This is a genomic window from Niastella yeongjuensis, assembly GCF_900110245.1.
GTDB lineage: Bacteria > Bacteroidota > Bacteroidia > Chitinophagales > Chitinophagaceae > Niastella > Niastella yeongjuensis.
The window spans coordinates 1-230686 of sequence record NZ_FOCZ01000002.1 but is presented as its reverse complement, the minus strand read 5'-3'; the positions used below and the strand labels follow the sequence as shown (position 1 = coordinate 230686).

Here is a 230686-nt window from a genome sequence, read left to right as displayed (position 1 = left end):
CTATGATAAAAAGGGTATAAGAAATAAAATTTACCACCATGATCATTCCTACCAAAATATTTACTTCGCCGGGGCTAAAAGTGAGGGAGAGTGCAGCAGGCAGTTCCAGGGGGATCAAACAGCTGTTCTGGACTAATATGCTGCTGCCGGTCCAGAAAGCGGGCATTCTAAAAGGGTTGTCTATAGCTGTTTTTCTGAATAATTCACTCAATAAATAGCCACTGAAAAAAGCGAGCATAACAGCCCCGCCATAAAAATTTACGATATTAAACAGATGAATGCCTCGTACAAAAAGATTGATGATGGCAAAAACCGGATACCCAATTGAAACAAAAAGCAATACTTTCCTTATCTGCCTGTTTTTGATCAATTGGTACAACGCAAAACTGTAAAACACAAACTGAAGCACCTGGTAAACATTATACACACAATGGTTATTGTGGTATTTGATCATCCATTGCAGGGCTGTCATTTCTGAAATAAATGTTAGCAGTACAAACCAGGGGAGCATTTTTACAGGTGAGAGGGACCATTTTAAACGCCAGGTACAAATAACACCCACAATAAAACAAATGACCAGTAAAATAAGGTACGAATTGAAAAATATCGTTATCATCTCCTTTCTTTAAAAGAACCAATCATTCAATCTACAAGGCGGCCGCACGGACCTTCCGGAACCTGACCCGGCATAAAAATGCAATAGAAAATAAAGAATATAATAAAACATTCAGTATTTGTAAAACGGTAGACAGATTTCGCAAAATGATACCCGGCAATCCATGCAAATGATTCCATAAACCGAACAATGGAAAAGAACAGGTATAAAAGAATAACAGTCCCGAACAGATCCAGAATGCCGGTTCCTTCAACAGGTTTACCGAACGGGTAGATTGAAATAATTCTAAAAAATAATAAATACAGGCGCCTACTATAAGTAAACAACCAAATGAATAGGTACTCGTATGGAATGTTTTTACCTGAAAAAAGGCACTATTAATAAGTACCAGCACTGGATAAATAGTCATCACCCATAATATGATCTTCCTGATCTTTAAATTATAGAGGCAACATCTTATTATATACAGGTAAAAGATAATTTCGAATGTGGTGAATGTATTAAACAGCAGGGCCGCACTACGATCCGTTTTCACAAATAGCTTATTGGCGAACTCAACGCCGATGGTAATCAACAGGAAAAAAGGAAAAGCTATCAGGTACTTAGGTGTAAATGCCTGCCGAAACAGAGCGAGAGACACTAAAAAACAAATAATTTCTATTATAAGGGAGGTCACTTCCATCAGGCACTAATGTAGATAATTCAGCATAAATAAAAAATCCGCTCCGGCTAAACCGGGGCGGATTTTCAAAATATAATACGTTCTGATAATTTCTTAAATCACGACCATGCCATCATTTCCCTTGTCAACGATGGTAATACCCAGACCATCGTAATCAGTTTCAACACCACCGGGAGGCCATGTTCCCACATTGTAAGCCAGCAATTGTTTGCCTTTATTGGTGTCAATATAAACATTTTTATGGCTTACACCCGCCTCTGTTTGCTGGTGGTCGGTTGCAACCAGCACAGTTGTTTGTTTGCCGGCATGAGTAGGCTTTTCAGTAAAATTTTCAGGATATACCCCAAAGTGAAGAGTAACCGTATTGGCACCAGCCTCTTTCGCTTTTGCCAGGAAATCTTCCAGTTCTTCAATGCTATAAAAAAGGCTCAGTGAATCTTCCCGCCCCATTCGCTCTGAATTATGTATCCATCTTTCTTGTTTATATGTGCGGATAAGCGTGTCAACATGTTGTGTATCCACGAATCTTCCAGCCCTTAAGGATTTTTTTTCAATTGTAGTCATAGCTTGTGAGTTTTGTTTAGTGTGATTGTGTTGTCGATGTGAAGGTAGCGGCGAGGGCGCAGCAAACTTCGGCTACAACTGAATGTTAGACAACTAATTACGGATTACTATAATTCGTAAAGTGAAGGAGTTCAAGGAGTCACGTGAAAATGACGGTGTAAATACCGTGAAATGAGGAAGGATTAACCGTTTAAAAAACATTATTAAACCCCGTCTTTTTACGGGGGCATTTCGCCCGCTAATTTCCCGTACAAAAAACCGTAGTTAATAAATCGCGCTTTTCTGGCATGTATCCGGTTTTTGTCTGAAATTAGACATGGAGAGTTGCTATCATCCCGTTTTAGAAATCCAATGGTCCTGTGAAAACCCGCCGACAGATTTCCTCAAGGCTTTTGTTATCCACAAATCCTCTTGAGGAAATTTTATTCTGATAACAGAATTTTCCTTTTCAAACTACCTGCTTTATCTTTTTACCATTAGCCTTGTCCTTTTTTGATAAAGTAGGTAGTTTGTTTTTTGAAAACCCCGCCTCCATCCCTTCTCCCAGGATGCTCTTGTAATTTCCTATTACCGGTCTGTATGTAATTTCACTTATTGGTATGTCTCATTTGCCTGCCCGACCCATTTGGAAAGAATCGCCCTTTGTTAGGCTTATTATTCCGCTTATCGCTGGCATTGCTTATCAGTGGTATTGGCCTTTTCCCATTCATTTCATATGGCTGTCTTTCACCTTCAGCATAGTTGTGCTTTGGGTTCTTTATGCTCAGCCACTTTCACGCCAATACCGTGCCCAATGGATTTACGGCGTATGCATACATGCAATGCTATTTGCCACAGGTGGTTTAGTTTTATTTTATGGTGATATTCAACATCAGAAAACGAGTATTACCAGGCAGAAAACAGCAGGAAAGGCCATTCTGGTAACCATTGAAGAACCACTGTCTGAAAAAAAACAATCTTTTAAAACCATTGCTTCTGTTCAGGCAGTTGTGTTTGACCATTCTATTAACAAGGCCAGCGGGAAGATCATTCTCTACTTTCAAAAAGACAGCGCCAGTCAACATCTTCATTATGGCAAACAACTGTTACTCTATAAAGCATTGCAACCGGTAAAAAATACGGGCAACCCAGGCTGCTTCGACTATCAACGCTACTGTTATTTTCAAGGCATCTCACACCAGGTATACCTAAAGCAGGGCGAGTATGTTCTACTCAAAATAGAAAATGAAAATCTGTTTCGGAAATTTCTTTTTTCCACAAGGACAAAAATCGTTGCGCTGTTGAAAAAATACATTCCTGGCGCAAAGGAATCCGGCCTGGCCGAAGCGATGCTTATTGGCTATAAAGAAGATCTTGACCAACGCCTGGTTCAATCCTATTCTGATACCGGTGTAGTGCATATCATTGCAATTTCTGGTTTACACCTTGGATTAATATACTGGTTGTTAACGCTCTTATGCAAGCCATTGGCTCAACGTAAAGGAGGTAAACTGGTACAACCAATACTCATCATTGCCGGCCTTTGGTTATTCAGTTGTATTGCTGGCGGCTCGCCTTCCGTATTGCGTTCGGCTGTTATGTTTACCTGTCTGGTTATTGGCGCGCACCTGAACAGAAGAACGTCCATTTACAACAGCCTGGCATCTTCTGCATTTCTGTTGCTTTGTTATAATCCTTTCTGGCTTTGGGATGCCGGCTTTCAATTGTCTTATGCTGCAGTACTGAGCCTGGCAATGTTTTATAAACCCATTTATAACATGGTGTTTGTACAGAATAAACTACTTGATCTTTTATGGAAATCAATATGCGTAACGCTTGCCGCGCAAGTACTTACCGTGCCGGTTTCAGTATACCTTTTCCATCAGTTCCCCAATTTATTTCTCATTGCTAATCTGTTAGCAGTACCCTTATCCAGCCTTATCATTATTGGGGAAATAATACTCTGTATAGCCGGTGTGTTACCTATACTCGCAACAGGCGTGGGCTACCTGTTGCATTATACCATCCATTGGTTAAATACATTTATTGAGCAGGTAGGCAGACTGCCTTTTGCAATTATGGGCAATCTGAAAATAAATGGGGCGCAACTTGTTTGCCTGTATATCTTCATCAGCACCATGGCGTGGTGGTTATTGAATAACAAACGAAAAGGTGCTCTATTGTCGCTAATGTCGTTATTGGGGTTTATTGCATTTCGGGTTGTTGATCTGTGGAATACCGGGCAACAGAAAAAGCTTATAGTTTATAACATTCCCAGGCACAGCGCCATTGACGTTATGGTTGGTACGAAATACTTTTTTAAAGGCGATAGTTTGTTGGAACAGGATGACCTGTTGCAAAAATTTCACCTGCAACCATGTCGGTTACTACACCGCGTAATCAACCCATTTAACCCCGGGAATATACTGGTTGAAAAGAATTTTTACCGGTTCGGGAACACCTCCTTTTTACTGTTTAATGGCCCTTTAGACCTTTCTGTATTTTACCCAAAAACGCCAGTCGATATTATCATACTTTCAAATAATCCGCCCATTCAAATTACGCAGTTAACGGGGGTCTTTAATTGCCGCCAGTTCGTTTTTGACGCCTCGAATCCGGCCTGGAAAATAGCCAAATGGCAACAGGAATGTGCACAACTGGGACTTTTGGCATTTTCGGTGGCCGACAAGGGCGCTTTTGTTTTCAACCTGTATTAACCTACCTTTGCGCCCTTAAATCAACTATTGATAAGCCATTGATGGTTGGTAATCCCCAATGTCCCTTTCACTACTTCCGAATAAAATACGCATATGACTAAAAAGATACAGTCGGCATTAATTTCCGTTTTTTATAAAGATGGCCTTGAGCCGCTCGTAAAGGTGCTGCATGAGCAAGGCATTACCATCTATTCAACTGGTGGTACTCAATCATTTATAGAAAAATTGGGTATTCCGGTGGTGCCGGTTGAGAACTTAACCACCTACCCTTCTATATTAGGTGGCCGGGTAAAAACCCTGCATCCTTCGGTTTTTGGAGGCATCCTTGGCCGCAGAGAGCTGGAATCGGACCTTCAGGAAATGAAGCAATACAACATTCCGGAAATTGACCTGGTTATTGTTGACCTGTATCCTTTTGAGGAAACTGTTGCCAGTACTTCTGAAGAAAAACTGATCATCGAAAAAATTGATATCGGCGGGCCTTCCATGATCCGTGGTGCAGCCAAAAACTTCAGTCATGTGACGGTTTTAGCGGCAAAATCTGATTACCAGGTTCTGGCCGACATGCTTTCAGCCCAAAACGGCACTACCACCCTGGAGCAACGCCGGGCCTTTGCCTCTAAAGCATTCCAAATTGTGGCCCATTACGATGTGGCTATTGCAAAATATTTTAATCCGGAAGGCGATCTGTACTTCCTGGAATCAATTCCCAGCCCCAAAACCATGCGTTATGGCGAGAACCCGCACCAAACCGGCGTGTTCTATGGCGATCTGAATCAATTGTTTGATCAGCTGAATGGCAAAGAACTCTCTTATAATAACCTGGTTGATGTGGATGCTGCCGTGCAATTGATAAATGATTTTGCGGCTGGTGAAACCAGCGCTGTATTTGCAATTATTAAACACACCAACGTGTGCGGTATAGCATCGAGAGATACTGTTAAAGCTGCCTGGGATGCAGCCCTGGCCGGCGACCCTGAAAGTGCTTTTGGTGGGGTACTGGTTTGCAACAAACCCATCGACAAGGCTACCGCCGATGCTATCAATGAAATATTCTTCGAAGTATTGATTGCGCCTTCTTTTAATGATGACGCCCTCGCGGTATTAAAATCTAAAAAGAACCGCATCCTGTTACAGCAGAAATCAACTGTCAACCGCCCCAATCAATACAAATCAGTATTGAATGGCGTGCTGGCCCAGGGTGAAGATAAAGGTAATTACCTCGAGTGGAAAGAAGTAGGCGGCCGCGAAAGCAATGCCACTGAGAAAAGTGATATGGAATTTGCCAACATCGTTTGCAAACACCTGAAGTCAAATGCTATTGCACTGGTAAAAAACAAACAGCTGATCGGTAAAGGCTGCGGACAAACCAGCCGTGTTGATGCCCTGCGTCATGCGTTGGAAAAAGCCCGTCAGTTTGAATTTGATCTGAATGGTGCTGTACTGGCAAGTGATGCCTTCTTCCCATTCAATGACTGTGTACAGTTAGGCCATGCAGCCGGCATTGCTGCCTTTATTCAACCGGGCGGTTCCGTTCGTGACAAAGACTCTATCGAGTACTGCCAGCAACACCAGTTGGCTATGGTTATGACCGGCATGCGCCATTTCAAACACTAGCAGAAAAGCATAATATCGAAAAGGCCCCAATGTACTGGATGGTATTTGGGGCCTTCCCTTTTACTAACTAACCCAACTTTCTTTACAAAGTAGTAATTAAACTATCCACCACTTTTTTACTCATGGCAGTTATATTGTCATTGTATTGATCAATATACATCCAGGTTTTCTTCTTTATAGACTGGAACATTTTTAACTGTATTGGTTTGCAGGCGTCGGCAATAGTGATGACCCCTTCTTTAATTTCGGTATTTTGCTCCATTATTTTGTAGGAAACAACCATGTTATTGGCTACCGGTATTACAGAAAAATTATCCCAGCCAAAAGCATATATAACCCACACCATTTGACTTATATCGTCAACCGCAAACATGTATGGCAGTTGCTTTACTTCCAGCTCAATCCGGCGTCCGTTCAACTTACTTTTCAACCCTTTTGAATTGGCATAAGACAAGGCAGAATTGGTAAAGTTGTTATAAGGTATTTTAGGATTCAACGTACAGGTATTGGTAATATGCCAACGCCAGTAAAATAATAATGGCAACAAACTGTTATGGGTTTGCTGGGTAGTCGAACTTTTTTCATCTGCAGTTGGCAGGGTGGTAGTAACAGCCAGGTAATCATGATTTTTTTTGACAGGAGTTGCTACTGTTTCACTGTATTTTTTATCAACCCATTTGTCAATTTTCCTGGAGGTAAGGCAAGCCGGTAAAAAAAGGGTACATAAAAAAGAAATACTTACTAAAAAAAGTGTGGCACGGATGGTGGCAGGCATCATGAAATATGATTATTAAATACTAAAATAGAGATTTAATAAACAGAGAGCCCGGCAATTTGATAACCGTGCAGAATTGGCAATAACCGTGTTATTTTGGGCAATATGTGTGAAAGAAACAACTATCCTTCATCATTATAAGCATCCCAGTAAACTGTTTCTTTCATAAACAGCTCAAACATTTTACGCCAGCCTTCGCTTGCCGGATCGGTCCCTAATATGAAGTTGTGCCAGATGGGTATAAAAACGCCTTTACAACCTTTTACCCGCTCATAATACTGTATCAGCTCCTTATAGGTCTGCTGCGGGTTTTGCTTTTGCTCAAACAATGAATTGGCGTCCATAAAGCAAAACGGATAAAGCATCAGCGAAGTAGCCTGCTCCTTTTGCAGATCGTACCAGTAAAACGGGGAACATACAGAAGCTCTGAAACCATTTATGGTAGGATAACCCATAGAGAAATCCTTTTCAATACCTGCTTCTAGTAACCGGCGGTAAGTTACAGGCATGGAAAAACGAATATAATGTTGCCGGCTGTAGGTGATCTTTTTTTCCCCTACTACTTCCAGCCATTCCAGTTCTTCTTTTAACAAGGCTGTATTATCACCGCTTTGCCAGGATGGATGCGCCCCTAAATGCCAGGTGTTGGCATAATAGGTGACCAGGTCACGAAAAGGCTTTTTATTACAGGAATTATTTTTATCGTAGCGGCCCGTTTTCTTAGCGGCCAGGAAAAAGAAATGGGGCTTCATACGACAGTATAAGTGCCAGGCATCCAGCCACTCAAAACAATCGAAGGGATCTTTTCGTTTACCCCGCAACACCAGCCACCTGTCTTTTACGCGTGCCCACTCTCCTTTTCGAATGGAATTATAAAAGCCGCCTGCAGTCCGCAGCCAGCCTTTATGCAGGTATGACCAGGCTATATCTATATCGTATGTCAATAAACATTTGAATTGCGCCTGTTTAAAAACCAGCTCAGGGAACTTGAACTCCAATGCTTTTTTAAACGATTGCAGCCAGTAATTGATCAACGGTTGCGTTAAGAAATGTTCGCGATGCGCCAGGGAGTTGATGTGCGCGTATCGGCCATATTCATCTATGGCATGGGGCAGGTATTCTTCGTACCGGCTTAGCAAATAAAAAGAAGCGGCAAAAATATCGAACGGGAAATCTCCCCGGGTTTCAAAAAACGCCTTGTAAAAATTCACCTCAAAACATTCAAAGCGCTGCGGGTGAATGCCTGTTTCAAAAAGTAAATGGGTACTACGAAGGAAGAACTCCTTTTCAGAAAACGCCTGCGCTGAATAATTTAAACGTGGTTGTTTCGATGTTTTGAAATAAGCTTCATCGGTAGTAATGGTGATGGCTTCATCAAATAACTCCTTACCAATAAAATCTACAACGTATTGTAGTCGCGTGGTTATGGTATGGGTGTATAGAAGTAGCATCAGTACCTGCAAAATAAAAAAGTCAACTTAAAAAGTTGACTTTTAGAAACTATTTTTATGTTGTTTGCTTACGATCCCTATTTGCCTTTCCTCTCCTTCCACATTTCATTAAAGGTTTTGCCGGCGAAGTTCAGATCGGCCCGGTTAGTGGTCCAGCCTTTAAATACTTTATTCACCATCCAGTTCTTCAACTTCTGGTTGCCCATATTATACATGTTCCGGTGCAGGGTGGCTTGTTTCCACAGTTTCCAGGCTACCTTTTCACCCCAGCTGTAACCCCCTTCTTCCACCGCATCGTGTCTGTTTTCCAGCAGTATTTCGTGCAGGTTGATCTTTACGGCACAAACTTCTGTACAATTACCACACAGAGAAGAGGCATAGCTTAAATGCTTCCACTCATCCATCCCTTTCAGCTGTGGCGTAATTACGGCACCAATTGGGCCGCTGTAGGTAGTTTCGTACGCATGGCCGCCAATATTCTTATACACCGGGCAGGCGTTTAAACAGGCGCCACATCGAATGCAGTACAGGCTTTCGCGGGTGCGCTCATTCGCCAGAATATTTGTACGGCCATTATCCAGGAGTATTACATACATTTCATCGGGACCGTCAGGTTCGCCTGCCTGTCTTGGCCCAGAAACAATAGTATTATAAGAAGTGATCTGCTGACCGGTACCATAGGTTGCCAGCAATGGCCAAAAGAGAGCCAGGTCGTTCATGGAAGGGATCACCTTTTCAATACCCGTAATAACGATGTGTGTTTTGGGGAATGCGTTACTCAAACGGGCATTTCCTTCATTTTCACTTATGGCTACACCGCCAATATCGGCCAGTATAAAATTGGCGCCGGTTATACCTATTTCAGCCTGTACATATTTCTCCCGCAATACATCCCGGGCCACCAGGGTCAGTTGTTCGGCTGAAAGGTTAGGCGCTACATGCAATTTCTCTGTAAATAATTTAGCGATGTCTTCCCGGCTTTTGTGCATAGCGGGGGTAACAATATGGTAAGGAGGCTCGCCGTCCAGCTGTTGGATATATTCACCCAGGTCGGTTTCCACGCTTTCAATACCATGCTGTTCCAGGTGATCGTTCAGGTGAATTTCTTCAGTCACCATGCTTTTACTCTTCACGATGGTTTTGCAATTCTTCGCCTTGCAAATTTTCAGTACTTCCTCCACCGCCTGCTTGGCATCTTCCGCCCAAATCACCTTGCCACCGCGTTTGGTTAACAGTGTTTCAAACTGCTCCAGGTTCTTATCGAGGTTTTCAATAGCCCGCCATTTTACATTTTTGGCTCTTTCCCGCGCCAGGTGAACATCTGTAAACTGTGTTTTACCCAGGGGTACAGCAGCATTATACTTGCCTATATTGAAATTTACTTTCCTTCTATGTTCCAGATCAGCAGCCTTAATGGTGCTTTTTGCCATGAAAGAGGATGAATGTTCGCTCATTCCCAATTCTTTTTTAAGTGCTTATTGCCTGTTGGATTCAACGTTCCAGGTTCCCTGATACCATTTGCTTCACAATCGCGCGTTATCCCGTTGTTTTACTAGTGTTTGTCAGACTTGTACTCTGTGGCAGCTATATCCAGGGCATTATAAAAATCCTCACCGTATTTGCGAACAATAGGTTCCTTCAGGAATTTGTATACCGGCACTTTTAATTTCTTTCCCAGCGAGCAGGCAGGGCTGCACAAAGTGGGCCGGGGTTCATAGTTCATTCGATCGTAATCCCCTTTCTTGCCGGTTTTTTGAATTATGGGGAAGAAATGGCAGCTTATGGGCTTTTTCCAGCCGATAACGCCATCGTTATAAGCCTGTTCAAAGGCGCATTTTATGATGCCTTTCTCATCGCGGGTGCCATACACGCAGATCTCATTATCACCACCCAGCGTGGGTGTTACCCAGCCAAATTCTTTATGATAAACATATTTGCCTTTACGCTCTACCTCAGCAACAGAGGCCGGGGTGAGGTAAGGCTTTATTTTTTCATACAGGTCAACCATGATGTCCAGTTCGGCATCCTCAAGGGGAGCGCCGGCATCTCCTTCTTCACAACAGCCGCCCTTACATTTGGTAAGGTCACACACAAATTGTGCTTCGGCAATTTCATCACTGATCAACACTTTGTCTACTACTATCACTTAAAAAGGTTTTAAAGCGTAAAATTAAACATAAAACTGGCGCAGCCCCTGGCAAAGTTTTACCGGAATTTGGCATTTACCGCCAGCCCTCCTTATTTCCACCTGAATGTATTGATCAGGTGTTTCATATCGTCCTGCAAAAAATTGTTAACCACTCGCAGTGAATCTTCATTAGGACTGGCGTCGAAATACAGGGCGCCCCGTAAAAAGTGTCTGGTGGAATCGGTTACAAAGAATTGTTTGGCGGTAGCGGCATTGCCACCCACTGAGAAAAACACCCCGCCTACTCCATTGGGTGTGTGCATGGCAGAATCAACGATCTCGGTAGCCCTGGTACTGTGTTTATAGGTCATGTTGTAGGCATCATTTACCAGTTTGTTCAGATCGTTCTTTCCAATCTCTTTATAACTGATATAAATTTTCCCATGAAACCGGGGTATGTCGATGTTGATCCAGTACGGGTTCTCGGGTTTATCTTCAAAAAAGGTAGTGTCTTTTAATACAGAAGCATATACCGGGTATTCGAATGTGTAAGGGTAGCCGGGCTGCTCAAACACTTTGTATTCATGTTTCGGGAAATCAATTTTGAAATATCCTTTCCGTTTGGGGGTATACGTACTGTTGCAGGCTACTACAGAAATCAGTAATACGATAAAGGGAACGTACTTTAACAGCGATGTTTTCATTGGAGATCTAGCTAACTTGTTTATCCTGTTTAATATTGATGGTTACTTTTATTTTCCGAATGCGGTTACGGTCAACTTCCAGGGCCACAAAGTCAAAATCACCCACAGAGGCGGTATCATTTACTTTTGGAATTTCACCTACCAGTTCCAGCATTAAGCCGGCCATGGAATCGCTGTCGCCTTTTACCTGGTCGAATGTATCTTCTGCCAGGTTCATCATTTTGCAGGCATCGTGTATCATGGTGCGGCCTTCGAAAATGTAAGTGTTCTCGTCTATTTTCTTGCTGCCGGTTTCCTCTTCATCAAATTCATCCCTGATGTCGCCAATGATCTCTTCCAGAATGTCTTCCAGGGTAACAATACCGCTGGTACCGCCAAACTCGTCCACTACCACGGCAAAGTGCACGTGCCTGGTTTGAAATTCCTTCAGCAGGTCTTCGATGTGTTTTTGTTCGTGTACAAAAAATGGTGGCCGAACAACAATATGCCAGTCGAAATTATCGGCTTCATTCAAATACGGCAACAAGTCTTTGGTGTGAACGATCCCAACAATGTCGTCAAGACTTTTACGGTATACCGGCAGGCGGGAATAGTGCAGTTCTTCCACTTTCCTTTTCAGTGCCTCAAAACTGGCCTCGTATTCAATACCATTCACATCAAGCCGGGTGCGCATGATCTGCTTTACGGTAATGTTGGGGAATTTATAGATCCCGGCCAGTATGCGTTGTTCTTCTTCTTCGTGGATGGTGCTTTTAATGGCCTGTTCCAGTTGTTGGTGGGTGTATGCCCTGGAGGCTTTGCCACCTAATAACGATTCAAGGCCATCAGAGATCCTGAGTAGCCAGGTAGAGATCCGTTTGAACATGTAAAAGATCACCTCTACCAAAAAGGAGGCTTCGTAGGCTGAACGCAGGTTATTTTGCGATGCCCGTACTTTGGGCAGTATTTCGCCAAAAAGTATAATGAGGGAAGATATTATAACGAGCTTTATACCGTACCCCACCCACATTGACACATTACCCGGTTTTATGATCAGTACCTGATCAATAAAAAAATTGAGGAGTATAATAATGGCAATGTTCACCAGGGTATTGGAAATCATTAGGGAAGCCTGCAGGGCCCTGGGTTCTTCCAGCAGGGTGGCAATCCTTTTCCAGCCGGTGTCCTGCTTCGTTTTAAGCATATTGATATCCCGGTACGTGAGGGAAAAGAAAGCCATTTCAGCACCGGAAATAAAAAATGAGAGCAGCAATAACACCAGTACCGCGGCAGCCAACAGAGTGGTAGCCTGTACGTTGGTCACCATCAACAGCAGCTTAAACACATACTCAAATCCAAAAATCAACAAAGGCTTATCCAAAACTTGGGGTTTTCATGAATAAAATTGATCTCGTCAAGTCGATTTGCATCCCAGTCGTTAAATCCTTAATTAACAAAGTTAATCAGAAAGGGGTCGATTAAAAGCAACTTTACATTTCTTTAATCGGCCCCGCTGATTTTATTTTTGAACTGCAAAAATAATGGGTTGGGTTAGAATGGCAAATCCTGAGATGGGGTATCCCCTATGGGTGGTATATCGGCACTGTTAAAACCTTCTATATTATCGCTATGCGGAGTGGTAGTGCCATGTGAGCCGTGCGTGGCATCGGCCCTTTTATCCAGCATGATCAGGTTATCTCCTACTACTTCGGTTGCAAATTTTTTATTACCTTCTTTATCTTCCCAGCTACGAGTACGGAGTCTGCCTTCGATGTACACCAGGCTGCCTTTGTGCAGGTATTTTTGCGCCAGTTCTGCCAATCCTCTCCAAAGTACCACGGTATGCCATTCTGTTTGAGAAATGAGCTTGCCCGATCTGTCTTTAAATGTCTCGGTGGTCGCCAAAGGAAATTTTGCTACGGCAATATGTCCCTCAAGGTGCTGTGTATCCGGGTCCTTTCCTAAATTACCAATTAGCATTACCCTGTTTACTCCTCTCATAGATGGTAAATTTGATGTTATATAATCGTCTGCGCCTTTTTATTCCTTTTTAAAGTTAAATTTTTTAATAGAAAAAAATAGAAGTTTTTTAGGCTGATTATGACCCCGATAGCCATCTGTAGTGACTTTTACAAATAGTATAGTTTTTCCCATGCGTGTTCACGGGTACATAATAGTGCCTATAGGCTCATATGAACGATAATAAAGATTCCTAACGGCTTTAAAACAACTGGGCCGGGGTTACGGGCTCACCCAAAAACGTTGTTATAACCCGCGGAAAGGCATAATTGGATAGTTGCTTCTTATCAATTAGCAGATAATTGCTCAAAGTGGGTAAGGCATCCTGTACCTTAACCTTTATAAACCGTCCATGAATGGTTTGATGTGTTAGTTGCTGGCGGTACATACGGCTAATGCTTTCTATATGGCATTGCTGTCCGTTAACCAGCTTCTTAAGGAATGGCGTTTGGGGGGTAATGCTTTCAACAGCAGCGGGCGATTCAAACAAAACAAACTCAAATAAATTTTCCCATATATCCTTACCCGTTCTTTGTTTTATATACCACCTGCCTTTGTATTCTATGATAAAGTAATAGAACCAGCGCTCTTTGCGGATGATGGCTTTTTGTTTTACCGGCAGCTGTGTTACTGTTTGCTGTTTAAATGCTTCACAGGCCTTGTTTTGCACACAATCGCTGCACAATGGGTTTTGTGGCTTACATACCACGGCGCCAAAATCCATGATGGCCTGGTTATAGGTGCTGGGCTCATCAAGGTATAATAACGATTGGGCCAGGGTTTGAAACTCCTTCTTGCCAGCTGTTGTATCAATAGGCGTGGCAATACCAAAGTAACGAGCCAGTATGCGTTGCACATTTCCATCTACCACCGCATGCGGTGCATTGAACGCAAACGAAGAAACGGCAGCCGCTGTATAGGGCCCAATGCCGGGCAGCGCTTTTATTTCATCGTAGGTAGCAGGAAATTTTCCTTTATAATCACTGGCTATTTTGCGGGCTGTAGCAATGAGATTTTTACAACGGCTGTAATAACCGAGTCCTTCCCACATTTTAAAAACCTTTTCTTCTTTTGCTTTTGCCAGATGAATTATGGTAGGGAATGCAGCAATGAATTTTTCATAATAACTCCAGCCTTGTTCAACTCTTGTTTGTTGCAATATAATTTCACTCAACCATATTTTATAAGGGTCTTTCTCTCCTTTCCATGGCATTGCTCTGGTGTTACTATTCTTATTCCATTGTAAAAGCTTACGCGTAAAATCAGGTTTCATGTATTTATTGCTCATTTTTTAACCCGCCTGATCCACCAACAGGTCATTTTTAATCAATGAATAATAGTGTGGAAGCGGGTTTTACCAAAACTGAAAAAAAATGCTAATACTTGTTTTTTGGGTGATTTTTTTATAACTTCATGAAAATGAATAACTTTAGAGAAATAACAGGCATGGGATTTGTTTAAAATTCATTTTCAATTGTTTATACTTTTCTTGCAAATGTGAAAATTTACCGTTAATTTCATTAAAGAATTGATTTAGTGTAGATTGCCTTTGACATTTCCTATGAAAATATTTTTCTCAAAAAATAAAATTTGTAAACCCGTAAAAATTCATGCGACATGAGAAAGGCAGACCTCGTTAACCAAATATCGGAAAAAACAGGTATACCGAAGGTTGATGTGCTGGTTACGCTGGAGACCATGTTCAAGGAAGTAAAAGACACCTTGTCCCAGGGCGAGAACATCTACATTCGTGGATTTGGCAGCTTTATTACAAAGAAGAGAGCTGCTAAAATTGGCCGTAATATCAAAAAGAATATTGCGGTGCACATTCCCGAACATTTTATTCCCGCATTCAAACCAGCCAAAGAATTCGTTGCAGAAGTTAAAAAACTGCAATCAGTAAAAGAAGATCAGCCAAACCCGGATGATGAGATGTAAATTTGTTGCTTAAATGATTTGATTCTTGAAAAAGCAACAACTGATCCTGGTAGGCAGCGGAGTCGTAGTCCTGTGCCTGATCTATTTTTTTGGCAAAACCATTCCCCCTAAAAAAAACCCTGGTGCTGTTGCAGCAGCAACCAGTCCTAAAGAAATAAGTTTTACTACCATTCTGGAGGCATCCAAGAAGCAACTGACACCTGCCCAGCAGGCCCAGGTTGCTCAGTTGGAAACGGCTGTGGTACGCGGTGACGTAAAAGAACAGCAGGAAAAGGTGTATAAACAACTGGCCGGGTTCTGGAAAGACTCGGCGCATTTGCTACTTCCCTACGGTTATTACACAGCAGAAGCCGCTAAATTGGAAAATTCTCAAAAAAGTCTCACCTTTGCTGCCCAATTCTTTTTAGAGGGCATTCGCCGCCAGGATAACCCGGAGTTACAGCGGTGGATGGGAATTGAAGCTAAAGAGTTATTTGAGAAAGCATTACAAATTGCACCGGACAATGATTCGTTGAAAATCGGCCTCGGCAGTTGTTATCTGCTCGCCGGCATCAGCGACTCACCCATGGAGGGAATTTTGAAAATAAGAGAAGTAGCAGAACGGGACCCGGAAAATATGTATGCACAATTTATGCTCGGTTTAGGCGGAATTATTTCAGGGCAGTTTGATAAAGCAGTTGACCGCCTCCTGAAAGTAGTGCAACACCAGCCAGAGAATGTAGAAGCGATGTTGATGCTGGCTGAAGCCTACGAACGGCAAAACGATAAGGCAGGTGCAGTGAAATGGTATAACGAAGCAAAGAAGCACATTCACAATGCCGATATCGTTCATGAAATCGACGAACGGATTAAATTACTTGGTAATAAATAATTAAACCTTTCCGGTAAAGACATTTGAAACAGTATTATTTAATTTTAAACTCATTGGTGTAATATGCCTTGTGGTAAAAAAAGAAAGCGTCATAAAATAGCCACGCACAAGCGTAAAAAAAGATTAAGAAAAAATCGGCATAAGAAGAAGAACCGCTAGTTTTATCTTCTTGAAAAAGGTCGCGCCATTCGGCGAGGCCTTTTCCTTCTTTCGCTGAATCTAGTTATGTTGTCATTTATTACAGGTTATTTTAGAGTACTTACTAGGCTGATTCTGATACCTGACAACTGATTCCTCTTCAGCACCTTTCCTTGTAGTGATGAGATGGTTTAGACGGTATAAAGACAGTACGCTTGAATAAGGAACTAATTATAAATGCAGCGCCTCAGGGTGTTGAAATCGCCCTATTAGAGGACAAGAAACTCGTGGAATTGCATCACGAAAAAGCTGATGCAAGCTTCGCGGTGGGAGACTTATATCTCGGAAAAGTAAAGAAACTCATCCCCGGACTAAATGCTGCATTCGTTGATGTAGGTTTTGAAAAGGATGCTTTCCTTCACTATACAGATCTTAGCCCATACGCCCGGTCGTTGTTGAAATTCACCCAACAGGCTATTAGTGATAACAGCCCCCAGGGTTTCAACTTCGCCACCTTCCAGGTTGAACCGGAAATTATCAAAACCGGTAAAATCAACGAAGTACTAAGCGGTAAGCCGAACATTCTGGTGCAGATATTGAAAGAGCCCATCGCCGCCAAAGGCCCCCGCCTCAGTTGCGAAATTTCCCTTCCCGGACGTTTTGTAGTAATCACTCCTTTTAATGATATAGTAGCCGTTTCCCGCAAGATCCATTCTGCCGAGGAAAGAAAAAGGCTGCAAAAGATAGTGGAAGCTATTAAACCCAAAAACTTTGGGGTTATAGTTCGTACCGCTGCCGAAGGAAAGAATACTGCCGAACTCCATGAAGACCTTGCCGAACTGGTTGAAACCTGGCAAACAATTCAGGGTAATTTAAAAGGTGCAGTAGCCCCCGCCAAGATTCTGAGTGAACAAACAAAAACCACCAGTATCCTGCGCGACCTGTTGAATGAAGACTTTAACCGGGTTGTTGTAAATGACCGCAATATTTATAACGATACCCGCAACTACATTCAACGTATTGCACCCGAAAAAGCAGAAATAGTCTCTTTTTATAATAATGGACTGCCCATTTTTGATCAGTATGGAATTACCAAACAGGTAAAAGCTGCCTTTGGTAAAACCGTAAACCTGCCAAGTGGCGCCTACCTTATTATTGAACATACGGAAGCCCTGCACGTAATTGATGTAAACAGCGGGTATAAAAGCGTTGGCAATAACCAGGAGCAAAATGCCCTGGAAACCAACCTTGAAGCCGCAGCGGAGATTAGCCGCCAGTTACGGTTACGCGATCTGGGTGGTATTATCGTGGTTGACTTTATTGATATGAAGCTGCCCGATAATAAACGTAAGTTGCTGGAGGCTATGGAAGAATGTATGCGCCCCGACCGGGCCAAGCACGCCGTGCTGCCCATTTCCAAATTCGGGCTCATGCAAATTACCCGGCAACGGATGAAACCTGAGGTAAACATAAATACCCAGGAAGTTTGTCCCAGTTGCGCCGGAACCGGTAAAATCTCTTCTACCCTGCTGCTGGAGGATGAAATTGAAAAAAACCTCAGTTACCTCATTACCCACCAGCACAAAGACCTTACCCTGGTTGTACATCCCATTATGCATGCCTACCTTACCAAAGGCAGCCTGTTTAAATCGAAACAATGGAAATGGAGATGGAAATACGGCCAAAAGGTTAAGATCAGGGAAAATACCAATTATCACCTCACCGAATTCCACTTCTTCGATAAACACGACGACGAAATAAAGCTATAAGCTTAAATAGATTTAAAAAGGCCCCGACGATACTGTCGGGGCCTTTTTTATTTTTAGTATATTATTTGATTTTCAGGTAGGTATAAAAAAACAGGATCGGGCAAAGAAATGCCCGATCGTAATATAAAACCAGAAAGGCGTAGGGAAAAAAGTGAATCAGACATGCCAAAATTATTTTTTAAAAGAATACAGCAAAGTAAAAATTGGTAAGTGTGCAGTTTTGCCAATAAGTGCGCATTTATTGCCGATAAGTGTGTAAGCAAAAACTCCAAATTACCTAGATCGCCACTTATTTGCTCCCCTTTCATGCTCATAATCAATTAATGTTCTTGCAATAAAGAAAAAGCCCCGACCGCTTTGCGCATCGGGGCTTAAAATTCGATTCACCTGTTAATCCCTGCTTCTGCCGCCCAGGAATATCATAATATACTGCACCAGGGTAGCTATAGAAGCCAGTGCTGCCACCACATACGTTAAGGCAGCCCATTTAAGCGCGTCCTTTGCCAGCGGGTACTCCCTGCCATCGGTTATATTGCTGCGATTTAACCACGCCAGGGCCCTTCTGCTGGCATCTAGCTCAACCGGCAGCGTAATTATTGAAAATAAGGTAGTTAGACCAAACAGTATAATACCTATCAGTAATAAGGCCGGGAAGGCGTTGATCATCAGGATCCCCAGTAACAGGATCCATTGCACAATGCCCGAACTGAACATGACTACAGGCACCAGCTTGCTACGCATCGTTAGCCATTGATACGCAGTGGCATGCTGTACCGCGTGCCCACATTCGTGGGCAGCCACAGCCGCAGAAGCCACTGATATACCATTATATACGTCCGAACTCAGATTCACGGTCTTGGTGCGGGGATCGTAATGGTCACTCAAAAAGCCGTCTGAAGATCTTACCTGTACGTCATATATGCCATTATCGCGTAACATTTTCATTGCCACTTCCCTACCCGTTAAACCGGCTGTCAGGGGCACCCGGCTGTACTTTGCAAATTTGCCTTTTAGCACACCGGACACCACCATGCTGATCACTAAAAACAGGATCGAAATCAACCAAATTTCTGGTGTCATTTTTCTTACTCTTTTTTTAATTAATAACAATAATCTATCAAATCAGTTACCAAATAATTTGAGTATTTTTTACGCCATTTTTCGTCAGAAATCGGGGTACTTTTTGTCATTCTGTTAGCGTATAATCGCGGTAGGCTGACATTTTATCACAAGGGTTTTGACTGTTTTCTTAAAATTGTATTAAAGTTTGATTATCAATGCTATATGGCACTAATTCACAAAATCGGGCAATCGTTTGTAGGGTTTTTATTTTTATTCACAACCCTAAAAAATAATTTTGTTATGTGGCGCTTATTTGTAATTTAGTGCAAGAATTTAATGGGTTAGTAAGTAAGGGGTCAACAGCAATGTTGGCCTTTTTACTTTAAAAAAAAGCACCTGATTTTTACCTCACTTTTATTTACTTTTTTTCGCTCCTGCTTCGTTCAAAAAAACTGTTTGTTTTAATCATTCATTCTTCATAACTATCATACCACCCTCCACGCTGTTTTAGTCACATCAAAAATCATTCACTCCTTCATCTTCACTTCATTCATTAACTTTATCGCATGGCTAAAGTTAAAACAGCATTCTTTTGTTCTAATTGTGGATATGAAAGTGCAAAATGGTTAGGAAAATGTCCATCATGCGGAACCTGGAATACATTTGTTGAAGAAGTAATTTCAAAACCTTCGGTTAAAAAAGAAAATGGCTGGGATGATTATCACGAAGAAACAAAATCCATCCGCACCATTCCATTAAACAGCATCACCAGCAGTGAACAGGTTCGCATCACTACATCCGATGCAGAATTGAACAGAGTATTGGGTGGCGGTATAGTGCCGGGAAGTATTGTATTGATCGCCGGTGAACCCGGTATAGGTAAATCAACCTTGTTTTTACAAAATGGTTTGCAACTTCAGAATAAAACTGTGTTATATATCAGCGGGGAAGAAAGTGAACAACAGATCAAAATGCGGGCCGACCGCCTGAATATAAAGAATGATAACTTTTACCTGCTTACTGAAACAGTAACCCAAACTATTTTCCAGGAGATCAAAAAATTAAAACCACACCTGGTTATTGTTGACTCCATTCAAACCATTCAATCCCCCTACATCGATTCGTCACCCGGAAGCATATCCCAGATAAGGGAATCAGCTGCCGAGTTCCAGCGTTTTGCAAAGGAAACCAATACTCCTGTATTCCTTATAGGCCACATTACCAAGGATGGAAGCATTGCCGGTCCCAAAATACTGGAACATATGGTTGATACCGTGTTGCAGTTCGAAGGCGATCGCCATTATGCCTATCGCATTTTACGAACCATCAAGAACCGTTTTGGAAGTACTTCAGAACTGGGCATCTATGAAATGACCGGCGCCGGCATGCGCGGTGTAAATAATCCAAGCGAGATCCTGATGACACCAAAGGAAGATCGCCTCAGCGGAATAGCCATTGCCGCCACTATTGAAGGCATGCGTCCTTTGTTGATTGAAGTGCAGGCGCTCGTTACCCAATCTGTGTACGGAACACCCCAACGCACAGTATCAGGTTTCGATTTGCGACGCTTGCAATTGCTGCTGGCAGTACTGGAAAAGAAAGGAGGCTTTCATTTCGGCGTAAAAGATGTTTTTTTGAACATTGCCGGTGGCTTGAAGGTAGAAGACCCCTCGATCGATCTCGCCGTTTTATGCGCTCTCCTGAGCTCCTATGAAGATGTTCCTTTACCCCAGCATGTTTGTTTTGCCGGTGAAGTGGGACTAAGCGGGGAAGTACGAGCAGTGCACCGCGTAGAACAACGTATAGCAGAAGCCGAAAAACTCGGTTTCGAAAAGATCATCGTTTCCCGGTATGGACAAAAGTCAATCGGTAAACAATCTGGTAACATTGAAGTAATACCCATGGGCCGGGTAGAAGAAGTGTACCAGTATTTATTTCAATAAAGCTTTGATGAGTAGCAGTAAAAAAACAACTGCTATGTTTAAAAACGCATTACACCCTTTACTGCATCTTTTTATTCCCCATCACTGCGCCGGATGCGGCAGTGACATTATCGGCAGGCAACAGGTTTTATGCATGCATTGCATTAACCGGTTGCCGGTTACGGGGTTTCATCACCACGCTGACAATCCCATTGAAAAAATTTTCTGGGGCCGCATGCCCATCGATGCTGCCTCCAGTTACCTGTACTTTTCAAAAGATTCGCTGTTACAACACATCGTACATGAGTTAAAGTACAAAGGCAATAAAGAACTGGGATTATTTATAGGCCGTAAAATGGGCGAGGCATTGTTACAAACACAACGCTTTCAACAGATCGACGCCCTGGTGCCATTACCGCTGTTTACAGCCCGTCAACGAAAACGCGGCTACAATCAGGCATCGCTTCTTTGCAGGGGCATGGCGGCCGTTTTATCGCTTCCTGTATTAGAACAAATAATTCGCCGCCATACTTCCAGCGATACCCAAACCAACAAAAACCGCATTGACCGCTGGTTGAATATGCAACACAAATTCGAACTGCAACAACCGGATGCCATCAGCGGCAAACATATATTATTGGTTGATGATGTAATAACCACCGGCGCCACCCTCGAAGCCTGCGGGCAGCAGTTGTTAACCGTCCCCAGCACCCGCTTAAGCATAATGACCATGGCCTTCACGGTAAAATAAACACAAAAAGCGCGGCGTTTTATGTGTATCCGAAAACGTGTATTTTTACAGAACATGAAATATATACTAGTTGCTATACTGCTTACCGGCATCCTGATATCCTGCAAAAAGGAATCATTTATCACCAGCAGCACAGCATCGCTGAGTACCAGCACCGACAGCCTTCATTTCGATACCTTGTTCACTACAACAGGTTCTACTGTCAGGTACTTTCGTATTTACAATAACAACAACCAGAAACTGCGCCTGGGTAAAGTGGCCCTTAAAGGGGGCAACGCCTCCTTTTTCAGGATCAATGTTGATGGTACACAAGGTCCCGAAGTAAGCGATATCGAAATGGATGCCAACGATAGTATATACGTTTTCGTCACCGTGAAGATCGACCCAACCATCGACAACCTGCCATTTGTTATACAGGATAGCATTTCCATAGAATACAACGGCAATCACCGCTGGATACAACTGGACGCCTGGGGACAAAATGCCAATTTCATGCGTTCAAGAACGGTAACCGGTAATGTTACCTGGACCAACTTAATGCCCTATGTTATTCTGGACCAACTGGTGATTGAAAAAAATGCCACCCTTACTATTGAAAAGGGATGCCGAATATATATGCATGCCGATGGTGCAATTCTTGTTGATGGAACCTTAAAAGTCCAGGGTGAAAAATACGACAGTACCCGCGTGGTATTCAGAAGTGACAGGCTCGATGATCCCTATCGCGATTTCCCCGGCGGCTGGCCAGGCATTTATTTCCTCACAAACAGTAAAGACAATGTCCTGCAATACGCCAACATCCTAAACGCCTATCAGGGTATCGCAGCCGCAGACTCATCAGTAAATGCCAACCCCAAAGTATTCCTCAGCGAATGTGTTATCGATAATTGTTACGATGCCGGCATAATAGGAATGCGATCAAATATTAAAGCGCAGAACTGTCTTGTAAGCAACTGTGGTAAAAATATAGTGTTGGGGTATGGCGGTAAATATGATTTTTCACAGGTAACTGCAGCTACCTGGTCAAATACATATATTCTACATAAAGATCCGGTACTCGTAGTAACCAACTATTTTAAAGACGGAAACAAAATAAGCATCGATAATTGTACCGCCAGTTTCAAAAATTGCATATTCTGGGGCGAAAATGGCACTACCGAAGATGAAGTAGTGGTAGACAAACAAGGCACCTCCGCATTCAATGTAAGTTTCCAGAACTGTTTGTGGAAAGTAAAGAACCAGCCCGCGAATGTAACCGCCACCAACATTATTGCAAACCAATCCCCCGCGTTCGAAAACATTAATACCCAATTAAAATACTACAATTTCCGGCTTAGTGAAAACTCCCCGGCCCTTAACAAAGGGGCCGACCTGGGCATTACCCTCGACCTCGACGGCAAACCAAGACCAGTCGGAATTCCGGATTTAGGGTGTTATGAAAGACAGTAGTTTAATTCGCAGCGTTGCCGCGACGACTTACGGCTTATAGCTTACAGCTGTATTTCCGCCGTTAACCATATTTTTACAAGGAAGCAACCAATTTAGTACCATCTTTGTATAGTACAAGTTGCCAGTTAACAAACACTATACTTTAAATTTTATCAATTATGATACGTTTATTGCTTGTTTCCCTGCTGTTTATTTCGGCTCAATCTATTTACGACTTTAAAGTACCTGCATTGGATGGCGCAGGCACTATCGACTTCAAGAAATTCAAAGGCAAAAAGATCATGATCGTGAATACCGCATCCAAATGTGGTAACACGCCACAGTATTCCGATCTGGAAAAATTATATGAGCAGTACAAAGACAAACTGGTCATTGTAGGTTTTCCAGCCAACAACTTCGGCGGTCAGGAGCCGGGCTCCAATAACGACATCCAGGAGTTTTGCAAAAAGAATTATGGTGTAAGCTTCCCCATGGCAGAAAAGGTTTCCGTAAAGGGCGATGACATTCACCCCTTATTTAAATACCTGGTGGCCGAGGCCGAGAAGAAAGGATTTACCGATCCCATTAAATGGAACTTCACCAAGTTTCTGTTAGATGAAAAAGGTAACCTGATCACCGTGATCCACAACAAAACAAAAGTTACCAGCGAAGAAGTGACCAAATATCTGAACTAAGATTTTGCAACACATTATTACAGACCCCGGTCCAGGCTGAGCCCAGACCGGGGCTTTTTATTTATAATTCCCCGGCAACCGCCCTGTTAACATTCCCGTAATATATGATATGAAGATGCGATTGCTGCTTTCTGCACACTACCCAAATCCCGTGAGGTAAATGTTAAACCTTTGCCATTTATAAGGGTTTACACTAGTTTCTCGTCTGCAAAATCAGTCAACACATCGCTTTTAATTGTCAATTGAACGAATAAAATTCACCTTGCGGGTTTATATTGACAATTTTGAATATCCAATATCACTTAAGATCCAATAGTCCGAAAGAAACCATCCGATATCTGAAGAAAACCAATGTCCAAAGGTCCTATGAAAGCTGAAGATATCCTTGAAAGAAAAACCAATAAGATCCAATACTGTTGAAAAGCAGTTCCATCCACTTTTCTGGTGACTCTTTTTTGCAAATTGATCCTATTCCTTTTAAAAGCCCAAAAGAGTTGATCCCGTTAAAAGTAATTTCAGGAAGTCCCGACAGCAACGTCGGGACTTCCACTTTTTATCCCTGCATTTATTATTCCCGTGTTTACAACTCGCCCCGATAAGTCGGGATTATGTAACTTCGCCCCGCATGTTATTTAAAAATGTTATTGGCCAGGTAGATGTAAAATTACATCTCGTAAATATGGTGCAACAGAACCGCATCAGCCACGCCCTTTTATTTTTAGGAAAAGAAGGCAGCGGTGCTCTGCCTATGGCCATTGCATTTGCTCAATATATTGTTTGCGAAAAAGTAAACAGAAAAGGAGCCACTGAAACGCCGGGCCCATCTTTGTTTGGGGAAGAACCCCCTTCGGCCTCTGCGGCCATGTTCGATTCCTGTGGCGAATGCCCCTCTTGTCTGAAGATGCAGCAGCTGATGCACCCCGATGTGCATTTTTCTTACCCGGTTATTCCCCGTAAATCGGGCGACAAACCCCTAAGTGCAGATTACATCAGCGAATGGCGCGAATTTATTGCTAAATATGCCTATGGCAATTCATACGACTGGTTGCAGTTTATCGGGGCCGAAAACAAACAGGGAAATATAACTGCCTACGAGTGTAACGATATCATCCGCAAACTATCGCTCAAAAGCTTTGAAAGCGGATTTAAAATACTGGTGATGTGGATGCCCGAATACCTGGGCAATGAAGGAAATAAATTATTGAAACTCATTGAAGAACCACCACCCAATACCTTATTTGTACTGGTGGCTGAAAATGAGTCACTGATCCTGCAAACCATTTTATCAAGAACACAGCTGATTAAAATACCGGCTCTCAATTATCAGGATATTACCGAAGCCCTGGTTACAAAGGCCAAAGTGGGCGAAGAATCGGCCCGCCAAACCGCCCTTATTGCCGAAGGCAATTACCGGGAAGCCCTGCAGTTGATGCAACATGCCGATGAAGACTGGCAGTCGTTGCTGCGCGAATGGCTGAACGCCATATTAAAGAACGGACCGATTGCCCAGGTAAAATGGATTGATGAGGTAAGCAAGCTGGGGCGCGAAAAACAAAAACAATTCCTGCGCTACTTTACCCACCTGCTCGAACAGGCCATCAGGTTGCATGCTATGGGGCCCGACAATGTGCACCTGCCTGATAAAGACAAGGACTTTGCCGGACGCCTGAACAAGATCGCCAACTTCATGCAGCAACAGGCTATTATTGAAGAACTGGATAAAGGGGCCTATTATGTTGAACGGAACGCCAACCCAAAGATGTTGTTCCACGCCCTCACCATTAAATTATATCATATACTTGCCAGCAAGGAGGTTACTGCAGTTATTTAGTCCACATGCATTAACATTATTCTTCATACAAGCGTTTGTATTACCCTCTTTAACCCCTTTAGAATCAAGTATCATATAAAGGGGCTTTTAACGTTAATAACTTATATTTGTAAATCGGCCTGTAAAGCAGGAAGCAGAAAAATTGTGCGATTGGGGTTGCATGCGAGCAGGGTTACTATATATACCAGGTTATCTAATTTCGCTATATTATTCATAAATGCGTCTTAGTCAATACGTTATAACACTGTTAGCCGTAATTGATCAGGTATAGGCGCACCCCGGCTTTCCGAAAGGAATGTATAATACCTCGCCCGCCATTATTTCTGCATGCCTATTTCCGGCCGTACATAAATAAATTTTATAAATCGTTAATCCTAAATAAAGAATGGGATGTAGTTCATGCGGAACAGGCGGTAAAGTTGCCGGTTGTAAAAGCAATGGCGGATGCAGCACGGGTGGTTGTAACAGAATGAATGTGCACGATTGGCTGAGTAACCTGCCTTTCAGCGACCCTTCGGGCAGCTGTAAAATTGTAGAAATAACTTTCAATAATGGAAGTCGTAAAGACTTTTACCGGAACACCACTGTTCACTTATTTGAAAAAGGCGACCTGGTTGCCGTTGAAGGTGTAAGCGGTTTCGATGTTGGCACTATTAATATAACCGGCGAAATCGTTCGCCTGCAAATGAAAAAAAGAAATGCCGACGAAACCGATCCCGACATCAAAAAGGTATTACGCCGCGCAACCGACAAAGACATCGAGATCTGGCAACAAAATAAAGACCGCGAAAAAGAAGCCCTCATCCGGGCCCGGGCAATTGCCCGCCAGTTGAACCTCGAAATGAAACTCACCGAGGTAGAAATTCAGGCCGATGGTCGCAAAGCCACTTTCTTTTATATTGCTGATGATCGTGTTGACTTTCGCGAATTGATCAAGGTATACGCCAAAGAATTCCGGGTTAAAGTAGAAATGCGCCAGATAGGCGCCCGCCAGGAGGCCGCCAAAGTAGGTGGTATTGGCAGCTGCGGCCGCGAATTGTGCTGCAGTACCTGGTTAACCGATTTCAAATCAGTTAATACTACGGCTGCCCGCTACCAGAACCTGTCAATCAATCAAAGCAAACTCAGTGGTCAGTGCGGCCGCTTAAAATGCTGTCTTAACTATGAGTTGGATATTTACCTGGATGCTTTACAGCATTTCCCAGACAATGCCGACACATTACAGGTAGCAAAAGGCACCGCCATCCTGATCAAGAAAGATATTTTTAAAAACCTCATGTGGTATACCCTGCCCGACAGTACCAAGCAGTATCCGCTGACTATTGAACGGGTAAGAAAGATCAAACAACTGAACGAAAGAAACCAGGTTCCTGATGAACTGGAAGCAGTTGATGTAACCACACAAAAACCAAAAGAGGTAGAACCTGAATTTGTTGATGTGGTTGGTCAGATCAGCTTACGCAGTCTGGAAAGAGCCGAAAAGAAAAAACGGCACCACCACCAAAAAGACAACCACCACAAAGAACAACCTCGTCAGCAGCAACAGCAGGGACAAGGCCAACAAGGTCAGGGTGGCCATGGAAAAAGCCAGGGTCAGGGTCAGGGTCAAGGCCAGCAGCAACACCGCCGCGACAACAGACCTCCCCGCCGTGATGACAACAGAAGAAACAATCCTCCTAAAAAGGATAATTAAGATAATGGCGAAAGTTGACCAGTTAACATGTTGACAAGTTAACTGGTCAACTTTTTTATTATAGCTGCCCGTCCTGTTTTAACCTTTCAACATTCACGCTTTTTTGTATTTTGTACTCAATTAAACTCTATAACTATGGCTCTATTTAAATCCGGTAATCCTGCCCTGAACGAAAAAACTTTCGATAAGGTCTATTCTTACACAGGAACAGATTCTATGACGGTAAAAGGTACCCTGAACAAATTTGGTATCCTTTTTTTACTCACCATGGCAGCAGCCGGTTTCTCCTGGAAAATGGTTTATTCCGGGGTGGATGTAACTCCCTACATGTGGCCTTGCGTGTTCGCCACATTGGGTATTGCGGTTTTGATGGTTTTTAAAATGCAATGGGCGCCTTACCTGGCTCCTATATACGCAATCATCAAAGGCTTTGCAGTAGGTGTGATCTCGGCTTACTATAACCATGCCTTCGAAAAAATTGCTCCCAATATTATCACACAGTCTGTTGCATTAACCTTTGGTGTTGTAATAGCCATGTTCCTGCTGTACAAATTCAACATCATCAAGGCTACCCAAACTTTCAAAAAGATCGTTATCACCGCTACACTGGGTATTGCCGTATTCTACCTGATCGCCATTGGCCTGCACTTTGCCAACATCGATATTCCTTTTCTGCATGAAGGAAGCCTCATCGGTATCGGTTTCTCATTGGTAGTAGTAGCATTGGCTGCTATGAACCTGATCCTCGATTTCGATATGATCGAAAACGGTGCTAACCAGGGTGCTCCTAAATTCATGGAATGGTATGGCGCTTTTGCTTTACTGGTAACCATCATTTGGTTATACATCGAAGTGTTACGCCTGTTATCGAAACTCGCCAGCAGAAAATAAGTTCCACTTATAAAAAATGTCAAGGGCCATCCCGCTATTCGCAGGACGGCCCTTTTTATTTTGTAGCCGAATAGTTAATCCGGCTTTTTTACTCTCAGTCGCTACTACCAGCCATCACCATCAAGCATATTGCCCAGTCCACCTAAAATGCTGCCTTCTTCTTTACGCCCACCGGCTCCGCCATACGTTAAAATACGGCTGGCCAAACGGCTGATAGGCAGGGTTTGGATCCATACTTTACCAGGGCCGCGCAGCGTAGCAAAGAACAAACCTTCACCACCAAACAGGGTATTTTTAATGCCGCCTACAAATTGTATATCGTAATCGATGGTTTGTGTATAAGCCACTAAACAACCGGTATCTATACGCAATACTTCACCGGGTTGCAGCACTCTTTCAAACACGTGACCACCAGCATGTACAAAAGCCATTCCATCCCCTTCCAGCTTTTCCATAATAAATCCTTCACCACCAAACAAACCGGTGCCCAGTTTCCGTTGAAACTCAATACCAACACTCACTCCTTTAGCAGCACACAGGAAAGCGTCTTTCTGTGCAACGATCTTTCCACCCAGCTCCTGCAGATCTAATGCAATGATCTTACCAGGATAGGGCGATGCAAAGCTCACCCGCTTTTTTCCCTGACCCATATTCGTAAAGGCAGTCATAAACAAACTTTCACCGGTTAACATCCGCTTACCGGCCGACATCAGTTTACCCAGTAATCCCTGCTGGGGTTTAGATCCGTCACCAAACATGGTTGCCATTTGAATACCATCATCCATCATCATAAAGGCACCACTTTCAGCAATGGCAGTTTCATTGGGATCAAGCTCTATTTCAACATATTGCATCTCTTCCCCATAAATCTTATAGTCTATTTCGTGATTTGTACGCATGTAAATCTGTTTAATGTATTATGAATATTGACCACTCCGTCTAAGGATCGTTAGTCGCAAATTAAGGTTATTCGTTTCATGAGTTTGATTATTTTTTTGGGTGGCCTAATTGATAAATGGTTTCCCTCCCCATAATAATTCTTTTACCTTACGGGTAATCTTGTTTAACAAAAATTATACATATGAAAAGGGCTATACTGCTTTTGGCTATTGCAATGCCGGCGCTTGGCAACCAGGTTATCGCCCAGGCAAAGCTGGTTGAAAAAATTACCCGGCAGGGTGATGAACTCGTAATACCATACGAAAAATACATCCTCCCCAATGGACTTACATTGATCGTTGCTGAAGACCACAGCGACCCTGTTGTACAGGTCGATGTTACCTATCACGTTGGTTCGGCCCGTGAACAAATAGGGAAATCAGGGTTTGCACATTTCTTTGAACACATGATGTTCCAGGGCAGCGACCATGTAAAAGATGAAGAACATTTTAAAATGGTTACCGATGCCGGCGGCACACTCAATGGTTCAACCAATCGCGACCGCACCAATTATTATGAAACGGTCCCGGCTAACCAACTCGAAAAAATGCTTTGGCTCGAAGCGGATCGCATGGGCTTTCTGTTAGATGCCGTTACGCAGCAAAAGTTCGAAATACAACGGGCCACTGTTAAAAATGAACGCGGACAAAACTATGACAACCGCCCCTATGGTTTAATGAGTGAAGTAGCTTCGAGGAACCTGTACCCCTACGGACACCCCTACTCGTGGTTAACGATCGGGTATATCGAAGACCTGAACCGGGTTGATGTGAACGACCTCAAGAATTTCTTTTTACGCTGGTATGGCCCTAATAACGCAACGGTCACAGTTGGCGGCGATGTAAAAACAGCTGATGTAGTAAAGCTGGCTGAAAAGTATTTTGGCTCTATCCCCAAAGGTCCTTCAGTAGAAAAGGTAGTGGTTCCCCCTGTAGTGCTCGATAAAGACCGCTATGTTTCCTATACCGATAATTACATCAGGCTTCCATTGATAAACCTTGTATGGCCTACAGTACCCAACTATCACAAAGACATGCCGGCACTCACCTGCCTGGCACAAATACTCGGTGGCGGCAATTCTTCCCTGTTATACAAAAACCTGGTTAAAACACAACTGGCGCTGCAGGCAAATGTATACAGCCAGTTGAGTGAACTGGCCGGTGAGTTTACCATCCGGGTAGTGCCCATGCCCGGCAAAACGCTGGCCGATATGGAAAAGCTGATCCGCACCTCGCTCGATGAGTTTGAGAAACGCGGCGTTACCGATGAGGATATTCAGAAGTTCAAAGGATACGCGGAAGCACAATATATCAATGGCCTGCAAAGCGTATCGGGCAAAGTATTTCAACTGGCAGCCTTTCAAACCTTAACCGGTAATGCCAACATGATAGGCACGCTGGTGAAAATGAACAATGCCGTTACCAAAGAAGATGTAATGCGCGTATACAACCAATATGTAAAAGGCAAACACGCCGTTGTATTAAGCGTATTGCCCAAAGGACAGGAAAATGTTATTGCCGGCCCCGACAACTACGAAATTGACAAAAGCCATTATAATGCCCCCGATTATGGTTATGCCAGTTTAAAATACACCAAGGCAACCGACAATTTCGATCGCAGCACACACCCCGGTAACGGACCTAACCCCGTTGTAAAAGTGCCGGCTTTCTGGCGCAAAGACCTTCCTAACAAGATCAAATTTATTGGGGCAGAAAACAACGAGATCCCAACGGTAACCCTCATAATTACTATACCCGGTGGGCACCTGTTGCAGGCAAAAGACACCGCGAGGGTTGGACTGGCCAGTTTGTTTTCCGATATGATGAATGAAGACACCAGGAATTACACTGCCGAACAAATGACCATCGAGCTGGAAAAACTGGGTAGTAAGATTGATGTAAGCAGCAGCCGCAATGCCATTGTATTTACTGTGGAAGCGCTAAAAAAGAACCTCGATAAAACCCTGGCCCTGCTGCAGGAACGGATGTTCAATCCAAAGTTCACCGACGAAACTTTCAACCGCATTCAGCACCAAACCCTCGAAAGCCTGAAACAGGCAAAAACCCGTCCAGCCGCTGTAGCTGATGATGTAATTTCCCTGGTGGATTATGGCCCCAATCATATCCTGGGTATGAATGAATCGGGTACCGTAAGCACTATTAAGAACATTACCCTGAAAGATGTAGAGGATTATTATAAAAACTACATGACGGCCACCAATACAAAAGTGGTACTGGTGGGCGACATTACCCAAAATGAGATCCTGCCCAAACTGGCCTTTCTGTATAAGCTGCCGAATAAAACAATTGAACTGCCTTCCATAGCGGCCAAACCAAAAGAGGTTGATAAATCGAAGATATACCTGGTAAACATTCCCAAGGCTGCACAGACAGAATTCAGAATAGGCGATGTAACCGGTTTAAAGTATGATGCCACCGGTGAATACTACAAAGCCAACCTGATGAACTTTGCCCTGGGTGGTGGTTTTAATGGCCGCGTAAACATCAACCTGCGTGAAGACAAAGGCTGGACCTACGGCGCCCGTACCACTTTCGATGGCGATGAGTACACAGGTGATTTTACATTCAGCTCAGGCATTAAGGCCGATGCTACAGACAGCGCATTAACGGAAGTAATAAAAGAAATGAAGGCTTATAATGCGGATGGTATAAAAGATGATGAACTCACCTTTATGAAAAACGCCATTGGACAGCGCGATGCCTTACGCTATGAAACCGGTATGCAGAAAGCCGGGTTTATTCAACGTATGCTGGAATATAATTTACCCGCCGATTATGTTGATCAGCAGAACAAGATCTTACAACACATCACCAAACCCGAAATTGATGCCCTCGCTAAAAAATACATTCATCCTGATAAAATGAATATCGTGCTGGTAGGCGATAAAATGCGTATTCTGCCCGGCTTACAAAAAAGCGGCTATGAGATCATAGAGTTGAATACCGATGGAATGCCGGTTGATGGAGAATCGAAGAAGGGATTTTAATATACAGCCGCAGGCTTTAAGCCATAAGCAAAAAGGGACCCCGACTCATCGGGATCCCTTTTTTATTTTGAGGCTGTATTTGGCTTACCGCTTACCGCTTAAAGTTACAGCTGTATTTAGAACCATGATCCAATAAACGCTTCATTTACTTTCTCTGGTTTACCAGCCAGCTTTCTTCTTCTGCGGTAAACTTTAATATACTGACGGATCATTGTACCGATCATCAGGAAGATAAAGACAAAGGTCAATGGCGGAATACCTGCAAAGGAGATCCATTTACCACCATACATTTTGCGCATGGGTCTTCTTAAACGTTCAGCTATCAGGTACATGGCTGGCAATATCAACAGCGTCATAAAGAACGCGAAGGCCAAACCAAAGATGATGGTCCATGACAATGGTTTCCAGAACACCACGTTATCACCGCCAAAGAAAATGTGCGGGTTCAGTTCAGAGAACAGGGTAACGAAGTTGATGTTCAAACCAACAGCCAGTGGTATCAGACCCAGGATCGCTGCCAGGGCAGTTAACAACACCGGAATGATACGGGTTTTACCAGCTTGTACCAGCGCTTCCCTGGTTTTCATACCGCGAGCCCTTAACTCATCGGCAAACTCAATTACCAGGATACCGTTCTTCACCACAATACCCGCCAAACCTACTATACCAATACCAGTCATTACCACCGATACCTGCATGCCGGTAAAGGCAAAGCCTAACAATACCCCAATCACACTAAAGATGATCTCGGTCAAAATGATCACTGGTTTACTGATCGAGTTGAACTGAATTACCAGGATCAACAGGATAAAGAACAGCGCAATTACCAGGGCTTTACCCAGGAAGGCGCCAGTTTCAGCCTGTTGTTCACCTTCACCGGTTTGTTTAATGGTAACCCCTTCAGGAGCTCCCTGATTAAACTTGCTGATGTGCCCGGCTATAACCTGGTTAACCGCAGTAGGTGTGGTTACATTCATTAATACGTTCGAACGAATGGTGATCACGCGTTTTTGGTTCTTACGTTTTACACTACCTAAAGTACTGGTATAATCAACTTTTACCAGCGAGCTGATAGGCACATGCTTAATGGCGCCGCCACTGCCCATATCCCGGAATGTGATATTCATATTCAGCAGATCGGCCAGGCTCTTGCGCTGACCTTCCAGGTTACGCAGCTGGATCTTATACTCATCTTCACCATCTTTGATCTTCGAAACTTCTCTTCCGAATACTGCCGTTCTTATTTCCATACCAATTTGCTGGGAACTTACTCCTTCTATCAACGCCCGCTCCCTGTCTACCGTAAAGGTTACTTCGGGGTTGGTAAGGTCAATATCCATTTTCAGCTCTTCCACACCCGGGATCTGTATAGAATCGAGGTAATTCTTCAACGATACAGCCGTTTTGATGAGGTTATCGAAATCTTCACTCGCTACTTCAATATTGATTGGAGGATCTGTTGGCGGACCGCCTTTTTCCTGGTCAACCGAAATTTCAGCGCCGGGAATACCTTTTATCGCCTGGCGAACTTCATCCAGGATGGGCGCCGTTGCAACGCCATGGCGTTTTTCAAATTCAACGAAGGAGATCTGTATACGGCCTAGTTCCGGTCTTGTACTTCTATCGCCGCTCTGCGGATCACCCGCACCTACCGCTACGTTACTGATCACACTCTCAACGATCGGGTTCTCTTTATAATTTCCTTTGCTGTCTTTGTCCATGTGCAGCACCTGGTACACTTTCTTTTCCAGTGTTTGGGTAACTGAGTCAGTATAGTTTACATCGGTACCAACAGGTAATTTCAGGTAAACATAGATCTGGTTCGGGTCACCACTGGGGAAGAACACTACTGGCACTTTACGGGTACCAAAGAATATAAAGGTGAGTATGAGTAAAACAAAAGTACTTAACAGCAAGTGCACGGGGCGCCATCCTTTCAGGGCCCAACGCAGGGCAGTTTCATAATGCCCCATGATCCAGGGCAGCGCACGGTTCTGGAACGCATGGATCACACCATCCAGTACATATTTGTTCAGGACGATCATCAGTACGATGAAGATCAAAAAGTTCCCCAGGAAGGTAATACCACCCAGATCGAATAAGATACCTACCACTAATGCAACCCATAAGGCTGGTTTGCGGAAGATAGCCGATTTAGACTGTTTGTGTTCGCCTTCAGGATGGTTCATGAAGTCAACCGCAAATACCGGGTTCATAATGAACGCCACTATCAACGATGCCGTTAAGGTAAAGATGAGCATCGTAGGCAGATAGATCATGAACTTACCAATGATACCGGGCCAGAACAACAACGGAACGAAAGGCGCCAGTGTGGTGAGGGTACCAGCCAATACGGGTACAAATACCTCCCCTGCCGCCATCATGGCCGACCGTTCACTATTCAATCGCCCTTTGCCTTCAACAAATATGCGGTGGGTATTTTCAATTACCACAATGGCGTCATCCACAATGATACCCAAACCGAACAACAGGGCGAACAGTACTATGAAGTTGAGGGTAACGTGCGTACCCACAATAAGATCGGCAGCCGGTAAAAATATAAAGGCCACAAACATACTCAGCGGTACCGACAACGCCACGAAGAACGCGTTGGTAACACCCATAAAGAACATCAGGATGATCAATACCAGCACGAAACCAATAACGATGGTATTAACCAGGTCGTTGAACGAAGTGCGGGAAGCTTTACTCTGATCACCGGTAATTGCAATATTCAGGTCCTTCGGCAGTGTGGTTTTCTGCATTTCTTCCACCACTTTCTTTACTGCATCGGATGTTTCAATAAGGTTTTCACCGGCACGTTTAATAATGTTCAGCGTAATTACATTCTTACCATTCAGACGCGCATAGCTTTCTCTGTCCTTGATAGTGTCCTTAATTTCTGCAATATCTTTCAGGTAAATAGGCGAACCGCCGGTATTGCGTACTACTACCTTCTGAATATCATAAGCGGTTTTAAACTGGCCTTTCAACTGCAGGGTGCGTTTGGTACTTCCTACATCCAGCAAACCACCGGAGATATCCATGTTCTCGCGGGAAACGGCGCCGGCAATATCATCGAAGGTGATATTGGCACTGCGCATTTTATAGTTATCTACGTTGATCTGGAATTCGCGTTCAGGTGCACCTACCAGGTCAACCCGGTTCAACTGGCTTAATTCTTCCAGTTTATCCTGCATGTCATCGGCATATTTTTTCATCCGCGGCAGATCATAATCACCATACAGGTTCACATACATGATGGGCTGTTCAGAAAAACTCACTTCCATTACGGCAGGTTCTTCGGTAAGATCGGTAGGCAGATCGGGCTTGGCCTTGTCTACCGCATCTTTTACTTTTTGCAGCGCCACATCGGTTTTTACATCGGTACTGAACTCAACCATAATGGCTGAATAATCTGCTACTGATGTACTGGTGGTTTTATTGATCTTGGCGCCAGTGATACCCTTGATCTGTTTTTCAATGGGGCGGCTAACCAGGTTTTCAATATCCTTGGGTGAGTTACCTACATAAATGGTTTGTACATATATGGTAGGGATAACAATATCAGGAAACTGTTCTTTAGGTAAGGTCACAAACTGGAACACTCCAAATAAGCTCACGACCAGCATGACCAGGTAAATGGAGGCCTTGTTCTTGATACTCCACGTGGTGGGACCAAAGTTTTTAAAGGGCCCTTTAATATTTTCTAAGACACTCATACAATCAAATTTGGTGTGTAAGTCAAAATTGGCGCAATACTATTTGGCATCCGTAATGATGGCCTGACCGTCGTACAGACCCTGAAAACCTTCAGTGATCACTACATCACCGCTTTGCAGGCCGCTCGTTACTTCAAGCGTATCACCATACAGGGCACCCGCAGTAATAGCTCTTTTCTTGGCTACTTTTTTACCATTCTCAGTAGCCGCTACCATTACAAATTTTCCTTTTTCATCGTTTTGCAGGGTATTTACAGGCACGGTAATGGCTTTGGATACTGCATAATCCTGAATACGTACCATGGCTACCTGACCAGGACGGAAGCTGCTGCCAGGCACGCGTCCCTCAATATAGAAAGAGCGTGTTATGGGATCAATCATCTTACCGGCTACTGATACTTTTGTGCTGATGGATTTATTGTTATCCTCAGGCAACGTAACCTTTAAAGCGGTTCCTTCTTTTACTTTTGTCTGGTAAGCTTCCGGTACGTTGGCAGTAACTTTTAAATCGCCGGTGTTTACAATTCGAATACCCATTTGTTGTGCAATACCAGCCGCTGAAAATGTTTCGCCCACTTTAATGGTTACCAGGTCGGCAACACCACTTAATTCAGCGTATACATTCGACATGTTTTCCTGTTCTTTCAGCAGGGCTATTTGCTTTTCAATATTTTCTACATTGCTTTTTGAATTGATCAGGTCTATTTCAGTTCCTATCTTTTGGTCCCACAGATTCTTACGACGCTCGTATACAGTTTTGGCCAGGTTTAACTGTACATTGGCCTGATCAATTTGTTGTTGAACCACACCTGGGTCAAGCTTCAACAACAATTGGCCTTTGCGCACATAATCACCTTGTTTTACGTATACGGCACGTACCAGGCCGCCCTGGTTGCGCGGTGTAACCCAGGCTATATTCTGGGCGTCGATTTTACCCTGCAGGTCTATATAGTGGGTAAAAGGAACTGATTGAACAGTAGATAACACAACCAGCTTGGGTTTTTCAGCCTTGGCTGCACTGGTATCCAGTTTGGCAATTTCTGCTTCCAGTTTGCCTTGTTCCTTTTTCAATTCTTCAAGACGGGCTTTTTTCGCTTCCAGCCCATTCTCTTTTTTTTCAGAAGCACCGCATGCTGCTAAAAAAAGAACAAGGGCGGCTGTGCCAATTATGCTATACGTACTTTTCATATCGGTAAATTTATCCGGTGAATGCATTTGTTGGTTTAGAGTTTTTATAGTGTATTGAATTAAAGTTTTCCGATGGCTTTCAGGTAATCAACACGGGCAACAATTCCTGTATACAAAGCATTGAAATAATTATTCTGTGCTTCTCTCAGGTCTGTTTCGGCATTGGTGATTTCAAGATTAGAACCCAATCCCTGCTCGTATTTGATCTTGGTCTGGTTATAAACCTCTTCAGCCAGCTTCATGTTTTTCGTTTGTTCATCTATAGCTATCAACGCATTTCCAATAGTGATACGGGCAGTTTCCACTTCATTATTGATCTGGTTCTTTAACCCTTCCATACTGTTCTGCGTTTTTGCCAATTCCAGTCTCGCCTGTTTTACCCGCGCGTCTTTGGCAAAGCCATCAAAAATGGGCACGTTTAGCTGTAAGCCTATGTAAGCAGTGTTGTACCAGGGTTCGCCGCCTTTAAAGAAATCGAATGACTGACGTTGTGCCATGCGGCTGTATGAGCCGGTAAGCGATAAAGTAGGAATGTAAGTGAACTTGTATCTTTTAATATTGTAGTTATTCAGCTTTTCAACTGATTTCAACATTAAGAATTCCTGTCTGTCTTCGAAACGAACACTGTCGCTCAGAACCTGGTCGCGCATAAATTCACCGGTAAGTGTATCTGATAATGCCAGCTCATATTTTACCGGCATACCCATCAGGTATTTAAGGCCTACGTAGCCAGATTGTAACTGGTTCTCTACTTTAAGTTTCTCTGTTTTCAGGTTCGATAATAAAACCGTTGTTTTATCTACATCCAGTTTTTCCTGGAAACCGTTTTCAAACAACGCCTTGGTATCGTGCAACAGTTTTTCAGCCCGGGCAATATTGGCATCTAACAGGGTTATTTGCTTTTTGGCCACTACCAGCTGATAGTATATTTTATACACGTTTGCCTTGATCAATTCCTGAGTAACTGCCACATTCTTTTCAGCATACTCAATGGAAGCAGCGCGTGCCTGCAAGCCTACAAAAACCTGACCGTCGAAAAGTATCTGGTTTAAGCTGGCGCCGTAGGTACCATTGTATTTTGTACCGAACTGTACGGCTGCAAACGTTCCTGGTTGTCCACCAAAAAACTCGGCCGGGATCAACTGGGTAGGCAGTTTCAGATAATCGGTAACGTTAACGCTACCAGAGATCTGGGGATACGCCGCAGCGGTGATCTCGCGGTTTGATTGTATTTGTATTTCGATATCCTTTAGCGCGTTTTGTACGTTTACGCTGTTTTTCATGGCATACTCCACCGCCTGTTTGGCGCTGAAAGTATACGATTGCTGTGCCAGGGCCGGTCGCATGATGCTTGTTAATACCAGCATCGCGGCGATCCTATAAATGCTTGCCGGATTCAGTTTCATAGTTCTTTGCATTTTTATTTCTATGCTGTTGATATTTCAAAATAAGTTTATGGCCTTTCAGGGATGCAACCCCGAATACGTAATGTTCAAGTATAACTTTGGTAACTTCAGATAGCCGGTATTTGGAAGGCGGGAAAAGATCAATATTGAAAGCCATCATCATCGATTCCAACCTGAATTTCGAAATAACATCCACGTCCACATCGGGACGGTATAATCCCTCTCTCACGCCCCACTCCAGGTTCTTTCTGATGTTCTCTAACAAAAATTTATTTTTAAATTCCATAAACCGCTGGTATGCCCGAATATGGAACTTCTCCATATCGTATAATACCATCGGATTCATACTACTTAATTGTTGAACCACCATTTCAACGGTCAGAATGATCTCCTCGATAGCATCTTTCGCCCCTTCGCCGCATTTCATACAATCACCCTGCAGCCCCTGAACATCATCTTCCACTACTGCATCAACCAGCTCATTTTTATCAGTATAGTACTGATAAATAGTCTTTTTCGACATGCCCAGCTGATTGGCTATATCATCCATGGATACGGAGCGAATACCATACCGTAAGAATAGCTCCTTCGCTTTATCCCGGATCCGCACTTTTGTATTTATGTCTGGTATCATAATTTATCGGGCACAAAACTATGGAAACTTTTTATGTAACCAAAGTTTCCGGCCCCAATTTTATACCGCTTGTAACAAATGCCTATCCAAACTATTGTTCGTTTTTATTGCTTTTAAAACGCCTGTGGTACAGTATTTGCGCCAACCCCTATCTTTGCTAACCAATTGCTTTCCAGTCCTAAACACACATCTTTACACAAGCTTATTTTATTAGCCAACAGCAATGGACTAATTTTGAAAAGCAAAACAAAACAGCACATGAAATCTTCCTCATATATATTTAAAAAGATAATACAGTACTTTCTGCAGGGGCTAATTATTTTGGCTCCAATAGCCATTACTATTTATGCAGTCACTGCTTTATTCAATTTTATCGACAACATCCTGCCCAGCCTCATCGGTTATTTTAACCCCAACTTACTGGGAACCGACAGCGCCGGCAATGCCAAAAAAATACCCGGACTGGGTTTTATACTGGTAACTTTTATCGTTATCATGGTGGGTTATGTTTCCTCTTCTTATGTTATAAGCAAGTTGGTTGATCTGCTCGATAAAGTACTGGAACGTACACCCGGTATCAAGCTGTTGTATTCTACCATAAAAGATTTCTTTGAAGCTTTCGCAGGCAACAAAAGAAAATTCGATAAAGCCGTATTGGTCAGTGTTGAAACAACCGACGTATGGCAAATCGGTTTTATTACCCAGGAAGAAGTGCATGGCTTTGGCCTGCAGGAATTTGTTGCGGTATACATTCCACAATCGTATGCCCTTACCGGCCGCCTGTATTTTGTAAAAACCGATAGGGTAAAATTATTAACCGATATCAGTTCAGCCGAAGCCATGAAATTCGCTATCTCCGGTGGTGTTACTACCATTGATGAGGAAAGCATATCGGCAAAGAACAATGGGAAATAGATTAAATGCAAAGGGCAGAAGGCAAAGGGCAGAGGGCAAAGAGAAGAAGGCTGAAAGCTCAAGATTCAAAACTTAAGGCAAAAGCTGAAAGGCGAAAGCCAAAACAGAATACTTAAAAAGTGAGCCGTCTGCCAACTGGTGGGCGGCTCACTTTTTGTTATTAAAGCACCTCTTTCAAATTATCCGACCAACTACCGGCTATAGAAAACCACTTCCCTACCTTTGTGAGTGCAATCTTTGCCCTCTGCCTTTTGCCCTCTGCCCTTCAAAAATATTGCCTATGAAAAAGCTTCTCTTAATAACCATATACACATTAAACCACCACCCCCTCTACCCCTGGGGCTTCTACGCCCATCAACAAATAAATTATTACGCAGTATTTATGCTGCCTCCGGAAATGATGGTGCTGTATAAACCCAACATCTCTTTTCTAAGCGAACATGCTGTTGACCCCGACAAACGCCGTTATATGGTAGCTGCAGAAGGTGCCCGACACTATATAGACATTGACCATTACGGCGTATATCCATTCGATTCATTACCACGCACGTTCAAGAAAGCCATTGAAAAATATGGCCGCGATACGTTACAGGCTTATGGCATTGTGCCGTGGCATATACAAATTATGCTGCAAAGGTTAACCAGTGCGTTCAAAGAAAAAGACCAGGTAAAGATCCTGAAGCTGTCGGCCGATCTGGGCCATTATATCGCCGATGCACATGTGCCTTTACATGTATGCAGCAATCACAACGGGCAACTTACCAACCAGCAGGGCATTCATGCCTTCTGGGAATCACGTATTCCCGAACTGCTGGCCGCCACCAGTTGGGACTTCCTGCTGGGAAAAGCCGGTTATGTAACCAATCCACTCGCTTTTACCTGGAAGCGGGTGCTGGAAAGTGCGGCTGCTGCCGACAGCGTATTACGCATAGAGCGGGAACTGACTGCTCAATTTTCTGCGGATAGTAAATATTCCTTTGAACCACGCAATGGCCAGGTGATAAAACAATATGCAACCAGCTACTGCCTGGCATATAACCAGCGATTGAACAATATGATCGAGCGGCGTATGCAGCAATCCATTGCGGCCGTGGCTTCCTACTGGTATACGGCCTGGGTAAATGCCGGTCAGCCCAACCTGAAACAGCTCATCCATAAAAACCTGAGCGAGGAAGAGCAGCGCGAATTTGAGCGGTTAAACCAGGCCTGGTTAACGGGAAAGGCCTTAAACAAAGATTGTGATTAGTTCATTATGAACTAATTACGCATTAACAACAAAATTTGAAGGGTCTTTAGTCCACCAAAATAGGTACCTTTGCACTCCTTCTAATTTAAGAGTGAAACAATGATGCACAATTTTAACGCGGGACCCAGCATTCTGCCGCAGGAAGTATTCAAACAAGCCAGTGAAGCCATTTTAAACTACAACAATTCCGGTTTGTCGATCCTGGAGATTGGTCACCGCACCGATCTGTTTCAGGCAGTAATGGATGAAGCCATTGCTCTGGTGAAAGAATTAATGCAACTCGACGATCAGCACGAAGTGCTGTTCCTGCATGGTGGCGCCTCCACGCAATTCTTTCAAATTCCCATGAACCTGTTGAATGAAAATGAAATAGCCGCCTATACCGATACCGGTACCTGGTCGTCAAAAGCCATAAAAGAAGCCAAATTATACGGCCATGTGGAAGTAGTTTGCAGCGCTAAAGAATCGAACTACAACCACCTGCCCAAACAATTCACCGTTCCTAAAACTGCCAAATACCTGCACCTCACCACAAACGAAACCATTCATGGGGTACAGTGGCACGATTTCACTCCTTTCTTTGAAGCCGGGGTTCCGCTGGTAGCCGATATGAGTAGTGATATCCTGAGCCGGGAAATGGATTTTAAAAAATTCGATCTTATTTATGCCGGTGCGCAAAAGAACGTAGGCGCAGCAGGTGTAAACCTGCTGATCGTAAACAAAAACATCCTGGGCAAGGTAAACCGCAAGCTGAGCACCATGATGGATTACCGCCAGCACATCGAAAACGGTTCCATGTTAAATACGCCTCCGGTTTTTGCGGTATATGTATGTATGCTTACGCTGCGCTGGTTAAAAAGCCAGGGTGGTGTAGCAGCTATTGAAAAGATCAATAACCAGAAAGCGCAGTTACTGTACAACACCCTCGACAGCTTACCGGTGTTTAAAGGCACAGTGATCAATAAAGAAGATCGCAGTATCATGAATGCCTGCTTTGTGATGGACAATGCCGATCTGGAAAAAGAATTTCTGACCCTGTGCAAACAAAACAATATTTATGGGGTGAAAGGCCACCGCAGTGTTGGCGGGTTCAGACCTTCGCTGTACAACGCATTGCCCCTGTCAAGTGTGCAGGTACTGACCGACCTCATGAAAGATTTCGCAAACAAAAAAGGATAAGCCTCCCCCGGCCCGCCCGATAAATCGGGAGAGAGGAACATGGTGGCTGTTCTTAATAGATAATTTAAACGCATAACACAAGTATAATGGCTAATATTTCTCCTTTCAAAGCCCTGCGCCCGCGTGCTGAGCTGGCTAAGCAGGTTGCTTCACGCCCCTACGATGTATTGAATTCAAAGGAAGCCCGTGATGAGGTAGTAGGTAATCCCCATTCGTTCCTGCATATAACCAAATCAGAGATCGACCTGCCCGAAGACATGGATATCCACAGCCAGCCGGTGTATGATAAAGCAAAAGAGAATATTGCAGCGTTTATCCAACGCAGTATCTTGTTCAGGGAAGATAAACCCTGTTATTATATCTATCAACTGGTAATGAATGGCCGTAGCCAAACCGGTTTGGTAGCATCCAGTTCGGTTGATGATTACGAAAATGACATCATTAAAAAACACGAGTTCACCCGCCCCGAAAAAGAGCAGGACCGTATCAATCACATCGCCACTACCGGTGCACAAACGGGTAATGTATTTCTGGCTTACAGAAACAATGAGCAGGTAGATGCACTGATCGAGAATTGGAAGAACACGCATACGCCTGTATATGACTTTGTAGCTGACGACGCTATCAGTCATACCATTTGGGTGATCACTGATGATGCGATAAACGGGCAAATAACCAATCTGTTTAAAACACAGGTTCCACAAACATATATCGCTGATGGACACCACCGCGCGGCATCTGCTGCCAAGGTGCGGAAAGCATTGGGTACACAGGCCAAGGCAGAAGCCGATTATTTCCTTACTACCCTGTTCCCATCGAACCAGTTGTACATCATGGATTACAACCGCGTGGTGAAAGACCTCAACGGATTAACCGAAGCCGATTTACTGGAAAAATTAAGCACATCATTTACTATCGAAAAATCCGGCAGTGCCGTAGCACCAGCCAGTCTGCATCAGTTTGGTATGTATCTGAAAGGTCAGTGGTATATCCTTACCGCTAAACCGGGTACCTTTACCAACGATCCTATCGGCGTGCTGGATGTATCTATTCTTTCAAACCTGGTATTGGATCCTTTATTAGGCATCAAAGACCAGCGTACCGACAAACGAATTGATTTCGTAGGTGGAATCCGTGGCCTTGGTGAACTGGAGAAAAGAGTGAACAGCGGAGAAATGGCCGTAGCGTTTTCTCTGCACCCCGTTACCATTCAGCAGTTGTTCGATATTGCAGACAGTGGCAACGTAATGCCACCCAAAAGCACCTGGTTCGAGCCAAAGTTACGCGATGGCCTTCTTACGCACCTGATTTATAGTTAGTGGGAGTTGACCAGTTAACACGTTGACAGGTTAACACGTTAACAGGTTAACACGTTAACAAGTAATACAAATAGTTAGAGGCCGAAGGCCGATGTAAACAAATCCTGAGGCCGAAGGCCGATGTAAACAAATCCTGAGGCCGAAGGCCGAATTATAGAAAGCCGGAAGGGCAGTTACTAGCAATTAGTACTACCCGCCGGCTTTTCGTTTTTTTGATTAGCCTGGAGCAAGCATTTACTGTAAGACTTTGTTTTCCCTCTGCCCCTACTACCCACTGCCTTTCTCCCATTGCCCATTGCCTCTCTGCCTTCTGCCCTTTGCCCTTTGCCCCTACTGCCTACTGCCTCATCTCTGCCCTCTGCCTTCTGCCTTCTGCCCTCTGCCTTCTGCCCTCTGCCCTCTGCCTTCTGCCCTTCCCCGTTAACCTTAGTTAACAATCCCACATCCCGATTTTAACTTAATTCCCCAACAACAACTCCCCACAACCCTTATCTTTGGAACCGTATGAAACATCTTCTACCAGTTGTAGGCTTACTATTGGCCGTAAATATGACACAGGCTCAAACCGAGACTGTTGACGTGAAAACCGTTCAGGAAACGGCCAAAAATTACATGAAGCAGGGAGACTATTCCAATGCCGTTCTGGTGTTGAACCGGGGATTGCAAACCAATACCGATAACCTGGAACTGCAAAAAGACCTGGCCTTTGCCTATTATTTAAATCGTGATTATTCCCATGGCATTGAAGTAGCCAGAAAATTTCCCGACAGGCCCGATGCCGATGTGCAAAGCTTTCAGATCCTGGGGATGTTGTACAAAGCCATTGAAGAAGTAAAGGAATGCGAAAAAATGTACAAAGCAGCCCTGAAGAAATTCCCCAACAGTGGTACCCTGTACAATGAATATGGCGAAATGGCGTACAGTAAAAAGAACTACTCCGATGCCATCAAATTGTGGGAAAAAGGCATTGAGTCAGACCCCAACTATTCAGGCAACTATTATAACGCCGCCAAATATTACTTTTTAACAACCGATAAAGTATGGGCATTGATCTATGGGGAGATCTTTATAAATCTGGAAAGCTATTCAAAACGCACGGCTGAGGTAAAAACGCTGTTGTTGGATGGTTACAAGAAATTATTTACCGATGCCAATCTTACCAAGGACCAGGATACTAAAAATGATTTTGTGCGGGCATTCCTCGATGTCATGAAATCACAATCCTCCTTTGTTGGTTCCAACGGGGTTACCCCGGAAACCTTATCGGCGGTACGCACCAAATTTGTGCTGGAATGGTTCTCGAAATATGCCAAAGGCGTTCCTTTCCGGCTATACGAATATCACCAACAGCTGTTAAAAGCAGGTATGTTCGATGCCTATAACCAATGGGTATTCGGCACTACCACCAACCTGCCAGCTTACGAAAACTGGACTAAAACCCACCAGGAAGAATACAACAAGTTTGACTATTTCCAACGCAACCGGGTATTCAAATTACCAGCGACGGGACAGTACTACCAAACACCCAAATAATTATTAGCCCCGGCCCCAGCGCCGGGCTTTTTTTATTACCGCAGAATTGCTAAATTCAATAAAGGCCAGGAATGGCTTTAAAACTACAGCTATGACCGAACCCAAACGTCTATTCGATTGCCTGCAATTCCATTTAAAAGAAAACAAATCCTTGCCCAACATGATGGCGGCAAAGGAAAATGGCCAATGGAGATCCTACAGCACCCAGGAAGTTAAGACTACCGTAGATCAGCTGAGCGCAGGTTTACTGAACCTGGGCATGGGATGCGGCGATATGACCGCCGAAAACCGCGATAAAATTGCCATTCTCAGTAAAAACCGGCCCGAATGGGTGATCCTTGACCTGGCCGTACAGCAGATCGGTGCTATTCTTACCCCTATTTACCCCACCATCAATGTGCAGGACCTGGAATTTGTATTGCACGATGCCCAGGTGAAAATGGTATTTGTAAACGACGAGGAACTGTTTCATAAAGTTTTAAGTGTAAAAGATAAGGTGCCTTCCCTGAAGGACATCTATACGTTTGAACACGTAGCCAACGCCCGCCATTGGAAAGAAGTGATTACCCTTTCGAGCGAAGAAGCGCAGAAAAAAGTGCAAACCATTGCTGATAACATCAGGTATGAAGACCTGGCGACGATCATTTATACTTCCGGCACCACCGGAACACCCAAGGGGGTTATGCTGTCGCATAGAAATATTTTGAGCAATGTAATGGCCTGTTATCCCTGCCTACCTGTGTTTCCGGAGATGAAAGCCCTGAGCTTTCTGCCGCTGAACCACATTTTCGAACGCATGATCACTTATTTCTACCTGTTCCGGGGTATACCCATCTATTATGCGGAAACCATGGATACCATTGGGGAAAACCTGAAAGAAGTGAAACCCGGTATGTTCACCACCGTTCCCCGCCTGCTTGAAAAAGTATATGACCGCATTATGGCCAAGGGCGCTGAGCTGACCGGTATAAAAAGAAAATTATTTTATTGGGCGCACGGCCTGGCCGAGCGCTATGAAATAAACAAGCCCATGGGTTTTAGTTACAACCTGCAGCTGGCCCTGGCGAATAAACTCATTTTCAGTAAATGGCGCGAAGGCCTGGGCAATAACCTGAAATGTATTGTAAGCGGCGGCGCTGCCTGCCAGGTGCGTTTAATACGCATTTTTACGGCCGCACAAATTCCGGTGCTCGAAGGCTACGGGTTAACAGAAACCTCGCCTGTGGTCAGCGTAAACCGCTTTGAAGTGCAGGACCGGCAATTCGGTACCGTAGGCCCGCTTATCGACGATGTGGAAGTAAAGATTGCAGAAGATGGTGAAATACTTTGTAAAGGCCCCAACATTATGATGGGCTACTACAAACGCGCCGATCTGACAAAAGAAGAAATGACCGGCGAATGGTACCATACCGGCGATATCGGGATGATAGTAGATGGCAGATACCTGAAAATTACCGACCGCAAAAAAGAACTGTTCAAAACAAGCGGTGGCAAATATGTAGCGCCATTGCCTATTGAGAACAAACTGAAGGAATCGATCTTTGTAGAACAGATCATGGTAGTAGGGGCAGAAAAGAAATTTGTGGGCGCCCTTATTATCCCGGCCTTCCCAACGCTGAAAGACTGGGCCCGTAAACAAGGCCTGCCCGACATGAGCAATGCCGAACTGATCAAACAACCCAAAGTACATGCCCTGTACCGCGAACTGATCGATAGTTACAACAAATTCTTCAACCACGTAGAGCAAATAAAACGGTTCGAACTGTTACCCCGGGAATGGACCATTGAAACCGGCGAAATGACCCCCAAACTGAGCCTCAAACGCAAGGTGGTCATGGAAAAGTACCGCGACTCTATAGCGCACATCTACGCGTAAATAACTGATACATATAAACCATAGGCCCTGTTCTGATTAAAGTCGGAACGGGGCCTTTGCCTATTCATGTCAGATTCAAGTCTAACACATTGATTTTCCGTATATGTCTCGTACATGTTCCGTACATGTCTCGTATATGTCCCGTTCCTTTATAGATACGAGACATATACGGAACATATACGCAATAAGTACCTCTTAAATATGAGTATACCGTATATCTGAGATATAGTACACCCGGATCAGCCATAAGGCAGTGCCCAATAACACTACAACTGATCTAGTCAAACTATCAATAACTGCATCTGTTTTATAACGGTAGTTCTGGGGAAATTTGTAAGGGAAAGCATGAAACGGGTTGCGCGCCCGGGCCTGAAGATTCAACTTTATACCTACAAAAATTTAGCCATGAAGAAAGAAGCCTTACTAACAGAAGAAAAAACGCTCGACCCGCAGGATTGGTCAACACTGAATGAGCTGGGCCATCGCATGTTAGACGATCTGTTCTATTACCTGGAAACAACGCGGCAACGCCCGGTGTACACCAAACCACCCGCAAATGTACTTGCCAGCATGAACCAGCCTCTGCCCGAAACACCAGAGGGTACCACAGCCGTGTACGAAGACTTTTTTGCGAACGTTCTTCCCTACAACATCAACAACATTCATCCGCGGTTTTGGGCCTGGGTGCAAGGAGGCGGTTCGCCTTTTGGCATGCTGGCCGATATGCTGGCTTCGGGCATGAACGCTAACGTAAGCCTGGGCGACAGCATGCCCATGTATGTTGAAAAACAGGTGCTCAACTGGTCAAAGGAAATGATGGGCTTTCCGTCAACCGCCAGTGGCCTGTTGCTGAGTGGTGCTTCCTTAGCCAACATTACCGCTTTGATAGTAGCGCGGCACCATGCCAACCATGAAATTAAAACAAAAGGTTTACAGGCAGTACAGGGGCCACTCACTATTTACGGTTCTTCCGAAACCCACAATTGCGTGGTAAAAGGCGTGGAAGTCATTGGCATTGGCAGCGATAACTTCCGGAAAGTGCCGGTTGATGCCGATTACCGGATCGATGTGGAAGCCCTGCGACGTATGATCGTGGAAGATAGAGCCGCGGGCTGTCAGCCATTTTGTATCGTAGGCAATGCGGGAACTGTAAATACCGGTGCCATCGATCCACTGGATGAACTGGCTGCCCTTGCAAAAGAATTCAACCTGTGGCTGCACGTAGACGGGGCTTTTGGGGCCATTCCCAAGCTGTTGCCTGAATTTGCCGGCGCCCTGAACGGACTGGAACTGGCCGACAGCCTCTCCTTCGATTTTCACAAATGGATGTATGTGAATTATGAAGCAGCCTGTGTGCTCATTCGCGACCCGCAATTACACCGGGAGGCTTTTACTTCCGCTGTGAATTACTTAACCCTGCACGAACGCGGTTTATCTGCCGGCCCTGAGGCGTTTAACAACCTGGGCATGGAACTGTCGCGCGGGTTTAAAGCCCTTAAGATCTGGATGCTGTTAAAGCAGAACGGGCTGGAGACCTATCGCACCCTCATCAGGCAAAACCTGCAGCAGGCGCAATACCTGGCCGAACTGATACAACAACATCCCGAACTGGAATTACTGGCGCCCGTACCGCTGAACATCGTATGCTTCCGGTATAATGCCGGCAATTGCAGTGCCGAAAAACTAAATAAGGGAAACAAGGAATTGCTGATGCGCCTGCATGAACAGGGCATCGCAGCACCCTCTTATACAGTATTGAACGATAAATATGCCATCCGTGCCGCAATTACCAACCACCGCAGTAAATTCTCCGATTTCGAATTACTTGTAAATGAGGTTATAAGGATTGGGAAAGAAGTTTTCAATTCAAAGTTTTAAGTTATTTGGTTCGTAGGTTAATAGGTTGGCAGGTTATTGAGTTCTGGGTTATTGAGTTCTTTGTTTTTGAACCTGGAGGCCGCGCTGAGGTTTTCTGCCTTCTGCCCGCTGCCTTCTGCCCTTTGATTTTTAAGAGTTATCTTTACACATTGAATGACTTGTAGCAATAAAAAATTTTAGTTTATGGAACTTACCGATGAGATAATGGTTCAGCGAACAACCAAATCAAGGTTACCTGAAGTTGATTTTAACAAGCTCGGGTTTGGAAACTATATTTCAGACCACATGCTGATCTGCTATTATAAAAACGGACAATGGGAAGCGCCCAGTATTGTTCCCTTTGGCGATATTTCCCTGAGCCCTGCTACCCTGGCCCTGCATTACGGTCAATCGGTATTTGAGGGGTTGAAAGCATTCAGGCTCGATGATGGCCGGGTGAACCTGTTCAGGGTACAAAAGCATTACGAAAGAATGCTGCGTTCCTTAAGCCGCATGTGCATGCCAGGTGTACCCGAAGAAATTTTTGTTGAAGGTCTTCGCCGCCTTATAGAAGTAGATAGAGACTGGTTACCTACCCAACCCGGCGGTGCTTTATACGTTCGCCCCATTATGTTTGCCAGCGAAGCCAAATACGGAGTAAAGATCGCTGATGAATATTGCTTCATCATGTTTACCGGGCCCGTTGGTTCTTACTTTGCCAACCCATTGCGGTTGAAAGTAGAAACCGATTTTGCCCGCGCTGCCAAAGGCGGTACCGGTTCAGCAAAATGTGCTGGTAACTACGGTGGCGCCTTTTACCCCACACAAAAAGCAAAAGAAGCCGGCTACGACCAGGTAATCTGGACAGATGCCCGCGAAAACAAATATATTGAAGAAAGCGGCATGATGAATGCCATGTTCGTGATCGACGGCGTACTGGTTACTCCACCCACCAGTGATTCTATTCTGGCCGGTGTAACCCGCGATTCTTTACTCACGCTGGCCGATGACCTGGGTATTCCCCATGAAGCCCGCCCTATTGCAGTAACTGAATTGGAGAACGCTTTCCGTCACAATGCCATTTCAGAAGCATTTGGCGCCGGTACAGCCGCTGTAGTAGCGCCCATTGCAACTATTCACATAAACGGCATCGACCATCATTTACCGGCTACTAACGATAATTCAGTGATGTTCCGGTTAAAGAACAGGCTGGAAGCTATTCGTAAATGTCAGGAAGAAGACAAACACGGCTGGAACTTCCTGTTCTAGATCATATATTACTATATAATAAAAGGACCGGTTCGCCCCCAGGTGGATCGGTCCTTTTTCTATCTTTGACAACAACATATACCTTTTCACATGTCTAAAACCATTATTATAACAGGCGCTAATGGCAACCTGGGTACCGCAGTAGTAAAAAAATTCCTCGATCAGGATTATAAAGTAGTTGCGGTTGACCATTCAGGTAGCCACCTGGGGTTTGCAGACAGGCATCCCAACTTCGAACTGCATGGCATTGACCTTTCCGATGAAGCAGAATGCAAAACCTTTGTAAACGAAGCTATAGGCCTGTACGGCAATATTGACTGTGCCGTGCTGCTGGCCGGCGGCTTCGAAATGGGCGGCATCGATACTACCGATACGGCCCAGTTAAGAAAAATGTTCTCCCTGAATTTTGAAACTGCTTATCACTTGGCCCGGCCATTGTTTCAGCATATGATGCAGAACGGCTACGGCCGCCTGGTTTTCACCGGCGCCCGCCCTGGTATACAACTGGAAGAAGGCCACAACAAGATTGCCTATGCATTAAGCAAATCCCTGCTGTTTAACCTGGCTGAGATCCTAAACAGGGAAGCCAAAGGAAAAAATGTTACCGTATCGGTAATAGCCCCCAGTACCATCGATACAAAACCCAATCGCGACAGCATGCCCGATGCCAAATTCGACAACTGGGTAAAACCAGAAGCAATTGCCGATGTGCTGTCTTTTATTTGTTCAGACAGCAGCAATGTATTGCGGGAGTCTGTTTATAAAGTTTACAACAACGCATAAAAAAAAGATGAGTTCCCGTTGGGGAGCTCATCTTTTCTATTATAACCCTGAGTACTTAACAAAGCTTTCAACCCGATTGTTTCGGGATGTACGAATCATAAACACACAGGATCATATACACCATATAACACAATTCTTGTTTAACTTCCACCTACTTGATCTGCTGTTCATAGGTTATACTTCAAGCACACTGTTCCATCCGGTAACGCCATCTGGTTCTCGAAACTGGTTCTCGATATCCTCAGCCCACATCCGTTCATCGATAAAGAATTTGTAATGATATTTTCCACGCGGTAACATAGGTATTTCTATGGTCCAAAATCCGTTTTTGGTGGGATGTAAGGTTAGCTGGTCCTGAGCCCAGTTGTTAAAATCACCTGCCAGTGAAATCCTGTTTGCGCAGGAGTTCATAATGTGAAACTCAATACACTTCTTCCTCTTGTTTACGTAAGGGGATTGATGGTGTTTCATGGTGCCCTCCTTCATTTTAGGTGCCTACAAAAAATGGTTACTTACTAACTAATACGGATATTGCCACAGCTTTCAAAGGATATCGACACTAGGCATCAAAAGAATAACATGATCAGAATTGCCAGACACGTTGATCAATTAAAGGCTAAGATATTGTTTAGGAATTTTCTGGCCGTCTCAAAAGGTACGATGTTTTGAAAAACTATAAAAGGAATTATTCTATTATTTTTCCGTGATCACCTGTATTGTTAAGCCGTGCAAACATCGAAGGAAAAACATTCCCTACCTATGATCTGAATCATATGAACGCATGATGCTAAACCGATTAAAGCAATGCGCTTTTAATGTTACATCAATGATCAGCTCATAGTTACTGACACTATTTTATTGATACCAGTTTGTTTGTGGTCAGTTGTTGCTTTTCGGGATTGTTTTGTAATAAACTGTCGAGGTCGTGTTTCAGCGAGTTGATATCTTTTTGCAGTTGCAGATTTACCGATAAAACAGAATCGTTTTGTAGTACCAGGTTATTATTGAATTCATTCAGTCGTTTATTCTTTTGCTGCAGCACAAAAGCCAGCGCTGCAAACACAATTAAACCAGTTGCCAGACTTCTGAATATAAAAACAGATCGATTCAATTTCATTTAAATAATAAGTAACATCAAATATGCTTTATTATGGTTAAACGATAATTAAACAGGAATTAAAATGCAATTAAACAACGTTTAACGATAGTTAATGCAGGTGTTTAACCTCAGGCTTTAGCCGCAAGGGCTTTAACGGAAGGAAGGATGATGGTAAAGATGGTGCCCATTTCGCGGGATGAATTCACTTTAATGGTACCCTTATGCATATTTATGATGCGTTTGGCCAATGGGAGTCCTAACCCAAAGCCTCTTATGGGTGAAGCCGTGGCGCTGCGGTAAAAAGGCTGAAAGATATGTTCTGTTTCCGCCTCGGTTATGGTGTTGCCAAAATTCTTAAACTGTATAATTACGTTGTCGTTCTCAAACAGCAGGTTGATCATTACCTGATGGTCGTACGAAAATTTACAACCGTTATCTGCAATATTACGTAGTGAACTATACAACAGATCCACATTCCCGAAAACCAGGAAAGCTTTTTCATCATCAGGAAAGTCGCCAAATTCCAATAACACTTTATAAGCGTCGCTGTTCTTTTGCACATCGGCAGTCACCTTCAGCAGTACTTCGTCTATACGCACTTCGCTTAATTCAATGCCGCCTTCGGTACCGGTTTTAGCTATCTCCAGCAGGCTTTTAGTAAGCTGTTGCATTTGCTGTACGTCTTCATGCACAGAGGTAATAACCTGTTGGTACTCTTCATCACTTCTTTTCTTTTGCAGGGTAACTTCCAGCTGGCTCAGAATAGAAGTAAGCGGGGTCGACAATTCGTGCGAGGCATTGGAGATGAAACGCCGCTGCACCAGGAAGTACTCCTGCAACCGGTCGAGCAGTTCGTTAAACGTGTTGGCCAGTTGGTTCAGTTCATCCTGTGTGCTGCCAGCCTGTATGTGGTGGGTAAGGTTTTGCGATGTAATATGTTTTACATCGTGAATGATCTGCTTAATGGGTTTTACCAGTTGTACCGAAAAAGCATACCCAACCACTAATGCAATGGCAATGCCAATGAACAAACAGGTAAGTAATATGTCGCGCAGGTCTTTCAACCGTTGCCAGCCATCCACGTCGTACGCTGCCACCACTACTACAATGCGGCTTCGGTTATCGGTGTAATGAAAGGCCAGCGCATCGCGTTTGTTGGTGGTAAAGTAGATATCGTGTTTTACCCGGGCCTGTTTCAAGATTTCCCTGTCGGGGATAATGGAATCAATATCACCGGCATTGTACCGGTAAACAGGCCTGTCGAGGTAATCGAAGATAACCACGCTTTTCTGGCTCAGCGTAAAGGCTGAGGCAGAATCAATATGGTACAGAAAGGCACGACTGCTGTCGCTGTCTCCCATATAGGAAAACAGCTGGCCATCGTTATTTGCCCTTCCTTTCAACCGCTTTTTAAATGCTTCTATCCGCTGCAGGGAGGTAAAATAATGAACGGATATACTTAGTACCAACAAAATAATGGTAACCAGTAAAGCAAAAAGCGCGGTTATTTTAAATTTGATTTTCAACCTAAGGGTTTTCTTTCAGTATATAACCCATGCCTACCTGTGTATGAATAAGCCGGGTTTCAAAATCCTTATCCAGCTTTTTACGCAGGAAGTTTACATATACATCGATCACATTGGTCTTGGTATCGAAATCAATGTCCCATACGTTCAGGGCGATGTCGGCCCGCGACACTACCCGGTTCTTGTTCCGGATCAGGTATTCGAGCAACTGAAACTCCTTGGCGGTAAGCGAAATGGGTTTATCGGCCCGGGTAACTTCCTTACTGTCGAGGTTCATGGTTAAATCGGCCACCTTTAAAATATTGCCGGTTGGAATATTGTGGTAGATCCGTTTTAACAAGGCCCTGATACGTACCAACAGCTCTTTAAAATCGAATGGCTTTACAATATAATCATCGGCGCCGGCATCAAAGCCTTCAATTTTATCGGCGGTGGTATTGAGGGCCGTTAACATAACAACGGGAATACGTTCGCTGTGCCGGCGGATCTCCTTACACAGCTCATAACCATTCAAACCAGGCAGATTAATATCCAGAATGATGAGGTCGAACGGATAGGTTTCGAACAATTTCTTTCCAATAAGGCCATCGTAGGCAACTTCTACATGATAACCCTGTTCGCTAAGTCCTTTCTTTAATGACTCTGCTATCTTTTTTTCATCCTCAACCAGTAAAATTTTTATTTCTTCCATAGCTAAAAATTCATGGACGCAAAATTCACAAATAATAAACTTACCGGGTATCCTAGCTCAATTTAAGGAATTAAAAGTAAATTAAAATTGTGAGTTGTTAGTGGTGAGTGGTGAGTGGGTTCCCTATCAACGCTCCTACTTCCTACTTCCTGCTTCCCACTTCCTACCTCTTACTTCATTCCTTTATCAACCCTATCAGCTTTCTCCTTTTTCCCCGCCAACCTGTTAACCTATCAACCTGTTAACTTGTCAACGTGTCAACCGATCAACTACTTCATCAAACCCAGCCAATCAATCATGCGTGTAGTGAACCCATACTCGTTATCGAACCAGGCGATCAGCTTTACGTGATTGCCGATAACCGAGGTAAGGGTGCCATCGATCACGCAGGAATGGGTATTTCCTTTAATATCCAGTGATACCAGGGGATCTTCGGTATACTCTATAATCCCTTTATAATCGTTTTTAGCGGCTGTTGAAAACAGTTTATTTATTTCTTCACGGGTGGTTTCGTGCTGCAACTGAATGGTAAAATCGGCCAGGGCACCATTCGCTACCGGTACCCGGGTTGAAACCGAGGCGATCTTATCTTTCATGGTGGGCAACAGGCGCTCCAGCGATTGCTGCAGGTCAATTTCTACGGGTATAATAGCTTCGGCAGCTGCCCGGCCACGTCTGAACTGTTTGTGCGGGGCATCCACCAGCTCCTGCCGGGAGGTATAGGAATGTAAAATATTACACTGTACCGATTTAATGCCTATGGCATTCAGGATATACAAAATATGGGTACTGCAGTTGGTCATGCAGCCACCGGGAGAAATAATAGTTTCTTCTTTGGTAAGGGCGTGCTGGTTAAAACCATACACCAGCAGGGGAATATCGTTCGACCCGGTAGTTGATAACAACACTCTGCGGGCACCGGCCTTTATATGCTGTTCGGCAGCAGCACGATTGCTGAACTGTCCAGAGCACTCCAGCACCACATCTACCTGCAGGTCTTTCCAGGGCAGCAGATAAGGATGTTGCTGTTGCAGGGCTTTTACCTCTTTTCCATTGGCCACCAACGCTCCCGGTTTATGGGTAATGTTGCCGGCAAAGGTGCCGTAGATAGAATCATACTTTAACAGGTAAGCCAGGTTATCGGCATCCATGATATCATTGACCGCAACCAGTTCAACCTCGTTGCTATCGATCAGGCGTCTGAACAAAAGGCGGCCAATACGGCCCATACCGTTGATTGCAATTCTCATCATATAGTTTCTAAATGAGTTGCAAATATAGTTAACTGGTTAATGCAGAACTGCTAAGGGAAGTATAAGAGATAAAGGGGGTAATTAGCTGAAGTACATATCTAGGTCACGCAGGGAGATAGGCTTTTCCCAGATCCTGGTTACGGGAATACCGTCCTTGATCTGAGGCGGGTTAAAGGCACTCAACAGGTGCAGCTTTATATTGGGATGGTGCTTGATAATACCTTCCGCTTTTTCCCAGCCCAGTCCATCGGGCAGGTTATTATCCAGGAATAGTATGTCTGGCAAAAACTGGTCTACCTGGCTAAGCCCTTCGGTTAGCGTATAGGCGGTATGTACATCGCAGTTTTTACGGCTAAGGTAGGCCTTTATCAAAAGGCACAGATCCTTCTCATCGTCAATGATTAAAACCTTAAGGCGCTCCTTTGTCATGTTTTTTAGAGCTGAATTTTAAATACCCCTGGGGAAATTGTTTCCCATTGATGAAAAATATAAAAAAAACAGGAATCTTTTGTCAGTGGTATAATTTTTTCCTCAAATTCCTGAAACGTAAATGTATGACATCTAACACAAAAATCATTCTAGGCATGCTGGCCGCCGCAGCTGCGGGTGCCTCAATTGGTGTTTTAATGGCTCCCGAAAAAGGAAGTGATCTCAGGAGAAAGATCAAAGACGGTATCGATGAAGTGATGGAAGACGTATCGGAATTGCTGGCACTTGGTAAAGATGAAATGCAGAATATGTATAAAGGGGCCACGGAAGCAGCGCAGGAAATGGAGAGCTAACACAAGCTGGTTGAATTGATTGTACAGCTTACTTAATGTAGACCGGATCTAAAATAACACCTATGGAAGAGTTACATACCAAAACAGCCAACCTCGCAAATCATGTTCAGGACATTGCCCAAACTTATTATGATTTAGCCCGTATAAACATAGCACAGGCAGGCGCTAAAACCCTCGCCCGTGCTATTATTTTCTTTTTGTTGGCCGGATTGGTACTATGTGTATTACTGTTAGCAGGCATTGGACTTGCCCTTTATTTGGGTAAATTGCTGTACAATACAGCAGCAGGTTATTTTATTGTGGCGGCTGTGTACCTGTTTTTCGTTTTGTTATTGTACCTGCTGCGCAAAAAAGTAGTATTCCCATTTTTCAGAGACTTTATTGTGAAAAGAATCTATGATAAATCAAATAACGAATTATAAAGAATTACTGCAGGAGAAAGCCAGGTTAAAGGGATTACTGGCCGAACAGGAATTGCAGATAAAAGAAGACTGGCAGGTAATTAAAGAAGACCTGAAACCCTACACTAATGCAGCAGCCACCATACGTAACTTCTTTACCCGTAAGGCTACCGTATCGGCCATGCAGCTGGGTGTTAACATCTTTGCCGATGGCTTTGTAAAAAAGGTGTTACTGGGCAATACCGGCTGGCTTATACGCACCGTGGTACCCTTCTTTATAAAGAATTATGCATCGCACCTGACCGACGAACCGGAAAAGATCATACATAAGATCAAAAACTTTTTCAAAAAGAAACCCCAAAAAGAAAAAGAAACGGTAGAAGAAGAAATTCAGGAAACGGGAATGGAGGCAGTTTGAAACCAAAAACTGCGAATGTTTTCAACAACTTTTAGTAAAGCATCGAAACTGATAGGCTTTACCACATAACTGTTAGCGCCCAGTTCATAACAGCGCTTTATTTCTATCTCATTCTTGGTTGTGGTAAAAACTATGACCGGTATTTTTTTAAACACGGGGTGTTGTTTCAATTCTTTCAACACTTCGCGGCCATCTTTCTTCGGCATGTTTAAATCGAGCAGAATAAAACCCGGCAGGGCTTTGTCATCAGAAGTATTGTGGGTATAATTGGAATTCAGGTAATTCAACACTTCAATTCCATTCTCAACAAAATCTATTTTTTCAGGGTAACCTATTTCCGAAAATGCAGTCTGCAACAGGTACCGGTCGTCGGCATCATCTTCAGCAATAAGGATTGGCTGATTATTCATAATATCCTTCCCTCTCTCTTTAATCCTTTCAAAAGTAAGTATTTGTTAAAAGCGATAACCTTAAAATTTCCTTAAGAAGACATTTCGTATAAGTAAACCTTTAGGTTAAAACAAAAAGTCCGGAAGAAGTACATTTGGTATTGCAGCTTTCTCCCGGACTTAAATATTCCTAACTCAACACTACAATTCTCCACATTAGTCAACCCGGCGAAAGCCACCAGCAATGATTGAGATCAGGAACAATACGATAAATATGAAAAACAGAATCTTGGCTATTCCGGCAGCGCCTGCAGCAATTCCTGTAAATCCAAAAAGAGCTGCGATTAATGCTACCACCAGAAAAATGACTGTCCAACGTAACATAGTGATAGTTTTTAAGTGAGTAAATATTGTTAACTATAGATTAACCGGTTTTATAACTGTTGCATCTTAACTTACAACCCACACCGGCAATTACATAGAATAATTTGTAAAAATCATACCGCCGGTCTTTCATCTAGACCTATTCTTATTGATCAAGCGGGTTTATGCCCCTGTTCAGGTAAAATTTTACAGCCGTGTAGATATCCTTCTACACTATTATTTCCATTTTCAATATGACGATTGCAGGCACGGCCTTTATAATAATGAAGTAGAGCTGCTTCTCGTTAGTCGTTGTATAATGAACAATTAATAGTGGATCGCGTTTTAGTAATATTTAAATCACCCGTTATGAAGAACAGCTATTTAATGCATATAGATGAACATACAACACTGGGGATACCGCTTGAAGACATCAGCTTCTTATCATCCTTCAAGGCAAATTTGCTGGAAGAAATTCTGGAAGAAATTGCCGTAGTAGAAGTAACCTTATCAAATCCGGGCGACAATGAGGTGGCTGCCCTGATCAAGATCGGCGCACAGAACGGTGAATATACCGGATATAGCGTTGCCGTACGTTGGGAAACAGCCATTGCCAAAGCTTTTGAAAGCATCAGGTACCATATTGACCTTATTGCTAACTCTCCGGTAAAGGAAAATATAAATTAAACAGGGCCCCCTTATCTGGCTGGGACCTGGCCAGCACGTACCCGCTGTGATTTGTCATTACCCGCTCTACGATTGCCAGCCCAATGCCCTTGCCTTCATATTCTGCCGTGCTATGTAGCCGTTGAAATATCAAAAATATTTTCTGACTGAATTCATTGCTGAAGCCGATGCCATTGTCCTGCACACTGATGCGGATGAATTGCTTCTTTAACAGCTTACTATCAATAGGCATTAACTCTTCCCCGGTTGTTTGCACACATTGAATGGTAACCACCGGTGGAATGCCTGGTTTGGCAAACTTAATGGCATTGTCGATAAGCGCCTTGAACATCAGGTACAATTGCTTTTCGAACCCCGTTATTTTCGGCATTTGCCCAATGTGAATGGTGGCTTTCTTCTGCTCTATATCCGATTTCAGCAATTCACAAACCGATTGCAATAATCTGTCGGCATCTACTTCATTGATTGTTTCCCCACCACGTACCAGGTTGGCAAAATTCATCAGGTCTTCAATGAGGCCCTGCATGCGACGTGCTGAATAATCGATGCGTGACAGGATCATTTGCCCGTCTTCATTTAACTGATCGCGGTATTTCCATAACAACCGGTCGCTGAAAGTTCTGATGCGCCTCAACGGCTCCTGCAGATCGTGCGAAGTGGCAAAGGCTATTTGTTCCAGCTCTGCGTTATATGCATTTACCTCCATCATTTTCTGCTCCAGCTGTTTTTGATAATCCGAACGCTGCCGGTATTCTTTCAATATTACCAGGAAGGAAATAAAAATAATGGTGGCGGCAAACAGGAAAATGGCGGTGAAATAGCGCGGCATAACCAGTTCATACCGGTTCACCGAAGAGCGTTTCACCAGGTTGGTCTCTTCATTCTGAATATCTTTGAACACGGTTCGCAGGCTATCCATATTCACCTTGGTTTCCAGAAGGCTTATGCGCGATTTCAGAAACACGCTGTGCTGAAAATGATCGATGAGGTTATTCATCAGTAACCCCGCCTTATTCAGCAGTTGCTGTTGATGGCTGTTATCTGCCGTAAGCCGTTTTAAGGAATCGTATCCGGGTTTTATATCATCGCGAATGCGTAAATACGGTTGCAGGAACACACTGTCATTCGTTAACAAATAACCTCGCTGTCCTGTTTCGGCCTCCTTGATAAAACTCTCCAGCGCACTTGTTTGCAGAATAACTTTATAAGCATGTTCAATGCGCCGGTTCTGCGCATTAGACTGAACATAGCTTTCATACAGCAGGTACGAGAGCGATAAGGTGATAACGAGCGATAGCACAAATGCCGTTATTATAAAAAATAGTCTTCTTTTCATAATCATCGATTCTACAAATCGGGGATAAATTTCTACACCAGCCCTGATGCATATTTACTATCTGCAACATAGTAAAAAAACGAGTCAAGGACAAATACTTAAGAATCAATACACTAAAAAATATTTTCAGAATAGAGCAAAGTGGAAAGCATCTTGAAGATAATAAAGAAAAACGAACCCGTATGTTACAGCAGAACCTTGTGCAGAAGCAGGAAACCAAAATTTTACCGCAGCAGATACAACTACTGAATTTATTTCATCTAAATACACTGGAATTAGAACATAGAATTGAACAGGAACTGGAAGACAACCCCTTCCTGGAAAAGAAAGAAGACGAGGACGACGCCAAGGGGGAAAAGGGCACCAAGGAACAGGTGCAGGAATACCAGGACTGGGACGAGTACGGCTACGACGATATTCCCGACTACAAGATGGAATACAGCAACTATTTGCCCGACGAGGAAAAAACCTTCAGCCCCATGAAGGCAGCCACCGATTTCAGGGAAGACCTGAAAAAGCAATACCGCCTTTGTTGCAATGATGGCGAAGAAACTTTACTGGCCGATTATCTTATTGATTCCCTCAGCGACAATGGCCTGCTGGAGATACCACTGGATAAAGTAGCCGAAGAATATTCTTTTGCCAATAAAACCTGGCTGGAGGGGGAAGATTTTGACAAGATCCTGGCAAAGGTGCAGAAACTGGATCCACTTGGGATTGGCGCCCGCAGCATTTGCGAATGCCTGTTGCTGCAACTGAAAGCCATGAATGGCAAACGACCCGATGTACAAAAATCCATTTGCCTGTTGCAGGACCATTACCAGGACCTGCGCAACCGCAATATGGATAAAATTATGGAGTGCCTGCAACTGGAGGAAGATGAATTAAAGATCATTCTGGAACTGGTGAGCTCGCTGAAAATGAAACCGGTGGCCGAAGTGCAGGAAGGCAGCACCCCCAATGCCCACATCATTCCCGACTTTTTGATAGTACAGGAAGGCGATTACCTGGAAGTTTCACTGTACAACCAGCGCTCTTCTTCCCTGTTTATCAGCCGCGAATGGAAAGAAATTGTGGCCGACAGCCAGAAAAACAAGAAAGATACAGCCGCGGCACAATATTTAAAGAACAAGTATCAGTCGGCGCAATGGTTTGTAAGCGCCATCAGGCAGCGCGAAGGAACCATGTTGCGCATAATGAAAGCTATTGTGAATATGCAGTATGAGTATTTTCGTGAAGGGGATATAAAACTGCTGAAACCTATGATCCTTAAAAATATTGCCGATAAAACCGGCGTAGATATATCGACAGTATCGCGTATTACCTGTAATAAATACGTGGATACGCCTTTTGGCATGATATTGCTGAAAGACCTGTTTACTGAAGGCATCATCAATGAAAAAGGAGAAGCCATCAGTAACCGGGTTATTCAGGTAGCGATTGAAGATGCAATTGAAAAAGAAGACAAGAAAAACCCATACACCGATCAGCAGCTGGTAGCTATTTTAGCGCAAAAAGGATTCTCCATTGCGAGAAGAACGGTTGCTAAGTACCGTGAAATTTTACAGATACCTGTTGCGCAAATGCGATCGATATGGGCTTAGCCCAAGGGCTGGCATTGTTAAAAAATACTAAATTTTACACGCTCAAATCCGGTTATTCCAAAAACAATCCATCATAAACTCACAGTAAAAAAGTAAATTTGAAGATGCCGAAAATTCTTGTAATTGATGACGACAGGGATATTTGCCTGTTATTAAAACGCTTTCTGACCAAGCATAACTACGAAGTGGCAGAAGTGTATGCCGGTAAAAAGGCATTGGAACTGATGAATTCATTCACGCCCGACCTAGTTTTATGCGATTTCAGGCTGGATGATATGGATGGCACTACTTTACTGGTGAAAATAAAAGAACAACTGCCCGACGTTCCGGTTATTATTATGACCGGCTACAGCGATATTAAAGTAGCTGTAGAAGTTATGAAGCTGGGCGCTTACGACTATATCGGCAAACCATTGTTCCCTGATGAAATACTGGTAACCATAAAAAAAGCATTGCAGCCACAACCTGCTGCTACTGCACAGGCTACCAATACCACCGTTGAGGCAGCCCCTGTTTATACGGCCCCTGCCACTGTTACTGAAGGCGATGGTTTGGCAGACCGGGACAAAAAACAACTGGTTGTTGTTTCCGGCGATTATATTTTCGGGGACAGCGAGCCTTTCAAAAAGATCCTGAAACAAATTGACCTGGTAGCACCTACCAACTACAGCATTATCATTTACGGGGAAAGCGGCAGTGGTAAAGAAGCCATTGCGCAGGAAATACATAAACGCAGCCGCCGTAAATCCATGCCGTTTGTTGCTATTGACTGCGGTGCCATGTCGAAAGAATTGGCCGGCAGCGAATTGTTTGGTCATGAAAAAGGGTCCTTTACCGGCGCCCTGAACCAGAAAATTGGTAATCTTGAAATAGCCAATGGCGGTACTGTTTTCCTCGATGAGATCGGTAACCTGTCATACGACATACAGGTATCCCTGTTACGCGTAGTGCAGGAAAGAAAAATGCGCCGTGTAGGCGGTACCAAGGATATCGACCTCGACATTCGCATTATTGTGGCCAGCAATGAAAAGCTGTGGGACATTGCCCGTAAAGGAAAGTTCCGGGAGGATCTGTACCACCGCTTTAACGAATTCAGCATTGTTGTACCCCCATTGCGCGAACGCAAGGAAGACATTATGGTATTTGCCCGCCACTTCTTACTGCAAACCAATAAGGAGCTGGAGAAAAATGTAAAAGGATTTACCAAAGAAGTGGAAGACATATTCAAAAGCTATATCTGGTATGGTAACCTGCGCGAGTTGAAGAACGTGATCAAGCGGGCCACCCTGCTGGCAGAAGGCACCTTTGTGGAAGCACATACGCTGCCTTTTGAGATCAGCAACTTTACCCGGTTACAGTTCGACGAAGCACCCGATACTTCCTTTACCATACAGGCAGAACCTAAACAGGCCATTTCTACCCCACCTATTCCTTCACCTATCAGCGAAGCGGAAATACCACGGCCTCATCCGCATCATTCACACAGTGAACTATCTCTGAAAAACGCAAGCATCGATGCAGAATACGAGACGATCATTGAAGCATTGAAGAAATCAAACTTTAACAAAAGCAAGGCAGCCAAGTTATTGAACATCGACCGTAAAACACTGTACAATAAAATGAAACAGTACCAGGAGTTCAACAACCAATAGCACGGTTGATGACCCTATGAGTGAAATAAAGTCATATAAGTCCATGCTTTAATGGAACAATTAATAAACCAGGAGATTAACCCTCTGAAGCTTTTGTTTCAATCCAGTAGCGATAATGATGGGCTTCCGGATAAGATTACTGATTTTTTTCCGGGTATCGTTTACATCTATGATACTGATACCCGGAAATTAAAGTACATCAATCGAAAAATAACCGAGCTGCTTGGTTATTCACTCACCGATGTACGTACCTGGGGTAACGACCTGATGCGCATTGTGCACAAAGACGACCAGGAAAATGTAAACACGGAGCTGCAGAAATTCATTTCGTTACAGGACAACGAAAGTTACAGTTACAATTCGCGTTTAACGGATAAGTCCGGCACATGGAAGCACTTCCGCACTATGGGTACCGTGCTGCACCGTGACGGCAGGGGGCAGGTTGTGTCTATCCTGTTCATTGCGCAGGATATTACCAGTGAACTGGAAAACCAGCTGAACCTGGAAGAAAAGATCAGGGACCTCGACCGCTCCAACAAAGAACTGGAAGAATTTGCCTATGTAGCTTCTCACGACATGAATGAGCCGTTGCGCAAGATCACCACCTTCATTGAACGGCTTGAAAATAAATACAAAACCGAGCTGGGTTCCGATGGGAGATTATACCTCACCCGTATTTCTGCTTCGGTTGATAATATGCGGCACCTGATTGATACCCTGTTGGAGTTCAGCCGCACTGCCCGCAGTAACCAACCTTTTACCCAGGTTGACCTGAACGGCATTGTAAAAGATGTACAAACCGATCTGGAACTGAAGATAGAAGAAACAGCTACCACCGTTCATATTGAGGTGTTACCTGCACTGGAAGCCATCCCCTCGCAAATGAAACAGCTGTTCGATAACCTGCTGAACAATTCCATCAAATTCAAAAGAGCCGACGTACCACCGGTGATCACCATCCGCTGTTTGCGATTAACGCACCGCCAGAAAGAACAGCACCACCTCGATGCGGGCAATACCTGGTTTAAAATAGACTTTACCGACAATGGAATTGGGTTTGAACCTGAATATAACCAACGGATCTTCCAGATCTTTCAACGGTTACATGGCAAAACTGAATTCCCCGGTTCAGGCATTGGGCTGGCCATCTGTAAAAAAATAATAGATCAGCACAAGGGACTTATTTACGCAACCGGCGACCCGGATAATGGCGCTACCTTTACGATAATATTGCCGGAACATCAATAAACTTTTCAGAACTGATGATAGTATCCAACTTACAGGCCCGTATCCTCATCGTAGATGACGACGAGGATGATTATTTAATTACCAGCGATCTTATACGCAGCATACCTTCCTCTGGCTTTACTTTAAACTGGTGTTATTCCTATAAAGATGCACTGGAGCAAATGAAGAGCCGGGCCAATGATATTTACTTTATTGATTACCGCCTGGGCGCCAAAACCGGTTTAGACCTGTTGAAGGAAGCCATTGCCAGCGGTTGTGAAGAACCCGTGATCCTGTTAACCGGCAAAGGCAACCACACCGTTGATATGGAAGCCATGCGGGTAGGCGCCATGGACTACCTCGTAAAAGGCGAATTAAACGAAGAAAAGCTGGAGCGTTCCATTCGATACGCTTTGGAAAGATCGGCTTCTGTAAAGGCCCTCCGCGCCAATGAACGCAAATACCGCAATATGTTCGAGCGGTCGAAAGACATGGTGTTCATCGCCAACCAGCAAGGTTGTTTTAATGACGTGAACAATGCCACTACCGACCTGCTGGGTTATACCCGGGAAGAGCTGATGGAGATCAACATCTATGACCTTTTTATTCAAAAGCGGGAAGAAGAAAGGTTCCGCTATTTATTTAACGAGCGGGAGGAAGTAAATGACCTGGAAGCCGAGATCCGCACTAAAACAGGCGACCACCGGATCTGTATTATTTCCGCTTCGCTTGAAAGAGGCAATGTCAACCAGGGATACATGCAGGGAATTGTGCACGATATTACCAATCTTAAAAAAGCGGAAAAGGCCACCCTGCAAATAGAAAAGCTGGCAGCCGCCGGCCGTCTGGTGCGCACGCTGGCCCATGAAGTACGCAACCCGCTTAACAATATCAACCTGTCGGTAGAACACCTGCGGGAAGAAACCGCCAATGAGGACGGGTCAACCTACCTGGAGATCATTCAGCGTAACAGCAATCGCATAGGCGCCCTTATTACCGAGTTACTGAACTCATCGCGCCCGGCTGAAATGAAAATGGAATCCCATGTGCTGCAAAGCATCATGGATGAAAGCATATTGGATGCCATTGACCGCCTGACCCTGCAACGGATAAAACTGGAGATCAAATACCCCGATACGCCGGTACTGGTAACCGTTGACAAGGAAAAACTAAAACTGGCCTTCTCCAATATCCTTATCAATGCTACAGAGGCTATCAACCACAAACAGGGAAGAATTTCAGTGGTCATCAACTATGCTCCTGACCCCAGCATTGTTATCAGCGACAATGGTTGTGGCATTAGTGAAGAAAATATTTCACGTTTGTTTGAACCTTACTTTACCTCCAAACGAAACGGTATGGGGCTGGGGCTTGCCAGTACCCTGAACATTATACAATCCAACAAAGGGGCTATCGATGTAAAATCCACCCTGAATGTAGGCACCTCCTTCATTATTACTTTCCCCAAAAATCACGATGTGGTAGAATTATAATCCCATAAAAAAAATCCCGACGGTTACCGTCGGGATTTTGTTGAAATCCTCAAACCCGTATCGCTCAAAATCCTAATCCGATATATAATGAGATAGCACTGTTCTTGGAGTCTTTTGTCAATTGTCCAGAAAGGCTACCGGATTTACCTATTTCTCTAAATCCATAATTGTAGCGGGCACCTAAAGTGAAATTGGAAATATCTATGCCAAAACCACCGGCCACACCTACGTCGAAACGGTTAAAGTTTTCAGCATCCAGGTCGGTAATGTTGTTGATAGTACCATCATCTTTCAGGTCTTTGATATTTGCACCTATCAGGTAAGAGGCATAAGGACCAACATGAATATTGAAGTTTTTAGCCACATTGAACACGGCCAGCAATGGCAGTTCGATATAATTTAAATTGAAGCGGTACTCTCCTTTTCCTTCAATAAAATTATTATAGGTTTCTTTAGCGCCCTTGCTGGTATACAACAACTCAGGCTGAATGGAGAATCCACGTGTTACCGGTAATTTGGCAAAAACGCCGGCATTCCAACCTACCTTCAAGTTTTCATCCGATACGTCTTTCACATACATATTGGTGAGGTTCAACCCTCCTTTAATACCGAATTTTGGTGTTAATTCGTTTTCTGCTCCTGTTTGTTGTACCTGTGCAAACAAGCTGTTTCCCGCTGTTAAAAAAGCGGCCGATAATAAAGCTGCACACATCATCTTTTTCATAAAGTAAAAGTTTAGAGACACACAATTTTAGAAAACAATTTATTCGTACCTGTTAAAATCCTGTGCCTCCGCTGTAAAACCTGCCCGGTATTACAACTCAGCGTTTACGGCGTGGAATTATATCCTCAGGCGTTACCACAAAATGGTCAGTTTGTTACCACCTCACTTCAGCAGGCACAAATTTTTTCTATATAACACCGAACCTAATCACTATTACATATGAAGTTTATTAAATGGATAAAAGCAATAGTAGTGGCCATGATAAATATGTGCCTGCTCTGTGGAGCAGGACATGTACTTGACTTGCTGGGATTTGCAGGACGCCGGCTCAAACAGTTTGTATTGAATAAATTTTATGTTATATGTAACCGTTATCACCCCCTAAAAGCTAACGAAAATGAAAAAGCTGATCTTCTTATTGATACTTGTTCTGCTGGTTGCAGCAGGCCTGATATATTATAAAAAATGGCGCAGTGATCTTTTGCAGAAAAAAGTACCCCAATTGGTTTTTCTTAAATCAGACAGCTTATACCGCATCACTTACGACAGTGTTGACATCGATGAAGTGGAGGGTGAAATTGTGATCAGGAACCTGCAATTGTTTCCCGACAGCACCTATAAAAAACCAACTGACAGCACACTGCCCCGCAACCTGCTACAGATCACCGTTCCTGAAATTTATATCTCCGGCGTACAAACAGATGCGGCTGTTTTAAATAAAGAAGTGATCGCTACCAAAATAAAACTCACCCGCCCGGTTGTAACCATGTTCAATAACAATCACGTTGAAAAGGATAAAGACAATGATCCCACGCCTACCTCTTTTAAAATATACCAGATCTTATTACGCGGCCTCGAAAAAATAAAGGTCGATACTATTCTTATCACCGATGCCGATTATCATATCTGCCAATGGCCCAAAGGCGATACTATTTTCAGCGGTTCAAAAATAAATGCACAATTGCATCACATCAACATCAGTGACAGCACCAGCACCGATACTTCCCGCGTACTGTTTGCCGAACAGGCTTCGTTGGATGTAGCCGATGTGTTAATTCATAGCAGAAGCCATCTGTATAATTATCGCTTTAAAAGTATTCAGCTACTGTCTGGCGAAAGATCGTTTGCCGTTAAAAGCATGCATATAACACCACAACTGGGCGAAGCAGCTTTTGCAAAAGCCGCCAAACGGCAAACAGACCGGCTTGACTTCGACTTTTATAACCTGTTGTTCAAACAGGTGAATGTGCAGGAGATACTGAATGGTAATTTGATCGCCAATGAACTCCTTATCAAAAACGCGGAATTTAAAGTGTACAGGGATAAGAATTACCCCGATAAAAAAGAAAGCCTGATAGGGCATTACCCACAGCAAAGCTTTTTACAGATCCCGGTTAATGTAGCCATTAAAAAAGTGGTCATTCAACAAGGGTTTATCCATTACAAAGAAATGGAAAGCATTACCGGTAACAGCGGGCTGGTAATATTCGACGACATGCATGCCACCCTGCACAACGTTACCAATAACCCGGCCGACATTCGTAAGAACGGTATTTGCACCGTAAACTTCAACAGTCTTTTTCTTCGCAAAGTACCTGTCAGCGCCACCCTGCAGTTATATTTAAATAGTAAAAACGGCAAATTTACCATCAACGGCAACATCAAGTCATTAGATGCCACCATCCTGAATTCATTAAGCAAACCCATGGCATTGGTGGAGGTCAGCTCGGGCAATATTACCAGTCTCGATTTCAATTTTATTGGTAACGACAACCGTATAAAAGGCCTTGTACGGCTGTTGTATGACGATCTTAAAATTAAAGTATTAAAGAAGGATGAAGACGGTGACAAGGAATACAAAACGAAGAAGGTAATGTCGTTAATGGCGAATATTGCCGTCATCAATGCCAACCCCGCTAAAAATAAACCAGTGCGTATTGTAACGGTCACACACCCGAGGAATAAATACCGCTCCCTCTTTAATTTTATCTGGAAATCGATCTTTGAAGGGGTGCAGAAGACGGTGGGGATAGATGGGAAGCTCTAAAAAGGATACCCTATCGCCAGATTGAAAATCAAATTATCCTTCCGCCACTGACTGTCACCAAAATCAACCTGATTCAACACCCAGCGCTTACCTGGTTCCAGCCAGGGCTTGCGGATGGGAAAGGCGAGGTCGAACCGCAATACCAGGAAACTGAGATCGAAACGGAGACCTACACCCGTGCCGGCGGCTATTTCGCTCAGGAACTTACTGGTGAATTGTGCGCCCGGCCTGTAAGGGTCATCGTTCCATAACCATACGTTGCCTGCATCAACAAACACCGCACCCTGTACAATGCTCACCAATGGGAACCGTAATTCGGTATTCATTTCTAATTTTATATCGCCCGGCTGTTCCTGGAACGACCCATTTACCTGTGGCGCCTCAAATGTCCCTGGGCCCACAGAACGGCTTCTAAAGGACCGCAAACTATTGTTACCACCCGAGAAGAATTGTTTTACATAAGGCAGGGAATTCGAATTTCCATAGGGGATACCAATACCGGCATAGATGCGGTTGGCCCAAACACTGTTGTTGGCCACTTTGCGGTAAAACCTGAAATCACCTATCAACCGGGTGAATTGAGAGAACTGTTTACCAATTACTTTCCCGGTATCGCCCTTGGCGATATTGGCGCCCGTTATCAGCCCCGCTACATTACCTGATACATCAACCCCCGCATTTAAATAAAACCCGTTTACGGGTTTATAGGAAACCACGTTCGTCCAGGTGTAAGAATATTCAGAACCCAGGATAAACTGTGTATCGATAGCTGAGTACAAGGCGGTATTATTCTTGGCGCTGTCTAAATATTCCTGGGTGATGCTTATAGGCTGCACATAGGTGACCACGATGGGATTCAATTCGTGCTCCTTTTGAATGTTTTCCTTCCAGGTAAACCCATAACTGGCCCTGAAGGAATTCATGGTATACAACTTCTGTCTTTCCAGGATGTCGTAACCCAGTTTTATGGTGGTGCGGGGCAAATACCCGCCCTTTGTATTGAAATTAAAGAACGGCACCAGGAACCGGGGGAAGGAAATGGAAGGTTCCAACCCAAACCGGAACGTGTTATAACCCTTGAACTGGCCACTGTATTGTATTTCAAAACCGGCCGAAGCTTTTACGGCTAATATTTCACCACCCCGGAAAGCATTCCGGTTACGCCAGCTCAGTGTAATGTTTGAACCGGTAAGGTTATTCGATTTGGTATAGCCATTCAACTCTGACCGTAAAGATTTTTTAGGTTGCCGGGTAAGGTAATAATAGGTATTCAACAACGGGGAATCAACATTCGGCACTACTTCAAACCGGTTCTTTACAAACTTGAAGATATCCATGCTAACCAGTCGGCTGATGCTGGCATTGTGATCGGTACGATTATATACATCGCCCGAATCAAAAGCCATGGATTGCTGAAACAGTTTCGGTTTATAAAAATGTCTTTTGTCTACTACGTAGTATCCTTTGTACAGGGTGGCGTCTGCCAGGCTGGTATCACTTTGCCCCCTTTCCAGATTATAGCCGGTGAATATATATACATCGTTTATCCGGTATACCTTCTTTGCGTTGTCGGGGATAGTTGGTTTAACGGTTATATACAGATCTACCTTATTTTGACCAACAGTGGTATCGGCTTTTATAAGCAGGTTATCGGGACTAAAGAAGTAGAAACCGTTTTCCTTAAGATAGTTGTCTATCCGCAACCGTTCAGCAGTAATAACAGTCAGGTCGAAGGGATCGTTTGTTTTGAGCAATGTTTTAGGCATGGTTTGCCGAATGGCCTGCTGTAATACCGAACTATCGCCTTTAAACTGCACCTGTTGTATATGGTATTGACCATCGGCCCGCACTGAATAGGTAGCCGATGCTTTTTTACCCATTATAGTAGTATCGCCGCGCACCCTTGCATTAAAGTATCCTTTGTTCACCAGGTAGCTTTGCGATACCTGTACATTTTTAGTAAGGTTAACACTGCTCAGCAATACGGGTGGCTGACCCATCCTTTCCCTTATCCATTTGCCAGGACCTTTTTTTGCCTGGAAAGCATTGTAAATATTCAACTTGAATGGGATGCCTAATATCTTTGAATTAGGAGCAGGCCGGGGCAAAGCCGACAACTCGCTTTTCAATGCTTTTTTCTTTTTGCGGGTAAGCAGGCTATCCCTGATATCTATTTTGGCGCCGGTGTACAAGGCATCGCCTGCAGGCACTGTTTTAGTGCTGGAACAGGCATCCAGTAAAAAAATACACAATACCAGCAAAGAAAGGTATATGACACTAACTATCTTCACGCTTTATGAGTTCCCTGTTTTCGGGTGATGGAATACTTGTTTGTTGAGGCACTGGTGGAGGGGTCGGTTTTTGTTGCTGTTGTTGCTCAGGTTCACGCGCACGCTGATTCCTTTGCCGTCTTTCTTCCCGGCCTTTTTTGCCCAGAAACAGGTTCTTGAATTTATTATAATCGAGGGTAATGACAAACCCGGCACCGGTTTCAATAACATAGCCATCTATGGCACCCTCGTATTCGTTCTTTCGATACCCCCGTAACATATACCGGCGGTCTTTACTAAGGCTGTAATCCACTGCCACATTACCAGCAATAGTGTTGCTGCTGCCACTGCTGGTTTGTGCAGAACCTTCCAGGTCGAAATTGCTGCCCACGGTTACCCGCAGCCGGTCGCTCAGCAAATTCTTCGATACACCTACATTCATTTCGGTGCGGGTTTGCGCACTGCCGGAAGAATAATCATCATAAGAGGTAACATCGAAGTTAACGTCAACACCGTGTATCAGGCTGCCTGCCAGCCGGTTCAACTGTTCGGTTAGTAATTTACTGGCGCTTTGGCGGGCCAGTGATTCCGCCGATACGCCGCCTGAGCTGCTTTCAAATGGATTGTCACCTACAAACCGATTCAGCAAAATAAGGGCGAACACCTGCTTATTCAATTCAGAGGGTTCCTCCCGCAATTGGATAAGCCGGTTATTGATAGTAGTCTCGGTTCCTCTTGCCATTTCATTGCTCGACTCGGGCAATACAATATCGAAACTTACCTGCGGCTGCATTAACTGACCCTTTAGTTTCAGTAACACATTAAACGGCAGCCGGGTCAGATAGGTGTTACGCACGTTTTCCTCTTCTCCTTCCACCTGGTTCTTTACCAGGTCCATGGGAGCCGCCTTTACCGTGTATACAGCAGTTACATCCAGGTCGGCGTTGGTAGGCTCGCCATTCCAAACGATCTTGCTGCCTTCCTGCATGGTGAATTTGCGGCGCAACATATTATAGTTTAATTCGTAGGAGCCGCTCTTGATCTCATAAGAGCCCGTGAGGGTTGTTTTACCACTTGGGTCAATACCGCCTGTCAATAACCCTTCACCCTGCATCCGAACAAAGTCACCATTGCCTTCATCTATCACCATGGTAAATTCCGCTTCCTTTTTGATCTCCACATTGGCAGAGATGTCCAATCCCGTAAGGGCCGATTTATTCAATGAATCGAGACCAGCCTGCATTTTCGTGAACAAAGTATCATTCTCGGGCGCATCCATATCTACAAACTGCACAATACCTTCCCGCGATACTACCGAAGGGTCTGTTTGCGGTAAAACCACCGTTACATTTGTTTTATCGCCAATGGTGATGCTTCCATCCACAACTGGTTCCTCAGTGGTTCCTTTTATTTTCATATTGCTGCTAAAGATCAGCTTGCCATAATACAGGCTGTTTTCCTTTTTGGTACTGTTCATAGCCTGAAAGTTGGTAGCCTTTACAGAAAGATCGAACTTGTATTTTGTAAAGTCGGTGGTATACACCATGCCATCAAGCACGGCTTTGTTTTTAGCTGAATCTTCCAGCGTAAAGCCGTCGAACTTAATACCCTCATTATTCACGGTTATGGTCTCATCTTCCAAATGGAAGTTGTTGTTGACCATACTTAAATTAAAGTCGGTTTTTTTGAAGTTGAGACTGCCATCTATGTTGAACTTACTGGAGGTGCCGGATACATCAAACTTACCGGTGATATGGCCCGATGCATCTTTAATGGCGCCCATGGTAACACCTTCTATGGTGGCCAGGTTTATGGTATCTATACCTACCTGGAATTTAAAATCATTACCATCAACCGGCTTCAGATAAAAATCACCCTTCACGGTAGCATGGTTTCCGCGGCCGGTCAACACCACATCGGCATTGATGATATCGGGGGTGGTGTTCTTTGCCTTCACTATTATATTACCGACTGTATCTTTTTTAAAGTTGAGGTTGTTAATGGTTACATCACCTGAGAACATGGGTTTGCTGGTAAGGTCGTGTAACAATATTTTTCCATCGAGTGTCCCATCCACATCAAGCGAGTCGGAGGTTACAAACGCAGCGAGGGTAGAGATCTGAAAACTGGTAAAACTGGCTTCTATCGGTGCATTCAGCATATTTCCCCTGCTTTTGAGGCTAAACTGTTGAAACCAGTGATTGAGGATAAAATTGTTCATCCTGATATCGTTATTCCCTACATGGATCTGGTTATCCGACGCCACCGTCCAGGGCTCATAGTTCAATAGCAGGCTGTCAGACTTCAGACTGATATCGTAGACACCGCTTTGCGGTTGTTGCAACATGCCGGGTATGGCATATCGAATACGGCCTGCCCGGTCGTGAAAACGGGTTACAAAATCTATTTTATTGTGCGCTGCATGGGCGTGGATCATGGCATTATATACGGTGTTACTACCAAATGCGAACTGGTTCACGGTGGTAACAAAATGCAGGGCGCTGTCTGCTGCGCCTGCATCCAGGCGCAGGTTATCGATCGTCATGCCATCCATCACCAGCAACGGCATATTTCCCCGGGCCTGCCAGCCGCTGTCACTTGCAAAATGCGCCGTCAAAAACAAGGTTTGAAACTGGGAGATCGTTGGCACCATGGCCTTTAATGCAGGATTGTCTTTTACATATACGCCTATCCGAAAGTTATAGGGTTCTATTTTTGGTGGAGGCTGTGTGGCAGGCATTACTGCAAAATACGGTTGTATGGCCTGGGAGAACACATCAGCCAGCTGTGTCAGTTTATATTTACCGGTAAGACGGGCTTTGGCAATATCACTTTCCATGGTTATGCGGCTGCTATCGGCGCTTTGGGTAGCTTTTATCAGCAAAGTATCCAGCTGAAGTCGTTGGCTGCCGTTCACCAGCAGGGAATGCACCAGCATCAGGTCCCCTTGCAGGCTGTCGGGATTTATATTTGAAAAATCGGCTTCTATCTTTCCGCGATAGATGATATCCTGGGTAGTAAAATGAAGTGGTTTTGTTTTGATGCTGTCAACCATTACATCAGCTGTTATGGCCGGGTCGGCCAGGGCCAGGTTAACGGAAATATTCCCCGCCAGGCTAATATTATCATCGGCAATGCTCAGGTTACTTGTTGCCTGTTGGTTCTTATAAGCGGCATCGAGGTTTACGTTCTGGTAATTGTATCGTTGATACACCAATGACGTCACCTTGCCTTTCATTGTAGCATCGGCGGTTTCTTTTGTCAGTCCCTTCCCTTTTACTGCTATGTCGGCGGTAACGGTTTGTAAACTGGTATCTCTCATAATGGCGCCGGCCTTTACCTGTTGTGCTTTTACCTGCAAATCGTAGGTGGCTGCCTTCATATCCTGGTAATTGTTCATGGCACCCTGCAGGGTAATATTACCCGATGAACTTTTTACCAGCACGTTGGTGTTCATTTGTTTGGTATCGCCCTTGATGGTGCCGGTAAGCGATATGGTCTCAGGAATGGCTATCTGCTTACGTACCGATTCCGGCAGAAAACGCTCTGCATCTTTTCGGGTAGTACGTACTTCATTAATGCGCACATCGCCATACACTTTTTCTATCGATGGTAAGCCTACCACCGTACCAGCCACATCGAGTTTGGTATTGTTCCAGCCTTCCAGTTGCAGTACTTTGGCGTTCAGGTTATCTACCCGGCCCGATACATCCGCATTGAGATGAAATACCGTTGCCGGATCGCTAAAACCCGGCCGTTTTTTCATATCAGGAACGAAATACAGCATGTCCCGGTTAGACACATAACATCCTGGCAATACCGCTCTTACCTGCAGCAGGCCAATATTTTTTTGTACGGCTTCCAACGAAGGATAATCAAGGTGAATGGTATTCCTTATGCGGGTGCCCGGGGTTTCCACCAATAAGTTATCGGCATATACTTTTTTGCTGGTATATACCAGGTCGCCCTGTAATTTTTTTAATGTAAACCCGCTTTGTTCTTTTAATGAGCCTTCCTGTATGGAAGTGGTTATAGTGTCGCCGCTCATATAAAATTGCCGCGACTGCAGGGTAACATCCGTTGCTTTCAGGTGCCCATAATCGAGCACCTGTTTTTGGCGGGGCTGGTTCTCATCATCAAACTGGAAATTTGTTTTCTGAATATTGACGTTGTTTACGTTTACCAGCCAGCTTTGGTTAGCGACGTCTTTGGCTTCTGTTTTTGCTTTTTCCGCCACCAGTTTCGTCCCTTGTGTTTTACCCATGGTTACCCGGGTATCAATTCCCGATAACCGTACTCTGTCGAGTATTATCCGGCGGCCATTTAAATCGGTAGTATTTACGCGGGTATCCAGGTCCTTTATTTTAGCCTGGGCATAAAAGGCCGACACCTTGTTTTGATAATCTACATCGATGTTTTTCAACTGTACCTGTTTCAACTGGATCACCGGCATGGGCGCCATGGAAGAATCATTGGCCACTACATCTTCCACCGTTACCAGGGGCTTGTATTGATACATACGGGCTGTTAGCCCATCGAGATAAAACACGGGCACATCGTATACCGACTTTTGTGGATCAAACCTGGTTATATGGGTGTTGAAATGAGCTAATTGAATGGTCCAGTCATTCCCCGAAATGGTATCCTTATATAAAAAACGGATATTATCGAGGTACACATTATCGATGCCCATTTTCAATGCAGCGGTATCTGCGGGTTTGGCGGGTTTTGTATTCTCGCTTACAAAGGCATCTATGATGAATTGAAAGTTAAAGGTGGTATCGGGCAGCTGCCGTTTTATTTTGGCGGTCATGTTTTGCAGCCTGATGTCGCCTATCTGCACTTCATTGTGCAGCAGCTTAAGCATTTGCAGGCTCACCTTTATACGGCCGCCATATAACAGCGTGTCTTTTGTTTTATCTTCTACATATACATTATCCAGTACAACGGAAGAAGGAAAGCCGATACGCAGGCGGCCAATTTCAAAGCGGGTACCCAGCTTGGTTTGCAGCCAGGCCTGTACTTTTTTACGGGCAAAGTTCTGCACCGGTGGCGTTTGTACCAGCACTGCTATCAACAGCAATACTGCCACGAACCACAGGAGTATTTTCAGACTTATTTTTGCCGCTTTCTTCACGTAATTAGCTTTAGCGTACTTGTTTGGGATTCCCTTGAGGGTACAGGGATAGCTATAAAATACCTATGCCATTACAACGGTCTTATACAATTAAATTAATGATTTTTGTTTGCGTCAGGGAGGCTGGGGAGGAAAATCTACGTTAAAAATAAAAACTACCCCTTAGAGTTGCGATTCTCCTGCTTCTTTTGATTCATGTTTGATAATGAAAACGGCTGTTTCTATTGGCTTTATGCCCGAGCCGTGGCGTATAGAATAGATCTTGGTAAATTCAGCCCCAAAATACAGGATCAGGGAAGAATAGTACACCCATACCAGTAGTACTATAATGGAACCTGCGGCCCCATAGGTGAGGCCTACATTTGATTTCCCGATATATAAACTGATCAGGAATTTGCCCAACATAAAAAGCAGGGCCGTAAAGGCTGCGCCAACAGTAGCGTCCTTCCATCGAATGATGGCATCGGGCAGCACTTTAAAGATGATGGCAAACAGGGCGGTGATCACTGCAAAGATCAATACCCAGTTCAAAACATAAAACACAGCAATGGTAACACTCTTGAAATAGAGCTGCAGCCTTTCATTCAACAGTTCCATAACGGCATTTATGATAAGCGAAACCAGTAATATAAACCCACAGCTTATTACCAGTGAAAAAGAGATCAGCCGGTTGGTAATAAATTTCAACCAGCCCTTTTTGGGTTTGGCCCGTACCGACCAGATATAATTGATGGAACCCTGTATTTCGGTGAATACACCGGTGGCACCCAGCATCAATAAGGCAATCCCAATGATGGCCGCCACCACTGACTGCTGACTATGTTGTAAATTGGCGATAATACTTTGTACCTGTCCTGCTGCAGCACTGCCTATCAGGGATTTTATCTGATTGTACAACTTGCCTTCTACCGCATCACGCCCCAGGAAGATGCCGGCAAATGAAATAATAACGATCAACATTGGCCCCAGTGCAAAAATGGTATAATAAGATAAGGAAGCACTAAGCTTTACGCAATTATCGTTTAAAAACTCATCTACTGATTGTTTAAAGATTTTCCAGGTATTTGTCATTATCTTAAGAATGATCATAGGGAATACATGTAAAAAGATGTTCCCATTCACTACAATAGTGTACAATAGTCAGGCCCTGAGCAATATTATCTACATCCATTTTGCCTTTTGTTATAAATATTCTCCACTTAGTGTAAAACACTCCATGGCAATAGATTTTTAATAGTGATACATATTAGTAAACTAAAAAATCGATCACCATGAGAAGTATACTTTATCTAATTGCAGTGATTCTGGTAATAGGTTGGCTTTTAGGATTCTTTGTATACAGTGCGGGTGGCTTGATACACATTTTAATTGTATTGGCCGTTATCTCCTTAATACTTGGATTGATCCGCAGCACCTAGATTATATCCTTCAATAAAATAGTAAGTCTCAGTTAAAACCCTTCCCCCGATTAAAATCGGGGGATTTTTTTATGTCTTATTACGGGTATAATAAAACAAAAAGCTGTCTCCCCGGGTAAGCCGGAGAGACAGCTCTTATCACGTTGTATATATAGTGGAAAAAGATTGGTTAGTTGATCATGAGTTTCTCACTGCGCGATTCTACGTCTGTGATAAACTTATATACGAATGGATCGGCCAGGTTCCCACATCCATCAATCAGCGTTCCCTTTAATCCGTCTGCCGTTTCTATAACATACAATACTGCGCTATCATGGGGGTCGGAAAAACCTTCAAACCGAAATGAAGTAATCACTTTTACTTCAGTAGGGCCGTACAACTTCCGGGTACTGGACGATTCCAGGCCTTCACGGGTAGCGACAAAATCTTCTTTGTAACCGTCATCTACCACCTTACTGAGACAGGAGACCATGCTCTGTATGTAAGGAGTAGACTTGTTATAATCTGCTTTCATACCCATTTATTTACTTGAGATTATAATTAAAAATTGTTGCCAAGAGTTTTACCAGTGATTTTCAACAAAGAGTGTATTTATTTCCCCACATCCATATTAATTTTCCGATATGTTTTCAACAATTTGATGTAAAATCAACATATATAAACAAACAGGCCATCCCTTAAATCGGGACGGCCTGCGTTTTTGCTCTACAGTACTAAAGCCACTATTTTAGGTTACTTTGTTATTTCATGCATGTCTCTATACTTCTTAACCATGTCGTGTGAATTTCTCAGCGATGACTTTTGACTGGTTATTAACTGACGAACTTCTGTTGACAAAGGCGCATCGGAAGCCAGTGCATCTTCATAGGCACGTTGGGACGCATCTTCCCCATATTCACAGGAGGCCAGCAAGGCATGCCGGTCTTTTCCGGTGAACATATCCTTTACATTCATCCACGCACGGTATATTTTACCGGTGGTGGTAGTACCTGTTGCCGGTTCGCCCCCCAAACGGCCCACCTGGGCTGTTAATTCAATGGCGTTCTGACGGCTTTCATCAGCCATTCGTTCGAATATGGTACGGAGGTCAACGTCTACATTTTTTGTGTCTTCTGCAGCTCTCATATAGCCGGCAGTACGATCGTTATTGATTCTGATCAAATCGTTCAACACTTCTATCACGTCCTTATTTTGTGCCATATAAATACATTTTAAGTTTACTAATAGTATTTTGTCAGGATATAACGTATTTCATTCCACGCAACTATTGAAATCTCTTCGTATAATAGCAACGTAACAATGATACTATAGTGCTTAAAAAATTATTCCGCTTTGGGTTACAGCTTAGTATGATGAGTAGCTTTTTTAAATGGGAAATTTTGTTCTCAGTTCTTAGTTTGGGAGTTAATGTTTAGGTTGTAAATATTTAGGGTGAGTTCTTAGAGGAGGGAAGTTATTTGGTTATTGGGTTATTGAGTTTTGAGTTCGCGGTTGAGGATCGACCTGCCCTTCCAGTGGAGGTGGTTTGGCATTACTCCGACTATTATTGAACAGCATGTTTTCCAAAACTCATCGATTGACTGCAGATTGCCGCGGGATCCTTTTCTCACATTTCTGCCCTCTGCCTTCTGCCCTTTTATCATTGCCTATTGCCTTTGGCGTCGGGGACCCGCCTATGTTAAAGCTTCGGCGGGCAAGCAAAAAAAACCCGATGTAGAAACATCGGGAGTCCTTGGTTAAGGCCTGATTTGTAGCGTAAGTTTATAATGAGTTTAAATGATCGGCTTTTTACCGCCTTTTTCGCACTTTTCTCTCGTCATTCCCGGCGGCGGATACATATATATTTTTATAAAAACTATGCCTAAAATTTTAAACGGGAACTAATTGCATCTGTAGAAAATACTTCCCAAACTCCATTAACTTTTGTGGAATGACTGTAGAATTTTCATCAAAACCTGTTCATCGGTATGTAAGCCGGTGGCGGTTTCCGCCGATTCGCTGCCTCCCAGCGCCTTACCGTACCTGGTTAAACTATTTTGCTCGTACAGGGCTATCAGCCCCGGGTGAACGTAGTACTTTTTACATACAGTGCGGGTATTCCCCAGCTTTAGGCTTACCTCGTCGAGGGCCGCTACTATGTTCCGCTTTTGCTCAGCCTGCGTAACCGCTTCACCTATAGCCTGTAACGACCGTAATAAATTCAGTGAACCGGCCCAGGTCCTGAAATCTTTCGAAGTAAAATCACTACCCGTTGTTTCTTTTATATAACTGTTTATCATGCCCGAATCAACCGGATGTTTATTTCCTTCTTCATCATAATATTGGAAAAGTTCTGCCCCGGGTATTTCCCGGCAGTTCTGTACAATGCGGGCCAGCCGTTTACTTTTGAGCGTTATATTATGGGTGACGCCCTTTTTGCCTTTGAAGGAGAATTTAATGGTATCGCCGGTAATAGCAACATGCCTGTCTTTCAAAGTAGTTAACCCATGCGAGCCATTTTGTTTTTCATACTCCCCACTTCCCACTCTTATATAAGTACTTTCCATTAATTTAATTACGGTGGCGATAACCTTGGGGGCCAACAGGTTTCGCTGACCAAGATCAGCTTCCAGTTGTTGCCGCAAAACGGGCAGTGCTTTTCCAAATTCAAGCATCCGGTGAAACTTGGTTTCATTACGCAGCACCGACCACAAGGGGTGATACCGGTATTGTTTCCGTTTGCGAAGATCTAACCCCGTGGCCTGTATGTGACCGTTTGCCCGGGTACAGATCCATACCGATGTCCAGGAAGGTGGAATGGCCAGGCTGCGAATCCGTTGGATGTCTTCTTTTTTACGCACCACTTTACCCGCAAATACATAAGTATATCCCCGTCCCTTTTTCGACCGGCTGATGCCGGGGTCAGCATCCGATACATAAACCAGATCGGCCAGGCTGGCTGCCTTTGCATAATCCCGGTTTATTTTCAAATATTGCCTGTGCGTCACTTTTGCCAGCTGCCCCATATTATTTCCCCGTTTTTTGTTGCTGTTTGAATTTATGCAGATTTTTCGCCTCACTTAATGAGTGCGAACTGCTGACCTCATTTTCCTTTTCGGCCAGTTCCGAAATGGTTATATAGAATTGTTTGATCCTTTGCAGCTCTTCATCGGTTAAATCCTCAATATCGACCAGGCGGTTGCTTGCCCGTTCATGGCTGGCTATCAACTCATTTAATTTCAGGTGAATAGCCACCGTGTCTTTATTCTGCGATTGTTGTATAATGAACACCATTAAAAAGGTAATAATGGTAGTGCCTGTATTGATAACCAGCTGCCAGGTATCAGAATAACCAAAGAGAGGTCCTGTTACCGCCCAAATGATCACCACCGACAAGGCTACTATAAATGCTATAGGTGAACCGGTTATCTTAGTCACTTTATTCGACATCTTCTGGAACAACATAGATAGTTTGTTCTTCTTCTTTGTTTGCTGCATACTGATAAGTTTAGGAATCTTTGGAATGGAGTGCTTGTAAGAAGTAGCTAGAGTAGGTACAAAAAAAAGTCAGGCCAAGAATGGCCCGACACCAGTAGACCTTAAAAAACCCCTAAATCTATAACCAGAACTAAAAAATCCATACCAGCCCCCGGCATTTGAGGTAAACCGGGGCGGTTTTAATTAATTTCTAATATGGCTCTAATCATCTTCCCCTTCATCGCCTTCTTCCATTTGCTGTTCTCCTTCCTCTTCCCGGGCGCCTTCCTCATTAATGTTGCCTTCCGCAATTTGAGTAAGCGCCTGGTCTGCGCCTTTTTCCTCGGTCAGGGTTTGAGCCAGTAATTCAGCCACCTCGTTCATCCCAATAGTTTTAGCCAGTTGAACCAGGCTGCCATAAGTGGCAATTTCGTAGTGTTCCATTTTTTGAGTGGCCATGATGATAGCTGCATCGCGGGTAGCAGTACCAGCTTCAGTTTCATCGATAATATTGTGCGCTTCTTTGATCAGTCCTTCCATGGCTTCGCATTTCTTGGCTTTGGCAGGTTCCCCCATCATGTCGAAAATCTGTTCCAACCTGCTTATCTGATCTTCCGTTTCGGTCATATGGTCTGTAATGGCTTCAGCCAATTCTTCTGTAGTAGTAGCCTTTTGCATTTTCGGAAATTCTTTCACAAGCGCTTTTTCGGCCCAGTAGATATCCTGTAACTGTTCAACAAAAAACTGTTTCAATAATGAGTTTCCTCCCTTTTTACCCATAGATTCGGATTTACTCATTGATCCGGTTTTACTCATAGAGCTGGAAGCCTTACTACTTCTGGAAGTTTTCGCAGCTCCATGTCCTTTTGCACTTTTACCTCTTTCCATAACTCATTGTTTTGTGGTGAAAAAAACGGATTCGTAAATGATTGATAAAAAAGAAATGCCACGATTGCCTGAATAGCCGATTGGTTGTGTAGAAAAAACTCTACGTGAAACACCCATAATTTGTTGATATGAGCACAATTTGTTACTGGTATTTGTTTTGAAATTTAACAACTAAAACACACACATATGAGATCCTCCAACAGTATACCGTTTTTACAAAACAAGATACAGGGAATAGGTAGTGCGTTGTTTTATAATATGAGCGGAGGCGTGTTGAAATTCCCTACAACCATCGTATCGATCTTAAAGGTAGATGAGGTGGCCAACATCTGGTTCTTTACCAACCGGCCCGAACAGCATTTACAGGAATTCGATAAAGAATTTCTGGCGGATATGCAGATCTATCGCAAAGGCAAAGGATATTATTTGCAAATAACCGGCAAAGCCTATATTATAAATGATCCTGAAGAATTAAACAGCCTTATTGGTTTATCTGATGAAATAAAAGCAAAAGCTTTTCAGGAAATGGTGTTGATCAAATTCAAGATCGGCAGCGCAAAATATTATAGCTATCAACCCCGGTTTACCTATAAACATAACTTCATGGGTTTGCTGAACCGGTTCTACACCTGGTTGTTTAAAGAACCAACCCGAACAGAACCGTCGGTATACAGACCGTCGTTGCCAAAATTTGGATTTTAAACCGGACAATAAAAAACCCTACAAAGCTTACCGCTTCGCAGGGTTATAATTGAAAGCCGACTAAGGGGACGATTCTGAATATAGTTGTTGATCTTATGCGTTCTCTAGTTGTTTCTTCTTTATGCTACCGGGCGAACAGCCATGGTGCTTTTTAAAGATCTCAATAAAATGGCTCACTTTTTCATAGCCCATCAGTTCTGCAATTTCATTTACAGAATAGGGCTTCTGCAATAATATTGTTCGGGCCATTTCCATTTTCTTGTTCAGGTAGTAGTCGTACACACTTTTACCATATATAAGTTTGAAGTACCGCTTTAATGTTGATTCGCTTAACGCTACCATTTTGGCGATCATGTTCATGCGGGGCGGTGTTTTCTGTAAATGATCCAGCAGAATGGACTCGGCCTCTTTTATCTTTTCATAATACAGTTCAATGTGACTGCTCGTTTTTTCCTGTTCCCCACGTGCTGCCGCGGTCAGGAAATCTTTTATCAGCCCACTTCCCTGCATAAACAGGGCGGTGGCATCAGCCCTGGGGTCATCTACACTATCAATCAGTTTGGTTGCCATTTGTCCGGTCTTTGACTGTAAGGCTTCTATCAACACCGGCAGGCCGCCATCTTCCATTACGCCATCATTAAAGTATTTGGCTATACGCAGGTAACCAGGCTGGTTCCTGATCCAGTAGCCTGAAATGGAGAAATCAATCAGTTGTACAGGCAGCGCCGGGTTAAATTGAAACCCTGCCGTTACCGAGTCAGGTACCAGGGCAAAACGCCGTTCGCGCACTTTATTAAACTGATGGTGTTGGTTGATGCTTCTTAACTCAACCGATTCAGGAGTATGTATACAAAGTAAACTAAACCCGTTATTAGTTATATGTACGGGCAAGGCTTCTTTTATAAACTCGATGGGCTTTAACAGGTACAGATCCCAAACCCGCATATACAGTCCCGCTTCCAGGTGCCATGTTCTTATTCTTCCCCGTCCTATTTCACTCGAAAACCTGATGAGCGTATGGCCCTCTTCCAACTCCCCACCGGTTTCAAGGGCCAGTCTTTTAAATGCTGACTCCCGGTCAATATTGCTTACTCGAATTGAATAGCTCTTCATACAACTATTGATTTAATTTATACAAGATTCATAACATTGGAGAGTGCCTGCTATCAAATCGGGTAAAAATCAACGACAAGTATATATAATAAATACCCCTGTGTCTAATTTATGAACACAGAAAAAATATAGTATTTCTCTATTTGAGCAGAAACCTTCATTTCGCATAAGCATTTTCTCTTATCAATTTTCTTGTCTTAAAGTCCACTTGATCGTGGTCAAGCGAAAAAGCAACAATAACCCTGATGGCTAAGTGTTTGTTGACCCGATCCCGGTATTATTTGAATCAAAAGGGGTAAAAGGAACACTACATTCGTTCTATTTTTACCTCAGAACGAAGGTCAATCCGGATTACCAACACCACTCCAATATTTCTTACCTCCATTAATCAATGCATCCATTCGAATAACCAGGCTTTAAAGAGCATATAGCAACTCCAATATGAAATAAAACCGGTGAAAACGGCTGGATTTTCTAGTGCTGCAACTATTGCCAGCCGCACCGGTTTTTCACTAAAAAAAACATTAATTAAGAAAATAGCTTCCAACAGGTTATTATTCTCCAGGTTTACACGTGAAAAATTAAGTCCCGACGGTCTCGTTGGGATTTTTTTATTGGTACGATACATGCATCTTTTATTGCCGCTGAAAATAATTCACACTTATAAAAAAAGAAATGAACCGCCGGACATTTATTCGCAATGCAGGACTGGCTACCGCAGGCTCGCTCATAGGATGTAAAGTATTGTCTGAAGTAGCAGCACTTACAAATAAGAACAACAACAACATTTCTTCTTTAAATAAAATTCCGAAATGGAAAGGGTTTAACATAAGCGATTATTTTCAACCCGATCCCGGGTATGTGGGCACCAATACCCCGGAAGCACTTTTCAAATTTGTGGCTGACTGGGGTTTTGATTTCATTCGTATTCCTGTTGCTTACCCCACCTATCTGAAACTAAAGCCAGGGCAGCAATACATCAATGCCGATGATGTGTATAAGATAGATGAAAACAAAACCAACCAGATAGCGCAAACCATTTACCGGGCGCAAAAGTATGGCCTGCACGTAAGCCTTAACCTGCATCGCGCACCCGGGTTTTGTGTAAGTACCGGTTACCACGAACCTTACAACCTGTGGAAGCAGAAAGAGGCGCAGGATGCATTTGTTCATCACTGGAGTTATTGGGCTAAAAAGTTCAGGCAGGTGTCAACCAAAAAGATCAGCTTCGACCTGGTAAACGAACCCTGCTACCGCGAAGACGTAAACAACACCTCTTCAAAGACTACTGCTGTACCCGGCTCCACCTATCGCTCCGTAGCTCAGGCAGCTACGCTGGCCATTCGTAAAGAGAATGCCAACTTCTATGTGATTGCCGACGGGAATATGGGTGGAACCAATCCCGTTCCTGAACTGGCAAATCTGAACATAGTACAAAGCTGCCGCGGTTATGAACCGTACGAGATCTCGCATTATAAAGCGCCCTGGGTATTTCCCGATCCTGCCTATCAGCCAAAACCCGTTTGGCCCGGCGATATGGGCGGCAAACATTACAGCAAGGCAACCATGGAGGCGTATTACAAACCCTGGATCGACCTGGTTAAAAAAGGCATAGGGGTGCATTGCGGTGAATGTGGCGCCTGGAAAGAAACGCCCCACGATGTGTACATGGCCTGGTTTGGCGATGTGCTTGATATCCTCACTTCAAACGGAATTGGCTTTGCCCTGTGGGAATTAAAAGGCGAATTCGGGATCCTTAACTCCAACCGTTCAGATGTTCAGTATGAAAACTGGTATGGTTACAAACTCGATAGAAAATTACTGACCCTGTTGCAAAGTAAATAAGATCAAAAAAAGACAAAAACAAAGGCCCACTTCGGTTCCGAAGTGGGCTTTGGCCTTCATTGGCCTAATTTATCCTGTGATCCATCCTAAGGTCATCCTAGGGTTTTCCTAGGGTCATCCTTAGGTTATCCTAGGGTTCAGACCCTGGGATAAGCCTGGGAATACCCTGGTAATACCCTAAGAAAACCTTAGGAATAAAGATTTCTAAAATATACCTTGTTAACACCCTGAATATCAATAACATACTTCAGCCATAGTATTTCACCCCATTGATTATCAATAACTTTATCTGCAGATAGTCAACCATTTACCCGCCAATAGGCGTGTTTACCATTTTATACTACCGGTCATCACACATACTTTACCGGCCGGCAAACAAAAGTTGCCGCTCGTGTCGGATTTTCTAAACGAAATGTTAAGGCCCATATAACTTTGATATGTCTAAACAAACAGGAGAACATTCTCCACTACCATGAACAAAGTCATAGAGCTTCGTTTCTTCATCTACCGCCAACGAGTTAAACCACCAGCAATCATCAGTAATTAATCAACCATTTATGGCTCACTGAGTGAACCATACTCAGGCACTTGCTTATTTGCAAGCGCCCGGGAATGAGATGTATTTGCCATGCTCAATTCATAGATGATGAAATTAAAATGTTGGATTGGTCCGTTACTTGGTGTAATTATTCTACTACTACTGCGACAGATGTTATACGATGAAATGGAAAATGAGCAACCACAGTCAGCAATACCCGCAGCAATAGAAAAGAAAAAGCCGGAGATCAGCACTCCCATGGCCAGTACCCTTTTAATCAGGGATACACTGCCCTTCTGAATTATTTTCAGTTAAGCTAACAAGGCAGCAATAACAAATGACATAACTGGTAAACTGTTATGGATGACCACTCATGGCCATTCCCGACAGGATTTAAATTCCCCGGAACATAGGGGAACAGGATGTGGCTTGCCTATACTGACAACATTTAAACACTTATAAAACTATGGCCAACTTAGGAAAGAAAATTTTATCGGCGTTTGTGGAAGTCAACGACAACAAAAAAACAGAAACGGAAAAAAATACAACAGAGGCGATGACAACCTTCACCGGTAAAACTGCCAACAACAGCTATACAACACAGGAGAACAGCAGTAAGTTCAAAGAACACTTTGAAAAACTGTTCCGCGAATCAAACATGCCCAGCCCCTCCTATTTTGAATACAGCAAAATGTTGGCTGCCATGCACACGGTGCCCGACGAACACATACGATTCATCACCGCTTTTGCAGGCTTAAGTGTACAGGGGCTCGATAAACAAACACTGTTATCCACCGCTGCGCAATACCTGCAACTACTGGAAACCGATGCCCAACATTTTCAGCATTCCGTAGACGCCGCTTTAAAGGAAAAGGTGGCCACCAAAAAACAACAGCTGGATGAAAAGGAGAAACGCATTCAACTGCTTATGCAGGAAATAAGCACGTTGCAAAATGACCTCTTGAGCACGCAGGCTGAAATAAAAGAGAATGAAGCAAGGATCGAGGCCAATATGGCTGGCTATAACTATGAAAGCGAGGACTTGAAAAAAAGTATTACCCGCGATATAGAAAAGATCAAATCATATATACAATAAACTAACGAAAGATGATAAACCCGATTCAAAAAGTAAAAACACCCGGCTGGTTCTCGGAACCAAAGAACATAGCCACCACCGTGATTGGGATATCCTTATTCGCCGGCCTGGCTTACCTGTTCTTCACCTTTGTATTACCCTGGCTGATAACCGTAACCTGGAACCTGGTGAACCTGGTTATAGCCGGTGTGGTCCTCGGCTTTTTGCTGATGATCGTAACCAATAAAAAATTCTGGCGGGCCCTGAAATACCTGTCTGAATTTATTGCCAACTACACCATTGGGATTGCTATTGAGCTGAACCCGTTCAATATTCTGCAAGCCAAAATAGAACAGGGTTACAAAGACAGAAACACCCTGTATCAACAGGGGGCTAAATTAAAAGGTAAACAAAGCGAGCTGGTCGATAAGCTGAGCGACAAAGAAAAAGAGTTGCAGTTGAACATACAAAAAGTGAAGATCCTGCAAGCCGAACAAGGCAGGAACAGTCGCCAGGTTGATCTGTATGCCAACAATGTGCTGCGCTGCAGGGAATACATCGACAATGTAACGCCCATCGTTGGCGACCTGAACAAACTGATCACATTCACCGATGCTGCCTATGAAGAAAGTGGCCTTATGCTCGAAGATGCAAAGCTCGATCTGGAAGCCAAGAAAGACCTGTACTATTCAGTAACAACGGGTTTATCAGCCGTAACAAGCGCCATGAAGGCCTTTAAGGGCGACGATGACCTGAACCAGGACGCCGAGAAAGCCCTGGCCATACTAAAAGTACAGATTGGTGAAAAGATCGGTCACATTAAATCGGCCATAGATGTTACCTCTCGCTTTATGGATGACAAGGTGCTGGAAGATAAAGCCAAATCGGCCCAGGCCATTGAACTGATCGATCAGTTCAATAAAGAAAATGATTTTAACTACACGCAGGGAGCATTGGATAGGAATAGTGATAGCGGTAGGTTGAAGGGGGTAAACACGCCTGATAGGTATAGAGGGTTGTTGGATTAGTTAACGAGTTAACAGGTTGACAAGGGAAACCAGTTTAAAGTTTAAAGTTTCAAGTATTAAGTTCTTAGGTTATTGAGTTCGGGGTTCTGTTTGGCGTAGGAGGGCCGCGTCGCAGTTTCTCTGCCTTCTGCCTTCTGCCTTCTGCCTTCTGCCCTTTCGCACCTTATGAAAACCCAAACAAACAATTTTAAAAGATTACAAACAATAATTACAAAATGGCACTTAAATTAAAACCCGCCGGTAAAGTATTTATCATCGCTGCAGTAGTAGCTGCAGGCATTTTGGCGGTGAGGTGGTATCAAAACCGCCCGAAAGATGTAAACGGCTCCATTGAAGTAGGTAATATAGCCCTGCCCGATGCACCGGAGGCTTCTTTGCAAGGCAACGCAGTTCAATTACCATTACCCGGTGATGAACAGGCTGTGAACGGCGGCACCTCCATTACCTGGGAGCGTATGGCCTGGAACAGTCAGTTTAGCGGTATGTACGCTAACGGTGGTGTACGTACGACTAAAAGCTCGTTGTTCGACAAAGCGCACCTCGACGTGACTTATCTCCGTCAGGACGACTGTAACAAACAAATGGCCGACCTGGTAAAATTTGCCAATGATTATAAAAGCAACCCCAATGCCGCCGGGGTGCTGATCACTTTTATGGGCGATGGTATGCCCGCCTTTATGACCTCGCTCGCTAAAGAGCTGGAACCTTTAGGCGCCGAATACCAGCCTATTATTATCCCGGTTTCACATGGTAAATCATTTGGTGAAGACCAGGTGATGGGCCCGCAGTCCTGGAAACATGATCCTAAAAGCGCAATAGGTAAATGTGTGGCTGGCGTATTGCGCGATGGCGACATCAACATTTTGCTGAAATGGGCCGGCGACAACGGGTTGAAAGTAAACCCCGATGAAACCACCTACGACGGCAATGCCATCAACCTCATTGCTGCTAACGACTTCCTCGATGCACCTAACAAGTACATCACCGGATATACCGAAAAAAGGAAGCTGATCGTACATGGTAAAACCACCGGCTCCGACACCACTGTCGGTGTGGATGCAGTAGCTACCTGGACGCCCGGTGACGTAAATGTCGCCACCAAGAAGGGTGGCCTGGTAACCATTGCCAGCACCAGACAGTATGCATCGCAAATGAGTAACCAAACCATTGCCATAAAAAAATGGGCTTACGATCACCGCACCGATATAGAGAACATGATCATAGCCCTGGCACAGGCCGGCGACCAGGTACGCTCGTTTACCGAAGCCAAAAAGTTTGCGGCAGAAGTGAGTACCAAACTGTACCAGGAGCAGAATGCCGACTACTGGTTGAAGTATTATAATGGCGTGGAAGAAAAAGATATTCAGGGCCTGAAGGTAACCCTGGGTGGTTCTGCCGTTTTCAACCTGAATGATATGGCCAATACCTATGGACTGGGCGACGATAAAGTTGACCGCTATAAAGCGGTGTACAACACCTTCGGTAACCTGATGGTGAAAATGTATCCCGCCATCCTGCCCAGCTTTTTACCCTACGAAAAAGCCGTTGATAAATCATTCCTGTTCAGTGTACTTTCGAACCACCCTGAATTATTACAGGGCAAAGCTATAGAAGCGAAATATGCCGAACAGATCACTGAGGCCGTATCCTCTAAATCATACCGGATAGAATTTGAGACCGGTTCAGCCAATATTAAAACAGCCTCGTGCCAGTTGCTGGATGAAATATTTGAATCGGCTGTAGTAGCAGAAGGTTTGAAACTGGGAGTGTATGGCCATACCGATAACCAGGGCAGCGATGCTGTAAACGTTCCTTTGTCGCAAAAGAGAGCGGAATCAGTTAAAAGCTACCTGTTGAAAAAAGGGTTGAAACAAAACCAGATCGAAGCCAAAGGTTATGGTTCTGAAAAACCCATAGCCGATAACAGTACAGAAACTGGCAGAAGTAAAAACCGCCGGGTAGAGATCGTGCTGGGTGAGTAATCTGTGGGTTAGCTATCAGTAATAAAAGCCGTGTTATGGGGTTGCAGCTATAACACGGTTCATTTTCTCAAACTGCAACAAACCAACTAAATAAAAAATGAAAAAGCTGATAGAGCCATTTGCCATCATTAACCGCCAGACATTCATGATCATGGTGGCCGCGCAAGTAGTTATTACGCTGCTGCTATGGCAAAGCTTCAGCGATGGATTGATACCCAAACCTGGTAAAGTGGCCAGTGCATTCGTAACATTGCTGGGTACCAAACTATTCATCGAAAATATGCTGGTAAGCCTGCTGCTTACCTTAAAAGCCATGTTATACAGCATATTGATTACCCTGTTGTTCGCCTGGTTATCTGTATTGCCCTTTTTTAAAAGTGTGGCCTTGTTCATAGTGAAATGCCGGTATTTGACCCTTACGGGTTTGATCTTCATTTTCACCCTGCTTACCAAAGATGGCAGCGAACTTAAATTATCGTTACTGGTCTTTGGCATTGTGCCCTTTTTTGTAACCTCATTCCTGTCGATCATTGTAAACATCAACCCGCAGGAATATGAACTCTGCAAAACACTGGGTTATAATAACTGGCAAACCCTGTATGAGATCATTATCATCGGTAAGGCCGACCAGGTATTCGAGATCCTGCGGCAGAACTTTGCCATTTCGTGGTTAATGATCACCATGGTAGAAGGACTGAGCATGAGCGAAGGAGGTATTGGTACGTTGTTGATAAAATACAACAAGTACAACGATCTTACCAATGTACTCGCGTTGCAGTTGTCCATCTTTATAATCGGTTTATGTTTCGACTATTTACTGGGCAGCCTCAGACACTGGTTGTTTCCGTATAGCCATTTAAAAACAGCAACAAAATGACAGTCTATAATAGAGAAGAAGTCCTGCTGCAGGCAACCAATGTGCAGCTTACATTCGACCAACACCCTATTTTGCGCGATATAAATTTTTGTATCAGGAATATTACCCGTCCCGGTTTGTTACAGGGGCAGGTGGTTACCCTCATAGGCCGAAGCGGTATTGGCAAAACTCAGTTGTTTAAAGTATTGTCGGGCCTGCAGGCCCCTACTGCCGGACAAATAACCATTCACAATAACAAATCGGTAAAAGCCGGCGACATGGGAGTTATTTTTCAGAACTACTATTTGTTCGAATGGCGTACGGTGTATCAATCGTTGATGCTGGCTGCCAAAAAGAATAAGCAACTGTGGGGTATGGAAAAACAAACCATAGAACGGTATGCCGAACAGTTCCAGTTGACCGAACACCTGCATGTTTATCCCCAACAATTATCGGGCGGGCAGCGCCAACGGGTTAGCATCCTGCAGCAACTGCTAAAGGGTTCTGACTTTATTTTACTGGATGAACCGTTTAGTGGTCTTGATGTATGTATGATCGATAAAGCGGTGGAATTGCTGTTACAGGTTTCCCTGTCTGATGAGTTAAAGACCCTCATCATTGTTTCGCACGACATCGAGCACAGCGTAGCCATTTCCGACACGGTGTTTATCCTGGGGACTGAACCGGGAAAGGAAGGCGCTACTATCAAAAAAGAAATTGATTTAATAGAACGTGATCTGGCGTGGAGGAAGGATATCAGGCGCGAGAAGCGGTTCGTGGAAACTATTGAGGAGATTAAGGCATGTTTATAATAACTACAATCCAAACCGCCATCCCGCCTTAAAGGCGAGCCAGGAGGCATAACCGGCTTCTTCCCGGGCAAAGCCATCATAGGCCACGCCTACTTCAAATGGACCCAGCTTTATACCAGCGCCCACATCACCGCTAAAGCGGGAAGAAGTGGCGTTGGTGGTTTTATCTTTTATGTGCGCTACTCCTGCATCGGCATGAATGAACAACAAATTAGCAGGTAAAAAATACCGGCGAAACCCCAGCTTCATGGGAACAAAGGTGACATTTCCCAGTTCCTTTATTTGCGCTTTAAAAACCGAGTAGCCTATCGTTCCGGTTAAAAATGTCTTTGAACCAAAACCAATACCAACGCCGGCTTCAGCCCCCAACCCGAAATCGTAATCATGTTTGAAACTGGCTTGCATGGGAGAAGCGTATTGACCGTGCGCAAATATGAAAAATAGCTTTTGTGCCTGTGCACTATTATACCTGCCGGCAATAAGCACCAGGGTTACTACAGTTAAGCAACGAACAGCAAATTTCATATTGGATGGTTGTATATCAGCAAAAGAAAAATTTATGCCACTATAATTGCCGCATATGCTTGTTTATTCAGATATAAGGGCGTGCCCAATTATTAACGTTTCTATAGGATATTGTTCACGTACCGGAAAATTGAGTTCTGAAAATATATTCGACATTTAAGGTACTGTTAAGGAGTTGAAACAGAAAGGCACTTTGTAATTACCAGATCAGGAAAGGGATTAAAGTATTAATAGCATCCGGCTGTAGCGTGTGATGGTGACCGTGTATTCTATAAACTACATATATGTCATAAACTTTAAATCCATAACAATGAATTTCAACAAAGTGAACAACCTGGCAGGATGGGCGGTATGTGCCATAGCCTGTACTGTTTACCTGCTGACGATGGAGCCAACCGTTAGCTTATGGGATTGCGGGGAATTTATTTCAACCGCTTATACCATGGGTATTCCGCACCCGCCCGGTGCGCCCCTGTTTATCCTGATAGCCCGTTTTTTTATCATCTTATTTGGTAATAACCCACACACTGCCGCTATTTCGGTTAACAGCATGAGCGCTATTGCCAGCGGCTTTACCATTCTGTTCTTATTCTGGACCATCACTCACTTTGCGCGAAAGCTGGTACAAAAAAACGACGAGCCATTGAGCCGCCAGGCAGTCTTTAGCATTATCAGTGCCGGTGTTATTGGTGCACTGGCCTACACCTTCTCCGATTCATTCTGGTTCAGTGCCGTAGAAGGGGAAGTATATGCCCTTTCTTCCTTCTTCACCGCCCTCGTGTTCTGGGCTATTTTAAAATGGGAACAGCAGGCCCATAAACCCGGGGCCGACAAATGGCTTATATTCATTTTCTTCATGATGGGGCTTTCCATTGGCGTTCACCTCTTGAACCTGTTGACCATTCCTGCCATCATTATGGTGTATTATTTCAAACGATTTAAAGTAACCAACCGAAATACCATTCTCGCTTTTTTAACCGGCTGTGCCATCACCGGTTTTGTAATGAAATTCATTATCGTGTATTCTGTTAAGGGCGCCGGCGCTTTCGACGTTTACTTTACCAACGAATTGAACCTGCCCTTCTTTACCGGCTTTACAGTTTTCTTTCTATTAATAGCCGCCACTCTTGCGTGGGGAATCCGGTTCGCCAATAAAAGAAAATTGAAATACGTGACAATCGGTCTGTGGAGTTGCGCCTTTATGTTGCTTGGCTATTCCACCTACCTTACTACTATGATCAGGTCGAACGCCAACCCCGGTGTTGATATGTACAACATCGATAACCCCATAAGCCTGGAAGGTTATTTGAGCCGGGAAAAATATGGCGACTGGCCAGTAGCTTATGGTCCTGATTTTACAGAAAAAACACCTTATAAAAAAGCCGGTGATCAATTTGTAAAAGGGAAAGAAAATTATGAAGTGGCCGGTAGCCGGTATATTCAGGACTGGGGCAGCGCGCCCGGATCGCACCTGTTCCCCCGTATGTACGATGCCGGCAATGACCGCGGACAAATAGACTGCTATCGCCAGTTTACCGGACTGGAAGTGGGTGAAACACCTACCATGGCCGATAACATGCGATACTTCACCAGATACCAGGCCGGCTGGATGTACATGCGTTATTTTATGTGGAATTTTGTTGGCCGTCAAAACGACCTGCAGGGTTTTGGTAATCCGCGTGACAGTAATTTCATCAGCGGCATATCCTTTATCGATAACGTCTTTTATGGCAATCAGCAAAAAATGCCCGATACCGCCCACATTACCAATAAAGCCTTTAACCGGTTGTATATGCTGCCGCTGTTATTGGGTGTTGCCGGCTTAGTATATCAATTGAAACGCAACCGCCGCGATGGCCTGGTAAATGGATTGTTGTTCTTCTTTACCGGACTGGCGATTGTACTTTTCCTGAATCAGGCCGGTTATCAACCGCGAGAACGTGATTATGCCTTTGTAGGTTCGTTCTATGCATTTAGTATCTGGATCGGGTTAGGTATGTTATGGGTGAAACAAATGCTGGAAAAAGTAATCAAACCGCCGATGGCCAGCTACCTGGCAGCCGGTCTTTGTTTACTGGCCGTTCCCGTTTTAATGGCCGCAGAGGAATGGGATGACCATGACCGCAGCCAGAAAACACTGGCGCTTGACCTTGCTAAAAATTACCTGGAAAGTTGTCCGCCCAATGCCATTTTATTTACGGCAGAAGACAATGACTCCTACGCCTTGTGGTATGCACAGGAAGTAGAAGGCATTAGAAAAGATGTACGGGTAGTGGTAAGTACGCTTATTGGTACCGACTGGGGCATAGATCAACTGCGATATAAAGTAAATAACAGTGCGCCCTTTAATGTAGTGTTCACACCCAATCAGGTGGCCGGTGATAAACTCAACGTGGTTTATTATTCCGAAACACCGGGTTATGATAAAGACAAATACTACGATCTGTACAGTGTTCTAAAAAAAGTGGATAGCCAGCAATTCACTACTATCTCAGAAGATGGTGACACCTACAGTCTATTTCCCACCCAAAAATTCAGCGTACCGGTTGATGCAAAAACAGTAATGGCCAATGGAACCGTACATACCGGCGACAAGGTGCCTGATTCTATAAAGATTGACCTGAGCGGTAAAACTTACCTGTTCAAAAACGACCTGGCTATGCTGGCGGTTATTGCCGGCAACCAATGGAAACGGCCGATCTGTTTCTCCAACCTTGGCACTGCACAGGATTTAGGATTGGATAAATACACCCGCCTGAATGGCCTTGCTTATCAGCTGGTGCCTGTTGATAATACCAACGACAGCGGAGTAAATCTGAATGTGGCGTATAACAATGTGCAACATTTTGGTTATGGTCAGGCCGGCAAAAAAGGTGTTTATTTCGATGAAGAGAACCGCCGCCGGCTGAACACCATTAAACTGGCGCATGCCCAAATAGCCCGCAGTCTGGCCCAGGCCGGTAGAAAAGAAGAAGCCAGAAAAGTGTTGCATCGCTTCGACGATCATGTAAGCGAAGCCAATGTGCCTTATGGCATGACTGCTAACCGTGGTAACATGCATAATATATTCTCTATCCAGTTCCTGGAGGCCTGTTACCTGGCCGATGATCTGCCACTGGCTAACAAGGTGGCTACATCATTGAAGAAGGACCTGCAACAACAGCTGCGGTATTATCAGGCCCTCGGCGATGGCAATACCCCTGAAATGGAAATGGTAAACAATGCCTGGCAGTTGACGCAAGGCAAACCAGGCGATTTGTCGAACCGGCAGGCTTCGTTTGCGCGTGACATTCTTTCCAGCTACCAGTTGTTGCAACAAATTGAAAAATGGGCGCAGGAGTTTGCCCCTACCCACGCGGCTTTATAATTGAACACATCTCTTAAAAATAGTAAGAGCCATTCCGGTTTAGCGGGATGGCTCTTCTCTTTATAACCCTTCAATATAGTACGGATAAAACTCCGATTAATACCTGCTGAATTTATAACGACCAATGGTGTGATTCATATAGTTAGTAGCTACAAAAGAGTTAGCATAAATATTTACGTTGTCAAAGTACATGTCTACTACATCATCTCCTTTATAGTTTGAAACGTGGATCTGTAAGTCCTGGTGAGCATTGGTAAAGTAAATACCTGCTTCATCATAGTAACCGGAAGAAGCAGATTTCATGCTCCAGTTACCTTTTAAAGTGGCGCCGTTTTCAACATAAGTGGCTTGTCCGTTACTATAGAAAGTAAATACGCCATTTTCAACACCGGTGTTCACACTGTACCAACCGTAAGCATCTTTTTGGGCAGCATCAGTAAGTACCCATGAACCGGTAATAGTAGGTTGTATATCGATGGCAACTCCAACTTTTGTACAACTGGTAAAAGAAGCAACAGCAACAAATAACAAGGTTAAGCGTAAATAAGATTTCATGACCTGGTGTTTTAAAGTGAATAAAAAGTGGTCATGTATAAGAAGGTTAACTATTCCTGCGGTTTAGTGGCGGTTTAGTAAAACGGTCCATTTGGGAGATCGTTAACAGCTGGTTATTATTTCTTTAACAATCAGGCTTTAAACTATATATTGCATTGTTAAAATTCATCGATGCGCAACCAATACCTGTTCATTGTAACCATCAGCTTATTGATCGGTGCCTGTTCCACGAAGTATAAAAACCCACATATTGAGATACAGACCAGCAAGGGTGAGATAGAACTGGAATTATATCCCGACCAGGCCCCCAAAACAGTACAGGCTTTCCTTTCTTATATTAAAAGGGGATATTACAAAAACAGCTCGTTTTATCGGGTACTGAACGACGATAACCAGCCTTCCAATGCTGACAAGGCGGAATTGATACAGGGCGGCATGTATAAATCGATGCCTAAAGTGCATGATACTTTAACCGGCATTCCGCACGAGACCACTGCACAAACGCATATTCTTCATAAAAAAGGCACCATTTCTTTAGCCCGGCTGGCGCCCGGCACGGCTACCAGCGAATTCTTTATTTGCCTGAGCGATCAGCCCGGGTTTGATTTCGGCGGTGAGAACAACCCCGACAAACAAGGTTATGCCGCTTTTGGCAAAGTGATAAAAGGGATGGACATCGTGACCAAGATCTATAGTCAAAATGAAGAAAACCAGTCCTTCGATCCCCCGGTTCCTATTTATGATATTATTCAACTGTAAAAACGGAATATGGAGTCATTGCGATCAGCAGGCTATGCTGTTATTAACGACGTGTTTGGGACAGAAGAAATAACAGGGATTCTTGATACTATTAATAATATCGATACGAGTGGACCGGCCTTTAGAAAAACCAATGACCTGTTTGCTATCAGGCGGTTTTTAAAAGAAGTACCCGGAATTAGGCCGTTCATTTTTACAAACCGCTTACGCGAAATAATAAGCCAGCTGTTCGGCAAGGATTATTTCCTGGTGAAATCAATTTACTTTGATAAGCCGGAACAATCCAACTGGTTTGTAGCCTATCACCAGGACCTGACCATTTCCGTTGATCAAAAAATACCCTGCGAAGGTTTTGATCAATGGACAATAAAAAACGATCAGTTTGCCGTACAGCCTCCCATAGCACTGCTGGAGAATATTTTCACCATCAGGATCCACCTCGATGATACCGATGAAAACAACGGCGCCTTGAAAATAGTCCCCGGTTCACACCGTAAAGGGATATACCGGCCTGAGACCATTGACTGGAACAAAGAACAGGAGGTTGTTTGCAACGTGCCCAGGGGCGGTATTATGATCATGCAGCCGCTATTACTGCATGCCTCCAACAGAACGGTGAACAATAACAAAAGAAGGGTGATCCACCTGGAATTCAGTGACCAGCAATTACCAGGCGGATTACAATGGGCAGAATACCTGGCCCTGAATAATTTTACGTAATAGACACGCCACCGTCAACAGGCAACAATACTCCAGTCACCCACGTAGATGCTGAATTTACCAGTAGGGCAACCGTTTCAACTATATCCTTTACCTGTCCCCTTCTTTGTAATGGGATAGCGGCTTTTTCCGACTCGTGGATCATCTGGATCATATCGGTTGACAAGCCTGCTTTTTCCAGCACGGTTGTTTCTGTGGGACCTGGAGCAACAGCATTTACACGAATGCCCAGCGGAGCCAGTTCCATTGCCCATATTTTTGTAAGCATATTCATTCCCGCTTTAGCGGAACCATACGCACTCATCTCAGCATATGCCTTAATGCCAACGCTGCTGCTGATATTAATGACCTGTCCCTTAGTTGCAGCCAGGAAATCTATACATCCCGCAGTAAGCATAGAGGGTTCAGCCATATGTGTGCGGTACATCGATTCCATAGCTTCACGGGTAATGCCTTTCAACGGAGTTATCACTACATGCCCGGCATTGTTGATCAATACATCCAGCCGTCCACCCCATTCCCGCCGGATAAAATCAGTCAACGGCTTCTCCTGGTCGTTCAGTGCCGTGTCATATTCCAGCGTATGTATGCCGGGCAATGCTGCGGCCACAGCAGCCGTACTGCTCTTACTTCTACCGGTGACCAATATTTGCCATCCGGCTTTGTGAAAATATTGAGCTATTCCTTTTCCTATCCCCGACGAGCCGCCCGTAATGACCATAGTCTTTTGCATAAACTTGATTAATTTTACGCAAAGGAAATGCAGCCATTGCTCATTTTCAAGAGCTTACCCTGGCGTTAGCTCCGGAAAGGAAGGTCGGCTATGTTGATTGCCAGCATTTTATAAAATGTTAAAACTATGGGCTATAACAGAATAGAGACGCTGAATTGTGAAAATAACCCAGACAAAGACTGCGCTGTGGATGCCGCGCTTTCTATAATAGGTGGTAAATGGAAGCTTAAGATCTATAAAGTATTAAAAGCTGGCGGCCCTTTCAGATACGCTGCTATTCACAAAGCATTGACCGGGATTTCCGAAAAAACGCTTTCTGCTCAATTGCGGGAATTGGAAGAAGACGGCATTGTAACCAAGCAGGTATTTCCCGAAGTACCGCCCCGCGTCGAATACACCTTAACCGACCTTGGAATTTCCCTGGAGCCGGTTTTTGTTGCCCTTATTAACTGGGGACAGACTTACATTCAGACAACAAAGACTGTAGGTCAATCAGCACAACAGGCATAATGCGAGAAGAACAAACCACTTCCCCATAACAAAAATAAATATTTAAGAAAAGCACCCTCAAAAGCTTGCACTATTAAAATTTGCTTACCAAATTTGTACAGTAGCAAAGACCTATTATTCCCTGCACATTTATTACCCCTAAGTCGAATTCCAATTTCCTTACGTCATTTGACTATTTAATCTATTCCAATCATCTCTGGGATCAACCTATGTATTGGTATGCTATCAGCATGTGCTGACAGATAATTTCGTATTCCGTATTCATTCATTATAAAATCAACGGTACCATATGAAACTTTTCTACCTGCTATTGGAATTGGCCTGCATTGTCATCACAAGCGTTACAAGTGCGGTATTGTATTTAAAAGGTGAGGTTAATTTATCGAGCCTGTTAATTTTCACTTCCCTGGTTTCACTCACCTTATGGGTAAAATCGAACGGATTGTTACAAGACAAAAAAATAACTAACGACGCGAGCCCGCAAGAAGCTCACTGAGCAGGTGTGCAAAATAGCCTTTTACCATCTAATCAATTTATTGAACATTCATTACCGGCCATGCTTTAGCCCTGTACGTGTTGCAGCTACAGGTGCTAAAGCCGGTAATATTATTAATGCCGTTTAATATCCATCCCTGTAATTACGCAGAATGGGCCAGCTTAATAATATCTTTTACTTCGAGTACCGGCTTTTCATATCCTTGCCTGGTTACATTGATCATGGCCCAGCCTACTTCCTGCAATGTTGAAACACGGCCGGGGAATAATACTTTAAAAACAGGATACAGCCAGCCTAAAAACTTATATCCCTTTAAAATATTCTTCAACCCCTTGGTAGGCCGCATAAAACCTGGCCTGAACATATAAGCCGCTTTAAACGAAAGACGCATGAGGTCATTTTCTGTTTGTCCCTTTACGCGTGCCCACATCATTTTACCATGTTCTGTACTATCAGTACCGGCACCCGACACATAGCAAAAGGTCATGCCCGGATTTTGATCGGCCAGGATGCTTGCCATATGCATGGTAAGGTCATAGGTAACATGATGGTAATCCTTTTCTTTCATCCCAATAGAAGAAGCGCCCAAACAAAAATAACAGGCATTATAACCCTTCAACTGATCTTTTATAGCAGAGAGGTCAAAAAAATCAGGATGTATAATTTCTTTCAATTTAGGATGTGTATAACCAGCTGTTCTACGACCCACTATCAATACTTCTTCCACATCAGGATTCAACAGGCATTCATGCAAAACCCCTTCCCCTACCATTCCGGACGCACCTGTTATAATTGCTTTAATTTTCATATATAAACTAATACGGCTAGATTGATAAAACAGTTTGTGAAACCGTTTTGTTTGGCTTAAAAATAATACGTGATTGCAGAATTGGCAATGTTTTGCAAAATATATAACGTAAAAAAGCTGCCCATTAAGACAGCCTTATCTAGTTATATAAACTTTATGCCAGTAATATTATGCCTGCTTGTTATTCGTAGTAGTATTTAATTTAAACAGCTTAGCTAATAATTCGTAACTATAAAAACGATCTTCCCGGGTTTCGGTAAATGTGGAAAGAATAACTTCAGATACTTCCAATTCTGCAGCTAATGCGGTTATTTTTTCCTTTACCACATCAGGCGTTCCCACAATGGTACGCTGCCTGTTAAACAACACCCGTTGCCATTCAGCAGCAGTATAATCATATTTGCTGGCCGCTTCATATGTGGGGATTTCATCATAACGGCCTTTTTCAAAACTCAATAACCGGTAATCCATAACGGCCTGTACCTGCGCAGCCTTTTGTTCATCTTCAGAACAAAAAGCAAAAACACCCACACTTGCCTTTGGCGCTTTCAATTGGGCTGACGGTTTGAACCGTTGTTTATAAATAGCGATCGCTTCTTTACCGCCAACAGGATTGATGAACTGAGCAAAACTCAACGCCATACCGCTATGGGCTGCGAGGTAAGCACTTTCGCCGCTGCTGGTAAGCATCCACATTTCGGGAACGGTATCAATTTGCGGAATGGCCCGTACTTTACCCTGAATATTATTGTAGTTGGGATTGTCGGTCAGGAAATCCTGCAGATCGCCAATCTGTTGAATATACTCCTGTGGATCGAATGTATTGGAAGGATTTAATAATTGTGAAGTTATGCGGTCGCCACCGGGGGCACGGCCTACACCCAGATCGATGCGTTGCGGATACAGGGCTTCAAGCAATTTGAAATTCTCTGCCACCTTTAACGTACTGTGATTGGGCAACATAATACCGCCCGATCCCAAACGGATGCGTTTGCTTTCCGATGCCAGCCTTGCAATCAGGATCTCAGGCGCTGCACCGGCCAGGGTAATGGTATTATGGTGTTCACTCAGCCAGTAGCGGGTATATCCCCATTCATCCGCCTTGCGCACCAGTTCAATAGATTCCTGCAAAGCCTCAGCCGCATTGCTTCCCCGGCGAATGGGGGTTTGATCAAGGATACTTAATTGTAAAGACATGCCTAAGTAACACAGGAGGTTGGAAAAGGTTTAATAGCCCGGTGAATAGCTAAACGCCCATTGCTTTCGCCAGGCGATCGCAGAGGTCTTTTATATCATGGCGTCTTTTAACTTCATTGCGCCACTTTTCGGGAATGGATGCAAAACCATAATACAAACCAGCCAGTCCACCGGTTACAGCCCCGGTTGTATCTGAATCATCTCCCAGGTTAACGGCCATCAGCGTAGCATCCTTATAATTATCTGTGTTGAGAAAACAATAGATAGATGCCTGCAAGGTACTCATCACATAACCCGAAGAGGGAATGGATGCAACATCTTTTTTTGAAATATCTTCCTGCAGCAAAGAGGCAAACTTGTCGACTTCGGATTGTACGATTTGTTTACTTACGATAAACTCATGAACAACTTTACCGGTGCGGGCATAAGCCGTTTGCTTATCACCACCTTTTAAAAATTCCAACGCAAACTCCAGGTAGTAGAAACAGGCAATTACGCTGCGGATATGTCCATGGGTCATTGAAGAAACATCTTTTATAATAGCATAACGTCTCTCTATGTCAAAGTCACGGATATAGAACAACAAGGGCATGATGCGCATTAAAGAACCGTTGCCATTGCTTCCTTCGTCAAAATCACCCGCCAGGGAAGGTTTAGTACCGTTTCGCAAACGATCAATGGCTCTACTTGTAGCCATACCAATATCAAACACGTCGCTGCCGGCGGTCCAATAGTTGTCATCATACCACCTCACAAAACGTTCACCTACATCGTTCAGGTCATAACCAAGGCACAAGGATTCAGCGAGACAGAAGGTGAGCGAACTATCATCAGAAAAAGTACCCGGAGGTTGTCCGTGTGTTTTGTATCCGATAAAATCTGTAACCGGGTCTAATTGAAGTGCCGAACGATTTTTAAACTCGGCCGGTACGCCTAATGCATCCCCAATTGCCACACCAAATAAAGCGCCATGAACAGGGTTCGTTGTCATACGTTGTCTTTAAAATTCAATAAATTCAGCCGGCACATGATCGGTTAACCAAACACCATTGGCTGACAGATAAAATACATGCCCTTTTTCATGCATGGCCAGTGCCTGGATAACCAGTACCACCGGCTTGCCGTGTCGCCCGCCTACGTTTTTGGCGGTCCCTTCCTCAGCTGATAAATGCAAATGCTGACGTTCCATTCTGATCAGCCCTTTCTCTTTAATAATGGGAAGGTTTTTAACCGCTGTTCCATGATACAGGATTGCTGGCGGAACCTGCGGCGGCAGGTTCAGATCAATTTCTATTGTGTGTCCCTGGCTGGCGCGAATACGGGTCTTATCATCTTTAAAAGCGAACCGCTTTTTACTGTCGTTATCAACTACCAGTTGCAGGGTTTCAAAATCCAGGCGCGGGCCTTTTTTACTTACCTTTTCTATCAGCTCTGCTACATCAGCCCAGCCTTCATTATCGAGTGTAAGTCCTATCTTTTCTGGTTCATGTCGTAAAACCAGGCTTAAAAATTTACTTATGTGTTTAATTTGATTTTCCATTTTCTATTAATTTATCGCGGGCTTCCTGTTCTTTTAACCAGTCTATGGAGTATTTCATAATACTTCGCTATTTAAATCTCTTCTCGAATGGTTCTATTATACTTTCCTTATTTGTTTTAACTGCAAATACCACCCGTTGAAACTGATTGGCGAATTTGCCTGTAAGCGCTTCCCGGAACAACTCGGAAATCTCTTCCGGTTCATTCTGGAAAACACCACATCCCCAGGCACCCAGTACCAATGTTGTATGTTGCTTGTTTTGACAAAGTGCCAGCAGTTTCTCAACCCGCATACGCATCCTGGGAATTATCTTTTCAATATTACTTTCTTCACTTCTTCTTACCACCCCTGCATTCACCGCAGGTGAGGTAACAATGGTAACACATACCGGCTCATCCAGTACCTGGCCGCCCTCATCCTTGATTATAGGAATTGCGGGTGAATAGATCATATGATCAGAATACAAACAGGTACCCAGTTTTCTGTGATAATTGTAATACTCCATCGCTGTCAACAGGCTTGGGTATAGCCCACTTGCCCGTGCTATGCATTCCTCCTGTGCCAGTGCACCACCCAGAAAACCACCACCTGGATTTTTTGCGGAAGCAAAATTCAAACACATCACATCCTGCATTCCTTCACTGACCAGCCGCCGGGCTGCATCGCAGGTAGTTTCATTCGTTACCTCGTATTGAGTTTGGAAACTGTTCTCTTTTTTAGTGTTATTCAGCAATTCATCCAACTGTTCCGGTTTGAATAACTGTGTATTGTCTACTGCGTTCTTTTGGATAAGGGAGATATCTACTTTTTCGCCTTGCGTATTATTGTAAAATCCTTTTTCCAGGATCCCCAGTGTATCATTTGCTATTTCAATTCTTCTACTTTGTTTCATAAATCCTTTTTTACGATTCTATCTGCACCGCTTTCGTAACAATGGCCCGTTCCCTGATCTCCTCAAAACTGTTGGTGTTGATTATTTCTCCATTTTCAAACACCGTTATCATTTGATCTTCATATCCGGTTGGGGTCTCTTTTCTTACTGTCTGATAGCCGGCATCGGTGCGGATCAATTTTAATTGGCCGGCTTTTGATTTTTTAAATGATTGTACCAGTTTGCCGTGTGTGTCCAGTTCTACCGGGCTCTTCTGTACGTCTACAGGATTGCCATTTACCTCGGCATATGAACATTTAAAGGCAAACTTTTGGGTGTCCCGGTCCACCTTTTGTAATAAGGCGCCACCCATTCCCAGCACCAGGTTTTCTGCACTGATACCGTTTACTTTCAGGGCACCATAAATACTGCGGATGGCCTGTACATTTACGCCATCACCCTGTATCACGCGCACCTGGGGTGGTAATACCTTGTATCCTTTTTCATTAATGGTGTAGCCGAATTTGGTCATTAAAATATCAAACACCCGTAATAAAGTGAACACCGGGTCGCCACTATCCGGACGAATTACCAGTACACCATCCCTGCTTAATACGAGGTCTTTTAATTCTGTTCCCCAATATTCGCTACAAGCCCTGAAGATGTCGAACGAGTCAGATACACAGGCTACCACTCCTGTAGGGAACGTTTTTAAAATGTGTTTGAATACTTCCAGCTCACCTTCTTCACCCAACAGGGTACAAACCGAGTGTTCTGTAGCTGGTATTGACAACCCATATACTTTCTGTGCATCGTAATATCTTTTTGCCATCATACTACCCATCAGGGTATCACTACCTCTGAAGCTGATAAGGTGTGCGGCCCCACCCAAACCGGCACTTTCAACAGAACTTACACCCCGGAATCCAAAATCGTTCAACACAAAGTCAATACCGGCTTTTGCTGCTTCTGAAGCGGTTTCTTCAAAATATTCTTCTACGATCTTTCTTACTTCCCTTGATACCGTAGCTACTGTACAGGGGTACCAAACCTGCATCAACAGGGTTTCTAAAAAGTTCGATAACCAGAAACACTCCGGGTCGGTATTCTCGATGGTCATCAGCACATTGTTAACAGGGACTACTGTGCCTTCGGGTACCGCTCTTATTCGAATAGGTAACCGGCCATTGTGTTTTTCCAGAATGTAATCGAACTTACTGCGATCAAATACATCGGTCCTGCCAAATACCTGGGTCAAAAACCCTTCTGCTTCATCGATCTTTTCTTTGGTGATCACCTGGCCTTCCAAATAATATTTCAGAAAATATTGTAATCCAAAGAAAGTGGTCTCGTCAAATTGTCCACCCCGGCTTTCGAGATAAGAATAGATCTTGGTGGTTCCGGGATAGTATAATTTATGGTGAGAATATTTATACGCGTCGGCGAGTAATACAAAGTTTTCTTGCGTTTTCATACGATGTCCAATTTAAATTGTAATCCAAGGTTGTTTTAAGGTCTGTTAAGTTTATTTGGCCAGGTTACTTAATAAAATGTTTACCAGTATGTGGTGTTCTTTCACTATTGTTCCCTGCTGCATCATTGCCTGCAATTCTTTTACCGGAAACCAGCCCAGCTCTTTCAGGTCATCATTTGCTTTTGGATGGCCGAACACCCATTGGGTTTTAAAGAACAGGGTTATGATCTTATCTTCTTCAGAGCGATAACGCCAGTCGTCTATTTTGGCAGAACCTATATATTGCATGGCATTTACTTCCAGATCGCCACATTCTTCCTGCAATTCACGACGGGCTGCGGCTTCGTAACTATCATCTGTAGGATCAGTAAACCCACCAGGAAAACGCCATTGGGGTGCATTGTGTTTTTTTCCTAATAACACCTGGGTATCTCCGTCTTTCAGTACAGCTATATCAACAGTAGGGTACACTTTTGAATAGGCATTCTGAAAAGCATAATTGATGCCCATTCTAAAATCTGTTGATTCAAGCACCCTGTCGCTGTTCTCATTGCGAATAGCCGTAGCTGAATGTTCTCCAAATTCAGGCAGGGCTACTACCTGTAAATGGCCGCTGTAATAGGGCATAAAGCTATCCCGGCTTCCGTACAATATAAACGATTCTGAAGGGAAGGTATTTTGTAACAGGGAATCGATGTTTTTGCTCCAGGTTTCATCTGAAGGATGGTCGCTCAGCGGCAGTACCATCAGCTCGGGGGCATATTGTTTTAATAATCTTTCCCGGGTATAAAAATCAAATGGATTGCGGCGGCTTCCTTTTACCGGAGATACGCCCAGTACTACTACAACTTTATTGTGTTTCGAGCGAATTTCGTCGATTAAATATTTGTGTCCATCGTGGAGGTACGGGGTCTGAAATCTTGCGATAATAACACCAGTTGCTTTCATTTTGCGTTATTTATACGCAAATTTATGTCGCAGATCTGGAATCTCCAAATATTTTGCGTCTAATACACGCAAAATAAATTAACTCCATTAGTGGGGCATAAAGGGGCATGCATACAACTATTTATAAAAGATGCTGCGGTAATATAGCTTACAGCCGGTCAACCTGCAAGCCCTTAAACATTTTTTAATAATTCCTAGATCTCAAAATTGATCCCTTCCTTCACCAGTTCCTGGTAGCGTTTTTTATTGAACTGGTACATTTTGCTGGGGCGGCCCTTGCCTTCGCTTTTCGCATACTCATTGGTTTCATCGAGTATGCCCAGGGCCAGCATTTTCTTGGAGAAGTTACGGCGGTCTATATCACGGTCGAGCAGGGTAATGTATAGTTTTTCGAGGTCGGAAAACGGGAATTTACGATCGAGCAATTCAAAACCAATAGGCTGATAGCGGATCTTGGTACGTACCCGTTCAATGGCCAGGTTCAGGATCTTCTTATGATCAAAAGCCAGCGAGGGCAGGTTCTTAAAATTGAACCATTGCGCATTCTCGGCATCGGTACTGGCCTTTAACTGCTGAAACTGGGCGCTTTTAACCAGGGCAAAATAGGCAATGGAGATCACCCGTTTACGGGGGTCCCGGTCCGGTTCCCCGAATGTATACAGCTGTTCCAGGTAATTTACCCCTATGCCCGTTTCTTCCACCAGTTCCCGGCGCACCGCTTCTTCCAGGGACTCATCGGGCAGTACAAAGCCTCCCGGTATAGCCCACATATTTTTAAATGGGGGATATTTCCGCTGAATCAGCAGAATGGACACGCCTTCGTTTTTGGAATATCCGAATACAATGGCGTCTACTGCTACCTTTATCTCTGAACCGGATGCTGACATGGGCTGCAATATAAAACTTTCGGTGGTAGAACCAAGCTATCCCGGTCAAACTGTATCTTTAACGCAAATCAGTTTCATGTACCTGTTGATCCCCGGCCGCCACCAGCTGCTTACCCAATTTCAGTTCCGTTATATTCAGGGCCTTATTCAAAACGGACTGGAAAACGAAAAAGATGTATTTGGTAAACCTATTGGCAGCAGGCAGAAAATTGAGGCGGTGCTGTTTGCCGTTACTTCGGCCAACCATTCCAATACCCGCCGCAATCCCCTGCCGTTTTATTTGCGCGCCATCACCATCGAGGCCTTTGGCAATGAACTGGACGTTCCCACCTATATGTACGGCATCGACGATGTAGGGTATGTTCCCAATTTTGCCGCCTACACCCTCAAACGCATTCAACACGATAGTGAGGGACAATTCCAGTGCACGCCCGCTAATACCGTTGTAATTTGCTCTACCCCGGTGTTAAATATGTATCACCACCTTGGTTTTACCATACTGCCGGCCGAGTTGCAGGATATAGCCACCTGGAAACACCACACGGCCATGCCCTGGGATGTGGTAGAACAGATTGCCAAAAGCAACCAATGGCAAACAGATCCGTTTGTACAACAACATATGCATGCCTCAGCCTTTACTGTTTGGAAGAAATACAGGCGGGGCGAAAAAGTACAAATGCTGTTCAGGGATGCCATGATCAGCAGTGACGGCGATTTAACGGAGACGCGTGATTACAATGTTTACGTACGGCAAATGGATGATATTGCTGAAATGAAATACCACGATACTGCCCAGTATATTCAACCGGGCCGCATTGGCGACATTGGCTGTGCCGTAGGTTCCTGGATAAAACTGGCCTGTAAAGATGAGCGCCTGCGCGAGTCTGATTTTTATGGAATAGAAGTTTCCCGCTATTTATATGTGCTTTGCCAGCAACGTAAAGAAAATGGTGAGTTTGTAAATCCGTTTGTCTTCTTCTCACAAAAGAACGCCGTAACCGGTCTGGTGTTTGAACCCAATTCCATGAATACTATTCACACCTCGTCGCTTACCCATGAAATTGAATCGTATGGCAGCCGCACCGACCTGTTACAATTTATTCAGAACCGGTATGCAGAACTGGCCCCCGGTGGTGTTTGGATCAATCGCGACGTAGTAGGCCCCGAAAACAAGGACCAAACCGTATACTTATGGTTGAACGATACAGATGGCAGTAATAATGATCCATATAAACTGATCGAAGACAAAACAGCCTTTTCGCATTACCTCGCTGAACTATCAACCTATGCGCGTTTTCTGCGTCTTGCACGCGACTTCAGGCATAAAGAAGGATATGTGTTGAATTATACCACTGCTACAATCAATAATAAAAACTACGTAATAACCAGCTTGCGGAATGCCATGGAGTTCCTGAGCCGTAAAGATTATACCGACAACTGGCAAAGCGAAATGCATGAAACTTTCTGCTTCTGGGATTATTCAGAATGGAAAAGCCATTTGCAGCAGGCAGGTTTTACCATTCACCCTTCTTCAAAAGCATTTACTAATGACTGGATCGTGAACAACCGCTGGAAAGGCAAAACGGAATTGTTTACGTTGAATAACAAGGAACTGGAACCACTAGATTACCCAGTAACCACTATGTTTTTGATTGGGGTGAAAGCATAACCCGTCTTACCTTCGAACCGCAATGAAAAAGTATTGGGGTCCCTTGTTGTTTTTTGTGTTGTTGCTGGCAGCCTGCCAACAACCAGTACATAAGCGCCCTGTTTCGTTCTATTTTTGGAAAACTCAGTTCGCCCTGAATAGGTTTGAACAAAACGTATTACGGGAACATGCCGTTGATACGTTGTATGTGCGGTACTTTGACATCGATTATAAACCGGAAGCTACCCAGCCAACACCCGTATCTCCCATCCGACTTGATTCCTCAATAACTCATTACAAGGTAGTTCCGGTCATATTTATAAAAAACAGAACATTCGACCGGTTACAGGCTGCCGACATCCCTACGCTGGCTGCAAACGTATTACACCTGATTGATCAAATTAATAAATCACAACACCTTACTACCCGGGAAATACAATTCGATTGTGACTGGACAGAAACCACCCGCGATCACTTCTTTCAATTCATCCGGGAATACCAGTCAATTTCCAAACAAAAGATCTCATCTACCATACGCCTGCACCAGGTAAAGTATAAAGAAAGGATGGGCATTCCGCCGGTTGATCATGGTGTGTTGATGTATTACAATATCGGCGCCATCAACGGTGATAATACCAACTCCATTTATGAAAGGTCGGTTGCCAACCGGTATAATTCATATATAAGATCTTATCCTTTATCATTAGATGTTGCTTTACCAGTGTTTTCGTGGGGATTACAAATGCGTAATGGCCAGGTAATTGACCTGTTAAATAAAATTAACTTTACACAATTTGAAAATGACAGCAACTTTACTATTTTAACCAGCAACCGGTACCAGGTAAAACATGCCTGCTTCAAGGCAGGGTATTATTTTCAGCCAGGTGATGAAATAAAAAACGAGCATGTACCGGCTGATGACCTATTGGAAATAACAACCCAGATAAATAAAAATACCAATCACCGCATTGGAAAACTGATCTTCTACGACCTCGACAGCACTAACCTCATTCAATATGAAACGGATATTATCAAAAAAGTACTTACTAACGCTGACTAGCTCATTGGCTGTTGGCACCGGCATTATACTGGCTTGCGCAGGCGACTGGGACGACGGGTCCCGCCTCAACTTTACTCCCGATGTATTTGCCGATCGCAGTTACAGTCCTTTCTTTTATGCCCCTGAAAGCTTTTATGGTTTCGGGTACGATAACAAGCACGACACCCGGTTCAATGAATCAAATGTCACTGACTGGGCAACTTATTTAGGTAGCAGCACTCCCCGTACTGAGCTGGAATATTTATTACAAAAAGCCACGGAGGGATCAATTGACAGTGCTGCCGGTTATGCTGCGGGGAAATTAAAAATCCTCCCTGGCAGTATGCAATCGTTCCAACTGCTTAACAAGGGGGAGAAAAAGACGATCGCCTTCCTGACCTATTTATCACTGGCCAAAAAAACAGAAGTATTTGCCGTTAATAACCTCGAATATGAGTGGGATTATGATTCAAAAAAGAAGAATCCTTATTACAATGCAAAGCCTTTAAACAGCAAATTACAACAGGAATATACCCAGGCAAAAGACCCCTTCCTAAAGCAACGGTATTGGTTCCAGTTAGAACGTTCTTATTTCTTTAATGACTCTGCACAAAAAGCGATCAGCTTTTTCGAAAGCAACGAAAAAGTGTTTCCAAAGAATGAGTTGTATTACCGTACCATGGCCTACGCGGCCGGCGCCTACTACAAATTAAAGAACTACACCAAAGCCAACTATTATTACAGTAAAGTATACGATGGCTCCAACGCCCTCAAAACGGTAGCCCATTACAGCTTTCATCCCCAGGAAGAAGCCGACTGGAAGGCTACCCTGGCCTTATGCGCCAACAACGAGGAAAAGATAACCCTGTGGCAGATGCTCGGTGTTTTTTATGAAGATGAGTATCGTTCCATCCAGGAGATCTATGCATTGAATCCGCGCAGTGAAAAACTGAATCTCTTATTAACAAGAGCGGTCAATCAGATTGAAGAAACCCTGAACCTTAATTCTCATAAATATGATGGCAGCGATACGTCTAAAAACAAGGTGATAGCTCTGATCAACCGAATTGCACAGGCTAACAATACCAATCGGCCAGCCATGTGGCATATGGCCACCGGCTATCTGTATATGCATAATGAGAAGTATCAGCAGGCAGCAGCCTGTTATGCACAGGCGGAAAAAAGGCTGTCAAAAGAACAAGGGGAAAAGGAACAATTGCGTGTATTTAAATTAATAAATACAATTTCCAGCGCACCCAAAGCCGATGCCAAACTGGAAAAAGCTATTTTACCTGACCTGGAATGGTTACTGGATGACCACATAAAAAAAGAAGTAAGGACCCAGGGGGCCACAGACTGGATAAAAGGATCGCTGGCGAAGATGTACAACAATCAAAACGAATCTATAAAAGCGATATGCTTTGAAAATGACTGCGTTTATTATACGAATGACAAAAACATAGAGGCCCTGAAAAGCTTCTTAAACAAGCCCAATAAAACGCCCTATGAATTATTGGTATCCAAACAATATGCACTAAAAATGGAGGACCTGCTTGAATACCAGGCCATCCAGGTAACCTATACCAACAACCTGAATGAAGCCATTTCAAAAATGGAGGAAGCCGTTTCAAAAGCGGGGACAGGTACTGTTAATATCGAACTGCAGGGTAACCCTTTCAATGGCCGCTTACAGGATTGTCACGATTGCGACCATGAAGCCCCGCAAAAGATAAAATACAATAAGCTTTCATTACTCAAAAAAATGAAAGACATGCAAGATAAGATCAAAGCGGGCACAGATGTATACACCAATGCCATGCTGCTGGCCAATGCGTTTTATAATATAACCTGGTATGGTAATGCCCGCGCCTTTTATGATTGTAACGTGTATCAATGCTATAGCAGTGACGCTCCCCACGTCGTGAGTCCCCCGGGCAATATGCAACCGGCCATTAAATATTACACGTTGGCCCTCAGTGTTGCCAAAACTGATGAGCAGAAAGCAAAATGCCACTTCATGCTGGCCAAATGTGAACGCAACGAATATTACGATGGGAAAGTAGTCAACAATAAAGATTCTATGTATAGCCCAGATAACAGACCAGACTTTTTAGCATGGGAAGGCTTTAAAACATTGAAAACAAAATATTCCAATACGCAGTTTTATAAAGAAGCGATCAAAGAATGCGGTTACTTCAGAACGTACACGCGTAAGTAAGCGAGATAGGAAGTAAGAAGCAGGAGGTACGAAGCTCGCGAATTTCTATTTCCTACTTCTTACTTCGTACTTCGAAAAGTTTACAATAAAGAAGGCGGTCTTTAGAAGACACCTTCTTTATTTTTTTATTACCATATCTTCCTTCGCAGCCCACATCCCAATATCCTGTTTACTTAAAGCAGCAGCCATCAGGTCGGGGAATTTGTCGGGCGTACAGGCAAACACGGGAATGCCCAGGTTGGAAAAATATTGCGCATTGTTATGGTCATAAAAAGGAGCACCTTCATCATTCAGGGCCAGCAATACCACTACCTGAACACCTGCCGCTACCAGTTCCGCAGCCCGTTTACGCATTTTGTCTTCATTGCCACCTTCGTATAGATCGGTGATCAGCACCAGTACGGTATCGTTTGGTTTGGTGATGATCTGCTGGCAATAGGTAAGCGCCAGGTTGATATCTGTTCCTCCACCCAGTTGCACACCGAATAACAACTCTACCGGGTCGGTCAGTTCTTCCGTGAGATCTGTTACGGCCGTATCAAATACTACCATCTTTGTTTTTATAGCCGGGATCGAGGCCATCACCGACCCAAAGATGCCGGAATAAACCACTGAAGTGCCCATAGATCCGCTTTGATCTATGCACAGTACCACGTCTTTCAAAGCAGTCCGTTTACGTCCATAGCCGATCCTGGTTTCGGGAATGATGGTTTTATATTCGGGTTGATAGTGTTTCAGGTTCTTTTGAATGGTAGCATGCCAGTTGATCTCGTTATGCCGGGGCCGGCGATTGCGGGCGCTTCTGTTTAAACTACCCATGATTGCCTGTTGGGTGGGTTGTGACAGTTTACGCATCAACTCCTCTACCACTTTACGCACTACCTGGCGTGCCGTGTCTTTTGTTTTATCAGGAATTACTTTACTCAGCGTCATCAAAGTAGCTACCAGGTGCACATCAGCTTCTACATTTTCGAGCATTTCCTTTTCAAACAACATCTGCGTCAGGTTCAGCCGGTTCAGGGCATCCTGTTGCATTACCTGTACAATGGAGGAAGGAAAAAACGTGCGTATATCTCCCAGCCAGCGGGCTACGTTGGGGGAGGATGGGCCGAGTCCGCCCTGACGGGTGCTGTCGTATAATGCTTCCAGTGTTTTATCCATTTGCAGATCGCGCTCATTCAGGGTAACACCGGTGCCGTCGTTTTCTTTTCCACCCAGAATCAACCGCCATTTGCGGGTATGTTGTTCGTTGTTGCTCATGGTTTGGTTTTTATACCTAATAATTGCATGATAACCGGGAGGCCCCGTTTAGCCCTTTCTTCGTCTATATTACTTTCAACCTGTTTAACGGTTGTACCGCTACCGCCTGTCTTCACCTTCTCACCCAGCTTTTTTCTTTCAGGGGAGGAGAAACCGGCAAATGTTCTGCGTAACAGGGGCAACACCCTGGTGAAGGTTTCTTCATCCAATGTATCTACCCAATTGTTCACCAGGTTCCAGAGATCGTTATCGATTAACAAAATGGTGCCGCTGCCTTTGAGGAAACCTTCAAGCCAGGCAGCTGCTTTATCGGGTGGCGTTGCCGATGACATGGCATAATGAAATACCCGCACCAGGGCTTCGCCTTCCAGTAATTTATAATCTGCCAGCAGTCTTGTTGCATAACCAGCAATGGTGGGCGTAGTATTCCCCCCTGTGGCTATAGCCTGCAGGGTCTGCTGCCACTGGCTGGTAATATCGGATTGCTGTAACACATTCACCGCATCGTTCAACTTAAAGAAAAACTCAAGCAGTTTTTGGGCAGCGTCGTCACTTACGGCTGTACAGGCTGCCGGCAAACTCACGTAAATACGTGTAAGCATGCTGTTTACAATACCCATTACCAGGTCGGCATCGGTTTTTCGTACGCTGCCATACCGGGTTGCCTGTACCAGTCCTGGCACTACTTCCATTAACTGGATCACATCTCCGCTGGCAGCTGCCAGGTTATTGATGCGTTGTATGCATGTTTCCACGGCCCGGTGTAATTCGGCCGGAATGGTATTCTCCAGTAATTCAGTTACAACACTTAGTGAATCGGCATCACCGGCTTTTGCCATCACGAATTTCTCCGCAGCTTCTGCCACGGTATTTCCCCAATTGCCTTTTTCAATAATGTTGATCGACAGTTCCGGGCTCCATTGTAAACGCCATTGTTCTTTAAATGTACCCTTGCCGGTCACTTCCTGGCGTTCACCCCAGTTTATTTCCAGCAATTGCAACCTGTGCAGAAAGATGCTTCGTTCCAGGTCGTTTTCCTTGCGCAAGTCAAGCGTATAATCCTTAAAATCGGCAGCTGCCGGTAAACGCAGTCGTTTCTGCAGCTTTTCAATATCCAGCTGTAATGGCGGCTTAGGGATCTCCTGGGGCACTTCGCCAATGCGGTTGCTTACGATCAGCTCATCGTTGATCAGCTGCATTTGAATGCTTTCCCCATTACAAAGCACCGTGCGGGTGGCTTCGTTCAGTTCTTCCAGCCCCGCCTTGTATAAGTTGCGCATACTGGCCAGTGATTCAGCCAGCCGTACCGCTTCAATTACATGCGCTACAGAGGTGTCCATTTGTTTTGTTCTGAACAACTGGGCCACTTTGGCCATCCAGCGGGTACCATCGTCATGGGGATAATGCCACACATGATCATACCAGCCGGGTGATCCAATACCCGCGCCATAACCGCTGTAATAACTCAGGCGGCTGTACGTCCAGGGGATCCACGTACATTCTACTTTTACTTTGGGCAAACCCTTCAGCAACTCATTGTCTTCTTTGGCGCTGGGCATGTTAACCAGGGCGGGTGCATGCCAGGCGCCGCAGATCACTGCAATGTTCCGGAACATTTCCTTTTCTGCCTGGCGAATGGTTTTTCGCATCCAGGCTTCGCGGCATTGTTCTGCCCGGTCTTCCTTTCCCGGCATGGTTTCGCGCAATACCTGCATGGCTTCCGTTACGGCTTCAAACACCTGCTCATTACTTTGCCGGTGCTCAAACATATGCTCCCACCATTTCTCCCCATCTTCATATCCGGCTGCTTCTGCCAGGTAGGAGATCGGGTCTTTGGCAAAGGCAATCTTATCTCCTGCTTCGTTATTTCGGATTATATAATTGTTCACCGAGGGTTCAACTGCAACTGGTGGTTCCTTTTTTTCTTTTTCCAGTGCAACCTGATGGCTGATGGGCAGGTCCATAAACCGCACATGGATATTGTTCCGGCGGGCATAAGCGATCGCCTGCCATTCAGGTGAAAACTCTGCAAAGGGATAAAACGACGACCGCTGCGGATCATCGGGTTGATACACCAGTATGGCTACCGGTGGTTTCAGCGCCTCATGGTTTACCCATTGTAGCAAAGGGTCTGCTTCGGGCGGCCCTTCTACCAATACAATATCCGGCTTTACCTTTTCCAGAAACTCTTTTACATTTCTGGCGGAACCGGGCCCGTGGTGTCGTATGCCTAGTATGTGAATCATGGTGAGTTGTGAGTAGTGAGTTGTGCGTGGGTGCCTACAGCAGGTCGCGGCACGCCCGATAAATGTCCTTCCAGTCCTCTCTTGGTTTAACAACTGTCTCCAGGTATTCCTGCCAAACGAGTTTATCCTGCACCGGGTCTTTCACTACTGAACCAATAATACCCGCAGCGAGATCAGCAGCCTTTAACTGACCATCGCCAAAATATGCAGCCATAGCCAGGCCATTGTTCACTACTGAAATGGCTTCTGCGGTGCTGAGCGTACCACTGGGTGTTTTTATTTTTGTTTTTCCATCGAGGGTAACACCGCTGCGCAGTTCCCTGAAGATGGTCACAATGCGACGGATCTCCGCCAAAGCTGGTGGCTCGGCTGGTAATTCCATTACCTTCTCAAAACTTTCTACCCGGCGTTTTACGATATCGATTTCTTCATCCATGGAATCCAGCACCGGTAATATCACGGTGTTGAACCGGCGCTTCAGGGCGCTCGACAATTCATTCACCCCTTTATCGCGGTTATTGGCAGTTGCTATTACATTGAACCCTCTTACCGCCTGTACTTCTGAATTCAACTCGGGTATAGGCAAAGTTTTTTCCGACAGAATGGTAATGAGCGTGTCCTGCACATCGGCGCCAATACGCGTCAACTCTTCTATACGTACTATTTTACCATCTTTCATAGATCGCATCACCGGTGTTTCTACCAATGCTTTTTCTGAGGGACCTTCTGCGAGCAACCGGGCATAGTTCCAGCCATACCGGATTGCTTCCTCACTGGTGCCGGCTGTACCCTGAATGATCATGGTAGAGTCGCCACAAACCGCGGCAGCCAAATGCTCACTCACCCAGCTTTTTGCCGTACCGGGCAATCCATATAATAACAACGCCCGGTCGGTGGTCAATGTAGCCACGGCTATTTCCATCAACCGCTTGTTACCAATGTATTTTGGCGTTACCTCAAACCCGTTCTGCAACTTTCCGCCGGTCAGGTAGGTAACCACCGACTGAGGCGTTAATTTCCAGTTGGCCGGACGCTTGCCGGTTTCCTGTTTTTGCAGTTCTTCCAGCTCCTGGGCATATAATTGTTCAGCGTGTTGACGTAGTAAGGAAGACATAAGGTGTTATTATTTTTAATCGTTAAAGGATTGTATAGTTTGTTTTTTCAGGTTGATGAGCGTGGTAATGTATTCACTGGTATTATACCAGGTATTTTTCAGATAGTCTTCAGCCGGTGCGCATTTTTCCAATTCGGTAACTATACCTATGGGTATACAATGAATGTACCGGCTATAAAACGAGCGGTTATACTGATAAACACTTTTTGCCGTCTTTATAAAAATGGCCCGCGTTAAATCGAGGCTCCAGGTATCTTCCCGTTTAATAGCATGTTCTATTATGTTCTCTGAAAACTGGTCCATGAACTTGATGCTGTAAAACTCCTGTTCTTTTACCGGCAGCAGAGGGATAATATCTATATAAAAGACCTGGCTGTTTTGCATGAAAGCCGTTGCCCACTGTTGATCTTTAAAGGCTACTACCGCCTGTACAAGCGCCGGCATTAACTTTTTACCTATAGGGTCTTTTTGCATGGACCTGATGATAATATCGGGTTCGCTATTCAAGCGGGTTTCCCAAAAAGCCGGCGGCACTGCCTGCATCATTTGAAAAATGATGAACTCTTCATCGGTAAAATCTTTGCTGTTGCTTAGCTTATCAAGCCCCGTGGTTTTGAAAAGGTTCTCATCCAACCCGGCAGGCAATTTTATCTGCAAGCCTTTTTTACCAATAGTGACCGTCTTTTGCAGCACCTGCTGGTATTGATGTACAATGGGGGATTCAGGGATCTGCTTCAGCAACCAAAGGGCCACATCTTTTACTTTTTTACTTTTCTCTTTTGCCAGGCTTTCCAGGAACTCAATATCATCTTCCCCAATGTTGATGTCCATGAGCATCAGCCATTCTACTTTTGTACCGGCGTCTTCCTGTGCCCAGGTTTGTTGCAACCAGGTCCTTGCCTTTGCCGGATCGTCTTTACGCAATTGTTCCAGCACGGCTTTGCGTTGTTCAGCAGACCCGGTTTCCCATAATTCTTCCTGGGTGGTGGCGGTTGAAAAGTTCCATTCCGGATTGAACTTACTAAGCCAGTCGCCCCGTTTGCCACAGCAGGCCACCACCAGGTTTTGCAATTTCTTTTGTTGCGTGCCAATGGTTAATAGTGCCGGCACCAACTCCGGTGTTACCACCTGATTTTTTGCAGCACATAATTGCAGCCAGAATTGTAATAAGGAATTGCTTTCCGATTCCAGAATATCGTTTACCGTTTGAAGCGCCCATGGTGAACAATATGGTTTCTCTTCAATGGCGGCTTTTGAGATCGTTACGCCCTCTTTTTGCAGGGGCAGCATCCCGCATTGGCGATAATTGAATGCCAGGGCGGCTATTTGTAAAAACTGATCTTCTTTATCAGTGGTGCTTTTTTGTATGAGTTCAACAGCCGCTGCCAGTTCAGCCGGTAATTCATTGGCGGCAAGCGTTCGTTTGTCTGTACCCAGCAAAGCTGTATTAATGATCTGATCCCAGGTTTGCATATCCTCAATTTGATTAATGTTCAATCCCCTTATAAAATCCTGTACTCATTCTGGTACCATACCCCAAAGGGTTCGTACGCAGTTTCCTTTCCTACAACGGCCATATTCAGGGCTTCGCCGCCACTTAATGACAACAGCTTCCAGATGTTTTTAAATCCCCCTTTAATATTCATCAGGGCATTGTTACTGTCTTGCAGCCACCACTGCTGGTTATAAAAAACCGGGCATACCTGCTCAATGATAAAGGGTCTTTCGTTGCGGAAAGGCAAGATACTTGCCTGGTCCGTTTCAGCTTCTGCCACCTGCTGCCAGTTGGCAAATCCTTTGTATTGCTGCACCTTTTCGGTATTGAGCTGTTTTTTTACAATGGCTCTTAATGGAGAAACGGAGGGATAGAACACCAACTCCGCCTGTATAAATAAACCGGGGGTTAAAGCCACCTGTGCACCCTGGCCACGGATCAGAAATTGAAGTACCAAAGCATATTGGTTGCTGTTGATCCCATACAACCAGTTTCTTTCAATGGTTAAATTTTCTTCTTCGGTAACCTGTTTGCCCAATACCAGCCAGGTATCGGTAACACCGGTTTGTTCTTTTAGTTCCTCCTGATTTTGTGTAAAGCCGATCCAGGTACGAATGTCCTGTTGTAATAAGGTGGGAAGGGTTTCATTGTTTTTAAACCCGGTAGCGATGATATACAATCGCAACAACTGATCTATAAACTCCGTTTGCCAGCCATCGCGATAAAAATTTATTTCCGACAGGGTCCTGATCATACCGGCCAGGCCGGATGCCTGGGCATCTACCATTCGGCGCGACATATTTTCGAACCAGGCCGATCCTTTTTCAGGTATACTGATGATACCATTGCGAATGATATCTTTTATCCATTGTAATAATTCCTCTATACCATCACTTACTTTTTGTTCCCGGGCCTGGCGGCGTTTTGCCTGGGCGGCTTCATCTACGGGTTTATCCTTTTTCTCTACCTGTTTTTCCTGTTTCTCAGATCGTTTGCCGATCCATTCCGACACCCAGGCGGGCATGTCATGACTGGTAAATTCACTTTTTGCGCGGGCATACAGCAATAACAAGCCTACGCCATGTTTGCAGGGGAATTTCCGGCTGGGGCAGCTGCATTTAAAAGCTATGTTTGCCAGGTCAACCTGGGTTTGGTAGGGCTTGCTTCCGCTGCCCTGGCATTCGCCCCAAAGCGCCAGCTCATTTACACCTTTGCTTACCCATTTGCCCGGACTGCTAAGTTCTTTCCCGGATTTCCTGGATGACTCATCAGGCGCCAGTGCAAGTACTTGTTCTTCGGATAATTGCAAGCTTTATAGTTTTAAGGTATATGGTAATAATTGGCTGAACCCGTCTTATTCCAGTTCTTTGTAATTATGCAAAGTTATCTTTCCATTTGATTCCAAAACGCCTAGTTGGTCACGTGTGGGACCGGGAAAAACGGCCACTGCCGGCTTTTCCAAACTCAAACGCCATTCCAATTCGGGCAATGAGTAATTTTTTAAATTAACTATCCGTAGTTCTTCCTTAGTAGCCAGCACAATACGGTCGTTTGGCAAGAGGGCCATGCTTTTTACTTTCAGCTCTGGTATTTCAAATGGTTCACTACAACGTTCATTCCTGTCATTATAAGTTATTATCACCACCCGGTCATCCAGTGCCATCACAAGATTTAACAACCCATCGGACAATCGATTTATGGCAAGGTCCCTTATGGGTGTATCGGCCAGAAACAACACATCTATGGCGCCTTTCTCGGAAATGGTCAACAATGAATGGTCGGTTGACAGATAAAACTTATCTCCACACCACATTAATTCTTTAACTGCGGCAGGCCTAAGGCTAAAGTTATAGGCGGGGTCATTGAATATACAGGGATCGTATGTAATAACTTTCCCTTCAACCGTATAATAAATCAACGAACCTTCGCCATTTGATTGTCGTAAAGCAACCACCAGGTCTTTGTAAAACCCAATACCTATGGTGTCGGCATCCACAAAGTTTGGGTAAAAAACAGTTAATGCTTCCTGAAAATAGCTATTCTTCGGCAGGCCTTGTTTATTCAACGCCGGATTGTAATCATATACCAGGATGTGGTCTGTATAGGCGGGATTAGCTATGGGTAATAAGGAACTGCCCGCTTTCATTAGTACATTCCAGGTAAAATATTCTTTATGCCCACTCCAATTCATTCTCACCATTTCCATCCCTTCCGGATGTAATCCCCAGGCCAGTAATTGATTGTTCCAGGTAAGTACCTTTTTCCAATACACATCGGCCTTCAACTGCCATTTATCAGAGACCGGCTTTTGAATGGGCGCTTCTTTAACCGCATGTATATAGCGGTGAAAATCGGGTGTCAGCAACCGATCATCGGGCACAAAATTCCTGAGTACAAACAGGCTGTCGGGATTACCGGCGCTCACCTGTTCACTTACTATCTCATAGGCAATATCCTGACAGACATTTTCGAGTTCCGTTGTGTTATACTTTCTATTTACTTTATCCAATACATTCAGAAAGGCCATTTCTTTTTTGGCCGCCTGCTTATTGGCATAAAGCGTTTTTATAGCTGAATGAACTTCTTCTTTATCCTCATCAGCAATCAGGTTGAAGTATTTCAACAGGCAGGCTTCAGGTTGTTTTACATCCTGCCAGCCTTTTAACAATAACTTTTTTGCCCTTGGCTTATCTTCAATTTTATCTATAACTATGCGCGATTCTTCGAGGTAATCCTGGTGGGCCGCTGCAGCCTGAACACATATTTCATAACATTGAAGGGCCTGTTCTTCCTGCCCCAGTACTCTATATAGATCACCTGCTTTTTCGTGTTGCCCAAGCTCACTATATACGTCGATGGCTTCCTGCAGCAACCCGCCTTCTTCGTAACAGGTAGCTGCCATGGTAAGATTCTTTAAATGTTCCTTATACAACAAGGCTGCTTCCCGATAATATTTACCCTGGCGTAAAGTGGCCGCTGCAGTTGCAAAATCACCCAACAAATGCGCATAGATGTAAGCGGCTTTCTTAAAATCTCCCTCCTCAATAGCTTTCTGCGCTGCCTTCAGGTACTTACTGCGTAAATCGTTGAAGTAATTGTCTACATTCCAACTATCCACTGCATGGCCGCCCCCCAAACTATTCAAATTAAATTCTGTGGAACGCTTTCCTAACAGACCCGATGGTTGGGCAGTGCCCCTGCCTGCATATGGATTGCCTAAAGGAATGGCATATTTCAGGGCCTCATCGGTGTCCTTATCAAACATATCCGACAGGCGCTTCAACTCACTTTCGCGCTGTTTTTCCAGGTCCTCCATTTTTTCTGCCATCCATTTCATGACCTTACCAAACAGACCTGGTTTTTTATCCTTCCCCGATGCCTGACCGCTTTTTCCACTTTCCTTGCCAGCCATAGCACCCGACGATTCCTCTGGCGTTTTGGAATCTGATCCGTTGAGCATATCAAATACCTTTTCAAAAAATTTGCCGACAATCGGATTTTTCAACCAGGCCGGCACCTCTCTTTCATTCGACGTTGGGATATCCGTCAGTGGCTTGTTATTGATCTCCTCTTTGAATGACTCAAAAACATCCTCTGCTGTCATTTGCTGCACACTTATCTGCCGCAAGGGGAGCCAGGGTCGCAGACCGGGTTGGGCATATCCCCAGTAAATATTCCGGGGTTCCTTGTATTGCAGCAACCCGGCCAGGTCAATGCGGTCCGACTTTTCAAACCCAATAAACCCAACGGTTGGGTGAAATACCTGGTAATCCCAGATCAACAGGGATTGCAATTCCTGTTCGCTGACAGCGGGCGACAATTCTGCATCAACAGGAATAAAGAGCTTCTTACCCAGCACCGTATATGGATGCCGCACCTGCAACAGGCCGGGCATCTGGCCCTTACTAAAGATCACAAATAACCCTGCCGCATCGGTCGGGTTATTGTTTTGGGCAATTATAAAACATACCAGTTTTTCCAATGGTATCTGCCATGCATTTATTTCCTGAAACCATACATCAGGTGTATTACCCCTGATAAAGGCGCCGCTCAATACATGCGCAGCATGTTCATTATATTTCAGCGTAATGTGCATGTTTCTTTTATTCTGTCTGTGAACCGTTGAATATGGTTTTTATAAAACCAGGCTACGCCGTCATGACTTTGCCCGGTGGGTTCCCCGATAAAATAAGCGGCCCCGCAGACCCGTTCATCTGCGGACCAGCAGGCGGTAGGTTTGTCCATGATCATTACGATGGTAATTTCAGGAATGCTGCGATCAGCGCTTCTTAAGTGTATTAACCCTCTTGAGTCCACCACCGCTTCGCTACCGTCGGCCCAAACAAATCTGGAAAATTTAATGTTGGTACTGGTTATCCCAATAATGGATGCCTCACTTTCTTTTGCACCGTAATCCGGGTTTATACTTTTTCGTACCTTACATATGTTGATCGATTGACCTTGCGCTCTTAAAGTAATTAGCTTTTCGTCAAAACCTATCTCTCCATCCGCAGTCACATATACACGCTTCACTGTATTGATGGTGTTGTATCCATTGTTTACAAACCTTTTATACGTGTTCAGGTTTATGTTTTCAAGTGCTTTTTTACTACGCTCAACCATAAGATCAAAAACACCTGGCGGCTCTTTCGCAGGAGATATTTTACCGGTGGCAGCCTCAATAACAAACAACTCATTATCTGCTCTTATATTGAAATACCCATTCTCGAACACAGTTTCCGCATATCCGGAAATGCCTTTGAGTAATTTTTTGGTCTCAACGGTACCTGTTTCCAGGTTTACCTCATAGAGCCACATATGCTTTTGGCCAACCGGATAAACAAGCATATATACCGTTGCATCCCCGGCTGAACCAAAACGCACCAGACCAGATTCCAGGCTTTCAATAATTTCCCGGGCGCCCTTCTTATTGCTGGTCCAGTATAAAACCCGTTGGTCATGCGTTACACAGATCAAATGATCTTTTTTCACTTCAAAGATGCAGTCTGTAAAGAATCTTATTTTCGAAGCAGGATAATAAAGCGGAGAGGGTTGGTATTGCATAAAAGCAGGCGCATTCAATAAGTCCCTGGTCTTGTTGTTGTACTTTTCCTTTTTAGGTTTCCTGATATTGAATAACAGTTCCTGTAGATCAAAACGGGCTTCGCTTAATTGTTTTTTACGGCCCCGGATGTATTCATAGAAGCGCAGCTCCCCATCTCTAGTAACCGTAACCAGAAAATTTACGGGCTTTTTTAGCGAAGCCAATATTGATTGAAAAAGTACGCTGTGCGTAATTTCTTCTTCTGTAATTAAGAACACTTCATCGTTTTCTCCCACCGCCTGCTGGTCCATAAATTGGGAAAGTCCGCGGCCACAATGCAGGGCTGCATCCAACTGTTCCAATGAACGTACAACTCCTTCTTTGGTAGCCAGGTCAGTTTCATTAAACGCAGTCCCCGACAAAGCGTATGAGGTAATTTGGGCTTTTGCTTTGTTATTAAGGGTGCAGGCCAATGCGGCAGACACGGCAAATACCCGTGGCAGGCCCCACATCTTCAGTGTGGTATCAACTAATACAATCCGTTGCTTTTCGGGGTTCGATGGCAATTCTTCCCGACGCAGGTACAGGGCTTCATTGTTTGCCAGCCGGGCCATTAGCGACAGGTCATCATGCGCCAGTTCGCTTAATAGCAGGCGATCGAAATTGCCCCTGTTGGTAATGTCCGATACACCACCAAACAACTGATCGCCGCTGCCGTGGGTATGTATAGGAATGTTCAACGCGGCAATCAGGCGTTTTGTCAATTGCGCCAGGCCGGTAGTTTTTACATCTTCTTCCAGTTGTTCTAACAGTTCGCCTGTTTCCAGGTGGGGGACCTCCAGCGCTGCAGCCTGGGGCAAGTCTCCGGTACCCGTGCGAATTAACATTTCAAGGTGCTGTACGGTGGGGATCAACTGCTTTGCCTGGTTCAACAACTGCATATCGTCGTTAAATACCCGGGCTTTATTGTCTGAATTCCCTTCCCTGAAAATATACTTATCCAACGAGCCCTGGTTAAAATAATCAATACAACCAGCAGCCACGTTTGGGGTGATCTTTTTTCTTACCCCCTTAAAGATGGTATAAAGCATCCAGGTCCTGTTAGACCCGGAACGCAGTTCCTCGGGTAAAGCCGACACCAGGTGTAATATCCGGGTTGCTTCAATCACCCGTTCTCTCATTCCCATCAGGATGGAAGTGTTTTTCCCATAGTAATTCATCAACCGAAGCACAATGGTTGAACCACCTTCTTTATCAATATCAGCCCGCTTATCCCTGCAGGCGCTGATCACCAGCAGGATGGCACCAATGGAAGGCAGGCCTTCCCGGGACAGTTTCTTTAAAATGTCCAGTAATTCCTCGCGATAACAAATGGTATCGCCATCCTGCCATTCAATTACCTGACCATCTTCGGCCCAACGCCAGAAATAATTTCCCGGCGGCTGAAAGTAATCTGTTACCGTATTCAAAAAATTATCCATCGTTTCCCCCCTTTGTTAAGCGAATAGCACTGCGGGTTGATTGCACAAACGCATCTTTGGGAATTTCCTCCCAGGTACTATCTATATCAAACAACAATATGGAATCGTTATCGGGACTGAATTGTGAAGCGATCAAACTGCTTATCACCGGTGGATCAAATTCATACCCACACGGTATCAGCAAATCGTTCAGCAACACGTATTCTTTTCCCGGCAGAGCCGGCAATAGATCTCCCATCACCAACACCTTATTTTCTTCAGATACAGCAAAGCGGGTTTGTTGCAAACGCACCAGCGGCGCTGTTTCTCCATACGCCTTCCAGGCAGTTAGATCGGTGAGCAGGGCATTGCCTTTTTGTAATTGTTGCGAAGGCACCAATTGTACAGCCATTTGCCGGTTTATTTTACCAGGCAGGGCAGATACCGGCAGTGTTACCTTGATATAATCCGATACCGGCGCCCAGTTCATGGACTGTAATTTCCCTACCGGAGTAAGCCCCCGCGGTGGAAATAAATTACCGTCCTCATCCAGGGTATAGGTATGTAAACCGGGCAACTGCCGGATGCGCAGGTCTATTGTTTCATCCATGGGAATGCCGCGTACCCAAATGAATGCCTCTTTTTCAGCTGCCTTTAAACCAGGCAGGCAGCGTACTGCACCCAGCGCTGCTTTATCCGTTATCGACAATACTATAATCAACTCTATCATTCGGCATGCATTATTTTTTGCCAGAGCGCATCAATAGGTTTTAGTACATAGTTCTTCTGATCTGCATTACTGATCCATTCACAACGGCCATTCAGATAGCGCAGCCTGTCTTTTATAACCGAACGTTCTGCCCGCGTAGTTGCGGAATTATTCCATTGTTCGGTCATTTGCATTACTTCTTTATAAATATCATCTGCATTGGGCATGCTATTGATGGTTGCTCTTGGATGCACTTGTTCCTGTTCTTTTTCTTCTTCCAGTTCGGCATTTACAATACCGGTAATTACCTCCCGCTGTTCATCGGTATCCCAGATGTACCGCATCACCCACATATCACTTCGATAAGCCTTTGTTCGCTTGCACAACACAGCGCTGGCGGCAATCAGCCGTTGCAGTTTTACGGCACGCCGGTCACTCACCTGTACACCGGCATTGCGCAATTTCTCAATGAGCTCGATGTAATAGGGGCGGATCTCCTGCATATCAACCAGGGGAATGAAACTTTGCAGCTGACGCACCTCTTCGGTTTCTATACCAGGAGCATCGCCAGTTTTCTTTTGTTCCAGTAACCAGCCGGCATCCAGCACATCGTTCAGGTGATGCGGATCAACATAATCACAGCGTACCCTGATCAAAAAGCGATCGAACAAAGCCTGTAATGCTTCTTCTTCGGGCAGGTGGTTGCTGGCGCCTACGATCATCAAAGCAGGTAAGTGCTTTGTTTCGCGGCCGCGCCGGAAGATGCGTTCATTTAAAACCATCAGCAAACTATTCAGAATAGCGCTATTGGCATTCAGCAATTCATCCAGAAATATCAAATGCGCTTCGGGCAGCATACCCTCGGTATTGGTTACCAGGTCACCATCGCGCAACCGCCGGATATCGAACGGGCCAAACAATTCATTGGGTTCGGTAAACCGGGTAAGCAGGTATTCGAATGTTTTACCCTGTAACAACCTCGCCAGTTCGCGCACCAGGGCGCTTTTGGCGGTGCCGGGCGGCCCCAGCAAAAACAGGTTTTCGCGACCGGCCAGGCAAATTCCCATCAGGTCAATAATATCATCTTTACCAACGAAGGTGCTTTTAATGTGCTGCAGCACCGCATTCACTTTATCGATTAACTGAAAATCGATAGCAGTTTTGTTTTCCATGAGTACGTTTCTTTTTATTGGGGTTGCCAACCAGGCCATAATAACTGGCCATGATCGCCCAATGCTTCCTTTATATATTCATTTACCAATTCATTGTTACACCTGTTCTTGTCACGCGTGTCGATGATCCTGTCAATGTAGGCTCTGCGTAAACAGGTATCGTGCATGATCACGTCAATATTCACTTCCTTTTCCACCTTCATTCCAACTGAAGAGAACGGCCATTGAACGGCGGCAGCCTGTATTTGTTTTACCAGCGCGTCTTCAGGCGACAGGCCTTTGGCCACCTTCACCAGATTGGGCAAATGGCGAAAACTTATATCAACTGATAAAATGGTTCCGGGTGAAACAGCACCGGTAAAAGGAGTGAGTAATCCGTTTACGGCATCTTCATCCAGTGCGCGCAGCACAGTCAGCTGGGCTGCACGATACAAATAAACAGCTGCCCATACGGCCGCTTCTGGTTCAAATGCCGGTACCCGGCCGGTTAGTTCGGGTAACTGTTGTTCGTAATATTCGCGCAGGCGTTGTGTTGCCTGTTGTATATCTTCCCCGGTAAATGGTACTACCGCACCTGCCACAATAACCTTTCCCTGCTGAATAATGTCCTGTATAAATTGTTCTAATTCCACAGCGCCAAAATACGCAGCGATTATGAAGACTGGAAGTAAACCTACGCATTGTTTTTAAAAATATCTTCCGCCCTCACCAATGCATATGTTACATTTTTTTTGAATCTATCGCATCCGGATATCAAAAGCTTTACACACACTTAACATTCCGCTCAACTACACTGCTCAGGCTCATGTTGTTGAAAAATAAAGCCGCATTACCGCTAGTACCTTTTTCACACTCGCTGAGTCAATAACTATAGTTCGAACTAATCAAAACAATATTTATTTAACCTAAAAACAATCCTGTGAATTTACGTATTTATTGTATTGCTGCCCTGGCAGCAACGACGTTGTTTGCCTGTGCCAAACAAACACAGCCAACACCTGCCAACGAATCAACTACCAACAAAGATGGCCGGGTTGCGGTTGAAAACGCCGTAGCTGCCAATGTAACGGTTACCTATACCGATGAAAGCAGTTTTGTCAGCAGCCTTTCTTCCTACGGTTATAAAACACCCAACCAGTTAAGCCTTAACCGCGTGGGCACCAGCAGCGGTTATACCGGTGTTTATGGATTTAACATCCCCGCCGCCAACCAGGTAAAAGGTTTTAAATGGAATGATGGCGACGAAGGCACTACCGAATGGCGTCCGCAAGGCATTACCGGTTTTACGTACGGTTCAAAGAACTATTTACTGATCACGTGGTATGGCATTGGGCCCGATGATATTGCCGGTGTAAATAACCAACACAAGGGGGTGCGTGTTTCCCTGGTTGATATCACCAGCATGAGCAACATCACTTATCGCCATATTCTGTTGGTGCAGAATAAAGCCAATATGACCAACAGCGCATTGTACAAAGCATCTAACCCCTACACCCAGCTGGATTCATACATCCCCGTAACCATTCATGGTGGTGGCATAGCCTGCTACGGCACCAAGGTGTATGTAGCCGATACCAAACTGGGTATCCGCGTATTTGATGTTACTAAATTTGTATCCGCTGCAGGCGATGATGGCGAAACACGCTGCGGTAAAGAAACAGATGGTACGTTGAAAGCATTTAACTATGCCTATATCCTGCCCCAAACCGGTTATTACAAGATCACCAATGCATCGCCATTCAGCTGTATAGAAACAGGTACCGGCACTACGACTTCTGATATTATGCTCTGGACGGCGCAATACATTACTGCCGATGAAACCACCGTTCCCAAAGCATATGGTTTCCATTTAAATGCTTCCGGACAAATTGTTACCAGTCCGGCCCCGGAAGTAATTACGCCTATCGATAATGACAATACCAATGTGAATGGCATTCAGGGTGTGTACCGCGCGGGCACCAAAACATTTATGAGCACTACCGGTAACAGCAGTTATGAAGGTTCAACGGCCCGCCTCACGCGGTACAATGATGGCGCAGCTGCCGGGGTTCGCTATCGCTGGCCACATGGCGCTGAAGACTTATACTATGAAACAAGCACCGGTTATTTGTGGAATTTAACGGAGTATGAAACAGTGAAGTACGGCACCGATAACCGTTGTGTATTTGCAGTGCGGGTATCTGATTATGATTAATTGCTATCATAACCTGTCTTAAAACAAAAAGCCTCCTGCCGGCATGATCCGGGCGGAGGCTTTTTTATTGTCAACTATTATAATTCCAATTACCGGAAGTGTGACCTTAACATCCAGGCCATTGTTTCATGCTCTTCCATTAAGCCGGTAAGAAAGTCGCTGGTACCAGCATCTTTATATTCATTGGCAATACGGTCGATGTTTTCCCGCATAGACACGATGATGCCTTCATGATCCTCCAGCAACTCGCGAATATAACCGAGGCTGTCGTTTTTTTCGCGGCTCTGTTCTGTGAGGTGTGTGAGCTTTAAAAAATCTTTTAATGTACCAGGTGCATAGTGCCCGAGTTTACGAATGCGTTCAGCTACTGAATCCATGATCTCATCCAGTGCCTCATACTGGCCTTCAAAGAATTTGTGTTTGTCGTGGAAATCGGGGCCTTCTACATTCCAGTGGGCATTACGCGTTTTGGTATACAGCAAAAATTCATCTGCCAGTAAACCATTCAAAAGGTGCGCTACAGCGGTTAGATTTTCCGGTTTGATACCAATGTTAGGTTGCATATGTAATGTTGTTTAATAGCTTAAACTTCCAAACTTTCCGTTTTTGTAATCGTTCATAGCCTGTTCTATTTCTTCGGCCGTGTTCATTACAAAATTATCTTTGGCGGCTATGGGTTCTTCAATCGGTTCAGCGCTTAAAAATAACACCTGGGCATTTTCAGTGGCTGACACTATAATATTCCCGGCTGCTTTATTAAATACTACCAGGTTATGCATGTCTACCGGCTGGTCATTTACCACTACTTTTCCTTTTACCACATACAGCAGGGTCCAGTAATCGGGTGTGGCATTCAATTCAATTTCTTTGCCAGCTTCTATTTCCCCGATCATGGAGATAATGGGCGTAAAATTTTGAATGGGCCCGGTGTGACCGTTATAGTCACCACTGGCCAGCCTGAACTGTACTCCCGGCTGATCGATTACCCGGGGCAGCTGATTGGCAGTGGCTGCCTGGTAAAATGGCTTGTCCCATTTATTGGCCTGGGGCACATTTATCCAAAGTTGAATGAGCTCCTGTACGCCTCCTTTTGCCAATAATTCATTGGTGGGCCCTTCGCTGTGCAAGATACCACTACCGGCAAACATCCATTGCACCCCGCCTTCTTTTATTATTTCATCATTGCCGGCATTGTCACGGTGAAAGCCTTCGCCCTGCAACATAAATGTGTATGGACTAAAACCCCGGTGCGGATGCGGTTGTAGTCTAGCATGCTGCCCGGGCTGGAAGGTATATGGGCCGCCATGATGTATAACTATAAATGGATTGGCAAAGCGAAAATCTTTATGGGGCAGGGATTGCCGCACGGTTTCGTCCTCAGTGATATTCTTTTCGCGGGCGTACAGTATGTGATCAATCTTCTTTTTCATCTGTCGTAGTCATTATTTGTCTGCCGGTAAAATAACAGCCCTCACTCCTTTCAGCCGATAAAGGTATTCTTAATTTTTAGGTTTCAGATAAATAAGCTGACCATAATGCGTGCTCTGGTGATTGGTTCTGTTAATAACCAGGTTTAATTTATTGCGGTGGGGTTCTTTGGCAAATTCTTCTGCAGAAACAGCTGTATGTTTTGCAAACCAATCGTCGGGTGCAAGGGTGGCAATGCCAGCCGACAGTTTTGCATTTACATCTTTCCAATATTGTTTCAATTCCTGTACAGAGGGAATTTCCTGGCCTGATTTGTCGGGAGTGGCTAAAAATGGTTTATCCAGCTGCGGATAGGAGCGTTCGCCCAGATCTAATAATGGCAACATTCTATCAGTAACGGCGGTTAAATGGCCCAATAAATAAATACCGCTGTTTCTTCCGGGAGCAGCATCTGCCTTTATTTGTTCATCAGACAGCTCATCAAACAATTTTGTAACCTGGTTAGTAGAGTGGTTCCAGGCATCAACCACCATTTTAATAAACAGTTCTTTGGTAGGGTGGGTGGTTAAAGCAACATCATTCATAATTAAAGTTTTATTGTTATAAAAATAACAATAACCAGCCGGGCGGCCATTTTGTTTAAATTAAATAATTCAAATATTATACAGGTTTAACGGTTAATCGATGCCAAGGTCGTGGTCAAAGCATTAAAGATAAAAAATAAGCAAGTCCCGGAACCGGGGACGCGGAAAAATTTTATAAATTTAAGTTACAAACTACACTTAATAACCCACTTCATTAGTACGGGAACGTCGTTTTTATTTTCCACCCTGCTGTAACACACAAAAACCTGCTGTAATACTAACCGTCAGATGGTGTACGATCTGATAAGGCATTTTATTCACTAAACTAACTGCTATGCCTTCCTTTATCATTCGCCGGTTTTGGCCATACCCATTGTTTTGCATAGGTGTTTTGCTGGTTTGTTGCCAGTCGCCCAAAGGTCCATTGTCCCTGCCTGCAGGCGACCCGGACAATGGTGGGCTGTTGCTGCCGGGCAATTTTGAAGCGGTGGTGGTAGCCGATAGCCTGGGCCGTGCCCGGCACCTTACCGTTAACTCCAACGGTGACATCTACGTTAAATTAGTTTATAACGACATAATGCATGGGAGCGGAGGAACCGTTGGTCTGCGGGATGCCGACAAAGATGGCAAGGCGGACATCATTGCCTATTTTGGCAATTATAAAGATGAAGGCGGTTTGCCTGCCGGCATGGCCGTACATGGTGGGTATTTATATACTTCTACCGTAAAATATATCTTCCGGAATAAACTGATAGCCGGTCTTTTGTTTCCCGACCCGGCAACCGATACCATATTAATTGATGACGATGAAGACCTGCGTAAACACTGGCATACCGCCAAACCTTTTGCTTTCGACCGGCATGGTCATATCTATGTGCCTTTTGGTGCGCCCACGGATGCGGCACAAGACATCAACACCGTTGGCCCGGCCGGGATACCCGGTGGCAAAGGGTTGGACCCCGCGCCCGACCTGGAAAAACATGCCGGCATCTGGCGCTTCGATGCCGACAAGTTAAAGCAAACCCAACAGGATGGGTATAAATATGCCACCGGTATCAGAAGTGTGCTGACCATAGACTGGAACCCCCAGGATGATTGTCTGTACGTTGCCATGAACGGCATGGATAATTTTCACACCCGCTATCCACAGGTTTACTCGGCCTGGCAGGCGGCCGTACTTCCTTCTGAACCGTTGTTGAAAGTCACTGAACATGCTAATTTCGGATGGCCTTATGCGTACTACGACCACATGTTAAAAAAAAATATTTTACAACCGGGTTATGGCGGCGATGGCAGATCCATTGGCCGCGCCAGTCAGTTCGATGTGCCGGTAATGGGTTTCCCCGGTCACTGGGCACCTATGGACCTGCTCTTTTATACCGGCAACCAATTCCCGGAAAGATATAAGAAGGGCGCCTTTATTGCCTTTCATGGTTCTACCGATCGTTCGCCCTATCCACAGGCGGGTTACATTGTTTGTTTTGTCCCTTTTGAAAACGGAAAACTAACCGGTGACTGGGAAGTTTTTGCCGATGGCTTTACGGGCGTCGACACCGTATTCAATACCAGTGATGCCGTATACCGGCCCATGGGACTGGCGGAAGGACCTGACGGATCGCTGTACATTTCTGAATCAAACAAAGGAAAAATATGGCGGGTGCTCTACAAGGGCGATCGACAATCTTTTGGTTCCACCCAACTCGCGGCTATGGAACAACGCAAATCGCGGACCTATATTAAAACGCCCGATTCCCTAAAGGATAACCTGGGACTGGGCGGTGAAATGAATGGACTGATCTTATACAACAGCTTTTGCGCCAGCTGTCACCAGCGGGATGGAAAGGGTGACAACAACCGCTATCCGCCCCTGGCCGGGTCTGACTGGATAGCCGGCAATAAAGAACAACTGATAAAAATAATATTGAACGGTCTGCAGGGAGCAATTAAAGTGAATGGCAAAACTTATAACGGCATTATGCCGGCCCATGGCGGCCTGCTCGATGACCATGCCATTGCTTCTATTGCCACTTATATCAACAGACGGTTCTATAAAGAAAAAGACCTTGTTGCGTCGGCAGAAGTGGCTAAATTGAGAAGGGCTGCATCCGGGAATAATGTGGCGACCATGGAAAGGAGGAAAATCCGGAATCAGTAGCGCTGCTATAAGCGTAAGCTGTAAGCAATATAGGGCAGCCCTCAAAACACTTCAAGCTATGAAACTATCTGTTATTACCGCCTTCGCGTTATTCGTGAATTTTATACAGGCGGATGCGCAAACGTATACAGTAAAGAGAATACCTGAAAACAGGCTGCAAATAACGGGCAGGGGTGATGGCAAAGCCTGGGAAAATGCGACGGCGTTAACAGACTTTACCTATCCATGGGAAACGGAAAGGGCGCCCGCCACTTCGTTTGCGGCCCTCTGGGACGGGCACTGGCTGTATTGTTTGTACCAGGTAACTGACGATTCCATCATTACTCCGGTGATAAAAAATAATAAGATAGACGCCGGCGCCTCAGACCGGGTAGAGCTCTTTATGGCTCGTGATACTTCTTTATTACCTTACTATTATTGCCTCGAAATGGATGCTGCCGGAAGAACGCTCGATTACCGGGCGTCGTTTTACCGTAAAATGGATTATGACTGGTCGTGGCCCGCTCAACAATGTATCATTAAAACGTCTGCTACCCATACCGGCTATATGGTTGAAATGGCAATCAGTATATCCTCACTCAACGAACTGGGGCTTTTACACAACCAGCGATTGCTGGCTGGTTTGTTCAGGGCAGAAAGGAAAACAACACAGGGCGGTTATAATTCCTTTCACTGGATCAGCTGGGTAAAACCAACTGCCACACAACCCGATTTTCATATTCCATCTGCATTTGGGGTATTGGTGCTGAAATAACTACCGCTTATTTTCTGCAATGGCCGCACTAACATGCTCAAGTGCCTGCTGAAAGGCGGTTTTACCCAACCAGCCAAAACCTATGCGCATATATGAATCGGGCATGGCGAACCAATGACCGGCACCTACCATGGTCTTGTATTTCTGAACAAGGGTTTCATAAAAACCGGGAATATCAATAGTATCGGGATTTGCAAACCGCGGAAAACACACCACACCGCCTGCTGGCAATACATACTCAAAGGCAGGTTCCTGTTGCAGCCAGGCACGTAATACCTGAAAGTTTTCCATTGCCTTTTGGTTAATGACCGTAGCAAACTTTTCTTTCTGCCTGTAAAACTGCGTAGCCACTTCTTCATCGAGGGCAGCATTACTAATATAGATCATTTCTTTTGCTGCCAGAAACTGTTCCATCAAATGCTCATTGCGGGTAATAAGCCAACCGATCCGTAACCCCGGCAACCCAAATGCTTTTGACAGGGAGGATACACTGATGACCCATTCGCTCGTGGATGCCACCACCGGGTATGGCGTCGCAAAACAGGTGTCGCGATAAGTTTCATCAACCAGCAGGTAGATTTTCTTTTTTTCAGCCAGTGTGATCAGTGCCTGTAATTCGGCCTGCGTCATAACCGTGCCGGTAGGGTTGTGCGGGGTAGTAATGCTTATGAGTTTTGTAGCTGGTGTTACGGCCGCTTCAATGGCCTTCAGATTCACGCGCCAGCTTTCTTCCAATTGCAGGTCGATATAACTGATGGCACACCCTATGGTTAGCGGCACTTCTATATTAGTCGCGTAATTGGGCCGTACCACTATCAGGTGATCGGCTGAAGTAAGCAACGCTGTATTTATTATAAACAAGGCACCACATGCCCCATTGGTAAGCAGTACCTGATCGGGGTGTAAACCACCTGCTTCTGTCGCCAGCATTTGCCGAAGTTGTGTATTACCCCGATGGGGAATGTATTCCAGCTTCAACTCGTTCAGCTGAATATTCAGTTCGCCCAATGTGAGGTCGGCAACAGAGCTTTCGGCCAGGTTGAACAGGATGCTGTTATACCCCCTTTCTTCGGGCGACTCCTTTTCAATAGGCATTCTTTTGTAAAGCATAGGCAGGCGGTTTGGTCCTGCTAAAATACCTGTTTTCCTACACGCCTGCCAGTTTTTCACTGATGTGTTTTACCTGGTTGATATGGCGTTGGGTATGAAAGATCACAAAATAGATCAACTCTAAACGGGTGGGTTCCCCAAAGATAGGCATATGAAGGGAGCTGGTGAGGTCCAGAGATTTGATGGCTTCGCCGATTTGTTCCCGGCCAGCCTTAAACGAGTATATCAAGGTGTCTTTATCGTAGGTCCTTTCTTCCGGAATAATGAATTCGGGCGATTGCAGTTTGGTACTGAAGTCTAAAAAAACATGGCGTAAGTTACCTACCCCTGCATCGGGCGGGCGGTTGGTTGTATGTACCGGGCCGTTCAACGCGTTTATCATGCCATTATCTGACTTACAAAGATGCTCCGTAACCTGGGCAGCCGTCCAGCTGCCCAGAAACGGAACTGTATTTATTTCGTCCTGGTTTAAACCAGAAACAATATCCAGATACCCTTCGGTAGCCGCTTCAAATTCCTGCAATAGCTCTGTTGCTGTGTTCATAAAACCAGGTTTAATAAATACGTGTTGGTGTAATTATCTTGAATTAGCGTCAAAATTTACCATCCAGCGAATGCCGAATTTATCTTCGCACATGCCAAAATAGGCGCCCCAGAAAGCATCGGACATAGGCATCGTTACCTTACCGCCAGCTGATAAACCATTAAATAATTTATCGGCCTCTTCCCTGCTGGAAGGCGCCAGGCTGAGTTGAATATTGTTTCCCAAAACAACCTCGCCCATTGATTCGGGTACATCGCTACCCATTAACACGCCACCGCCGGTAATAGGAAGTGAAATGTGCATAACCTTGTTATCTTCATGATCTGGTCCTTTGTATTCCTTAGGGATGTCTTTAAAACGCATAACCATGGCAAACTCACCGCCAAATACTGATTTGTAAAAGTTGAATGCTTCCTCGGTGTTGTTGTTAAAGTTCAAATAAGGATTCAATGCTGGCATGTTCTTTTATTTTAATTGTTTAGAAATATTATAAAGTTCTTATTCCAGGAAACAAACATACGGTTATGCGTGATAACTATTTATTACTTTTTTACCTTAATCAAGCACTTTGCACAGGAAGCCTTTTTCCGTAACCAGGGTCATTACTTTTTCTATTCGAAGGTTATTGCCTTCTACCCGCAGCACTTTATCGCAATCATCGAGATCGAAGTTGATCTTGCTGTTGGGGAAATGCCTAAGTAGTAGAGCCACCAGCTTTTGGGCTTCTGAAAACTCCTGTACATTGGTTTTAAAAACCTCGATCATAGTGCTTACTTTTTGTTTCGCATTGGTATCACTAACTGCCTGCTGCAATCGTATTCAAATGTACATTCACCTGTTAACTTCAAAAGGGTGTAAAAGCGACCAATTAAGGGGCTGAATGCGACAATTGTTTTTTATCTTTATAAAGGGGAAAGCTACCATAAAACGCCGTTACTATGTCCTTAACTTTTCACCCTTTATCATAGTAAAATCCTAGTTTGTCGGAACTACTGTTCATGGGGCCGGAAAAAAACAAAAATTTACAGCATGAAACATGTTTCCATTCTGATCCCGAAAGGGCATACCAGCCTGGTGAATATAGAAGGCACCCACCAGATCTTTTCTGAGGTAAACAACCTGCGTACCAGCATGGGCAAGGCTCCTTTGTTTGATATTCAAATGGTTGGATTATCGAAGGAAACCAGTCAGCGCGAAGGGCTGTTTACTATCAAACCTGATTGTTTGTATACGGATGTTGCCAAAACCGACCTGATCATTATTCCCGCCATACATGGCCAGTTTGTACAAATAGTAGAGGCCAACCAGGCATTGATTCCCTGGATCCTGCATCAATTCAACAAAGGTGCCGAGGTAGCCAGTCTTTGTATCGGGTCCTTCTTTCTGGCAGCTACCGGTTTGTTAAAGGGAAAGCAGTGCGCCACTCATTGGCGTTTCGCCAATGAATTCAGGGGACTGTATCCCGATGTGGAACTGGTAGACGATAAGATCATTACCGATGGGGATGGCATTTATACCAGCGGAGGCGCTTATTCCTATTTGAACCTGCTGGTATATATGATAGAAAAATACGCTGGCCGGGATATTGCTATTCTTATTGCCAAGGCGTTTATGATAGATATCGATCGTACGCTGCAATCACCGTTTATCATTTTTCAGGGGCAAAAAGCCCATGAAGATGAAACCGTGAAAAAAGCCCAGGAGTATATTGAAAAGAATTTCGAGGAGAAAATAACAGTTGACCGGATCGCCGAAACCTTTGCCCTGGGCCGCCGCAGCCTGGAACGCCGGTTTAAGAAAGCCACCTGTAATACGGTAACGGAATACATTCAACGGGTTAAAATAGAGGCTGCGAAGAAGGACCTGGAGACGGGACAGAAGAATGTGTACGAGGTAATGTATGATGTGGGTTATAGTGACGTGAAGGCTTTCCGGAGCATTTTTAAGAAGATAACAGGGCTCTCTCCTATAGAGTATCGCAATAAGTACAATAAGGAACTTTTGGTAATGGATTAGGGGGCCCAGTTGCAGGTTCACAGAGTTGATAAAGGGGAGTTGTTAGTAAATTGTGAATAGCGTGCAATAGAGAGAGAATGCCCGCCAATTGTTTTGAATCCTCATTTTCGGGAACCCACTAACCACTGACAACTCACCACTCACATGTAGAGTTCGGGGCCCCAATGCGTCAACCAAACACACAAGCTATCATACCCACAACCACTACTTCTTCCTGGCCGGTTTTCTCTTGGGGCTATCGGTTGCATCCAGTGAATTCTCCAGGCTATCGAAGCGTTCCGTCCATACTTTCCGGTATTGTTCTGCCCAGTCAATAACCTCTGTAAGCCGCTCCAGTCGGGCCTCACAGAAGCGTTCCCGGCCAAACTGTGTAATTACTACCAGGCCGCATTCCGTAAGCATTTTAATGTGCTTATAGATGGCAGTACGGCTTACTTCAAAGTTCTCTGCCACGGCATTTACATTCAACGGGTGGTGGGCGATCATGTTGATGATCTCCCGGCGGGTGGGGTCGGCAATGGCCTGAAATACGTCTCTACGCATAGTTTTAAATAGGAAACCTTTAGGTTGCAAATATAATGAAACCCAAAGGTTTCATAAATAAATTTCTTATAAATACCAGTCAAAATGGGGGTATTCTTAAAAAAGGAGTCTTATGTTTGCAGCAGCTTTCTTAAATTAACCAGGGGAAACGGGCCTGCACAGGCGAGGAACAAATGATTTTAACAGCTGGATATTGCGATAATTCTCTTTGTTATTTATAAATTTGAGTATATTCACTGAGTTTTACTTTCAAACTATAATTCAAAAACTTTCATTATTCACTTTTAAATTTTAAAACACTATGGCAAAAACAGCTAAGAAAGCTGCTAAGAAAGCAGTAAAAAAAGTAGCGAAAAAAGCCGCTCCTAAAAAAGCAGCAAAGAAAGTAGCAAAAAAAGCCGCTCCTAAAAAGAAGGCAGCTAAAAAGAAATCTGCCAGAAAACCAAACGCTGCGTTCATGGCTCCGCTCAATGCCAGCCCTGTTTTAGCTGAAGTTATAGGTAGCAAACCTTTACCAAGAACTGAGATCGTTAAAAAGATCTGGGAATATATCAGAAAGAACAAATTGCAAGACAGCAAGAACAGAAGAATGATCAATGCTGACACTAAGTTGAAACCTCTGTTTGGTAAAGATCAAATTTCAATGTTTGAACTGGCTAAAGTGGTAAACAAACACGTGAAGTAGTTCGTATATGCGAATTGAAGGAATTAAAACTTTTACAGGTAACATGGATGGTTTTACATCCTGTAAAAGACCGGGTTAGTAAGTACCTTTCTTTTATTTCAATTTCTCCTTCATTTCTCTGGCCGCAAAAATGGCCCTTTACAGGATGGATCAACAAGGGCCTTTACATTATTCCTCATAGGAAATGGCTAAAATTCAGGTCACATTGAAACTATACGATTGCAACTCCATAGCTACTGCATTTAACTGTTAAGGACCATTGCAACGTATATAATCGCCTTCCAAAAGACATTCAGAACATTTTATTGCGGGGTTTACGGGTATAACTGGCAGTTAAAGTCAAAGCGAGGAGCACACACCAGTCATATTCCTGAACCCCTTTTTCATTGTGCATTACCCCCTTAGAGTAGCCTTTATGCAAAAAACTATTTATTTCACCGCCCTTTGCCTGTTGTGTATTTGGGGATGCAGGGAATCTGGTTCCAAACCAGGTGACAACCGTAAAAAAGATTCCGTCAATAAAGTAGTGCAGGATGCCGCCCGGGATATTGCCGGTAACTTCAGTGAGCAAAGTTCCCTGCGTTTTTCTGCCAATCGCCTCGATTCTTTCTTTGCCCGGTACGACTCCCTGCGCACCTTTAAAAATGATATCACTACTTTCTATACCAGTCGCAACTATTCCTTTGCCTGGTATACCGACAGCGGATTAACTGAACAAGCCAGTCATCTGTACGTTCGTTTGGAAAACCTGCCCGATGAAGGACTGATTGTGACACTGCCTTACAGGCGCACACTCGATAGCCTTATAAACGCCGGCAATAACCAAACCCTTGAACAAAAAAGCGAAACCGAGCTGCTGTTAACGGGTCTCTACTTTTTCTTTGCTCAAAAAGTATGGGGTGGCCTGGAAGAAAGTACTACTCAAAAGGTAGACTGGCTGATGCCGCGTAAAAAGCTTTCCTACAGCGCCTTCCTCGATTCGGTGCTTAAGCAGGGCAACACCGGCACTGTTAAAGAACCCGTTTACCGCCAATACAACCTGTTAAAAGAATACCTCAAAAAATATAAGACCCTACCGGCTGATAACAGTACTATCAGCCTGCCCGCTAATAAACCCATTCGCCCCGGCGATACCTCACCTGAGATTGTTAAACTGCGCAAAAAGCTTTTTCTCCTGGGTGATTTAACTAATGCCAGCGATACCGGTTCCGCCACCTACGACTCTACGCTGTTGACAGCCGTTAAACGCTTTCAAAGAAGACACGGTATGACAGAGGATGGCATTGCCGGCGGCAGCCTGGTAAGGGAATTGAATATTCCTGTACCACAGCTGATAGAGAAAATAATGGTTAACATGGAACGCAACCGCTGGTTACCAACCGATGTGCGCGGCCGGTACCTGGCTGTAAACATCCCTGAGTTTGTACTGCATGCGTATGATGATGATTCATTATTGTGGAATATGAACGTAGTTGTGGGTAAGGATGTAAACAAAACGGTGATCTTTGCCGGCACCATCAGCCAGGTTGTTTTCAGCCCTTACTGGAATGTGCCTGCCAGTATTTTGAAAAAAGAAATATTACCGGGCATTCAAAAGAACCCGAACTACCTGGAAAAAAATCACATGGAATGGAATGGTCCCGACGTTCGTCAAAAACCCGGTCCCTGGAATTCCTTAGGCCAGGTAAAATTCCTGTTCCCTAACAGCCATAGCATTTACCTGCACGATACGCCTTCAAAAAGTCTTTTCCAGGAAAGTAAACGGGCCTTCAGCCATGGTTGTATACGGGTGGCCGATCCCAAATTTCTGGCCAACTATATGTTACGTGATGATTCAACCTGGACACCAGAGCGGATCGCCAAAGCAATGGCCAGCGGAAAGGAACAATTCGTTGCGGTTAAAAACCCAATGCCGGTGTATATTACCTATTTCACAGCCTGGGTAGACAGAAAGGGCGACCTGAACTTCAGGGAAGATATTTATAAAAGAGACTTACAGCTTTCAGGCCTGCTCATGAAGCGTTAAAAGGTCAGGAAGCGGATAAAAGAAGCCCCGGCGTGTTTTACGCCGGGGCTTTTTCTATTTAAATATGCGCTCAATAGCGGCTTTACGATACCTGAACAGATTCTCCAGCTTTTTACGTACCAACAGAGAATTGGCAACGCTGCCTATTGGACCAAACGGCAGCTCGTACTTTACCTCATCCTTCATCAGTACGCCTTTATCGGTTTGCGTAAAGGTGTGGGTATGTTCCCATAAACGATAAGGACCCTTCAACTGAATATCGGTAAACAGGTGCGGCTTTTGCACCTCCCTGATCCTGGTTTGCCAGTGCAGGGGAATGCCAAACAGGGGTTTCACTTTGTAATCGATCAGCATTCCGGTATAGATCTCCTGGCCTTCCGTTATGGGAGTGAGGGTAATAAAACCCATTTCCGGCGGAGTGATCAATGCCAGGTTATTGGGCGATGAAAAGAACGCCCAGGCGGTTTGCAGATCAACCGGCAATAACTGTTCGGCCTTTAAATAATATACACCCATGATTATTAGCTATTTGCCGCGGCGTTGATAAAATAAATATTCAGTATCACATAGATCAGCAACAATACCTGGGCCATAATCATATCAAAACGATTGGCTTTTTCTGCCTTGCCCCTTTTTACCAGTTGTAATGACCAGGCGGTTGATGAAACTACTGAAAAAATAAAACACAGCGTTAACCCATGCAGGGTATCAACCAGGGTAAAGGAGGTAGTTTCGGGTAAAGACGAGTCAATTATATACTTGTTACCAATTACGGCAAACAACGCTCCCACACTTAAACCAAAGCGCGAATCCATACCATCGGAGTGGATATAAAAACATACATAAGCGATCAGGAAGGCGATGTACATGCCCAGGAACAGTTTCCAGAACATATCCATGGCCTCGCGGTGAACACTGAGCCTTACTTTAAAGTTACTGTATTCGGTATGGGGTTTCTGGAACCGCTCATCGCCAAAGGCAGTTTCATAGGCTTTTTTACCGGTGCCAACAATGCAGCTGTCGACCGTCCAGCCGCTCATAGTAAAACGTTTATCATAATGATCACCAACGGTATCGGCCACAAACACCAGGGAGCGGGAATCGTATTGCGAGTTCTCAATAGAGAACCTGAGCTTTTGTTTGTCGAAAGGGAAATTGGCGATCTTCCAGCTGTCTTTCATTACACACTGCAGCTTCATTTGCATATACACCTTATCGCCTGAGCTGTCGATAGTAACAAACGATTTGGTCACTTCTTTGGCGCCCGGTACCTCCAGGTTGTCGTAGAAATTGAAGTCCCGGTTACGGTATTTCAACCAGAGCCATAAGTTAACAGAAAACTCTTTGTCCTTGAAATCGATGTCATGAATGCTGGTAATATAAATGCCCGCGGAAACCGTATCTGGTTTTTTATCCTGGGCAACAGCAGAAAGGGATGCTAAACATACACCTAGCAATAGCAGGTAGTACGGAATAAATGGGTTTTTCATCAGGTAATTTTTCAATCAGGGCCGAAGATAAAAAATCAGCCAGGAAATTACAAGATGGAGCAGGTGTTACCCTTTTAAATAACCGATCACTGTGTCAATATCTTTTTGCTCATATCGGCCGCTGTACTTTTCAATACCATACCCATAAAAACCTAGCGCCATGGGAATGGCTGGTGGTACCGGGGCACCTTTGTTTATAAAGTTGCCAGCCTGAATGATCGTCACATTCAGCACCCACAAAAAGGCGCTGTATTGCTCCCATTTCTGCTGATAGATCGTACCACAATGTCCACACTGAAACTGATCATTCCCCAGGTTTTGCAACTGTTTCATAAATACCGAAAACAGCAGTTCCTGATCAACAAAACCAACAGGGTTGTTCCATTGAATAAAATCCCGGAACCGTTCCTGTTCGCAGGGGCAGCCCGTTGTATACAAGTCGGCAATCAACTGCTCGCAGGCGGCTGCAAATTGCTTCTTCTGGCGATTGGCTTCATTCAAATGGTCCAGGTTGTTGTTCCATTTCACCGTTCCTCCAATGGTCAGTTCGCCTTCGCGATATTCCTCCCCTTCCAGCACCTGCACGGTTACTGTATTCCGGTATACCCGGCCAATGGATACATATATTTGAGGCACCACTATATTTCCTGCTTTATCGATGAGCCCCCAGGTTTTAAGGTCGCCGAATTTGGCGAAGCCTTTTTCAAAAGGAGTGAACACCGGGAACTGGTAATCGATCACCAGATTCCCAAATTCGTCGATGGCACCATGCAGATCGTTCTCATATGAATCCCCATTTTTCATTACTCCGCACCCGGGCCAGGCCTTCGGTAAAATTGCCATATGATTCGTATTTATTGCTGAAGGGCAAAACCTGGTTTCCTGCAATATCGAAGTAGGCGGTATAATTTCCTTCTGTTATCGTAAACAGGTCGTCTGAAGAATGGGCCACAAAATCGTAAATGGCGGGAATGATGATGTCCCCCTCGAGTGTTTTGATGCCCATTTTGCTGCCTTCGTAAAATTGAATGTACTCAGTTGATTCCATTAGTTTTGTGAGTTGTCGGTTAATACCATCTAAAATACGGCCGGCTGGTAAAGGGTGAAAAATGCCAGGGTATGGAAAAGAAAATAACCAGCAAGGCAATGGTAAACCAGATAGCCATGGTTTTAAATTTCTGCAGATCGGTGGTTTTTCTTTTGGACTTTGCAGACCCAATCGTCAATAATGTAATCGCCACCACCATCATGGTAATATGTTCCATACCAAAGAACCGGAACTCCCGTTGGTGTACCGCTTCCTTGAAATTATTCATAAAATACCGTACCGCCGGACTAATAATATACAAACTAATACCTATCACCAATTGAACGTGCGCGATGGTAACTGCTGCCATGCGGGCTGTATTATCCGTCTTCAAAAATCGTTTATTGCCTAACCAACCGCTGTATGCCCGGATAATAGCAACCAGTAAACTAATTAAAACAAACCACCGGACCAGGGAATGCAGGATTATTAATGACTGATACATGCTACAATGTTTTCAATGCCAAACTTTACTTAATATGTTGTTTGAGGCAGGGTAATAAATACCTAAAAGTAAGGAATACGATTTTTTAAACCAGTATGACCATAATTCGAACCCCGGAAAATTTCCAAATCGATAAATTTGTACAACTACGTTCAGCTAAACTTTGTTCAATGCTCAGGAATTGCTTTGCCACCTTAGGATACTTCATTTGTACCGGTATCATGTCCCTTTTCGCCCTGGCAGCCCATGCGCAGGCACAACATGTAGATGGCCATTCGCCCTACCCCGATACCTCCTATACCACGTGGAGCGCCTTTGTAAACACCCGCAAAACTCATTCTGAAATACAGATCGTTCCGGAACTGAAATCAAAAGCGGTAGTCGAAAAAAGAAATCTTGAGTACATACCGGCAGGTGGCAAATATATCCGCTGGATCGATGCTTTTTACCCGGCAGGCAAGCGGGGTAAAAAACATCCTGCCATTGTGATCATTCATGGCGGCGGCTGGCGCTCGGGCAATCGCACTCAACACTATCCGCTTGCTCAGCATCTGGCAGCGAGGGGTTATGTTTGTTTTACCCCCAGTTATGCATTGTCAACCTATGCTCAATATCCGGTAGCCATATACGACCTGAAAGAAGCTTTGCGCTGGGTTATTCAGCATGCTGATAAATACCAGGTAGACACTTCTAAAATTACCGTATTGGGCTTTTCGGCCGGCGGTGAACTGGCAGCTTTTCTTGGTACCACGGTAGACAACCCTAAATTTTTAGGTCCCCCAAACAAGTTGAAGATATTAAAGCCGGTGCCCATACAGGCCGTAGTAGATATTGATGGAACCTTGTCCTTTACCCACCCCGAAACCGGGGAAGGCGACGACAGTAAAAAGATCTCTGCCGCTACCTACTGGCTGGGCTATTCCAAAAAAGACAGCCTGGCCTTATGGAATGAAGCCTCGCCCCTTACCTATGTGGGCCCGCACACGCCACCTACCCTGTTCATCAATAGCGGGGTGGCCAGAATGCATGCCGGCCGCAATCATTTTATAAAAGTGCTGGACCAATACCACATCTATTCTGAAGTAAAGACCTTTGAGAACGCCCCGCATTCGTTCTGCTTGTTCGATCCCTGGTTTCAGCCAACCGTAAACTATATTGATGATTTTTTAAAACGCGTATTTAAATAAGATGAAACAGCTTGCCTTTTTGATTGCCCTCGCTTTTATGGGCCTTACCACCGTTGCTCAAACTGCCAACCCGCAACAGTATAAATATGTTTTCACGGTGGCCAAGGATGGCTCCGGTGATTACAAATACATTCAGGATGCCATCGATGCTATGCGGGTTTACCCATTGGCACCCATTACGCTTTACATAAAGAATGGCGTATACAATGAAAAAATCGAACTGCCCGCCAGTAATACTGATGTCACTTTTATTGGCGAAAGCGTTGACAAAACCATTATCGTTTTCAATGATTATTCAGGCCGGGGAAAGCTCACTACATTCACCTCGTATACAGCCAAAATATGCGGCAACCGTTTCCGGGCTGAGAACATAACGTTCTCCAATTCAGCCGGACGGGTTGGACAAGCGGTAGCCCTGCACGTAGAAGCCGACAATGCCATGTTTGTAAACTGTCGTTTCCTTGGTAACCAGGATACTATTTTTACCGGCGGAGAAACCGCCCGTCAGCTGTTTGTAAACTGCTACATAGAAGGTACCACCGATTTCATCTTTGGACCAGCCACCGCAGTTTTTCAAAATTGCGAAATACACAGCAAAACCAATTCCTTTGTCACGGCCGCCAGTACTACCCAGGGTAAAAAATTCGGGTATGTATTCCTGGACTGCAAACTCACTGCAGACGACAGCACCACCAAAGTATTTCTCGGTCGGCCCTGGCGGGCAAATGCAAAGACAGTTTTTGTGCGGTGCACCCTGGGAAAACATATTGTACCTGAAGGCTGGAACAACTGGGCCAACCCCGCCAATGAACAAACTACATTTTATGGGGAATATAAAAACAGCGGCCCCGGCGCCGAGATAGCTAACCGGGCCAAATGGAGCCACCAGCTTACCGATAAGGAGGCCACCAATTATACCCTGAACAATATTTTCAATAACGACGGAGCGGCGTTGCCGGTTAATGTCAAATGGTATACGGAACAGAATACCCGTTCTTTTCAGTGGCCGGGGAAGGCAGGAGGCAGTGGGCAGTAGGCAGTGAGGGAAAGGCAGAGGGCAGAAGGCAGAGAAACTGCGACGCGGCCCTCCTACTCCGCCAGCCGGCGGATTCGACGGGCGATGCAACCGGCAACCCAAAACTAAGGACCGAGAACAGAACCCCGAACTCAGGAACCTAAGAACTCAATAACCCAATAACTTGAACTTAAAACTTGAAACTTTAAACTGGTTTCCCTTTATCAACACAATCTGATCAACTTACCTGCTTCCCCCCAACCACCCCTTAAAATCCCCTGCCTTCAGGCGGCTGATAATGATCTCTTCGTACGACTCGGGGTGAATGATGAGTTTTAATTTTCCATCGAACCAGGTGATCACTTCTTTTACGGAAGTATAGTTTACAATGAACTGCCGGTTTACGCGAAAAAAAGTGTCAGGCGACAATTGCTGTTCGAGCTCATCGAGGTTATTCTCTATGATATAATCGGCGCTATCGAAAGTTTTGAGGTAGTGAACACGTTCCCGCGTATATACATGTGCTACGTTTTTGGCTTCTATGGAAAAATACCGGCTTCCCTTTTTAACCAGGAAACGGGTCTTGTATTCCTTGTCTGTTTGGGGCTGCAGCTGTTCAATAAGTGCCGTAAGATCAATCGGTTTTTTGGCGTTTTGGTGGGCTTTGAATTTATCAAGCGCAAAATAGAGTTCTTCTTTTACCAGCGGTTTTAATAAATAATCAATGCTGTTGTACTTGAATGCCTGGATGGCGTATTCATTAAAGGCTGTTACGAAAATGATATTGCCCGATACCTCCACTTCCCGGAAGATCTCAAAACTTTTACCGTCGCCCAATTCGATATCGAGCAGCACCAGGTCGGGGGAACCATTTTCTTCAAAATATTTTACGGCGCCCTTTACCGTATCCAGGTAGGCTTTTATTTCAATGCTGGCATCATATTCCTTTACAAAGCGGGTGAGCCGTTCGGCGGCCAGGTCCTCGTCTTCGATAATAACAACCGTCATACTTATTTCACTTAATAACCAAAGATAAGCATGTTAATCGGCTAAAGCCACTCCTTCGTATACACTTGTTTCAATCAATGGCAATACTATTTTGAACACTTCACCATCATCGGTAATGCAAAGCTGCTCTTCCTTCTTCAGCAATTGATACCGCGTAATCAGGTTGGTCAACCCCGTTCTTTCCGATGGTTCGGGAGTACGCTTGCGTTGAATATTATTGCTGATGATCAGGTTGTGACTGGCATCGCTGCCAATAGTAACATACAGTGGTTTCTCGCGCGATACCACATTGTGTTTTACGGCATTCTCTACCAACAATTGCAATACAAAAGGCGGTAACAGAAAATCGTATTCCTTCTCATCGATGTCGATTGTCATTTGTAAAGAATCGGAAAAGCGGGTCTTTAACATCAACACGTAGGAGTTCAGAAAACGGAGTTCATCGCGCAAGGTGGCCAGTTCGGTTTCTTTTTTACTGAGCAGGTACCGATATACAGCCGACATTTCCATTACAAACTTTTCAGCCCGGTCAGCATCTGTCCCTATCAGCGAGGCCAGGGTGTTCAGGCTATTGAAAAGAAAATGCGGTTTTACCTGGTCTTTCAAAAACTGGTACTGGCTGTTAAGATTGATCCGTTTCAGCCGTTCCGACTCCGCATACAGGATCTTCCAGTTGTGAATGTAATAAAGTCCTTCGTACAAACCTACCACAATCAGGGTGCCCCACACGTTCAACCCCACCATAAAAACATAGTCCCAGAAAAGTAGTTTCCAATTTATTTTATTCACGGGGAAATAGCCAACTGCAAAGGTAAACGCCTCCTGCAGCGCGGGTACCAGAATTAAAAAGGGGATGCCTGGTTTCAACGCATACAACAGGCGTCGTTTGGTATTGGTCAGGCCCGCATATTTTTTTCGGCTCCATACAAAAACAAGCCGCGCGCTTTCACAGGTTATTAAAGAATAGAAAGCGCTTACCAGCAGCACCAGCAGGGCAGTACGCATATCGCGCATGTACATGCCCATAAAGAATATCAGCACAAACACATAAATAACAATGGGCGTATACAGCCTTATCTTTTTTTCATTCATACTGTTTCCCATATTGATTTACAAATTTAACGTACCCATCGCAACACCTGTAACAGCAATTTCCAGCCGTCATTCTCATGCCCCCAAACCCGTAGGTAGTTTTCTTTTTTGCCATTCCGGTTTACGACGCCATAGGCGTAAAACAGATCCCTTCCAGCGGAGATGGCGCCCCCCAGATATTCAAATTGCAGATCGGCAGGTATTTGTTTCAAACCGGTTGTTATGTCGTTTATTGTATGTAAGGGCGGCTGATCCTGTATGTTAAACCACGACCTGTTGGTAAGATAGGGCAGCAAGGCTTTATTGCCTTTTTGCCGGTATTGGGTTATCAAGTCCTGTTCAACCTGTTGCCAGTTTGCCCCGGCGGTGGCAGGTGATAAACTGCCAGGCACGGTTCGTTCCCAGTCTTTTTGAAATAACGAAGGTTTATAGGGCATGCCCAGGTCAATGAACACCTTCCACACACCCTGTTTGTTTTTTACCCAAACGCTGCTGTAGCTGCCACTTGCGTTCACGGGGCTTGCGGGTGCATCCCGCTGTTCAAATGGACCAGTGGAGAAACCCATTTCACCGGAGGCGGCCATACCCGTATACACCGGTTTCCAAAACAGTAGCTCCCGATCGTGGGAAAGGCTTTTCCAAAAGGGCAGCGCGGCCTGACTTTGCCCTTTATGAAAGACAATGCTATTGCTGTCTAAAAAATGCAGGAAGGCTTTTTGGGTGCCGCTGTCTTTAGCCATTTGAGCAAAAGCCTGTTCGGCAATGGTTATTTCATCCTGTGCGCTCGCCTGCAGGCAGCAGCCGATCAATAGGGGTAACCAGGTAGTTTTTGTTAGCAGTGAACTCATGTGATTGGATTTAACCACCAATGCTACAACAAACCGCCCGTTGATATTTGCGCTGCTGATCGAAATGTCTGAATAATGCATTGAAATGCAGATCCCGGCAGTTAAAGGTCTGTTACGATCCGGTTAATTTCATTGTGGAGACAGCTCTACAATTCAAACGCCCTTCTACAGTTAGTAACGTGGATGTCCGGGCTAATTCCAAAAAAGTTAGCAGGTATAACGTTTGTACTATAACCAAAACCTATTGTGTATCTATGAATTTTGTGTGTATGAAAGAAATCACCACGTCAGACTACCTTATGAATCTGCACAAGCAATATATGATTGAGGTAGGCAAATTTTTAAAGGCATTAAAAGAGAACGCTCCGCGTAATGAACTTATTCTCATTAGGATGAATGTTAAAAAATTACTTGCTGAGATTCGCAGATACCCTTTATCGGGCAATAAGTAGTTCTTATTAAATTCCCCACATTCTACCCCATTTTCCACAAAATCAGCGCATTATCAGCTGGCCCAAGATTTTCATAACTTATCGTACGTCAATTCTAACCCATGTAACTTTCATTTATTATACTATGGAAAATCATCAATCAACAATAGCCCTGGTAGACGACCATGCCTTATTACGCAAAGCTGTTAATTACCGGTTAACCGGCATGGGCTATAATGTGGTAATGGAGGCTGAAAACGGTCAACAATTCCTCGACAAACTGGAAGAAGAGGGATCTCCTTTTCCTGATCTTTGTTTACTCGATATCAATATGCCCGTTATGAATGGCTTTGAAACAGCCGCCCGGTTAAAGAAAAAATGGCCTGGCATAAAGATCGTTTTCTTTTCCATGAATGATGGGAATAGTTTTAAGATCAAGGCCAGGGAAATTGGGGCTGATGGATATCTTTGTAAGGATGCTTCTTCAGAAGAATTCGTGAGGGTATTGTACACTTGTCTGGCACCAGCGTTAGCAGTGTAATTACCTTATGATCAGCCACTCGAAGTAAATATGAGGCACCGTTTTATACAGGATATGACCCATTTCAGTAAAGCCGCATTTTATATAAAACCCACCCGCACCGGCCACGCCTTCATAGGCGTCGAGCCGTAAAGAATCACCGGCCAGCGCAGTGGCCATTTTTTTTGCTTCCTCTATCAAGGCGCGGCCTACACCAATCCGCTGATAACCGGGGCGTACCGCCATATCAACCAGGTAAACAGGACGATGTACGGGAGTAAAATAAGCAGGATCAATAACCCATGGCCGCGACGATGTTAACCGAAGCGTACCAATTACTTCTTTACCATTTTTGGCCACCAGCACCTTCGCCTTACTCATGCCGTTCAATACGCCCTTTGCACTGGCGATTGCACTCCAATGCCCATGGCCATGTTTGGCCGTGAGGTCGTAAGCAGCCTCGCTGATCACATTGGCAATGGCCGCAGCATCATCTGATGTTGCCAGCGCTATCGATACGTGTATATTCACCTGTTAAAAATACGCAATCTGCCGTTATTGATCATCTAACACATTGCGCCTTTTGTTTTTATAGCATTACTCAATTACTTAAATTACAATAAAATCCTGCCAATGCCACCTAACGATTCATATAAAATATTGGTCAATGGGTTTACCTTCCTTTTTACCCCTGCCAATCTGGAAAACTTTGACCTGGTTGCCATTTCACCTATCGAATTCAACGGCATCAGCAACCATCAATCGGTAAATGCCCGGTTATTGGAAGTCGATCTGCTCAATAAAACTTTTACTATTGAAACCGGGGGAGAAACCTTTGAGGTGGTGATCAAGAATGAACTCGATCAAAAACTGGAACAGATGGGTTTTAGCGCATCGGCCAGTAAACAAATAAAACAGATCAAGGCGCCTATGCCCGGACTGGTGCTGAACATCGATGTAACCGATGGACAGCCGGTAAAAGAAGGTGACCGGTTGTTGATCCTGGAAGCCATGAAAATGGAGAACAGCATTCTGATTCATGCTGATGCTACTATTAAAAAGGTACTGGTAACCGCCGGACAGGCCGTTGAAAAAAACCAGGTACTCATAGAACTGGAATAACATTTATCAACAGAATAGGGAACAATGCAAAAAATATTAGTGGCCAATCGTGGCGAAATAGCGTTGCGGATCATGCGCACTATTCACAGTATGGGCATAAAATCGGTAGCGGTATATTCAGAAGCCGACAGGCATGCCCCGCATGTATTGTTTGCGGATGAAGCCGTCTGCCTGGGGCCCGCCCCTTCGAGCCAGTCATACCTGAATGGCAATGCCATTATTGCTTTTGCCAAACAATTGGGAGTAGATGGCATTCATCCAGGCTATGGCTTCCTGAGTGAAAATGCAGGCTTTGCCCAACAGGTAGAGGAAGCCGGCATTACCTTTATCGGACCCGGTTATGAAGCCATGCGCATCATGGGCTCCAAGCTGGCAGCCAAAGAATGTGTGAAGCAATATAATATTCCCATGGTGCCTGGCATCGACAAAGCCATCGACAACATTGCCGTTGCCAAAAAGATAGCGGCGGAGATCGGTTACCCCGTTCTTATTAAAGCCTCGGCCGGTGGGGGCGGAAAGGGAATGCGCATAGCCGCCAGGGAAAGCGAGCTGGAAGAACAAATGGAAAGGGCTACCAGTGAAGCGCTGTCGTCTTTTGGGGACGGGTCGGTATTTATTGAAAAGTACGTGAACTCCCCCCGGCATATTGAAATACAGGTGCTGGCCGATAACTATGGCAATACCGTTCATTTGTTTGAACGCGAATGCAGCATACAACGACGGCACCAGAAAGTGGTGGAGGAATCACCTTCTTCTGTTTTAACTCCCGAGATCCGGCAAAAGATGGGGGAGGCTGCAGTGATGGTGGCTAAATCGTGCAACTATCGCAGTACCGGCACCGTTGAGTTTTTGCTGGATGAACAACTCAATTTTTATTTTCTTGAAATGAACACCCGGCTGCAGGTGGAACACCCGGTTACGGAAATGATCACCGGTATCGATCTTGTTGAAGAGCAAATAAAAATTGCGCGGGGAGATAAACTCCGGTTCCAGCAAAATGAGCTTACCATCAATGGCCATGCACTGGAGTTGCGGGTGTATGCAGAAGATCCTTTACATGAATTTTTACCATCAACCGGTACGCTAACCAAATACCGGCCACCGCAAGGCGAAGGTATTCGGGTTGATGACGGATATAGGGAAGGAATGGCCATCCCGGTTTATTACGACCCCATGATCGCCAAACTGATCACTCATGGGCGTAACCGAACGGAAGCCATTCAAAAAATGAAGGCGGCTATTGTCAACTATACCATCGAAGGGGTTGAAACGACTTTACCCTTTGGCAATTTTGTATTTGACCACGAAGCATTCCTAAGTGGCCGGTTCGACACCCAATTCGTTCAAAAATATTATACCCCCGAAAAGCTGTTGGCCCTACAAAAAACCAAAGCTGAGCTGGCAGCCCTCATAGCCCTGCATTACTGGCTTCAAAAACAAAAAGAAGTAAAAGCGGTTGAATCAACTCCTACTAACTGGACAAAACGGATATAACCTGTAAAAAGCTCCTGATGAAAAAAACGAAATCGGACATATTAAAACAAAAGATAGAGGAAGGCAAACTGGGAGGCGGTAAGCATAGAAATGAAGTACAGCATAAAAAAGGGAAACTCACTGCCCGCGAACGCATCACCCTGTTAATGGACCCCGGTTCGTTTGAAGAAATTGGCGCCCTCGTATTGAACCGCGCCAATGATATTGGGATGGATAACCAACAATATTATGGCGATGGCGTGATCACGGGCTATGGTACTATCAATGGCCGGCTGGCCTATGTATTTGCGCAGGACTTTACCGTATTTGGAGGTGCGTTATCAGAAACGCAGGCGGAGAAAATATGCAAGGTGATGGACCTGGCCATGAAAACCGGCGCCCCCATGATCGGGCTGAATGATTCCGGCGGCGCCCGCATACAGGAGGGCGTAAGGTCATTAGGTGGATATGCAGATATCTTTTACCGCAATGTACAGGCATCGGGCGTAATACCACAGATCTCTGCCATTATGGGGCCCTGTGCCGGTGGTGCGGTGTATTCACCCGCCATGACTGATTTTACCCTGATGGTCGAAAACACCAGTTATATGTTTGTTACAGGCCCCAACGTGGTAAAAACAGTTACTAATGAAGAAGTGAGCCCGGAAGAATTAGGCGGCGCCTCAGCCCATTCCACCAAATCGGGTGTTACGCACCTTACGGCTGCCAACGATGTGGAATGTATTGCCGAGGTAAAAAAACTGTTGAGCTATATTCCTCAAAACTGTGAAGATACCACGCCCAGGCTTCCTTATACATTGGGTGAGGAAACGCGGCCTGCCCTGGAGACCATCATTCCCGAAAGCAATAACCAGCCTTACGATATGCGGGCGGTGATAGCAGGTGTCGTTGATGAGGCTTCCTTTTTTGAGATCCACCCCGATTATGCAGGCAACATCGTTATTGGCTTTGCCCGGTTAGCCGGCAGAAGCATTGGCATAGTAGCTAATCAGCCTATGAGTTTAGCCGGCGTACTGGATATTGACAGTTCAAAAAAAGCAGCGCGGTTTACCCGCTTCTGCGATTGTTTTAATATTCCCTTACTGGTGCTGGTTGATGTACCGGGCTTTTTACCAGGTACCGATCAGGAATGGCATGGCATTATTACCAATGGCGCCAAACTGTTGTTTGCTTTCAGCGAGGCAACAGTTCCACGTGTTACCGTGATCACGCGTAAGGCATACGGCGGCGCTTATGATGTAATGAATTCAAAACATATTGGCGCCGACATCAACTATGCCTGGCCTACCGCTGAAATTGCTGTAATGGGCGCCAAGGGTGCCAGCGAGATCATCTTTAAAAAAGAAATTTCCGAAGCTGCCGACCCTGCCCAAAAACTGGCCGAGAAGGAAGCGGAGTATGCGGAAAAATTTGCTACCCCTTATCTGGCAGCCGAGAGAGGTTTTATCGATGAAGTGATAGAACCCCAATACACCCGCTCCAAATTGATAAAGGCTTTTGCCATGCTGGAGAACAAGGTAGCTACCCTGCCTAAAAAGAAGCATGGAAATATTCCGTTATAGGGAGGAATTACCACCTGCCCCTTGCTGCATGAACCTCATTAAAAAAAAAGCTGTTCCCCTGCCAGCGAACAGCTTTTCTATTTCATTCTTTAATTAATGCTGCATTTGTGCTTTTCTGTTGTACAGTACATTTACATCAGCAGGCAATACTTCCATTGCCTGTAAAAAGCCCAGGCGGTCTGTTAGTACCTGGGCGCTTATCACTTTGCCTTCTTTCACCGTCATAATTCCCATACCTTCATTGGTGATCGTTTTGCCAGAGGCCGGCAGTGTTATCCAGGTATCACTTTGTGTTCCCTGCCATTTCCAGTGAAACACTACTTTATCACCTTCGCCAATCAGGTCAACTACATTCCACTGAATATCGGGGAACGCCTTTATCAGGGGAAGTACCGGTTCTACAAAAGCGGCACCTCCCTTTTTACCTTGCACCCCCGTAAATTCATCAGATACCAATTCTTTTGCCAGGTCAAGGTTGCGTTTATTTAAGCCCTGCTCAAATAACTGCCGTACTACTTCTTTGTTTTGTTGTGTGGTGTTCATAACTATCTCCTTTTTATTACTATTAGTGGTTGACTGTGCATGGAGGATACCGGGAGCCATCAACAGGCTTAACAGGTATACTTTGGGTAATGATCTCATTGGTATTTGTTTCGCACAAAACTACTAACCACTGATAGCGGAGAATTGTAAGAAATCATTGATTTTATCGCAAAGGATAATTAGAGCACCCGGTTCAACCGTAACTGAATCAGTCTGATCTCTTCGGTAATACCATACGTAGCGGAGATATTGCACTTGTAGAAAGGCGCCACCATAATACCGGGTCCATAGGAGATGTGCATTTTATTCGATCGCTCACCAGGCACCCATACCCGTCCCTGGTCAAAAAAGGCAAAGACCCCGATTTTACCCCTCAGAAAATAGGTTCTAAAATTGGTAATGTACCGTAGTTCATTGCTATTATAAAATGCAGTTTTCCCCCAGAACCGTTCCCGCCGGAACCCCCGTAACGTGCGGGGGCCGCCAATAATGGCATGTTCATACGCCTGGCCCGAATGCAGCACATCATTGTTCACAATGGTTTCGGCACCTGCTCTTATTGCCAGTGACACATGAGTGAAAATTGGAACATACAACTGGCCATGCATATTATATTGCTGATAGAACTCATTTTGCAGGAAATTCTTTGCATAGGTGGCATTGGCTAAAAAAGTATACCCACTTTCTGGCACTACCGAATCCCGCACACGCACATATGAATACGTCAACTGCAGGCCTGCATACGGATTGGCCTTAAACACCTCCCCATTGGTGGTAAATACTTTGGAGGGATACCGATCGGGGTCGTTTTTACCTGTTGTCAGCAAATAATAACCGGTTATCGCTACTGTGCTTCTACCAAAATTGCGGTTTAACCCGGCAGCCGCATACCATTCTTCGCTTCGCAACCGGTAATAATTGATGTCATTGGTAATTGATTTAGTCTCATTACCAGTACCATAAAAATTTGTCCAGCGAATCACATCATAATCGGCCCGCATAAGCAGGTTCCATTTACCCAATACATGCGGGTATACAGCGGACCAATAAAAACTGAGCGCATTTTGAGATAGTGAATACCGGATACCAGCTGAATGCTCCCAGGCAAATGGATCCTTGCGCCATTTATACTTTCTGTAGGTGTACCGTACGCCTACAAAGATCCTGTCGGCATTATTATAGAACGCCTCCGGCGTGAAACCCGATTCATCATACCTGTTCCACCGGTAACTCCATTTATGAATGGTTGAATCGGATGATAAATGCCTACGGGCATTACTGGTTTGAAAAGTATTATTGGCATCATCGTATACCTGCACTTTATGGGCTGATTGAACAATAGAATCCTTGTTATCGCCACCGATAATGCGTATGGTGATGTTGTTCCGGTCATTTTTTACCTCATACACGTCTTCGCCTTTTATGCCAAACAACCGGATCTCTTTTGTCTCTGCTGGTTTAAAGATCCTGTTATAAAAAGGAGTTGTTGCTTTTTGACCGTCTTCATCAATTCGATATACCGTTACCGATGTTTCATTGTTACCGGCACCCGACACTTCAAAATATTCCCGCTGGCTACTGCCGGTTATTTCTACTTCTTTGGCAATAAACAGGTAATACTGTTTGGCAAACCCGGGTATCTGATCACGCCGGGACTTTAATTTATCGATCAGCTCCTGTCCTTTTGTGGCAAATATTTCAGGCGGTAATTGCGCCACCGATTGTTCGATCACGGAATTGGTCAATGCCTTTTGCAATGCATCTGCCTCATACAACCAATCGGTAAGCGTAAGGGCATTGGTGAAATACCGGTCCATATGCCTTGCCGAAGTATTCAGTATTGCAACATCTTTTTCCTTGTAACCAAAATGCTGCATAAAGCTAAGACCACCGCCTTTTATCACCAGGTTAATGAGCACGCCATCGTGATAAAAAAAAGCCTGATCGCGGTCGCGTGGCACCGGTTTCAACAGAATACCATTGGGCGTAGGTGTTTCTCCCCAGCTCCAGTTACCTTCGTGGCGGAGCCAGTCGCCTATTAGCATATCAAATAACCTGGCGCGCGCAAACGCGTGCTGATCTATTATGTAGCTATTATCATGTTCTGATAGTGTAAGTAATTCATCAGTGCTGATAAAAGATTTAAAATTGCCCAGGTTATCGGCTTCGTGCCAATCACCTTCCGGCTTCTCCTCCAGCAAATACAGGTCATTGCCATATCTGAAATTAAAGGAATCCAGCGCTTTTTGTTGAGGGAGGTATACTAATGTTGGCAGGGCGTGATAAATACCGGCGTGCTGCATCATATTGCTCACGGCAAATGCACCATACGGGTGCGACATAGAAATGCCATCATTCACAATATCTTCCACGAACGTTCCTCTTACCTGGGGTGGTATTACATCTTTTCTTGACTTGTTGATGGAACGCAAAGTGTATTCCTTTCCCTCTTTTGTTTGCAGCCGCAATGATTTCGATTCATTGCCACCACCATTCTTATAAGGTATTAAACCGCCAAAGGCAGTATCTAAATACAAAACTGGAACACGAATGGGAGTTGCCCATTCAGTACGATGGTTGCTGCCCCATAACCAACGGTAAAAAGATGGCCTGCTATAAGCTGATCCGGCAGCCATATATTTGGAAGCAGCCGTATCTGCTACAGGTGTTTGGGCTGTTGTATTAAGGGATATGCATAAAAGTCCCAACCATATATATGATCTGACGTAGCAGCGCATACCTACTTTTAAGATAAAATTGTGCCACGGGCATTACACCGATCTCTACTTCCTGCAACACATTCTTTGCCAGTAGGTATTGTAGTAGCACCTTTTACAATAGTGATATTTCTGCCTGCACAAAAAAATGATCGCTGGGGAAAATGCCGTTGGGTTTGTCTTTTATAATACCCGCGGCCAAAGGTTTGCAATTCCCCTTGCAAAAAATAAAATCAATCTTTCCTTTTCCACTCAACCTGGGACTTTCCTCCGGTTCAAACCCATGCGCCGTAACACCGGGTTCTGCATCGCCATGTATAGCTGCATAACTATCGGCAAAACCGGCAGCTTTTACCGGTTCAAACACATTGCTTGCTATGGTTGAATTAAAATCGCCTGTAAGTATTTGCGGAAAGGTGGGCAAGTACTGGCTGCTTTCCATTGCCATCAATTTCGCCTGCTGCACTTTGGCTTCGGGTGATTTATGATCCAGATGCAGGTTTACCACCCTGAATTCGTTACCGGTTTTTATTTCCTTTAACCGCACCCAGTTCACGTGTCGGGCGCGGGCCGTATTCCACGACATACTTCCTGCTACCAGTGGTGTTTCTGATAACCAGTAGGTACCGGCCGTCAGTAATTCGTACCGGCTTTTTAAATACATGATGGGATTTTTGGCTATACCATGATAGCCTGTTGGGTTAGCATCCATCTCAGGCCCATCGAAGCCGAAGAGTGCGTATTGGGGCATGTGCTGTTGTATATATGCGGCCTGCTCTTTTAACACTTCCTGAAAACCGATAAGATCCGGCTGCTGTTTTTTGATCACCTGTACGCAAACTTCCTTTCGTGCATTCCAACCGAGGCCGATGGCATCATCTTCGGGTAGGGCTACGCGTATATTGCAGGTAAGCACTTTGTGAATGGCGCTGTCTTTTTTAGTAACTGCTGTTACGGCGGCCATGCCCATCGCTGGGAGGAAAGGGGCTAAAGCAACAGCGCCCAGCCTCTTTATCATCCGCCTGCGGGAAGCCATTGCAAACTGACTCGTGTTTTTCATGAAGAATAATATTTTTAAACAGTCGCTTCCCTGTTTATACGCAGGTAAGCGCCTTTCCTTAACAACTCCTGTTGCAATTCCTGCACATCTACATCTGCGGGTTGAATATTTTTCCTTACCGCCTGTTTGGCGGCCCGGCCTGCCGCTTCGCCCATTGCCATGCAAGGTGCCATTACTCTAATGGCCGACATGGCTTCATGCGTGGTTGAGATACAACGTCCGGCTACAAGCAGATTTTTTATTTTTTGCGGAACCAGGGACCGGTATGGGATATCATAACAATCACCACACCATTCCAGGGTGCAACCACCGCCTTGCGGGTGATGGATATCGAGCGGATAACTGGCCACTGCAATGGCATCATCAAAATGACGGCAGCCCATGATGTCTTCCCTCGTCATGGTATACAGTCCGTTGATGCGACGTGTTTCCCTGATACCAAGGAAGGGCGCTGTTTTTAGAAAATAAGCATTTTCAAAACCAGGCACATATCCAATGAGGTAGCGCTGGATATCGTAAATCTGTTTACGGCCTTCGATTTCACCATGGGTAAGGCTTTCCGGATCGGTTCCGTTTACACCATTTACGCGGGTCATGTTCACCCATACTTCACCTTTACGTAAACCAGTGATCAGGATGGTGCGTTCTGTGGTTAGGGTCAATCCATCGGCCTGGGCCTTTTGTACCAGGTTGCGCATACCTACCAGTACAAACTGGTTGTTTTGGCCAAAATATTCTGCCGGAATGAAATCTGTCAGATAGGTCCTTGGTTCCTTTGCAACGCTCAGGCGTAACTGCTCGGTATCTACGCCACCCAGGCAAAACATAAGCGTAGGAGGTTGCACGCCGCCCTGTTCGTTGCCATATTCACAGGGCACGCCACTGCGATAAGCCACATCTGCATCGCCGCTGCAGTCGATAATTACTTTTGCCATGATGGCTTCCCGGCCGGCTTTGCTTTCTACAATAATGCCATTCAATGCATCTCCGTTCATTACCACACCAGCGCAAAAAGTATAGAACAGCACTTCCACACCGCTTTCTGTTAACATTTCCAGTGCCACTGTTTTTACACTTTCCGGTTCCACCAGGGTAAGACTCATATGCAGTGGACAGGGCCGGTGTTCACTGGCAGCCTGCCGGGCAGCAAGGCGATCGATGAGTTTTTGCGGCAGTCCCTTTATGATCTGGTTGCCTTTCTGTCCCAAAAAACCAAGAATAGGTAAGCCAATGGTCATATTGCCGCCCACAAAGCTGCGGCTCTCTACCAGCATTACCCGCAATCCGTCTTCTGCGGCGGCCATCGCAGCTGTTATTCCGGAGGGGCCGCCACCTACCACCAACACATCTACCTCGGTTCTGATAGGAATTGATTTCGCGGGCTCTTGAATGGTACCCAGATTGTTCTTCATATGATGTTTAATTTTTTTAATTAGTTGATTGGGCAGTTGCTGAAAAAGGGGCTTTTTCTTTACGAACCATAGTCCATAGTATTAAAGCTGATAACGGATGTAGTATCGCCATCAGCATAAAGATGTTGCCCGCACCCAGCCTGCCTATTACCTGGCCTACATAATAATTGAACAGTACCGCACCCAATGCGCCAAAACCGCCGGCTATACCCAGCACACTGGCCACGTTGTGCATAGGGAACGATTCCGCTACTACTACACTGAGCGATACCAGCCAGCTCAGGGCCATTACGGCTATCAGGCTGAACACGACCAATGTACTTACCGCACCTGGCAAATAATTGATCAACGCACACAAGGGCGCCAGTATCACTGTTGCAGTAAGCATGATCTTTCTTGCCCGTAATGGCTGTATGCCCCTGCGCACCAGTTTATCGCTCCAGGCGCTTGTTCCTATACTACCTGCATCAGCAATCAAAAAAGGAATCCAGCCAAACAAACCTATTTGTGGCAATGTAAGCCCTGACCCTTCCTGCAAATAACCCGGCAGCCAGAACAAACAAAAATACCATACAGGGTCGCTGATAAACCGGATCATCAGAATACCCCACAGGCTTTTTGTAGACCACAGTTGTTTCCAGCTGAACCGCCCGGTGGCGTCCCGGTTTTCCGACTGCATCACCTCTTTGGTTACTTCCACCGGCGGTTTGCGATAGATCATTTTCCATAACAAAGCGATCAGCAAACCCATGCCGCCACAAACAACAAAAGCAGTTTTCCAGCTAAAAGACAGGGTTAACCAGGCAATCAATGGCGGTGCTATAATGGCGCCAATAGAACTACCTGCTACGCACAAGCTGTTGGCAGTAGCACGCACCTTACCCGAAAACCAAACGGTCACTGTTTTTAACTGGGCGGGGAAATTGGCCGGCTCGGCCAATCCCAGCATGCCCCTGAAAAAACCAAACTGGGCAACCGTTCTGCTAAGACCACCACCTACACAAGCTATTGACCACAGTACAATGCTGTACAACATGATCTTACCAGCGCCAAATTTATCAACCAGCCAGCCCGATACCGGGTACATGATGGCATAACAAATGGTGAAGAGGTTTACAATAACAGCATAGCCGCTATCGTCCAGGGCAAACTCTTTTTTCAGCAATGGTTTCAGGATCGACACCATTTGCCGGTCAACATAATTAAAGACGATCGTAAGAAAGATGATCCCCACTATAAACCAGCGGCGTCTAACATCGAACCACGATCTTGTTGGTTGTTCTATGGCGGGCATATCTTTTACCAGTTATCGTTTTGTTTTACCAATCCCTTTGTAGTAAGCACTTCAATGTTCGGCACAGGCCACAGGTAATCGCGCTTTGGATTGAACACCATGTTCTCAATCACACGCATGATACTCGTATTTGACACATTGCTGTAATCAGGTGTACTGTTTGCATCCAGCACTGGCGCTGTATTCAGCCAGGCAGTACGGCTGCGGCCATAGCGAGGCCCTTTCATCACTTGTTCCGCAATCTTCCAGCGGCGAATGTCGAACAGGCGATGTCCTTCATTGGCCAGCTCTACTTTACGTTCGCGGCGTACCAGCGAGCGCATATAGTCCTGTGTTTGCCCACGGGGCACAACAGGCATGCCAACCCTGGTCCTAACCGAATCCAATGCTTTATATACTGATTCATCTATTTGATTGGCCTCGATCTTTGCTTCGGCATAAATAAGCAACAGTTCAGCGTAACGCATGATCACAATATCGCCTTCACAATTCTCATCATCTTTCATGTCTTTTATGTCTGTCCATTTACGCCACATATAACCCGTGAACGTAGCGTATTGGTTGGTGGCATCTGTGTTGCTTACCCGCACTGCCGGTGTTACATTATAATTCCAGACTTTCAAACTATCGGGGTGCGTTTCAAACTGATAGCCATAATACGTGCTGCCTGGCAATACGATGCTCATGGCCAGCCGGGGATCGCGTTTCTCAAATGGTTTGGCGGTATTGTATAAGGGTGATTTGTCTATCGTCAATCCATCGGTGCACTCATACGAATCAACCATTTGCTGAGTGGGTACTTCGTTAGCTACGCCACCTGCCAGGCGGCTCGAAAGAAAATTGCTATTGCTATGTGTGAGTACCCCTTTTGTATACTGAAGGGAAAAGATCTGTTCTTTGCAATACTCACCGGTATAATTAAACAGGTTTGAATAATCGGCATACAATCCGTAATGACCGATTGCCCGCGCTGCATTGGCAGCATCGGCTGCCGGCTGCCATTGCCCATTGTACAAAGCTACCCGTGCTTTTAAGGCATACGCTGCTACCTTAGTGGCTCTGCCTGTTATATTTCCCGTATTGAATGCAGGCAGATCGGCCACAGATTCATCCATTTCATTCAGGATGAAAGTAACCACGTCGGCCTTGCTGGTCCTTTCCAGGTTGCTCTCCTCTAACGAAATGCTTTTTGTTACCAGCGGCACATCGCCAAACATTTCTGTAAGCAGAAAATAGTTGAACGCTCTTACCCAACGGGCTTCTGCAATTACCTGCCTGTAATAAGCTTCGGCGAGCGTGGCTTTTGCCCGGTCGATATTATCGAGCAGAAAATTAGCACGGCCTATTGATTTGTAGCATTGTGTCCAGGCAACTTCGGCTGACCCATTGGTACTGGTAGCCGTTCCATTGCCCAGGTCCTGTACGGCATGTGCACTCCGGTTCCAGCTGATATCAGCGCAATTATCCAACATCACCGGCCAGGGGCGGGCTGTTTTCAATTCCCAGTTCAATGATTTATAACAACCCAGAATACCCATCTCTACTTCAGTAGCATCTTTATAAAATGAGGCAGAAGAAGGGCTATCGAGTGGTACCTTGTCGAGCGATTTATTACAGGCAGTCAATCCGGCTATAATACCGGCAATCAATATTATGGTGGATGTACATTTCATGATTTGTAAATAAGGATGTTTAGAATTTAATGTCCAGACCAACAGTATACACTTTTACCTGTGGGTACAAATTACCCGTACCTACAGGTGTTTCCACATCATATCCTTTCCAGAATTTATCATGCGTAAGCAGGTTCTGTCCGGCCACATATACTTTCAGGGACGTCATGCCCCATTTGTTGATGAGTGATACCGGCAATGAATAACCAAGCTGAATATTTTTCAGGCGTACATAAGCGGCATTTTTCATCCAGAAGCTGGATGGCTGATAGTTGTTACCACCATCGCCATAGGTAAGGCGGGGGAATGCTGCATTGGGATTTTCGGGTGTCCAGGAATCCTTATGTTGTTCATGCGCCGTACCGCCGCTGTAAAACGGCTGAATGGCGTAGGAATATAAATAACCATTGGCTTTGCCCACGCCCTGCAAAAAGGCGTTCAGGCTAAACCCTTTGTACCCGGCGTTCAGATTCAACCCATACGTGTAGCGGGGAAGGGTGCTGCCAATTATTTTATAATCATCATTGTTAATGATATTGTCCTTGTTCTGGTTTACGTATTTGATATCACCGGGCGCCAGCACACCCACCTGCGCCGGATGGTTGTCGATCTCCGCCTGCGATTGAAAATAACCATCGGCTTCCAGGGCGTAGATGGAGTTGATGGAATATCCCTCGCGGCTCTGCAACAAACTGGAAGCACTGATGCCTTTCAGATCGAGCACCTTGTTTTTTACATCGGAAATATTGAAATTAATGCCATAGGTAAACGCACCGGCCCGGCCATTGTAATTAACACCTAACTCCCAACCCACGTTACTTACCTTACCTGCGTTCTGATATGGCGCATTTAAACCGATGTATAAAGGGATATCCAGCGTAAGCAGAATGTCGTCGGTGATTTTCCGGTACCAGTCGGCTGTGATGGACAAATTCTTAAACAGCGTTACATCCACCCCCACATCAGTCATGGTGGTGGTTTCCCAGGTAATATCCTTATTGCTCATATCGTTCAACGCACCAATGGAAACAACCTGACCTGCCATGGAGTAAGAGCCCAATGCTATATTGGAAGCAAATGGATAGGTGCCGATGTTCTGATTACCCAATGTTCCCCAGCTGGCCCTGAATTTCAGATCGGTTAACACGCTGCGCAGGCTTTCCATAAAGTTCTCTTCGCTAACACGCCAGCCGGCAGAGAAAGAAGGGAAGAACCCGTATCTGTTTCCTTTAGTAAAACGGGACGAACCATCGTAGCGGGCATTCGCCTCTAACAGGTATTTCCCTTTGAAATCGTAGTTGAGGCGGCTAAAGAAACTTTGTAAGGTCCATTCGGAAGCGCTGCCCGATGCCTGCTGATTACTTTTATCACCGGCATTGAGCACCGTATAATCGGGGAACTGGTAATTATCGCGGAAGGCAGTGAAATCAGATGCATAATAGGTTTCCTTTGAGGCTCCTAACAACCATTTTACACTATGGCTGCCAAATTGTTTGTCGGCGGTAATATTTGCGCGATAATTGCCATAGTAAGAGCGGGCGTTGGTATTGGTCTTTTCACTTTTAGCGGGCTGGGTAAAGGCTACTGAACCAGTGCCCGTGTAAGTGGTCACCGCTTTTACAAAATCATCATCATAAGAATTTACAAAACGGGGCGCTGCTACCAGGTCGGCTGTTAACCAGTATACCGGCTTATAGCTTAATTGCAAATTGCCCTGCATGCTCAGCGTATTGTTCTTCAGCGCGCCGCCGTCTTCCACCATGGCAATAGGATTGTTTCCATTCCAACCTTCACCCCATTTGCCATTGGTTAGCCGGCCTAACTGTACAGCAGGAATGCGGTTCATTTGTGAGAACACGTTCGTCATGCCCCGTCCCGGCTCTGTCGTGTTCCGGTTGATCAGCTGCAGATCGAGCTTCATGCTTACTTTTTCATTGAACTTAACATCCGCATTGTTACGCAGCGTGTATCTTTCGAAAGAGGACGACTTTACAATACCATCCTGGTGCAGGTAGCCCAGTGTGGTAAGAAAACGCAGTTTGCCCGATGAACCACTGATGCCTACGGAGTGGTTTTGCATCATACCCGACCCTTTCAGCACTTCTTTTTGCCAATCGGTATTGGGGTATTCATCGGGATTGGTCAACATTTCCTGGCTATACTTTTCGATAAACTGGTCGGTATATACGGGGGTAATACCTGTATTTACATAAGCTTCGTTCAACAGGCGCATATGATCGAGCGCATCTACTTTATCGGGCAGGTTGGTGGCTTTTTGTTTACCCATGAAACCATTATAGGTAATTGTAAGCCTGTCGCCTTTTGCTCTTTTGGTGGTTACCAACAATACGCCATTGGCGGCACGCGAACCATAGATAGCAGAGGAGGCCGCATCTTTCAACACAGAAATACTTTCAATCATGTTGGGGTCCAGCTCATTCATATTGCCTTCTATGCCATCGATCAAAACGAGCGGATTGGCATTGTTCAGGGTACCAATACCGCGAATGCGAATGTTTCCGGCATCACTGCCCGGCGCACCGGTACTGGTAGTTACAGTAACGCCGGGGGCTATCCCCTGCAGAGCAGTAGATAACTGGGTTACAGGCCGGTCGGCCAAACGGGCCGCATTGATGTTTTCAACGGAGCCAGTAAGGTTTACTTTTTTCTGCGTACCATAACCAATTACCACTACGTCATTGAGGGTGTTGCCTGAAGACTGTAATTGAATAGACAGTTCTTTGCTGATGCCTTTTATGGAGATCTCGCGGGTTACATAACCAATGTAGGAAATAACCAGCACGGCATTTTCGCCGGGTGCTTCAAGACTGAATTTACCATCAGCACCGGAATTAACTCCCCTGTTGGCGCCTTTGATTAAAATGTTTACGCCCGGCAGCGGAGCGTCTTTTTCATCCAATACCTGCCCTTTTATTAGCGGCTTATTGTTTTGGGCAACTATTCCTGTGGGCATAAGCAACAGTGCCTGTACGATAATAGCAGTCGATAGTAATAACTGCTTTAAGAAAGAGCTTGATCTCATATAGCAAGGTTAGATAGTGAACAAATGTGTGAACAATCGTTTCGTTGGCCGGGTGATGGCAGTGTCTGGTTTCTTATCATAACTATACATTTAAGTTTCGGCAAAGAAATTAAATGTATTTTAAGATAATTAAAGCACAATGTTAAGTAAATAATACCAAATTGAAACGCAAATGTTAACATTTTTATTCAGCTGACTATTAACCCATTAGCATGATATTATCTTGAATGCAGCCGTTTTATCGGTCATTCACCTAATTCAACCGATCCAGCTAAATGTATTAAATCATCATTAAAACAGAAAGAAAATTAAAGTTATTTAAACACCCTTATAATAAAAAAGGTCCCTGCTAAGCAGAGACCCGTCCATCCATTATCTTATGTTGATTATTTATAAAGCTGCTTTGCTGCTCCTGCCAGGGCTCTAAAGTTGGCCCTCACATTTATAAAGCCGAACAAATTCCCGTTCCTGGGATCATACTTCACTTCGAACGGTACCCAGATATCATTGAAGATCCTGATGCGTATGGTACCATTTAACCAGAGCTGATTTTGTTCCTCGTTCGCATATACCCTGTTGAAGAGATGATAATAGCCTCCACTGAATTTCAGCTCCAGGTAGCTCTTCCTGATACTTTTGGTATTGAGCACCCAGTTAATACCGGGTTCAAAATTAAAAACAGCCCGCCCCAGATCGCGACCAGCTTTCAACGTATCGTCTACCAGCTGCAATTGCGATCTGATATTTAACTCCAGGTCGTTTTTTGTTTTGCTGTATTTATTAATGCTTTTTATAAATTCTGTGTGAAAGACCACATTGGCAAAAACATACTGATTCTTCAAAGTGGTGTCAGTAACGCCAACCGTCCACAGGGCATTTTTATTGAAGTTCATTTTCATGTCCTGATAAAGACTATCGGTTGTGCGTTTCATGTTAAAGTCCGGAGTTTGCATAAGGGTTTCAAACAAAGCCCGCGTGCTGTCGCTGCTACCGGCAAAAGCCAGCATGGTATCCTGTAATGGTTTACTTAAAGCCCCGAAGCTTATCAACCCCATGGTGAAATTTGAATATTCCTGCATCAACGGCCAGGGATTAGGCATGGCAGGAATTTTTGCAACCATTTGGTTATTCAAAGCAAACAATTGCTTCACCGCTGCATTCGAAAGCACGGTCTTCACAAATGCGTTCTGTACCGTTTCATCTCTTTTATTGATGATGGCATATTTGAGCCCTGCTGAAAATCCGTTAAACCGGTACGAGGAATCGAGCCGTAACCCGAACGAATAGTTCAGGTTCCGGAGGGTTCTGTATTTCTTATAGATGGTATCAACCAGCAATACAGTATCCAGCTTTGCAATAACCGCAAAAGGGGTACCTGTAAATTTCAATGTTTTGTCAGGACTGGTAAGCCGGTCAAATGCCAGTTGAAAGAAGCTGTTGAGCACGTCTTTATAATTACCCGTTGCTAATGAATCTGCCGTTAATATAGGATTGGGTATGGGGCTCTTTTGCGCTATCAGCGTAGTGGCAAAGCAAAACAGCAGCACCATTACGATGCCCGTAATTTTTCCGATCATATTGCCTGTTTGATTATTGAATTAAATAGCCGGTAAGGATGATCCCTGCAGCAAATTGTTGGGGAGAAACGGGAACAGTTGGAGTATCGATGACAATAACTGCATGGCCGGTGCAAACGCCATTTACGGAAATGGAATCACCGCTTTGTACCTCTGAAAACCGGATATTTCCGCTGCTGCTGATACTTTGCATATTGATCAGCACGCCATTTCTGAATAGTAATGAAGTGGCCTGTCCTATACCTCCGGTAAATGTAAAGGTGATGCTCACCTGCAGGGAATGCGGGGCGCTTTCTGCAACCAGTGAAGTGGTTGTTAGTTTTGGCATGTTGGTATGGTTTGTGGGTTTGGTTGTAGCGTTAGAACCAGGCTGGAGTGAAAGGTGGGCTTGGGGCTTACGTTTTGGTATTGCCTTTTTTACACTTTTAGCCATGGGAAGGTTTTTAATGGCACTAAAGCTACAAAAGAGAACCCGGCTAAATTCATAACCAATCTTCTATTTTTTCATTTCTTTTTCACATATACACACGTGACACCGTTAGTATATGATGAAATTGTTATGCTTCTGGTTCATACCCCTGCATCGCCTTATTTAATCGTCGCTGTATTTTTGAAACAAGAATTCGCGGTGACAATACCTTCATACATTCGCCAAAACCCAGGATCTCCCGCTCCAGTTCAAAGTTCAGTACCACCTCTATGCGGATGATAATACCCTGCTCATCCTGCTTTAACAATTGTTGGGAATGATGAATGGGTTTGGTCAATACATATGGCGCATTGAATTTGTCAACAAACAATACTACCTTAATTGCCTTATCACTCTCGTTCTTGGTAACCCCTATGAGATTATCGAAGTAGTTGTCAAAGTCAATTCCGTCATGATCGTTAAAAGGCTCTTTGGAAAGCTCCTGAAATTCTATGATGCGATCGAGGGCCATGGTCAGTAGCTGATTCCGTTTTTTTGCCCGGGCTATCAGGAACCAGCGGTTGCGGTATTCCTTTAGCAAATAAGGATAACATATAATATGTTGGGAGGCGGCGGCTTTAAACGACTTGTATTCTACCAGTAGTGATTTTTTTTGCAGTATTGACTGATATAGGGGATTGATGTGTTCCAGCCCCTTTAGCAAATGGTTATTTTCAAATTGAATACAATTACGGCCCTGGTTTTCGGTCCTGTACAGATTATTTTCAAGGCGGGCGATCATATCGCTCATTTCATCGAAGTAGGTAAACCCGTTGAATTGCTTCAACACACCCACGATCTCTTTCATTTTTTCTACATCGGCCTGGTTTACCGGAGCATTGGTAATACTATATTCGGAATCGCTATAGGAGTAAAACTTTCTATCAACCACAACGATGGGGGCATTGTAACCTAATTTATCACTGCGCATTACCTGAATATCGGCCTGAATGGTGCGCTTACTAACACCAGTGGTAATTCCTTCCATTTCGTACAGCACATCGGCTACTTTTTCAATCAGGTCGTCCAGGGTCCATTTACGATACCTGTTACGCAGACAATCATCGATGGTTTTATAACGAATAAGGGCCAGTTTATTTACAGACATAACGTTGGTTGGGGTGGTAAAAGTAATACACCAATTTTTTATACGCAATACAGCTGCGCACTTCCAGCATATTTTATTTAAACCGGAAATTATTTTCAGCTTTAATTGCGTGTTAACCAGACAATTAAACCCAGGCAGACAAAATAATTTTTCGCCGCGCACTTATACTGCGTAGTGATGCGTGCATATTTGCTGTATCAAATTCATGGTCAAGAAAAAGTTACTTCAAGTCAATTTAAAACAAACTATTTCAATTACCGTTTTTGATATCCGAAGCAGTAGCTCAGTTGGTTAGAGCAAAGAAAAGTTTTAAAATTACTATCGGTCAATTTAAACATACTTCAATTCAATTTGGTGATCTGTTTGAGAATTACCGTGGTCAATTATCACTTACATCCAGCTTGTGTCGTTGGTTCGAGTCCAACCTGCTTCGCTGAACTATGGTCAATTGTTGCTTACTCCAAATCCACTTTTTCCAAGTAACAAGCAACAAAATTATCAGGTTTTTTAAATTAAGTATTATGAATCCTTTATTAAAAGTCAGCATCCGCCAACAGGCTATTTTTATCCCAGACAATGCTATCACCAATAACTATGACACCCTTACGGGAAACACAGGTTTACTGGTAGCTAATTTAGCCAGCCTGGGTTATGGCGTTTCTGAACCATTGCTGAAAGCTTTAAATAACACCGTACCAGGATTTCAGTTAACCATACTGGAAATGTTGCGTGACGTGACTGGTGTGAACAAAAACTGGACCCCGCTGGTGAAAGACTGGCTGGTTCCAACCGGTGAATCTATAATAGATCATATTGTGACCTTCTTTGCCAATATCTATAAAACCAAAGGGCCAGTACTGCCTTGCGGACATACCATCCCGGCCAATACGTTCCCGTTGCAGCGCTATAATGGTTGCCCATTCTGTGGTACCCCATTTGAATTTGGTGCCATTGAAGATTACAAACAGGGAAGTGAACAAAAAATACTTGAGTTGTGGACGTCAAAAGATGCCGCTAATTTTCTGGCTGATCTGTTATCGTCTAAAACAGCGTTGGATGCTACCCAAATGGATAGCCTGAAGATATTGTTGTCAGAACTGCCTTTACCACAAGTACAGGTAGGGATGAAAGAAACCCTGATGGCCGTGACAGATCTTTATATCAGCCGTAACGAGGCGGAGAAAGTACAGTCATTGTTCAACTCACCAACCGATGTGTTGCGTTACTTATGGTATAAACATACCGGGTTCTTACAAATTATTGAGCCTGGCACTATCTTAAAACGCAAAGTAACCAACAACAGCCACCTGGTAGCGAAACTGAATAATTCCGCCCATACAAAGCTGAACGTAAAAGCGGCCCTGAAACTGAAATACACTCGCAAAGAAAGTGTTATGGTTGCGTCCTGGTTAAACAACATGAACCTCGATACCGCAAAAATGTGCGAAATGATGCACCCTAAACGCGGTATGTGGGTACGTTTTATCAGAGCCCTGCGACTGGCTGAATACAGCAAACGTACAGGATATGATAAACTGCGTGACCTGCTGGATAAGTTCTATAAAGAGGATTACGAAGTATGGCAGGGACTGGTAGAGCACTACAAGTTGCGTTATGATGTAACCACCACCTTTGCATTACTGCAACAACGTCCGGGATTATTTGCCCGTTCTTTGTTCGCCAACATGTTGTGGTTTGGCAGTGATATTGCCATCGCGGCTTTTATGGATATCATCGATAAAGTACCGGCCCGTCTGTTGTTCACACTGGCCATGTATGCTGAAAATTATTTCGACAAAACAAATACCCGCTCAGTAAAACCACTGGGCGGGGTGAATAAGAACATTCCACCTAACCGGATGCTGGCTATGTATACCGATGAGCAGTTGGAGGAAATGCAGGCTGCTGTTGTTGATCTGTGCTTTTTGGCGGTTAAAACCCGCTTTGCCAAAATACCAGCAACAGGAAAAACCATGTATATAGAGCCTTCGTTGTTCAAAATACCTGTTTCTATAGGAGATAGAAGCGATACCGTGCAGGACATGTCGGCTGCATTAATGGGTGCCCGATTCGCCGTGGAAGGCAATTCCGTTCGTCTGTTTATGCAATGGGGAACCGGTTTACATGCCCAGCATATGGATATGGACCTGAGCTGTTTAATTGCCTATAACAACAAAACGGAACGCTGTTCTTACAGCGCCCTGACGGTTACCGGTTGTAAACATAGCGGCGACATCAGGCATATACCTAACAAGATCGGTACAGCCGAATACATTGAAATAGATCTGGCCGAATTGCAAAAAGCGGGCGCTAAATACGTAAGCTTTACCTGCAACGCCTATAGCAATGGTAGCATTACGCCTAACCTTGTAGTCGGATGGATGAACAGTAAACATAAAATGACGGTGTCTGAAAATACAGGCGTGGCATATGATCCATCGTGCGTACAACACCAGGTGCGTGTGGTAAATGACCTGAGCAAGGGTTTGGTATTTGGTGTATTGGATGTTCAACGCCGCGAGATAATTTGGCTTGAAATGCAATTCTCAGGGCAGATCGTTCAAAATCTGGATACCCGGAATGTGGAAGCCCTGTTGAAGAAACTGAACAGCAAATTAACCATTGGTGAGTTATTGAAAATAAAGGCCGAAGCCCAGCACCTGCAACTGGTAGAAACACCGGAAGCAGATGAAGTGTATACTACCAGGTGGGCACAAAATACGGCAGCAGTAACAAAGCTGTTGATTGATTAATAAAAACCCCAGGCCATGTACCTGGGGTTTTCAAATACTAAGACCAGAAGGAATTTTTTATAAGATGAACAAGTATGAACGGCTCAAGTCTGATTTAGAGACAGCCGGAACCGGAAAATTAAAAGCATTTGGGAACTCCATGTTGCCAATATTGAAAAATGGAAGCCTTTTAACTTTTATAAAAGCAACTGACTATAACATCGGCGATATTGTATTTTGTAAAGTAAAAGGCAGGTACATAGACGCGCATAAAATAGTAAAGAAAGATACTAACAAAGGATACCTGATCGCCAATAATCATGGCTTTGAAAATGGCTGGACAAAGATCGTTTATGGTAAAGTAATAGCAGCCGAATACCAGGGCAGGACTATTTATAAAACGGAGTAACATGCAACAACTGAGTACAACAGTCTATTAGTACAAATGCGGGTAGAATTATACGGGTAATTATGTACCAATAGTGTAAGTGGGTACCGGGCTTGATAACTATCTGTTAAAACTATCCGCATTACCATTACCAGTAAGTGTTATTTATACGAAAAATAGGTTACTTTCATGGGGTTAGCGGAATTAAGATAAGATCAATAACCACATGAGAAAGCTTTTCAAATACACGGGTTATACCTTTTTAACCCTTATCCTGCTCTTACTCCTGTACTTGGGTAGTGCCTGGACTTTGTCACATCTAACGGTTAAAGCCGAAGCCAATACTGCACACCAGATTCCAGTATACATCAAAACAAATCCTGTACATACCGATCTGATTCTTCCTGTTAAAACAGAACTAATAGACTGGAGTAAAAGTATCCTGTATACCAATACCCGTACCCGCGACACCGCATTCAATTATATTGCCTTTGGCTGGGGCGACAAGGGCTTTTATCTCGAAACGCGTACCATGGCCCAGCTGAAAGCCAGTGTTGCGCTAAAAGCTGCTTTCTGGTTAAGTTCTACAGCTGTACACACCAACTATCTTAACAAAGTAAAAGAAGGAAAAACCTGTGTAAAGCTGGAACTCTCCAACGAACAATACAAACGGTTAATTATATTCATTGAAAACAGCCTGCAAACTAATTCATCAGGTAAACCCATTGCCATCACAGCCGTTGAACCTTATGGCGACCACGATGCCTTTTATGAAGCAAAAGGCAAATACAGTTTATTTCACACCTGTAATACCTGGGCTAACAATGCATTAAAATCATGTGGCCAAAAAGCCTGCTGGTGGACGCCATTCGCAAACGGCATCGAATACCAATACCAGAAATAAGTTATTTCTTCTCAGCCAATGCTTTCTTTATTACCGGCAGTATTGCATCTGCAATACGGGTAAAACCCAGATCGGTCAAGTGAATGCCATCGATGGTAGCTTCATGGTCATCACCGATGAGCTTATCCGATTCAAGATAATAGATATTCTTTACGCCTTCTTTTCTCAATCGCTCATAAGTTTTTCTGATCGCCTCATTCTGCCTTTTAACTGTATTACCCACCTGTTGGTCCCACAATCCATTTTGTCTGAAGATGGTTTCCACCATCACAATGGGAATAGCAGGTTGTTGCTCGTGCAGGTATTTTATAAAAGGATATGATCTTTCACTGATCTCCTCGGGGCTGGGGTTAGGAATACAATCCAGCACATAACAATCTGCGGGCACAGTAGCCAGGTACTTGGCGAGCGGCATTTCCATTTTTGCACTGCCGCTGAATCCCAGGTTTATAACATCATACCCGGTCCTTCGTTGCAGCATAGCGGGGTATGCCATGCCTGCCCTGCTGGCTGAAGCTCCCTGTACCACACTGGAGCCGTATACAACAATTCGTTTTGCAATGTTAATAGCAGGCTGCGCAGGTTTGTTGATCGTTGCTGTATTTTGTATACCGATCTGCAACTGGCTTATGCCATTGTAAAGTGGCAGATAAAGCATAAACTGCTTTACAGTGTTGTCCATGTTCTGAACAATCAACTGGTTTTGACTGATGCCAGGCGCCACACGCCCTATGCTTACAAACTGCCATTTACCGGCTTTATAACAATACAGATCGAGGCCGCTATGGGCATCGGGTGTCATGTTGTGCAAATACACTTCTTTTGGCAGGCTCCATTTGGCGCGAATGCTGCGGCTATTGGTTTCAAACAAAATGGCAATGCCTGCGCTTTGTTTGGCCAGGCCCTTCACTGCCTGCGGCATATCCTTCGCTTCCATGCTATCAATGCGTTGATAAATGGAATCGGTAATTTTGGCTTTACCGATCAGCATCAATGTGGCGGCATCTACGTATTTAATACTGTCCTGCGAATACGATAACCGGGCAGCCAGCACTAGCAGGCTGCAACAAATGATCTTTACTACTGAATATTTCATCGTTGAATGTAATAATTTAATAATGGACATTACTTCACCTCTATGGTACCGGTAGCATAAAAAACATCATTAGCAGCCATCCCATTCACTACAATGCGAAAACGTCCCGTAATATCACTGGTGTAAAAACTAGCTTCGGCTTTACCGTTTTTGTCAAATACCAACGCAGGCGACCAGTATATAGTTGATACGAACAATGGACCGGGACTGGCAATTTCTTCTTCGCCAATATTATACAATTCCTTTCCCATTTTAATTCCCTCATACTGTAGTATGGTTGTATTGGGTTCTTCCATGGCACACCCCCAATAAGTGACCATGCCACCACCATTAATATTATATGTTTTTCCCTTCTCAGGCAGGTGATTGCCAGGGAAACCGGCATGGTTCTGACAATTCAGTATATTCCAGGGACAAACAAAATCACCGCAGGCATTGGCGCTGGTACCCCATATTGAATTGTCATTATTCTTATGCGCAGTGACAGTAACCACGGCCAGTTGCTTTACTTTATTTAGATCGTTCAAAGTAAGGTCACCGGCATATTGTAAGTACCTGTTTACATTTATAGTATTGAAATGTACACCAGCGGCCAGTTTCTTATTAATGGTAATGAATGGGTCCAATATGTTTACTTTGTGCCCTGAATATTTATCGCCAGCACTTATCCATAAATTTTTGCCCTGGTCAACCAGCAATTGGTCGTACGTGCAGTCAAAATTTCCCGACAGATCTGTGGTTGTATAAGGCAGGGTTGTGCTGCCATTCAAAATAGTTACTGTAACGGGCCTTTTTATTTTTCCGGAGGCGATCACTTTTCCACTGAAAGCTGCTGAATAAAAGGAAGCGGGTGCTGTTTATCAGTCAGTACTTCCTGCCAGGTATATCTTCGCCAGCCGCGCACCAGCAATACTTTCTCTAGATGATCCTCATTTTTATACCCTTCGCCATTGGTATAATCCGGTACATGCTGCAATGACGACTGCAAATAGGTAAAGGATTCAATATCCTGTTGTTTACTTAAATTGTAACGATTAGCCTGGGCACTGGCAACAGAAGCAAAGCCTTCAACGGGCTGACCGTTTTTGCTCAGTTGAAATGAAACAGTTACTTTCTGGCGCTTTTCATACGCTTGTTGATTCGGAGTAACAGTACAAATCGTTTTACTATTATAATGGGCGAAGAAGATGCGTTCTGCCAGCGGTCGATTATTAGTATCCAGCAGGGTTATGGCGGTAAGCCCTTTGGGAACATCATCCAATAAAAGCAATGCGCGAACGACACCCTGCTTTAACGCCAGTGCCTGTTGTTTGAAAACTGTTCGGTAATTATGTACTACTATATTCACCTGTGAATACCCGCTTGCAGAGATCTTACAAAAAAGGGAATCATTGGTTATCGCCTTTGGAATACTGATCGTTACTCCCTTTGACAATACCGTTGGCAGGAGATAGCCCTCTTTTTTCAATTGTAACTCAGCCGGCCAGGCAATGGGTTTTATACTATAAGAGACGCCTGTATGCACAGGCAGATCAAACTTACCCAATCCCTGTTCATTTGTTGTAATGGTATCGATGGGCTGCTGATCTTCAAAAACAATGGCCCGCATTGTGGCCGGCTCACCCGCACTGGATTTTGACTCCCACCCAATTCTGCAAATGGTATTCGTAACCAGATAACCTCCTTCAGGGAAAAACCGCGCATCCAATTGCCGGTCTGCTGTGTTTGATGGCCATTTGTTCTGGAGATAGGTTATATCACCCTGATATTTCACTTTCGTATTAATAATGGGGAAAGCCGTACTGCCCGGGTCAACAAGAGATAGATTAAGCCGATAAGTGCCCTTTTTATCGGTAATACCTTTTATTGTTTTGCTGTTCCCACACCACACCCACAATTCGGCGCCGGCAATTGGCTGATAATTTTCCTTATTTCTAACAGTGAGCAGCAGATCCTTTTTCCCTGTTGTATCTTCCAATATTGTAGCAGCAGCTACAATATCGGGCTTTCGAATGGAGCGGATCGACAGGTCCTGTGTAAACAAAGCCAGGGGCAGACTGTCTGGCCCCATCACATTTGTATAGGCTATCAGTTTGTATACCCCTGGGGCAATGGAATCGGGCAGTTGCATACTGCCATAACTATACCCATTGCGCATGAAAAACTTTTGTTGAATGCCGGGAGTGCGGGTATCAGCCGGCACCAGCGCCAGCGAAAGCAGGCGGTGTAAGGGCATGGAATCATTGCCACAGTGCAGCAACCAGCCGCTGAACCAGATATATTCGTTGTTGGTGTAAATATGCTTATCGGTATGAACAAACAACTGATCAGCATTATTGCGGGAAGCATACACCGCCATTCTTGCCGGGATATCATCCAGCTGACAGAACGCATGCTCCCCTATCAGGAAAAGAATTGAAAGCGGCCAATACTTCATATTGGCAAAATAGTTAGTTCATGGCAAATATCTGAGTGAAATATAAAATACCTCTTTTATCGGCTGCAATGCCAATACCGGTTATTTTATAATGTCCTTCGATGTTTTCTCTGTGCACATCACTTTTTAACCAGTGATCAACAACTTCTTTGGCAGAAGTGCTGCCCATGGAAACATTCTCGCCTACTTCTGAGATACCGCTTATGGCTGAAGAGATCCTGTTTGAACGGCCGTCAAAACCATTATGCCCGAAGGAAGTACGGCGCGACGCCATATTCTGGCTGTGCTTTAAAGCTTCTGCATTCATTACATTATTCATTACCAGCGGGGATAATCCCTTTTTACGACGGTACTCGTTAACATATTTAAGCACATCGATGGCCATGCTTGTATAGTCTGTTGGAGCGGCCGACACCGCAGGAACCGGTTTTAAAGGCACAGAAAAGTCAGCCGCACTGGTTTTAATAGCAATACCGGATAAAAAAACAAGAGACAAAGGAAATACATACTTCATACTATTGGGGTTGATGGTTGGGTCTTCTGCTAAATTCGTACCACAAAAAGATAAAAAAAATTAAATATTTCAAACCCGGGTTATCAGGGACTTCGAAAATACTGTTAATAATATTTTAAACAGGGGCCAATATAATAACCGGCATGTTTGCGTGAAAAGCCTAAATTCTTATTTTGGTATTCGTACAAAATAAAATCAATGTTAAAAGGACTAATCACCACAGCCAGGAATTTCTACAGTTGGTTTTGGTCAATCATTATCGCCTTACTTCTCGGATACCTCACCTGGGGCAGCTGGCGTTTGTACAACAACGAAAAAGAATTACAACAGTTCATTAAGGAGGGCCAGCCGGTAAAAGTACAGGTAACTGCCACCGACCGGCAAAACCACGTCTGGTACGATCAGTTCTCTAATAAGGTTTACATTACATTTAATTACAATAACCAATCGTATTCCACCCGCTACATCCAGGATTCAGGATGGGTGTACGTAGGTGATAAATTAACCTTATTGTATCACCCGCAGTATAATGCCTTCCGGCAGGCCACCAAACAGATAAATTTTAAAGACCGGACCAATCGCTCGCTTCTTCTGGATTTCTCTTTTGTAAGTATGTGGAACGATGAACGAAAATGGCTGTTGCTAACCCTGATCCTTGGAACTGCGTTTGTACTTCTGACCATGGGCCTTATTAGCAGCATTGTGCATATCCCTTTGCTGGCCCATGTGGGCCGCCTCATTGTTACCGCAGGGGTACTTTCCTTTGCCCTGTATTTCACTTATAACGGCTGGCAATACCACAGCTACTTCAACAAGATCAAAAATGAAGGGCAACAAAAAACAGTTACCATCATCAGCACCGAATACCAACGGCATTCCAAAAGAAGCGATGCCTGGTGGGTTACTTACGAAGCCTGGGTTCAATTTGATAAAGAACAAAGAATGATCCCCATTGAAGAAGACGATTATGATAAGCTAAAGGCCAATGATCAGCTTCCCGTATTCTACAACCCTTCACTAAATGATATGATGCCGGTGAACTATACCGGCGATAACATGAACATTTGGGTAGCCGTGTTTTTCTGGGCGTTTGCAGCATTTTTTGTCTGGCAGAATTATCTCAAACGAAAAGAAAACAGGTAATTATTAAAGAAGTTTAAGATGCCTTCCCGGCTGAGCCAGGAGGGCATTTTTTATTTACAAACGTCCATGCAGCGTTCCTTTCATCTGTTGCATTATACTATTATAACACAAATCCCGGAATTATTTGGAAGTTAAGGAGCTAATAGCAGCATGCCTTCGACGCGACCGCATGAGCGAAAAGCTCCTGTATGAACGGTATGTAACCGTAATGACCCGGCTATGCCAGCGATACCTGAAAAACGACGCTGAAGTACAGGACGTACTTATTGACGGTTTCATAAAGGTATTCGACAAATTAAAAACGTTTGAATACCGCGGCGAACAAAGCCTGGAGATCTGGATAAGAAAGATCATGATCAACGAATGCCTCATGCGGCTTCGCAAAAGCAATCCGCTGGTATTGATCGATGAAGAAAAACAGGAGGAGCTTGTTCAACCTGCGCACAACGGTCCGGAAGCAAAGGAAATTATTAGACTGATCCATCTTTTACCACCTGGTTATCGCACCATAATAAACCTGTATGTGATAGATGGGTACAGCCATAAGGAAATTTCCCATTTTCTTGGCATTACAGAAAGCGCCTCGCGATCGCAGCTAACACATGCCCGTAATAAATTAAAGGAACTTTTAAAAATCCACGGATGGAATGGAATGATCAACTGATAGAGGAAGCCTTGCGACAAAGCGCCGCCTCACTAGAAAAAAGATATCCGGCCGGGTTGCCACCTGCAACCGCATTATGGACAGCCATCGATACTAAAAGAAAACACAGGCGTGCAATAAGAGTGCAACGATGGAGTGTCGCAGCCACTATAATATTACTTGCAACAGCCATAACATTATGGCCTGGCGCTAAAAAAGAAACCGACCTGTCTTCTTTCCAACATAAAATACGCCCCTTACCCGCTACGGAAAAAGAAGCGATGGCATATATTAAAAGGGTTTGCCGGGGTAATAATATCATTTGTGATTCCCCGGCTTTTAAAGAGTTGCAATCGGACCTGGATGCGTCTTCAACAGCACTTGCAGACATCAACCAGCAACTCAAAATATTCGGGAACGACGAACAATTGATAAGGGCTAAAACAAGAATTGAAAATCATCAGGCACGGATTGTAAAAGCCATGCTGCAAACTTTGTAATATGCATAAACGGGTCAGTGCTTTATTCATACTTGCGTCCGCGATTGTCGGTAATCTGGAAGCCCAGCCAGTTGCGCAAACCGCAAGCAGGTCTTTTACAAAAAACATTTCCTGCACCCCTGCTACTGTATTTGTAGTAAATGCCGAAAAGGCCACCATGATGGTAACCGGCTGGAATAATAATTACATCCAGGTACGCATCAATTACTTTGCCCGTCATCCAGACCTGGCCATTGCAAACCGGGAGTTAGGCTATATGCAATTCGGCATTGCCAATGAAAAAGACTATGTAGCGCTTCAGAATATTTTCAAACTACCAGCGGCAGTAGATCATATTCAAAGTAAACTGGAAATAAAAATGGAACTGATGGTGCCCGTCCGGAACAAACTGCAGCTCACGAATAAATATGGAGAAATAAACCTGGTTCGACTTACCGGAAATATTCAGGTAACCATTTCTTTTGGGGACCTCCGTTTTACCGATGTTGGCGGAAATTTGGTAGCCAATGCCGGCTACAGCGATATCAGGGGCAATTGTATCAATATCGCTTCGCTGAACTGTACAGATGAACAATCAAAGATCTCACTCGACCTCGATGGCGGCGGTCATTATTCCTTTTTTAGCAAACAGGGGGATCTTGACCTAAGCATAAAAAAGATCGGTTCGTTGAATATTAAATCAAACCGGTCTGATGTTACCATCCGTCCGCAAGACCTGGATGGCTGCCGGTACAAACTCATCAGCACTGACGGCACCCTGTACCTGCCTGGAAAATATACAGACAGGTTAATAAAAAAAGGAAATCAAACTTCATTCATTACTACCGGCTCTTTATCGCTGCCGTTACTGGCAGTCAACGCATCATACAATTCTGTAACTATCAAATAAAATACTCATGAAGCAAACAGCTTTGCTGGCAATAAGTTGCCTGCTTGCAGCAACGGGTTTTACACAGGACAGCTCCATTACCGTTTCCAAAAACAAATATATTCAAATGGATGTAGGGCTTGGGTACCTGCACACCAATATGAGTTCAATAAATGCGTCGCTAAAAGGCGCCGGCTTCAAACCCATGAAAGAAGATTATGGTACCCTGTCGGTTTCATTTGGTTATTTTGTAAACAGGTTGTTGTTTCGTACAGATTTTTCCCTGGTGCTGCCCAATCATGTCGATCAGCGTATCGGCAGAAATACCGAATTTAAAGGTTATACTATTGGCGCCGCCATTGGGTATGCCCTGGTGCAGAAACCAAAATTTCGGTTATACCCATACGCAGGCATTACGGCATTTAATACAAAATTGCAGTTCAACGATATTTCAAATGTTTATGACATGAATGAATTGCTGAATACACCCCGCTATAATTCCAGCCTTCAGTTTTCAAATGCAACCCTTGACCTGGGTGTTCAGTTAGAGAAAATATTCACCCTGACCAATAATAAATGGGATTGCCCACAATTCAACAGATATATGACCATGGGAGTAAGGCTCGGGTATAACATTTCACCCGGCGTAAACAAAGCCCGCATCAATGGGCATCAGCCTCAGGATGCGCCCGAATATAATTATGAAGGTCCCTACATAAAGCTGATCATTGGCACCGGTACCAAGATCAGGCAAATGAAATGGCAATAATCGCTATGTGCTAATCATTTCAAACATAAAAAAGGGGGAAACTACTTATTCCAGGTATATTGTTTCGATAAAAGAAAATTATTATCTTTTACGGTCGTTAGATACCGTCAATATTCGTAAAAAAACAATCCCCTAAATTTGTCATGAAAAAAGTAATCCCGTCCCTGTTACTGGCATGCGTGCTGTTTGCCTGTAAAAAAAACACTGCGCCAAATGAATCGCCCGCTTCCGAGTCGAAAATACCCGTAAATTTCAGCCTTACAAATTTCCTGGTTTCACAGGAAGACATGAGTGCAAATGGACGTGTACAGGCCGACCCTTCGCTCTCCGGTTTTAAGAAAATATTCTATATGGCTTTTAAAAGCGATGGCAGTCCGTATAATTACATTGTACAGGATTCTACAGATATTAATTTCGGCAATATTTCGGACTCACTGTTCCCGGGAACTTATACAGTTGCATTGGGTGCATGGAATAGAAAGGGACTTTACAATTCAAATATCACTACTAACCATAGCAGATTGGACAGTGCAGCATTCAATTCCTTCAATGCCAAGCCGACTGGTGATTTTTTTTATAAAAAGTTACAGGTCACCGTAAGTAATGGGATCACCTCACATAACGATGTAACTTTAAATCGCATCGTGGGGCTTTTAAAAGTAGAGCTTAAAGATGCTTTACCTGCCTCAGATACCAGCGGTGCTGTATCTGTAAGCATTTCAGGAGTACCACAAACTTATCTGGTTAACGCTGATATTGCTTCTTATAATTACGGCAATTCCTCTATAGACAGGACCTCTCAAACAACCTGGGAATATTATCTTTTTGGTTCAACCAACCCACTTTCCCTGACAATATACTGGAAAGACAGGCTTACAGGCGCACCTCAATCAAAAACAATCTCAAACGTTGTAGTGAGTGCTAACAAAAAAACAATTGTAACTGGCTATTTATACGGTATCCCCACCAATGTTGCCGGTAGTTTTGTTATGAAAACCAACCAGACCTGGAGTTCCGATTCAACCGTTATAAGTATCAACTAAACCAATATTATATTTATAAAAGGCCCCGGCGGTACCGTCGGGGCCTTTTTGTATTATCACTCAAAAAACATTTGAGGTTGGCTTAAAAAAGGGGTAACTTTTTCCTAACCTATAAACTGACCAAAAATGGAAAACACACAACACCCATCAGCTGTTTTCAGGGAAAAGTATTACCTCACCGATGGCGGTCTGGAAACTACCCTGATATTCAATAAAGGATTTTCACTGAATTCATTTGCCGCTTTTGAGTTGCTGAAAACCGAAGCAGGGAGGAAGGCCTTTGAAGAATACTTCCAACCTTATCAGTCCCTGGCGGAACAATACCAAATGGGATTTGTAATGGAATCCCCCACCTGGCGGGCGAACCCTGATTGGGGTGCCCAATTGGGTTACTCACGCGATGATTTGTTTGCGTTGAACAAACAGTCTATTTATTTCATTCAGGAATTAACCCAGCCTTTTTCACACTCATTGCCGCATATTGTTATAAGCGGAAACATTGGGCCCAGAGGGGATGGCTACAAAGCCGAAAACCGCATGACAGCCGATCAGGCTATGCAATATCACCTGGAACAGATAAAGGCATTTGCAGCGGCCGGGGCAGATATTGTAACTGCAGTAACCATGACTTACAGTGATGAAGCCATCGGCATTATTCAGGCTGCCCAATCGTTGCAAATACCTGTTGTTGCATCCTTCACCGTAGAAACCGATGGCAAACTGCCAGGTGGCGAATTGTTACACCAAGCCATTGAAAAAACAGATCAGGCAACGAATAAGTATGCCGAACATTTTATGATCAACTGTGCACACCCGCAACATTTTCTACCGCAAATGGAGAATGAGGGTGATTGGAAAAACAGGGTGCGGGGCATCAGGGCAAATGCTTCCCTTAAAAGTCATGCAGAACTGGATGAATCTGTAACCTTGGATGCCGGCGATAAATGCCTGCTGGCAGAAGGATATGTTCAGTTATTTCATTTGTTACCGGAATTAAAAGTGATTGGCGGTTGTTGCGGAACAGACCATAGCCATCTGGAAGAAATTTGCAAAACATTAAAAGAACAAGAAATCCTCACCGCATAAAAACAACAAAGCCCTCCCGATGTATCTGGAGGGCTTGTTGTCCTAAACAAACATTATATAAACATTCTTTACTGCTACAATCATCTTACGCCGCAGCAGTTGCCGGACTGCTTTGTGCGTTTTCACTCGATGCCGGTCTTTCGTTTACAATCCATTTCGTTCTTATGATGGTGAACAAAACGCCAACTACTAATACTCCATAACCAATTCCCAAAACGGTTTGATTGGTTATACTTAAGAAATTTACCAGTAATGAACTTAAAATAGAAGTCACTACAGAAAACCCGCCGCCTACCAAACCAGCAGCTTTACCCGCATATTGTGGAAAGCGGATCAAACAATACGACATCAGGTTATTGAATATAAATCCACCTGTGCTGTGTATCAGGAAAACATAGATCAGCAGGGTTGGTAAATTCTGGTAGAATGAAGTGAGGGTGATCAGCACCGCCAACGCTACCAGTTGTAAAATAGAAGCAAACAACAATTTCTTTACAAAAGGTTTTGCAATCAACATTCTTGATAAAGTGCCGCCCACCATTACTGACACCCCTGAGAACAGGGCACAATAACCAGTTACATGCGGATCAAAATGTAAACGTTGTTCTATCAAAAACGGACTGGCCATCCCATACAATAAGATCATGGCGTAAGCAAGTCCCAAAATGATCATGCCGGCGGTAAAATCAGGTGTTTTCACCATTTTGCCATAGGTACTGAGAATGGTACGAACGCTGAACGGCTGGGCTTGTTTTTGTGATTCGCCACCTATTACTACTTCAATTAAAAAGAAAGCTAAACTAAAAATACCCAGGAAGATAAAGTTGGAAGTCCAGCCCCATGTGGTTTGAAAGAAACCCCCGAGGAATGGCGCCACAATTGGTCCTATTGCCCAGATCACAGAGAACAAACTGGTGTATTTCTTTAGTTCTTCTCCTTTATATACATCCACAAAAAATGAGCGTTTCGAGACGACAATTACGGCTACCGTAAAGCCCTGGACGATACGCATGGCGTAGATCACATTCATGCTTTGAGCAAAAGCTATAGCAAAGCTGGCGGCGCTGAATGCCAGCATAGAGATCATGGTAGGCCAGTAACGGCCGTAGCTGTCGAGCAAACCACCCACTATCAACTGGGAAACCCCATAACTAATGATAAATAAGGAAAGGGTAAGCTGAATAGCAGCTGGCGTTGTGTGTAACTGCAGGGCCATATCGGGCAGTGATGGGATGTAAACATCCATTGCAAAGCCGGAAAGCGGGATCAGGCCTAATGCCACATAAGTGTTTGAACGTATCCTTGATTGTGTAATGCTCCTCATGGTTGATATCTTTTAATTGACGATGTAAAAGTAGTCAACCGAAGCGCAAACCCAATTATACGGTTCAAAGAGATGATTATACAAATCAAAGGGCCATCGAAACAGCCATATTGTTTTGCCGGAACTCCATCGGGGTTACCGCAGTAAATTGCTTGAAGTATTTATTGAAATGAGAAGGATACTCAAACCCAAGCGCATAGCCAATTTCAGCCACATTCCAGCTGGTATTGCGCAGCAGTGCCTTGGCCTCGGAAACAAGGCGTTCGTGAATTATGACGCGGGTTGATTTACCGGTGCTTTTTTTAATAACACTATTCAAATGGTTCACATGCACATGCAGCAGATCGGCAAAATGGGCAGGGGTTAACAGTTTTAACGAATTCTCGGGTGAATCAACCGGAAATTGCTGGTTTAGAAGGGAAAAGAAGGAGTTTACCAGCCGGTCGCGCACAACGCCAGACTGTACCGCCTGCTGCTGCTGCAACCGTATTCCTTCATGGATAGCTAATTGCAAAATATTGCGGACCATGTCCCATTTAAACGGGTAATCCGATTCCTGCAGTCTTTTCATCTCTGCAAAGTATCCATTCAACCGGTCCAATTCTTCTTCAGTAAGCATTACCACCGGGAACAGGGTAGCATTGAACAAAGGGCTGGCATACTGCACATCGGGCGACATTTGCCCTTCTATAAACTGTTTATTAAAGATGCAGCTATAGCGACTCATTTTTGTGATTTCAATAGAAGCTGGTACCGACGGATGGGTAAAAATGATACAAGGCTGGCTCAATTGTATCTCCCGGTCATCATATACCAGGGTACCGTTGCCCTTGCCTGAACATATACATATTTTTAAATAATCCCGCCGGTTAAAAGGTGTTTTCCGGCAACAAATGTTTGCCATACGCACATTGAAGTGGCCCGATTCACTCGTAATGGGCAAATGGTCTTTTGTAATGGCAAAGCCCGTTCTGGCATAATAGTCTGACAGACTTTCGGTTGGAATTTTCTTATCCATTGTACTACAGTTGAAACACAAACAAATGTTCGCTTATATAAATCAAAGGTAATAACAAAAGATCAGACGGAATTGTTAAGGCCCCGGTTCTGCCTAATGGGGTGTTTGCGCGTACTTAAGCGCCTGTTCCAGTATGGGATCCCGGCCTTGTAACAGGTATTCCGGACTGGACGGCACCTCCTGATCGAGCGTAACGCCATCGCCCTGTTTAAAACTGCCCTGCGCCCCTTCCACCCCCACACCTGTATAGCTCACTTCTATGGCGCCGGGCAAAGAAAGCCAGGTAATATTGCCGGTTGTACCTGCTGTTTGCCGCCCAATTGTAAATGAATTGGAGCGTTGTTTTAAGGCCATTGCCACCGATTCACTTAAACTTTGTGTTAGTTCATCCACCAAAATGATCAGCGGCCCATTATAGATCAGGGGTTCTTTTTCCTCCGGAATAAAATCCAGTGGTCCTTTTACAAAGGCGCCGGGGTAATAGTCCCAGGCATTTTCTCTTTCCGAGAACGTTGTTTTTGAAGGGAAGAAGTACTTGTATACTTCCGTAGATACTTTATAATTGGGGTAGTCGCGCATTTCCCAGATCACTGCCTTTGCATTATGAATGTCGCTGAATAACCGCCTCAGCGTATCGGCCTCCTTGATGGTACAAAAACGCACATACCAGACCCCTTTTTCCACCTCTTCCCAATAGGGTTTATCTGGTGACCGGGGAATCAGGCTGTTTATTAAATAGTCATTCAACTTAACAGAATCGTTTACGATTTTACCATTTCTTTCCAGGCCTACCTGTACAATTGAATTGTCATTCTGCAACAGGCTCATGGCAATATTGCGATAGCGGGAAGGTCTGTTAGTACCAGTTGTGACCTGTAACAATTCCTTTTCTATTTGCGAAACCGGTTTTCCATTAACGGACACTATTTCGTCGCCCACCCGAAAATCCCATTTTTTTGCAATGCTGTCGTCACTCTCTGCAATCAGGTATTTGTCTTTAACGTGTGCAACACGAAAAGGCGGCATATTATTACTGAAACCCGGCCCTTTTATAAAAGAGTGTGAATCCGGCAATTCATGGATCAGTTGAAGTACAGCCTGTTGATATTGAGTCAAATATCTGGCTTGCATAAACCGCGGGATATAAGCTGTCAACACCGTATCCCACCCGGGAATACGCGCTTTATGCGGATAAAAATAATTGATAGTATTCCAGTAGCGGAATAGGGCCAGCATGCGCACAGAACTTTCGGGACATAGCGGTAAATCATACGCCTTTTCGTCATGAATAATGTGATCAAACCGATATCCATCAAAATAGCGGGTTGCATAGCAGTTGGTATCGGGCACGTGGTATTCATATAACCGCACCAGTTCTCCTTTCAGCCACTTTGAAACAGGGAACTTTCGAATATCTTTTTCTGAGAAGGTAGTTACAATAGAATCTGCATGCCAGTTCACCGGTTTTTCAGCCAGCTTTGCTGCCGGTAAAGAACGGTACCACGCTTCCAGGAGGGAATCAAATTTAGATTTACTTTCTGCGTCTTCTGCCAACGGGATCATACGTAACAATTCATTGTCCCAGTCGGGATTGCCTTTGGCAGCAGCGGGGTGAAAGCATTTTAAAAAACCCCATACTTTACCAAGTGTTGCCAGCTGAGTAACCTGTACGGAAGTTTGTGCCTGACTGTTATACATAAAGGTACAGCACAATACCAGAGAAAATAGCCTTTTCATATGAGTTATCAATAATACGGTTGACACGCTGAACAAAACACATTTGACATGCACAACAAAGCCGTCAGGCACAACCCGTTCTACATTTGTTGTAAACAATCAAATATGTTAACAGCAACAAAAAAACTGGCTGGCAATTTAAAAAACACTTTGGGTATCCGCCTGTGAGCTTGTTAAACAACACAGGCGGATAAATATTTTTAACTATACTTCACTACCCATTTCTTTTTATTAGCCGCCCTGGCCTCTATAAATTCAACGTCAGTACCCTGGGCAATGGCATCGAGCGGATAGCGTAAAGGGCGTGTACCCTTTTTCATATTCACCAATGCAAGTACGCCGTCTGCAATGGTCTGCGGGTCCATGTTGAATTCGGCCATTTTACCAAACAAACCGGCGCCAATGGCATTGAACTTTTTGGTTGCAGCTTCCCCATATTCAGCTACAATGCCTGGTTTATCGGCATGAAAACCCGCCTTGCTGCCATTATTCATTTCTGTAGGATACACACCCGGTTGAATGCTTACGTTTTCGATGCCGTACTCACTTAACTCATCCTGGATGCCTTCTGTTATGGTTTCCACCCCAAACTTTGAAGCCAGGTAGGGCACCATAAATGGCAGCGTATGGCCGCTGGCGCCAGAGGTAAGATTGATTATCAATCCGTTCTTATGTTTCCGCATGGAAGGGAGAACAGCCTGATAAGTGCGTAATACGCCGTAAAAATTTACTTCAAACATATTCCGGATCTGGTCAAGCGAATAGGCTTCTACCAGTCCAAAGCCGGCGACAGCTGCATTATTCACCAGTACATCAATTTGTCCGTGCCGGGTCAATACTTTACTGATCGCATTATTAACCGATGTATCGCTTGTTACATCCATCTCTACTACTTCAACATTGGGAATAGCTGCCAGTTCTTTTGCAGCGGCGGCATTCTTTCCATCAACTCCACGCATGGTCGCTATAACAGTATGACCTTCACCGGCCAGTGTTTTGGTCATCAGTTTGCCAAAACCAGTGCTTGTTCCTGTAATTAATATTGTCTTTGACATTGTTTGTGTTTGTAAGTGTTTAATTATTTACCACACAAAACTACTCCCGTCATCAGGGGGTAACCATTGACAATTGCTACAAAGAATCTTGACAAATATCAAGGGGATCCGGACCAAATCACCTGAGAATTGGAACCCATTAAGATGAGACCAACCAGGAATATAACAGGGACCTGACAGGGGCAAATTCCCTTTCAGGTCCCTGTTATGTCCCTGTGAGGTCCCTGTGATGTCCTTGTCAGGTCTCCATAAAATCATAATCGGACTGGCCAGATTCACCTGGCAGCCTTACCAGACAGCTGTATTTCAAATAATTAGGACAACACACTACAACTCACTGATAATCAACGTATACCGTAAATCCCTCACTCCCGTTTTTGTTTCGAAAGATTGCTTTTTATTCTGCTCAACGTTTCAGGAGTAATTCCGAGGTAGGAAGCTATCATATGGCGTGGTACCCTATTGGCAAGTGCGGGAAAAGTATTAATAAAGTGCAGGTATTTTTCTTCGGCCGTGAGGCTGATGGTGGAATTGATCCTTTCCTGGGAAGCATTGAGGCTTCTGAATAAAATTTGATTTACCAGGTTATTGAATGCAGGGATCTGCCGGCACAACGTTTCAAAATCTTCATTCCGGATCACCAATACCACTGAATCTTCAATGGCATCGATGTTATATTTTGAGGGCGTTTTATTCATCAGGCTGTCCCTGTCGCCCGCCCACCAGTTTTCGATGGAAAACTGAATAACATGTTCTATTCCTTTTGCATCGATACTGTATCTGCGCAAACATCCTTTACAAATAAAAGCATGGTACCGCCATACATCACCTTCCTGCAAAAGGAATTGATGTTTGCGTAATTTTTTTATTATACATACTGATCCAATAACCGCCCAGTCTTCATCGGTCAGAGTCATTTTTTCAGCAAGATATTTTTTGAATACTTCAACCATACCGGCTCATTCAAATATGAGCACCGAAGATACATAGCGCTTTTAAAAATACCGCGGCAACAATTTCCCTTTATTGCGTTCCTTGTATCGTCCATACCATTTGCACAGAGGATACATCGCCATTACAATAGCCATCCATACTATGTAAACGGTCCACAACGGTATTCCGCTGCCCGCTATTGGCCGCCCGAAATTGAAACCAAATACCATGTCAGTGCTTTTGAAGCCTTGCATGAATACCATTACAAAAACAAGCGGGTGAATAAGGTACCAGTGCAACACAAAATAAAACAACGGCACCTTGCCGTATACGCTAATAATTTCTGTCCACTTATTTTGCAAACCTGCTATTGCAGCCGCCACCGGGAACATAACTCCTAAAAACAGCAGGCAGAATTGAAGCGAAGGCGGATACTTGGTAACATTAATAAATGAAAGAAAGGTGAACAAACCATTTTTCTGTTGCGACCAGGGAGCAGGGTCTCCATACAAATTGATGAACCGGAGCAAAATAAACAAACCAATGGCAGCAAAGCCCATCTTTATAAACAGGGATTGCTGTTTCTTTATTTCCAATTCAAAAAAACGACCGCAGACAAACCCAATCAGCATGATTCCCAGCCAGGGGATTGGCGGATAGCCGATAATAAAGAACCGGCCATTGCCCAATGGATACGAGGCGGGTGCAAACAATGGCATCAGCAGTTTTTTGAATAGTGCATTTTCATTGCCGGGCACCAGTGGTGCCAGGTTATGCAGCAACAGAATGCATAACCCAATAATGGCAATTGTTTTGGTTGAGCGTTCAAGCAGCAGGGCCAGCACAATAAATCCAATGCCGATAGTTGCTATTACATTAAAGAAAAGGACGTTAAAATGAATATCGAACCATACACCAAAACCAACCAGCGTAAACTCCAGCACAATCAGCCACAATCCTCTTGTTAGTAAAAATCTCCGGGAGGCCTGAAGATCATTTGTACGCTTCATAGACAGAAAAGCAGATGTACCCGAAAGGAAAACAAAGGTTGGGGCACACAAATGGGTGATCCAGCGTGTAAAAAACAAAAGGGGTGTAGTAGTATTTAAGTCTGTGGGTTGCTGGGTGATACTGGTTGTATGCAACAGGTCTCTGACGTGGTCCAGCGTCATAATGATCATTACAATGCCCCTGAGCACATCAATACTATAGACTCTTTTCATGGATGGTTATCTATAGCCTGAAGTTAAAATTTATTTTCTATAGTGTACAAACCAAACAGGTATTGACTGGTAACCTGTCAATACCTGTTAGTAGATTCTTTAAAAATGAGTTCCTAAAGAAAATATCTTTTTTATAATACGTGTTCTTCAAAACGCTTGCTGTGAAACATCACCGGAATGCCAATAGATGCAGAAATGCTCCAAATAACTATCATCGCAATCAGCAAGTGATGGAACTGTATATTCGCAGCCGGGTCATCTGTGCGCTGAATGCCGTAGGTTTTAACAATACTAAAGATGGTGATCAGCACAAACACAACTATATAAAGAATTTCGCCGCCGCGTTTCAGGTATTTAATGAACCAGTAATAAATGATGCCGATTAACATAAACGCAATATTAACCCCGAAAATGAGCGACGAAACATTGATGATATTAAACATCTGGAACCTGGTCTCATCTCTGAAAATAACATTGTAAATGATGCAGATAAATGTGGCAGAAATGCCTGCAAACACGCCGGTTAACAGGGCTTTTGAGAAATTGGTCAAATACGAAGAATTCATAACCTTCTGTTTATTAATTAAAAATGAAGTATCGGCTGCAACAAACAGGTCGTTTCGGAAGGGGAGACAGAATATTGCCGTTGCAATGTTTTGATGCGCTAAATTATGACATTTTAACAAATAACCTTTCCAGTGCAATATTTTAATATTTCCTTCTATACAAAAAATCATTAATTTTGCGCCATGCCTGACAATTCATGCGACCTGACCAGTTGCTTTTTATGTAAGCATTGTTTATCAGATTGGAAAGAGCTAATTGCTATCAAAAAAAGGACGTTACACCTGAAAAAAGGCACCCTGATCTTTAAAGAAGGCAATCCGGTTGAGGGTATTTATTTTATAACTGCAGGCTCAATAAAAGTGCACAAACAATGGGGTGAACAACGGGAATTAATTGTTCGCTTTGCCAAAGCGGGTGATGTGTTGGGACATCGCGGTTTTGGCGCTACCCAGGTTTTTCCTGTTTCAGCTACCACGTTGGAAGATTCAAAAGTTTGTTATATCCCCTACAGTTTTCTGCAAGCCACATTGCAAACCAATCCTGCATTCACCTATCGCTTATTACAGGAGTATGCTATTGAATTGCAAACTGCCGAAAAACGCATGCGCGACCTTGCCTTAATGGAAGTTAAGAGCAGAATTGCCCAGGCATTGCTGGAAATAGCCAGTCTGTTTGGAACCGACGCAGAACAATACATCAGCATACCTATCAGCCGGCAGGATATTGCCTCTTATGCTGGCACTACTTATGAGACCGTTTTTAAATTATTTACCAATCTCGTAGCAGAAGACATCATTACTTCTACTGGTAAAAGGATAAAAATAAACAACACGATTGCCTTGCAAAAATTGGTAAACGAACCTAACATCGAATAAATGGATCACACAGCTAAACATTCACACAATCGTATCCCCATCTCTGTATCGCTCGACGAAACCATGAGCCTTAACGACATGAACCAGGCACAGGCAGGTAATAAAAAAAGACTTGCCGTAATGTCGGGGTTCGCTGTAGCAGTGGCCGTTTGCATCAGCTTTATTGCAAAGGGACTGGTATACCTGATTAACATCTTCACCAATCTTGCCTTTCATCATACATGGTCAATTGAGCCGGGTAATCCCGGCAGCCACCATTATGGTTTATTCGTGATCATCATTCCAGCCATTGGCGGCCTCATCGTTGGCCTGATGGCCTTATATGGCTCAAAAGCTATACGCGGGCATGGTATTCCTGAAGCCATGGAACAGATCCTGACCAACAATAGTAAGATCAGACCCAGCATCACTTATCTGAAACCATTGTCATCGGCCATCTCCATTGGTACCGGTGGACCTTTTGGTGCAGAAGGGCCGATCATTGCAACGGGTGGAGCATTGGGTTCTACCATCGGACAACTGTTCCGCATAAGCGCCTACGAAAGAAAGATCCTGCTTACTGCCGGCGCCACAGCCGGTATGTCGGCCATCTTTGGCAGCCCGGTTGCCGCCATCTTCCTGGCTATTGAATTATTACTGTTTGAATTTTCGCCCCGTTCTATAATACCTGTAGCGTTAGCCTGTATTACCGGAGCAGCCGGCCATCACCTGTTGTTTGAATCAGGACCTGTATTTCCATCACCTGTACTGGAAGCGCCTTCCAATATGGCGCTGATCACCTACAGCATTATTGGTATAGCAATCGGCTTGCTGGCTGCCGGTGTTACCAAAATTGTATACCTTATTGAAGATGCTTTTGAAAAATTGCCCATCCATTGGGCCTGGTGGCCGGCTATTGGTGGTCTGGCTGTTGGTTTAGTAGGTTATTTTGCTCCATATACATTAGGCGTGGGGTATGAAAATATAACGCACGTATTATCCGGACAAATGACATTACAGCTCATTGTATCGCTGGCGGTGATGAAGTTTATTTCCTGGGCCATTGCACTGGGTAGTGGAACATCAGGAGGTACACTGGCGCCCCTGTTAACTATTGGCGGTGCCACCGGTGCCGCATTGGGAATCGGCGCTATGGCTATTTTCCCCCAGGCAGGCATCAGCGTTTCAATGGCCGCTTTAATTGGTATGTCGGCCATGTTTGCAGGTGCTTCCCGGGCATTGCTTACCTCTATCATTTTTGCCATTGAAACCACTGGTCAGGAAAATGCCTTACTGCCTTTGCTCGCCGGTTGTATTGCAGCCTACATTGTATCGTACTTCTTAATGGAACATACGATCATGACGGAAAAGATCGCCCGTCGTGGCGTTAAAACACCGGATATTTATCAACCCGATGTACTGGAAAAAATTACGGTTGAACAGGTATTGTCCGACGCTACGGTGATCGAAGGACATACCAGCATCAAAGAAGTAAGAAGCTGGCTGGAACAACAGAAAGAACAACAACGTAATTATTATATCGTAGTGAACAATGAAGGCATCTTTAAAGGCATCGTAAGCGCCTCTAATTTGTTCAGCATGCACCACGAGATATCTCAGCCTATTGAAACACTTATAAAAAGAAAGGCTACAGTGATTTCGCCCCGTAATACTTTAAAGGCGGCAGTGCAACTAATGGCTTCAGAAAATGTAGACGTGTTGCCTGTGGTTGACCGCGCCAACAACAGCGTGCTGGGCGTATTATCGTATACAGATGTACTGTCGGGCTACCGGCAAATGGCAGAAGAAGGCCAGGGCACCATCACCATCTCCTTGAAAAGAAGGACTTTAAAAATGCTGGTGCATGGCAAAAAAGGGATGGCGGTTCTGAAACCCACCTCTAAAAAAGAAGCAGACGTATAAAGGCATTCTTCATAACAGCATTAAAAAAGCCCCGGGGAACTAATGAAGCTTCCGGGGCTTTTTTAATAGTTGAATTATCAGTTTAGTGGTCTGAAAGCTTCAGCAGCCACCCATCGCCTTCCCCATGCCCACCACTCATAGTATACCCGGCAATTTAAAAGCTGTTGTCTGCATTCAATGCCAGCCCATATTCCTCCTCGTAATCCGTTCCACCATAAGTTTTACTCCAAAGAATTTTACCGCCGCTGTTCAGTTTAAGGACCCAAAGGTCGAATGAGCCCTGTGTTGTACCCACATCAACATTCTTTGAATTTTGCAGGCTTAAAAATCAACACTGAAAGAAGCAATCCAGAAATTCTCTGAACCAAAGGGATTAAAATAAAATACGCCGGCCCTGCATCGTCCAAAATAATATTCTGCAAACAGGCCGTGCTGTATTTCAAAATCGGTTTCAATCAATTTTGTTCGCTGGGCAATCAGCCCCGTGCGTATTGGTTTAATTGGCCGGATTGCCAGCTCTGAATACATATAAAAGAAATTGTCTTCTTTCGATTCAAAGTCAAACACGTATTCACTTTCTGCATAGAAATCGAATTTCCGGTACATGATCTCCATTTCAAGACCGGGAGCCATCCCGTTTGTATTCCCAATAACCACGGCCGCCATTGGAACAAATACAAAGTTTACCCCTTCGCCAAACTTAAATCTTCGGCCAGCCCAAAAAGAGGCGGTATTCCGGTCTTCGTAATTATAACGGCCTTCCAGGTGAAGATTTTTGTGACGGGCATAGAAAGTGGGATTAAAAAAATCTTCTTCACCGGGTATAATGAACATTTCTGCCCAGGCAGAAAATTTCCAGGCGGTACTGGCTGAATCAATTTGATTTTCCTGTGCCAGTAATTTATTCGCAATGATACCCAGCAAAAAGAATACATATTTTTTCATACTACCCTCCCAGTGCAATGGTTACAAATACCAGTAATACCCCAACCACAACCATGGCTATGCCCATTAGCCATGTACTAAATCCTACATACCTGGCCACAGACCACCCACACAGGAACATCATTACAATGGCAATCAGGTTTGAAATTCTTAACGCAAATATGGAGTTGTGTATAAATAAAAATGGGACCGCAACCAATAATGTAGACAGAAAGATCAGGAGAAAGATGCCTATCGCCTTCATGATGTCACGGGCAGAAAGACGGACCTTTCCGGTTGTATTTGGCAGATCTGACAGTTTAATCCTGATCTGTTCCAATTCCTCTGGCAGGATCACCGAAGAAACAACGGGAGGCAATATATCGGCAAGGTACTTACCTGCTTCGTCCTTATCTGAATTTTGAATGGCATCAAAGATCGCTTTGTTCCTGCTTTTTTGTGCCAGCACGCCAATAAGAAACATGATGGCATCAACAATACCCCAGGCCAGGTTACACCCTACGGCACCAATCAACAATTGCCTGATCTCCATTTGTCGCCCATTGGCAACACTGATTGAACAGGTGAAGGTAAGCGCCATTATTAATCCGAACAGGATCTCCGCAGCCCGTTCAGTTGGGTTTAATAACCTTCTTGATTTGCCCAGTTGTACCATGTGCAACGTAATTCAACCCGCCTCGTCAAAGCTAAGACAATGAGCAAACCGTATGTTATGTGTTAAACCGTTAAATGCCTGATGGTGGCACCAGCGTCTCATAAAAAAACCCGCATAAACTGTTTTATGCGGGTTGACGTTATATACGAATAATACGGATTAATCTTCCCAGGATGAAAGTCGTTGAACCGTATAGGAGTCTGAAATGCTGGCAAATAATACAAACATTTTTGCATCCATAACCTTTTTACGAAAGGCGACGGCTGATCTTGTAGAACTTGATACGGATTGTTCAAGAGACTTGGGGATTTCGTCAGAAATACCGATTTCCCATGTCTTATTTATGACCAGTTGGTTGCTATCGGTTTTCACTAATTCTGTTCCTACTTCGTCTCCTTTTGATTCTCTACCTTTTCCCAACTGCATAATACGATCTCTTTTCCACTTAGGGGCAACCTTCTCCATAATCCACTTATTGCCCACCACAAAAGAATCGATGACCAAAAGGTTGGGCATGCCGGAAGTTTCACTCACTGCCAAATTCTCCCTGGATGATCCAAAGCTGAATTTTATCGGAAATACTACAAATTCCTGGTGCGCAATATTCAGGATGCCGTCATCCTTTAATTCGAAGGCGACTGGTTTGCCGGCATCAACGGTAAGGGTATGTTTGCCGCTTGCTAACGTTTTCTTTAAAAATTCTTTTTCATCGTCGGCTTTCAGGGTAATGGTGTCGTCGATCTTTACTACATGGTCTTTACAATAGCTGGCGTTATAAGAAACAGAAACATCGCTGTGACAGGAGGCCAGCAGGCTCCCCATTGCGAGGAGCGCGAAAAGATAATTCTTCATTTTTCTAAAGGGTACTTGGTTAAGCGCCCAAAATAATTGATTTACCTGGCGTTTCAAACATTTTCAGCCCAAACGCCCTGGTTCAGCAGGAAGTCACCGTAAAATTGCGCTGGAATGATTTTTACTATTAAAAATGTTCAAAATACCGCTGATTGGAAATTATCATGAAGACCTCAGCAGCCATTAAAAGTGCTACTGCACTGGCGCATGCAAAAACAGAAAAAACGCTTATATATCAAATTAAGCATATTCAAACTGAGCGGCAATACGGCAAGTTGCTGAGTTGCCTGTATGCCTTTTATGCGCCGGTTGAACAATTGTTTGAACCCTGGGTGAAACCGGTACTGGCAGATTATGACGAGCGCAGAAAATCAAACCGCCTGTTACAGGATTTGCAGATAGTGGGCGTTACCACACCACCAACATGGTATCGGCGGTTGCCCGCAATAAACAATCTGTTTGCCGCGCTGGGATGTTTTTATGTGCTGGAAGGATCGGTACTGGGTGGTGTTATTATCAAAAAGATCATTCAGGAACAGTGTAAGCAGCTACCGGAAAATGCGTTTGATTTCTTTTCAGGATATGATCAACAAAATGGAATGCAGTGGAAAAAGTTTTTGGAGCAGTTTGATTCGCTGCTTGACGATACGGCCAAACAATCAGCAGCCATTACAGCTGCTAATGATTGTTTTAAACAGTTCGAGGCCAATATCAACGACTATTATGCCTGGGAAGACAACTAGGTTATAGGCAATTTACTATGACTTACCAGCAACTGCATGGTATGGTTCAGGTTCTTATAGTTCATGGGTTTGGTAATGCATTCGGTACCGAACCCTTTGCAAAACTCAACGTCTTCCCTGTTAGATGAGGTGGTGAAGATGACAACCGGAAGATCTTCCCATTTACTTTTTATAACCTGCAGGGTTTGCCGGCCATCCATCTTGGGCATATTCATATCGAGCACAACAAGCGATGGTAAGGGCTGCGCACTTTGTTCCATATCATTAATCAGGGCAATGCCTGCCTCACCGCTTTCTGCGGTAAGTACAATAATGCCGGGATACAAATTTCCTATGGCGTCTCCAAAGATCATCAGATCATCCTGATCATCGTCGATGTATAATATGGCGACTGATTCACCTATCATATTCAGTTACTTTTTATTAATTCATTTTTTACCTGACCATCTTCATTTGATCGAACAGCAGGCTGCATTTCCGGAAGCACAATGATGAACTCGGCCCCATCGTGCTGGTGCCCCTTTGCCATAATCAAACCGTGGTGGCGTTCAACGATCTTATTAGCAATGGCCAAACCAATACCCGTTCCTTCATATTTCTCTTTACTGTTCAATCGTTGAAACAGGGAGAAAATTTTCCGGGCATACTGGTCTTCGAACCCTATTCCTTCATCTTTTAACCTGATCTCAAACAACTGCCCTGCAGCATCGTTCATTTCAGGATAGGTATCTATGTCAACGGGTTTGCTTGTTATATAAATAACTGGTGATTGTCCTGGTTTATGGAATTTAAGCGAATTGGCAATGATATTCTGGAATAATTGCCGCATTTGTCCGCTCACGGCCTGTATAACCGGCAGATTGCCCACCTGTATACGGGCGTTTTTTTCACCGATCACCAGTTCCAGGTCTTGCAGGATCTCTCCAACAATGTTGTTGAGGTCCACGTCTTCCACCATGTTTTCACTCGACAGCCGCGAATAGGACAACACATCATTTATCAGGTTGGTAGCGCGTGAGGAAGCGCTGATGATGCGATCGATATAAGTGTCTATATCGACACTCGCAGCTTCTTCAGCAAGCATTTCTTTTATCAATCCGCTGAAGAAATGGATCTTTCGCAGGGGTTCTTTCAAGTCGTGTGAAGCCACGGACGCAAATTGCATCAGGTCTGCATTGCTTGCTTCCAGCTTTTCATTCGACATACGCAGTTCGCGCGTCCTTTCCTGGATCATTTCTTCCAGCAGTTGTTCTGCCAGTTTCTGGTTATGAATATCGGTAAAGGTCCCAAACCATTTTTCTATCTGGCCCTTTTCATCGCGCATGGGCAGGGCACGCATCAGGAACCAGCGGTAAGAACCGTCTGAACGATGCAGGCGACTTTCAAACTGGACGCTGTTCCCATTGGCGAGCGACTGCTGCCAGGTTTTCAACGTGCGGTCATAGTCCTGCGGATGCAATGCAGTCATCCAGCCATTGTTTCCGGTTTGTTCCTCTTTTAGGCCGGTATATTCATACCATTTCTGGTTAAAGAAGTCAAAATTACCATCGGCCTGGGCTGAAAATACGATCTGCGGCATAAAGTCGGTTACAAACCTAAACTGGCCGATCTGGGTTTGCAGCTCGATCTTCTTTTGTTGTAATTGTTGGTTGCTATGCTCCAGGCGGGTAACATCTACCATAGCACCGATCATCCGATAGGGAATTCCCTGGTCATCGGTCAGCAACATTCCCCGGTCAAGCACATAGGCATATTCACCATTTTGTTTCTGGAAACGGTAGGCGATGTTGAATTCCCTGCGCGGATTTTCCAGTGAAGCATTGATGGCTTCTTCAACCCGCTGCCGGTCGTCGTTATGAATATGTTTTAAACGGAAAGAATGTTTCCGTACCTGTTTTTCATCTCCCACATACCCGAACAAATCATAAAAGCTGTCACTCCACCATACATTATTTTCCGCAAAATTCCAGTCCCAGATAACATCGTTGGTAAGGGAAGCCACCATACGAAAACGTTCTTCGCTTTCTTCGAGGTCGCGGGTGCGTTCCTTTACTTTCTTTTCCAACTGGTTGTTGAGCTCCCTAAGAGTTTCCTTGGTGATCAGCAGTTCGTTGTAATTCTTGCGTAGTTTTTCCTCAGCTTCCTTACGCAGAGTGATATCGGAAAGTACCAGCACAAAGCCATCCTGCATTTTATTAATGCCTACCTGGTACCACATCTTGTTCCCGTTCTTGATAAAATTTATTTCCAGGCCTACAGCAGGCTCGCCGGTATTAACTACTTCACTGTATTTTTTCAGCAATGAACTGCTGGCCAACTCGGTAAAATCTCTCACCAGCGACATCCTGTCTCCTTTTATCTGTGTGCCCAGCGAATGATACGCGTTGTGGTTGGCTACGGTGCACACGTAATCGATCACCTTGCCATCGTCCCCTCTTTTGCTTTCAAATACAAAGATGGGATTGGCGCTGGCCTCAAATACACTTTTCACCAGGGTATTCAGGTTCCTGGTAGCAGAGATATCCACCATGGAGATCACCAGGCCATCGCGCACCTTATCCTGTCTGATGTAAGGCAGAATGCGCAACAGGTAAACATTTCCATTATCCAGTTCAATTTCGCGCTCAATAACTTTCCCGGTTTTATTGGCGGTCTTAATGTCTTCTCCAAAAGAACTGGCCTTTATATGGTGGGTAATATGTTCTATCGGACGGCCAATGTCCCCTTCAATGATATTGAATACACCAGTAGCGCTATTGTTAAAGCGGCGGATGCGCAGCTTCTGGTCAAGGAAGATCTGCCCAATTTGCGAGGTTTGCAAGTAGTTGCTGATGTCATCGTTCAACTCTACCAGTTCCTTGATCCTGATCTGGTGCTCGGTATTGAGGGTATGCAGTTCTTCATTCAGTGACTGCAACTCTTCATTGGAACTTTGTAGTTCCTCGTTGGCCGATTGCAGTTCTTCGTTGCTGCTTTGCAGTTCCTCATTGGCAGTCTCCAGGCTTTCAATGGCCATTTGCAGGTTGGTACGTGTTTCGCGCAATTCATCTTCCAGTTGTGAAACATACTGGTCTTTTTGCAGCTCGCTGATGTCCTGCACCATCACCGGCGTTTTATCGTTTTTGAAAACACAATCGGCAAATACCACCAGTGAATAGGTACCATTGCTGGTTTCGCGGGGCGGGTAAATAAATACATCCAGCATCCGTTGCTCCTCATTCAGCCGTACACGTACATTCCTTATTTCCTGTTTTGCATTTTCTTTTAAACATTTTCTGAGTGAAGTACTCAACATACCCGATAGTTCGGGCGGCGCCATTTTCAGAATATTCAGCGTGCTGAGCTTATCGGGCAGCGTAAGGTATTTCTTAAAATTACCGATGGCTTCCTTGATCTCGTAATTGTCGTTGATATAAATACCGGCAAACCCCATTTTATCGGCCAGCACATTTCTGAAATCATCCGATAACTGAACGTCTGTTTTTGATTTACTGCCGGTATTATTGGTAAAGGCTGCCAGCCTGTTGCGGGCTGAGTTAAGTACGCCGCGGGCATAGGTATTTTGATCGGTAGTGCGGCGATAGATCTTCCATTTACTATTGACTTCTGTAAATCCTTTACGTAACAGGGATGGGTTTTCGCTGGTGCCCAGGAAAAGATAGCCACCGTTGTTTAATGAGAAGTGCAGGGTAGACAGCACATTTTCCTGCAGCGAAGGATTTAAATAGATCAGCAGGTTGCGGCAGGTGATCAGGTCGTTCTTGATGAAAGGCGGGTCTTTCGTAATATCATGTGCGGCGAATACCACCTGTTTGCGGATCCGCGGTATAATGATCAGGCCGTCTTCTACTTCCGTAAAATATTCATCCTGGAACTTTTTATCCAGCCCCAACAACTGGTTACGGGTGTATTTTCCTTTTGATGCAAATTCTACCGCTGTTTTATCTATATCGCTGGCAAAGATCTTTACATCGAGCTGCCGGTTGAACTGTTGCAGCGCTTTATCGACCAGGATCGCAATTGAATAGGCTTCCTGGCCGGTACTACAGGCGGTTACCCACACTTTCAACGATTCCTGTTCCTCTTTATTCTCTATAAGTTTTATGATAACCTGCCGGTTCAAACAATTAAATGCATCTTTATCCCGGAAGAAGTTGGTAACGCCAATAAAAAATTCTTTGGTCAGCAACAGCGGCTCTTCCTCGTGTGCAGCCACGTAATGCTCATACGCCTGAATATCTTCCAGTTTCAGCATTTGCATGCGACGGGTAAGGCGTCGTACTATGGTGGGTTCTTTATACTGTAAAAAATCATAACCCGTTTTGCGATAGATGATCGCCAGAATATTTTGAACGCCGTCGTTGTACTTTTTTGACGAAGTATTTTTAGATGGGATAACACCATCGATATGGTTTTCTATCTGACTGAACACTTCAGCAGGCGAAACGATCAAATCGGCATACCCTGAGCCGATGGCGCTTTTCGGCATTCCATCGAACCGGGCTGAAATAGGGTCCTGCACAATTACAAATCCATCATGATCTTTTATGGTCTCAATGCCACGGGTGCCATCAGTACCAGTGCCGCTGAGCAATACGGCGATGGCAAATTGCCGCTGGTCGCGGGCCAGCGATTGTAAGAAAGTGTCAATGGCAGTATTGGGTCCTTTGTCGAATTCTTTTTCGGCCAGTATCAACTGGCCGTTGTGTATAGTAAGTTCTTTGTTGTTAGGGATCACATATACTTTTCCGGGTTCAACACGCTGGCGGTGACCGGCTTCTTCTACCGGCATGTGCGTATGTTTGGCCAGCAGTTCAACCAGCAGGCTTTTATAATCGCTCGACAAATGCTGCACTACAATAAAAGCAATATTTTCACTGTATGAAACATTATCAAACAGTTCATTTATAGCTTCCAATCCGCCCGCTGAGGCGCCAATGCCTACCACGTACGTATCATCCTGCTGGAGCGTATTATTTTTTGTAAAGAACAACATGCGTTTTTTCTATAAGAGCTTTTTATGTTTAATTAAGCCTGTTTAAAGTATGCTGCACCAAAAAGTTCCGAAACTGTTCTGCAGCTGCAATTTCTTCATTGCGCCACGGTATTGCCGTTTGACGAACAGTTTGCTGCCATATCTTAAATGAATGGCGGGGATGGTAAATGGTTGAATTGGGTTCGAATTGTACGGCGTCGTTGGGATTACCACCCCATGAAATAGTTGTTATTATCTCGGGCCTGAAGGCAATGAGATAATTTCCCCGGTCGGGTTGTATGGGAAGCGCCAGAATGCCACTGCCGGTTGCCGTGAAATTCATTCCTTCTTCAAACACAAGCGGTAACTGGTGCTCGTGAAATATTTGTTGCCTTGCCTTTTGCCTGAGCCAGTATGCGAGCGTTTCTATATCACCGACATCGGGCGTTTGGCCAAGTGTTTCTATTTGGCCTTCCCAGCAAATGGCTATGCCATTGGCACGTAAGTATTCCTGTAACAACCCTGCATTTTCGAGAAAGGCTTCCATCATACTGTTCCTGTTTACAAAATTTTCTACCAGCGTGGCAAATTGCCGGGTGAGCTGTTGCCTCAGCATTACCCCTTCGGCATTTTGCAGACTGGCTATTTTTTGTGATACAATATTCGAGATCATTTCCACTACCGAACATTCTTCAAACGACAGGTATTTGGCGACCCGGTGGTGACAGGCAATTAAACCCCATAACTTGTCCTGGTACAGAATGCGGGCCGACATAGAGGCCATCACCTGCATATTTTTTAAATATTCCAGGTGCACGGTAGCAACGCTGCGCAAATCGGCATTTAACAAATTGGTAAACCCCTTACTTACCGGGTTTATTAGCGGATACAGTTTTACTGCTTCATAGTCGCGGTTAGGAATAAGCCGGTAGGGATTTTTAACATACATATCCCGGGCTGGTTTTGGAATATCGGATGCGGGAAAGGTTAATCCAAGATATCTTTCCATTTCCTCCTCTGCTTCCTCTGCCAACACTGTGCCATTCCATTCCTCATCAAACCGGTAGATCATAACTTTATCAAAACCAGTGGCTCTTTTTAACTCCTGTACTGCCACATGGCATACATCGGTTAATGTCTCACCCCGGTTTATGTACTGCATAACCTGCTTTACCCGCTGATAAATATGTATAAAAGTGCGGCCTTGCAGGGGATAGAAACTTTTTAATAAGGCCTCGATCATACAACCTTCTTCAACCGTATGCACCAGGCATAATACCTGCTCTTCACTGTCTTTTAAGTTGAATGAAAGCGTAAGGGGTATTTTCTCATCTACCCCTTTCCGGATAGATATCCGAAGTTTGTGTATGCTTTGCGCTGACAAAATGGCTGTAACTGGTTTACCGGCTATTTCCCGCGCAGACTGCCGCAGTAATTCAGGAACGTTTTCGCTTACCTGAAGAACGGTGGTAATGGTATCATCGAGCAGCAAAAGAACGCCATGTGGTTGAATGGAATTCGTTTGATGTATTGGTAGTTTACCGCAAAACGTAGCGTCGTAATTTTTTTCTAAAGACACAAAATCTTGATTTACAGCTTTCAAAAATATGGTTCCCTTCCCTTAAAAGAATATGCTCATCAAAATGCAATTGCTATTTAATTACATTTTAATGGTAAAACATAAGATTCAGGCCTAATATTTCGTAAGAAAAAAATTGTGCCAATAGATGGTGGGAAATTTTCTGTAGCATTTGGGGAATGGACGAGGAATTAAATGACAATTGCGACAGGGACGTCAGACATACGCTACAGCAACCCATAAAATGCAAAACCGGAATATTCAGTGCGAAACTGAATATTCCAGTCCTGCAGTTATGATTGCCAGAACACCTCTATCATAGGAAAACTACGATAACCAACCTGTCTTGAGGAGGCAACTGGCTATTAATATGCCATTTTCGCTTTTCCCTAACCGTATCTAACATGGTGAACCATGATAATTTATAAAAAAACATCTTATTTCATTTGCATAATTTCTGAATTACAACGTTCTTACAATTAATTAACTAAAAACCCCCTTATGGAAAGTACATCTGAGAGCCCTAAGAAAAAAATGAGTACTGGTAAGAAAGTATTAATTGGCTTTGGCATCCTTGTTTTAATTGGATTAATCGGCAGCCAATTAGACAAAAAAGGGTCAACTGACTCTATAAACTCCGAGGCAAACACGGCCCTGACACCAGCTCAAAAAGACAGCCTTGAAAAAGCAAAACAGGAAGAAATTAAAAAGAACACCATTTCAGCTAAACAATTGGTAGCAGAGTACGAGGCCAATGAGGTTAGCGCCGATAACGCTTTCAAAGGCAAAACTTTTTATGTTACTGGTACAGTGGCAGACATTAAAAAAGATATCGTGAATAAAATTTACGTTATTCTTGAAGGAGAAAACATAATCAGAAGAGTGCAATGCTATTTTGATGATGCAGAAACAGCAGGCAAACTGAGCAAAGGCATGTCTGTAACTTTCAAAGGAAAATGTTCAGGCTTAATGATGAATGTTTTGATGAAAGATTGCGAATTAGTAGCTGCCGAATAAAGGAGCAAAACCTTTCAGGTTCCGATAGATCAGCAAACCCATTGAAACTACCTGGTTCAGTGGGTTTGTTTTTTAAACCACCGACCAGCAGCTTTTTGGAGTTCGTTGTGGTCAGGGTCATTGTTGTCCGAAGCCCAGGCAATAATTCCATCCGGACGTACCAATGCAGCGGTTATGCCTAATTGTTCTTTCGCCGAGCCGGAGATGTACTTTAAGCCATATTCGGCAGCCAACCTTTTAAGTAAACCATTCCCATTAAAATCAAGTAGAACACCCTCACCATCGAACATAAGTTCGCCCATCTTTACCCCATCGTCGAACTCAAAGTTGGGAACGCTATGGCCCGTGAGCGGATGATTTCCCTCAAGGCTGTAATGGGTGTTAATACCCCATATCCGACCTGCAATATAGGTAACGCCATCGCGGGTATCCATCAGGTCGCGGAAGATCGCATTCAGCGCGCGGGCATGTGGGTTTGGTTTCATAATAGCAACCTGGGCGCGTGACCATTCCAGTACTTTTATGCCCAAGGGATGTCGCTCGGTATAATAACTATCCAATAAGCCTTCCGGTGCTTTGTTTTGAATAGTGGCAGCAAGCTTCCAGCCAAGGTTCATGGCATCACCCAACCCCAGGTTAAGTCCCTGACCACCCAATGGGGAATGAATGTGTGCCGCATCACCGGCTAATAATACCCGCCCATTACGATAGGTTGTGGCCTGCCGTGAGCGGTCTGTCCAGGTAGTTGCAACATGTAGCGCCGTGATTGTAACATCAGTATTTGAAATACGGCGTAACACTTCCTGTGCATGTTCCAAGGTAACCGGCTTTCCCGAATTATGAAATGAGCCTTCATCAAAGTCCTGCATTATTATATAATCCGGTTGAGATTTCAGGTACATACCTGTTTCCGTTACATTACGGCCTGGTTTAAGTTTTTCGGGGTCTGCCAAATCAACCCGGGCAGAGTAGCCGGTAAATTCCGGTTCCGTACCAGCGAATTCAAAACCGCCCGCTTTGCGAACAGCACTCCGGCTTCCATCGCAGCCTACGAGCCATTTTCCTTCAAACGATTGGTTACCGGCCTGAACAGTTACCCTGTCTGCAGTTTGTTGAAAACAGGTAATGGCCAATCCGCGTTTGATGGTTACACCCAGCGATTCAGCGCGACGGGTAAGCACGGTCTCCAGCTCTTCCATTACAGAAAACAATTGCGTGTCAGTAGAAGAGGATAAGCGATATTTCCACTGTGAAGTATCAATGCTGGCTTTATTGAACTGAATGCCGGCAAAATGACCTTCGGCCTGGGGTTTTGCGTCTTGCGCAGCAGTAGCCGTGACATGCGGGGTTTTAATGCGTTTATGCATTTCCAGCTCCTGCAGCAGCCCGCGGCGGTACATTGCTTCAACAGAAAGGGCATTCAGGCCCCGTAAACCAAATGGAAGTTGCTTTAAAGGCGAATGGGGGTCCTGCGCTTTTTCGAGTATTAGTACGGAACAGTTGGCCAGGGCCAATTCACAGGCCAGGAATAATCCAACAGGTCCGGCCCCGGCGACGATCACATCATGAATTGGATGATCTTGTGTAGCTTTCATATTGTATGATTGATACACAAAATTCTAAAAAGCACCTGCGTCAGGCTTGTATAAATGCGACAAAATCGTTGCCGTTCTGTTTCTCTCTTTTTGTTTTTCGTGCGAATGCTGCGGGTGTAGTGCCGCTATAGCGTTTGAATTCTTTGCTCAGGTGCGCCTGATCTGTATAGCCTAATTCATGGGCCAACCCGGCGAGGTTGACATTCGGAGTGATCCATAACTGGTTTCGGACCTGCTCAAAACGCATCAGGCTGGAAACGTCTTTGACCGTATGACCGGCAGCCTGTTTGAATTTTCGTTCCAGGGTACGTACCGTTGCATGAGCCGCCGCCGCTACCTGATTTACCTGCAGGGTGCCATTGGCTTTGCGCATGGCAACGCCTGCTTTGAATAACATACTATCGGTAGCTATCTGCTCCCTTGCATTTAGCAAATATTGTTGTATCTCAGCCACCGCCTGTTCTATTTTTCCTTCCCGGATCCATTTATCCAATACAGGTTGAAGCCGGGCAATAGGATGTTCGAATGTTTGTACGCTTTCTTTACCGGATGGCAACCCGAGCAAATCGAAGACCGTCCAGGGATAACACCTGATGCCTATGATCTCCAAAATGTTCTCTGAATAAAAAATAACCGGTTGGTTCAATAATCCCGTCAAAAATGGTGATGGCAATAGCTGCAGGCCATTGTTGGTAGAAATGCTACAGCTGCTTCCGAAATAAAATATAATCTCCGCGTAACCATCAGGCATCACCTCAAAACCTGATTGCTGCCGGCCGAAATCTCTTCGATCGTACCAAAAGCACTCAATAGCATCCTGTAGTGGCAAAGGAGATTCAAATTCCTGGTGCATTGGTTAAAGGTAAGACGTAATCGCAGAACAAAAACGCGCATAAGATTGTCTTATGCGCGCCTACCTGGTAACCTTATAATGATTAAAGCTTAGCCCTTTCGCCTGTTTTTAATGTATTTCATGCTTGTAAGTTTTGATGAGGTTCAGGCATCAAAACTACATCTGCCAGCTACTGCCGCCCATGGACAAATGATGCTTTTACATGGACAAATATGCCACTACTCTTCTTCCTCATATTCCTCCTCTTCCCCATAGAACAACTGCTGGTCAAATTCCATTACCATTATCTGCACCATGGGGATAAAGGATTCTTCCCCATTTTCATCGATAAGATTAATGAACTGTCTTAACCGTTGCTTCCCTTCCAGCTCAAGCTCAAATGAGGCAAGACAACCTTCATTTAATGAAAAGTAAAGCAACGGGGTTTTCTGCGAATTGTTTTCGGGGGTATTTCCCGTGTGATATACGATTGCTTGTGGCAAAGGATTACTACCAACCTGAAAATTGTCACGGTAGTCTGTTACAGCAGGGTCAACACCAAATAGTACCCGTACTATTGATTTTACGTTGATGACTACCTGACGGTTATAAGTAGTTTCAAACCACAAAAAAGATAGTTTATCCTCCTGATACGATCCATCGGCATTTAATCGGAGGTTGTTGATCAGGTACTGCTTGTTTTCAGCGTCAATGGCATATAACAGCGATTTGCCATCTAATAACTCTATCCTCAAAGTATAAACTACGTTTTCGTCAAATTCTGATGTATTCATAAAAGCAAAATTTCGGTACGGATTTAATACGCAAAAATAAAAATGTTTTGCAGCCTTCCTAAGAAATCACTGTCAACATATACTAAAAAATACGCTTATCAGAATAAATAACATATATCTTTATCCTATGATCCGTACCATAATCTTCATGACACTAATGCCTATTAGTGTGTTGATAGCATCATGCAAGCCCATCCCAGGTTGTCAGCCTTTAGACCAAACTACCCGGGAAACACTGACCCTGGTTAAAATGGAAATCCTCGATGTCATTAAACTGACCAATGAAAAAGAAAAGAAAAGTGAGGTGGATGCACAGGTCGGTAATGACATAATCGACAGCCTGACAGCAACCGTTAAACAAATCGACTCCCTGATTCCTGTTTCCATTCACCTTGGGAAACAAGGTACTAAGTATGAGATCCTTAATTTTGCCGAACAAACCAACGTGCTCATCCAGAATTCGTTGATCAATCTTTTATCTTTACGCCATCTGTACGATATTTCAACGTATTCGCAGTTCGAAACCGCCACCTTCTTCCCTGCAGATAGTGGCAGTATTCCTGCTGGAAAAATAAACGAAGCAAAAGAAGCAATGGAACCAATTGCACGGCGCATCATCCTATTCCTTAACGACCACCCCCATGAAAAGTTTCAGACCGTGATCGCATATTCCGCTACGTCCGCTGATAAGGAAATGAATGACACCTTGTGCAAACTGCGGGGCCTGGTTGTTGCCAACCTGTTGCTCGACCAGATCAAATCAAATGAGGCGTTTATTCCAAGACCTGAATGGATCCACTATAATACTAAATGGATGATCAAATGGAAAGAGTTACCACCCCCCACCTCAGGCAAAGGGAAACAAAAACACCATAAACCTGAACCTACACCGGCGCCTAAACCGGAATCTAAACACCGAAATATGGTATCGCTCACCTGGAACATAGTACCTGTTTCGTTATATGCAGGTTCTTCAAATCGTTAACCACACACAACTTAAAGCGTCTCATTATCAATCACCGGGATTAAAACACCGGAAAGCGCATTTTACCTCTATATAACGGTAAAATGCTCCTGAATGCATAGAAGATGGCCTAAATTGAATCCACAGTTACGGGGAAGTAAAACAGGCTGTTAAAAGGGAAGAATGATCGTGCGTATGCCCGGAAAGACAGCCGCAAGAAGATTCTTTATGACGTCGTATAGGAACATCGTTCTGAAGTGGACCAGAAGAGCAGCTCTTCTTCTTGCATTACTTGTTGTTCTATTGGCCAGCCTGCTTGTCTTTCTGCATACTTCTGCCGGAAAAGATCTGTTAAGGGCAAAGGTGGAAGGCTTTCTTCAGAAGAAATGGAAAACGGCTGTTTCAATTGGAAAAATTGACTACGCATTACCTAACTGGCTCAGACTCGAACAGGTGCTCATATTTGACCGGCAAAACGACACCCTGCTTTATGCCGGTGATTTATACGTTCGCATAAAGCTGCTGAAATTGCTTTCGAACACAGTTGACGTAACAACGATTGAGCTAAAAAACACCACTGTCAATCTTCGACGCGAACGTGATGATCCTGCACTTAATTTTCAATTCATTTTAGATTCTTTTGCCCAAACACCCAAAAAGAAAAGTAACAAGACTGGCAAAAAACCCATGCAGCTTTCTGTTAAGCAGCTATTGTTACACCAGGTGCGGTTCAGTTTGCAAGATAAAAGATCACGGCTCTTTCTTTTCGTCAATATCAACGAGCTCTCGTGTTTGCCTAACTTTCTGTACCCTGAAAAGGCAAATTACAATATCAACACGCTTGGAATCAGCAACTGCCAGGTAGCACTGATCGATTCATCCAGCCAGATTAGGCTACCTTCCAAAGACGAACCGGATAAAAGCAATGCAGCATTAGTGCTTTCTTTAAATCAATTGGGTTTGCGTCATGTTTCTGTTGTCTACCAAAAGCCCTATAGTAAACTCAACTATGCATTCCTGGTTGATAGTCTATTGTTACAGCACCCGTTGCTTGACCTTGGCAATCAGGTAGCCAACGCCAAAAAGGTTCATATAAGTAACACTGCTGTCCGTTTGCTTGCGGCAAAAATAGCCGTCAGTCAACCTAAAAAAGGGATGCCTGTTTTGTCAAAAGCTGCAAGCAATAAGAAATGGAAAATCCGTGTAGATACCATTGCCCTCGTCAATAATTCTTTCAGTTATCACAATTCATCACGACCCTTAGGAAAGGGCATTGATGGCAATCACCTGGACGTTCAAAACCTCAATCTGCAACTAAGCAAGAGCAGCTATGATTCTATCGGTCTTTCTGCTTCAGTGAACGAAAGCAGCTTTTTGTTCAACAAACAGATCAATGTAAAACACCTGCATGTTACGTTTCGATTTAGGGATAGTGTGTTGCAGCTAAACGATGCAGCATTTGCCATCAATCGTTCCCTCTTACGGTCGCGCGGTGCTATTTCGTTGCCATTAGCCCGGGGCACTTACGCCATTCCATCTTCACAATTCTTCCTCGAAATCCTGTCTGTTAACTACGGCGATGTTTTATTGGCAGTACCTGCATTATCAAAGCAGCTGCCGTTTTCTTTTTTGCCCGCTGACCAACTTACGTTAACCGGAAGGTTTTCGGTAACAGGGCAGCAGATCGCAACTAATGATGTGCGAATATCCATGTCCCGCAATTTATTTTCATTGAATGGACGTCTTGTGTTGCAACGCAACAGCCCGGACCACATTCTTCGGGCTGATTTACGTCAGCTTCAGTTGAAACGGGAGCTGCTTTCAAAAAAGCTGTTACAGCAATTAGGTAAAACCGGGCTAAATCTTCCTGAAGCCATCTACCTAACCGGCAGTTTGCAAGGTAGCAATAAAATGATGATCGCCGATTTGACCATCAACAGTGCATTCGGACAAGTTGCCATCAGGGGAACAGCAAAAAATATTTCCCGCCCTCAACAACTGGTGTATGATGTTCAATTGAAGCCGAACAATTTTGAAACGGGAAAATGGATTGGACTTGAGAGAATAGCAGGAAAAATCACCGGTGAGTTAACGGTTCAAGGCAATGGCATCGATCCAAAAACTATGATTGCCTTTGCCGCGGTTCAGCTCTCGTCGGCGGAAATTAATCACTACCCTTTTTCTGATATCCATCTGAAAGCAGGTTTAAACCGATCGAAGTTCAGCCTGGAATTACAAACCCTGGACCCGAACCTGAAAATAACGGTCGGTTTGCAGGGACATCTTACTCCTGACTATCTTGTCGATGGCACTATCCATATTACCCATGCTAATCTGAAACAGTTACAATTAACAAGTGACAGCCTGCTTTACAGTGGTTCTCTCCATTTGCATGCAGCCTACAAACAACCTTATACGATCGTTGCTGAAATGGAAACCGACAGTAATAACATTACTATCAACGACAGAAACTTCCAAACAAGCGCCTTTTCTTTTTTGTGCAATGCTGATACCAATAGCACCAACATATTGGTAAAAGCGCCTTTTTTAAACGCAAAAGTAGCAAGCAACCACTCTATAACTCAATTGGGTACAGCAATCAGGGCACTCCGGAAAACCATTTACCCGCAAGACACTGCGTACGCTCATCAGCCAATTGTGATGGCCAATACTCACCGCACCTTTCTGCAATTAACGCTGACAGAAGATTCATTGCTTGAGGCGTTGGTTCCCGGTCTTGTCTTGCCACAACCCATAACCGTAACTGGTAAATTAGATGCCACGCAGAAAGATTCGCTACTATCGTTGCAGGTCCTTGCGCCCCGGTTCCGGTTTAAACGATTTGAGTTTCATGACTTGCGTTTCGATACAAAAACCGTTGACTCTACGCTGCTTTTTACAGGGTATGGCCGGGAGATCCTGACAGGCAAAAACAGGCTAACGAATGCACTTGTAACGGGTATCGCTGCACAAAACTCCCTTCTTGTAAAAGCCGCCTTCGACGACAGCACAGGGAAGGATTTTTTTGCAGCCGGCGTTCGGATAAAAAAAGAAAACTCAACAACTGTTGTAAACATTCTTGACACGCTTATACTCAATTATAATAAATGGACGGTATCTAACGACAATTCCATTCACTTACTGAAAGAAGGATTCATCATCAACCACCTGTTACTGCAGAACAAGGCGCAATCCATTTTCCTGAACAGCCAGGACCAACAAAAATTATCGCCGTTAGCTATCAAAATAGAACAATTCGATATGGGCAGGTTGTATAACCTTCTTTCGCCGGGTGATAGTACGGGCGTGAAAGGACTGTTGAATGCAGACATTGTGATACAGCAACCCATCCAAAAAATTCCGATTGTCACCGGTACGGTCAACGCAACCGGTATTGCTTATGATACTACCCGGATTGGTGACTTTATGTTTCAATCAAAGACCATTGGCGACAGTGTTTTTTTGCAGGGAGCTCTGACCGGTGTTAACCAGCTCGATATTCATGGCGGAATTGGCCTGAAAGAAAAAGCATTTACCGTTCAGGCACAATTGCAACGGCTCGACATGAACATGGTACATGGATTTACCAAAGGTTTTCTTAGTCAATTGTCGGGCAACGTAACCGGCGATGTTCAGGTTGCAGGTACCGCCAGTAAACCCCGGGTGAACGGTAAAATCAACCTGGATTCAATATTATTCGTCATTAAGGCATTGAATACAGCCTACCGCATTAACAAACAACACCTGCTTCTTGAAAATTCCGATCTTCAGTTTCCACAGTTTTCATTGACCGATTCTGCTGGTCATCTCTTTACCATCAACGGAAAAATTGCTGATTTAATAGGCGGTGCTGAGCAAAAGTTTGACATCAACCTGGTCGCCAGGGATTTTATGGCATTGAATGCTCCGCGCGTACCCGGGAATCTGCTGTATGGGAAGGGCATCATCGATGCAACCCTGAGTTTGAAAGGGACCAGTCTGTCACCTGTCGTTGAAGGAAGTGCCTACCTGCAGGGTAAAAGCGATTTTCATGTTATACTGGCCTCGCAAACGACGGCCAGCCGGAATAAAAAAGAGGGGATCATTTTCGTAGACATCGATACCCTGAGCCGACTGACCAGTGAGGTTACACAAATGCCAACAGATACTTCCGCCGTTGTAAAACCTGTTACAGGATTTAAGTACAACCTGAACCTGAAAGTAGACAAAGAGGCTGCACTTACGGTCATCGTTGATCCTTCGAACAAGGATGAATTGGTGTTGAAAGGAGAAGCCCAGTTAAATGCAGGCATTGGCAAAGATGGGAGCAGCGGAATTACCGGTGTTTACCGCCTGCAATCGGGTTATTACAAAATGAACAACCTGTTGCTGCGGGGAAAGTTCCTGGTAACAAAAGGAAGCACGGTTACCTTCAATGGCGATCTCCCATCGGCCGAAACCGATATTACAACAGAGTATGACATTGACGCCAGTCCGAAAGGCCTGCTGAATTATAAAGATGATAACACCACATATCCACCACGGGTAACCTTCGCGGTTGTTTTCCTTATCAAAGGTTCTCTTTCCAAACCGGAGCTTTCTTTCGACATACAACTGAAACCGGGAAAAGCGGTGCTGCAAAGCACGGTAAAGTCCGACATTGAACATGCGCTGAACCGGCTGCGAAACGACGCAGCCGAAATGAATAAACAGGTGTTTTCGCTTTTGCTCACCAAACAGTTTGTTGCCACCGGTGAACAGACAAACCTGGAAAGCAGCAATCTCAATGCCAGCAATGCTCTCAAAGAAGGACTCAGTAGTTTTTTGTCGGCCGCCATGAATCAGATGGCCGACCAATTGATCAAAGGTGTGGATGTGGACGTGAATTTAAATACGTACAAAACAGCTAACGATCCGGTTTCGAAAACCGACCTGGGAGTTTCCATGTCTAAAGACCTGTTTGAAAACCGCCTGGTGATCCGGATTGAAGAAAACATTCCGGTAGGCAACACCACCGCTACTGCACAAAAAAGCGGGTCACAATATGTGCCTGATATCACCAGCACGTACAAGCTTTCGAAAGACGGTCGCCTACAGCTCAAAGCCTATCAAAAAAACGAATACGATGCGGTATTGCAGGGCTATTTTACGCAATACGGCATCAACTTTACCATTGAACTGGCCTATGATAAATTTAAAGAACTGCTTAAACGAAATAAAGAATCCGCCAATGAAAAGGAATGATTTCCGTCCTCAAAATACCTGCTTTGTTTTTCCTGCTGACTGCCGGCTTATCCTGCAGTGTCAAACGCTATTTGCCTAAAGGGGAAAAGCTGTATTATGGCGCCGATATTAGCGTCAGCAAAGTACCGAACGTAAAGACAAAGCCAATCGAGATAAGGAACAGTCTGGCGAAATATGCAACCCCCAAACGAAACAAGTTCCTGTTGGGGCAACCTTATAAACTGTGGTTGTGGTATAAGTTGAAGCCGAAGAAACAAAAAGGGTTCAAGAACTGGCTCCGGAATACCATTGGCGAACCACCCGTATTCATCAGCGATTTGACACCGGAGATCAACGCCCAGTCGATGCAGACACAGCTCGAAGACGATGGCTATTTCAACAGCAAAGTGACGTTTTCTCTTACAATGAAAAAGAACAAACCGAAGCTCGTGTATGCCGCATCGGTACAACGTCCTTACCTGATAGGAAAAGTTTCCTGGATTCCCGATAGTAGTGGAGTTGCCAAAGACCTGTCAGTGCTGCCAAAGGAAGGCGCTCTATTACAAGCAGGCAAACAGTACAGCACCAAAAACATCAAAGCTGAAAAAGACCGGCTCTGTCTGTTATTAAAAGACAAGGGATATTATTATTTCACCCCCGATCAGTTATTGAGTTATATAGATACGAACCATAACAATTTTACGGCAAACATTTACCTGGCCGTCAGTCAGCAAATCTCTGCGGGTGCCAAAATTCCTTATTCCATTAACCGGGTCATTGTACGCACCCCTTTCAGTTCCTTTGACCCATTACCCGACAGCATTATTCAACGTCTTCCGCAACAAGATGGCCTCTATATCTCCGACTCCTTGAAAAAATTCAACGCATCACTATTTCCCAGAACCATCACCTTTCGAACAGGACATGTGTATTCGCTGGCGGAACAAAAACGATCACAGGTAAGGCTCACCAGTATTGGCACCTTCCAATACATCAGGCCACAGTTTACGAAAACTGCCGACAGGGATAATCTAATGGATGTCACCTATTATCTGTCGCCTTATCGAAAAAAGAAATTCCAAACAGATATCGGAGGTTTTACCCGGAGCAATTCCTACAGTGGCGGAGAGCTGAACTTACAATGGAGCGACAAAAATTTTCTAAAAAAAGCACACAACTTCACCGTCAAGGCTACTGGTTCATTTGAAATAACCCCAAACGACTCGCTGCAGTACAACAACAACTGGCGGGTAGGGCTTGAAGCCACTTATAGTATCCCTAAGTTGCTGGCCCCTTTTGGGAAAGGCCGTAATCTGCCCCTGATCCCCAGGACCTATTTCCCTGTAAGTTTTGACTGGATCAGACATCAGGACCTTTACACGGAAAAATACCTGCATGGCCGTTATGAACTGGTATGGAATGATACATTAACAAGACAGTATAGGCTTACACCCCTGAGTTTGACCATTACCAATACTGCAAATCTTACCCATAATGCTTTAACTGGTCCGGCCCTTGATTCAGCCTATAAGTTTGTTCTTCCTACCATTGTTATTCCTTCTTTTGGTTTTCAGTTCATCACCAGCAACAGGGATAGGAAGAACCATTCGACCTATCTACATGCCGGCGTTGAATTTGCCGGCGGTATTCTTGGTTTGATCAAAGGGAACCATGGTTATTTTTCCACCAAAGTTGGCGATGCCTATTTTATGCAGTTTGTAAAAGCCGGTGTTGACTATCGATATTTTCTAAAACTCAACCCCCAGCTCACCTGGGCCAGCCGTATTATAATTGGCGCCAGTTACCCCTATGGCAATTCTCCATTTTTACCTTTTTCACGACAATACCTGATTGGGGGTGCCAACAGCCTGCGTGGTTTTCTTCCCCGCCACTTAGGGCCGGGCAGTGCCCAGGCAACCGATATTCAGCAAAGCGCCTTTCCACAAATTGGTGGCGACTACAAACTGGAAGCAAGTAGTGAAATCCGCTTACCGCTGGCTGGTCGGTTAAAAAGTGCCTTTTTCATTGATGCCGGCAACATCTGGATGAAGGACAGCGTACTTTACGAAAAAGCGGGTCAGTTGACAAAAGATTTTTACAAGCAAATTGCAATAGATGCTGGTTTGGGGCTGCGAATAGACGTAAGCATTTTGATCATTCGTTTAGACCTTGCCATGCCTTTCTATAAACCCTGGTTGGAAGAAGGACAGCGATGGACATTCAAGGATATACAATTGGGTAACCGGGACTGGCGGAAACAAAACCTGATCTGGAATTTTGCTTTGGGGTATCCGTTTTAGTCAACCTGCCATATAAAGATCAATTATTTGAATTGAGCCACTTTCCCGATTTGGTTAATATACTAACAGGGCCTATTCGCTCACCAACAATCTTTACAGAATCTTTCAACTCGCCAGTTTCCGGATTTATGATCTCTACCAGATTATAATCAAACTTATTTTCATAAGCCGTGCGCAACCTTACCAGCATATCATTCGATACAACCACATTATATTTGTAGTAATAGGGCGTTGGAGTTTCCCGAATTATTTGTCCTGACCGGGTATCGAACACCAGGTCAGACATATTGCTTCGAACCACATATAGTTTCCCATTATTGATCGCAGCCCCGCTGCCTCCCCAGCCGTATAAAGGTTTATAAAACCATTTTGTATAACCCATAACCGGATCCAATGCCGATAATCCCTCCATGAATGATGAATAAAGTACTCCGTTATCGTAGATGGGCGTAACGACGTAGGTTCCCGTTTTTGACCATCTAACAGTTCCGCTGGTATCAATCGCCCAAAACTTGTCTCTGCCGCCGCTGGTAGCATAAAACAAGCTGTCAGATCTGGTTAAAGCGCCGGGGCCCCATCCACTAGCGGGAATACTCCACTTTTCTGTATGGGTAGAAATGTCAATCCCTTTTATATAAAACGCACCTAAGGTAACCTTTGGAAGTGCCTGTACCATTAACGTGTTACCTATAATAGCTGGTGTCGTGTAAATGAAATCTGAGGACAGGGTCCATAATGCTGTACCCGTTTTTGCATTTAAAACATGCAATCTGTAGGTACTGCCGCTGACAATATAAAGCGTGTCGCCCTGAAGACAGAAACCCGAGTAAAAACTGTTTTCACTGCCGTATCTCCAAACCTCATTACCTGTTTCAATATCCAGGGCTTTAACAGGGCCCGATACCTCCGATATAAATAATAAGCCTTTGCTATAAAGCAGATGATCGGGTTGCTCAACCCAATAATTCTTACTCCATTTCACAGACATATCGGGGTTATAGGCAGTGAGGGCTCCAATTAAACGGCCAAGAGTATCCCTGTTTGAGCTGGCCACTATTATATACTTCGATTCGCCTACTGACAGATCAATATTTTCAGGGGAAATGGGGGGCGAAGGGCTGTCCTTTTTGCAGGCAGTAAAAAAAGACAGTATCAATATCACAAGTGATAATTTCGATTTCATAAGGCGGTTAATAAACAGCAAATTAATAATTTTATTCGCAATTACATATTTGCCGGATTAGAATCTCGCCCTACAGTTAACCGTAAAATCCCGCCAGGCCTGCACCATTTGCTATTTTTGAAAAAAATTGCGCCATGAAACCTACACTATCAATGACTTTAAGGTTGTGCCTGTTGTCACTAGCCATCATATTTTATCTTACATCATATAGCCAAAAGAAAACAGTTCGATTTGTTACTTCAACCGTTGTGCCGGAAGCGGAAGGCAGTGTGAAAGTTAGAAAGGACAAGAACAAAAACTATGAAATTGATATACATGTAGACCACCTTGCAGATCCCCAAAAGCTTACACCATCCAAAAAAACCTATATTGTCTGGATAGAAACTAAAGAGGGTGGCGCTAAAAACATTGGCCAGCTGCATACCGGTCATAGTATGTTATCCAAAGCCAAAAAAGCGGATATTTCGGCAGTAAGCTCCTATAAGCCTTCAAGGGTTTTTATTTCGGCGGAAGATAATCCCGCCATTGACACGCCCGGCACACAGATCGTATTAACTACAGAAACTTTTTAAGCTATAGGAGGGTGTTCATGCGCCTGGCAGATGGATCCAAACGCACAAACCACCTGTCAATCCATAACGCCATTGAATTTTATTGCAGCAGTAACTTCTTGAATATATTTTGTATTTTGGAATTTTGCGTGGCATCAGAAAATTCCAACCCTAAATGAATATGACAAGGAAATTGTATCTACTACCGGTTTTTCTTCTTATCGTTACAGTGACAGCATGTGGACAGGCAAACAAAGGCAGCGTTGATGAGACAGAAATGTTACCATATCAACTGCTCGATGTTAAGGAGAACGTCTCTTTGGTAAAACTAATTGCCAATCCGGAAAAATACAATGGTAAGCGGATACAGGTTATCGGCTACTTACATCTGGAATTTGAAGGCAAAGCGATCTATCTCCATGAAGAAGATTTCAAACACGCTATAAGTGAGAACAGCTTTTGGGTCAACTTTTCCAGCAAGTTGGCGGAAAAACAAGATCTCAAAAAGTTTAATAATAAGTATGTGATAGTAATTGGAACATTCAACGCGAATGAGAGGGGACATATGGGAATGTTTGGCGGTACGTTAGACAACATAGTTCGGTTAGACCTTTGGGATTTTCAACGATAATATATTACAGACATTACCCTACCAGTGAAAAACAACCTTTTTGCCTGATTAATGACTTTGCCGATCAATATTGGCACATTATCTTTAATCCCAGGAACCACATAACCTTACAGAAACCTAGCTATGAAAAATGAATTTACACAGGCAGAATGGGAGGCCTGTATAAAAGTATTACAGGTATTATCACGAGACCCTGAGAAATCGCTGGATACGCATATGTTGAAAGGCCTGGTCACCAAATTGTACCGGAGGGCGAAAAAGGAAAACAAGCTTAACAGGGTTGAGGAACCAGTCAGGAAGTTAATCACTTCTACCGATTTGCTATCGGCACAAAAGGTAAAGAAGATCTCACAACAACAGGACCTGCTGAAACAGTATGACAAGAAGCTTGTTTTGACCCAAACTGTTTTGCATAAAAAGTACGAGTTGCCCAACGACGAAAAAAGCTTTGATACTACAGCGTCGCTTGAGTTAACCAGCTACCAGAAATGTTATATCTGTAAAACGCCCTATAAAAAAGTTCATTTTTTCTACCACCAGCTTTGTCCAGCCTGTGCGGAGTTTAACTATACACGCCGGCAACAAAAGGCCGATTTGTCAAACCGGATAGCATTGATAACCGGCGGAAGAATAAAGATCGGTTACCTTACCGCATTGCGCCTATTACGCGACGGCGCCAAAGTGTGGGTAACCACCCGGTTCGCCAATGATTGTGCTATGCGGTTTAGTGAAGAAAAAGATTTCTCCGAGTGGGCGCATCGGCTGAAAATTGTTTCACTCGATCTTCGTAACCTGGTACAGGTAAGAAGTTTTATAAAACTTCTGCAGGAGCAGGAAACACACCTTGACATTATCATCAACAATGCCGCGCAAACCATAAAACGGCCGGCGGAGTTTTACAAACATCTATTCGAATTTGAGCAGAACGGGGTGCAGGCTTTGCCTGTCAATCTGCAACAATGCCTGGTATCGCCTGCTGTATTCCAGTTTCAGTTGGGCCATTGGGAACAACACTTGTTGCCTTATGAGACCGAAACCATGTTCCCTGCCAATCAATACGATAAAGATGGCCAACAGATAGATCTAAGAACAAACAACAGCTGGAAGTTACTACTGGAAGAGGTGCCGCCGGTTGAAATGCTGGAAACCCAGTTGGTAAATGTAACAGCGCCGTTTATGCTGAACAGCCAGTTAAAAGAGATGATGGTAAGATCACCCTTTGAAAGAAAATTCATTATAAATGTATCTGCCATGGAGGGTCAGTTCAACCGTTCTTCTAAAACACCTTTTCACCCGCATACAAATATGGCCAAGGCGGCACTCAATATGATGACCAGAACATCCGCCCAGGACTATGCACTGAGCGGAATATTTATGAACAGCGTAGATACGGGCTGGATCACCCAGGAGAACCCTTATCCTGATAAAGAGCGAATATATCATGAGGAAGGCTTTGTACCGCCGCTCGATGAAACCGATGGTATGGCAAGAATTTATGACCCCATTGTAAGCGGGGTAACCCAAGCCGGTTTGCCTTTGTTTGGTCACTTTTTAAAAGATTATGTACCATTTGCGTGGTGATAACAATCAACTATTTTGTTTTATGCAACCTAATCAGATACACTGTCCTGTTGATCATGTAAAAGCCGATTTCCCTTTTCCTCAAAAGAATTTACAACCGGTTATTGACTTTTTAAATAGCAATGCCCCACTGCCTGCAATCAACACCGCCTTCCCAGTGGGAACCATTACCGCCGACGGTCGTTTAGATATGTGTAAACAGCAGTTGGGAATACGGGGTTTGGAGCAGGTAGCTATACCTTTAATGAACAACCAGGTAGTAAAGCACTTACTGCTAGGCACCAATGCGTTTGGCAATGTCGGCGCTGCCGCTGTGGCAAAACTGGTAGCGGCCAACCATTCTATTGAAACGGTTTACCTGGGTTGTAATTATATTGAACAGGAGGGGTGCAAGGCTATTTGTGAAGCGGTGGAAGTAAGCCCTAGCGTAAAAAGCATTTGGTTTAAAAGAAATCCCATTGGTGCTGAAAGTATGCCGGCTATAATAAAAATGTTATCTGGCAATAAACAGCTGCGCACGCTCGACCTGGTAAATACCCGCGCAGGCGAGGGGTTTTATATCCTGTTTGAATACATGGAGCAAAATGATTCGGTAGAGCGTTTATACCTCAGCGGCAATTTCCTTACGGCCAACACAATGAAGTATGTTGGTAAAATGCTGGCCCGCAACAAACACCTGAAGTCGCTTTACCTGAGTGTAAACAATATTGGGGATGAGGGTGTGGCAGCACTTATTCCGGGATTGGCAGTCAATTCTACGCTGGAGGAACTAAGTCTGGCCAGTTGTGGTATTACCGGTAAAGGCATGGAATTATTATTTACTACGTTGCAGACAAACGACAATCTAAAAAGCCTTGACCTTGGCTATGCGCCCTCAACAAAAGTACTGGAAGCGAAAGCCAATGAGCTATCTGATGCATCAGCTGCTTTATTGGTTGAATTGATTGAGCGGAGGCCAAATCTGATAAACCTGAATCTGGGTAAAATGAGCCTGCCTGAAGTAGAAAGAAACAGGTTGATAGAAGCAATGAGCAGAAGGAACGGCAGTCTTGAAATGAGCAGGTATCAGTCAGAGAAAACTTATCCTGCCCATGCAGATAGTATAGCGATAAAGAGCGTTTATAGGTGATGGAGAAGGGAAGAGGACTCGAACCCCCATCTTCGGCCTAGCTGGCCGCTATTTTTCCAATTAAATTATCCCTCCGTAAAGCCAATGGCCGGAATAAGGCTCGAACTTATGACTCCGTCCTGACGGGACGGCGTTTTTCCAATTAAACTACCCGCACCATGGGGATGCAAATGTAATCATTTTCAATCGTGAAATTTATTACCGACCACGCGCGCCAAAAAGTTAGGCCCCACAGACTACAAACCGGGGACTTTTATTGAGTAATTTACATTTGCTTATAAGAAGTGATAGGCCAGCCACAAGGCGTATTGTTTAACCGTATTATGCATCAAATCGGTTTTAACACTGCTACCCCATACATTAGCGGTTATACTTACATCCCATCTGCGATTGATAATGGCCCCTGTTTTAATATTAACAACAGGCCAATCATTATTTATTTGAAGATAGTTATCGATTTTAGAAGGATATGTTGTGTATTGATGCTTCGCTGTTAATGCGTTGGCAGGATAACGGGATATGTTGACTGCGAACTGCGCACCTATATAATACCGGAACTTTTCTTTTCTTACAATGTGATATAAAACGGTAGCTGAAGGGGTAAAATTCCGCTGTTTAATTTCATAGTGAACAGTATCGGTACCAGAACCGCTCCTTTTAACGAGGTTGTCAGTTTTATAGCCTATTGAACTGTACGCGACCTCAAGCCTGAATGAAAGTTCGCTAAAGTTCCTTACCGAGAAAAGTTCTACACCAGCCATTATTGCTGGAGTGGTCTTCCAGTCAAAATCAAATGCTTTTAAATAAGGGTCATCTCCACTAAACGTCATGGTACTATATATCGCGCCCGCCCCGGCATAAAATGAAAGAGACTTTTTGTTGTTGTTAGAAACATAAGGAACGCTTTGACCTGTTAAACCATTCAGGGCTGCTACCGCTTTTGCTATCTCTTTATCCGTGTAACCCATATGTTCTATCTGGTGGGTAAGTTTTTTATCGTATCGTGGTTGGAGGGTTAAATAAGCTATTAATTCGCTATGGAAATAATTACGTGTTTTCACCCGGTTATTCACTTCGTCCCAGGAACATTTATAAGTAAGTTCGCGATAACTTTTAGTGCTGTCCTGTATGTAATAGTGTGGTTTAAAATCGTACACTTCGTATAAATTCAGTACAGGCCCTTCTACCAGCACCCTTAAAAAAGCGGTATCTGTTTGTTGGTTTTCTGCTGAGTCAGATGCCAGGTTACCAAAATCAACTGGCAGCATGTCTTTTGTTATAAAGGCTTTCAGGTATTTGTCGCCAGCTACCTGAAAAAAGCTGATATCTGTAGTTGTAAACTGGCGGACATTGTCGCCTAGGGAATCCTGTTTGAACCCGAACGAAGTGGGGTTAACATGCCAGTTGCGGTAGTCGATCCAGCCTTTTAAGGTGTCGCCGTTTGTAAGAACGACCAGGCCTCTTTGATAATTTTTCTGGGCGGATACCTGCAGGCAAAGCCCCAGCAGGAAAAGCAATGCAATACGTTTCAAAATAAAGGTGGTTTATGATTTTGATAATTCCGGGCACAAAATAAATGCTTTTAGGTTGAGTTTGCAAGATGGCCTGGTATTGGTAAAAATACCGTTTTGCGAGTGGGCATTACATTTATTAAACCAGCATTTAGCTACTGGCGGGACAAATATTAAGGGGTAGATGCCGGGGGGAATGGCCTGGGAATGGCCTGCGGACTGCCTGGAGACCGCCTGGGACTAGCCTTATGCAAGGGGAGTCCCTGGAAGGGGTCCAGGCCATATCCAGGCTGTTCCGGTGTAATACCCCACGCATTATTGTACCATTTCACTACCATTCGGCATATTATTTCTTCGGGTGTGCGCCCCTGTATAATAAGTCATGTCCACTCTCCTATTGCACAATTGCCGTTTTTTTTACAATTTTGCTATATAGCTTACTTATATGCAAACGAAGCGGCCAGAAGAAAATGATTTTAGTGTAAAATATGATGAACAAAGACAATTTTGAGCTCAATGGTGATTGGTCGTACGAAATAGAACTGCCGGCATTTGCCGGATTCCAGGAACGACGCGGCCCTTACGCCTCCATTTCTTCTGAATTACCCGCTAAAGGAGTGGTGACCATCCGGTTCGAAGACGACCTGACTGACAACCCCGACCCATACGTTGAACAATTGAATACGCTGGATTTTATATTTAACAACCAGGAAAAGATCGTACACATTATCACAGAAAAAATACTTTGGAATTTACGGGATATCAGACGATACAGCTCCGAAAACGAAAAGAAGTTCCGGCATATAAAATATGAGAACGTTAAATCCATAATGGGGATCGCCGGCATTACAATAAAGACGATCTCCAAAGATTACTTCTCTTATTATGACATTTTTTGCGGTTGTGACTGGAGTAAAAACGGCATCAATTTTTTATTTCATTACGAGCGGATCGTTTCATTAAAATCCGGTGGGATCTCTCGTTGGGATGCAGCAAAAGACAACGGTTCGTATGAACGGATCTGGAAAAAACCGCACCAGGATGAATTACCACAAAAATACATGCCCCATCCTAAATACAATAAACTAAAGCCATCCCGTCAATTAGAAAATGACACTTATGTACAGGGCCTGATTGCAAGAAATGAATGAACAATTTAAAAAAGAGGTGGAAGGCGGAGAGATTGATATACACGGCAAATACCCACTCGCTGATATTACCATTCTTGAACAGGCCTACGAGTACAAGTACAGGATTGTTTAAAAGAAAACAAATAGCATGAAAACCGGTCTTATAAAACTATTTTTATCCCAGGCATTGTTGACTTCCTTTGCAAGCGGCTTAAAAGCACAAACGAAGCTGACTAATAAGACTTTTAAAGCCGAAATCGGACAACTTTGTAAAGATGAATTGGGCACGATATACACTTATTGTTTGTTGAACTTTAAAAAAGACTCTGTAACTGTTTCCACCAGCGTCATTGCAGATGTTCCTCCTGAAAAAAAAGACATATATGAACATGCCGACGACAACTCGGCCAAAGTATATAAATGGAAAGCTCACAACAATCTCCTGAGCATTATTGATTGCAAAGAATACAGCCAGTTGACAATTAAAAAATCACAATTGGTTTATCATATTACCTCGGGTGACATAATATTTACAGAAGAAAAATCAATCCAACAATAAAACGCCGCTACGTGTACGGCATCATCTCGTCAATCACTTTCCGGCCGATCTGAAGCGGTTAGCTGCATTAAAATTGACAATCATTTTCTATCATTACTGTTTTGGGTCATATTGGGCAGTTTTGTCATCAGCGTATTCAATACTTACTTTTGCGTTTTTATCCATGGAATAAGGAGCTATAGTAATGCCGGTTCTCTTCCCTTCCGAATTTTTCACTATTGCCATAATTCTATAACCCCGGAGTGAATCTTCCTTGTCGGTAGATGGCAGCCTGGTAAGCTCTACTTTAAATTTTTCCCCTTTGGTTGAAATACAATAGGCCAATGCGCCCTCACTGGCATTGATCCGGAAAATGGCAGCAGGAACATCCAGGCCTTCAAAGGGTCTTCCATAGCCTGTTATGATGTCCATTTGCACTGTAGTGGTACCGCTTAAGCTTACTTTGCCTTCCGCTCCAAGCCTGGTGCTCAGCTCAATCTGATTTTGCTTTTTAATGATTTTGGTATTGGCAACATAAGCATAGCCGTTTGCATTGGGCGCCTTCCAGTCTTTCCCCCTTTTCTCATTGTCCCATACGCCTGCCTGGTGGTATGCAATATCGAAAAGGGTGCTATCTTTTCTACCAGATCTAAATTGATCAACGATCAGAACGGTATTTTCATCAAGAACAGCTATGCAACGAACAAAACGAACGGAGTCATAGGCATTGGTTGTTTCTGCGACTGCATAACTAACACCTTTGCTTTCTCCAAAAGCCAGGCATTGGCCGGAAGATCGCTTTTGCTCTTTTTCATTGAAGATAAACGAATTGTGTCCAAGTCCATGCCGATACCAGCCGTCAGATAATCTTGAGGCATAACTGGCATTTCCAGGAATAATGGCTATTTGTTTATTTCCTTTTAGAATGCCAAAGTCTAACTGCGCATTTTGGAAATGAACACGCTTTTTTAACTGGTTTGTATACTTAAAATAACAGGAAAGGCTGCTGTCACCTTTTCCTATTGACAAAAGAGCGATGCCGGATTTTTCAAAATTCTTGTTACCTGTTGTCCTTTGTGGCGCCTGAAGTAGTTCTTCGCTGCCAAATAATAAAGACCATCCTCTATAGGAAGATCCAATATTTTGATATCTTCCTCTGTTCGACCTCGTTAGCACCTCCGAAAAAATAGGCGATTTATAATGCGTGTAGGCCCATTCGTATAAATAGGCAAGATATCTTAGGTTTATAGGTTTAGAATCGTTGAACGCTGGTAATGATAACCCCGGCGTTGACATTAAAATGGGGGTTTCAAACATTTTTTGTAATGATGGGATAGTATTATAGCCACAATTCTGCAACGCAGTTGTTAATAAAACAAGTGGTTGCAATGAAAAATCCTGATAGCTCGGTGATAAATCCAAGTTGATGCCCTCTTTATTGAATCCTTTTGTAATTTGGGCGCCGATGCCTCCCAAAGAATCTACTGTTGCTGCATTAAAATACTTTTGTTCCCCTGTGAATAAGCCAACCATGCCCATGGCAGCAATTTTCCAACATTGAATATTTGAAATTTCGGCTCGTCGCTTTTTTATAACGGCAGCTGCTGGTAGTAATAACTGGTTGGTTATTGTATCCTGCTCTTGTGAGGAAAGCGTATTCCATACCAGATCTGCTCCTTGTATCATTGAAACCAGCCATTGAGATTCATCCAGGTCCTGAACATGTATTTTGCCAGATCCTACAGCTGAAAAGTTTTCTGTTTTACGATTCCGAATAGGAAGTTTGGGATACAACTTTGCGTAGTATAGTAAAATATCCATTGCTTTTTGCGCATAAACCGGCTTCTCTGAAATTTGATAAGCAAGGCCAAGTTCCAATACGCCAAGCGCCCAGGCATTATGTATGAGACCGACAATTACGCCATCATAATCTTTCTCTGGCAATGACGTGTCGCCAGAGAAAACCTGACCGGTCACCTTATCAATATGTTGCCACTTCCAATTCCCAACCAACTTACCTCTTGAAAGGGGAGAGCCGGTAACAGGGTTAACATAGTAATGATCCCAATTACCACCCCGGTTGGGGATTTCAATTTTTTGACTGAGGTATTTATTAGCATCCTCTTTGAGCAATTCCCAACAAGCTCCTTTCCAGGGAGTTGTTTTTAGGCTTTTTCGAATTGACACCACCTGTTCTTCAGTTAACAATAAAAAAGGGTGTGCCTTCCCGAGTGTAAATGTTTTTCCATAAGTTGAAGTATCATTCTGACCTTTCGCCCTAAACGAAGCAATCATGAAAAGTTGCACTAACAACAAGAAGAGGAAATGATAATTATATTTCATATGACGCAGTTGTCTACAAACTAAGTCAAAATACTTGTTGAGCAAAATGTTCTTGGTCTGCGCAAAATAATTTCAGGAATTTACATTGTTTTGTTAATTTTAGAAATACCATTCTTTATAACCAAACCTAACTATGAAGCTCATCTGCTTAAGCCTTATCCTCGCCGTAGCGAGCATTCAGGCATCTGCCCAACAAGTACATCCCGCTAATCAAAGAGAAAAGCCGCCGCTGCCAACAAAGTCTTTCGAACCCAATGCCATCACTGGCAAGTTAATTCCCGTTCATAAAGGAGATAGCATTTTCGTTTGCCCCGATGTTGAATTCGCCCCACGGCACCATTATTTTCTAAAGGGGGCAATAAAGGCAATTGTTGGTGGTATTGCAGCTTATCAGGTAAATAAAAGTTTATCCGGTCCTGTTACAGAAAAGGCACCACACTCCCGGTCAAACGAGATCTTACCAACACTGGGTGTTGGTATCGGTTTAGCGGTCCCTGATGTTATAAAAGGGATAAGGCAAACCAGAAAGCCTTCCCTGGTCTATTCTTTCTATGACAAGGATATGTTGCTAACAAAAAGTTATAGTAAGAAAGTTTCAAGAAAAGGCGCGCACACCTTTGGAAGCATAGCACCGGCGGATGGATTTTTAAAAGTTAATCTGGTTGGCAATTACAAAAATGACATTTCGGTTAATAGACTTGCAGTAGATAGTAAGGAAAACCTGGCTACATCCTATGAAGGAAATGTTGCAGCCGCCTTAGGAGCAGATTATACCGGGGGGTGTACAACAGACTATGATTTTGACGACGATTGGTGGGATGATTATACCGAGGAGGGATTTTCTGACGTATTGGACGATGGTGGATTTTATGATGAATATGCCGATATTTCCGATGACTTCGAATCCTTTATGTCCAACACAGACGGCTGGGGCGATCCACCTGCCGATCATCCCTGGACATTTCTCGATGCGGTGACCGTATACGCACAAGCGAACCCTGACGATGGAATTAACTGGAACTGGCTTGATGCGGTAACTGTTACTGCTTCTACCAATCCCGATCACAGTGTAGATGACATAGACTGGTCGTGGCTTATGAATCAGATGTTATATCAGGACGACCCTTATATAACCGGATATGACCCCACATACACTTACCCGCAACCGGTCGCGGATCCGCCCCCTGCGGAATATAAGCCAAAGCCAAAGTATGCGAAGGCGAATATGAAATTGAAAATTAAAATGCAAACCTCTCCAATGACCTGCGTTCCCGCAACCATGTCATATTTAAATGAAGCTGTATGCGGCGGTAATCACAGTGAAAGTTATTATATTAGCCAATATGAGACTGCTCATGCCGGCGCAAACGTTTCGGTAGATGGCATACCGTTGAGCGAAATGACCGGTTATGTAAATGCACAATTTACCACGAGCGCTTACAATGGGGCCATTACATCACTGGATGCCGGAAACCCAATTTTGACTACCATAAAAAATAGCAATGGGTACCATAGTGTTGTTATCATTGGGTACGACGAATCTTCTGACCCTAATAACCGTCGCCTGTATTATGTAGACCCGGACACCGGAGGCCAGTCATCCATGTTGTATAACGACTGGAATACCGGGGATGTAGCACTGTACGCCTATCCTATTACAGGTTGTAAATGATAAATTTGACAGTATGAGATATATGAAAGTTTTATTAGTGATATTATTAAGCACTTTTTCGGCATCCCTGTATGCCCAAAATAAGCTGGAAAAGATGCTTGACAACTATAAGACCACGCTGAAACAGACTATTCTTCAAAATGGAGCAAATGAAGGCAGGGTGAAGGAATTCCTCACAAATACCATTCAGGTAATTATAATACCATATTGTCATTTTACTGGTACAGCCCGGCAGTTGATCGTTGATAGCAGTGTTATTAACTATATGCAGATCGATAGCAGTAATTATCGGGCTTTGCTGATAAAAGACAAGCAGGTGGTAGTGGTAATTGAAAAAAATGGGCCGCTCCCTGCCTCCTATATGACCATTGATGAATTCAGTGGCAGGGAAAACATGCCGCAGTGGGTTAACATGGTTGAAAAAACAGGTTTCGATAAAAGGTTGTTTTCATTCGATCTTTTAATGGAAGAAGCATTTTCGATGAAGCAGGTAGCGATCCTGAATGCCGGACAATTAAAATTTGTGGATCTTGACCTGCAGGTATATAATGGCATACAATCGTTGCTTGCTCATAAGTATGGTAGCGTTGATAAATTCGTGGATCTGAAAAAGGAGAATCTCGAGAAAACGGAATTGTTACAAAAAAATGCTTCTCCGGATAAATGGAAACACCTTGTACGCAACAACTATACAAAATGGACAGAACGACATCCCACCGATACTGCCGGCATATTTGACTTGTTTGTAAAAGAAATGGACGGTATTGTACAGTTATCAGACAGACAAAAAGAGTTAATTAAGCAAGCGATCTATAGTAAGCTTTCATACTGCGGTAAATACAACGGACGGCCAGGGATTCAATTTATTAACCAGGATATTGCACCCCTTATTTACAACGTACTGACACAGGGCCAATACGCCAGTTATATTCACCAGCGTGCGTTAAATGCCTGGGTGGCTAATGAAGCTTTTAGAAAGTTGGAGGAGCACTATTTAACGCAGCAGAATGTACCACTTGATTCGTTAGCAAAAGTATTGGACAGGGAAGTATTTTCTTTGAAATAGGTCTGTAAATGAATAAAGTTAAAAACTCGCATAAAAAATATTAATATTAACATATTATCTTTAATCCAATGATCCGTGCCTTAATTTTCACAGATTAATGTACATGAGAATGTCAATGCGTCAAATTTCAATATTTGCCTTACTTTTTCTTTCAGCTTGTTCGACAAGTAAAAAAATTACACCTGGTATTTGCGACGAGTATTTCAAGTCGGTAAAAAGTCACACAATCAAAGGAACAAAACACTGTAGAAGCATATTGATTGCAAACGGAGTTGTAATCCGAACTGAAGAGGTAAATGCAAGCTTGCTTCGACATGTTGATGTTATAAAATGTCCTGACGCCTACAAAACATATGGTGACATTGGAACAAATGGCGTTATTGTAGAAGAAACAAAGCAAACTTTTGACTTTATTATTCCTTCGCAGGTTGATTATAAAAGAAAGTCTGACTATTTGAACAAGAATAAAACCTACTTCCTGAATGGTTATCTTATTACAAATGACAGCTTGCGAATTTCGAAAAAAGCAATCGTTAGGACTGAAGTATTGACTGCAAAAAGCTATTCTAATGGATTTGATAATGACAGTATTGTTATAATTAACATTTGGACATTGACAAAAAAAGAAGTTAGAAAGTCTTTAAGAAAATGGAGCCGCTCGTATGATTAAAACTGAAGCCTTCAACAGCATTTCAGTTACTTTACTGAGAAGACCTTTAACTTCACAGGTGTAGAAATAGGGAAAGCATTATTCTAGATGACAATGACGACAATTATGATGGTCCGTTCTTTTATATTAAATAATGTTATGCAACAAAATGCTATTAAAGAATTCCAGCAATGTTGCATAATATATGTATCCTCTCGACCAAGTACATCTCTTTAAAGAGCAAAAGGAACATTAGCTTAGCTCATTAAAAGCAGTGTATGGAATCGATAGCCAAACCTAAGAAGGCTAAATTTTTCAGGAGCAAGCAGGAAATCGAGCTGTTATTGCGGGATTGGGAAAAGAGCGGACTGAGCGTAAAAGCTTTCTGCGCTGGTTTACATATTGCGGAAGGTACTTTCTATAATTGGAAGGCCAGACTCTCAAAAGGTACGAAAGTGACCGAGAAGGGAGGTTTTGCACCTATTGAAATTGTACCATCTGCTGGTAACGGATTGTTTGCAGAGGTAGGACATATAAAGATATACCAGCCGGTAAG

At 44.2% G+C, this 230686-nt stretch carries 193 protein-coding genes and 2 tRNA genes (1 of these 195 cut by a window edge); 85 read left to right on the top strand and 110 right to left on the bottom strand.

Features of this window, described 5'->3' with window-relative positions; all coding sequences use genetic code 11:
- From BMX95_RS05625 to BMX95_RS05615, 3 genes are all read right to left on the bottom strand, one after another.
- Positions 1-616, bottom strand: partial view of a hypothetical protein gene (locus BMX95_RS05625; RefSeq protein WP_081201007.1) — the 5' portion only. 50 nt of this gene lie to the left of the window's left edge; the window shows 616 of its 666 coding nt (coding positions 1-616); its start codon is at positions 614-616; the stop codon falls past the left edge of the window.
- 31 nt (positions 617-647) lie between these two features.
- Complete coding sequence (locus BMX95_RS05620) at positions 648-1151, bottom strand: hypothetical protein (protein ID WP_133053943.1); 504 nt, start codon at positions 1149-1151, stop codon at positions 648-650.
- A 240-nt stretch (positions 1152-1391) separates the two neighbouring features.
- A complete protein-coding gene (locus BMX95_RS05615; protein WP_090519309.1) occupies positions 1392-1862 on the bottom strand; it encodes a hypothetical protein in 471 nt (156 codons plus the stop codon).
- A gap of 599 nt (positions 1863-2461) precedes the next feature.
- Between BMX95_RS05615 and BMX95_RS05610 the strand changes: the two genes are divergently transcribed.
- Entirely contained in the window at positions 2462-4558 is a 2097-nt protein-coding gene (locus tag BMX95_RS05610) for a ComEC/Rec2 family competence protein (RefSeq protein WP_081201004.1), read from the top strand.
- A 93-nt stretch (positions 4559-4651) separates the two neighbouring features.
- A complete protein-coding gene (gene purH, locus BMX95_RS05605) occupies positions 4652-6175 on the top strand; it encodes a bifunctional phosphoribosylaminoimidazolecarboxamide formyltransferase/IMP cyclohydrolase (protein WP_081201003.1) in 1524 nt (507 codons plus the stop codon).
- A gap of 82 nt (positions 6176-6257) precedes the next feature.
- Here purH and BMX95_RS05600 read toward each other — a convergent pair whose 3' ends face one another.
- The 8 genes from BMX95_RS05600 to mutY form a co-directional block, all read right to left on the bottom strand.
- Entirely contained in the window at positions 6258-6953 is a 696-nt protein-coding gene (locus BMX95_RS05600) for a hypothetical protein (protein WP_081201002.1), read from the bottom strand.
- A 119-nt stretch (positions 6954-7072) separates the two neighbouring features.
- Positions 7073-8401 carry a DUF7033 domain-containing protein gene (locus BMX95_RS05595; RefSeq protein WP_081201001.1) on the bottom strand — a complete coding sequence of 443 codons (1329 nt, stop codon included), beginning with the start codon at positions 8399-8401 and terminating at the stop codon, positions 7073-7075.
- 77 nt (positions 8402-8478) lie between these two features.
- Complete coding sequence (locus tag BMX95_RS05590; RefSeq protein WP_081201000.1) at positions 8479-9855, bottom strand: LutB/LldF family L-lactate oxidation iron-sulfur protein; 1377 nt, start codon at positions 9853-9855, stop codon at positions 8479-8481.
- Between the two features lie 98 nt (positions 9856-9953).
- The gene (locus BMX95_RS05585; protein ID WP_081200999.1) at positions 9954-10547 is read right to left on the bottom strand and encodes a DUF3109 family protein; all 594 of its coding nucleotides are present in this window, start codon (positions 10545-10547) and stop codon (positions 9954-9956) included.
- Between the two features lie 92 nt (positions 10548-10639).
- Positions 10640-11233 (bottom strand): gliding motility lipoprotein GldD, encoded by a 594-nt coding sequence (gene gldD, locus BMX95_RS05580; protein WP_081200998.1) that lies wholly within the window; start codon positions 11231-11233, stop codon positions 10640-10642.
- Between the two features lie 7 nt (positions 11234-11240).
- Positions 11241-12593, bottom strand: a complete 1353-nt coding sequence (gene gldE / locus BMX95_RS05575) for a gliding motility-associated protein GldE (RefSeq protein ID WP_081200997.1) — start codon at positions 12591-12593, stop codon at positions 11241-11243.
- A gap of 170 nt (positions 12594-12763) precedes the next feature.
- The gene (locus BMX95_RS05570; protein WP_081200996.1) at positions 12764-13213 is read right to left on the bottom strand and encodes a single-stranded DNA-binding protein; all 450 of its coding nucleotides are present in this window, start codon (positions 13211-13213) and stop codon (positions 12764-12766) included.
- A gap of 220 nt (positions 13214-13433) precedes the next feature.
- Positions 13434-14504 carry an A/G-specific adenine glycosylase gene (mutY, locus tag BMX95_RS05565; protein ID WP_081201785.1) on the bottom strand — a complete coding sequence of 357 codons (1071 nt, stop codon included), beginning with the start codon at positions 14502-14504 and terminating at the stop codon, positions 13434-13436.
- A gap of 344 nt (positions 14505-14848) precedes the next feature.
- On the opposite strand from mutY, the gene BMX95_RS05560 reads away from it, so the two are divergent.
- From BMX95_RS05560 to BMX95_RS05550, 3 genes are all read left to right on the top strand, one after another.
- Entirely contained in the window at positions 14849-15169 is a 321-nt protein-coding gene (locus tag BMX95_RS05560) for an HU family DNA-binding protein (RefSeq protein ID WP_081145882.1), read from the top strand.
- Positions 15170-15194: 25 nt separating this feature from the next.
- Entirely contained in the window at positions 15195-16040 is an 846-nt protein-coding gene (locus BMX95_RS05555) for a tetratricopeptide repeat protein (RefSeq protein WP_081200995.1), read from the top strand.
- A 353-nt stretch (positions 16041-16393) separates the two neighbouring features.
- Positions 16394-17947 carry an Rne/Rng family ribonuclease gene (locus BMX95_RS05550; protein ID WP_081200994.1) on the top strand — a complete coding sequence of 518 codons (1554 nt, stop codon included), beginning with the start codon at positions 16394-16396 and terminating at the stop codon, positions 17945-17947.
- Between the two features lie 390 nt (positions 17948-18337).
- Here the strand turns inward: BMX95_RS05550 and BMX95_RS05545 are convergent, their stop codons facing one another.
- Positions 18338-19027, bottom strand: coding sequence for a zinc metallopeptidase (locus BMX95_RS05545; protein WP_081200993.1), 690 nt, complete (start codon positions 19025-19027; stop codon positions 18338-18340).
- Positions 19028-19575: 548 nt separating this feature from the next.
- Here BMX95_RS05545 and radA point away from each other — a divergent pair.
- From radA to BMX95_RS05510, 7 genes are all read left to right on the top strand, one after another.
- Positions 19576-20952 carry a DNA repair protein RadA gene (gene radA, locus BMX95_RS05540; RefSeq protein WP_081200992.1) on the top strand — a complete coding sequence of 459 codons (1377 nt, stop codon included), beginning with the start codon at positions 19576-19578 and terminating at the stop codon, positions 20950-20952.
- A 34-nt stretch (positions 20953-20986) separates the two neighbouring features.
- Positions 20987-21682 (top strand): ComF family protein, encoded by a 696-nt coding sequence (locus tag BMX95_RS05535; RefSeq protein WP_081201784.1) that lies wholly within the window; start codon positions 20987-20989, stop codon positions 21680-21682.
- A gap of 54 nt (positions 21683-21736) precedes the next feature.
- Complete coding sequence (locus BMX95_RS05530; protein WP_081200991.1) at positions 21737-23131, top strand: choice-of-anchor Q domain-containing protein; 1395 nt, start codon at positions 21737-21739, stop codon at positions 23129-23131.
- A gap of 158 nt (positions 23132-23289) precedes the next feature.
- Positions 23290-23805, top strand: a complete 516-nt coding sequence (locus BMX95_RS05525; RefSeq protein WP_081200990.1) for a glutathione peroxidase — start codon at positions 23290-23292, stop codon at positions 23803-23805.
- 625 nt (positions 23806-24430) lie between these two features.
- On the top strand, positions 24431-25636 hold the full coding sequence (locus BMX95_RS05520; protein WP_081200989.1) for a DNA polymerase III subunit: 1206 nt from the start codon (positions 24431-24433) through the stop codon (positions 25634-25636).
- A 385-nt stretch (positions 25637-26021) separates the two neighbouring features.
- Positions 26022-27329 carry a PSP1 domain-containing protein gene (locus tag BMX95_RS05515; RefSeq protein ID WP_081200988.1) on the top strand — a complete coding sequence of 436 codons (1308 nt, stop codon included), beginning with the start codon at positions 26022-26024 and terminating at the stop codon, positions 27327-27329.
- 135 nt (positions 27330-27464) lie between these two features.
- Positions 27465-28220 (top strand): Bax inhibitor-1/YccA family protein, encoded by a 756-nt coding sequence (locus BMX95_RS05510; protein WP_081200987.1) that lies wholly within the window; start codon positions 27465-27467, stop codon positions 28218-28220.
- Positions 28221-28324: 104 nt separating this feature from the next.
- Here the strand turns inward: BMX95_RS05510 and BMX95_RS05505 are convergent, their stop codons facing one another.
- Entirely contained in the window at positions 28325-29119 is a 795-nt protein-coding gene (locus BMX95_RS05505) for a TIGR00266 family protein (protein ID WP_081200986.1), read from the bottom strand.
- A 182-nt stretch (positions 29120-29301) separates the two neighbouring features.
- Here BMX95_RS05505 and BMX95_RS05500 point away from each other — a divergent pair, with 182 nt between their 5' ends.
- Positions 29302-32166, top strand: coding sequence for a M16 family metallopeptidase (locus tag BMX95_RS05500; RefSeq protein WP_081200985.1), 2865 nt, complete (start codon positions 29302-29304; stop codon positions 32164-32166).
- Between the two features lie 116 nt (positions 32167-32282).
- Here BMX95_RS05500 and BMX95_RS05495 read toward each other — a convergent pair whose 3' ends face one another.
- Genes BMX95_RS05495 through BMX95_RS05480 form a run of 4 tightly spaced genes read right to left on the bottom strand, consistent with a single transcriptional unit; the run spans position 32283 to position 39116 of the window.
- Positions 32283-35888, bottom strand: coding sequence for an efflux RND transporter permease subunit (locus tag BMX95_RS05495; protein ID WP_081200984.1), 3606 nt, complete (start codon positions 35886-35888; stop codon positions 32283-32285).
- Between the two features lie 39 nt (positions 35889-35927).
- The gene (locus tag BMX95_RS05490) at positions 35928-37076 is read right to left on the bottom strand and encodes an efflux RND transporter periplasmic adaptor subunit (protein ID WP_242673140.1); all 1149 of its coding nucleotides are present in this window, start codon (positions 37074-37076) and stop codon (positions 35928-35930) included.
- A 59-nt stretch (positions 37077-37135) separates the two neighbouring features.
- Entirely contained in the window at positions 37136-38482 is a 1347-nt protein-coding gene (locus BMX95_RS05485) for a TolC family protein (RefSeq protein ID WP_081200982.1), read from the bottom strand.
- A complete protein-coding gene (locus BMX95_RS05480) occupies positions 38454-39116 on the bottom strand; it encodes a TetR/AcrR family transcriptional regulator (RefSeq protein ID WP_081200981.1) in 663 nt (220 codons plus the stop codon). The genes BMX95_RS05485 and BMX95_RS05480 overlap by 29 nt, the downstream gene beginning before the upstream one ends.
- Positions 39117-39374: 258 nt before the next feature.
- Between BMX95_RS05480 and BMX95_RS05475 the strand changes: the two genes are divergently transcribed.
- From BMX95_RS05475 to BMX95_RS05435, 9 genes are all read left to right on the top strand, one after another.
- A complete protein-coding gene (locus BMX95_RS05475; protein WP_081201783.1) occupies positions 39375-40031 on the top strand; it encodes a DUF502 domain-containing protein in 657 nt (218 codons plus the stop codon).
- A 280-nt stretch (positions 40032-40311) separates the two neighbouring features.
- The gene (locus BMX95_RS05470) at positions 40312-41277 is read left to right on the top strand and encodes a zinc dependent phospholipase C family protein (protein WP_081200980.1); all 966 of its coding nucleotides are present in this window, start codon (positions 40312-40314) and stop codon (positions 41275-41277) included.
- Between the two features lie 99 nt (positions 41278-41376).
- Positions 41377-42456 carry a 3-phosphoserine/phosphohydroxythreonine transaminase gene (gene serC, locus BMX95_RS05465; protein ID WP_081200979.1) on the top strand — a complete coding sequence of 360 codons (1080 nt, stop codon included), beginning with the start codon at positions 41377-41379 and terminating at the stop codon, positions 42454-42456.
- A gap of 86 nt (positions 42457-42542) precedes the next feature.
- Positions 42543-43775, top strand: a complete 1233-nt coding sequence (locus tag BMX95_RS05460; RefSeq protein ID WP_081200978.1) for a DUF1015 domain-containing protein — start codon at positions 42543-42545, stop codon at positions 43773-43775.
- 504 nt (positions 43776-44279) lie between these two features.
- On the top strand, positions 44280-45308 hold the full coding sequence (locus BMX95_RS05455) for a tetratricopeptide repeat protein (protein ID WP_133053942.1): 1029 nt from the start codon (positions 44280-44282) through the stop codon (positions 45306-45308).
- Positions 45309-45399: 91 nt separating this feature from the next.
- Positions 45400-47184, top strand: coding sequence for an AMP-dependent synthetase/ligase (locus tag BMX95_RS05450; protein ID WP_081200975.1), 1785 nt, complete (start codon positions 45400-45402; stop codon positions 47182-47184).
- A gap of 405 nt (positions 47185-47589) precedes the next feature.
- The gene (locus BMX95_RS05445) at positions 47590-49062 is read left to right on the top strand and encodes a pyridoxal phosphate-dependent decarboxylase family protein (protein WP_081201782.1); all 1473 of its coding nucleotides are present in this window, start codon (positions 47590-47592) and stop codon (positions 49060-49062) included.
- A 183-nt stretch (positions 49063-49245) separates the two neighbouring features.
- Complete coding sequence (locus BMX95_RS05440) at positions 49246-50310, top strand: branched-chain amino acid aminotransferase (protein WP_081200974.1); 1065 nt, start codon at positions 49246-49248, stop codon at positions 50308-50310.
- A gap of 90 nt (positions 50311-50400) precedes the next feature.
- On the top strand, positions 50401-51093 hold the full coding sequence (locus BMX95_RS05435) for an SDR family NAD(P)-dependent oxidoreductase (RefSeq protein WP_081200973.1): 693 nt from the start codon (positions 50401-50403) through the stop codon (positions 51091-51093).
- Between the two features lie 174 nt (positions 51094-51267).
- Here BMX95_RS05435 and BMX95_RS05430 read toward each other — a convergent pair whose 3' ends face one another.
- The 6 genes from BMX95_RS05430 to BMX95_RS05405 form a co-directional block, all read right to left on the bottom strand.
- Positions 51268-51564, bottom strand: a complete 297-nt coding sequence (locus tag BMX95_RS05430; RefSeq protein WP_165758954.1) for an early set domain-containing protein — start codon at positions 51562-51564, stop codon at positions 51268-51270.
- A 379-nt stretch (positions 51565-51943) separates the two neighbouring features.
- The gene (locus BMX95_RS05425) at positions 51944-52210 is read right to left on the bottom strand and encodes a hypothetical protein (RefSeq protein WP_081200971.1); all 267 of its coding nucleotides are present in this window, start codon (positions 52208-52210) and stop codon (positions 51944-51946) included.
- 110 nt (positions 52211-52320) lie between these two features.
- Positions 52321-53718 carry a HAMP domain-containing sensor histidine kinase gene (locus BMX95_RS05420; protein WP_081200970.1) on the bottom strand — a complete coding sequence of 466 codons (1398 nt, stop codon included), beginning with the start codon at positions 53716-53718 and terminating at the stop codon, positions 52321-52323.
- A gap of 1 nt (position 53719) precedes the next feature.
- On the bottom strand, positions 53720-54409 hold the full coding sequence (locus BMX95_RS05415) for a response regulator transcription factor (RefSeq protein WP_081200969.1): 690 nt from the start codon (positions 54407-54409) through the stop codon (positions 53720-53722).
- 269 nt (positions 54410-54678) lie between these two features.
- Positions 54679-55662, bottom strand: a complete 984-nt coding sequence (locus BMX95_RS05410) for a type I glyceraldehyde-3-phosphate dehydrogenase (protein WP_081200968.1) — start codon at positions 55660-55662, stop codon at positions 54679-54681.
- Between the two features lie 81 nt (positions 55663-55743).
- The gene (locus tag BMX95_RS05405) at positions 55744-56091 is read right to left on the bottom strand and encodes a response regulator (protein WP_081200967.1); all 348 of its coding nucleotides are present in this window, start codon (positions 56089-56091) and stop codon (positions 55744-55746) included.
- Between the two features lie 125 nt (positions 56092-56216).
- On the opposite strand from BMX95_RS05405, the gene BMX95_RS05400 reads away from it, so the two are divergent.
- The 3 genes from BMX95_RS05400 (at position 56217) to BMX95_RS05390 (ending at position 57263) form a co-directional block, all read left to right on the top strand.
- Positions 56217-56444 carry a YtxH domain-containing protein gene (locus BMX95_RS05400; protein ID WP_165758953.1) on the top strand — a complete coding sequence of 76 codons (228 nt, stop codon included), beginning with the start codon at positions 56217-56219 and terminating at the stop codon, positions 56442-56444.
- 62 nt (positions 56445-56506) lie between these two features.
- Positions 56507-56866: a phage holin family protein gene (locus BMX95_RS05395; RefSeq protein ID WP_081200965.1), complete on the top strand. Its 360-nt coding sequence runs from the start codon at positions 56507-56509 to the stop codon at positions 56864-56866.
- Positions 56841-57263: a hypothetical protein gene (locus BMX95_RS05390; RefSeq protein ID WP_081200964.1), complete on the top strand. Its 423-nt coding sequence runs from the start codon at positions 56841-56843 to the stop codon at positions 57261-57263. Before BMX95_RS05395 ends, BMX95_RS05390 begins: the two co-directional genes overlap by 26 nt.
- Here BMX95_RS05390 and BMX95_RS05385 read toward each other — a convergent pair.
- Positions 57236-57673: a response regulator gene (locus BMX95_RS05385; RefSeq protein WP_081200963.1), complete on the bottom strand. Its 438-nt coding sequence runs from the start codon at positions 57671-57673 to the stop codon at positions 57236-57238. The genes BMX95_RS05390 and BMX95_RS05385 overlap by 28 nt on opposite strands.
- A gap of 195 nt (positions 57674-57868) precedes the next feature.
- Positions 57869-58036 (bottom strand): DUF1328 domain-containing protein, encoded by a 168-nt coding sequence (locus BMX95_RS05380; RefSeq protein WP_081200962.1) that lies wholly within the window; start codon positions 58034-58036, stop codon positions 57869-57871.
- A gap of 348 nt (positions 58037-58384) precedes the next feature.
- Here BMX95_RS05380 and BMX95_RS05375 point away from each other — a divergent pair, with 348 nt between their 5' ends.
- A complete protein-coding gene (locus BMX95_RS05375) occupies positions 58385-58702 on the top strand; it encodes a hypothetical protein (protein WP_081200961.1) in 318 nt (105 codons plus the stop codon).
- On the opposite strand, the gene BMX95_RS05370 is transcribed toward BMX95_RS05375, so the two are convergent.
- Positions 58671-60038 carry a sensor histidine kinase gene (locus BMX95_RS05370; protein WP_165758952.1) on the bottom strand — a complete coding sequence of 456 codons (1368 nt, stop codon included), beginning with the start codon at positions 60036-60038 and terminating at the stop codon, positions 58671-58673. The two genes, BMX95_RS05375 and BMX95_RS05370, sit on opposite strands and share 32 nt — an antisense overlap.
- A gap of 182 nt (positions 60039-60220) precedes the next feature.
- On the opposite strand from BMX95_RS05370, the gene rpoN reads away from it, so the two are divergent.
- The 4 genes from rpoN (at position 60221) to BMX95_RS05350 (ending at position 66014) form a co-directional block, all read left to right on the top strand.
- The gene (rpoN, locus tag BMX95_RS05365; protein ID WP_081200959.1) at positions 60221-61642 is read left to right on the top strand and encodes an RNA polymerase factor sigma-54; all 1422 of its coding nucleotides are present in this window, start codon (positions 60221-60223) and stop codon (positions 61640-61642) included.
- A gap of 104 nt (positions 61643-61746) precedes the next feature.
- The gene (locus BMX95_RS05360) at positions 61747-63294 is read left to right on the top strand and encodes a sigma-54-dependent transcriptional regulator (RefSeq protein WP_081200958.1); all 1548 of its coding nucleotides are present in this window, start codon (positions 61747-61749) and stop codon (positions 63292-63294) included.
- A 93-nt stretch (positions 63295-63387) separates the two neighbouring features.
- A complete protein-coding gene (locus BMX95_RS05355; protein ID WP_177193678.1) occupies positions 63388-64542 on the top strand; it encodes a PAS domain-containing sensor histidine kinase in 1155 nt (384 codons plus the stop codon).
- Between the two features lie 14 nt (positions 64543-64556).
- Entirely contained in the window at positions 64557-66014 is a 1458-nt protein-coding gene (locus BMX95_RS05350; RefSeq protein ID WP_081200956.1) for a hybrid sensor histidine kinase/response regulator, read from the top strand.
- A gap of 64 nt (positions 66015-66078) precedes the next feature.
- Here BMX95_RS05350 and BMX95_RS05345 read toward each other — a convergent pair whose 3' ends face one another.
- Entirely contained in the window at positions 66079-66738 is a 660-nt protein-coding gene (locus BMX95_RS05345) for a porin family protein (RefSeq protein ID WP_081200955.1), read from the bottom strand.
- 397 nt (positions 66739-67135) lie between these two features.
- Here BMX95_RS05345 and BMX95_RS05340 point away from each other — a divergent pair, with 397 nt between their 5' ends.
- The gene (locus BMX95_RS05340) at positions 67136-68785 is read left to right on the top strand and encodes a hypothetical protein (protein ID WP_081200954.1); all 1650 of its coding nucleotides are present in this window, start codon (positions 67136-67138) and stop codon (positions 68783-68785) included.
- Here the strand turns inward: BMX95_RS05340 and tamL (BMX95_RS05335) are convergent.
- The 3 genes from tamL (BMX95_RS05335) to BMX95_RS05325 all read right to left on the bottom strand — a co-directional run bounded on the left by tamL (BMX95_RS05335) (position 68782) and on the right by BMX95_RS05325 (position 77281).
- Positions 68782-71076 carry a translocation and assembly module lipoprotein TamL gene (gene tamL, locus BMX95_RS05335; protein WP_081200953.1) on the bottom strand — a complete coding sequence of 765 codons (2295 nt, stop codon included), beginning with the start codon at positions 71074-71076 and terminating at the stop codon, positions 68782-68784. The two genes, BMX95_RS05340 and tamL (BMX95_RS05335), sit on opposite strands and share 4 nt — an antisense overlap.
- Positions 71063-76192: a translocation/assembly module TamB domain-containing protein gene (locus BMX95_RS05330; RefSeq protein ID WP_081200952.1), complete on the bottom strand. Its 5130-nt coding sequence runs from the start codon at positions 76190-76192 to the stop codon at positions 71063-71065. Before BMX95_RS05330 ends, tamL (BMX95_RS05335) begins: the two co-directional genes overlap by 14 nt.
- Before the next feature lie 162 nt (positions 76193-76354).
- On the bottom strand, positions 76355-77281 hold the full coding sequence (locus BMX95_RS05325; protein WP_081200951.1) for a YihY/virulence factor BrkB family protein: 927 nt from the start codon (positions 77279-77281) through the stop codon (positions 76355-76357).
- A gap of 182 nt (positions 77282-77463) precedes the next feature.
- On the opposite strand from BMX95_RS05325, the gene BMX95_RS34415 reads away from it, so the two are divergent.
- On the top strand, positions 77464-77610 hold the full coding sequence (locus BMX95_RS34415; protein WP_107686027.1) for a lmo0937 family membrane protein: 147 nt from the start codon (positions 77464-77466) through the stop codon (positions 77608-77610).
- Between the two features lie 169 nt (positions 77611-77779).
- Here the strand turns inward: BMX95_RS34415 and BMX95_RS05320 are convergent, their stop codons facing one another.
- From BMX95_RS05320 to BMX95_RS05300, 5 genes are all read right to left on the bottom strand, one after another.
- Entirely contained in the window at positions 77780-78124 is a 345-nt protein-coding gene (locus BMX95_RS05320; protein WP_133053941.1) for a hypothetical protein, read from the bottom strand.
- Positions 78125-78342: 218 nt separating this feature from the next.
- Complete coding sequence (locus BMX95_RS05315) at positions 78343-78810, bottom strand: ferritin-like domain-containing protein (RefSeq protein WP_081200949.1); 468 nt, start codon at positions 78808-78810, stop codon at positions 78343-78345.
- A 716-nt stretch (positions 78811-79526) separates the two neighbouring features.
- Positions 79527-80615 (bottom strand): DNA topoisomerase IB, encoded by a 1089-nt coding sequence (locus BMX95_RS05310; protein WP_081200948.1) that lies wholly within the window; start codon positions 80613-80615, stop codon positions 79527-79529.
- A gap of 1 nt (position 80616) precedes the next feature.
- Positions 80617-81087, bottom strand: a complete 471-nt coding sequence (locus BMX95_RS05305) for a low affinity iron permease family protein (RefSeq protein ID WP_081200947.1) — start codon at positions 81085-81087, stop codon at positions 80617-80619.
- 201 nt (positions 81088-81288) lie between these two features.
- Positions 81289-81864 carry a ferritin-like domain-containing protein gene (locus BMX95_RS05300; protein ID WP_244898074.1) on the bottom strand — a complete coding sequence of 192 codons (576 nt, stop codon included), beginning with the start codon at positions 81862-81864 and terminating at the stop codon, positions 81289-81291.
- 276 nt (positions 81865-82140) lie between these two features.
- Here BMX95_RS05300 and BMX95_RS05295 point away from each other — a divergent pair, with 276 nt between their 5' ends.
- Entirely contained in the window at positions 82141-82656 is a 516-nt protein-coding gene (locus tag BMX95_RS05295) for a pyridoxamine 5'-phosphate oxidase family protein (protein WP_081200945.1), read from the top strand.
- A gap of 93 nt (positions 82657-82749) precedes the next feature.
- On the opposite strand, the gene BMX95_RS05290 is transcribed toward BMX95_RS05295, so the two are convergent.
- Positions 82750-83769: a helix-turn-helix transcriptional regulator gene (locus tag BMX95_RS05290; protein WP_081200944.1), complete on the bottom strand. Its 1020-nt coding sequence runs from the start codon at positions 83767-83769 to the stop codon at positions 82750-82752.
- Positions 83770-84444: 675 nt separating this feature from the next.
- Between BMX95_RS05290 and BMX95_RS05280 the strand changes: the two genes are divergently transcribed.
- From BMX95_RS05280 to BMX95_RS05250, 6 genes are all read left to right on the top strand, one after another.
- Entirely contained in the window at positions 84445-85614 is a 1170-nt protein-coding gene (locus BMX95_RS05280; protein ID WP_081200942.1) for a glycoside hydrolase family 5 protein, read from the top strand.
- Between the two features lie 1004 nt (positions 85615-86618).
- Positions 86619-87248, top strand: coding sequence for a hypothetical protein (locus tag BMX95_RS05270; protein WP_081200940.1), 630 nt, complete (start codon positions 86619-86621; stop codon positions 87246-87248).
- Positions 87249-87259: 11 nt separating this feature from the next.
- Positions 87260-88255, top strand: coding sequence for a hypothetical protein (locus BMX95_RS05265; RefSeq protein WP_081200939.1), 996 nt, complete (start codon positions 87260-87262; stop codon positions 88253-88255).
- 215 nt (positions 88256-88470) lie between these two features.
- Entirely contained in the window at positions 88471-90237 is a 1767-nt protein-coding gene (locus tag BMX95_RS35265) for an OmpA family protein (protein WP_081200938.1), read from the top strand.
- A 97-nt stretch (positions 90238-90334) separates the two neighbouring features.
- The gene (locus tag BMX95_RS05255; RefSeq protein WP_081200937.1) at positions 90335-91114 is read left to right on the top strand and encodes an ABC transporter permease; all 780 of its coding nucleotides are present in this window, start codon (positions 90335-90337) and stop codon (positions 91112-91114) included.
- Positions 91111-91905 (top strand): ATP-binding cassette domain-containing protein, encoded by a 795-nt coding sequence (locus BMX95_RS05250; RefSeq protein WP_081200936.1) that lies wholly within the window; start codon positions 91111-91113, stop codon positions 91903-91905. Before BMX95_RS05255 ends, BMX95_RS05250 begins: the two co-directional genes overlap by 4 nt.
- A gap of 3 nt (positions 91906-91908) precedes the next feature.
- Here BMX95_RS05250 and BMX95_RS05245 read toward each other — a convergent pair whose 3' ends face one another.
- The gene (locus BMX95_RS05245) at positions 91909-92430 is read right to left on the bottom strand and encodes a hypothetical protein (protein ID WP_081200935.1); all 522 of its coding nucleotides are present in this window, start codon (positions 92428-92430) and stop codon (positions 91909-91911) included.
- 310 nt (positions 92431-92740) lie between these two features.
- Between BMX95_RS05245 and BMX95_RS05240 the strand changes: the two genes are divergently transcribed.
- Positions 92741-95797: a glycosyltransferase family 117 protein gene (locus tag BMX95_RS05240; protein ID WP_081200934.1), complete on the top strand. Its 3057-nt coding sequence runs from the start codon at positions 92741-92743 to the stop codon at positions 95795-95797.
- A 96-nt stretch (positions 95798-95893) separates the two neighbouring features.
- Here the strand turns inward: BMX95_RS05240 and BMX95_RS05235 are convergent, their stop codons facing one another.
- On the bottom strand, positions 95894-96352 hold the full coding sequence (locus BMX95_RS05235) for a hypothetical protein (RefSeq protein ID WP_081200933.1): 459 nt from the start codon (positions 96350-96352) through the stop codon (positions 95894-95896).
- Positions 96353-96523: 171 nt separating this feature from the next.
- On the opposite strand from BMX95_RS05235, the gene BMX95_RS05230 reads away from it, so the two are divergent.
- Complete coding sequence (locus BMX95_RS05230) at positions 96524-97111, top strand: peptidylprolyl isomerase (protein WP_081200932.1); 588 nt, start codon at positions 96524-96526, stop codon at positions 97109-97111.
- A gap of 9 nt (positions 97112-97120) precedes the next feature.
- Positions 97121-97831 (top strand): phytanoyl-CoA dioxygenase family protein, encoded by a 711-nt coding sequence (locus BMX95_RS05225; RefSeq protein ID WP_081200931.1) that lies wholly within the window; start codon positions 97121-97123, stop codon positions 97829-97831.
- On the opposite strand, the gene BMX95_RS05220 is transcribed toward BMX95_RS05225, so the two are convergent.
- Positions 97824-98564 carry an SDR family NAD(P)-dependent oxidoreductase gene (locus BMX95_RS05220; RefSeq protein WP_081200930.1) on the bottom strand — a complete coding sequence of 247 codons (741 nt, stop codon included), beginning with the start codon at positions 98562-98564 and terminating at the stop codon, positions 97824-97826. The genes BMX95_RS05225 and BMX95_RS05220 overlap by 8 nt on opposite strands.
- Before the next feature lie 126 nt (positions 98565-98690).
- On the opposite strand from BMX95_RS05220, the gene BMX95_RS05215 reads away from it, so the two are divergent.
- Positions 98691-99074 (top strand): winged helix-turn-helix transcriptional regulator, encoded by a 384-nt coding sequence (locus BMX95_RS05215; protein WP_081200929.1) that lies wholly within the window; start codon positions 98691-98693, stop codon positions 99072-99074.
- 638 nt (positions 99075-99712) lie between these two features.
- Here BMX95_RS05215 and BMX95_RS05205 read toward each other — a convergent pair.
- The 8 genes from BMX95_RS05205 to BMX95_RS05170 all read right to left on the bottom strand — a co-directional run bounded on the left by BMX95_RS05205 (position 99713) and on the right by BMX95_RS05170 (position 107295).
- Positions 99713-100378 carry an NAD-dependent epimerase/dehydratase family protein gene (locus BMX95_RS05205; protein WP_081200927.1) on the bottom strand — a complete coding sequence of 222 codons (666 nt, stop codon included), beginning with the start codon at positions 100376-100378 and terminating at the stop codon, positions 99713-99715.
- A gap of 168 nt (positions 100379-100546) precedes the next feature.
- A complete protein-coding gene (locus tag BMX95_RS05200) occupies positions 100547-101575 on the bottom strand; it encodes an LLM class flavin-dependent oxidoreductase (protein ID WP_081200926.1) in 1029 nt (342 codons plus the stop codon).
- Between the two features lie 49 nt (positions 101576-101624).
- Positions 101625-102566 carry an ADP-ribosylglycohydrolase family protein gene (locus BMX95_RS05195; protein ID WP_081200925.1) on the bottom strand — a complete coding sequence of 314 codons (942 nt, stop codon included), beginning with the start codon at positions 102564-102566 and terminating at the stop codon, positions 101625-101627.
- 9 nt (positions 102567-102575) lie between these two features.
- A complete protein-coding gene (locus BMX95_RS05190) occupies positions 102576-103115 on the bottom strand; it encodes an RNA 2'-phosphotransferase (RefSeq protein WP_081200924.1) in 540 nt (179 codons plus the stop codon).
- Positions 103116-103182: 67 nt separating this feature from the next.
- On the bottom strand, positions 103183-104007 hold the full coding sequence (locus BMX95_RS05185; protein WP_081200923.1) for a TIGR02452 family protein: 825 nt from the start codon (positions 104005-104007) through the stop codon (positions 103183-103185).
- Positions 104008-104017: 10 nt separating this feature from the next.
- Positions 104018-105460: a nicotinate phosphoribosyltransferase gene (locus BMX95_RS05180; protein ID WP_081200922.1), complete on the bottom strand. Its 1443-nt coding sequence runs from the start codon at positions 105458-105460 to the stop codon at positions 104018-104020.
- Positions 105461-105511: 51 nt separating this feature from the next.
- Positions 105512-106408: an NUDIX domain-containing protein gene (locus BMX95_RS05175; protein WP_081200921.1), complete on the bottom strand. Its 897-nt coding sequence runs from the start codon at positions 106406-106408 to the stop codon at positions 105512-105514.
- 194 nt (positions 106409-106602) lie between these two features.
- Positions 106603-107295 carry an NUDIX hydrolase gene (locus tag BMX95_RS05170; protein ID WP_081200920.1) on the bottom strand — a complete coding sequence of 231 codons (693 nt, stop codon included), beginning with the start codon at positions 107293-107295 and terminating at the stop codon, positions 106603-106605.
- A 76-nt stretch (positions 107296-107371) separates the two neighbouring features.
- On the opposite strand from BMX95_RS05170, the gene BMX95_RS05165 reads away from it, so the two are divergent.
- The 3 genes from BMX95_RS05165 to BMX95_RS05155 are packed head-to-tail and all read left to right on the top strand — an operon-like array spanning position 107372 to position 112200.
- A complete protein-coding gene (locus BMX95_RS05165) occupies positions 107372-108964 on the top strand; it encodes a class I SAM-dependent methyltransferase (RefSeq protein ID WP_081201781.1) in 1593 nt (530 codons plus the stop codon).
- Positions 108965-108986: 22 nt separating this feature from the next.
- On the top strand, positions 108987-110003 hold the full coding sequence (locus BMX95_RS05160; RefSeq protein WP_081200919.1) for a hypothetical protein: 1017 nt from the start codon (positions 108987-108989) through the stop codon (positions 110001-110003).
- On the top strand, positions 109960-112200 hold the full coding sequence (locus tag BMX95_RS05155) for a hypothetical protein (protein ID WP_090519304.1): 2241 nt from the start codon (positions 109960-109962) through the stop codon (positions 112198-112200). Before BMX95_RS05160 ends, BMX95_RS05155 begins: the two co-directional genes overlap by 44 nt.
- A gap of 117 nt (positions 112201-112317) precedes the next feature.
- Here BMX95_RS05155 and BMX95_RS05150 read toward each other — a convergent pair whose 3' ends face one another.
- Genes BMX95_RS05150 through BMX95_RS05105 form a run of 10 tightly spaced genes read right to left on the bottom strand, consistent with a single transcriptional unit; the run spans position 112318 to position 127332 of the window.
- The gene (locus BMX95_RS05150) at positions 112318-113460 is read right to left on the bottom strand and encodes a VWA domain-containing protein (protein ID WP_081200917.1); all 1143 of its coding nucleotides are present in this window, start codon (positions 113458-113460) and stop codon (positions 112318-112320) included.
- Positions 113457-115706, bottom strand: coding sequence for a DUF5682 family protein (locus BMX95_RS05145; RefSeq protein WP_081200916.1), 2250 nt, complete (start codon positions 115704-115706; stop codon positions 113457-113459). The genes BMX95_RS05150 and BMX95_RS05145 overlap by 4 nt, the downstream gene beginning before the upstream one ends.
- Before the next feature lie 34 nt (positions 115707-115740).
- The gene (locus BMX95_RS05140; protein ID WP_081200915.1) at positions 115741-116820 is read right to left on the bottom strand and encodes an ATP-binding protein; all 1080 of its coding nucleotides are present in this window, start codon (positions 116818-116820) and stop codon (positions 115741-115743) included.
- A 15-nt stretch (positions 116821-116835) separates the two neighbouring features.
- Entirely contained in the window at positions 116836-118293 is a 1458-nt protein-coding gene (locus tag BMX95_RS05135) for a DUF5691 domain-containing protein (protein WP_081200914.1), read from the bottom strand.
- Between the two features lie 29 nt (positions 118294-118322).
- The gene (locus BMX95_RS05130; protein WP_081200913.1) at positions 118323-119624 is read right to left on the bottom strand and encodes an SWIM zinc finger family protein; all 1302 of its coding nucleotides are present in this window, start codon (positions 119622-119624) and stop codon (positions 118323-118325) included.
- Between the two features lie 45 nt (positions 119625-119669).
- Positions 119670-122411 (bottom strand): hypothetical protein, encoded by a 2742-nt coding sequence (locus BMX95_RS05125; protein WP_081200912.1) that lies wholly within the window; start codon positions 122409-122411, stop codon positions 119670-119672.
- Complete coding sequence (locus BMX95_RS05120) at positions 122396-124840, bottom strand: hypothetical protein (RefSeq protein ID WP_081200911.1); 2445 nt, start codon at positions 124838-124840, stop codon at positions 122396-122398. The genes BMX95_RS05125 and BMX95_RS05120 overlap by 16 nt, the downstream gene beginning before the upstream one ends.
- Positions 124833-125549 carry a hypothetical protein gene (locus tag BMX95_RS05115; protein WP_081200910.1) on the bottom strand — a complete coding sequence of 239 codons (717 nt, stop codon included), beginning with the start codon at positions 125547-125549 and terminating at the stop codon, positions 124833-124835. The genes BMX95_RS05120 and BMX95_RS05115 overlap by 8 nt, the downstream gene beginning before the upstream one ends.
- Positions 125546-126700, bottom strand: coding sequence for an AAA family ATPase (locus BMX95_RS05110; protein ID WP_081201780.1), 1155 nt, complete (start codon positions 126698-126700; stop codon positions 125546-125548). The genes BMX95_RS05115 and BMX95_RS05110 overlap by 4 nt, the downstream gene beginning before the upstream one ends.
- Positions 126701-126714: 14 nt before the next feature.
- Entirely contained in the window at positions 126715-127332 is a 618-nt protein-coding gene (locus BMX95_RS05105; RefSeq protein ID WP_081200909.1) for a hypothetical protein, read from the bottom strand.
- A 287-nt stretch (positions 127333-127619) separates the two neighbouring features.
- On the opposite strand from BMX95_RS05105, the gene BMX95_RS05100 reads away from it, so the two are divergent.
- Positions 127620-128894, top strand: coding sequence for a hypothetical protein (locus tag BMX95_RS05100; RefSeq protein WP_081200908.1), 1275 nt, complete (start codon positions 127620-127622; stop codon positions 128892-128894).
- An 89-nt stretch (positions 128895-128983) separates the two neighbouring features.
- Here the strand turns inward: BMX95_RS05100 and BMX95_RS05095 are convergent, their stop codons facing one another.
- The 3 genes from BMX95_RS05095 to BMX95_RS05085 all read right to left on the bottom strand — a co-directional run bounded on the left by BMX95_RS05095 (position 128984) and on the right by BMX95_RS05085 (position 130906).
- The gene (locus BMX95_RS05095) at positions 128984-129457 is read right to left on the bottom strand and encodes a Dps family protein (protein WP_081200907.1); all 474 of its coding nucleotides are present in this window, start codon (positions 129455-129457) and stop codon (positions 128984-128986) included.
- A 12-nt stretch (positions 129458-129469) separates the two neighbouring features.
- Positions 129470-130324: a pirin family protein gene (locus BMX95_RS05090; RefSeq protein WP_081200906.1), complete on the bottom strand. Its 855-nt coding sequence runs from the start codon at positions 130322-130324 to the stop codon at positions 129470-129472.
- A gap of 69 nt (positions 130325-130393) precedes the next feature.
- The gene (locus BMX95_RS05085; protein ID WP_081200905.1) at positions 130394-130906 is read right to left on the bottom strand and encodes a DinB family protein; all 513 of its coding nucleotides are present in this window, start codon (positions 130904-130906) and stop codon (positions 130394-130396) included.
- A gap of 334 nt (positions 130907-131240) precedes the next feature.
- On the opposite strand from BMX95_RS05085, the gene BMX95_RS05080 reads away from it, so the two are divergent.
- On the top strand, positions 131241-133061 hold the full coding sequence (locus BMX95_RS05080; protein WP_081200904.1) for a PQQ-dependent sugar dehydrogenase: 1821 nt from the start codon (positions 131241-131243) through the stop codon (positions 133059-133061).
- A 58-nt stretch (positions 133062-133119) separates the two neighbouring features.
- Positions 133120-133815, top strand: coding sequence for a carbohydrate-binding family 9-like protein (locus tag BMX95_RS05075; RefSeq protein ID WP_165758951.1), 696 nt, complete (start codon positions 133120-133122; stop codon positions 133813-133815).
- Here the strand turns inward: BMX95_RS05075 and BMX95_RS05070 are convergent, their stop codons facing one another.
- From BMX95_RS05070 to BMX95_RS05055, 4 genes are all read right to left on the bottom strand, one after another.
- Positions 133816-134925, bottom strand: coding sequence for an aminotransferase class I/II-fold pyridoxal phosphate-dependent enzyme (locus tag BMX95_RS05070; protein ID WP_081200902.1), 1110 nt, complete (start codon positions 134923-134925; stop codon positions 133816-133818). It lies immediately after the preceding gene.
- 37 nt (positions 134926-134962) lie between these two features.
- Entirely contained in the window at positions 134963-135469 is a 507-nt protein-coding gene (locus tag BMX95_RS05065; RefSeq protein ID WP_081200901.1) for a DinB family protein, read from the bottom strand.
- A 33-nt stretch (positions 135470-135502) separates the two neighbouring features.
- Positions 135503-135928: a VOC family protein gene (locus tag BMX95_RS05060; protein ID WP_081200900.1), complete on the bottom strand. Its 426-nt coding sequence runs from the start codon at positions 135926-135928 to the stop codon at positions 135503-135505.
- A gap of 96 nt (positions 135929-136024) precedes the next feature.
- A complete protein-coding gene (locus BMX95_RS05055) occupies positions 136025-136234 on the bottom strand; it encodes a hypothetical protein (RefSeq protein ID WP_081201779.1) in 210 nt (69 codons plus the stop codon).
- A gap of 264 nt (positions 136235-136498) precedes the next feature.
- Here BMX95_RS05055 and BMX95_RS05050 point away from each other — a divergent pair, with 264 nt between their 5' ends.
- Positions 136499-137485, top strand: a complete 987-nt coding sequence (locus tag BMX95_RS05050; RefSeq protein WP_081200899.1) for a GlxA family transcriptional regulator — start codon at positions 136499-136501, stop codon at positions 137483-137485.
- A gap of 204 nt (positions 137486-137689) precedes the next feature.
- Here the strand turns inward: BMX95_RS05050 and BMX95_RS05045 are convergent, their stop codons facing one another.
- Complete coding sequence (locus tag BMX95_RS05045) at positions 137690-138028, bottom strand: ArsR/SmtB family transcription factor (protein WP_081200898.1); 339 nt, start codon at positions 138026-138028, stop codon at positions 137690-137692.
- 301 nt (positions 138029-138329) lie between these two features.
- Here BMX95_RS05045 and BMX95_RS05040 point away from each other — a divergent pair, with 301 nt between their 5' ends.
- Both BMX95_RS05040 and BMX95_RS05035 read left to right on the top strand, forming a co-directional pair.
- On the top strand, positions 138330-138713 hold the full coding sequence (locus BMX95_RS05040; protein ID WP_081200897.1) for an SWIB/MDM2 domain-containing protein: 384 nt from the start codon (positions 138330-138332) through the stop codon (positions 138711-138713).
- A gap of 415 nt (positions 138714-139128) precedes the next feature.
- Positions 139129-140739 carry a L,D-transpeptidase family protein gene (locus tag BMX95_RS05035; RefSeq protein WP_081200896.1) on the top strand — a complete coding sequence of 537 codons (1611 nt, stop codon included), beginning with the start codon at positions 139129-139131 and terminating at the stop codon, positions 140737-140739.
- Between the two features lie 54 nt (positions 140740-140793).
- Here the strand turns inward: BMX95_RS05035 and BMX95_RS05030 are convergent, their stop codons facing one another.
- From BMX95_RS05030 to BMX95_RS05010, 5 genes are all read right to left on the bottom strand, one after another.
- Positions 140794-141255, bottom strand: coding sequence for an SRPBCC family protein (locus BMX95_RS05030; RefSeq protein ID WP_081200895.1), 462 nt, complete (start codon positions 141253-141255; stop codon positions 140794-140796).
- Positions 141256-141260: 5 nt separating this feature from the next.
- Positions 141261-142229, bottom strand: a complete 969-nt coding sequence (locus tag BMX95_RS05025; protein ID WP_081200894.1) for a ligand-gated ion channel — start codon at positions 142227-142229, stop codon at positions 141261-141263.
- Between the two features lie 66 nt (positions 142230-142295).
- The gene (locus tag BMX95_RS05020; protein WP_133053940.1) at positions 142296-143072 is read right to left on the bottom strand and encodes a WG repeat-containing protein; all 777 of its coding nucleotides are present in this window, start codon (positions 143070-143072) and stop codon (positions 142296-142298) included.
- On the bottom strand, positions 143011-143277 hold the full coding sequence (locus BMX95_RS05015; protein ID WP_081200892.1) for a WG repeat-containing protein: 267 nt from the start codon (positions 143275-143277) through the stop codon (positions 143011-143013). The genes BMX95_RS05020 and BMX95_RS05015 overlap by 62 nt, the downstream gene beginning before the upstream one ends.
- A 19-nt stretch (positions 143278-143296) precedes the next feature.
- Complete coding sequence (locus BMX95_RS05010; protein WP_081200891.1) at positions 143297-143761, bottom strand: hypothetical protein; 465 nt, start codon at positions 143759-143761, stop codon at positions 143297-143299.
- 170 nt (positions 143762-143931) lie between these two features.
- Between BMX95_RS05010 and BMX95_RS05005 the strand changes: the two genes are divergently transcribed.
- Together BMX95_RS05005 and BMX95_RS05000 are read left to right on the top strand one after the other, a co-directional pair.
- Entirely contained in the window at positions 143932-144948 is a 1017-nt protein-coding gene (locus BMX95_RS05005) for an alpha/beta hydrolase (protein ID WP_207631605.1), read from the top strand.
- A 1-nt stretch (position 144949) separates the two neighbouring features.
- The gene (locus tag BMX95_RS05000) at positions 144950-145984 is read left to right on the top strand and encodes a pectinesterase family protein (protein ID WP_081200889.1); all 1035 of its coding nucleotides are present in this window, start codon (positions 144950-144952) and stop codon (positions 145982-145984) included.
- A 222-nt stretch (positions 145985-146206) separates the two neighbouring features.
- On the opposite strand, the gene BMX95_RS04995 is transcribed toward BMX95_RS05000, so the two are convergent.
- The 3 genes from BMX95_RS04995 to BMX95_RS04985 are packed head-to-tail and all read right to left on the bottom strand — an operon-like array spanning position 146207 to position 148911.
- Positions 146207-146971 (bottom strand): LytR/AlgR family response regulator transcription factor, encoded by a 765-nt coding sequence (locus tag BMX95_RS04995; protein ID WP_081200888.1) that lies wholly within the window; start codon positions 146969-146971, stop codon positions 146207-146209.
- Between the two features lie 33 nt (positions 146972-147004).
- The gene (locus BMX95_RS04990) at positions 147005-148075 is read right to left on the bottom strand and encodes a sensor histidine kinase (RefSeq protein WP_081200887.1); all 1071 of its coding nucleotides are present in this window, start codon (positions 148073-148075) and stop codon (positions 147005-147007) included.
- Between the two features lie 14 nt (positions 148076-148089).
- Entirely contained in the window at positions 148090-148911 is an 822-nt protein-coding gene (locus BMX95_RS04985; protein WP_133053939.1) for a hypothetical protein, read from the bottom strand.
- A 576-nt stretch (positions 148912-149487) separates the two neighbouring features.
- Here BMX95_RS04985 and BMX95_RS04975 point away from each other — a divergent pair.
- A complete protein-coding gene (locus BMX95_RS04975; protein ID WP_081200884.1) occupies positions 149488-149883 on the top strand; it encodes a response regulator in 396 nt (131 codons plus the stop codon).
- Here BMX95_RS04975 and BMX95_RS04970 read toward each other — a convergent pair whose 3' ends face one another.
- Entirely contained in the window at positions 149884-150393 is a 510-nt protein-coding gene (locus tag BMX95_RS04970; RefSeq protein WP_081200883.1) for a GNAT family N-acetyltransferase, read from the bottom strand.
- 102 nt (positions 150394-150495) lie between these two features.
- Between BMX95_RS04970 and BMX95_RS04965 the strand changes: the two genes are divergently transcribed.
- From BMX95_RS04965 to BMX95_RS04955, 3 genes are read left to right on the top strand one after another with little or no spacing between them, the layout of a single operon-like run.
- The gene (locus BMX95_RS04965) at positions 150496-150984 is read left to right on the top strand and encodes an acyl-CoA carboxylase biotin carboxyl carrier protein subunit (RefSeq protein WP_081200882.1); all 489 of its coding nucleotides are present in this window, start codon (positions 150496-150498) and stop codon (positions 150982-150984) included.
- A gap of 24 nt (positions 150985-151008) precedes the next feature.
- The gene (accC, locus tag BMX95_RS04960; RefSeq protein ID WP_081200881.1) at positions 151009-152478 is read left to right on the top strand and encodes an acetyl-CoA carboxylase biotin carboxylase subunit; all 1470 of its coding nucleotides are present in this window, start codon (positions 151009-151011) and stop codon (positions 152476-152478) included.
- Positions 152479-152495: 17 nt separating this feature from the next.
- The gene (locus tag BMX95_RS04955; protein WP_081200880.1) at positions 152496-154040 is read left to right on the top strand and encodes an acyl-CoA carboxylase subunit beta; all 1545 of its coding nucleotides are present in this window, start codon (positions 152496-152498) and stop codon (positions 154038-154040) included.
- Between the two features lie 93 nt (positions 154041-154133).
- Here BMX95_RS04955 and BMX95_RS04950 read toward each other — a convergent pair whose 3' ends face one another.
- The 10 genes from BMX95_RS04950 to BMX95_RS04905 form a co-directional block, all read right to left on the bottom strand.
- Positions 154134-154682, bottom strand: a complete 549-nt coding sequence (locus BMX95_RS04950) for an ester cyclase (protein ID WP_081200879.1) — start codon at positions 154680-154682, stop codon at positions 154134-154136.
- A gap of 80 nt (positions 154683-154762) precedes the next feature.
- Complete coding sequence (locus BMX95_RS04945) at positions 154763-157219, bottom strand: ShlB/FhaC/HecB family hemolysin secretion/activation protein (protein WP_081200878.1); 2457 nt, start codon at positions 157217-157219, stop codon at positions 154763-154765.
- A gap of 196 nt (positions 157220-157415) precedes the next feature.
- Positions 157416-158360 carry an endonuclease/exonuclease/phosphatase family protein gene (locus tag BMX95_RS04940; protein WP_242673139.1) on the bottom strand — a complete coding sequence of 315 codons (945 nt, stop codon included), beginning with the start codon at positions 158358-158360 and terminating at the stop codon, positions 157416-157418.
- A 14-nt stretch (positions 158361-158374) separates the two neighbouring features.
- Positions 158375-159772, bottom strand: coding sequence for an FAD-dependent oxidoreductase (locus BMX95_RS04935; protein ID WP_081200877.1), 1398 nt, complete (start codon positions 159770-159772; stop codon positions 158375-158377).
- A 16-nt stretch (positions 159773-159788) separates the two neighbouring features.
- Positions 159789-161066: an MFS transporter gene (locus tag BMX95_RS04930; RefSeq protein ID WP_081200876.1), complete on the bottom strand. Its 1278-nt coding sequence runs from the start codon at positions 161064-161066 to the stop codon at positions 159789-159791.
- A gap of 5 nt (positions 161067-161071) precedes the next feature.
- The gene (locus BMX95_RS04925; protein ID WP_081200875.1) at positions 161072-162739 is read right to left on the bottom strand and encodes a RagB/SusD family nutrient uptake outer membrane protein; all 1668 of its coding nucleotides are present in this window, start codon (positions 162737-162739) and stop codon (positions 161072-161074) included.
- A 19-nt stretch (positions 162740-162758) separates the two neighbouring features.
- Complete coding sequence (locus BMX95_RS04920) at positions 162759-165782, bottom strand: SusC/RagA family TonB-linked outer membrane protein (protein ID WP_081200874.1); 3024 nt, start codon at positions 165780-165782, stop codon at positions 162759-162761.
- A gap of 386 nt (positions 165783-166168) precedes the next feature.
- The gene (locus BMX95_RS04915; protein ID WP_081200873.1) at positions 166169-167359 is read right to left on the bottom strand and encodes a hypothetical protein; all 1191 of its coding nucleotides are present in this window, start codon (positions 167357-167359) and stop codon (positions 166169-166171) included.
- A gap of 13 nt (positions 167360-167372) precedes the next feature.
- On the bottom strand, positions 167373-167687 hold the full coding sequence (locus BMX95_RS04910) for a riboflavin synthase family protein (protein WP_133053938.1): 315 nt from the start codon (positions 167685-167687) through the stop codon (positions 167373-167375).
- 229 nt (positions 167688-167916) lie between these two features.
- Positions 167917-168936 carry a helix-turn-helix transcriptional regulator gene (locus BMX95_RS04905; RefSeq protein ID WP_081200871.1) on the bottom strand — a complete coding sequence of 340 codons (1020 nt, stop codon included), beginning with the start codon at positions 168934-168936 and terminating at the stop codon, positions 167917-167919.
- Positions 168937-169457: 521 nt separating this feature from the next.
- Here BMX95_RS04905 and BMX95_RS04900 point away from each other — a divergent pair.
- The 3 genes from BMX95_RS04900 (at position 169458) to BMX95_RS04890 (ending at position 172960) form a co-directional block, all read left to right on the top strand.
- A complete protein-coding gene (locus tag BMX95_RS04900; protein WP_081200870.1) occupies positions 169458-171689 on the top strand; it encodes a hypothetical protein in 2232 nt (743 codons plus the stop codon).
- Positions 171690-171753: 64 nt separating this feature from the next.
- Positions 171754-172077 (top strand): S24 family peptidase, encoded by a 324-nt coding sequence (locus tag BMX95_RS04895; RefSeq protein ID WP_081201777.1) that lies wholly within the window; start codon positions 171754-171756, stop codon positions 172075-172077.
- A 205-nt stretch (positions 172078-172282) separates the two neighbouring features.
- The gene (locus BMX95_RS04890; protein ID WP_081200869.1) at positions 172283-172960 is read left to right on the top strand and encodes a TIGR02117 family protein; all 678 of its coding nucleotides are present in this window, start codon (positions 172283-172285) and stop codon (positions 172958-172960) included.
- 1 nt (position 172961) lies between these two features.
- Here BMX95_RS04890 and BMX95_RS04885 read toward each other — a convergent pair whose 3' ends face one another.
- Genes BMX95_RS04885 through BMX95_RS04870 form a run of 4 tightly spaced genes read right to left on the bottom strand, consistent with a single transcriptional unit; the run spans position 172962 to position 177007 of the window.
- On the bottom strand, positions 172962-174056 hold the full coding sequence (locus BMX95_RS04885; protein WP_165758950.1) for an SGNH/GDSL hydrolase family protein: 1095 nt from the start codon (positions 174054-174056) through the stop codon (positions 172962-172964).
- Between the two features lie 29 nt (positions 174057-174085).
- Positions 174086-174826 carry a hypothetical protein gene (locus tag BMX95_RS04880; RefSeq protein ID WP_133053937.1) on the bottom strand — a complete coding sequence of 247 codons (741 nt, stop codon included), beginning with the start codon at positions 174824-174826 and terminating at the stop codon, positions 174086-174088.
- 41 nt (positions 174827-174867) lie between these two features.
- The gene (locus BMX95_RS04875; RefSeq protein WP_081200866.1) at positions 174868-176493 is read right to left on the bottom strand and encodes a hypothetical protein; all 1626 of its coding nucleotides are present in this window, start codon (positions 176491-176493) and stop codon (positions 174868-174870) included.
- A gap of 13 nt (positions 176494-176506) precedes the next feature.
- Positions 176507-177007, bottom strand: a complete 501-nt coding sequence (locus BMX95_RS04870) for a CAP domain-containing protein (protein WP_207631603.1) — start codon at positions 177005-177007, stop codon at positions 176507-176509.
- A gap of 198 nt (positions 177008-177205) precedes the next feature.
- On the opposite strand from BMX95_RS04870, the gene BMX95_RS04865 reads away from it, so the two are divergent.
- The 7 genes from BMX95_RS04865 to BMX95_RS04835 all read left to right on the top strand — a co-directional run bounded on the left by BMX95_RS04865 (position 177206) and on the right by BMX95_RS04835 (position 183059).
- Positions 177206-178150 carry a hypothetical protein gene (locus BMX95_RS04865; RefSeq protein WP_081200865.1) on the top strand — a complete coding sequence of 315 codons (945 nt, stop codon included), beginning with the start codon at positions 177206-177208 and terminating at the stop codon, positions 178148-178150.
- A gap of 169 nt (positions 178151-178319) precedes the next feature.
- The gene (locus BMX95_RS04860) at positions 178320-178814 is read left to right on the top strand and encodes an RNA polymerase sigma factor (protein ID WP_081200864.1); all 495 of its coding nucleotides are present in this window, start codon (positions 178320-178322) and stop codon (positions 178812-178814) included.
- A complete protein-coding gene (locus BMX95_RS04855) occupies positions 178793-179293 on the top strand; it encodes a KH domain-containing protein (protein ID WP_081200863.1) in 501 nt (166 codons plus the stop codon). The genes BMX95_RS04860 and BMX95_RS04855 overlap by 22 nt, the downstream gene beginning before the upstream one ends.
- Before the next feature lies 1 nt (position 179294).
- The gene (locus BMX95_RS04850; protein ID WP_081200862.1) at positions 179295-180182 is read left to right on the top strand and encodes a hypothetical protein; all 888 of its coding nucleotides are present in this window, start codon (positions 179295-179297) and stop codon (positions 180180-180182) included.
- A gap of 7 nt (positions 180183-180189) precedes the next feature.
- Positions 180190-180930, top strand: a complete 741-nt coding sequence (locus tag BMX95_RS04845; protein WP_081200861.1) for a hypothetical protein — start codon at positions 180190-180192, stop codon at positions 180928-180930.
- A gap of 143 nt (positions 180931-181073) precedes the next feature.
- On the top strand, positions 181074-181973 hold the full coding sequence (locus tag BMX95_RS04840; RefSeq protein ID WP_081200860.1) for a FimB/Mfa2 family fimbrial subunit: 900 nt from the start codon (positions 181074-181076) through the stop codon (positions 181971-181973).
- A gap of 126 nt (positions 181974-182099) precedes the next feature.
- Positions 182100-183059 carry a homocysteine S-methyltransferase family protein gene (locus BMX95_RS04835; protein ID WP_081200859.1) on the top strand — a complete coding sequence of 320 codons (960 nt, stop codon included), beginning with the start codon at positions 182100-182102 and terminating at the stop codon, positions 183057-183059.
- An 85-nt stretch (positions 183060-183144) separates the two neighbouring features.
- On the opposite strand, the gene BMX95_RS04830 is transcribed toward BMX95_RS04835, so the two are convergent.
- From BMX95_RS04830 to BMX95_RS04800, 7 genes are all read right to left on the bottom strand, one after another.
- Complete coding sequence (locus tag BMX95_RS04830) at positions 183145-184383, bottom strand: MFS transporter (protein ID WP_081200858.1); 1239 nt, start codon at positions 184381-184383, stop codon at positions 183145-183147.
- An 85-nt stretch (positions 184384-184468) separates the two neighbouring features.
- Positions 184469-185401 carry a helix-turn-helix domain-containing protein gene (locus BMX95_RS04825; protein ID WP_081200857.1) on the bottom strand — a complete coding sequence of 311 codons (933 nt, stop codon included), beginning with the start codon at positions 185399-185401 and terminating at the stop codon, positions 184469-184471.
- Between the two features lie 93 nt (positions 185402-185494).
- A complete protein-coding gene (locus tag BMX95_RS04820; RefSeq protein WP_081200856.1) occupies positions 185495-187138 on the bottom strand; it encodes a S41 family peptidase in 1644 nt (547 codons plus the stop codon).
- Between the two features lie 200 nt (positions 187139-187338).
- Positions 187339-188193 (bottom strand): SDR family oxidoreductase, encoded by an 855-nt coding sequence (locus tag BMX95_RS04815; RefSeq protein WP_081200855.1) that lies wholly within the window; start codon positions 188191-188193, stop codon positions 187339-187341.
- Between the two features lie 365 nt (positions 188194-188558).
- A complete protein-coding gene (locus BMX95_RS04810; protein WP_242673138.1) occupies positions 188559-189110 on the bottom strand; it encodes a Crp/Fnr family transcriptional regulator in 552 nt (183 codons plus the stop codon).
- 78 nt (positions 189111-189188) lie between these two features.
- Positions 189189-190349, bottom strand: a complete 1161-nt coding sequence (locus BMX95_RS04805) for an acetyltransferase domain-containing protein (protein ID WP_081200853.1) — start codon at positions 190347-190349, stop codon at positions 189189-189191.
- Positions 190350-190480: 131 nt separating this feature from the next.
- Positions 190481-190915 carry a hypothetical protein gene (locus tag BMX95_RS04800; protein ID WP_133053935.1) on the bottom strand — a complete coding sequence of 145 codons (435 nt, stop codon included), beginning with the start codon at positions 190913-190915 and terminating at the stop codon, positions 190481-190483.
- A gap of 183 nt (positions 190916-191098) precedes the next feature.
- On the opposite strand from BMX95_RS04800, the gene BMX95_RS04795 reads away from it, so the two are divergent.
- Positions 191099-191791 carry a Crp/Fnr family transcriptional regulator gene (locus BMX95_RS04795; protein WP_081200851.1) on the top strand — a complete coding sequence of 231 codons (693 nt, stop codon included), beginning with the start codon at positions 191099-191101 and terminating at the stop codon, positions 191789-191791.
- The gene (locus tag BMX95_RS04790; RefSeq protein WP_081200850.1) at positions 191792-193693 is read left to right on the top strand and encodes a chloride channel protein; all 1902 of its coding nucleotides are present in this window, start codon (positions 191792-191794) and stop codon (positions 193691-193693) included.
- A 154-nt stretch (positions 193694-193847) separates the two neighbouring features.
- On the opposite strand, the gene BMX95_RS34845 is transcribed toward BMX95_RS04790, so the two are convergent.
- From BMX95_RS34845 to BMX95_RS04775, 4 genes are all read right to left on the bottom strand, one after another.
- Positions 193848-193988 (bottom strand): hypothetical protein, encoded by a 141-nt coding sequence (locus BMX95_RS34845; protein ID WP_165758949.1) that lies wholly within the window; start codon positions 193986-193988, stop codon positions 193848-193850.
- Positions 193989-194014: 26 nt separating this feature from the next.
- Complete coding sequence (locus BMX95_RS04785; RefSeq protein ID WP_081200849.1) at positions 194015-194638, bottom strand: hypothetical protein; 624 nt, start codon at positions 194636-194638, stop codon at positions 194015-194017.
- 1 nt (position 194639) lies between these two features.
- Positions 194640-195293 (bottom strand): VIT1/CCC1 transporter family protein, encoded by a 654-nt coding sequence (locus tag BMX95_RS04780; protein WP_081200848.1) that lies wholly within the window; start codon positions 195291-195293, stop codon positions 194640-194642.
- Between the two features lie 159 nt (positions 195294-195452).
- The gene (locus BMX95_RS04775) at positions 195453-196145 is read right to left on the bottom strand and encodes a hypothetical protein (protein WP_133053934.1); all 693 of its coding nucleotides are present in this window, start codon (positions 196143-196145) and stop codon (positions 195453-195455) included.
- A 164-nt stretch (positions 196146-196309) separates the two neighbouring features.
- On the opposite strand from BMX95_RS04775, the gene BMX95_RS04770 reads away from it, so the two are divergent.
- On the top strand, positions 196310-196888 hold the full coding sequence (locus BMX95_RS04770; RefSeq protein ID WP_081200846.1) for a biliverdin-producing heme oxygenase: 579 nt from the start codon (positions 196310-196312) through the stop codon (positions 196886-196888).
- Here the strand turns inward: BMX95_RS04770 and BMX95_RS04765 are convergent.
- From BMX95_RS04765 to BMX95_RS04755, 3 genes are read right to left on the bottom strand one after another with little or no spacing between them, the layout of a single operon-like run.
- Positions 196885-197295: a response regulator gene (locus tag BMX95_RS04765; protein WP_081200845.1), complete on the bottom strand. Its 411-nt coding sequence runs from the start codon at positions 197293-197295 to the stop codon at positions 196885-196887. The two genes, BMX95_RS04770 and BMX95_RS04765, sit on opposite strands and share 4 nt — an antisense overlap.
- A gap of 2 nt (positions 197296-197297) precedes the next feature.
- Complete coding sequence (locus tag BMX95_RS04760; protein ID WP_081200844.1) at positions 197298-201884, bottom strand: chemotaxis protein CheB; 4587 nt, start codon at positions 201882-201884, stop codon at positions 197298-197300.
- 28 nt (positions 201885-201912) lie between these two features.
- A complete protein-coding gene (locus tag BMX95_RS04755; RefSeq protein ID WP_133053933.1) occupies positions 201913-203442 on the bottom strand; it encodes a GAF domain-containing protein in 1530 nt (509 codons plus the stop codon).
- Between the two features lie 501 nt (positions 203443-203943).
- Here BMX95_RS04755 and BMX95_RS04750 point away from each other — a divergent pair.
- Positions 203944-204459, top strand: coding sequence for an OB-fold protein (locus tag BMX95_RS04750; protein ID WP_081200842.1), 516 nt, complete (start codon positions 203944-203946; stop codon positions 204457-204459).
- 56 nt (positions 204460-204515) lie between these two features.
- Here BMX95_RS04750 and BMX95_RS04745 read toward each other — a convergent pair whose 3' ends face one another.
- From BMX95_RS04745 to BMX95_RS04735, 3 genes are all read right to left on the bottom strand, one after another.
- The gene (locus BMX95_RS04745) at positions 204516-206054 is read right to left on the bottom strand and encodes an FAD-dependent monooxygenase (RefSeq protein ID WP_081200841.1); all 1539 of its coding nucleotides are present in this window, start codon (positions 206052-206054) and stop codon (positions 204516-204518) included.
- A 40-nt stretch (positions 206055-206094) separates the two neighbouring features.
- Positions 206095-206907 (bottom strand): helix-turn-helix domain-containing protein, encoded by an 813-nt coding sequence (locus tag BMX95_RS04740; protein ID WP_081200840.1) that lies wholly within the window; start codon positions 206905-206907, stop codon positions 206095-206097.
- 218 nt (positions 206908-207125) lie between these two features.
- A complete protein-coding gene (locus BMX95_RS04735) occupies positions 207126-207680 on the bottom strand; it encodes a hypothetical protein (RefSeq protein ID WP_081200839.1) in 555 nt (184 codons plus the stop codon).
- A gap of 127 nt (positions 207681-207807) precedes the next feature.
- Between BMX95_RS04735 and BMX95_RS04730 the strand changes: the two genes are divergently transcribed.
- From BMX95_RS04730 to tamL (BMX95_RS04720), 3 genes are all read left to right on the top strand, one after another.
- On the top strand, positions 207808-208665 hold the full coding sequence (locus BMX95_RS04730) for a hypothetical protein (RefSeq protein WP_081200838.1): 858 nt from the start codon (positions 207808-207810) through the stop codon (positions 208663-208665).
- A 162-nt stretch (positions 208666-208827) separates the two neighbouring features.
- Positions 208828-213867 (top strand): translocation/assembly module TamB domain-containing protein, encoded by a 5040-nt coding sequence (locus BMX95_RS04725; protein WP_133053932.1) that lies wholly within the window; start codon positions 208828-208830, stop codon positions 213865-213867.
- Entirely contained in the window at positions 213864-216146 is a 2283-nt protein-coding gene (gene tamL / locus BMX95_RS04720; protein ID WP_081200836.1) for a translocation and assembly module lipoprotein TamL, read from the top strand. Before BMX95_RS04725 ends, tamL (BMX95_RS04720) begins: the two co-directional genes overlap by 4 nt.
- A 19-nt stretch (positions 216147-216165) precedes the next feature.
- Here tamL (BMX95_RS04720) and BMX95_RS04715 read toward each other — a convergent pair whose 3' ends face one another.
- Entirely contained in the window at positions 216166-217329 is a 1164-nt protein-coding gene (locus BMX95_RS04715; RefSeq protein ID WP_081200835.1) for an outer membrane protein assembly factor BamB family protein, read from the bottom strand.
- A gap of 134 nt (positions 217330-217463) precedes the next feature.
- Between BMX95_RS04715 and BMX95_RS04710 the strand changes: the two genes are divergently transcribed.
- The 4 genes from BMX95_RS04710 to BMX95_RS04695 all read left to right on the top strand — a co-directional run bounded on the left by BMX95_RS04710 (position 217464) and on the right by BMX95_RS04695 (position 221221).
- On the top strand, positions 217464-217901 hold the full coding sequence (locus BMX95_RS04710; protein ID WP_133053931.1) for a hypothetical protein: 438 nt from the start codon (positions 217464-217466) through the stop codon (positions 217899-217901).
- Between the two features lie 160 nt (positions 217902-218061).
- On the top strand, positions 218062-218511 hold the full coding sequence (locus BMX95_RS04705; RefSeq protein ID WP_133053930.1) for a hypothetical protein: 450 nt from the start codon (positions 218062-218064) through the stop codon (positions 218509-218511).
- A 123-nt stretch (positions 218512-218634) separates the two neighbouring features.
- Positions 218635-220092: an SDR family oxidoreductase gene (locus tag BMX95_RS04700; protein WP_081200832.1), complete on the top strand. Its 1458-nt coding sequence runs from the start codon at positions 218635-218637 to the stop codon at positions 220090-220092.
- A gap of 22 nt (positions 220093-220114) precedes the next feature.
- Positions 220115-221221 carry a leucine-rich repeat domain-containing protein gene (locus BMX95_RS04695; RefSeq protein WP_165758947.1) on the top strand — a complete coding sequence of 369 codons (1107 nt, stop codon included), beginning with the start codon at positions 220115-220117 and terminating at the stop codon, positions 221219-221221.
- Here BMX95_RS04695 and BMX95_RS04690 read toward each other — a convergent pair.
- The 3 genes from BMX95_RS04690 to BMX95_RS04680 all read right to left on the bottom strand — a co-directional run bounded on the left by BMX95_RS04690 (position 221222) and on the right by BMX95_RS04680 (position 222753).
- Positions 221222-221296: transfer RNA gene (locus tag BMX95_RS04690), tRNA-Ser, on the bottom strand.
- A gap of 10 nt (positions 221297-221306) precedes the next feature.
- A tRNA-Asp gene (locus BMX95_RS04685) sits at positions 221307-221378 on the bottom strand.
- Positions 221379-221496: 118 nt separating this feature from the next.
- Positions 221497-222753, bottom strand: coding sequence for an outer membrane protein (locus tag BMX95_RS04680; RefSeq protein ID WP_081200830.1), 1257 nt, complete (start codon positions 222751-222753; stop codon positions 221497-221499).
- Positions 222754-223220: 467 nt separating this feature from the next.
- Here BMX95_RS04680 and BMX95_RS04675 point away from each other — a divergent pair, with 467 nt between their 5' ends.
- Positions 223221-223883: a DUF6985 domain-containing protein gene (locus tag BMX95_RS04675; RefSeq protein ID WP_081200829.1), complete on the top strand. Its 663-nt coding sequence runs from the start codon at positions 223221-223223 to the stop codon at positions 223881-223883.
- 127 nt (positions 223884-224010) lie between these two features.
- Positions 224011-224421: a hypothetical protein gene (locus BMX95_RS04670; RefSeq protein ID WP_081200828.1), complete on the top strand. Its 411-nt coding sequence runs from the start codon at positions 224011-224013 to the stop codon at positions 224419-224421.
- Between the two features lie 93 nt (positions 224422-224514).
- On the opposite strand, the gene BMX95_RS04665 is transcribed toward BMX95_RS04670, so the two are convergent.
- On the bottom strand, positions 224515-226743 hold the full coding sequence (locus tag BMX95_RS04665) for an alginate lyase family protein (RefSeq protein WP_081200827.1): 2229 nt from the start codon (positions 226741-226743) through the stop codon (positions 224515-224517).
- A 133-nt stretch (positions 226744-226876) separates the two neighbouring features.
- Here BMX95_RS04665 and BMX95_RS04660 point away from each other — a divergent pair, with 133 nt between their 5' ends.
- The 4 genes from BMX95_RS04660 to tnpA all read left to right on the top strand — a co-directional run.
- The gene (locus BMX95_RS04660) at positions 226877-228415 is read left to right on the top strand and encodes a C39 family peptidase (RefSeq protein ID WP_081200826.1); all 1539 of its coding nucleotides are present in this window, start codon (positions 226877-226879) and stop codon (positions 228413-228415) included.
- Between the two features lie 13 nt (positions 228416-228428).
- Positions 228429-229481 (top strand): hypothetical protein, encoded by a 1053-nt coding sequence (locus BMX95_RS04655; protein ID WP_133053929.1) that lies wholly within the window; start codon positions 228429-228431, stop codon positions 229479-229481.
- A gap of 109 nt (positions 229482-229590) precedes the next feature.
- Entirely contained in the window at positions 229591-230151 is a 561-nt protein-coding gene (locus BMX95_RS04650) for a hypothetical protein (RefSeq protein ID WP_133053928.1), read from the top strand.
- A 257-nt stretch (positions 230152-230408) separates the two neighbouring features.
- Positions 230409-230686, top strand: a 278-nt coding sequence (gene tnpA, locus BMX95_RS04645; RefSeq protein WP_218149825.1) for an IS66 family insertion sequence element accessory protein TnpA, incomplete at its 3' end; no start/stop codon positions are given.

What these genes read in the sequence shown, in the direction of transcription:
- BMX95_RS05345 (WP_081200955.1), bottom strand. Translation starts at nt 66,738, where the DNA reads ATGAAAAAGATGATGTGTGCAGCTTTATTATCGGCCGCTTTTTTAACA.
- BMX95_RS04895 (WP_081201777.1), top strand. Translation starts at nt 171,754, where the DNA reads ATGAACAAGTATGAACGGCTCAAGTCTGATTTAGAGACAGCCGGAACC.
- BMX95_RS04780 (WP_081200848.1), bottom strand. Translation starts at nt 195,293, where the DNA reads ATGGTACAACTGGGCAAATCAAGAAGGTTATTAAACCCAACTGAACGG.
- BMX95_RS05485 (WP_081200982.1), bottom strand. Translation starts at nt 38,482, where the DNA reads ATGAAACTGAATCCGGCAAGCATTTATAGGATCGCCGCGATGCTGGTA.
- BMX95_RS05595 (WP_081201001.1), bottom strand. Translation starts at nt 8,401, where the DNA reads ATGCTACTTCTATACACCCATACCATAACCACGCGACTACAATACGTT.
- BMX95_RS05235 (WP_081200933.1), bottom strand. Translation starts at nt 96,352, where the DNA reads ATGAAATCTTATTTACGCTTAACCTTGTTATTTGTTGCTGTTGCTTCT.
- BMX95_RS05255 (WP_081200937.1), top strand. Translation starts at nt 90,335, where the DNA reads ATGAAAAAGCTGATAGAGCCATTTGCCATCATTAACCGCCAGACATTC.
- BMX95_RS04835 (WP_081200859.1), top strand. Translation starts at nt 182,100, where the DNA reads ATGGAAAACACACAACACCCATCAGCTGTTTTCAGGGAAAAGTATTAC.
- BMX95_RS04885 (WP_165758950.1), bottom strand. Translation starts at nt 174,056, where the DNA reads ATGAAATATTCAGTAGTAAAGATCATTTGTTGCAGCCTGCTAGTGCTG.
- BMX95_RS05415 (WP_081200969.1), bottom strand. Translation starts at nt 54,409, where the DNA reads ATGGAAGAAATAAAAATTTTACTGGTTGAGGATGAAAAAAAGATAGCA.
- BMX95_RS05150 (WP_081200917.1), bottom strand. Translation starts at nt 113,460, where the DNA reads ATGAGCAACAACGAACAACATACCCGCAAATGGCGGTTGATTCTGGGT.
- BMX95_RS05220 (WP_081200930.1), bottom strand. Translation starts at nt 98,564, where the DNA reads ATGCAAAAGACTATGGTCATTACGGGCGGCTCGTCGGGGATAGGAAAA.
- BMX95_RS04705 (WP_133053930.1), top strand. Translation starts at nt 218,062, where the DNA reads ATGACAAGGAAATTGTATCTACTACCGGTTTTTCTTCTTATCGTTACA.
- BMX95_RS05250 (WP_081200936.1), top strand. Translation starts at nt 91,111, where the DNA reads ATGACAGTCTATAATAGAGAAGAAGTCCTGCTGCAGGCAACCAATGTG.
- BMX95_RS04695 (WP_165758947.1), top strand. Translation starts at nt 220,115, where the DNA reads ATGCAACCTAATCAGATACACTGTCCTGTTGATCATGTAAAAGCCGAT.
- BMX95_RS04745 (WP_081200841.1), bottom strand. Translation starts at nt 206,054, where the DNA reads ATGAAAGCTACACAAGATCATCCAATTCATGATGTGATCGTCGCCGGG.
- BMX95_RS04810 (WP_242673138.1), bottom strand. Translation starts at nt 189,110, where the DNA reads ATGACTCTGACCGATGAAGACTGGGCGGTTATTGGATCAGTATGTATA.
- BMX95_RS35265 (WP_081200938.1), top strand. Translation starts at nt 88,471, where the DNA reads ATGGCACTTAAATTAAAACCCGCCGGTAAAGTATTTATCATCGCTGCA.
- BMX95_RS05135 (WP_081200914.1), bottom strand. Translation starts at nt 118,293, where the DNA reads ATGCAAACCTGGGATCAGATCATTAATACAGCTTTGCTGGGTACAGAC.
- BMX95_RS04985 (WP_133053939.1), bottom strand. Translation starts at nt 148,911, where the DNA reads ATGAGTTCACTGCTAACAAAAACTACCTGGTTACCCCTATTGATCGGC.
- BMX95_RS05075 (WP_165758951.1), top strand. Translation starts at nt 133,120, where the DNA reads ATGAAACTATCTGTTATTACCGCCTTCGCGTTATTCGTGAATTTTATA.
- BMX95_RS05280 (WP_081200942.1), top strand. Translation starts at nt 84,445, where the DNA reads ATGAACCGCCGGACATTTATTCGCAATGCAGGACTGGCTACCGCAGGC.
- BMX95_RS04710 (WP_133053931.1), top strand. Translation starts at nt 217,464, where the DNA reads ATGAAACCTACACTATCAATGACTTTAAGGTTGTGCCTGTTGTCACTA.
- BMX95_RS05230 (WP_081200932.1), top strand. Translation starts at nt 96,524, where the DNA reads ATGCGCAACCAATACCTGTTCATTGTAACCATCAGCTTATTGATCGGT.
- BMX95_RS05490 (WP_242673140.1), bottom strand. Translation starts at nt 37,076, where the DNA reads ATGAAAAGTACGTATAGCATAATTGGCACAGCCGCCCTTGTTCTTTTT.
- BMX95_RS05440 (WP_081200974.1), top strand. Translation starts at nt 49,246, where the DNA reads ATGGAACTTACCGATGAGATAATGGTTCAGCGAACAACCAAATCAAGG.
- BMX95_RS04700 (WP_081200832.1), top strand. Translation starts at nt 218,635, where the DNA reads ATGAAAAATGAATTTACACAGGCAGAATGGGAGGCCTGTATAAAAGTA.
- BMX95_RS05295 (WP_081200945.1), top strand. Translation starts at nt 82,141, where the DNA reads ATGAGATCCTCCAACAGTATACCGTTTTTACAAAACAAGATACAGGGA.
- BMX95_RS05270 (WP_081200940.1), top strand. Translation starts at nt 86,619, where the DNA reads ATGGCCAACTTAGGAAAGAAAATTTTATCGGCGTTTGTGGAAGTCAAC.
- BMX95_RS05085 (WP_081200905.1), bottom strand. Translation starts at nt 130,906, where the DNA reads ATGAATGATGTTGCTTTAACCACCCACCCTACCAAAGAACTGTTTATT.
- BMX95_RS04855 (WP_081200863.1), top strand. Translation starts at nt 178,793, where the DNA reads ATGGAATGGAATGATCAACTGATAGAGGAAGCCTTGCGACAAAGCGCC.
- BMX95_RS05095 (WP_081200907.1), bottom strand. Translation starts at nt 129,457, where the DNA reads ATGCAACCTAACATTGGTATCAAACCGGAAAATCTAACCGCTGTAGCG.
- BMX95_RS04860 (WP_081200864.1), top strand. Translation starts at nt 178,320, where the DNA reads ATGAGCGAAAAGCTCCTGTATGAACGGTATGTAACCGTAATGACCCGG.
- purH (WP_081201003.1), top strand. Translation starts at nt 4,652, where the DNA reads ATGACTAAAAAGATACAGTCGGCATTAATTTCCGTTTTTTATAAAGAT.
- BMX95_RS05460 (WP_081200978.1), top strand. Translation starts at nt 42,543, where the DNA reads ATGGCTAATATTTCTCCTTTCAAAGCCCTGCGCCCGCGTGCTGAGCTG.
- BMX95_RS05450 (WP_081200975.1), top strand. Translation starts at nt 45,400, where the DNA reads ATGACCGAACCCAAACGTCTATTCGATTGCCTGCAATTCCATTTAAAA.
- BMX95_RS05500 (WP_081200985.1), top strand. Translation starts at nt 29,302, where the DNA reads ATGAAAAGGGCTATACTGCTTTTGGCTATTGCAATGCCGGCGCTTGGC.
- radA (WP_081200992.1), top strand. Translation starts at nt 19,576, where the DNA reads ATGGCTAAAGTTAAAACAGCATTCTTTTGTTCTAATTGTGGATATGAA.
- BMX95_RS04940 (WP_242673139.1), bottom strand. Translation starts at nt 158,360, where the DNA reads ATGAAAAACACGAGTCAGTTTGCAATGGCTTCCCGCAGGCGGATGATA.
- BMX95_RS05520 (WP_081200989.1), top strand. Translation starts at nt 24,431, where the DNA reads ATGTTATTTAAAAATGTTATTGGCCAGGTAGATGTAAAATTACATCTC.
- BMX95_RS05160 (WP_081200919.1), top strand. Translation starts at nt 108,987, where the DNA reads ATGAAAAAGTATTGGGGTCCCTTGTTGTTTTTTGTGTTGTTGCTGGCA.
- BMX95_RS04760 (WP_081200844.1), bottom strand. Translation starts at nt 201,884, where the DNA reads ATGTTGTTCTTTACAAAAAATAATACGCTCCAGCAGGATGATACGTAC.
- BMX95_RS04825 (WP_081200857.1), bottom strand. Translation starts at nt 185,401, where the DNA reads ATGGATAAGAAAATTCCAACCGAAAGTCTGTCAGACTATTATGCCAGA.
- BMX95_RS05340 (WP_081200954.1), top strand. Translation starts at nt 67,136, where the DNA reads ATGAAAAAGCTGATCTTCTTATTGATACTTGTTCTGCTGGTTGCAGCA.
- BMX95_RS05200 (WP_081200926.1), bottom strand. Translation starts at nt 101,575, where the DNA reads ATGTCTTTACAATTAAGTATCCTTGATCAAACCCCCATTCGCCGGGGA.
- BMX95_RS05045 (WP_081200898.1), bottom strand. Translation starts at nt 138,028, where the DNA reads ATGCGTAGAGACGTATTTCAGGCCATTGCCGACCCCACCCGCCGGGAG.
- BMX95_RS04735 (WP_081200839.1), bottom strand. Translation starts at nt 207,680, where the DNA reads ATGAATACATCAGAATTTGACGAAAACGTAGTTTATACTTTGAGGATA.
- BMX95_RS05115 (WP_081200910.1), bottom strand. Translation starts at nt 125,549, where the DNA reads ATGATAGAGTTGATTATAGTATTGTCGATAACGGATAAAGCAGCGCTG.
- mutY (WP_081201785.1), bottom strand. Translation starts at nt 14,504, where the DNA reads ATGAAACCTGATTTTACGCGTAAGCTTTTACAATGGAATAAGAATAGT.
- BMX95_RS05240 (WP_081200934.1), top strand. Translation starts at nt 92,741, where the DNA reads ATGAATTTCAACAAAGTGAACAACCTGGCAGGATGGGCGGTATGTGCC.
- BMX95_RS04665 (WP_081200827.1), bottom strand. Translation starts at nt 226,743, where the DNA reads ATGAAATATAATTATCATTTCCTCTTCTTGTTGTTAGTGCAACTTTTC.
- BMX95_RS05350 (WP_081200956.1), top strand. Translation starts at nt 64,557, where the DNA reads ATGATAGTATCCAACTTACAGGCCCGTATCCTCATCGTAGATGACGAC.
- BMX95_RS05005 (WP_207631605.1), top strand. Translation starts at nt 143,932, where the DNA reads ATGCTCAGGAATTGCTTTGCCACCTTAGGATACTTCATTTGTACCGGT.
- BMX95_RS05480 (WP_081200981.1), bottom strand. Translation starts at nt 39,116, where the DNA reads ATGATACCAGACATAAATACAAAAGTGCGGATCCGGGATAAAGCGAAG.
- accC (WP_081200881.1), top strand. Translation starts at nt 151,009, where the DNA reads ATGCAAAAAATATTAGTGGCCAATCGTGGCGAAATAGCGTTGCGGATC.
- BMX95_RS05300 (WP_244898074.1), bottom strand. Translation starts at nt 81,864, where the DNA reads ATGAGTAAATCCGAATCTATGGGTAAAAAGGGAGGAAACTCATTATTG.
- BMX95_RS05040 (WP_081200897.1), top strand. Translation starts at nt 138,330, where the DNA reads ATGGCAAAAACAGCTAAGAAAGCTGCTAAGAAAGCAGTAAAAAAAGTA.
- BMX95_RS05055 (WP_081201779.1), bottom strand. Translation starts at nt 136,234, where the DNA reads ATGATCGAGGTTTTTAAAACCAATGTACAGGAGTTTTCAGAAGCCCAA.
- BMX95_RS05065 (WP_081200901.1), bottom strand. Translation starts at nt 135,469, where the DNA reads ATGAACACAGCAACAGAGCTATTGCAGGAATTTGAAGCGGCTACCGAA.
- BMX95_RS34415 (WP_107686027.1), top strand. Translation starts at nt 77,464, where the DNA reads ATGAGAAGTATACTTTATCTAATTGCAGTGATTCTGGTAATAGGTTGG.
- BMX95_RS05495 (WP_081200984.1), bottom strand. Translation starts at nt 35,888, where the DNA reads ATGAGTGTCTTAGAAAATATTAAAGGGCCCTTTAAAAACTTTGGTCCC.
- BMX95_RS04945 (WP_081200878.1), bottom strand. Translation starts at nt 157,219, where the DNA reads ATGGCTGCCGGATCAGCTTATAGCAGGCCATCTTTTTACCGTTGGTTA.
- BMX95_RS05455 (WP_133053942.1), top strand. Translation starts at nt 44,280, where the DNA reads ATGAAACATCTTCTACCAGTTGTAGGCTTACTATTGGCCGTAAATATG.
- BMX95_RS05395 (WP_081200965.1), top strand. Translation starts at nt 56,507, where the DNA reads ATGGAAGAGTTACATACCAAAACAGCCAACCTCGCAAATCATGTTCAG.
- BMX95_RS04955 (WP_081200880.1), top strand. Translation starts at nt 152,496, where the DNA reads ATGAAAAAAACGAAATCGGACATATTAAAACAAAAGATAGAGGAAGGC.
- BMX95_RS04725 (WP_133053932.1), top strand. Translation starts at nt 208,828, where the DNA reads ATGATCGTGCGTATGCCCGGAAAGACAGCCGCAAGAAGATTCTTTATG.
- BMX95_RS05060 (WP_081200900.1), bottom strand. Translation starts at nt 135,928, where the DNA reads ATGCCAGCATTGAATCCTTATTTGAACTTTAACAACAACACCGAGGAA.
- BMX95_RS05315 (WP_081200949.1), bottom strand. Translation starts at nt 78,810, where the DNA reads ATGGCACAAAATAAGGACGTGATAGAAGTGTTGAACGATTTGATCAGA.
- BMX95_RS05010 (WP_081200891.1), bottom strand. Translation starts at nt 143,761, where the DNA reads ATGTATCAGTCATTAATAATCCTGCATTCCCTGGTCCGGTGGTTTGTT.
- BMX95_RS05020 (WP_133053940.1), bottom strand. Translation starts at nt 143,072, where the DNA reads ATGGCAATTTTACCGAAGGCCTGGCCCGGGTGCGGAGTAATGAAAAAT.
- BMX95_RS04775 (WP_133053934.1), bottom strand. Translation starts at nt 196,145, where the DNA reads ATGAAGAATTATCTTTTCGCGCTCCTCGCAATGGGGAGCCTGCTGGCC.
- BMX95_RS04660 (WP_081200826.1), top strand. Translation starts at nt 226,877, where the DNA reads ATGAAGCTCATCTGCTTAAGCCTTATCCTCGCCGTAGCGAGCATTCAG.
- BMX95_RS05190 (WP_081200924.1), bottom strand. Translation starts at nt 103,115, where the DNA reads ATGGAAAATCAAATTAAACACATAAGTAAATTTTTAAGCCTGGTTTTA.
- BMX95_RS04905 (WP_081200871.1), bottom strand. Translation starts at nt 168,936, where the DNA reads ATGTCTGTAAATAAACTGGCCCTTATTCGTTATAAAACCATCGATGAT.
- BMX95_RS05090 (WP_081200906.1), bottom strand. Translation starts at nt 130,324, where the DNA reads ATGAAAAAGAAGATTGATCACATACTGTACGCCCGCGAAAAGAATATC.
- BMX95_RS04670 (WP_081200828.1), top strand. Translation starts at nt 224,011, where the DNA reads ATGAAAACCGGTCTTATAAAACTATTTTTATCCCAGGCATTGTTGACT.
- BMX95_RS04950 (WP_081200879.1), bottom strand. Translation starts at nt 154,682, where the DNA reads ATGAGATCATTACCCAAAGTATACCTGTTAAGCCTGTTGATGGCTCCC.
- BMX95_RS05290 (WP_081200944.1), bottom strand. Translation starts at nt 83,769, where the DNA reads ATGAAGAGCTATTCAATTCGAGTAAGCAATATTGACCGGGAGTCAGCA.
- BMX95_RS04785 (WP_081200849.1), bottom strand. Translation starts at nt 194,638, where the DNA reads ATGAAAAAATATGTATTCTTTTTGCTGGGTATCATTGCGAATAAATTA.
- BMX95_RS04730 (WP_081200838.1), top strand. Translation starts at nt 207,808, where the DNA reads ATGATCCGTACCATAATCTTCATGACACTAATGCCTATTAGTGTGTTG.
- BMX95_RS04995 (WP_081200888.1), bottom strand. Translation starts at nt 146,971, where the DNA reads ATGACGGTTGTTATTATCGAAGACGAGGACCTGGCCGCCGAACGGCTC.
- BMX95_RS05030 (WP_081200895.1), bottom strand. Translation starts at nt 141,255, where the DNA reads ATGGGTGTATATTATTTAAAGGCCGAACAGTTATTGCCGGTTGATCTG.
- BMX95_RS04965 (WP_081200882.1), top strand. Translation starts at nt 150,496, where the DNA reads ATGCCACCTAACGATTCATATAAAATATTGGTCAATGGGTTTACCTTC.
- BMX95_RS04875 (WP_081200866.1), bottom strand. Translation starts at nt 176,493, where the DNA reads ATGAAGTATTGGCCGCTTTCAATTCTTTTCCTGATAGGGGAGCATGCG.
- BMX95_RS04890 (WP_081200869.1), top strand. Translation starts at nt 172,283, where the DNA reads ATGAGAAAGCTTTTCAAATACACGGGTTATACCTTTTTAACCCTTATC.
- BMX95_RS05375 (WP_081200961.1), top strand. Translation starts at nt 58,385, where the DNA reads ATGAAGAACAGCTATTTAATGCATATAGATGAACATACAACACTGGGG.
- BMX95_RS04925 (WP_081200875.1), bottom strand. Translation starts at nt 162,739, where the DNA reads ATGAAATGTACATCCACCATAATATTGATTGCCGGTATTATAGCCGGA.
- BMX95_RS04900 (WP_081200870.1), top strand. Translation starts at nt 169,458, where the DNA reads ATGAATCCTTTATTAAAAGTCAGCATCCGCCAACAGGCTATTTTTATC.
- BMX95_RS05000 (WP_081200889.1), top strand. Translation starts at nt 144,950, where the DNA reads ATGAAACAGCTTGCCTTTTTGATTGCCCTCGCTTTTATGGGCCTTACC.
- BMX95_RS04915 (WP_081200873.1), bottom strand. Translation starts at nt 167,359, where the DNA reads ATGATCGGAAAAATTACGGGCATCGTAATGGTGCTGCTGTTTTGCTTT.
- BMX95_RS04845 (WP_081200861.1), top strand. Translation starts at nt 180,190, where the DNA reads ATGAAGCAAACAGCTTTGCTGGCAATAAGTTGCCTGCTTGCAGCAACG.
- BMX95_RS05325 (WP_081200951.1), bottom strand. Translation starts at nt 77,281, where the DNA reads ATGATCATTCTTAAGATAATGACAAATACCTGGAAAATCTTTAAACAA.
- BMX95_RS05390 (WP_081200964.1), top strand. Translation starts at nt 56,841, where the DNA reads ATGATAAATCAAATAACGAATTATAAAGAATTACTGCAGGAGAAAGCC.
- BMX95_RS05245 (WP_081200935.1), bottom strand. Translation starts at nt 92,430, where the DNA reads ATGAAATTTGCTGTTCGTTGCTTAACTGTAGTAACCCTGGTGCTTATT.
- BMX95_RS05475 (WP_081201783.1), top strand. Translation starts at nt 39,375, where the DNA reads ATGAAATCTTCCTCATATATATTTAAAAAGATAATACAGTACTTTCTG.
- BMX95_RS04655 (WP_133053929.1), top strand. Translation starts at nt 228,429, where the DNA reads ATGAGATATATGAAAGTTTTATTAGTGATATTATTAAGCACTTTTTCG.
- BMX95_RS05610 (WP_081201004.1), top strand. Translation starts at nt 2,462, where the DNA reads ATGTCTCATTTGCCTGCCCGACCCATTTGGAAAGAATCGCCCTTTGTT.
- BMX95_RS05070 (WP_081200902.1), bottom strand. Translation starts at nt 134,925, where the DNA reads ATGCTTTACAAAAGAATGCCTATTGAAAAGGAGTCGCCCGAAGAAAGG.
- BMX95_RS05170 (WP_081200920.1), bottom strand. Translation starts at nt 107,295, where the DNA reads ATGTCAGCATCCGGTTCAGAGATAAAGGTAGCAGTAGACGCCATTGTA.
- BMX95_RS04750 (WP_081200842.1), top strand. Translation starts at nt 203,944, where the DNA reads ATGGAAAGTACATCTGAGAGCCCTAAGAAAAAAATGAGTACTGGTAAG.
- BMX95_RS04800 (WP_133053935.1), bottom strand. Translation starts at nt 190,915, where the DNA reads ATGAATTCTTCGTATTTGACCAATTTCTCAAAAGCCCTGTTAACCGGC.
- BMX95_RS05470 (WP_081200980.1), top strand. Translation starts at nt 40,312, where the DNA reads ATGAAAAAGCTTCTCTTAATAACCATATACACATTAAACCACCACCCC.
- BMX95_RS05225 (WP_081200931.1), top strand. Translation starts at nt 97,121, where the DNA reads ATGGAGTCATTGCGATCAGCAGGCTATGCTGTTATTAACGACGTGTTT.
- BMX95_RS05405 (WP_081200967.1), bottom strand. Translation starts at nt 56,091, where the DNA reads ATGACAAAGGAGCGCCTTAAGGTTTTAATCATTGACGATGAGAAGGAT.
- gldD (WP_081200998.1), bottom strand. Translation starts at nt 11,233, where the DNA reads ATGAAAACATCGCTGTTAAAGTACGTTCCCTTTATCGTATTACTGATT.
- BMX95_RS05025 (WP_081200894.1), bottom strand. Translation starts at nt 142,229, where the DNA reads ATGAAAAACCCATTTATTCCGTACTACCTGCTATTGCTAGGTGTATGT.
- BMX95_RS05360 (WP_081200958.1), top strand. Translation starts at nt 61,747, where the DNA reads ATGCCGAAAATTCTTGTAATTGATGACGACAGGGATATTTGCCTGTTA.
- rpoN (WP_081200959.1), top strand. Translation starts at nt 60,221, where the DNA reads ATGTTACAGCAGAACCTTGTGCAGAAGCAGGAAACCAAAATTTTACCG.
- BMX95_RS05410 (WP_081200968.1), bottom strand. Translation starts at nt 55,662, where the DNA reads ATGATGAGAATTGCAATCAACGGTATGGGCCGTATTGGCCGCCTTTTG.
- tamL (WP_081200836.1), top strand. Translation starts at nt 213,864, where the DNA reads ATGATTTCCGTCCTCAAAATACCTGCTTTGTTTTTCCTGCTGACTGCC.
- BMX95_RS04840 (WP_081200860.1), top strand. Translation starts at nt 181,074, where the DNA reads ATGAAAAAAGTAATCCCGTCCCTGTTACTGGCATGCGTGCTGTTTGCC.
- BMX95_RS05385 (WP_081200963.1), bottom strand. Translation starts at nt 57,673, where the DNA reads ATGAATAATCAGCCAATCCTTATTGCTGAAGATGATGCCGACGACCGG.
- BMX95_RS05505 (WP_081200986.1), bottom strand. Translation starts at nt 29,119, where the DNA reads ATGCGTACAAATCACGAAATAGACTATAAGATTTATGGGGAAGAGATG.
- BMX95_RS05435 (WP_081200973.1), top strand. Translation starts at nt 50,401, where the DNA reads ATGTCTAAAACCATTATTATAACAGGCGCTAATGGCAACCTGGGTACC.
- BMX95_RS05050 (WP_081200899.1), top strand. Translation starts at nt 136,499, where the DNA reads ATGAAACATGTTTCCATTCTGATCCCGAAAGGGCATACCAGCCTGGTG.
- BMX95_RS04815 (WP_081200855.1), bottom strand. Translation starts at nt 188,193, where the DNA reads ATGTCAAAGACAATATTAATTACAGGAACAAGCACTGGTTTTGGCAAA.
- BMX95_RS04865 (WP_081200865.1), top strand. Translation starts at nt 177,206, where the DNA reads ATGTTAAAAGGACTAATCACCACAGCCAGGAATTTCTACAGTTGGTTT.
- BMX95_RS05590 (WP_081201000.1), bottom strand. Translation starts at nt 9,855, where the DNA reads ATGAGCGAACATTCATCCTCTTTCATGGCAAAAAGCACCATTAAGGCT.
- BMX95_RS04990 (WP_081200887.1), bottom strand. Translation starts at nt 148,075, where the DNA reads ATGGGAAACAGTATGAATGAAAAAAAGATAAGGCTGTATACGCCCATT.
- BMX95_RS05510 (WP_081200987.1), top strand. Translation starts at nt 27,465, where the DNA reads ATGGCTCTATTTAAATCCGGTAATCCTGCCCTGAACGAAAAAACTTTC.
- BMX95_RS05080 (WP_081200904.1), top strand. Translation starts at nt 131,241, where the DNA reads ATGCCTTCCTTTATCATTCGCCGGTTTTGGCCATACCCATTGTTTTGC.
- BMX95_RS04975 (WP_081200884.1), top strand. Translation starts at nt 149,488, where the DNA reads ATGGAAAATCATCAATCAACAATAGCCCTGGTAGACGACCATGCCTTA.
- BMX95_RS05305 (WP_081200947.1), bottom strand. Translation starts at nt 81,087, where the DNA reads ATGCAGCAAACAAAGAAGAAGAACAAACTATCTATGTTGTTCCAGAAG.
- BMX95_RS05205 (WP_081200927.1), bottom strand. Translation starts at nt 100,378, where the DNA reads ATGAAAATTAAAGCAATTATAACAGGTGCGTCCGGAATGGTAGGGGAA.
- BMX95_RS04920 (WP_081200874.1), bottom strand. Translation starts at nt 165,782, where the DNA reads ATGAGATCAAGCTCTTTCTTAAAGCAGTTATTACTATCGACTGCTATT.
- BMX95_RS05180 (WP_081200922.1), bottom strand. Translation starts at nt 105,460, where the DNA reads ATGAAAACGCAAGAAAACTTTGTATTACTCGCCGACGCGTATAAATAT.
- BMX95_RS04830 (WP_081200858.1), bottom strand. Translation starts at nt 184,383, where the DNA reads ATGAGGAGCATTACACAATCAAGGATACGTTCAAACACTTATGTGGCA.
- BMX95_RS05445 (WP_081201782.1), top strand. Translation starts at nt 47,590, where the DNA reads ATGAAGAAAGAAGCCTTACTAACAGAAGAAAAAACGCTCGACCCGCAG.
- BMX95_RS05380 (WP_081200962.1), bottom strand. Translation starts at nt 58,036, where the DNA reads ATGTTACGTTGGACAGTCATTTTTCTGGTGGTAGCATTAATCGCAGCT.
- BMX95_RS05145 (WP_081200916.1), bottom strand. Translation starts at nt 115,706, where the DNA reads ATGATTCACATACTAGGCATACGACACCACGGGCCCGGTTCCGCCAGA.
- BMX95_RS04770 (WP_081200846.1), top strand. Translation starts at nt 196,310, where the DNA reads ATGAAGACCTCAGCAGCCATTAAAAGTGCTACTGCACTGGCGCATGCA.
- BMX95_RS05165 (WP_081201781.1), top strand. Translation starts at nt 107,372, where the DNA reads ATGTACCTGTTGATCCCCGGCCGCCACCAGCTGCTTACCCAATTTCAG.
- BMX95_RS05265 (WP_081200939.1), top strand. Translation starts at nt 87,260, where the DNA reads ATGATAAACCCGATTCAAAAAGTAAAAACACCCGGCTGGTTCTCGGAA.
- BMX95_RS05155 (WP_090519304.1), top strand. Translation starts at nt 109,960, where the DNA reads ATGAAACGGATATTATCAAAAAAGTACTTACTAACGCTGACTAGCTCA.
- BMX95_RS05560 (WP_081145882.1), top strand. Translation starts at nt 14,849, where the DNA reads ATGAGAAAGGCAGACCTCGTTAACCAAATATCGGAAAAAACAGGTATA.
- BMX95_RS04675 (WP_081200829.1), top strand. Translation starts at nt 223,221, where the DNA reads ATGATGAACAAAGACAATTTTGAGCTCAATGGTGATTGGTCGTACGAA.
- BMX95_RS04870 (WP_207631603.1), bottom strand. Translation starts at nt 177,007, where the DNA reads ATGAAGTATGTATTTCCTTTGTCTCTTGTTTTTTTATCCGGTATTGCT.
- BMX95_RS05175 (WP_081200921.1), bottom strand. Translation starts at nt 106,408, where the DNA reads ATGAAAGCAACTGGTGTTATTATCGCAAGATTTCAGACCCCGTACCTC.
- BMX95_RS05110 (WP_081201780.1), bottom strand. Translation starts at nt 126,700, where the DNA reads ATGGAAAACAAAACTGCTATCGATTTTCAGTTAATCGATAAAGTGAAT.
- BMX95_RS04850 (WP_081200862.1), top strand. Translation starts at nt 179,295, where the DNA reads ATGCATAAACGGGTCAGTGCTTTATTCATACTTGCGTCCGCGATTGTC.
- BMX95_RS04790 (WP_081200850.1), top strand. Translation starts at nt 191,792, where the DNA reads ATGGATCACACAGCTAAACATTCACACAATCGTATCCCCATCTCTGTA.
- BMX95_RS04935 (WP_081200877.1), bottom strand. Translation starts at nt 159,772, where the DNA reads ATGAAGAACAATCTGGGTACCATTCAAGAGCCCGCGAAATCAATTCCT.
- BMX95_RS04765 (WP_081200845.1), bottom strand. Translation starts at nt 197,295, where the DNA reads ATGATAGGTGAATCAGTCGCCATATTATACATCGACGATGATCAGGAT.
- BMX95_RS05370 (WP_165758952.1), bottom strand. Translation starts at nt 60,038, where the DNA reads ATGAAAAGAAGACTATTTTTTATAATAACGGCATTTGTGCTATCGCTC.
- BMX95_RS04910 (WP_133053938.1), bottom strand. Translation starts at nt 167,687, where the DNA reads ATGCCAAAACTAACAACCACTTCACTGGTTGCAGAAAGCGCCCCGCAT.
- BMX95_RS05185 (WP_081200923.1), bottom strand. Translation starts at nt 104,007, where the DNA reads ATGAAACAAAGTAGAAGAATTGAAATAGCAAATGATACACTGGGGATC.
- BMX95_RS04820 (WP_081200856.1), bottom strand. Translation starts at nt 187,138, where the DNA reads ATGAAAAGGCTATTTTCTCTGGTATTGTGCTGTACCTTTATGTATAAC.
- BMX95_RS05310 (WP_081200948.1), bottom strand. Translation starts at nt 80,615, where the DNA reads ATGGGGCAGCTGGCAAAAGTGACGCACAGGCAATATTTGAAAATAAAC.
- BMX95_RS05535 (WP_081201784.1), top strand. Translation starts at nt 20,987, where the DNA reads ATGTTTAAAAACGCATTACACCCTTTACTGCATCTTTTTATTCCCCAT.
- BMX95_RS05015 (WP_081200892.1), bottom strand. Translation starts at nt 143,277, where the DNA reads ATGGAATCAACTGAGTACATTCAATTTTACGAAGGCAGCAAAATGGGC.
- BMX95_RS05215 (WP_081200929.1), top strand. Translation starts at nt 98,691, where the DNA reads ATGGGCTATAACAGAATAGAGACGCTGAATTGTGAAAATAACCCAGAC.
- BMX95_RS05525 (WP_081200990.1), top strand. Translation starts at nt 23,290, where the DNA reads ATGATACGTTTATTGCTTGTTTCCCTGCTGTTTATTTCGGCTCAATCT.
- BMX95_RS05035 (WP_081200896.1), top strand. Translation starts at nt 139,129, where the DNA reads ATGCAAAAAACTATTTATTTCACCGCCCTTTGCCTGTTGTGTATTTGG.
- BMX95_RS04795 (WP_081200851.1), top strand. Translation starts at nt 191,099, where the DNA reads ATGCCTGACAATTCATGCGACCTGACCAGTTGCTTTTTATGTAAGCAT.
- BMX95_RS05600 (WP_081201002.1), bottom strand. Translation starts at nt 6,953, where the DNA reads ATGATGCCTGCCACCATCCGTGCCACACTTTTTTTAGTAAGTATTTCT.
- BMX95_RS05120 (WP_081200911.1), bottom strand. Translation starts at nt 124,840, where the DNA reads ATGGATAATTTTTTGAATACGGTAACAGATTACTTTCAGCCGCCGGGA.
- BMX95_RS05140 (WP_081200915.1), bottom strand. Translation starts at nt 116,820, where the DNA reads ATGTCTTCCTTACTACGTCAACACGCTGAACAATTATATGCCCAGGAG.
- BMX95_RS04650 (WP_133053928.1), top strand. Translation starts at nt 229,591, where the DNA reads ATGTCAATGCGTCAAATTTCAATATTTGCCTTACTTTTTCTTTCAGCT.
- BMX95_RS05530 (WP_081200991.1), top strand. Translation starts at nt 21,737, where the DNA reads ATGAAATATATACTAGTTGCTATACTGCTTACCGGCATCCTGATATCC.
- BMX95_RS05400 (WP_165758953.1), top strand. Translation starts at nt 56,217, where the DNA reads ATGACATCTAACACAAAAATCATTCTAGGCATGCTGGCCGCCGCAGCT.
- BMX95_RS05320 (WP_133053941.1), bottom strand. Translation starts at nt 78,124, where the DNA reads ATGAAAGCAGATTATAACAAGTCTACTCCTTACATACAGAGCATGGTC.
- BMX95_RS04805 (WP_081200853.1), bottom strand. Translation starts at nt 190,349, where the DNA reads ATGAAAAGAGTCTATAGTATTGATGTGCTCAGGGGCATTGTAATGATC.
- BMX95_RS05570 (WP_081200996.1), bottom strand. Translation starts at nt 13,213, where the DNA reads ATGAGAGGAGTAAACAGGGTAATGCTAATTGGTAATTTAGGAAAGGAC.
- BMX95_RS05195 (WP_081200925.1), bottom strand. Translation starts at nt 102,566, where the DNA reads ATGACAACGAACCCTGTTCATGGCGCTTTATTTGGTGTGGCAATTGGG.
- BMX95_RS05515 (WP_081200988.1), top strand. Translation starts at nt 26,022, where the DNA reads ATGGGATGTAGTTCATGCGGAACAGGCGGTAAAGTTGCCGGTTGTAAA.
- serC (WP_081200979.1), top strand. Translation starts at nt 41,377, where the DNA reads ATGATGCACAATTTTAACGCGGGACCCAGCATTCTGCCGCAGGAAGTA.
- BMX95_RS05430 (WP_165758954.1), bottom strand. Translation starts at nt 51,564, where the DNA reads ATGAAACACCATCAATCCCCTTACGTAAACAAGAGGAAGAAGTGTATT.
- BMX95_RS05615 (WP_090519309.1), bottom strand. Translation starts at nt 1,862, where the DNA reads ATGACTACAATTGAAAAAAAATCCTTAAGGGCTGGAAGATTCGTGGAT.
- BMX95_RS04930 (WP_081200876.1), bottom strand. Translation starts at nt 161,066, where the DNA reads ATGCCCGCCATAGAACAACCAACAAGATCGTGGTTCGATGTTAGACGC.
- BMX95_RS04740 (WP_081200840.1), bottom strand. Translation starts at nt 206,907, where the DNA reads ATGCACCAGGAATTTGAATCTCCTTTGCCACTACAGGATGCTATTGAG.
- BMX95_RS05425 (WP_081200971.1), bottom strand. Translation starts at nt 52,210, where the DNA reads ATGAAATTGAATCGATCTGTTTTTATATTCAGAAGTCTGGCAACTGGT.
- BMX95_RS05545 (WP_081200993.1), bottom strand. Translation starts at nt 19,027, where the DNA reads ATGACACCAGAAATTTGGTTGATTTCGATCCTGTTTTTAGTGATCAGC.
- BMX95_RS04715 (WP_081200835.1), bottom strand. Translation starts at nt 217,329, where the DNA reads ATGAAATCGAAATTATCACTTGTGATATTGATACTGTCTTTTTTTACT.
- BMX95_RS05125 (WP_081200912.1), bottom strand. Translation starts at nt 122,411, where the DNA reads ATGCACATTACGCTGAAATATAATGAACATGCTGCGCATGTATTGAGC.